The sequence below is a fragment of the Paenibacillus guangzhouensis genome (assembly GCF_009363075.1).
In the GTDB taxonomy this organism is placed as follows: Bacteria; Bacillota; Bacilli; order Paenibacillales; family Paenibacillaceae; genus Paenibacillus_K; species Paenibacillus_K guangzhouensis.
Map to the genome: position 1 here is coordinate 5,007,843 of NZ_CP045293.1, position 199,658 is coordinate 5,207,500.

Sequence of the window (199,658 nt, forward strand, 5' to 3'; positions counted from 1 at the left end):
CCTGACGAATCGCTTGCCATGCTGCAAGCCTCACTCGCGGCGCACCACCAAGCAGGGGAAGAGCAGCGCATCGACGAAAGTGCGTCGATCGGCTTACATAATGTGTTGATGCGATTACAGCTCTATTCGGAGGAACATGCTTCGCTCAAAATTGAGAACCTCACGCCGCATGGCGTTCGAGTCACCTTAGATTACATCTGGGAGCGTGAATAACCAATGACGATGAAAGTACTGATCGTGGACGATGAGAAGCACGTCCGCGATGCCATTAACCTGCTCGCCCAATGGGAAGAGCACGGAATTACCGAAGTGCTGCAAGCTGCGGATGGCGAAGCCGCCATCACGATGATCGAGGCGCATAAGCCGCAAATCGTACTGACGGACATGCGCATGCCGCACAAGGACGGCACCGAGCTGCTAACCTGGCTGCACACCTATGCCCCGCAGATCAAAGTCGTCGTCATCAGCGGATACGATGACTTCAATCTCGTGCGGCATACGCTGATCAGCGGCGGTATGGATTATATTCTGAAGCCTGTGCAGGCCGCGGCCCTGAATGCGGCCTTAGCGCAAGCGGCGGCATGCTGGAAGCAGGAAGAGCAAGCGCGCGAACGCGTCACAAGACAACGGATGGAAATGAATGAGATGAAGCCGCATTACGCGGACAAGCTCCTGACCGACCTGATATCAGGTGAAGGACGCCGTGACGCCCTCTTGGCTCAACTGCGCGAGGAGATTAAACTCCCGCTCCCGAAGACTACCTGTTCGATCGCGGTGCTGGATGTCTCCCATCTTGATCACAAGCTGCGCGCCAAATTCCAGAACCAGCTGCAACTGCTCTTATTCACGCTTATTAACATTTGCAACGAAATTCTGCAGTCGCGCGGGGTGGCCTTTCGCCAATTAAATCGGACGGGGGAGATTGTCATTCTATACAACGATGAACAGCGTACGCTCCCCTCACTTTTGCAAGCGATCAACGAAGGACTCTATAGTACGCTGCGCCGACGCTTTCATTTCGGCATGAGCGACATGCGCTCGTTCCCCGAGGAAGCGCCCCGCGCGTATCAAGAAGCGACTAGCGCATTATGGCGGCGCAACTTGCTGGAGCCGAAGCTGCTGCATGCCATGCAGCAGCCGGACAATGTCCTAGCTTCCCGCCCCCTTCGCCTGACAGCGATGCAGGAAGAGCTCCGACTCGCTGCCTTAAGCGGGTCGAGTGAGCAGATGGAGACGGTGACCGAAGCTTGGATGGATGACATCCAAGGCCTCAGCTCCATTACGCCGGAACAGCTATTCCAATGGGATAAGGAATGGGACTGGATGCAGATGCAATGGCTTGAGGGAGAAGGCGACGCCCCGCCCGCAGAAGAGAAATCGAAGCTCACCGAAGCCGAGCCCGCTCCACCCTTGCCGCTCAATGATGAAGGCTTCCTGTCACTTGCGCTGTTGAAGCAGCAGTTCAGAGACCGGCTTACAGCGGTGAGCAAGATCATGACCCAGCAGCATACCAAGGACAACTTCTTCATCCATGACATTGCGAAATATCTAGAGCGCCATTATCAGCAGGAAATCTCGCTGCAAGATATCGCAGCCAAGTTCTTCTTGAGCCGCGAATACATCGCTCGGAAGTTCAAGCAAGAATATGGCGTCACTTTGCTGGATTATCTCAGCCGGTTCCGGATTGACAAGGCGAAGCAGCTGCTGCATAATCCACATCTCCGCATTGTCCAAGTGGCCGAGATGGTTGGCTATCAGGACGAGAAATATTTCAGTAAGGTGTTCAAAAAGCTCGAAGGCATGACGCCCGGCGAGTTCCGTAAAGAACATACGTTAGGCTAATCCCAATTAGATCGAATCTTGCACACGACACAAAGAGACCTGAGGTAGCTCAGGTCTCTTATTACTTACTTCGACAGACTCACGCCCTGCACATCGGAAAATCAAAATCGAGCATCGCCCCGCCTGCGTCCCGATTCATCGCTGAAATCTTCCCTCCGCAGCGTTCAACGATCGCCCTTGCAATGGCTAGTCCTAAGCCCGACTCGCCGCCCTTTCCTTTCACAAATCGATGGAATAACGTAGGAAGCAGCTGCTCCGGAATTCCTTCTCCATCATCTTGCACGGAGATGAGCACATGATTGCCTTGTTGCCGCACATGAATATGAATCTCTTCCTTCGCATGGCGAATCGAATTCGTCACCACGTTGAGCAGCGCCTGCAATAACTTATCCTGATCCGCATGAATTTGCAGGGCCTCCGGGTCGTCCATGTGATACTGGATCTGCAACTGCAAGTTATTTTTCATCAGCATCGGGTTCACGCGTTCTTCCGTCTCGAGCAGCATATCCTTCACCGCTATGCGCTCGAATTGGAAGATATCCTCTTCGCTATCCAATTTAGCGAGCAACGTCATCTCGGTGACCAGCTTCTTTACCCGATTTCCTTCACTCATAATGATCTCCAGTCCGCGTCGCATGCTCTCGCCTTCGAACACGCCATCCCGAATCCCTTCTGCATACCCGAAAATCGACATCAAGGGGGACTTGAGCTCATGCGAAGCATTCTGGAAAAATTGCTTCTGAACCCGGTGATACTGGTCCAGCTCCTGCGCCAGATCATAGACCGTCTCTGCTACTGCGCCGATCTCGCCTGTCGCCTTCACCAGCTCGACCTCGGCGTACTTCCGGCCACGCACCTTCTTCAATTCCTCGCGCAATCGCATCAGAGGATGAATAATCCGTTTCGTCATGAACAAGCCCAAGAGGAACACCACAATGAACCCCGTACACAGCACGATGAGCAGCTGGCTGAATAGCTTCATCTCGATCTCTCGAACTTTACTGACAGGAGACACCAACGTTAGCTGGTCGCCTGCTCTCGTTACCGCTGTACCGGTAAGGAACCGCTTGTCCTTGCCCTCGACGATCTTGCGCATCTCCGCATCCATCGGCATAGCAGCCGCAGCCGATGAAACTCCCACCTCCACAGCTGAGGTCTGAGGCGACAGCGTTGATGAGACAACCCGACTCTGACCGTCCAGAATAATGGCCTCAATATCACTCTCTGCTGGCAGATACCTGACTTTAAAGCTAGCCGAAGGGATGGCACGCGTATCTTGCAGGACGATAGTTTGCGACAAGGTTGTACTGAGAGTCTGAAGCTCTTCCTGCTGCTTGCCCATGAAGTGATCCAGCAACACCGTATGAATAATAACGGCGATGACGCCGAACACAAGCACGAGCAGCGCACCGAACGCCAGGTTAATCTGAGTAATCAGCTTCATCCTAACACTCCCCCCCATTCAGCCGATAACCGAGGCCCCATACCGCTTCAACCGGCAGGTCTTCAACCTTCTTGCGCAGCCGCTTTACGAGATGGTCTACCGCGCGGTCGCTGCCAAAATAGTCGTCCCCCCATACCAGCTGCAGGATTTCGTCTCTGGCAAAAGCACGATTCGGGCGCTCCACGAACAGTTTGAGCAGATCGAACTCCTTGCTCGTAAGGTCGATCTCTATCCCGCGCCAGACGGCTCGCCGATCATGCAGCAAGAGACGGAGCTCACCAAGCGCCATGACAACTTCCTCGTCCAGCTGCAGCTCTTCTTCCTTCATTCGAAGCTTCTGCATGCGCTGCAGCTGACGCTTCACACGCGCGACGAGCTCTCTTGGGCTGAAGGGTTTCACCATATAATCGTCGCCCCCCAGCTCGATGCCTAGTATTTTATCGACCTCGTCATCCCGCGCCGAGACCATGATAATCGGCACCTCCGCGTTGGCTCGAATTTTGCGGCACAACTCGTATCCATCCATGCCAGGCAGCATAATGTCGAGTACCCACATATCGGGCGGATTGTTCTCCCAGAGGATCCATGCCTCCTCGGCCGTCCCAAGCCCGATGGTTTCCATATTTTCTTTTTGCAAATAGGACTCTACTAACTGTCTTATATTTAGATCATCATCTACGACGGCGATGCGATAATTGTTCATCCATCCGAACCTCCTCTTATCATGGTGCCATTATAGCAGTCCAAGCTTAAGGAGATATGAGTTGCCATTCTTTTTACATCATTTCGGACATGACCTGCCACATTTTCGTCCTACAATAGGTCTTGTAAACAACAAACCACAACCCAAAGGAGTGTACCAACCATGAAAAAAAATATCGTCGCAAGTTCCATTCTATCCGCATTTCTATTGACTGCCGCAGCGCTGCCTGTCTCCGCTAGCTCCTCCACAAAGCCCGTTGAACCAGGCAAAGTGGTGAACGTGCAAATGACAGCCACCGCAGCCAAGCCCATGTTCAACTTCCTTGAACTGGTGAAGCAATATGCCCCAGAGACGCTGCAAGATTGGCAGGATGTCCTCGACAAGCAGAAGAAGCATGTCGCGGAGTTCGAAGTTAACGAGCATTCCGTTACGGTTACGAGAGCAAATTCGGTTACTGCCAATGGGGTAGAATCCCACATGTTAAAAGATGTCCTCACAGCACCTCAAACTGGACAGGAGCAGGCGGAGTACGCGATCATCGCTACGCCAAGCGATGGCCAAGCAGCAATAACGGTGACATACAACACCAAGGAAAGTCAATTGTTCTCTGACCTGGACAAAGCCGTGGAAGCGAAAGATGCCGAAGCGATTAAGACAAACCTAGCGAAAATTCTGGAGCAATTCAAAGCCCAAGAAGAAGCATTCGAGAAAGGTACTGTGGAATAAGACATCATAAAGAGAGGCCCCTCCGATTCGGAGGGGCCTCTTCTAGCTTCAACCCAGCATCAAATTCACCGCACCTCTCGGATAATACACCGAGATATGATGAATATGCGGATTTGGCTGCTTCTTCGTTGGCGTTGGCATGACGAACTTCAATTCATAATCCTCGCCTGCTGGGTAGACATATATCGTATCTTTGCCGCTCTTACGTACTTCCTTTGGCTTTCCTAGCGCTTTCTCCACATCGGATAGCGTCAGCGACTGCACCTCCGGGCGTTCGGAACGAACATCGAATATTTGCATCCCTTTGTTGTAACCGAATACGATATGCTTCTTCGCATAGGTGGCGTAGATGCCCTTGCCTGCAGACTCATTCGTATCAGGCTTACCCCAGTCTTTCTCCACGTCATCAAATAATCCGGTCTGTGCACCGTACTCACTTCCCGCGACTTTACCTTGCTTCGCCTGCTTCATCATATTCTTCACGGCTTCCACGGATTTATCATGCTTGCTGGCTACCTTCTTATTGGCTGTAAAACGCACCGTATAGTCAACGGCTCCTGGCTGCCGTTCAGTCTGCTGGACGATGTGGGTTGTCTCTGGTATCTGATTGGATTGAACAGATCGCTCTGCATTATGATTGCCGCAACCGCTCAGCATCACGACCAGCGTGAGCCCCAATGAGGCTGCTAGCGTTAAATTTCGGGTCACGCTACCACTCCTATTCTCTCAAAACTTGATGTTATATATCGTTTGACGTTGTCATTCTTCTAAAGGTTGCCCCAATTGCATGATTCCAAGCACGCAAAATAACCCCCACAGCGCGGGGAACCCGAAGACTTGTACATATTCTAACAACAAAAAGAGCAGCTCACCCATAGGGTGAGCTGCTCTCGAGAACCTCCCGATTGCTCAGGACGTTATTGTAGACGAATTAGTCTTACAATTTTACAACGTTCTCAGCTTGTGGTCCGCGGTTGCCTTGAACAACGTTGAACTCAACTTTTTGGCCTTCTTCAAGAGTCTTGAAGCCGTCGCCTTGAATTGCGGAGAAATGTACGAATACATCGTTGCCGCCTTCAACTTCGATGAAGCCGAAACCTTTCTCAGCGTTGAACCATTTAACTGTACCTTGTTGCATGTGTGTAGCCTCCTCAAAATAATTAACATGCTACTCCTATATTTACGGGTGGTAAATAAAAATTCACATATTCTGAAAGGTATTTGATCATACCGCATAATACCCTTTAGAATATGTGAATCCAGATCTCAAATCTTCAGGAGCATTTCATTGTTAATTCGTATTTACTTGTTCATAGTACCATATTATTTTATGGAAAGTCAAACACTTATGTGCCATTAACTTTTCCAGACCATGACAAAGCGACATAAATTCCCCTAATCCAGCGAAAGCGCGTACATTGCGATGATATCAAGCAATCATACTGCAATGACAACTTATCACCGTTCAGAAATTTAGACCCTGTCTTCGCTTGCATCTCCATCATTACGATGAGGAGCAACCAGAATTGAATTCAGGCACAAATATCATCGTACCCCATTCCCCCAAATTATATACCTGAAAGTGCCAAACCTTGTGAGGATCAGGGATTCCGTTTATGATGAAAATGATCACGTCAAACATGACGCCGGACATCGGATTGAATATTCATGCAAGGGAGGGTACATTCCCATGATTACAGATTCGCTCCAAATTTTCGTCACGGTTATTGAACATCGGAACTTCTCGCGCGCTGCAGAGGCCCTTAATTTGTCTCAGCCGGGCGTTAGCCTTCATATACGCAACTTAGAGCGAGAGCTCGGGGCGAAGCTCCTGCACCGCTCCCCCAAATATGTGCGATTAACGGAGGCTGGGCAAGTGCTCTATCAACGGGCGAAGGTGATACTGTCCCTCTACGAAGAAGCCAAATCCCAAATTCAGCTGATGCATGGAACTGTCACCGGCACCCTCAAGATTGGAGCAAGCTTTACCATCGGAGAATACGTGCTCCCGAAGCTGCTCGCGGGTTTCGTACAGCATCACCCACAAGTCGATGTACAAGTTACGATTGCGAATACCGAAGGGATCTTGCAAGGGATTCGTGCCAATACGCTGGATCTAGGCCTCGTAGAAGGTGAACTGCATCAAGACGATCTCGAAATCAGCCACTGGATGGAAGATGAGATGCTCGTCATTGCCCCACCTGCTCACCCCTTGTCTCGCATGCCGCGAGTAACAACAGAGCTGCTGCAGGAACAAATATGGGTATTCCGCGAACTCGGTTCCGGGACAAGAGCCTACCATGATCGATTCATCGAGCGCCGCGGATTGCATGTGAAGCGCTCCTTCATCCTCAGCAGCAATCAAGGCGTCAAAGAAGCCGTGCTCTCCGGACTCGGCCTATCCGTATTATCCAATCTTGTCGTGGACAAGGAACTGAACAACCATGAACTCGTGGCCTTACCCGTCGATGGTGGTAGGCTCATACGGGCACTCTCCATTGTCCAGCGTCGTGGGCCGCAAGATATGCTGGCACCGCTGGTGTTCCGTCAACATATTAGTCATTCCATTTCATCATAATCTAGTGTTCTATCCATTAACTCGACAAAGGTGGTTCAAGCAACATGGAACAACATCACACATCTTCCATTCAACTCGCAACCTTCGCTGGCGGCTGCTTCTGGTGCATGGTCAAGCCTTTCGACCAATTGCCCGGCATTCTAAAGGTTGTCTCTGGTTATACCGGTGGTCATACCGTAAATCCAACCTATGCCGACGTCAAATCGCAGACCTCAGGACATTATGAGGTTGTACAGATTACATTCGACAGCACACAGTTCAGTTATGAACAACTGCTCGAGCTGTACTGGCCTCAAATCGATCCGACCGATGCCGAAGGACAATTCCAAGACCGTGGCCCTTCTTATCGCGCAGCAATCTTCTATCACTCGGAAGAGCAGCGTGAACAAGCTGAAGCCTCCAAGGCGGTCATCGCTGCAAGCGGACGATTCGAGAAGCCGATTGTCACGGAGATTCTGCCTGCGCAGACGTTCTATCCTGCCGAAGATTATCACCAAGATTATTACAAAAAAAGTCCCGACCATTACCGAGAAGATCGACTTCTCTCCGGTCGAGACCAATTTATCGAGCAGCATTGGCATCCGAAATCGAACACCTAATTTCCTACACAGACGAGCCTAGCGCTTCAATTCGCCCAAATGCCGGAGCAGTTCCGCTGTGAATTGCTCTAGGTACGCGCGATCCACTTCATGAAATCGACTCTCCTCCGGGCTGTCGATATCCAACACACCAATGAGTTGATTCTCCAGGATGAGCGGAATAACAATCTCCGATCTCGACGCCGCGTCACAGGCAATATGGCCCGGGAACTTGTGCACATCTTCGACGACAATCGTTCTTCGCTCTTCCGCAGCCGTCCCGCATACACCCCGTCCGAGCGGAATGCGTACACAAGCAGGCAGCCCTTGGAATGGTCCGAGTACCAATTGATTCGACTTCTCCTCATAGAGATAGAACCCCACCCAATTGATACGATCCATATATTCGTTCAGCAATGCCGAAGCATTGGATAAATTCGCAATCGCGCTCGTCTCCCCTTCTAGCAATGCAGCAAGCTGACGAATGGCTTCCGGGTAATCTTTATCTGGATTTCCACTGATATGACTTTTTTCGAACATTCCTTTCTCCTCCTTGCACGGATTCCTTGAATAACCTCCTCAGATTAACACATTCCCTGGGCATCTGCATATCTTATTACAACACGAATTGCCAAGGAGGTTATAAGAAGAACCTATGCGCAAGAAAAAATCCGCTGCGGTCACATCCTGCAATCAGAACCGTATCTATCAAGCAGATGAGGGCTTTGCAGGTCAACTTCAGAAAGTGCGTGAGAAGCTGCTTCCCCTCTGCCACCAATACAAGAATCGCTCCGTCCGCGTAGAGACCATCGACGGCAGGACATTTGAAGGCACGATTATCGATGTGGATGCCGGGCATCTCTATTTGCAGACCCAGCCAGGGCGCCGTACCTACTATCCATCTCCATATCCATATCCCTACCCTCAACCCTATCCCTACCAAAATCCGAGCTATTCGAACGTGATTCTGCCTCTAGTGCTATTCGAGCTGCTCGTCATCGCCCTGATTTAATACGTGCTTTAACTTATGCTTCCTCATAGGGTGACAAAAGACCTTCAGGAGCCGCTTCGTGACTGCGGCACCCTGAAGGTCTTTTGTTTATTTCTATTAGGACAGCAACCCCCAGGCCAATGTCGATTCTTTTCTTGCTATCCTCTAGCTTATCGCACTCTTCATAAATCGAGGGAATCGTAGTGTTGCAAGCGCCAATCCGATAACCGCTACGAGGAGCATGACACCGAGATTCGGCAGTATATCCTGAAGATGAGCGCCATGCACCATGACATTCTGCAGGGCCTTCTGTGCCCAATACTGCGGCATGATTCTGCCAATCGTCTGCAAGAATCCTGGCAGCATATCAGCTGGGAACCACAAACCTCCGAGCACCGCGCCACCCATTGTAATAAGCTGGGTGAACGCCATGCCTTGGTTCTCGCTTTTCACGATCAAGGAGATGGCTAGACCAAGCCCCGTACCGCAAATGGCAATCGCGAAGACAATCATTGCGATCGCAAATGCATCGCCGAGATGCAATCCATACACAAAATGCCCAAAGCCAAGCAAAATCGTACACTGCACAACGACAACCAGGATATACGGCACCCACATCCCGACCAAATAGCTCATATAGCGCATCGGTGTACTGCTAAGCCGGGAGATCATACCCGATTCCTTATCCTTCATAAATCGGCGCACCATCGAAGTAATGACGAAGAACGCGAACATGACAGTGTAACCTGGGACAACCTGTGTGATCATACTGATCGACCCATCGGTCACTTCTTGCTTCTCGTCGACTCGAATCGGCGGCGTCAGCACCTTTTTCAATTCGGCTTGGCTTTTCCCCGCTGCCGTTAGGGCGCTTGCGATTTTCTCTTCTTGGTATTTGCCAGCGACGTTCTGGAGGACCGCTTCAATCGGGCCAATGATATTGCTGCTCATGCCATCGTGATAGAGCATAATCTGCGCTTGTTGGTCACCGGATTTCAAGCTATCGCCGAAACCCTTCGGGAACACGATCAACGCCGATAGCTTCCCGTCCTTGATCTTGTTAATCTGCTGCTCGGTCGTCAGCTCCCCATCCAGCGTCAATTGGAATGCCTTCGTATCCCCGATCGTCTTCAGGAACTGCTGTGAAGCCGCACTCTGGTCTTGGTCTATATATTGCACCGTCAGCGTTGCTGAACTCGCGCTGCTGAATACGGTAGCGAACAGTACAATGAATAGAATGGGCATGCCGAGCAGCCAGAAGAATGTACCTTTTTCTTTTATGAGCAATTTGATTTCTTTCCGCGCGATGGTCCGTATCATACTAACCTCTCCCCTCGTATCCTAAGCGTCACGCAGCGAAGTTCCCGTGAGCTCCAGGAACACTGCTTCAAGCGACGGCCTCACCACTTCAAGCTGTGATGTCCGATATCCACGCCGTTGACAGAGCTCTGCGGCACGGCGGATCGTGTCTAGCACAGCGTCCGTCTCAATGCGGAATCCACGTCCCTGCTTCGTAACCTTCGCCGACAATGGAGTCAGGTCCGGCTGAACATCCCCTTCAAGCTCCAGATAGACCGATCTACCGCCGTATTGTGCGAGCAGCTCATTCAATGCACCTGCTGCAACCACTTGGCCGTGGTCAATGATCGCCACGTCTTCACATAATGCCTCGACTTCCTCCATATAGTGCGTGGAGTAGATGATCGTCATGCCCTCCGCTTTGAGCGATTGAATCAAATCGAAAATATGGTTCCGCGACTGCGGATCGATCCCGACTGTCGGTTCATCCAGAATCATGAATTTCGGCTTATGCAGCAGCGCAGCTGCGATATTAATTCGCCGCATCATCCCGCCAGAGAAGGTGCTCACGGCATCATTCGCCCGATCTGCAAGCCCTACTTGCTCCAGCACTTCTCGAATGCGGTGCTTCAATGCTTTCCCCGTAACCCCGTACATTTCTCCGAAAAATAGTAGATTATCATAAGCGCTCAGCTTCTCGTACAATGTAATATTTTGCGGGACGTAGCCAATGATCTTGCGCACCTCTTGCGACTGCGTTGCTGTATCGTATCCGAGTATATTCACCCTGCCGTGATCTACCTTTGTGATGCAGGAGAGAATCTTCATCGTCGTCGATTTCCCTGCCCCATTCGGGCCGAGCAGCCCAAAACACGTCCCTGTCCGCACTTGAAACTGAAGATCCTGAACAGCAAGCTTACCGCCATACCCCTTCTGCAATCCTTTCACTTCGATCGCTATACTCATATGAATTAGCCTCCTTTATGGTTCACTGCGTTAATCTATTATTGGATTAATTGCCGATTCATGAGCTTCACAGCAGCCCACAAAAATACTCCGCCAGCTAGAAAGGACAACGCTAGGAAAGCTACGAACATCAGCCCTTCCGCTTGCGTGATCGGCATCTGCATAAACGTAAAGAAAGAATGACCATCATCGTTCAATACTACCGCTGGAATCCATGACATGGCGTTCGCTGACAGCCCATAAATCACCCAGACGAGCGGTAGTAGCGGTTTCCACTGCGTCCCGCGAAGAATCGAACCGAACAGCCCAAAGCCAATCATGAATGGAACGAGCGTAAACATGGCTAGATAGGCTTTGAACTCCAGGGTGGTGAATTGGAAGATTGAATCTGCCGATAGGTTCCCCTGAACCATCTGGCTCAGAACGCTGATGGCCCACGTCGCAGCAAAGGCAAGAAGCCCGTACTGCACGATTCGTATTAGCGCTGCGACGTATTTGGAACGTAGAAGCACTCCTCGTGAATAAGGAAGCGTCAGCCACCACCCGTGCGTTCCATCTTTAAATTCCCTACTAACCATCATGTAGGCTTGCATAAACGCAAAATACGGGAACACATAAATGATGAACAACAATACTTCTGGCTTGAACGTGATCTGTACGTGCAGGAATGCGTAAGCGCCGATTAGAATGATCGCCACAATGGCAGCATATATTGAAATCCATTTCCGGCACATCCGCGTCGGCCTACGCCGCATTAACTCATGTTTGATTAAATAGCTAAGCGCATTGCGATTCATGTCTTATTCTCTCCCCTTACTGATATAGACTTCGGTATATGGACTCTATCGAACCCCGCTCTGCGCGCAGCGTCTCGACATCGCCATGCAGCAGCGTCTGCCCATCGTTCATGAACAGCGCATAATCGAATAGGCTTTCCGCTTCTTGGATCTCGTGCGTGCTAATCAGCACCGTCTGTTGGCTGTCGCTCATGTTATCGATCAGCGCGCCGATAATACGTTCACGAGAGATTAAATCGATCCCCGAAAAAGGTTCATCTAAGATCAACAAAGGTACATCGCGGCACAGGCATAATGTAAGCATCAGCCTTGCTTCCTGACCGCGGGACATTCCGTGTACATCCATGTCTTTCTTCAGCTTCATGAACTCGAGCATTGCCTCTGCTCGGTTGCGATCAAAGCCTGGCAGCAGCGATTCTGCCCAATCCAGCGCATGCTGTACGTTATGGTAGTTATACCAGCGTGCGCGATCCGGCAAATAAGCGATGAGACGATTCGTCTCCCAGCCCGGCTTCTCTCCGAACACCTCGACCTGCCCGTGATCAGGCTGCGTCATGGCCGTAATCATTCGGAAGAAGGTCGACTTCCCGGCACCGTTCGCCCCTAGCACGCCAATGACACGATTAGCAGGTAATTCAATCGAGAAATCATTCAGCGCCCATTGATTTCCATAACGCTTCGTTACATGCTTCGCCGTAACAGCCCATTCCGTCTTCATCTGTCATTCATCCCCTTCATCCAAAAATCGCTGTATATCGATCCGTGTAAATCCAATACTATGCATCTTCTCTAGGAATTCCTTCGTCGCTTGCGCCGCCAGATTGTTACGGATATGCTGCACAACCTCATTATTCGTCGTAATAAATGTCCCTTGCCCGCGCCGCGTCTCCGTTAGTCCATCGCGCTCCAGCTCCTGATACGCACGCATCACCGTATTTGGATTTATCTTGAGCGTCTGTGCGAGTTCCCGTACGGATGGTATTTTCTCTCCCAACGCAATTCCTCCCCTTGCGATTGAACCTCTTATCTGCTGCAGAACCTGCTCATATAAGGGTTTGCTTAAATCTAGATCAAACTGCATGCCGCCTGCTTCAATTCCATTCAAGTCGCTTCCTCCTTCACCTACACATTCATAAGACGAAAGCACGGCGTTTTTGCGTTCGTTTCTGTATCGTATGTAGTGTATTATATCACTTAATACACTCAGTGCAATAGGTGTTTATATTTTTTTCCATAAAAAAAGAAAAAATCCACCGCTTCAACGCGATGGATTCCTGATGAATGATTTATTATTTCAACACTTTCTCTGCCAAAATCCGCTGTACATCGTAGACATTGGAATCTTTCTTGAACTGCTTTGCGACCGTTGGTTCGACAGCACTAGAAATCCAAATTTTGAGCTCTGCATCCAGATCAAATGTTCCTGCTGTCTCAATGCTGAAACGCGCAATACTCTTGTATGGGAGGGACATATACTCTACCTTTTTTCCAGTAACCCCTTGCTTATCGATCAAGATCAACCGTTTGTCTGTGAACACGAACATGTCGCGAATGAGTTTATACGCCTTATCCACGGTCTCGCCGGGAAATAGAATCGGCTGCAATTCCTCTTGTACTTCCTTCTCGCTCACGGCTGAAGCATTACCCAATAATCCATCCAAAAATCCCATACCCACATCTCCCTTTGATTGGCTTCATTTTCATTTCGAATTTATGTTTGACAGTTTATGTGATGATTCTTCCCTTCTTATACGCAGCAATCTCTGGGATGATCCAAAAATTTGTAGATCGTTATTTAACGCTCGGTCATTCACGTTATTCTATGTTTCAATTCCATATATAGTATAATCACTATTAGGATGATTAACAGCGAAAAGAGGGATCGGATGCCTACTATACTCGTTGCAGATGATGATGCGAACATTCGCGAACTCGTCTGTTTATTTCTACGCAACGACGGATTCGCAACAGCCGAAGCCGCAGATGGCAAGGAAGCACTGACCGTCTATGCCTCGACGCATATTGATCTTGTCGTACTCGATATTATGATGCCGGTGATGGATGGTTGGACGTTATGCAAAGAGCTCCGAAGAGCCAATCCGGATCTTCCCTTACTGATGCTGACTGCGAGAGGCGAGACGTGGGAGAAAGTGAAGGGGTTTGAACTCGGGACGGACGATTATTTGACCAAGCCGTTCGATCCATTAGAGTTAACGGTTCGTGTTAGGGCTCTGCTCAAACGATACAAGATTGGCTCCACGCAGACGATTAAATTTGGCGATGTCATCCTGGATCGGCAGACGTATAAAGTAACGAGTGGGGCGGAGTCGCTCACATTGCCGCTCAAGGAGTTCGAATTGCTATATAAGCTTGCTGGAACACCTGGACAAGTCTACACGCGGGAACAGTTAATTGATCAGATTTGGGGTATCGATTACGCCGGAGATGATCGAACGGTCGACGTACATATCAAACGGCTGCGTGAACGATTTGCGACAACACCCGATTTTAAGATCGAAACGGTGCGTGGACTGGGGTATCGGCTTGAGGTAACCGAATGATCAGGTCCTTATATATTCGCGTTGTCCTGACATTTCTCGTCTCCGTCATCGCGGGCACGGTTATCGCTTTCTATATGTCTACTTGGATATTCGAAGAAAAATTGAACGAGAACGCGCAAATCAATTTACGTAACTTTGGTCAAGACGTCGTCCATATTTATAAGACGCTTCCGTTACGCGAAGCGGACGCATTCGTGAGTGAAATGAAGCAGCTCGATTCGTATTATATTCGCATTTATGAAGCAACAGGTCAGTTCCAGTCCTACGGTAAACTGAACGGGCATACACCAGCTCCTGTGACGAGCGAGCAGTTGAAGAAAGTACTCGAAGGAGGCGTTGTCCAAGCCACACCGAATGGTATTGCGTCAGTCCTCTTAGGATTGCCGTTGAAGACGGAAATCGGCCCGAAAGCGATGTTCTTGGAAACGCTCGCCCCTCCTTCAGCCTCATTTGTCGTCAAATGGGGATTGATCTTTGCAAGCAGTTCCTTAATTACAGGAAGCTTATTAATTCTCGTCGCCTCTATATTCTTGGTCAGACCGATCAAAAAGCTGACAATAGCGACGAAACGCATCGCATCAGGGGATTTCAACGTCAAGCTGAATATTAAGCAATCGGGTGAGTTGGGGACTTTGGCGCGAAGCTTTGAAGAAATGATGCACGATCTGCAGCAGCTTGAGCAGATGCGCAGGGAATTCGTAACGAATGTGTCGCACGAGGTACAATCTCCGCTCACGTCAATATCCGGTTATGCGCAAGCACTTAAGCAAGTGAACCTCACAGATCACGAACGAAGCCGCTATCTTGATATTATTATCACGGAAGCGAAAAGGATGTCCAAAATGAGCGATAGCCTGCTTAAGCTGAGTTTGCTCGAATCGCAGTCACAGCAACTCAGGCACGTCACGCTCAGTCTGGATGAACAAATCCGACGGGTCATCGTGGCGCTCCAGCCACAATGGTCTGCACGCAACATCCATTTTGAGCTTGACCTACATCCCGTTAAAGTAACGGCCGATCAAGATCTACTCAACCAGGTTTGGACGAATATCATCGGCAATAGCATCAAATTCTCGAAGGATGGCGGCATGATTGACGTCAGCATCAAGCAAGATATCAAAAACGTGACCGTCCGAATATCCGACCAAGGCATTGGTATTTCCCTAGAGGATCAGAAGCGGATCTTCGAGCGTTTTTTTAAAGCCGATCGTTCCCACAGCCGTAAATATGGCGGCAGCGGTATGGGACTTGCCATCGTTAAACAGATCGTATCGCTTCATCAAGGTTACATCCGAGTAGACAGTGAACCTGGTCAAGGGACGACCTTCATAATCACCTTACCAATCATTACGCCAACAGAATCCGTGGTCTAGATCGCGCGTTCACTATGCTACGGCATCATGTGCAAGCTTCCTTGCATGGGATCTCGTAGCATTTTTTTGCCTGTTCATATTCAGTTCATATTGTCGTCATGGGGAGTACATCTTTATTGGTTAAACTTCCATTAGTCGCACCGATAAGGTAGCTGAATAAACAGATTAGGACAGGAGTAGTTGAATATGACACAAATAGAGGAAGTAAAAACGAAGAATATAACGAAAACAAAGAAAGTGCGAAACATTTTACTTAAAATCATCGCAGCCATCGTACTCGTCCTTGTTCTTTTTCTAGGCATTGTATATACCGTTCATGTAATCAGCAACAATTCGGAACAGAAAAAAATAGAGCCCTACGGTCAGCACGTATCCGTAGACGGGAGAAATATGAATGTACTCATTCAAGGCGAAGGCGAGGAAACGATCGTACTCCTGCCTGGCTTTGGAACGGCTACACCCGCGCTTGATTTTAAGCTGCTCATTGATCAATTATCGCCATTTTACAAAGTTGTCGCGATTGAGCCTTTCGGCTATGGCTTAAGTGATGAAACGGAAAAAGAACGAACGACAGAGAATATCGTAAGTGAAATTCATGAAGCGCTGCAGCAACTTAATATTAACCGATATATATTCATGGGCCACTCCATTACAGGTATTTACGGCATTGATTATGTGAACAAATATCCAAACGAGGTGACTGCATTTGTCGGAATCGATAGCAGTGTTCCAACCCAACCTGGTATGGATGTTAAATTCCCAATAAAAAAATTAGAATTCCTCAAAAAATCAGGCCTCTTAAGATTGATGATGAAACTAGGTGCTGACCCGTATACAGGACTCGCATTTGATGCAAAAACCGTAGAACAAATGAAACTAATTTCGAATAAAAACATGAATAATGATACAACCTTGAATGAAATGGATCATATCTCCTCTAATTTCAAAGGGGCTCAAGGCTTAGCATTCCCTAAAGACCTCCCACTCTTACTCTTTGTACAAGCGGATAATCAAGATGTAGCAGGATGGATACCTCTCCATGAAGGGCAGATCAAAGACTCGGTACATGGCAAAGTCATCATCATGGATGGATCGCATTATTTGCACCATACCAAATTCAAAGAAATCGCTGAAGACGTTAGAGTATTTATGAAAGAAACGAAGTAAATGTGATATGGAAAACCGTCCTATGGGGCGGTTTTTCGCTGTGCATATGACGATGTGGCATTTTTTTGCTTGTTCATCCTCGGTTCATATTGACGTCACGGGGAGTACATCTCAATTCGTTACACTTTCATTCGCGGGCTATTTAAGCTTTGTTGAAAAAACAGATCTGGACAGGAGTAGATACGAATGGTACAAAAAGTGGAATTGAAAACGAGGAATCGAACGAGAACCAAAAAAGTACGAAACATGTTTCTAAAAATCATCGGAGCAATACTGACAGCCATCGTGCTGTTTCTAGCCATTGTTTATATCGTTAATATTATATGCAATCAATCGGAGTCCAAAAGATTAGAGCCTTACGGCCAGCACGTAGCTGTAGATGGGAAAAATATAAATGTACTGATTCAAGGAACAGGTGAAGAAACCGTCGTCCTCCTGCCTGGCCTTGCAACAGCGGCACCCGCACTGGACTTTAAGCCGCTAATCGAAGAGCTGTCCCCCTTCTACAAAGTCGTCGTCGTTGAGCCTTTTGGATATGGATTAAGTGATATAACCGAAAAGGAGCGGACCACTGAGAATATTGTTCGTGAAATTCACGAAGCCTTACAAGGTCTTAACATTGATCGTTATATACTCATGGGCCACTCCATTTCAGGCGTTTACGGACTCAATTATGTGAATAAATACGAGAACGAAGTCATTGCATTTGTCGGGCTCGATAGCAGTGTTCCGACGCTAACGGAGAAGATTGAATCTTCCCAACTTGGAATGGTGAAATGGCTCAAAAAATTAGGTCTCTCCAGATTGGTCATGAAATTGGGTACGGACCCAATAGCCGCACTGCCCTATGATGATGGAACGAAAGAACAAATGAGGATTCTTATGCACAAAAACTTATTTAACCCTAACATAATCAATGAAGTTGAACATATGTATTCTAATTTTAAAGCAGCTGAAAGCGTGTCATTCCCTAAAAATCTTCCTATTATTTTCTTTATTCAAGCGAATCATCCCGTAACGGATCGATGGGTACCTGAACATGAAGCGCAAGTTAAAAATTCTGTACATGGAATAGTGATGCTGTTCGAGGCAGATCATTACATTCATCGTACCAAAGCCAAAGAAATCGTAGAGAACTTGAGAGAATTTATGGGCGAAATAAAGTAAGTGTACTAGAGAAGGTATCTCTACGATTTTAATCATATGGAATAAGTGATATAAAACCGTCCTAATGGGCGGTTTTTTCACTGTTTGAATATTTGACCTCCATATTAGGGGATCATGTGCAAGCTTCCTTGTATGGGATCTCGTACTATTTTTTTGCCTGTTCATATTCAGTTCATATTGTTGACATGAGGAGTACATCTTCATCGTATAAGCTTCTTCTAACAGCTTTTTATTCAAATCACCCCAATATAGAGATGAGGGACAGGAGAAGATGAACATGAAACCACAAGAAGAAGTAACGAAAAAATGGATGCGTAAGCCGCTGCGTATTTTACTCAAAGCCTTAGGAGCAATAGCCATTGCGATCGTGCTTTTTCTAGCCATTGTATTTATCGTGAATATATTCGCAACAAAATCAGATCAAGCAAACATCGTGCGGTACGGCCAGCACGTGTCTGTCGACGGAAAAAAAATGAATGTGTTGATTCAAGGCGATGGCAAGGAGACGATCGTGCTTCTACCTGGTTATGGGACAGCTGCACCGGCGCTTGATTTTAAGCTACTCATCGATGAACTATCTCCCTATTACAAAGTTGTTGCAGTTGAGCCTTTCGGTTATGGATTAAGTGATGGAACGGAAAAAGATCGAACCACAGAGAATATCGTAAGTGAAGTTCATGAAGCGCTACAGCAGCTTAACATTAACCGCTACATGCTCATGGGCCACTCCATTACGGGCATTTACGGTATTAATTATGTGAACAAGTATCCTAACGAGGTGACTGCATTTGTCGGAATCGATAGCAGTGTTCCAACCCAACCGGGTATGGATGTTAAATTCCCATTAAAAATGTTTGCATTTCTTAAAAATTCAGGTCTCCAACGATTGATGGTCAAATTTGGTAGTGACCCATATGCTGGACTCGCATTTGATGATAGCACCGTGAAGCAGATGAAGATGCTGTCGAATATAAACTCGAATGCTTCTACGATGTTGAATGAGATGGACCATATTTCTTCCAATTTCAAAGGGGCTCAAGGTTTAACCTTCCCGAAAGATCTTCCACTTCTACTCTTTGTGCAAGCGAATAATCAAGGGGTATCCGGCTGGATCCCTCTGCATGAAGGCCAGATCAAGGACTCGGTTCATGGCAAAGTCATCATCATGGAAGGCTCCCATTATTTGCACCACACCAAATTCAAAGAAATCGCTGAGGACGTTAGAGTATTTATGAAAGAAGCAAAATAAATAGAACGAATGGAAAACCGTCCCAAAGGAGGACGGTTTTCCACAGTTTGTCCCATTCGGCCCGTGTCGGGGTCTATTGTGACGGGGATAACAGGAGACATAAATGGTAAAAGAGGATCGGGCCGAACGACATGTATCCAGAGGTGAAATTTATAGAGCCGGGAGACCTCTAACCGATCAGGTCCAGCATTTTTTAGCCTGTTCATACTCCATTCATATTGTCGTCATTGGGAGTACATCTTCGTCGTATAAGCTATCTGTATTGGCTAGATTAATCTAGCCCGATAAACAGATAAGGACAGGAGAAGATGCGAATGGTAGCACAAGAAGATTTGAAAATGAGAGTGGGCAAGAAATTGGCTAAAAAAAGAACTTCAATCGCCGCGTTAACCCTGGTATTAACCATGTTAGCTCCAATGTCTGCAATGGCCGCAACAGCTACGAACAGCAGTGATCTTACTTTCGATGTAACGAAGAAAATCGCTGCTGAGAAAGCCAAGTTACTATCTGAAAAGTACGGCACGACAAGTCTACAATATGCGCTCATTGATGATGGTGAGATTGTGATATCCGGACAGGCTGGAAAAAACGATCTAATGGATAAAGTCCCTCTTACTTCAAATACGATCTATGGGATAGGTTCAACCAGCAAAATGATACTCACAACGGCTGTTATGAAGCTTGTAGATGATGGCAAGGTAGATTTGGATTTGCCCGTTGTGAAGTATATACCTGATTTTAAGATGAAAGACGACCGATACAAACAGATTACACCACGTATGCTGCTGAATCATTCCTCCGGTCTTCTCGGTACCTCGGGGAGAAATGCAACATTGTACGGGGATCATGATACTTTTTCACATGACACTTTTTTAGAGCAATTAGCGACGCAAAGTCTAAAGGCAGATCCAGGAGCGTTCTCGGTATATTGTAATGATGGGTTTACGTTAGCTGAGATTCTGGTCGAGCGCGTGAGTGGCATGGGATTCACTGCATTCATACACAAATATATTACTGAGCCACTGGACATGACGCACACCAAAACCCCGCAGGATCTACTGGATCCAGCGAAAATGGCCGGGATCTATTCGCCTCTGTATGATGGACAACTTCCAAAAGAAAACTATAACATCATTGCTTCAGGAGGCATTTACTCCACAGCGGAAGATCTCGCCAAATTATCACAAATCTTCACGGGACAGGTCGATGGCATTCTTTCTAGTAAGTCGGTAGAAGCGATGGCACAAGAAGAATATAAAAGAGGCATGTGGTCAGCGGATAGCGATACGTCTATCTCTTACGGATTAGGGTGGGATAGTGTGAACTTGTTCCCATTCAACGAATACGGCATCAAGGCCGTTACAAAAGGTGGAGATACCACATCGTATCATTCATCATTAGTTGTGCTCCCGGAATACAACATGGCTGCAGCCGTTACCTCATCAGGGGGTTCAAGCGCAACCGATCAATTCATTGCGAGTGAACTGTTGCTCAGCGCTCTTGAGGAAAAGGATATCATTCAAGAACGGAAGCCAGAAAAATCGTTTGGTGTCCCTGTAAAAGCAGATATACCGCAGGAAATAACCCAGTATGCAGGTGTTTATGGCGGTAATAATTCGGTAATGAAGGTAGAAATGAACACGACTGGACAAATGTTTGTATCCACGCTCACAGCTCCAAATAGCCCTGCTAAACCATACACCTATACGGCTGATGGGACTTTTGTAAACGATAAAGGTACTGAAAAGTTGAAATTCGTTGAGGAGAAGAATGGGCGCACCTATTTGTGGTCTCGCTCATACATATCCGTGCCAGGGCTCGGACAGTTGGCTCTCTCGGAATATAGTGCAGAGAAGCTTGAAATGAGTAAATTACCTCAGGATATTACCGCCGCATGGGAAAAGCGCGAAGGTAAAAAATATTACCTCTTGAGTGAGAAGTATACATCAACGATCTATCTCAATGCTTCAGCTATCATTCCTTTTCATAGCTTGAAAGAGGTTCCAGGGTATGTCTTGAATAATAAGATGATTGCAGCAGACAAAGCAATCAATGGGCTGCAAATCCCTGGTATGGATGGTCGTGACACGATGGAAATCAATTTCTTTACGAAGAACGGGATCGAATATTTAACAGCCGTAGGTAATGTATACGCGAGTGAGGAGCTTGTCAAACCGCTCTATTCCGGTAAAGATTCTTCGACTACGATCGACGCTGATGGCTATGCCAAATGGTATTCCGTGCCTGCGAGTGCCAAAGGAAAGGTCATGACGGTTAAAATGCCTTCAAATAGCGCCTTTGCTGTCTATAATCAAGCGGGTATTTGCATCAACCACACCGTAGTTAGCGGTAAGAATCAGGTCGTATTACCGGAGAACGGTAGCATTGTATTCGCAGGTGAAGCTGGCTCCAAATTTGAGATTTCATTGAATAAATAAAGACTGGTCACACGAAAATGGCGCGGAATCCGAAAACCTCGGAAACCGCGCCATTGCTGCGTCGTCTCATACTAAGGGATTATGATGTACATCCCATCGGCAAATCATCCGCAACTGCTCCCCTTCCAGCTCCGCGGTCAATGTTCCCCCCATCTTGTTCATCAGACTTTTGGCGATGGAGAGACCAAGGCCCGACGTTTGGGTGGAACGGGCGAGATCCGCCGTATAGAACCGGTCAAACAGGAGGCTGACGTCGCTCCCGGCCAGTCCCTTCGCCTCGTTGATAATCATCAACTCGACCGACCCCAGTTGCCGTTCAAAGCAGATTTCCACCTTCCCTTTGGCATATTTGACTGTATTGCTCAGCAAATTTTCTACCACTCTCCGCACAGCCGATTCATCAGCGTAGATGCTTACTTTCTCCTCCGCTAGCCGTATGGTCGGGGTTATGCCTCGTTCGTTGAACAAATCGTAAAAATCTACCAAAATTCCGGAAATCAGGTCGGTCATGTCAATCTTTTCGATCTTAAGGTAATCATCCGGCGATTCAATGACGGCTAACTCGAAAAAATCATTCAGCAACGCCTGCAGACGCTTCGCCCGATTTTTGACGATACCCACGTATTCGTGCTTTTCCTCCGTGGATAGGGTGTCCTCCTCCAGCAATTGAATATAGCCCAAAATAGAGGTCAGAGGCGTACGGATATCATGGGACATGTTCACGGCAGCTTGCCGAAACTCTTGCTGTATTCGTTTCTTCTGTGCTTCCGCTTCGGCGATTAACCGGGACTGGCGATTGATTTGTCCGGCAAGCTCTTCGAGCTTCTGATCAAATAAAGCCACATCGATTTTCTTTCCCGTATCTCCTTCGTTATAACTGTGCAATTGCTCCGTCATCCGTCCCAATTCCTGCCTCAGCATCACCAGACGGATCAGCAGGAGAGCTGCTGCCGCCGCTAAAATAATTGCAAGGACAAGCAACAAGCTCCCCCTCCCGTCCCCTATTTAATATCTTTCCTTCGGAATATCAAAATGCCCAGAATCGCCGATACGCCAATCGTCAATATCGGCACAATCAGAAGAGCCGGCCAATCTCCGTTTTCGATGGTAAGCCGGCCAATATCGCCGATTAATTTGAAAATGGAATATTTATAAAGCGTATTAACAAAATCCACCTTATAACCTACGTTCGCCAGTATCACATCGATCATCAAGAAAAAAATCATCGAAAAGCCGATCGTTTTGCCGCTATCCGTAAAAATTGCAGTTATAAGCGCCCCGATGGCCGCGTAGGCCGCCGTATACAATAGCGTCAGACCGAGCACCCGCAGCAGGAATATCGCTCCGCTCCCCTCCGGCAATTGACCAAAGCCCGACAGCAGCGTGACCTCCACCGTGCTGACGATGGGGAAAACAAGCGAAATTGCCATTGCTCCGATCGCGAATACGGTCAGCTTGGCTGCATACAACCGTCCTCTTGTATTGCCCGATGACGCAATCGTCTTCATAACGCCGGTTGCATACTCGTTGGAGATAAAGAAGCCGGCCAACACCGCAACGCCGAATTTAATCACGTAGGCATTGCTCGAGAGAAAAGAGAGCAGGAATTCGGCCCCCGTATACTGCGGCTCACCGCTTGAGCGGTGATCAAAATAATATAGCAAAGGATACGCAAGCGATAGGACGGAAAGTGCGATCAGCAGCGTCCAGAACGACCGGTTTTTGCGAAGCTTGAAAAATTCCACTCGGATCAGGTTATACATGAGCAGAACCCCCGATCCGCTTCGTAAAATAGCTTTCCAGGTCTTCGCCCATCGGCATAAACTTCTCGATCGCAAGACCTGCTGAGAATAACGCCGACGACAATTGGCTCGGCTTCTCCATCCGGCTGTACAGCTTGATGACTCCATCCTGCATCACTTCAAAATCGACCGTTCCTAGCTCGTTTTGTATAACCGCGGCCGCCTTAATTGGATCATTCACTTCTATATAGATGTACTGCTGGCATTTTTCGTTTAGTTCATCGGCAGTCAGTTGCTCCAGCAATTTTCCGCGATGGATGATACCGTAATGGCTGGCCATCAAATGCAGTTCGCTAAGAATGTGGCTGGAGATCATGATCGTAATGCCCAGTTCCCGGTTTAACGTCTTTAACAACTCGCGCATTTCGATGACGCCCATCGGGTCCAAGCCATTGGTCGGCTCATCCAGAATTAGAAATTCGGGATCGCCCAGCAGCGCAATCGCAAGCCCCAATCGCTGCTTCATGCCGAGTGAGAAGTTTTTTGCTTTTTTGTTGCCTGTTCCCTGCAGTCCAACCTGCTTCAGCATCCTAGGGACGCAATCCTTGCCGGGGATGCCGCGCAAAATCCGATTTGCCTCTAAATTCTCGCTGGCAGTCATATGGGGGAACAGCGCGGGGCTTTCGATGATCGAACCGATCCGCTTGCGAGCCTGGATCAATGCCTGTTCCCCGCTTGCGCCGAACAGCTCCATTGAACCCCCGGACGGAAATGCGAGCCCGGTTACAAGACGGATCAATGTCGATTTTCCAGCGCCGTTTTGCCCGATAAATCCGTAAATCGCGCCTTTGCGAATGGACAAATTGACTTTGTCGAGCGCTCGATGACCTTTGAATGTTTTGGACAGCTGATTTGTTTTTAACACGTATTCTTGCATCTTCGTCTTGGCCTCCTTTTTGTGATAGACCAAGTATAGAAATCAAACCATAAGAAGAGCTAAAGCCAAAACTTAAGAATGTATTAAGGCTTGAGGCGATAGCCCATGCCCCATACCGTCTCGATAAATTCGCTCCCCGGCGCCGCCTTGGCCAGCTTGCCCCGCAAATTACTCATATGCACGTTGATGATGTTATCGTCGCCATAGAAAGGCTCCCCCCATACCCGTTCATACAAGTTGGACTTCGTGAACACTTTCTTTGGGGCTGACATGAGCAGCAATAAGATTTCAAACTCCCGCGCCGTGAGATTTAGCTCTGCCCCGTCCACCGTCACTGTCTTGGCGTCCTGATCAAGCACAAGACCATTATGTTTCAGTACGTTAGGCAAAGCCGACTGTGCAATGCGGGCATATAAACGCAATTGAGAATCAATTCGTGCTGAAACCTCTTCGATATCAAAAGGTTTCGTAATGAAGTCGCTCGCTCCCCCGCGCAGGACAGACACCTTGGTCTTAGGCTCGCCCTTGGCCGAAATGATAATAATCGGCATATCATCACGCCCCTCGAGCTGCTGTAGCAGTTCCTCCCCCGTCATTCCCGGCAGCATCAGATCAAGAAGCAGCATGCTCCATTGACGCTGTTGCAGATAGAGAAGCGCCTCCGTTCCTGAGAAGGCGGGCTGTGGGATGTACCCGCTTTTTTTAATAATGCTGCACAGCAGCCGGCTGATATCACTGTCGTCTTCGGCGACGAGAATATGGATCGGGTTGTTCATAGATTCTCCTTTTGTTGTTTACGCAGATTCACACCCTGATTCTACCATATTTGGGACGACGTATCGACCGCGATAGATTCCCACTAGTCCATCAATCAGTCACATCTGTGCAATCAATTTCAGCCGCTTAGAGCAGTCCGCCTGCAGATACAAAAAACGCGCCCTCCGATAACCTCGGAAGCCGCGCAGTATCCTTTTTCCCCTCACCGTTAAAAACAACTGGCTGGCTGATCAACGATAACCGTTCATGTAAGCCCCTATAGCTTTGCGTCTTCGGCCTCCGCCCGGACCAATCCCTATGATGGAGCAGGATCATCGCGAAGTTTAATTCGCGCTTTTCCGATGATAGGTCAACAGATGATGCTTCCCGTCAAACGGGCTGTAATGCGTGAAATAGATCAGATCCCCATCCGTTGATTCGCTGTGATATCGCAAATCATCTCCACGATATGGTACATCATTATTGTGCGCGTAATCCAGCTCTTGGCCGGTGAGCAGCTTGTCGCACAGCACGACAACGGAATGATCATTCAGATCAATCAACGTCAGCAGTCCTGTCTTGTTCGGCCGAACAAGCAAGTAATCATCGCCGATCCCTTCTATCGTGTATATATCATCTTGTCCAGCAAGCTTCGGCAGATCATATTCTTGGACAAGCTGACCTTGATCATTATATACGCTCAAAATCTTGCCATCGGTCATCAACAAATGTTCAATCCACTTTTCCGCTTTCGAGTCAAGTGTTTGATAATTTCTTACGTTACCATCATAACGCTGGAAATAGCTCGCTTTCTTCTGCGTTACAATTTTTTTGTTAACTAGAAGTACGCTGTACACATCATAGTTCACATGCGGCTCGCCGAAATTATCCACGACGGTAATGATCCGGGCCCCCGAATTGACGCTCATCGTGTCAATGGATACGTTCCCTTGAAGAGGATGATCTAGTTCGATCTTACCGATAGGAACCGGTGGTTGTTCATAAGGATACGCGTAATAGAGATCCCCCGTCTTGTGATTCAACCAACATGTACTGCCTGTTTCATATTTCACAAAATCATTGGATTTCGTAATGTTTACCGTACTCTTTGATGGGCTCCATTCCACGCCAGCTCCAATAGCTTCCGAGAAGAAACGAAGCGGAACGTACATCCTTCCATCTACCAACCGCAGCTGAGCCGTCAATTGTACCGCCTTCCCGTTGACCGTCGCCTGCGTCGAGCCGTAATTCAACTTCACGAACTGATTTGGATACGTCATGGTTATGACTTTAGTCGTTGAGTTCCAGAACACGATTGTACCGAGCAATTCCCCTGTATCCCGTAACGGCATATAGAGCACTCCATTCTCGAGGAAAGGAGCCGATTTCGGTTGAAATTGGACATCGTTCAATACAACCTTAATACCGCTTGGGACTTGCTTATTCGCTTGCGTCGCCCCCGCCGCCGAAGCCGCTACCGGTACCGATAAGGCCATAGCTGCGATTAGAGCCGCCGTTAGAATTCGAGAAGATATTTTTCTTTTATGTTCCATTAGATAAGACCTCCAATTGATCAGGGATATACATTTACCCCTTGAAAACACGCCTTAATATATGAAAAATGATCTAAGCGCTAGGGTCTCGCATTCGTGCGCTTCTCGCCTTCAATCGGAACAACTCTTCCGTCGACCTCTTCAGATAAAAGCCTGCCAAGCTCTTTATTGTTCCCTTGAGCATCGGTCTTGCCGTAGTAATACACACCACCCATAAAATAATTCGAGAAATAGACCGAGCTTCCAAACGTCGGCTTCACGCCCCATTCACGCTTAGCTACCTCATCATACTGCCATTTCTTGATCGCTAGTCCTTCTTCATTGACCTCGTAGTACCCATAGTCGTAACCTGCATTATCGAAAATATATCGCTGGGCCTCTCCTTCGGGGAACGTGAAACCATAATGATGATACCCTTCACCCGATTCTAACATCGGCGCATCCCCCGAGATCTTTGGCAGTTTTAAGGCAATCTCGCGTGCTTCCGTCAGATCACCGTGCATCAGCGTCTCGTATTCTTGCTGAGCCGTAGGCGTTCGTACGATGACACGATTGTCTTGCGCGTTATACTTCACATAAGCGCCAAGCGTCTCGCTGATGAACCGAAGCGGCACATAAGTCAATCCGCCCTTGTTCACAACTGCTGCATCAATCGGAACGGATTTGTCGTTCACGGTTGCCTTCTTTTCGCCTTCCCGCAATTTGACCGTAATCTTGTTATCTTTCGTATGAAACATCACAACACGCGTCTTCGGATCATAAGCAAAAACAATCCACGCCGGATCCGTCAGCGCCCGCAATTTGATCATGGCATTTCCCTTGACCATCATCGCGTCGTATTGAAGCTCCCCGTTCACGAAGACAGAAGGCGCTGCGGCGTAAGCAGGTGAGCCCGAGAAGAGGACACTGCCTAGCAGAGCAGAACCAACCGTGAGTTTGAGCCATTTATTCCATCGCATTCGATTCCATCTCCTAACTAAATTTGGAAACCATCACTTATGCTGACGCGGTGGATAGCAGAAAAGTTGCGTGCTTATACTGGATCATAGGAGATGGCCTTTTCAAGCAAATGGCGCGGAGTCCGAAAACCTCGGAAACCGCGCCATTGCTGCGTTTATAGATATGCTGATGAGAGGACTCGAACCACCGACCTACACATTACGAGTGCGTTGCTCTACCACCTGAGCTACATCAGCATGGATGCTGCATGAAGCAGCAACGATAAGGTTATTTTATCAAAAAAAGCACGAAACGTAAACGCCCTCCAATAGATCCGGAATAAACTCGTATATATAAGTGTTGACATACTCGTATATACGAGTTATATTATTAGCTGTAAGCGCTAACACATCATGATTACAACATTGGATTGAAGGAGGCAGCCCCATGAGCAAGAATTATCGGGATACTGCATTACAAATACTTGAACAGATCGGCGGCAAAGACAATATCGACCAAGCTGCCCATTGCGTCACACGACTGCGAATCGCATTGAAAGACGACAACAAGGTGAATACGGACAAGCTTCTCACAGTTCCACTCGTCAAAGGCGCGTTCCATAACGCCGGCGTCTTCCAGATCATCATTGGACCTGTAGACGTTGAACGCGTCTATGCCGAGCTCATCGACCTAACGAAGATGGAGAAGGCTACCGTGGCCGATGTCAAAACCTCTGGCGGCAAGAAGCTAAATCCGCTTCAGAAGCTTGTTAAGATTTTCTCCGACGTCTTCATGCCGATTCTTCCTGCCATCATTACGGCCGGTCTATTGATGGGTCTGAACAATCTCATCGGCGCGAAAGACTTATTCTACGAAGGCAAGAACTTACTTGAAGTCTACCCGAACCTCGAAGGTCTATGGGGACTTATCAATATGATGGCGAACACATCCTTCGTCTTCCTGCCAGCCCTCGTCGGCTGGTCCGCTACGAAGCGATTCGGCGGCAGCGAAATTCTCGGTATGGTGCTTGGGCTAATGCTTGTCCATCCCGATTTGCTCAATGCCTGGAATTATGGACAAGCTGCTTCCGGACTGAACGGTCAGACGCTTCCTTATTTCGATATTCTAGGTCTATTCTCCATTGAAAAGGTCGGTTATCAAGGTCAAATCTTGCCGATTCTCGTCGCAGCTTATGTCTTAAGTAAAGTCGAATTATGGCTTCGCAAAAGAGTGCACAGCTCCATTCAATTGCTCGTCGTTCCGATTACATCGATCGTTGTGACCGGCGTTCTCGCACTGGGTATTATCGGTCCTGTCACACGTCACGTTGGGAACTTCATCACGGACGGCATCGTTATGATCTTCGACGTTGCACCTGCGCTTGGCGCAATCATCTTCGGCGCATTGTACGCTCCGCTCGTCATTACAGGCATGCACCATATGTTCATCGCCATTGACTTGCAACTCATCGCTCAGACGGGCGGCACTTTTATCTGGCCAATGATCGCACTGTCCAACATTGCACAAGGCAGCGCCGCACTCGCAATGTTCTGGATCGCGAAGAACAAGACAGAGAAGAGCATGGCATCCACTTCGGCGTTATCAGCTTACTTCGGGATTACAGAGCCGGCGATGTTCGGTGTGAACTTACGCAACAAATTCCCGTTCTATGCCGCAATTATCGGCTCGGGTATCGCAGCCATCTTTATCACACTAAGCGGCGTTCTCGCAGCAGGCGTTGGTGTCGGCGGTCTGCCAGGCTTCATCTCTATCATTCCGAAATATATCCCAACATTCATGATTGGGATGGTGATTGCGATCGTCGTTCCACTTGGCTTAACGTACCTCTTCTCCAAATCATCGAAGCTGAACAACCGCGATGGCGAATCAGGTACTGAATAAGAGAGGTGAGACATCATGAATAACAGCACAGCGAACTGGAGAAAATCAGTTATCTATCAGATCTATCCCAAAAGCTTCCGTAGCGCGCAGCAGCGCGCTACGGGAGATATTCAAGGCGTAACCGAGAAGCTCGACTATCTGGCGTTTCTCGGCGTCGACTATATCTGGCTAACCCCGGTGTATACGTCGCCTCAGCGCGATAATGGCTATGACGTAGCCAATTATTACACGATTGACGAGAGCTACGGCACGATGGCGGATTTCGATCAACTCATCGCAGAAGCGCGCTCTCGCGGCATTGGAATTATGATGGACATCGTCGTCAATCATTCCTCCACCGATCATGCGTGGTTCCAAGAAGCGAAGCAGGACCGGAACAGCCGCTACCGGGACTATTATATTTGGCGCGATCAACCGAACAACTGGGCGTCGAAGTTTGGCGGATCCGCCTGGGCTTATGACGAAACAACAGAGCAATATTACTTGCATTTATTCGACACCACCCAAGCCGACTTGAATTGGGAGAATGAACAAATGCGTAGAGACGTCTATGACATAATGCGTTTTTGGGCAGATAAGGGCGTATCCGGCTTCCGGCTCGACGTCATTAATCTGATCTCGAAAAATCAAGATTTCCCTGATGACCCGACCGGCGACGGCCGCAAGCATTACACGGATGGGCCTCGCGTGCATGAATATTTGCAGGAAATGAACAGCGAAGTTTTCGCTGGACGTGATGTGATTACAGTTGGCGAAATGTCCTCTACCTCAATCGACAATTGTGTCTTATATTCGAATCCGGAGCGACATGAGCTGTCGATGACGTTTAGCTTCCACCATTTGAAGGTGGACTATCCGAACGGCGATAAATGGACGAAGGCTCCCTTCGACTTCGCGATGCTGAAGCAGATCATGTCGGATTGGCAGACCGGGATGCATGATGGCAACGGATGGAATGCGCTGTTCTGGTGCAACCATGATCAACCGCGTATCGTCTCACGGTTCGGTGATGAAGGCATCTATCGTGAGAAATCAGCCAAAATGCTCGCCACCGCACTCCACATGCTGCAAGGTACTCCTTATATTTATCAAGGGGAAGAAATCGGAATGACGAACCCGAACTTCACGTCGATTGATTGTTACCGTGACGTTGAGACATTGAACATCTATGGCATCAAACGTCGAGCAGGACAGTCTGACGAGGATATTATGGACGCCATTCGTCAAAAGTCGCGTGATAATTCCCGGACGCCGATGCAGTGGGACAACAGTACCAACGCAGGTTTCTCAGAGGTTGAGCCGTGGATCGATGTCGCTTCTAATTATCCTGAAATTAATGTGGAACGCGCACGTCAGGATCCGAATTCCGTGCTGTATCACTACAAGGAACTCATCCAATTACGAAAAACCGTCGATGCCGTAACTGAGGGAGCCTATCGCATCGTGTGTGGCGATCATCCGCAGGTATGGGCCTATACCCGGACAACAGAAGATGAGACGCTGCTTGTCGTGAACAATTTCTACGGAGAACCGACTTCGATTGATTGGCAGAGTGAGCCTGTTTTATTGGAGCAGCTGCGTTCAGGATCAGCAGAAATCCTGCTAACGAATGATAAAGATGTGACGAGTCTAGACGGAACGACGCTCCGGCTCCGTCCTTACGAATCGATCGTCTATCGTATGCGAACCGAATAACGAACAAGAACCACCTCATGTGAACACATCCTGTTCGTGATGGCGGTTCTTTCGACATCCTACGTTTCGACACGTATTTTATGGTACGATAAGGGGATAGATGGAGAAGTAAACGGGGGCACGAATCATGACGAAATATGAGATGATCATGGAAGCGATCGTACAGAAGATCGAGTCGGGCAAATGGAAAGAAGGCTATAAAATCCCCTCCGAGACGGAATTGATGGAGGAGTACGACGCAAGCCGCGGCACCGTGCGCAAGGCGGTCGATTTATTGCAGGAACGGGGTTTCGTACAGAAGATCCATGGCAAGGGCGTATTCGTCCTGCGGAAGAAAAATATTGAGTTTCGCTTTGGCGGCATTGTGAGCTTCCAAGAGGAGAACACAAGGCTCAATCGCAAGTTCCAGACAAATGTGGTCGAGATGGATACTTTCGCGGCAGATAAGGACGCTGCGAAGCTGCTCAGCGTGAAGACCAAGACGAAAATCACGCGGATCAAGCGGGTCCGTCAGCTGGAGGGAGAGAATGTTATCCTCGACGTGAACCATTTCGTTACCGAGCTGATCCCGGGCCTGACGACCGAAATCGCGGAATCGTCGATCTATGCGTATATCGAGAAGACGCTTGACCTGCATATTAGCTATGCCCAGCGGGTGATCGAAGTCCAGCCCTGCTCCGGGGATGACCGGAAGTACCTTGATTTGAACGGAACCGACTATGTTGTTGTGGTCAAGAACTTCACGCACCTCTATGACGGCAGACAATTCGAGTATACCGAATCAAGGCACCGTCTGGACAAATTCTATTTCTCCGATGTGGCTCGGAGATAATGGAAGCTCACGCAGAATAAATGAATCCCACCTACGCTTAGGTCCCTAAGCTGGTGGGATTTTTTGTACATTTCTTATGATACCTGTCAATGAACACAACATGAGAATATTCTCATCGACTTCTCATACTTCTTCGCAAATGCAGGTGTGCCATTAGTTTCTGTAACTTAAGGTAAATCGTGGTATTTTTTGATGTGTTATGGTGATAGCAGGTGATCAAGACAACTCACCATCAGTTCACATCAAGGGGGAAATTGACCATGATTCGTACACCAAAATTCGGAAAAATGATTCTAGGCACAAGTCTTAGTCTCTCCTTATTATTCACGGGAGGCATGCTTATTCCGCCTCATACAGCACACGCAGCAACTGCATCTGTATCCGTATCCACATCGATCGCAGACAATATCATTGCAACCGGCAAACAATTCATGGGGGTGCCATATAAATTCGGTTCGAAGTCCGGTGTAACCAGTACATTCGACTGCTCATCGTTCACACAGTACGTCTTTAAGCAGAACGGCATTTCCCTTCCGCGTGATTCGAGACAACAATCTCGTGTAGGAACTTATGTGTCGCGGGATCAGCTGAAGCCGGGAGATCTTGTCTTCTTCTATTCGCCGATCCATCATGTCGCAATCTATATCGGGAATGGGCAGCTCATGCACACCTATGGCAAGCCTGGCGTGACGATCACTAGCCTGAGCTCATGGGAGTCTCGGATCAACACCATCCGCCGCGTTCTGCCTGACAATGGACAAGCCGTGACACCAGCAATCGATCAAGGGAACAATACGCAGCCGACAAGCGACCAACCTTCAACCCCATCCCGGCCGCATCATACGAAGCATCGCTACACCAAACATCGGGGATAGCGGTGCCATCAGCCGCTATACGAGAGGAAGTCGGCAACGGCTTCCTCTTCCCCTGTGCCCTTAGGCCTGTTCTTCCCCCTGAACGACATAGACAGGCAATGTGACCTGAAACGTACTTCCTACCCCGAGCGTGCTGCTCACAGTGATCTCGCCCCCATGATTCTGCACCAGCTCTTTAGCAATGGACAACCCAAGCCCTGTGCCGCCTGTTTCTCTAGACCGCGCTTTATCCACCCGATAGAATCGATCGAATATTTTATCCAGATCATCCTTCGGAATGCCGATTCCTGAATCCGCTACGGTGAATAACACCTCTCCATTCCTTTCCCCAACCCGAATAGTAATAGATCCTCCGTCAGGTGTATAGCGTATTGCATTCTCAAAAAGAATGATCGCTATCTGCCGAAGCTGTTCCTCATCTCCTAGGACATATACATAGGGATCTACATGCTCTTCCAGAGATTTATGCGTTACTCCGCGCCATAAAGGCTGAATAGCATCTGTAACAGTGTTGCCTAAATTCACTTTGTCCTGTTTCATGATCATATTGCCTGTTCGCGCTAATGTTAACAATTGATTGGTCAGACGCTGCATGCGTCTGCTCTCTTGATCGAGCGCTTGAATCGATTGCTCTAATACACTTGGATCCTGCTTGCCCCATCGCTGAATCAGTTGTACATGACCTTGAAAAGCCGTCAGCGGTGTCCGCAGCTCATGCGAAGCATTCGAGACAAAGCTTTTCTCCCGTTCAATCTGGTCCTCGAGTCGATCTAATAGATAGTTGATTGTCTGCGCCAGATCAGACAGCTCCTTTGGGGTACACGGCACGGGAATACGCAGCTTCATATCCGTACTATCGCTCATGCCTCGCATCGCATCCATAATGGCGAATAAAGGGCGCATATTCCTTCGTGTAAGATGATAAATGAGCAAAGATCCGATGATCATGCTGAAGATCCCCGTGATGCTTAGAACCTTAATCATAACCCCGATCATATGCGCAATATTGTTCAGCTGCACCTGAATACGAATGGTCATCTTATGCCCATTACTATGATGGAAGTACTCATCGTACAAAAATAAGCCCTGTGTCGCATTCCACTGGAAGGGTCCCAGCCACGTTAATTCCACCTTGTCTGGATCATTCGCATTGGGAGACACCCCCCAACCCCTAGAATGCGCTACCGCTATCCCTTTGGAATTTCGGATCTCCACGTTATAATTCGCATGGTCAGGATAGAGGATCTCATCCAACATCTCCTGCCAGTCTTCGATCGTCTCCTCAAGGCCATCCGTAATTTTCTGCTCCACCGCTTTCAGTTCATGCTTCGTATCCTGTATTAGAAAATAACTGACAGCCCCAATAATACAAACCCCAATAAACAGGATGATTGCTAAAAGACTAAGCACATACCATGCAGTAAATCGGAACATCAATGTGTTGATTGCTTCTCTCATTTGCTTCATTGTCTGTTCAACCCTTAGCTAGGACGTATGACATATCCGACACCACGAATGGTATGTATTAATTTGGGCTTGTGCTTACGATCGACTTTATTGCGAAGGTAGCGAATATAGACATCCACAACATTGGTCTCGCCTGCGAAATCATACCCCCATACCGCTGATAACAATCGATCCCGGCTGATGACCTCGCCCTGGTGCTGCATCAAGTAATGAAGCAGATCGAACTCTCGCTGGGTGAGCTCGATTCGTTCCGCAGCCCGCATCACCTGCCGTTTTCGAATATCGACTACTAAATCCTCCACTTGCAGGACATCCATAGGCGTAAAGTGCCTCTCTCGATTATTACGCCGTAATATCGTTCGGATCCTCGCGAGCAGCTCCTCGATTTCAAACGGCTTGGTGATGTAGTCATCGGCTCCCGTATCTAAACCAGCAATTTTATCACCAATATAATCCCGTGCAGTTAATAGGATGATGGGAACTTCGCTTGTCCTGCGAATTCGGCGGCAGACCTCCAGCCCATCCAGCTTCGGAAGCATCCAATCCAGAAGGATCAGACTCCAATCCGATTGATGAAATAGAGATAGCGCCTGCTCTCCGTCTACAGCTACTGTCACCTCATACCCCTCATGCCGAAGCTCCAACTGGATAAACTGTGCGACATTCGGTTCGTCTTCTACGAGTAATATCTTCGCTGGCGACATCGTCTCACCTCGCTTGACTAGTTACCTGTAGTCTATCCTGAGCTTCTATATTCATGCAGGAGGCGATAGCATACGACGCCGGAGGTTTCCGGCGATAACGAATGAGCGAATAGTAGATTATCACACCAACGCAACAAGCCTAGTACACAGAGGTACTAGGCTTGTTTTGAGCGTATACATATGTGAAGAGCCCCCCTGCAGGGGAGCTCTCACGGATACGACTATATTAGCTCTTCGGTTCGGATTTGCTCGCGTAACGCTTATCCCACTCGGCAAGAACACCATCACGATCTACAGCCGCTTTGATCAGGTCGTTCTTGATCAATTGCTTCAATGGGTCTTGTGCATACCCTTCAGGGATAGATGCTCCCTCTTGTTTGACACTTAGAATCGCATAATTCTTGTTGTACTCTTTCATTGGCGCATCGCTGATCGCCCAGTCCAAGAAGGCTTGTGCTTCTGGCTTGATGTTGTCCTTCTTCACAAGTGCATTGGCTTCAACGTCCCAACCAGAACCTTCGGAAGGGAATACCACTTCAACTGGAGCACCTTTTTGCTTCTCTTGAATACCGCGGTATCCAAAGGACAATCCGATAACAGCTTCACCTGTACCTGCCATTTTAGCTGGTTTCGAACCGGAGTGTACGTACATCAACATATTGTCATTCAATTTGTCCATGTATTTCCAAGCTTCATCGGCACCCATCAATTGCAAGAACGCATTAACCGTCAAATACCCTGTACCGGAGGAAGATGGATTTGGCATCACGATAAGACCTTTATATTCTGGCTTGATCAAGTCTGCATACGACTTTGGAACAGGCAGTTTACGCTTCTCTAGCTCCGCTGTATTCGCAATGATTGCCGTCTCCCATGCATCGATCCCTACCCATTTCGTCGGGTTTGCTGTATCTTTGAACTCTGGCGATACGCGCTCCACACCTTTTGGCGAATAGCCTTCGAGCATTCCCTTCTGATCCAATACGAGTAAGCTCGTTGCAGCTAGACCCCAGATCACGTCAGCTTGCGGGTTATCTTTCTCAGCGACCAATTTCGACGTAATAACTCCCGTTGAGTCGCGTACGATGTTCAATTTCACATTCGGATACTGCTCCTTGTACGATGCCAGGTAAGCTTGAATTTGATCGTCTTCCATTGCTGTGTACACAGTCAATTCGCCGGATTCTGTCGCTTTGGATTCTGCTGGTTTGTCACTCTCTGCAGCCACTTCAGTCGTCGAACCGCCACCTTGTGCACATCCTGCCAATAATCCGATACAGAGCATGAGCGTCATTGCCCATTTGAATGAGTTTTTCATCGCTTCGATATCCCCTTTTCTATTTTTCCAACTGGAATGTCATTGTTCATTACTTGCTTACAAGATCAATATAAAGGGTGAGGATCAAGACAAGATCAACTTAATTTTAAGGTTTTATAAATATTCGCCGGCATAGGCCGCAAGACGTTTCACACTCGCCATGCCTGGGCTCTTGCTGCCGAGGGTGTACAGATCGGTCTCCCCGTAGAAGCCGTGAAAATCACTGCCCCCCGTCGGAATCAATCCATAGCGCTCCGCAATCTCCATCGCCTTCTTCTCCTCGGCCTCACGATGCGTCGGGTGTCGAACTTCAATACCAACAAGCCCTGCATCGATGAGCGTGGGAAGCATGTCCCAGCTGTCATATTGATGCGGATGCGCTAACACCGGCACGCCGCCAGCCTCACGAATCGCGTGCACCGCATCGCGAGCGTCGAGATAAGTCAGCGGAATATACGCAGCACCTGGTGCCGTTCCATTCCCACCGCGTGCGAACAAGGTACGGTACAGCTCGCCATAAATCGTTGTTGTATAGCCTTGATCTATAAGTGCATGCATAATATGTTGTTTGTAGACCCCTGTACCGCCTTCGGCATATCGCTCAACCTGCTCCCACGAAATCCCGTAGCCCGCTTCGTTCAACTGCTCCACCATCTGACGGGATGCAGCCTGCCGTCTTGCAATCAACGGATCGCACAATGCGGATATTGCTGCATGTCCCGGCTTCACATGGAAGCCGAGAATGTGCACACGACGGCTGCGTTCGAAGTCATACCCAGAAATTTCGATCCCCGGTATAATCTGCACCCCAAGTTCCTGCCCAATGTGCTGTGCGCGCTCAAGACCAAGCGTCGTATCATGATCATTGATAGACAACACCTCTACCCCGTTCTTCTGTGCAAGCCCGATCACTTCCTCGATCGTCATCGAGTTATCCGAGATTTTCGTATGACAATGCAAATCGATCATCTGCTGCAGCCTCCCATGCATAATTCGCTTCATGAACCAAGGTGCCGCCCACCCAAGTCTTGCGGACAACCGGATATCCGCCGGCCTCCTCAACGAGCAACAAATCTGCCGTATGGCCGACTGCAATCGAACCATAGGAAGCTTCGATGCCAAGCGACTGCGCTGGGTGGTAGGTCACCATCTTCACAGCCTCGGCCAAATTGCCGATCGTCTCAGCAATCTTGAATACCGATGGAAGCAGCGCTGCCGGGAAATAATCGGAGCACAGAATATGCGCTACGCCCGCTTCGACCGCATCCATCGCCCGCATATTGTTGTTATGCGACCCGCCGCGCACGATATTCGGCGCCCCGATGCTGACGTACATCCCTTGTTCGGCCGCATATTTCGCAGCATCCAGCTTCACTGGGAACTCACTGATCACAGCGCCAAGACGATGCATGTAATCCACCTTTGCAGTCGTATCATCATCATGCGAGGCCATCTGCACCCCTTGCGATATCGCATAATCCGCGAGACGCTGAAGCACGTCCCAATCGACGTTCTGCTTGAACTCAACCAATTGGTTGAGGAGAGCTTCCGCCTCTTCTTCCGTGATCTGCTCATACGCAGCAAGATATTGGCGATAAGATTCCCAGTTCCCGTATTGGCCTTGCCCTGGGGTATGATCCATCAATGACAAGAAATCGATCTGATTCTCGCTAATAAGATCATGAACCTGCTGAATGCCCGCCACATTCGTAATCTCGTACCGATAATGAATCCGATGCCGGATCATCGAGGAGGCCTGGCGTTTGCGCCCGACATAACGAATTATTCGTGCGACCATCTCATCATTGCGCACCGTTGTGCCGTCGGAGGAACAGATCGAATGAAACAGGGTCGTGATCCCGTAACCCGCCATCTTCTTCTCAAGGCTCGCCATCGCCAGCTCTAGCGGAAAAATACTGCTAGGACGCGGTGAAATCTCCTTCTCAATCGAATCGCAATGCAGCTCGATCATGCCTGGCATCACATACATGCCCCCAGCATCCACGACCACGCAAGACTCCCCCGATACAGTAGCTGAAAGCCCTGACGCTTCCTGCACTTCTGCTCGAATCACTTCCTTAATCAAGCCGTCTTGGATAACAAGGTGTCCCTTCACGATTTCATCTGGCAGAATCATCTGCGCATTCGTTATGATTGTTGTCAACATTACACTCCTACACCCCCGACGAGCAGAACAGTCCGCCCACCATATTGAATTCCTTATCCACGACCGATTCCATGAAATCGAGGTCATGAAAAATACCAATCATGCTCGTGCCAAGGCTCTTCAGCTCCATAATCTTATCGCGCACAAAAGCCTTCGAGGCCTGATCGAGCGATGCCGTTGGTTCATCAAGCAAAAGGAACCGAGGGCGTTTCACCATCGCCCGAGCGAGATTCAGACGCAGCTTCTCTCCACCGCTGAACGTGTTCGGATAAGCATGCCAGAGCGGCTCTCTGAGCTGGAAATGGCGCAGCATCTCTGCTGCTTCGTCTACCGCTTCCTGCTGCGACTTCCCGTTCATCACGAGCACCTCGATCACTGCTTCAAAGGCCGTAACCCGCGGCAGCAGCTTCAAAAACTGCGAGACATATCCGATTTCCTGATGTCTAATGTCGAGCACCTCACGCTCTGTCGCCTTCGCCAGATCCACCCGCCCGTACGACAATGAGTTATACCAAATTTCCCCCGCCGTCGGAATGTAAGTGCGATAGATGCATTTCAGGATCGTCGATTTCCCCGCTCCGCTCTTCCCTGTAATGCCAATAAACTCACCGGAATGGAGCGTCATGTTGATATCGCTGCAGCCGGCGATTTGCTTCTGATCGAACTCGTGCAGTGTAAAAGATTTATATAAATTGCGAATTTCGAGCAAGTTATCCATCGAGAACGCCTCCTAGATCATGGAGTTAATTAATGTCTGGGTATATGGGTGCTGCGGATCTTCCATGATCTGATCCGTCAGTCCCTTCTCAACAATACGTCCGTTCTTCATCACGACAGTACGCTGTGTCAGCATCCGAATGACTGCAAAATCATGCGAGACGACGATCATACTGATGCCAAGTTCCCGCTGTATCTGCCGGATCAAATCGAGCACCCGCGCCTGCACGGACACATCCAGCCCTGTCGTCACTTCATCGAGCAGCAAAAGAGGTGGATTGTTCGCCAGCGCCTTGGAGATCTGAACTCGCTGCTGCATTCCGCCACTGAAATATTTAGGCTGATCATCCATCCGTTCAATCGGGATTTGCGTCTGACCGAGCAAGTCCTTCGCCCGTTCTCGGATCTCACTAACATTGCGCCATTCGGCCATCAGCAGCTTTTCTGCAATATTGCCGCCGCTCGAATGGGATAATCGTAGACCTAAATGCGGATTCTGATACACCATCCCCATCAGGTGATTGCGCACCCAGCGCTTCTGCTGACGACTCAACTCGAACAGATTGTCTTCTCCATTCTCGTAGACTTGCAATTGAAAATCGCCTGTCGTCGGCTCCTCGTCGAAATATAAAGTTTTGACCAGCGTACTCTTGCCAGAGCCGCTCTCTCCGATAATCCCCAGTACTTCGCCAGGATACAGCTCCAGATGAATATCTGCGCAAGCAATGACGGTCCCGCAGTTCGGACAGACGTTCCGCCCATGCTCCGGACCTGTAAGCGACATGCAGGAAGAACATCCCGCACCGTATTGTTTACTTAAATTATTAATTCGCAGGATTGGTCCCATCCCAGATCCCCCCGATCTCCACAGATTCGCCTGCTGCTCGCCGCTGCCGTTTCTCACAATAACTCGTATCGGAGCATGCATATTGCTTCGCCCCTGTCTCCGCATCGTATGACTCTTCCAAGTACGTATGCGTACTGCCGCATTTGACACATGGCTGATCGAACTGCTCCACCTCAAACGGAATATCCTCGAATTGCAGCGGTGTCACATCGGTATACGGTGGAATGGCGTAAATCCGTTTTTCCCGCCCTGCACCAAATAGAAATAAGTTATCCGCTTGATGCAGCTTCGGTACATCGAACCGCGGAATCGGCGACGGATCGCACAGATAATGGCCGTTCACCATCACCGGATAATCATACGAAATACGAATCTCGCCGTATTTCACGATATCCTCGTACAAATGAAGCCACATCCGGCTATAATCCCGTTCCGCATGCATACGACGCGTCTCCTGCTCACTCGGCTCGACCGTCCGCAGCACCTCGGGGAGCGGAACTTGGAAGATCAAAATCTGGTCCTCACGTAGCTTCTCTTCCGGGATCCGGTGCCGAGTCTGAATAAGGCTGGCTTCCAGCGAATCCGTCGTCGGCGCAACGTCGCACATCTGGCAGATCAATTCCCGCAAATTACATGCATTGACACTATCGTCGCTGCCTTGGTCGATGACTTTGATCGTATCTTCAGGTCCAATAACGGATAACGTTACCTGCAAGCCGCCGGTCCCCCAGCCGCGCGCAATCGGCATCTCACGAGAACCGAATGGCACTTGATATCCTGGAATCGCAACGGCCTTCAAGGTCTTCCGTCTCAGCTCCCGCTTCGTCTGTTCATCCAGAAAAGCGTAATTATAAGCTTCCATGCGTCGTCGCCTCCTTCTCCTGTTCGCCGTCCTCTTCTGCTCTGCGATCGCCGCTATCATTAATGGAACGAACGCGTTGAAGCTCAGCTTGGAAATCAACATAGTGCGGTAGTTTGAAATGGGAGATAAAGCCCGACGATTCAATGCCGTCGATATGATACAGTACGAACTCCTCATCCTGCGCCGGGGAATCTGCGTTCTGCTGCTGCATCGTCTGATCCAGAATGGACATGGAAATCGCCTTATCTTCGTTATGTCCGAAACAAAGGCCATATCCCACGGCAAATTGCGCACGGCCTGCCGCTTCTCGGTGATTCTCTGCATGGACGCGCACGACCATCTCCGATTCCGTGACTAGTACGCGACCAATGGTCATCTTCTCGCCCGGATAGAACGGATGCTCAATCTCCACCGGTACATACCCAACGCGTAATTCGCCAATCGTCGGATGAACATCGCCATAGCCGCGAACGCTGGAGTAAGCGAAGGCCATTAGCGCCCCGCTCTCACCGCGCGCCATCGTCTGTAATCGCGCAGAACGCGATGCCGGGAAGCTGATCGCATGACGTGTTATGTCATCGACGATATCATCCTCTCCTTGCAGTTCCCCCGTTGCCAACAGCTCTTCCGCTCGCAGCAGTTCAATGACACGCGGGAATACCGGTATTTCGCCTTCGCTAGCTCTCGTCCCCGTTAGCTCTTGCTGCAATGCCTCCGACAAATTCTCGGACAAATACTCTGTCACATACTTCATGATCTCCGATGGATCTTCTTCCATTCGGCTCAAATCCAGTAGCCTTTTGGTATAATCACGGGTTGGTCCAAGATACTGACCTCCCGGCACTTCCTTGAATGTCGCCGAAATTCTGCGAATCACTTCCATATTCTCGGTCTGAATCGGCAGCGTATAGAAATTACGCACCAACGTCGAGCGGAAGGCGCGCAGGAGGAACGATGCTTCCAGTACATCCCCTTCTGCCTGTTTGAGCGCAAGTGCCGCGAGGTCGGGATCGTACAAGGAACCTTCAGACATCACCCGATCAACCGCGAGCCGCATTCCTGTGCGGATCTGCTGCACCTCGAGCGGCGCTCCGCCTTCCTTCCATGGAATATACTTCAGCAGTTTCTCTGCTTCGTGAATCGCATGGCTTCCACCTTTGACTGCGACATAAGCCATCTACGCCACCTCCCAGCTGAATTTGGTGCTACGCGGCACGCAAGCCACGCATCCCGACTCATCAACGAAGATCCAATCGACGCCGAGTGGGAACTCCTCATTACTGGCCCGCCATCCGGATAGCAAGTTTCCTGTGAGCCCATCGATCAAGAGTTCCTGTTCCTTCGCAATGCCAGGGCCGCGCATCGTAAGCTTCACGCTTCCTTTGCGGCCTTCTGAACCTGCGCCTAGCTGACGTACACAGCAGATGATGGTTGCACTCTCATCTGGAAAAGTGAACGTCCCTCGCTTGCAGGAAGCAATGTCTACTCCAGCCTGCGCCCCAGCATCCGTTGTGGCGAGAAATACATAATCACACGTCTCTATAGGCTGTCTGCGCGACAACGTGTAGAGCTGCAGCTGCTCAGCCAGCGACATATCGCCGATGACCTCATACGACACGGATTGGTCGAGCAGCATCATGCCGAGCATAAGCACATAAGCATCTGCCGCATCGCGACGTATGAAGGATGGCGCATCCAGCTGCACAATTTTGCCTGGTCTCGACATCGCATCCAGCACCTGACGATAGACTTGCTGCACCGCATGCACTCGCTCTGCGTTCTTCACACCCGCACTCATGCTTCGTCCTCCTCTTCCGTATCCATCAATTGAAAATCAACCTTCGTTCGCTGGGTCAAGGCGAAATCCGCTTGACGGCGCTCCCGTTGTTCCTTCTCCTGCTTCGCAATCCAAATGCGGAATTGCTCTCGGAAATCATTCCATTTCAACTCCATATTGTGATGCACTGCATCGAGCAGCGCGACAATCCGCGCTTTCTCTAGCGCGTTCCCCATGACGATGCCATAACCGACAACCCCATCAACCGTTAACGTCGCTTCGGAGACGAAGATCTCTCCTGCATTGAACACGTGACGCTGAACCGATTCTTGGGCACGCATCATCACCATGCCAAGCGACGGTTCATTCACATCCTCCACACGCCCCAGTTGAGCAATATGCCCACCCCATGGCCGCAGCGCTTCGACATCCAGCTCAGCAATGACCGCGGTATAACCGCCCATTCGCGTATGCTTATCCAACATTCTGATCGCTCCCCTCATCCTTCTCGTGTCATTTATCGATCATGCTACCTATTTCGCCTGAATCCAGCTCGTATCGTATGACTCAAGCGTCTTCGCCCACGCCTCCGGTAATTCGATATCACAGATGATCATATCCACCTCGCGAATATCGGCGATTTTGTACATTTTCACTTCTCCGATTTTGGATCGATCCGTTACGATAACGGTCTGTTCCGACCGCTCAATGAACTTCCGTGTCAAGGAGCCGCGCTCCGCTTCATACCCGGTAATCCCCATCTTCAGCTGAATACCGTCAATCGAGATGAATGCTTTGTCAGCATGGAAAAAATCCAGCATTCGCTCCGCTAGCACACCCGTCACGCGATCCTGTTCGGAGTTCACGACTCCACCGAGGAAGATGATCTCGGCGTCCAACATCCCGCGATTCTTATACTGCTGAAGCAGCTGCACGGCAGGCAGCGAATTCGTAATCACCTTAAGCTGCTTCACATTGGTCAAATAATGGATCATTTGCAGCGTCGTCGTACCATCATCGATAAATATCACGTCATAATCTTGCACAAGTCCGGCACAGGCACGGCCGATCTTATCTTTCTCAGGGGCGAATAAATGCTCCCGCTGGGCAACACCCGGCTCCATCCGACCTAAGGTCAGCTTCACCGCCCCGCCATAAACCCGCTTAAGTTTATTCTCCTTCTCGAGCTCTTCCAGGGTCCGGCGGATCGTCTCAAAGGAGACCTGTAGCGTATCCACCAGCTCATCGCTGCGAATCTTGCCTTCAAGATGAATTTTGTTCACGATATATTCCTTGCGTTCTAATGCACTTAATGACACAACCATCCCTCCAATTCACAACCATAATGTAAGGGATTCATGTCAAATGGACATCAAATGCACATGAAGATTATGTAAAGATGTGTTTTTCATGTGGGTTGGTGTGTGATTGAGAGTTCGCATATTGTGAGAGGACAAGACGTAGAATGGAATGAGGAAACTTCTATTGATGCATTTCTAGCAATGAGCGGCTGGGGATATTAGTAAGACAAGCAGAATTAACGCCTAATAAGGGAGGACATGTGATGGGCAATACATTCGTATTCGCTGTGGGAAATGCTATCGCGTTCGTGCTTGTACTCGTCATGAATGGTCTGGCAGAATGGCTGCCGATAGGGGGACATACCACAGGTGAAATCTCGGCGATGAACCCCTCCCGCCTAACTCCTGCTTCCTATGCATTTCTCATCTGGGGAATGATCTATGCTGCACTGCTCGTATTCATTATCTATCAACTGCTGCCTGCTGGACGGGCCCGACCGGAAATTCAGCAGATCGGCGGATGGTTCATCGTTAGCTGTGCGATGAATATTGTCTGGCTGCTGCTGTGGCATTATCAATATATCGAATCCACCCTGTTCATCATGCTCGCACTGCTCATCGCCTTGATCGCCATCTATTCGCGTACCCGCATACCAGGACCGCCCGTTCGGGACGCGGCCTATTGGCTGCTCGGCGTGCCGTTTAGCCTCTACCTCGGCTGGGTGGTGGTTGCAACGCTCACAAATCTCTCTGTCTTCCTCACGCACGCATACGGTCAGGGAGAAATTGCAGGCTTGTCTCAAGTTACGTTGTCCGTATGGCTGCTGATCCTTACGGGATTCATTGCGCTATGGGCCGCAACGCGCCAACATGATCCGTTCTTCCTGCTCCCGATCGTCTGGGGACTGATTGCGATCGGTGTCGGGCAGACGGAGACAGCAGCCATTGTCTACACCAGCTGGATTGCCGCCATCTGGCTTGGCATCGCTGCGCTGCGTATGGCATGGCGATCTTTCCGCTGGCAATGCGTCACGTGATGGGATCACGCTACAGCGGGCCATTTAACTGCTTTTTATCAGTTATTTCGAGCCAAAACGCTCCACAGTGCGCAATTAACTGCTTTTTGTCAGTTATTTCAGCCAGAAACGCGTTACAGTGCACCAATTAACTGCCTTTTGTCAGTTATTTCGAGCCAAAACGCCTCATAACGTGCCATTTAACTGCCTTTTGTCAGTTATTTCAGCCAAAAACGCGCCACAGCGCGCAATTAACTGCTTTTTGTCAGTTATTTCAGCCAAAACGCTCCACAGCGCGCAATTAACTGCCTTTTGTCAGTTATTTCAGCCAAAAACGCGCCACAGTGCAACAATTAACTGCTTTTTATCAGTTATTTCAGCCAAAAACGCGCCACAGTGCAACAATTAACTGCTTTTTATCAGTTATTTCAGCCAAAACGCTCCACAGCGCGCAATTAACTGCCTTTTGTCAGTTATTTCAGCCAAAAATGCGCCACAGTGCACCATTTAACTGCTTTTTATCAGTTATTTCAGCCAGAAACGCGCCACAGTGCACCATTTAACTGCTTTTTATCAGTTATTTCGAGCCAAAACGCCTCATAGCGTGCCATTTAACTGCCTTTTGTCAGTTATTTCAGCCAAAAACGCGCCACAGCGCGCAATTAACTGTCTTTTATCAGTTATTTCAACCAGAAACGCGCCACAGCAAGCATATAACTGCCTTTTATCAGCTACTCCACGCAATCCGATCATTAACGCGCCCCCTACTCAGACAGAGAATCTCGCACCTACCATATAACACACAAAAATCCCTAGGCGCACTAAGCTCCTAGGGATTCATATTTACCGGACCGCCAAGCGTCCGTTATTCGTTGCAGTTCAATCTTAGAATTGGTTCCACACAATCGTCTCGTCTGCTGTAAAGCGAGGGCTCGGACGGCCTTCTTGCGCTGCTTTACCAACCGAGATCAGCATCAATGGGATGTAGCGGCTAGGCACATTGAATTGCTCCGCGAATTGCACGGCATTGTAGCCGCCCATTGGGCAAGTGTCGTAGCCTTTTGCTTTGGCAGCAAGCATCAATTGCATCGCAGCAAGCGAACCGTTCAAAATCGCGGAATCGCGCGCAACTTGTGGGCTCTTATAAGCGCCTTCGATTTGACCAACAAGCGCATCCTTCACTTCTTGCGGCAATTGACCCGCTTTGACTGCACCACCGAAGATCGGCTCTGCATTTTTGTTCGCTTCAAGATCGCCTAATACCGCGATAACAGCCGAAGCTTGAACCACTTGCTGTTGACCGTAAGCGATTGGAAGCAATTTCTCCTTTTGTGCTTGCTCGTCGATAACGACGAATTTCCAGTGCTGCAAGTTCCAAGCGGATGGTGCTTTCGTAGCTGTCTCAATCAGCTCCACAAGTTCTTCCTTGGAAATTTTGAATGATGGATCATATTGCTTAACCGAACGGCGATCCGTTACCACTTGCATGAAATCTACAGATGTTGTTGTTGACATGATTTATTCCTCCAGTCGAATGTAAAAATGCAATATAAGTTACATGAAATCCGTTTTTTATTATACATAATTCAACTTAAGTTGCAAACAAAAATATAGCGACTTGTTTTTGGATACGTAATTATTCTTCGTGAGCTACTTTCGACTTAGGCTTCGTTGTTAAAATAAACTTTATAGAAGTACATTTTGCGTTCCTCATCGTACCCTTTTTCCAGATAGTCGAAGCTCTCATTGTTGACCTTGATCTCGATATTGGTGTCGAGCTTAATGTCATTTTTGAACTGACGTTTTACCTTGCGAAGCGCGGTCTGCGAGATGTTAAAATCCGTCAAAGGCGGCAGTTCCTTCATCTCCTCGTATGTCTCCTTATAAGTCTTGAACATATCGATGTACTCCGGATCGCGAATAACCTCATCATAGAATACATCCTGCGTGAACTGCTCATTGCTCGCAAAATGCTGGATCGTCTCGTTCAGGAAGACCAGCTTCTCTTTCTTCTCGAACTGATCATGGGTCGTCGCGACGACATCGTCGTAGAAATCCGAGCACATCCGAATGTATTGATCGGTCATATAGTGCTCGTCCACCACATCCCTCACCTGGAGGAAATCATCCCTCCAATAGACTGCCTCGTTCTGACTTCCCTTATTCGATAAGTCGACCAGGCTGACATGGAACCCAGAAGACGCTTGGTAATTGAAAATAATGCATCCTTTATCCAATTTCTTGATGTTCACGCCTTGCTCGTATTGAAGCTCGAACGCTGACGAATCGCGCTCATCAATTTTGAGGAATTCATCCTTATGCTCGGATTTGAAGATACCCACGGCGTCGACTTTGAAATTATCGTATAGAATATTGTTGAAATGTACGACGTACAACTCACCCGACTTAATCTGGGGATGCGAAGATTGTTCATAGAGATGCCGTAATACATGCACCGATTGGTCGTAAAATGTCGTACTGTCTTGGAAAATCGCATTCGCAAACGTATATACTTCATTGAGCGCCAAGTCGGCCTCGTGATGGAACCGGTACGTCGCATCGAACTTGAACGAAGCGAGAAAATACTTGAGCAGCGCAGCACGAAGCTCGTCATTATCAATGACGGTCAGCTCCTTCGCGATGATGACTCCTTCGTCCTTCGATTTATTGCCTACTTTATGAATAACAAGATCTTGAATTTCGATATTGGTTAGATTGATCATTCGCTCTGGTCTCCCTCTCTCCTACACATCACCTTCGTGGTCTACATCAAGACACTTCCCCAGTATACTCGAAAATAAATCGCATAGGCAGACTTGACCTGGAATTCCCTTATGATTGTCTGGCCTGATATTCCGCAACGCGCCGCGACCGCTCCGCCTCCGACAGCCTTGGGCAGGTCAGGCAATAGGAACTCTCCTCCGTCTTATACGCGAGGCAGCACGCGCTCTTCAGCTTAATCTTCTTCCCAGCTTCGTACGGACTGTCCATATAACGGAACTTCACTAGGAACGGATTCCTCACCCGTCCAAATACCGCAGGAGGCAGCTGATGGCGCAGCACGTCCATGTCCTCCGCGAGGTGAATGCGCTGCACTTCATCGATCGGATCTTCCAGCCATTGCTCGTAATAATATTCGAAATAGGTCGGAATGATCCCCCACAACGCCCCGACACTAATCCCTGCGGCAGAAGCCAGGGACTGCAAAATCGGACGAACTTGTTCGCTGTAAAAAGAAGTCATGAGCGACTTAACGAGCAGCGATCGATTCGCCAGCGGTACCGTCGTCCCCTGAATCGCCTTCAGGTCGAACTTGAGCGTAACATATCCGTCCGGATGGCGGGCAATGCGAACGCGCAAGATGTTCATCGACAGATCCAGATGGACTCCGCAGCGCCAAATCGCGTAATGAAATGCCGCGAACATACGGGCAAATTGTGCGGTGAAATAGGTCGCCGCCACATCCAGCGAGTGTGCCTTCAGCTCCGGCGCATAGGCGTTCAGAAAGGCGAGTGCGCCTTCCCGGTCCGCGAGGCGAGACAGCTCGAAGGTGGCAATGACGGGCGATTGATCCTGATGGGTAATCATATATTTATCTAAGATCTCAGTTGGAATAAGCAATGGAAGATCCTCCTTCAATGGATGAAGCACGTGCGATATGATTCGGGTCATTTCACAGTCTGATAATGATAATTAATATCAATACCAAAATGATAATCTTCCATCTTCACCCTGTCAATTCTAATACGTGCGCACGACAAATCGCCCATCTTCCATATGGAGGAGACGGGCGATCGATACATACGAATCTATAAACCAATAGTACGATATCGATTTAACGTGTATGTTGGACGGTCTTGCATTAAAGGACCTGCAGACAAACCGGCTTAACCACTTCAATACGGTCCACCGTTGCCTCAGGCATCCCTTCCGCATTCAACCGGATCACGATGATCGAATCCGAATTCTGATTCGCGGCTAGGATATATGGCGCATCTGGCACCAGCGTAAAGTGGCGCGGGAAATTCCCTTCTGTTGATACATGGCCTACGTATCGCAGCTCGTTCGGTTCTTGAACGTGGAACATCGCAAGACTATCTTCCCCACGGTTCGAACCGAATACGATCTTACCCGAACCGGAGACGGAAATCTCAGCGCAGTAGCTCTCCCCTTGGAAGTCTGGTGCCAGCGTCGACAGCTTCTGTACCGCCGCTAATCCACCAGTCGAACGATCGATTTCGAACACTTCTACTTCGGAAGTCAATTCATAGATTACATAGACATAAGGTGCTTCGGGATGGAAATCCAAGTGGCGCGGTCCAGAGCCTGGGGCCAGATGGGCAATCGAACGTTCAATCAATTTCCCCTCTGAGGTGAGTTCGTAGGTCACGACTTGATCCAGACCAAGATCAGCGACGAGGAAATACGGCGTTCCCGGAATCTGCTTAATGGAGTGCGGGTGAGGCGCTTCCTGACGGTCTGCACGAACACCGTGTCCCGTATGCTGCACTTGATCCGACATCGCACCAATCTCACCCTCTGAGGTGAGCGGATAGACACAAATGCTGCCTGAGGAATAGTTCACAAGCAACAGATAGTCGCCCGATGCATCTACCACGACGTAGCAAGGATCTGCACCTTGGGTAGATTGTCGGTTCACTTCCTCCAGCGTGCCCTTCTCAAGATCATAACGCAAGGACACAACGGCCCCTTCCCCCGTCTCACTCACAGCATATACGCGGCCGCGAGGAGCATCGACGGTCAGAAACGATGGATTCGCTACACCAGCTGCGCCGCCTACCCGCTTCAGACGTCCCTCAGCTTGATCGAATTGAAATAAATGAATGCCCTCTTCTTCCTTTGGTGCATAAGACCCAACAAAAACTGCTCTGTTCTGCATCATTTCGATATCCTCCTTCGTCACCTAACACGAATCAACGATTTATGTATTACACACGCGGATCACGATACTCCCATTTTACCTTCTTTTTCCGTTCGTTTCACCACTTGATTTCATCCCCACAAGTGGTGCTTTGGCTATGGTCTCGATACGATTCAGGTACTTTGCAGGAGCCCCGATAACGATTAAAAAACCCGACCTTGGACAGGTCGGGCTGTATTCGCAATACATGTGCTAAATTTTAAATTTCCCGACTTGCGATTGCAACTGCTCTGCCATTGTCGAGAGTGAGCCCGCCGATATACTGATTTCTTCCATTGAAGCGAGCTGTTCTTGTGTCGCAGCAGATACCGTCTGCGATTCTGCAACTGCCAATTCAGCCGCTTGTGAGATCGAATTGATCGAACCAACCACTTGCTCGGTGTTTACCGACATTTGCTGCACACTAGCAGAGACGTTCTGAATCTCATCAGACACCTGACTGATCGAATGATGAATATGCTCGAACGCTTCGCCTGCTTGGTTCACCGTGCGAATTCCTTCAGCGACTTCTTTGCGTCCAACCTCAACGGATTCCTGTGTCGTCTTCGACTCTTTCTGGATCACCGTGACCAGTTCCGTAATCTGCTGCGCCGATTGTGCGGATTGTTCTGCTAAATTACGCACTTCGTTCGCGACCACGGCAAACCCTTTGCCGTGCTCCCCCGCTCTTGCCGATTCGATTGCTGCATTCAACGCGAGCAGATTCGTCTGTCTTGCAATCTCCGTGATGATCTGTACGATCTCTCCGATATCCTTGGAACGATTCGCTAGACCTGCTATCACGTGAGATAAATCTTCCATTGTATGATTAATCGATTGCATCTGCTGTACCGCGGACTGAATCGCTTCGTTTCCTTCAACAGATTTCTCTGCGGTTGCAATAACGACCTGCGATACGCTCTGCGCATTCGCATTGATCTGCTTCACGCCTTCCGACATCTCATGGACGGCTTGGACGCACTCGGATACGCTCTGCACCTGATGTTCTGTCCCCTCTGCAACACGCTGGATCGATGCTGAGATTTGGACGGTCGCTTGACTCGTCTGCACGGAGCCCGCATTTAGTTCTTCGGAAGAAGCAGCGACATGTTCTGCCCCCGCATGGATTTCCTTAAGCAGCTGATGCAGATTGCTCTTCATTCGATTGAAAGAGATCGCGAGATCACCAATTTCGTCACGGTTCTTAATGGCCAATTCCGGCTCTGTCAAATCACCGTCTGCAATGAGGGAGGCCGATTGAGAGATACGACGAAGCGGTTTGCTAATCAGGACAGATACCGCATAACCAATAACCATTGCTAGGATCGAAGTAACCACAATCATAATCAGATTCATTAGCTTCAGGCCGTTAGACATCGCTTGATTTTCCTTGCTGCCCTCATCGAGCAGTTGCTGCTGCGCCTTCACCATTTTCTCTACTTCATATTCCATCTCACGGCCAATCGGGATGATGCTGTTCACCGCTTGCTTCTCCGCAGCATCGAAATCCGTCTTGGATAGTGCAATGACCTTATCCGACTTCTCGACGAAGGATTTGCTTAATTCCACCAATTTGGCGATTGATTTCTTGTCGCTATCCTGCTCCGCCATTTTCCCGAGCGATTCCAGCTGCTTCAATTGCTGTTCATTGATTTGCTTGAATCGCGTTAACGACTCTTCCGTCTCGGAGAGCAAGTAATCGCGTAGTCCGCTGGTCTGAGCAACCGTGCTCTTGGATATATTCGAGACGCCTATCAGAATATCGACCCTCCGTTCCAGCAGGTCCTGGTACGAATGGTCCATCTTGGTCAAGCTGTTGAAAAGAACGATACCTGAGATGATTAAGATAGCCACAACCGCGAGGAACCCGCCGATTAATTTCTTCCGAATGCTGAATCTCATCTTTTCTCTCCTTCCAATCCAATGGTCTATTTTTCCAAGTAATTATAGCTTGATTTTCCCCAACATTCCAGCATAATCCAATAAAGTTTTACAAATCTCTACAATTAACGACAAAAAAAGACACGACGATTCGAGCTTTTCATGCCCGTTCGAATCGTCATGTCTGTCTCATATATTATATCGGTCAAATGTCCTAAATTGTGAACTTAGACGTCTGAGCCTGAAGCTGCTCCGCTCGCTTTGAGAGCGATTCGACAAAGGATGTGAACTCTTCCATTGACGCTAACTGCTCCTCTACAGCTCCTGTAACCGTCTGCGATTCTGAAGCTGAACGTTCAGTCATTTCAGAGATAGCATCCATCGACTTCACGACTTGAGCTGTATTCACATTCATCTGCTCGATACTGCTAGAAGCCAATTGAATCTCATCCGAAACACGAAGAATTGCAGACTGGATATGACCGAAGGCTTCTCCCGCTAGGTTTACAATCCGGATTCCTTCTTGGATCTCCTCCCGTCCCGCTTGGAAGGATTGGACTGTTGAATCAGAATCGCGCTGAATCTTCGAGATCAGCTCCGTAATCTGCATGGCTGATTGCGATGATTGCTCAGCGAGTAACCGAATTTCTTGCGCAACCACAGCGAACCCTTTGCCATGCTCTCCAGCACGCGCAGACTCTATGGCTGCATTAAGAGCTAGCAGGTTCGTCTGCTTGGCGATACTCGTAATGAGTTCTACCATCTTATTAATATGCTTCGAACGATCACCAAGATCGACAATGATCTGGAACAACCCGTCAATTGTCTGCTCTATCGACTTCATTTGCTTAATTGCAGCTTGGATGGACTCGTTCCCTTCCTCTGATTTCTCACGCGTGACGACAACTGCTTCAGCAACTTGCTGCGCGTTGTCCGAAATCTGCTGCGCACCTGCGGATAATTCCTGCATGGCTTGTACACAGACGGTCACATTCTGAACTTGATGATCCGTCCCTTCCGCCACACGGGTAATCGATACCGCAATCTGTTCCGTCGAGCGATTCGTCTGATCCGCGCCTGCCGCAAGCTCTTGGGAAGAAGCTGCTACATGCTCCGCACCCTCCGATATCTCGGCAAGGAGATGGCGAAGATTGCTGCTCATCTGATTGAAGGATTGCGCGAGGTCGCCTATCTCATCCCGGTTGCGAATCTGGATATCCGGGTCCGTTAAGTCCCCATTTGCGATATGCTGCGCCGACCGAGAGATCTTTACAAGCGGTCTGCTTATTAAGCGGGACAGCAGGTAACCGATGACGATCGCTAGCAGAAGCGCTAGCCCGATCGAACTATAGCTTAGCACTTTCAAGTCTGAGACCATCGATGAATTCTCAGCCGTACTCTGCTTCAACACTTCTTCTTGATTCTTCGCGATCTTGTTCGTGATGCTCTCCATCTGCTGACCGACAGGGATCAGATTTGCCGTTGCATCTTTCACCGCGCCTTCCCGATCCGTCGCTGCCTGATTAATGATATTCTCTGCCTTCAGGTTGAAATCACGACTCAAAGCGACCAGTTGATTCATCAGTTGCTTATCCTCTTCCTTCTCCATTAACTGAAGTGTACCGTAAATAAGCTGAATTTCACCCTGACTAGCTTGCTGCATCGCTTGAACATTCTTCTCATCATTGGTAAGCAAGAACTGTTGAAGGCTGCTCGTATGTTGGGCCGTATATGTAGATATGCGTTCAACGTGTGACAAAATCTGGGTGTCCCGCTGCAATAATGTCGTATACGATTTATCCATGCGGTTCAAGTTGATCAGAAGAAAACCACCTGAACTCACTAACAAAATCGCTACGATGAGAAAACTGATGATTATTTTTCTAGTTATGCTAAACCTCATTCTCACGTGCCCCCCATGGTATATAATGCAATCTATATTGCCCCATTTTATACCATTGGTCACAAAATATCACCAACCATTTTCATATGAAAACAACGGAATCTCCAAGAATGAACCTCTGATTCAAGAAGATAGATAAAATTCATATTATTTGACCACCGGTTCTACAATTGTGCAGACGAACAAAAAAAAGCACGCCAGGATATCCTGACGCGCATTTATTATTAAATCCTTTTCACCGAATCCCGATACACCATTTTGCCTTTGATCTGCACACGACCGATTTGCTTCATCGGATCCTGCAGCTTACCGATGATCCCTTGCACCGCGACACGCGACATTTCCAACACATCCACCTCTACGGTTGTCAATTGTGGATCGGAGATCGTCGAGTAAATATCATTATCGAAGCCGACCACGGTAATATCCTCAGGTACAGCGTAGCCCCGCTTACGCAGCTGTGCGATCACACGGAACGCAGCCTTGTCGCAATTACAGACAAACGCTGTCGGCAGCTGCTCAGGCAGCTCGACATCGACCATCAGCCCGCGTGAATCACGATCCGATAATACATACGCCGGATTAAGCTGCAGATGGTTCTCCAGCAGACTTTTATAGTAACCTAGGTAGCGGTCTTGAATACTGCTCGTAGAATAAATGTTACCGACATACCCGATCTCGCGATGCCCCATCTCGACCAGATAATTCGTCAACTCATAGGAAGCGAAGAAATTATCCATCACGACGGCATCCATATCCGTATGCTGGTCATAGAAATCCAAGAAAATGATAGGTACATCGGTTTGCATCATATGCTCCACATAATTGGCATGGATCTGCCCTAAGAGGATAAACCCATCAACCTTCTTCTCATGATAGATCCGAGGCAGTACATCCTGCGCCTCATCCTCTTCACTGAGGATATGAAGAATACCCGAGTAATGGTAAGGATCAAGCATCGTCGTGATCTGCTGATAGAACCGGAAGTAGAAGGATTGCACCTCGACGGCGAACCTTTCCGGGATGATGACGCCAATGTTATACGAGCGCCCTTCTTTCATCGACTTGGCCAGATTGTTCATCCGATAACCCATTTCATCGGCCAGCTGTTTAATTTTTTGTTTCAGTTCATCGCTGACGCCTTCTTTGTCATTCAGCGCCTTAGATACTGTCACCGTGCTAACGCCGAGTTTCTCCGCCAAGTCACGCATGGTAATCTCACGATTCTTCAAGATAACCGTCCTCCGATACAACATATCTACTTATAGATTACATTCATCTCGTTCTATCATGCACGACTAGCCCTGACTTAGCAACTCTAGATTATTCGCAATCAACGCGGAGCGCTGCCTTACGCAATCTAATGAACGGTATGGATCCTCTGGCGTGTTGAATGTGTAATCGACCAATTGATCAATCGTCGTCGTCGCAACATGCAGCCGCGTATCACTGGAGGCATAGTAGATGAACACTTCATTCTTCTCATTCACAACCGCACCGTTGCTGAAAATAACGTTCGACACATCCCCCACACGTTCCTCATCGTACGGTGCGATTAGATGACCGCCCGGCTTCGCGATCACTTGGGTCGGATCTTCCAGGCTCGTCGCGAATACATACAAGACATACCGCAGCCCCGCTGCCGTGTTCCGCACCCCATGCGCGATATGAATCCAGCCCTTGTCCGTCTTAATCGGCGCAGGTCCCTGGCCATTCTTCACCTCGTAGACGGTGTGGTAGCGCTTCTCATCCAATACCGTCTCGAGCTGAATTACCGGATTCAGAATATCTGGGCATAAGCCAAAAGCAATACCGCCGCCAGAGCCTGTCGAGATGAAGCCGTCCTGCGGACGTGTGTAGAACGCATACTGCCCGTCCACGAACTCCGGATGGAGAACCACGTTACGCTGCTGCGGCGAAGGCGTCTGAATGTTCGGCAGCTTCTCCCAATACTTCAAATCTCTCGTGCGCACGAGGCCCGCTTGCGCGACGGCGCTCGACGTATCGAAAGGCGATGCCTCTGGATCTTTCCGCTCCGAGCAATAGATGCCGTAGATCCAGCCATCTTCATGCTGTACGAGGCGCATATCATAAATATTCGTCTCGTCCTCATCGTCATTCTCCCACGATACCGGGTAATCCCAGAACCGGAATTGATCCACCCCGGTGTCGCTCTCGGCAATGGCGAAGAACGATTTGCGATCTAATCCCTCCACGCGAGCTACAACGTAATATTTGCCGTTCAAGTAGATAGCGCCAGCGTTGAACACCGCATTGATGCCTAGGCGCTCCATGAAATACGGATTCGTCTTAGGGTTCAGATCGAACCGCCAATAGAGCGGTGCGTGATGACGCGTCAATACCGGATAGGTATAGCGATCGTACAACCCGTTATAGAAGCTCTCTTTTTTCGTATTGCGCCGGCCTAGCAGCTCCTCCTGCGCACGCAGTAATTCCGCATATTTCTCGTGGATCATCCTTCGCCACCCTCTCCATGGATTAGGGCATGAAATCTTGGTTACGTCATGCCTTTTAAGTTGTTAGCTAATCGTTAACTTAACTAAACTTATCGTATGCGAAGGAATAGAGCCTGTCAATGAGCTAAATCGGCTTTTCTCTCAGAAAATACATTGTTCTAGATTGAAAAAACTTGCATACAGCATCTTTCGATATTAAGCTAAAAGTATAAGTTCAAAAAGTCGGCATTTCAGCACCGAGAAGGTTGCGAGAACCTGAAAAAGGAGGAACGGAGTTTAGGCGAAACCTAAATGAGTACCGGATTTCGAAGGTGAACGTAAGATTCGATGTCGACTAGGCTTCTTAAATGACTTCGTGATCAAATGATGAATTTTTGAACTACCTCTAAAAGTATATGAAAATTGCGAGTTGAATGGAGTCAATGCCTATGGAAAACCTATTCAGCATCATTGAACGTGAAATTGCTATTTTCGGTCGTCGCGCAGAGGCGATCCGCATTGCTTATTTGAATCACAAAGAGATTGATCGCTCTACGTATCTATTGCTGCGTCTATTACTAGATGAGGGTCCTCTAGCAATCAAATCGCTTGCGGATGCGCTTCATCTAGACATTTCCACCGCAAGCAGGCAGACCGCTGCCCTCGAAGGGAAAGGGTTCGTCGAACGCCTTTCCGATCCGAGCGATGCGCGGGTCAAGCTGCTGCAAATTACCGAGCTTGGACAGAACCAGTTGCATGCCTTTGTAGTGTCGCGACAAGAGTTCTATGCGAAGCTGCTTGAGGACTGGAATGAGGAAGAATGCCGTCAATTCGGCGAGAGCTTGGCACGCTTCAACCGCACGATTGAAGAACGACGCCTAGAGCGCGAGAAATCCGAATAACACGATAGATCATGGCACGTATTGCACTTCAAGCAAGTTTGATTAGCAAGAAATGAAAACCCTTGCAACCTCAGTCTGTTCTCCTTACCATTTATCCGCATGCCAAAAGGCGATTTCAGAAGACATTATTTGTTCTTCCGAAACGCCTTTTTTTATTGAAAATCGACATCATTTAACATCATTTCTCAATCTTAAAATTTGGATGTAAATGGATATTTGTTATCAATTTTGACATCATTTTATGAATGAATGACCATGCGCTTGTCATTTTTATTCCTAGAGTACCAAGGGTTTTCCCACCTTGTAATAAATTACCTGACCTCATTCACGAACAAGACTGTTACAATTTGAAATAAGTCTGCCAATTAAATACCAACTTTTGGAGGTGCTTGCATATGATCATGAAGCCTGGGCAATTGCAACGCAAGCTGGAAGAACTCGAAGAGAAATTGAAGCATACTTCGGAGCCTTCGTATGTATTCAGACCCGGAGACCCTGTCCGCGTCGGAATCCTGCAAGATGCTGTTGTAGCAGAGGTACTCCATGAAGGCAAAATCTATCTCATCGACTATACCTATATCGATAAGAACTACGGAAATCCGATCCGACATGAGCATACACGCAACTATTTTGGCTGGCTGGAGGTTCGAAAGCCGATCCCTGAGACATCGGATACGATCATTCGCAATACCGATATGAATGTTCGATTTACGTTCCGTATGTTATCCGAACTACTCCAACGTGTATACAACTTCGGTATGAATCTGGATCCAGATTACCAGCGTGATTACGTCTGGGAGCAAGAGGACAAGGTTCGTCTGATCGAATCCGTGTTCAGCAATGTCGATATCGGTAAATTCGCCGTGATTCAACGGGATCCGAAGACTTGGGTTCGATCCGGACTTGGCTATGAAATTGTAGACGGCAAACAACGCTTGATGACACTGATGGCTTATTATGAAGACCGATTTGCATGGAACGGCAAGAAGTATAGCGATCTGACCGCCAGAGAGCAGAATCATTTCATGAACTATCCGATTGTGTTCGCAGAAGTGAAGGATATGACGCGAGAGCAGACCTTGCGGTATTTCTTAATGCTGAACACGGTTGGCAAGACCATGGACGCAGAGCATCTAGAACGTGTACGTGCTGAACTCAAAACGGTGGAATAAGAGAGCTCATCCATTTCATACGATTTTACGATGAGGTTACAGGAGATTGCCTTAATCACTTCGTATGAAGGAGCGGATCGAATTTGGGTTACTTTGTCGAGGTAGAGCCCCGTGTGAAAATATATGTGGAAGATGTGGGATCCGGCGAACCCGTCGTTTTCATTCATGGATGGCCGGTGAATCACCAAATGTTCGAATATCAGACCACGATCCTGCCCAGGTATGGCTATCGATGCATTTGTATTGATATTCGTGGGTTTGGCCAATCGGATAGCCCTTGGCACGGTTACTCGTATGACCGGTTATCCGACGATGTGCGTACCGTTATTGACGCCCTCAAGCTGGAGCGCGTTCGACTCATCGGGTTCTCGGTGGGCGGCGCGATCGCCATTCGCTACATGGCCCGTCATTCTGGACGCAAGATCGCACAGCTTATTCTGCTGGGATCAGCATCGCCAAGCTTCACGAAACGCCCCGACTTCCCTTATGGCAATACGGTTGCAGATGTCGATGCGTTGATCGAACAGACTTCGGTTAATCGTCCGCAGATGATCGAAGATTTCGGCCGCAAATTCTTCTTCAGTCCGATTACGGAGAGTTTCCGCGACTGGTTCCAACTGCTCGGGCTTCAAGCGTCGAGTCACGGCACCATCGCGCTCGCAGAATCACTCCGTGATGAAGACTTAAGGCAGGATCTTGACAAGATCCTCGTTCCGACAACGCTTCTGCATGGCGTCAAAGACAAAATTTGTCCCTACACACTCGCACTAGCGACGCACAAAGGGATTCCCGGTTCCGTTCTTATTCCTTTTGAGAAGAGCGGCCACGGCCTGTTCTATGATGAACGCGAGAAATGTAATGAATTGATTCTTAAAGCACTGAGAGAAATTCAGACGACCAAATAACCATGACACATACACCTAACCAATACACCAAACCAAAAGAGCACCCGGATCCAAGTGATCGGGTGCTTTTCGATTTACACGGTATAGCTTAGCGAAGCCATACCGTCTTCTCTGCGGCAGGAATTCGCTTGCTCTGCGGCGCATCCATATCGGGATAACCTACATAGATTAAACCTACAAGCCGTTCTCGGCCACTCAATCCGAAGGCTTCCTGCATGATCGGATGATACATCGGGTCACCCGTCCGCCAGACTGCGCCAAGTCCTAGCGCATGTGCTGCAAGCAGCATGTTCTGCACGGCTGCATGTACCGCAGCATACTCCTCGATCTCCGTTACATTCGCATCATCTGCTGGCGTTACAGCTACCGCAATGACGATTGGCGAACGAAATGCCTTCTTCTCATGATTGCTGCGCTGCTCAGCTTCTTCGTCCGTAGAGAGTCCGCTCCCTTGAGAAAGGGCAATATCCGCATAGGCCCGTCCAAGTACGCGACGCCCTTCACCTTCCATGACGAAGAACTTCCACGGCTCTGTACGCCGATGGTTCGGCGCCCAAGTTGCCGCTTCTAATAATTGCTCGATCTGTTCCTGCGGCACCGCGTCCTGCTTCACTTTCCCGATGCTGCGTCTATGCTGAATGGTTTCGAATACGTCTGTCATCTCGTCATATCTCCTGTCAATTATAATTTTAACGTTTATCCCATCATTTTAACATAAATATCCTATTCCCAAGCAAAGAACGAGTTATTTACGCGCTGTGGAACGAACCACCCCAAATATTTTACAATAGGAGTATCTAATACGTACGAAGGAGATCGTATGGAACCGACACTTGAAACGTTATATACCACTTACCGGGGCTTGCTTCAATCCATTGCGTACCGAATGCTGGGATCGATCACCGAAGCCGAGGATATTGTACAGGATCTATTCATTGCCTATGCCCAGTCTCCCACCCATGCGATTCAGAACGAAAAAGCTTATCTGATCAAAATGGTGACCAATCGCTGCATCAACAACCTGAAGAGCGCCCGCAAGCAGCGCGAAGTCTATGTCGGTCCCTGGCTGCCAGAACCGCAGGTGTCGAGTCTTGAGGAACGCCCAGATGACAGTTTCATGCAGCGCGAGCATATTTCTTATGCCCTACTTGTTCTGATGGAGCAGCTATCACCTGTTGAGCGTGCAGTTTTCATCCTGCGTGAAACGCTCGATTACAGCTATCAAGAGATTGGCGAGTTGCTGAACAAGACGTCGACCAATTGCCGACAAATCTTTAGCCGGGCGCAGAAGAAGCTGCAACCTGAGCTGACCGATGCCACAGCCAAAGCCGATCTTGCCGAACGTCTATCGATAAGCTTCATCGAAGCATCCCGCACCGGGAACTTCCAGCATTTCGTTACGATGATTACCGAAGATGCCATCCTGCTCAGCGATGGTGGCGGACGTGTCAAGGCAGCCATCAATCCGATCTATGGAAGAGAACGGATCTATGCCTTTCTACATGGCATCCATGTCAAAAGAGACGCATCCTATCAGGTGCGCTTGATCCATACGAACGGCAGCCCAGGAATCCTCATTCATGCCGGCGAGGAAGTTTACGCGATGATTGCTTTTCAACCGGATGCGACGGGCGAGAAAGCACAATCAATCTATTTCATTCGAAATCCGGATAAACTCTCGCATATTCATCTCCAGTAATGTCACAAATGGAATCTCTATCTTGTCTATAGCTATGAGAAGCAAAAATCATGCTTAACAATAGACATATTGGAGGGATTTCCACATGGAACAAAGAATGCAAATGAACGTTGTCAATCCAGAGGGTTATCGTGCGATGCTAGGATTAGAGCAGTACCTGCATGACTCCACGATCGACAAGAACATCCTCGAGCTCATCAAAATTCGCGCCTCCCAGATCAACGGCTGCGCCTTCTGTCTCGATATGCATACCAAAGACGCGCGCAAGCTCGGCGAGACGGAACAGCGCATTTATCTGCTGAATGCATGGCGGGAAGCGCCTTACTACACGCCGCAAGAGCGCAGCGTCCTCGCGCTCACCGAAGCGGTTACCCTCATTTCGAAGAACCAGGTTCCCGATGAGATCTATCAAGAAGCAGCGACGCATTACAGCCAGAAGGAGCTGGCTGATATCATTATGGCGATCATTACGATCAATGCTTGGAATCGCATCGCGATCTCTACGCTCATGATGCCTGTGTAAGCTTGACTCCCTCGCCAAATTAGGGTATATTTGGAAAAATATCATCAACCCGCTCTTACGAAGGAAGCACCTCGTGAGGATTGCTGCATGGCAGCTGTTCTCGCGCAGGTGCTTTTTTGTGTTGTCAGCAGCTTGGGTTGCCACGAAGGAGGATATTCATTTCTATGAGACAGAAAATCATCGCCTTATGCACAACGTTAACCTTGTTAACAGCCGTCATGGCCCCGGTTGCAGCGGATGCCGCTTCCTATGCCATCTCCGTATCCACGCAATCCGCCTTGAACAAGACGAGTGCTGCCGCAGACAAGACGCAATCGGCACGCATCGCAAGCCTGCAGGGGGAGTTAACCACGCTCCTTCAATCAGAGGATCAATGGAATGAGCGTATTCTATCACTCCACACGAAGAACGAGGAGGCGCTGCCGAGCTTACGCAAACAAATTCAACAGATCGGCCTGACCGAGCGAAGTCGATTGGAGCAGCTGGTCACGCAGACCAAGGCGAAATATCAGCCTCTCTTCCGATCCTACACCACTCTGAACGATCGAATTCAAACCGCCAAGGCACTGAAGAACAAAGAGTTGAATGCGCTTCTTCGCATTCAAGCGGACAGCATGAAAACCGCGGTTCAGCTCGCTCGCGCAGAAATCCGGACGAAGGAGGAGGCCTTACGCGCTTGGAAGAGCAAGACAGCGGAGAACGTGAAGAAAGTCCGCAATACTCTTAAGGACGTGGACCCCATCAAGGTACAGATCCGAGCGGAGAAGAGTATCCTGAGCGCGCTTAAGAAGCAAATCACTACCCCTTCACGGAACCTTACGGATGCCGTCAAAGCTACCGATGCCAAGCGAACCATTGATGCCCTAAGCGCATTGTCCACGACCATCCGCGACATCACGGCTCATCAGCAGAAAATTTACGCCTATGAGCAGAAAATTAGCGACGTTATCTCCCGAGCAAAATCCCAGCTTTCCGCCAAATAAGTTAAACAGCAGCCTGCATCAGCTTCAAGTCTTTAGCAGGCTGCTGTACGAATAAAAAGGACTTGCCCTGGGGCAGCCGATGGCTCGGAATGCCTTCCAGTTCAAGTCCTCGTATCGTTCAACACTTCATTGACTTCTTATTGTTGTTCCTGGCTCACACGGCGCTGAATAACTTTGTGAATGATAATGGATCTAAATTCAAACACAAGACCGAGCACTAGCATAACGCCCATCACGCCAAGCATCGAGAGCTGTGCTGTCGTGCCGCTCGCTGCTGTTAATACTGTTCCAATATAGCCTTCTAATAGGGCAAAGGTAAAAAACGAGATCGCGATGATCATCGAGTGTTTGCGTTTCGCCTTCAACGTGTCCATGGATTTCTCGGATAAGGATTTCGTAGTCATGTAAATAACCTCCTCGTGATTGTCACAACCGTCTCCCGCCAATCGCCGAGAGGTTGTGCCCGAAGATTGGAAGCGTTTTATATTGTTATGATTATATTTAATCACAATTTTGTCACAATGGCAATAAAATCCTTCAATTTTTGGACACAAATTAGACTCAGAACGTTAACAAATTGCATTTGAAAAGAATCCTTCGGTATGTGTAGCTAATCAAGTCGTTCAGAAATGCATGATTCCATTCTTGTTGGATGATGATAACAGGAGGAGGTGATGAGCATGACAGGCAGAAACAGCAAACCTAAGAACGACGGCCCCGCAGCATCTCCATCCCGAATGGATCAATTCGGCGACAAACTGGCAGATAGCCGGGATGATAAGCAGGCAAGAGGAAATCGCAAACAAAATCAATAAGCGACAACCAAATAGCCGCGCAGCGACATGCTGCAGCGGCTGTTAGACAATGGAATGGCACAGTCCTCATCGAACTTTTAACTCATTTTCATCTGGCCTTAAGGTTACTGTCCTATAATACAATCATCAAATACGAAACTTATCTGCATCCCAAACGTAACAAACCTTGAATGTAACGAACACCACTACGATGGTTGATATGAGAAAGGAATTCACAAATGGACCCTAAAAAGATAATTATGATAAGCTTCATGGCTTTCTTCATCGCATGCAGCACCAGCATCTGGAGTAACGAAGCAAATGCAAGCGCAAGCACATACAAGCAAGCAACCGACAATACATCGAATAACAATCCAGACGACCTGCTCCATGTACTTGGCGTTGACTCCGAAGAGCAAATCTACGATGCGCTCTACAATGGTCAATCCCTCGCCGACATCGCAAGCGAGAATGACATGGAAGTCGATCAAGTCGTTGATCTTCAGGTAGCGCAGCTGAGGTCACAGTTAGACCAGCGATTCTTAAGCGGAAGCATTTCGTTAGAAGCTTATCAGGCCCAGATCGAAGAAATTCGCGACATGATTCAAGAGAGTGTACATCTCAAGATGATTCAATAACATCCGGATGGATGCAAAAAGAACCTTCAACCCGCGCTTCATGCGTGGTGTGGATGGTTCTTTTTGCGTTCCCCATGCAGATTAGGAAGGATCGTAGCAAGATCCATCGATATCGCATTGTAAGCCTGGAATGATCGTAAGTCCGCCTTGATCCTTCGCTAGCTCTTCATTCAGCACTTGCTCGAAGGACTCACGGTTCGTGACCCCTTGAATACGCTGACCGCCGATGATGAATGTCGGCACCGCGGACACCTTAGCTTCCTCATAGGCATGGCGGCGGGCCTCATCCTGCATGGACGTATACTTCCCGCTCGTTAGCGCCGCGCGGAAATCCTCTGCGTCTAGCCCAATGCCGCTCGCCAGTTCTACCAATACGTCCAGCTCGCCGATGTTCAGCTCCTCCTGATAAAAGGCAGCGAACACGCAGTTCATATAGTCATTACCTTTGCCTTGCTCCTTCGCGTAATGATACCCTTCGAATGCAAGACCCGTATAAGGATGTGGCGAAATACGTGGCAGCTTCATATCGACGCCCCATTTCTCCGCCATCGGCGAAATGTAGGAGTTCCAGCCCTGCAGCTTGCTTGGCTCATTCCAAGGATCGATCGGCTGCGATCCGCTAGGGCGAAGCTCGAACGGCATCCATTCCACTTCGACATCCTTGCCTTGAATCGCCTCTTCAAATGGTGTCTTCCCTAAATAACAGAACGGACATACAAAGTCCGAATATACTTGAATTTTCACAGTCATTGTAACCAACCTCCTGTACTTCTAACTTATCTCTCGCACCTGTAACCATTATAGTTACTAGTTAGTAGAGTGTCAATCTCTCGCACAGGTTGGCACAATAATCGCCCGCCGTCTTCGCTAAACGCTTGCGGTACTACCATGCTCCGGCTTGCTCGCCATCCAATCCTCCAGCGTCGCCACACGATCCGGAAATTCGCGGCTTCGCACCAAAAATCCCGCTCCATGCTGCGGCATGGGGTCTTGATCCGTCGGCTGGTACCGAAGATCCACGCTCCATCGTACATGGTCGGAGAGGTTCGGTGTCGACATATGCAGCAGGCGATCATTGAACAGAATGGCCGTTCCCGCGCGCACCGGCAGGGCTACCGTCTTCTGACGGCCTAGCTGATGATCGTGCAGAGCGGTATACCCTGTTCCCGTATGCTTCTCATGGTGCCAATCCAATACCTTCGAATGCTGCGTCTTCGGCTTGAGATGCAGACAGCCGTTCTCAAGCGTCGCATCGATGAATGACAGCCACACCGTAATGACAGGATTAGCATTCGCATCCGGCCAATACGATTTATCTTGGTGCCACGGCACCGCTCCTGCAGCAACACCCGGAACCTTCGGACGCACGTTATACACCGGATTAGAGAATATTTCCCCGCCAATGAGCGACTCCACCGCATCGACGATTTTGGGATTGCTCATCAAATGGTAGTAGCCTGGCAGTCGGTCCCTCCAGCTCCGTCCGAACTGCAAGAAATCTTCTGAAGTCAGTCCCTGGAACAACTCCGCCAGTCGATATGGGAAAGGGCGGTGCTCCAGTTTATCCGTAATCAATCCTGCCGACGCCAAAGCATCAGCAATCCATTGCACCTTCGTCTGCATCGCTTCCTTCGGCGCCATCATGTCTTCTTCATTTAGTAAATCTTCCAGTATCAGATATCCCTCGTTATGATAGAATTCCCGTTGTTTCTCCGTTAAGCTGCCGCCAAATGATCGTATCGCCATATCCTTATCCGCCTCCAAGCTCAATTGAATTTGCTTGATTTAGCCTGATTCTACCATGATGCATACGTAGCGTATTTCGATATTTTGCCGATCATTTATCATTTTTTCCGATAAACCATCTCTCCTATCCCGTTCCATGCTATGCTGTGGTAAAAACCATTTCGCTAGCGCTAGGAGTTGTATCTACGTGACGATTGATCATCTGCTTCCTTCCGTCCGTTTGGCCCATCACTATCAGTTCCACGGCGCATTTCATGACTTCAATCGTTATGGTTATTGCTATGCCTTCCACCTCTTCGACCGAGGTGTAGGAACCGTCATGATTGGCTCCAGACAGTACCCTGTCCGCAAAGGCACCTTATTCTTCGTCCCGCCAAAAATGATTCATGGCTTCCATACCGACCCGGACGCCGCACTCGCATCTTACAACATCTACTGTGATCTGTGGATGGCATCGCCTCCTGTCACAACGCACCATCTCGCATGGGAGCCAGAACAATATGATTCTCCTGATGTGACGACCGTGAAGCCCTGCCCTGAAATCGACGGGCTGCCAGCCGTTATTCAGCTGCAACAGTATCCATTGCTCATCGAACTGTTCACGCACATCGTTCGCACCTGCAATCACCAAGGGCCTCACGCGGCATCGATTACAACGCATCTGCTTCACGCTTTTCTGTTGGAGCTGTCACGAATATCACAGTCCCATCAGGATTATGATCCTCGCATCCAGCGCATTATCGAACGAATGGAACAATCTATCGAGCAGCCGGATCATTATGAGACATGGTTAGCCCAATGCGGACTTCAGAAGAGCCAGTTCCATGAGCTATTCCGCAAAATGACCGGCTTACCTCCCAAAGCCTATGTCACACGAATCAAGATGCAGCGGGCAGCCGCAGCGTTACGCGAGAGCAATCAATCCGTCACCCATATTGCGGAATGGCTAGGGTATAGCACGATCCATCATTTCACGAGGCAATTTACGGCGTATTACGGTATCTCTCCGACACGTTTTCGAGGCACGCACTAGTTACAATAAGTTAACTTCTTAATTTTATTAGGTGTTCCGCAGCAGAGTACGTTATAATATAGGGCGTGAGGTGAAAAGGAATGAATCAACCGACATTGTGCCCTCGATTCGAGAAGGCTGTCGAAATATTAAGCAAACGATGGGTTTCCTTCATTGTCTTCCAACTGTTGTCGGGTCCGAAGCGATTCAGCGAAATTGAGGCATCCCTGCCGAATATTAGCGGAAGACTGCTATCCGAACGACTCAAGGAGTTAGAGGTCGATGGCATCGTGAACCGTGCTGTCTATCCAGAGACACCCGTTCGTATCGAATATTCATTAACGACGATGGGGCATGCCCTCGCGCCGATATTCAACGAAATCGTCAACTGGTCCTCCACATGGATCGACGCATCGAAGCTGAATTCAGATGAACAAGAATCTAATTAAGTCCGAGGCATATCCTATGAATGATAAAGTGTTCGAAGTGGATCCCCATCCATGCCCGCTATGCGGACAAGATAACCGCTGCGGCTACCGTGCAGGAACTGATGATTGCTGGTGCTTCCACACGTCGGTGCCCATGGCGTTAAGAGAGCGAATCGCACCCGAACTGCAGGGCAAGTCGTGCATCTGCCGTGAATGCGTCGAGGTATACCATAAGGAACAAACTTCATAAGCTATAATCCAATACATGTATGATTGCGACTGTTTTCTGGTATTTTACCGGGGAGCGGTCGTTTTTTATTTTCAGAGAGCGAACGTCGATTGAAGATTTTTTAGGGTGACTTTAAAATATTCCTTTACAGGAATATTCCTTATGGGGTATATTTAGTTTACAAACAAACGATAGCGGAGGAATTCATGATGAATAGGCATACGGAGCCGTTGAGGGTGGGATATCCACGCTTGGGCGTCTTGCAGACCATTTAGCGGCTCACTAAGTAAGCCGTATCGGAAATCCACATATCATAAGAGGAGCGTGTATTGAAATGAGAAAAACGAATGGTTTCTATTGGATCTTTACAGGTTTGTTGTCAGCACTCATGGCGTTCGGGGCGATTCCCGATATGCTATATGCCCCCGATGCTGTTGTCTTGTTCCATCATTTGGGCTATCCTTCCTATTTGCTTCCCTTTCTAGGGATCGCCAAATTACTGGGTGTCATCGCCATTGTCGTACCTGGCTTCCCACGGCTTAAGGAATGGGCCTATGCCGGCTTTGTATTTGATCTATCCGGTGCGATGTACTCCAGCATCTCCGTAGGCGACCCCGCAAGCAATTGGGTGATGTTCTTCATCGGATTTGCGCTCATCGCCGGCTCTTATCTGCTCCATCATCGCCGAGCAGCACTGCGCAATCGCTCCATGGGACGGTTAGAAGGGACGGACTTGAAGGCCTAACATACGCTTATATATGAAAAAAGGTTGGGCAGGAGATATTCCTGTCCAACCTTCTCTTAAATTGCCTTCACCATACCGCCGTCGACAAGCAGCGATTGACCGGTCACATAGCTATTCGCAAAAGATCCGTAAAAGGCTACAATCCTCGCAAATTCCTCAGGCGTACCGAGTCGGCCGAGCGGAATATCCTTCAAGTTCGCATGCTGGACCTCTTCTACCGTACAACTCAGCTTCGCAGCCTGAAGTGCATCGAGCTCCGCGATTCGATCGGTCGCAATACGCCCCGGCGCCACGGTATTGATCAAAATATTGTCGCCCGCGAACTCGGCAGCCAGCGTCTTCGTCAAGGCTTGTACACCTGCACGGAACACATTCGATAGAATGAGTCCTGCGATCGGCTGCTTCACCGATGTCGAAGCGAGATTCACAATCCGCCCTCCGCCAGCGGCTTGCAGATGAGGAAGCGCTTCGCGAATCATGCGAATGGTACTCAGCAGATTTAATTCGAAGCCGTGCACCCATTTCGTATCATCCATATCTGTGAAACGCCCTCCCGGCGGACCTCCCGCATTGGTAACGAGCACATCCAATCCGCCATGAGCTTCTACCGCCGCCTGCATCGCACGGCTTACATCTTCCGGACTCAGCACATCCATCTGCATCATCAATACTTGCTTGCCGGTCTGCGCGAGGATTTCATCCTGTGCCTGCTGGAGCTGTGCAAGGTCACGACTTGCGATCGTTACCTTCGCCCCTTCTCTTGCAAATTCCAGAGCGCTCGCCCGGCCGAGTCCTTTACTGGCCGCGGCTACGAACACGGACCTGCCGGTTAACCCTAAATCCATCATCATCACCCTCTCCATCGATTTGGCACTTTCCCCCATTATCATGCGTTGAAGAGGCTGACGTCAACTTTGCCCGATTACCCTCTCGCCTTCCGGTATCCAGCAGCTAGAATATGCATCCCATCCCGATATTTCGCCACGGTACGGCGCGAAATTTGAATTCCCTCATTCATGAGCAATTCGGCAATCCGTTGGTCAGATAGCGGACGTTCCTTATCTTCCTCAGCGATCATCGTTTTCAATCGAGCCTTAACGGCCTGTGTAGAAGTATCCACTCCTTCACGTGTTGGCAGCCCCGTTGAGAAGAAATATTTCAACGGGAAAACCCCGTGCGGTGTCTGGAGATACTTCCCGTTCACCGTACGACTCACCGTAGACTCGTGAATGCCTAATCGGCTCGCAATCACGGCCAGGGTCATTGGCCTGATGCCCTTGACCCCTGCCGACAAGAATTGGATCTGCTCTTCCAAGATCGCGTGCATCACGTTCATCAGCGTCTGGCGCCTCAGGGTCACGCACCGGACGAGCCATGCAGCCGATTTGATCTTGGCCTGCAGGAAAGCAGACGCATCAGATGACTCGAATGCCGCAGTTCCTTGATGCTGAGCTAACCCCTGATAGACCTCGCTAATGGTTAACCGCGGCGAACTGAACGGATGCATATGCAGCCTATATCCTTCTGGTTTTAGCTCCACCATGGCATCAGGGATCGCGTATGGAACGACGGACGCCCCCATCGATTGACCAGGCCGCGGCTGAAGATGCTGAATGTATTGCACAGCAGCCTTCACCTGTGCCCTCGATATGCGCAAGCCGGACGCGATCGCCCCCCATTGCCCATGTGCTAGATCCTCCAGATAGTATGACACGATCTCCCTTGCACCGCGGACCGGGGCTGGGTCGCGTTCAATTTGAAGCAGGAGGCACTCCCTGACATCCCGCCCGCCGATGCCCGCTGGCTCCAATGCCTGCACCTGGCGCAGCGCCTCTTCCACCTGGACGGTCGAGAGATCCAACGCCGTGCACACCTCGGCTAGTTCAACATCCAAGTAGCCGTCTTCATTTAAATTCCCCGCTAAATAGACCGCCGCACGGCGGACTTGAGGCGCCAGCTTGAGCAGCCGCAATTGGCCGAGCACGGCTTGCTCCAAGGATTCTGAGGCAGCTTGAACTCGCCATAACGGGTCGAATGCCATGCTTCGCGCCGGCACACGTCCTCTCCGCTGTTCCTCTAGCTCCAAGACCGGGTTCTGAAGCATCTCTTCCTGAACGTACTGCATCAGTTCGTGCCCCGATAGGGTGAGAATATGCATGGACTGCTGGAGCTCTGGAGTCATTGCTAATTTGAGACGCTGATCTTGAACCAACTGATAGCCTAACATGGTAACTCCCCCTATCGGATTTCGCTACGTACGGATGCTGCAATTAGAATCTCTCGGATACCATCTTCGCTTGCGTGAACAAGAGCAAGTAATCCCGTCCACCCGCCTTCGAATCGGTTCCAGACATATTGAAACCGCCGAATGGATGCGTTCCGACGAGCGCTCCCGTACATTTACGGTTGAAGTATAAATTACCTACGAAAAACTCACGACGCGCTTGCTCGAGATGTGCCCGATTATTCGAAATGACAGCTCCTGTTAGACCATAATCGGTATTGTTCGCAAATTGCAGCGCTTCATCGAAAGAGGATGCCTTCGTGAACGCGACCACTGGTCCGAAAATCTCTTCCTGTGAGATGCGCGCGCGTGCGTCAACGTCGGCGAAAATTGTTGGCGCGATAAAATATCCATTCGATTCGCCCGTATGGCCCCCGAGGACAAGCCGGCCTTCTTGCATACCAATTTCTATATATTCTTGAATTTTACGATAAGCCTTATCATCGACAACCGGCCCGACATTCGTTACCTTATCAGCTGGATTCCCCATCACGAGCTGCTTCGTCCGTTCTACGACTTTGTCCAGCACCGCATCGTATACAGCTTCATGAATGATTGCGCGGGAGCAAGCCGAGCATTTCTGACCCGAGAAGCCAAAGGCAGACGCCGTGATCGCATCCGCAGCCAAGTCTAGATCCGCATCGCTATCGACGACGATGGAATCCTTGCCGCCCATCTCGGCAATGACGCGCTTGATCCACTTTTGACCTGGCGCTGTCTTCGCTGCACGCTCGTTAATCCGTAATCCAACGTCACGCGACCCCGTGAAGCTGATGAAGCGCGTGAGCGGATGATCTACGAGGTAATCGCCCACTTCACCGCCTGGACCAGGAAGGTAGTTCACCACGCCTGGAGGCAAGCCCACCTCTTCGAGCAGCTCTACGAATTTCGCAGCAATGACCGGTGTCGTGCTCGCCGGCTTCAAGACGACGGTATTCCCCGATACGAGCGCAGCTGTGGTCATGCCCGCCATAATCGCGAGCGGGAAATTCCACGGCGGAATGACGATGCCGACGCCAAGCGGAATGTAGTAGAGCTCATTCTCTTCTTCTTCAATGATCGTGAGCGGCTGAGGCTGGCTAAGGCGCTGCATTTCGCGCGCATAGAATTCCATGAAGTCAATCGCTTCCGCCGTATCCGCATCGGCTTCCGCGCGCGTCTTGCCTGACTCGAATGTCAGCCATGCTGAGAACTCATGCTTACGGCGGCGCATGAGCGCAGCAGCCTTATAGAGATACCGTGCACGTTCATGCGGATCGGTCTTCTTCCACGATTCGAACACCCGTGCCGCCGTCTGAATCGCTTCTTCCGCGAGCGCCGTATCGGCTTGCGATACAATCCCGATCACTTGCTCTGTCGATGCCGGATTGATCGAGGTCACTTTACGGTCTGTCGCTATTCTTCGGCCTTCAATCACAAGGTCATACGAGCGCCCAAGCTCTCCCTCCACCTGCTGTAATGCCTTATCATAAGCTAGATTGTTCTGTTCATCTTTAAAATTCGTGAATACCTCATTTTTAAATTCTACGCGCATACCCTTCTCATCCTCCCTGAGTAAAATAGCAATAAAAATTGAATGACGTCCTGTATTCCCATGTATAAGCAAATACCGTGCCAACTTGCGTAGGAAAAGAATTTTTTATAAGAAATATGGTTCTGGCATCGTTCTTGCTTCATTCATTGATTGCTAGACCTTCACTATGACATGACGATTCGGAGAGGGGATTCTACCCATGGACATCGGTACAGAACTATACCGCAAAACACTGCTAACGATCGCCGGCAATCGGCTCGTTGAACATTGGTCGCTCAAGTACGGTAAGAAATTGGCGAGTAAATTCATCGCTGGCGATACGCTGGCTGAAGCATTGACACAAATTGAAGCGCTGAATCAGAAAGGCATTATGGCAACGCTGGACCACCTCGGGGAAGGCATTCGCCACTTGGACGAGGCCGCGGGATATCGGGAGGAATATGTGCGGCTCGTGCAAGGCATTTCGGACCGCGGGGTGAACTCCAACGTCTCGCTGAAGCCGACGCAGATGGGGCTCGCGCTCGATCCCGAGACATGTTATGACAATATTCGCGCCGTCGTGACCGAAGCGGCAAAGCATGACAATTTCGTTCGCATCGATATGGAAGATACACCGTTCACACAAGCGACGATCGATATCGTGCGACGGCTGCATGCCGAGGGGCTTACGAATGTCGGGACTGTCATTCAAGCCTATCTCTATCGCTCGCTGGATGATGTGGAAGCGATGATTCAAGAAGGCATCCGCCTTCGCCTTGTCAAAGGAGCCTACAAAGAACCGAGTACCGTAGCGTACCAGAACGCAACCGATGTCATTACGAATTTCAAGAAGATGATTCAAATGCACCTCGATCAACACATCTATACGGCTGTAGCCTCCCATGATGATACGATGATCCATTGGGTCAAAGACTACGTGCAGCAACAAGGTATTTCCAAAGACGCCTTCGAGTTCCAGATGCTCTATGGCCTGCGCATGAGTGAGCAAATGAAGCTTGCCCAAGAGGGTTATCGCGTTCGTTGTTATGTCCCGTACGGTGTGATGTGGTATCCGTATTATACGCGCCGACTAGCCGAGAAGCCCGCCAATCTAATGATGGTGCTCAAAAATATGTTCAACTAAATAGAGGAAGATCAGGTATAATCCATATATTAGGATATTCGTTCTTCTATATGGGAGGTCACCCGATTGAAGCATCATCTGCCGTGTCTCGAATCATTGATCCATACCTCATTCATATGCATATCAGCTGATCATAGCGAGTCCCAGCCGATACAGCCTATCGCTCAGCAAGATGGCGGACCTGTGTTCATGCAAGCGGGCTCGCAATACTACTATGTGGCAGCATCCCACGAGCTGCGGGATGGTGCCTTGGAGCCATCTTTCGTCAAATTGCCTGTGGAAGCGCTTCCGGTAAATATGCCTCTGGAGGAGGCTATCACCCGATTCAACTGTTCCGCTTATCTTCTTGTGGAATCAGAAGATCAGGTCATCGGCTACGTATCGGCTGCGGAGGTGCTGCAATCGGTAATGCGATCCTACCGCATCCTGGACGCGTACTATCAGACAACCTTGGCGACGATCGACCCGGATATGGCGATTACGCTCATTAACGAAGCCCAAGAGGTCGCTGTGTGGACGGCTGGCGCAGAACAGATCTTCTCGATCCAGAGCCAAGAAATTATCGGCAAGCCCGCGACGTCATTTTTCCCGGTCGATCGTCTGCAGTCCTTGAAGACCCTCCAGACCGGCGAATCGGTCTATAAAATGCAGCATCAGCCGCGCCAAGACCTGTTCGTGCTCATCAATGCGAATCCTGTGAAGCTGGACGGGGAGATTATCGGCGCCGTCGCCGCAGAATCGGACATTACAGCGCAAATTCGGCTTCATCAAGAGATGCTTCATATGTCGAGCAAGATGCATCATCTGCAACGGGAGATGGAGATGCTTAGCCCATCGCCCGATCCATTCTCGCCGATCAAGGGTACGAGCCGCACGATCAAGAGCTGCATCGACACGATGCGGAAGGTCAGCCAGACGAAGGCTACCGTACTCATTCAAGGAGAGAGCGGCACAGGAAAAGAGCTATTCGCCAAGGCCATCCATGATTCCCGCGAAGACCAAGATGCTCCTTTCATCGCGATCAACTGCGGCGCGATCCCCCCTGCGCTGTTCGAGAGCGAGCTGTTCGGATACGAGAAAGGCGCCTTCTCCGGCGCCGATCCCCGCGGGAAGAAAGGACAAATTGCCCTTGCGAACGGCGGAACGCTCTTCTTGGACGAAATTGGCGAAATGCCGCTTGAGATGCAGGTGAAGTTGCTGCGCGTGCTGCAGGAGAAGAAGTATTTCCCGATCGGCGGCACGCAGATGCGCAGTGCCGATTGTCGCATCATCGCCGCGACGAATCGCGATCTGAAGAAGATGATTGCGGACGGGAAATTCCGCGAGGATCTCTATTATCGCTTGAATGTCCTCTCGATGGAGATCCCTCCGCTGCGGCAGCGCAAGGAAGACATCTATGATCTTACGCAGTCGTTCCTCCATGAATTCTCGCTCGTGTATGGGCGGCATATTCAAGATATTCCACCGGAGGTTATTCGATATCTGGTGCAATACGATTGGCCCGGCAACATCCGCGAGCTGCGGAACACGATTGAGCGGCTTGTTATATTCGCAACCGACGGTATGATCAAGACGGATTATTTGCCAAGTGCTCTATATCAAGAAACCGCACGCCCTGCCGAAGCATCGTCATCCGCACCTATGGACAGGCATCTTGGCGTACATGCCTATCAAGAGACGATGGATGCCTTCGAACGAAATCTCCTGCAGCAAGCCTTAGAGGAGGTTCAAGGCAATAAACTCGAAATGGCGAAGCTGCTCGGCGTCTCGCGTGCGACATTGTACAATAAGCTGAAACGTTTTGGACTATAACTGATTAAGTGTCTAAAATTTTAAACAGTATTTCGCTAAATGTGTCTAATATCATAGACAAACACAAAAAGACCTCCACTCGCGCCGTCATTGATGCGAATGGAGGTCTATTACGTTATGATTGCATGTGTTGGAGATACGGTGCCAGATCCACTTTAAGCCCTTCGGCCAGTCGCTTCCCAAGCTCCGCATCAGCACGATAGAAGTTACAGATCGCAAGCAGCTTCGTCTGATCCGCAACCGAGGAGAGGTCAGCCGTTAAGTTCTTCACGAGGGCATCCTGTTCCGCAGCCGAATAACGATTCCATACTTGGCCAGCCTGACCGAAATTATTCGTCTTCTCAATCGTCTTCCGCAGCGCCTCGCCATGAACCGGGTATGGCACATCATTGTATGCTGGATCTTCTTTTGGCGTATGTTGATAGCGGTTCGGTTCATAATTAATATGATCCTTCTGCTGACCATGCGCCATCGCGCCATCCCGCTGGTTATTATTCACCTGCGCGAACGGGCAGTTGATCGGCAATTGCAAATAATTCGTACCGATCCGGTAACGCTGCGTATCGGAATAAGAGAATAACCGACCTTGCAGCAGCTTATCTTCCGAAGGCTCAATACCAGGAACGACAACGCCAGGATTGAATCCGACTTGCTCCGTCTCCGCGAACACATTCTCCGGGTTCTTATTGAGTGTCATTGTGCCCACAAGCTGGTACGGTATATCTTCCTCGAACCAATCCTTCGTCGGATCAAGCGGATTAAAATCAAAGTTATCCAGGTCCGCAGGATCTAGCACTTGCACGTATAAATCCCATTCCGGGAATTCCTGCCGCTCAATCGCTTCGTAGAGGTCGCGGCTCGCATGATTGAAGTCCTTGCTCTGAATTTCAGCCGCTTCTTCCGCCGACAAGTTCTTAACGCCTTGCTTCGGCACCCAGCGCAGCTTCGTATAGACCATATTGCCGTATGCATTGATCCACTTGAACGCATGGACGCTTGAACCGCGCATATGACGGTAACTCGCTGGAATACCTTCATCCGTAAAGAGATGCACGAGCATATTCGTCGATTCTGGACTCAGCGACATGAAGTCCCAATACCGGTCCGGCGTCTGCAGATTGTTCCGTGGGTCTGGCTTCAAGGAATGCACCATATCTGGGAATTTCATCGCATCGCGAATGAAGAAGATTGGCAAGTTGTTGCCGACGAAGTCGTAGTTCCCTTCTTCGGTATAGAATTTGATCGCGAACCCGCGCGGGTCGCGGAGTGTCTCTGGGGAGTGCTGTCCATGAATGACCGTAGAGAAACGAACGAATACAGGTGTTTCTTGACCTTCCTGTTGCAGAAATGCCGCTTTGGTGTAACGCCTCATACTGTTCGTCACTGTGAATACGCCATGCGCCCCGGCACCACGTGCATGCACGACCCGCTCAGGTACCCGTTCACGGTCGAAATGCGCCAACTTCTCGAGCAGCTGATAATCTTCGAGCAACGTCGGCCCATGCTGCCCCGCTGTCCTAGAGCTCTGATTATTACCGATCGGAACACCTTGATTCGTTGTTAATTTGGTCATAAAAACGCCTCCCTTTATGTAATATGATAGTAGTCAGAACCAATCAAGAATCATAACCCCATTGTATGATAGTTGATAATTAAAATCAATACTAAATTATAATAATTATAAATAATAACGATAAGGAAAGGGACAAACCTGCGCTGATCTGACGATCGTACACATGGCATTGTCCCTTTCGCATACAAAAAAGCCGACCCATCGGTCGGCTCTATTTCATTACGTTATCGTCTTATTGTTTGGATTGCAGCGGGCTTGTATTCACCAATACGGCTAGCTTTCTCTCGCCCTTCTCCATAACGGATTGACATTGGGGGCATGTCGGCTCTGTTGAAAAAGCAAAATTATCTCTCATCCAACCATTGCATTTCTCATTGGTGCACGACCAAATAGCTGTTACTTCCTCAGGAATCTCATCCATTGGCTTTTTCCGTGAATTGTACATGTCCATCCCTCTTTCTATCCAGGATTATCAAGCTTATAATTGCCCTGAACCATCGGTCACAGGAGTTAGTTCTCGAGCCACTCCCTTAATATGGCCTGACCTCCGATTTTTAATAAATAAAAATTCACATATTACACAAGGTTATCCACGCCTTCCATCATAACCCTCTGCAATATGTGAATTCAGGTCAAATATCAATACAGTTCCATCTTACCACTTCTGGCACATAATAGCAACGAATACTTTCCAGATCTTAGCGTCATTGAATATCGCTTCGAAAAATAGTCTTAATCCAAAGGAGCTGAATGAACGAGATGATGCAGAAGCGGCCTAATTTCTTAGTTTTTATCGTTGATGAGCAGCGTTACCCTCCCGTGTATGAGAGCGCGGCCCTGCGAAACTGGAGCAAGAACAATCTCGTGACGCAGACATATCTGCGCGAGAATGGCGTCGAACTGCTCCGCCATTATATCGGGAGTGCGGCATGTTGCCCCAGCCGAGCGACCATGTTCACCGGCCACTATCCTTCGATGCATGGCGTCTCCCAGACGAACGGGATTGCCAAGAGCGCCTTCGACTCGGATATGTTCTGGCTGAACACCAATACAGTCCCGACAATGGGCAATTACATGCGTGAAGCCGGCTATCAGACGTATTACAAAGGGAAATGGCATATTTCGTATGAGGATATCGTCGTCCCGGGGACGCACCAGGATGTTCCCAGCTATGACCCTAACAACGGCGTCCCTGTTCCACAGATGGAGTCCCTTTATGCGCAAGCAGGACGCCTCGAGAGCTACGGTTTCTCCGATTGGATCGGACCTGAGCCGCATGGGCGCAACCCGCGGAATTCTGGATCTTCAGCTGCAGGCGGGGTCAGCGGACGAGATGTCGTCTATGGATCCGAAGCCGCCAGGCTCATTGAAGCGTTGGATCAACAATCTTATCCTGCGGAGGATCGTCCACCTTGGCTCATCGTCGCCTCCTTCGTCAATCCGCACGACATCGTGCTGTATGGCTCCCTCACGGAACATATTCCTGCATTCAACTTCGAAGTGGATGACGGCGTACCGATGGTGGAACCCCCACCGACCGTGCTCGAGTCCTTGCATACGAAACCCCGCTGCCAGGCCAGCTATCGCACCATCTATCCTCAAGCATTGCAGCCTATTCTTAACCCACCCTTCTATTACAGGCTCTATTATCAATTGCAGAAAAATGCCGATGAGCAGATGCAGAACGTGTATGAAGCATTAGCACGCTCTTCGTTCTACGACAATACGATTGTGATATTCACATCAGATCATGGCGACCTGCTCGGCTCGCACGGCTATCTACACCAGAAGTGGTACGCAGCTTATGAAGAGATACTTCACGTCCCCTTCGTCATTTATAACAAGAAGCTCTTCCCAAACTCGAAGCAGCTTGACGCATTAACCAGCCATCTCGACCTGCTCCCTACCATGCTAGGATTAGCGCAAGCGAATGTCCCTGAGATCCAAGCGCGCCTGAAGCGAACATTTACGGAAGTTCATCCCTTCGTCGGCCGTGATCTGAGCTCCTATCTATTAGGGCATTCTGTGCCGCCGAACCATCCCGTCTTCTTCATGACGGATGACGATGTCATGCTTGGACAGCATCAGGTCAGCGCCTTGGGCAGACCCTATCCTTCCGTTGTTCAGCCCAATCATATCGAGACCGTCATCACTTGGCTGGATACGAAGAGTGCAGATGGGAATACGACGAAAATGCTATGGAAATACGCTCGATATTTCGACCCGAACTCAGCGAGCAGCAGCACTCCCGTCCCCGAGGAGTTCGAATTATATAACTTAAGCGTAGACCCTTTAGAAATCCGCAACTTAGCTCACACTGCCTTCGCAACTTCAGATAGTCGGCACATTCAAACCCAAATGATGCTTCTATTAGATCAAGAAAGACAGACGAAACGTTTAACCCCAGCAACCGTTTAAGTTCTCCGATTCATAATTTCTTTTGCGTAAAGCCTTGGATCCTTGAGGGTGCTTTTGGTAATATTCATGTATAGAGAATGCAGAATGTGATGAAATGGAGCATAGTACATGAACAGATTAGCAGCCTTACGCGAGCCCTCTACGCGTAAATTATTATTCAGCGCAGGCCTGAGCTGGTTATTCGATGCCATGGATGTTGGCATGGTGTCCTTCATCATTGCTGCGATTGCCGTTGACTGGCACCTTGGCGCGCAGCAGATCGGCCTTGTCGCGGCCATCAACTCGATCGGGATGGCTGCCGGCGCAGCGGTAGCTGGAACTTTGGCAGATCGATACGGCCGCAGGTCGATCCTCATCTGGACGCTATTGATTTTCTCCGCGGCCAGCGGATTATCAGCACTCGTATCCAGCTTCGTCGCACTATGTATTTTGCGATTCATCGCAGGATTCGGCCTTGGCGGGGAACTCCCCGTTGCTTCGACACTTGTATCCGAATCTGTACCACCGAAGGAACGAGGCCGGGCCGTTGTGCTCCTCGAGAGCTTCTGGGCCTTTGGCTGGATCTTATCGGCATTGATCGCTTACTTCGTCATTCCGGATTACGGCTGGCGCATTGCCTTCGTGATCAGTGCATTGCCTGCCTTCTATGCCCTTTACCTTCGCCGGGCGATTCAAGATTCGCCCCGTTACACGGCGGCAGTACAGCAGAAGCCACTGCCGTTCCGTCAGCGTGTCGCGTCCGTCTGGTCGGCGAAGTATCGCCGTTCTACGATTACCCTGTGGATTCTATGGTTTACCGTCGTCTTCTCCTACTACGGCATGTTCCTCTGGCTCCCGACGGTCATGGTGATGAAAGGTTATGATCTCGTTAAGAGCTTCCAATACGTGCTGATCATTACGCTTGCACAATTGCCAGGGTATTTCACGGCTGCGTATTTCATCGAGAAAATCGGCCGAAAATTCGTACTCGTAACGTATCTGGTCCTAACGGCTGTAAGTGCGATTTGGTTCGGGATGGCCTCTTCCGAAGGCATGCTGATTGCAGCAGGAATTTGCCTATCCTTCTTCAATCTCGGCGCATGGGGCGGGATGTATGCTTATACGCCTGAGCTCTATCCGACAGAGGTACGCTCCACGGGCGTTGGACTTGCTGCTTCCTTTGGGCGCATCGGCGGCGTGATCGGCCCTTATCTGGTCGGCATGCTCGTCGCTCGAGAGACAGCGATGACGACGATCTTCACCATCTTCTTCGTTGCAATTCTCCTCGGGGCGCTCGTCGTCTTGTTCTGGGGACGCGAGACCAAGGGAATCGATCCCGATAGCCCATCAGCGTAATCTAATGCAATAAAAAGGCTTCCTCCGATACTGAATCGGAGGAAGCCTTTCATCTTTACGTCCAAGCCCAGAAGAAACCATCGCGATCCCACGCGACCCTGCCCTTATGCAGCTTGCGAAACGCCTTCTTTACTTCTTTCTCCAGTGAAGCATTTCCGTTCTCATTCACAAAAACAAATTGCTCGCCAAAATGCGTCCGTACGTATGCAATAGCATCGGTTTGATGCAATGTCCCCTTGAACTCAATTTCATCGACCATCCATTTGGCAACAGTCTGCGGTGTCACATCCATGTTGTTCATCGCTCCTTATTTCGCTGCGCGAGCAAATCCTTCTTCGATCAGATATTCCACAGCTTCCTCGTACGATTCGAATACCGTATCGAGATCTTTGCCTGCGAAAATATACCACATCTGATCCTCGTCTTCAAATTTCAATTCCAGCACCTGGCTCTTCGCGTTCGTCCAACGCTCTTCATTCGCTTTCTCATTGGTAGTCGGAGCTGGCGCATCCGATGCCTCGGTATTCCCAGCTGCACGGCGCACCCCTTTCCACGTCAAGGAACGAATCGATGCCTCAATGAGCGTGCGAATTTCTTCCGCAGACATATCGCGAATGTTCACCAGCCCGCGATCATCCACGTCATAACCGGTTAGATACCCGGCATAGACGAACCCATTGCCGTTCGGGTGCAAGTGATAAACGACGGTCTTTTTATCAAACATACTTTCCTCGAAATGATAATTTACACGTTTCATGGATACATTTTTGCGTTCCAATTCAGGGAATGAATCGGCAATCGCAAGCTTTTCTTCAAAACTAAGCATATATCGTCGGCCTCCGCATGGCTATTGTAGTAAGCCTCATTATACCACAAGCACCGGATAATCCTAACCCCGCATGATATCTATCCATAACGTCTCCCGGAACAAGGTAGGTGACACACCGGTTCCGGTTCAAAAAAACACCCCCATCACCCGAAATGCAGGCATGGAGGTCTGGCCAATCATATATTTGCGTGTGATTAATAATAATACATCGTCTGCGATCCGATCTGGGCGACGAACGGGTTCCACGCTTGCTGTGAGAACGCCTGGGCTGCATAACCATTCGAGGATAAATTGCGTATGGACTCAAAGTCCGGATGCACGACTAAATCTGCCTGGAAGGCCTCTCTTGTGCTGAACGGCTTCCGCTTCTCATTCAAGGCCGCCAGAATTTCTTCCGACGACTTGAGCCCAATTCCATGACCAAAATATAGATTCGGACCCATGGCGATCGCATTCTCACCTCGCCACTCCGGTCCTTTCGGATCAAAATCCGGGTTCTCGAAATATACCCCATCCCCGAGATACGCTTCGTTCTTATCCTCCGTGACGACGAGCGGTAGATAGTTGCTGGCATGCCAGTCTCGGAGATATAGATTTTGGAAATACTTATTAAACTCGTCGTCTCCGATCATTTCCAGTACTGCTTTATAGAATAGAATCATGATCGCTGTTGAGCATTCAAACCCATAGTATTCACCATGCTCGAATATATCTCGAATCCCATCTGCGGGCTGAACATTTCCTTTTAACCGGAATCCACCATTCGGTGTTCGTGTCCAATATCGTGGGTTAGCGAACGATTCCCGAAAAGGCGAAAACCTAGCGTAGCTTGCGTTCAAGGCATTGGCTGCCTCCACGATTTTACTCCTCATTTGCATTTCATAGACTAACGCTTCCCTCGAAGGGTAATTATAAGTTACCGGGCTGTTCTCCTTCGCCTTTACAATACTTCGCTCCATCCGCGTCAGCGGCAAACTACTGGCTTCTTGTAAAGGTTTCCCCGAAATAAGTATCACGGCTTCTCCTCCAGACTCGTTTATGATGACACCGTCCTAGGTTATTGTACGTATTCTGGGCCGAAATCGTGCATGGTTCTTTCCTTCGTTCTAGTTCTATTAGACTAGTAAAATTCTCGCATGTTCCCACTGGTGATAGCGCTTTTTTGCGAAATCCGACTTTTTCTTCCTAACACCTTCCATTTCGCCTGTCGAAACCCTTATTTTCACCAAATTTTGAGAATTTTCTTATTGACTATTTGATAGAACAAGACTACTATAGTGATAGATTCATAGAACTTATTTCCTATTAAAATGATAAAGGCAAAGCCGTCGAAAGATGGTGACGCAAAGCTATAGGGGCTAACGCGAGGAACACTCGCCATGCCAGCCAGTTACCGACATAGAAGTACAACGTTATTCGCGTTGTGAACCCTTCTTATTTCGGTAAGAAGGGTTTTTTACGTACAACAATTTCATATGTCAACTCCGTATTGACAAAGGCAAACCCATCGAGAGATGGCGACGCAAAGCTATAGGGGCTAACGCGAGGAACACTCGCCATGCCAGCCAGTTACCGACATAGAAGTACAACGTTATTCGCGTTGTGAACCCTTCTTATTTCGGTAAGAAGGGTTTTTTACGTACAACAATTTCATATGTCAACTCCGTATTGACAAAGGCAAACCCATCGAGAGATGGCGACGCAAAGCTATAGGGGCTAACGCGAGGAACACTCGCCATGCCAGCCAGTTACCAATTCTAAGCTAACGCACTCGGACGAGGACGTTCTGCTTGCCAAGGAGTGTTCGTGATGAAACAAACTAAACTCGTGCTTATGACGTTAATGGTGCTAATGGTTATTGTACTACTCCCTACTCATACAATTCACGCACAAGGCACACTGCCTGATCAATTGGTCGTGCTGCCAACAGGCGATTATAATGCAAAAGAAGCAAATGCGATGATGGAGCGCCTAGAGAAAATTCCTGCTCCGATCTTAAAAACCCTCGCGGATAAAGGCGTTAAAGTAAAATTAACCAACGATATCATTACCAAGGAGCCTGAACTCAATTACCTCAAAGGCGTAACGCCAAGAGGCTGGGAAGGCACAGGACTTACATGGGATGACGTACCCGGCGTCAGCGAGAAAGTCGTCGTGGTCCGCATTGGCTACAGTAAAAAAGGCCATGGTCACAACTCGTACAACCTTGAAATCCATGAGACGTTGCACGCGGTAGACCGATTCGTATTTAACAACGTAAGCGACTCGCAAGACTTCAAGGACGTCTTCAATAAAGAAGCAGCGAACAACTACCATGACGGTTATGTATCGGCTTACCCTGCCGAGTATTTCGCAGAAAGCGCAAGCTTGTACCTCTACAATGATACAACACGTGAAGAGCTGAAGAAGGACGCTCCGCTTACATACGATTTTATGGACAAGCTATTTAATCAATAAGATAGAAAAGCTCCCCTCTGATCATCAGAGAGGAGCTTTTGTGTTATAACTCGAACTTCTTATTCAGGATACACGTGCTTCGGCTTGATTTCGTTCCAAGTCTCGGTGTCATCCTCATTCCTTGTGTAACCATGGTAGTTCGTCGCTTCGATGACATCGGTGTAATACCATTTGTTCACCGAATTATCTGGCCACATTTTCGCATCTTCATGGATGCCTTTGACCTTCACTTTACGGTTCAAGACGCTGTTGATAAATGCCATTGCTTCTGCGCGTGTGATGTATTGGTTCGGTTTGAACGTGTTGTCATCATAGCCTTTGATCCAGCCTTTGTTCGCTGCAGAGACAATGTATTTCTCAGCCCAATGTCCTTTGATATCCGTGAACATTTCGTTTTTCTTCTCATCCAATTTGTCGAAACGGGATGCAATCGCTGCGAATTCTGCTCTCGTAATCTGTTGACTTGGCTTGAACGAACCGTCTTGGTAACCTGTAATGATGCCAGCATTCTCCATCGTTGCGATATGCTTGCTCGACCAACGCTTCTGCTCAACATCTTTGTAAGAGCTGATCTGCTTCATGTACTCATTGCGTGACTCATCATCCATCAGACGATAGAAGATCGCCGCAACCTCTTCACGGCTGATCAGGTTCTCAGGCTTAATCATGCCATCTGGATAGCCGTTGATGTAGTTGAAATGCTTATCCTTTTCCAATTGCGGTGGAACTGGAGGCAATGGTGGTACCGGTGGCAATGGAACAGGCGGCAACGGTGTTGTCGTCGATGGCGTCGATGGGCCTGTTGGATCTACAGGAGGTGTCGTCGTGTTCTTCGTGTAGAAGAATGTGAGCGTTTGACCTTCTTGATCCGTAAACGTGTAATCCTGCTGTGCCTTTTCCGCCGTGTAGCCTACTACTGGTGCAGCGTTAAGCTTAACGGTAACGCCCGCTTTCCCAGTTACACTGCTTGCTGTTGCCAATTCTTTGTTCGTGCCCTTTTCTAGATACTTCACAGTAACGTTGTGGTCTTTCTCGACCGGTGTATTAACTTTAACGTAGCGAATTTCCAACGTCTGGTCTGGTTTGTCTGTGAAGGTGTAAGTGTATTCTGGTTGTTCTGGTTTATACGTAATACCATCTTTTGTGATCGGTTCTGGCTTAATCGTGATGGTTGTACCTGTCTTACCTTCTTTAACCTCTACGTTCAATTCAACTTTCTTATCTCCATCCACGTACACATGGTGAACCGTTACTTTTTGGAGATCTTCCACGTTTCCTTTGTTGTAGTAGAATGTGTATTGTTGTAATTCTTCTGCTGTTACTGGGTATTCAAACTCGAAATTCTCTGGCAAATAGACGGCATCCGATACCGAGATTGTCTTAGCAACCAAGTGAAGGTTCTTGCCTACTTCTCCTTCATGGGTTGTTGGATCTTGCAGAGGAAGATCTGTCTCACGGTCAACATAGTTCACGGTAACCGTACGTTTCTCAGCAGGTACATCATTCTTGGTGTAGAAGAATGTGTGTGTCTGCTGATTGCCGTTCGCGATCTCGTACTTCCACTCTTCAATAACAGCCGTGAATCCTTCTACAAACACTGATTTAATCATTTCGCCATCAGCAATATCTTCTAATAGCTTTTCTGAAGCCAGAACATTTTCTGTTCCTTGCTCAAGATATTTCACGAGAAGAGTGCGCTTTGGAACAACAGCATCTTTCGTGTAGTAGAAGATCGCTTCTTGCGCTGCATCCGCAGTGAATGTGTACTCGATCGTTCCTTGCTCTACTGTGTAACCAGGGATTGCTAACGCTGTTATCGTTGTCGTCTTACCTGTTACACCGTCTACATTTGTTGCTTCTTGAAGTGGTTTATCCGTACCTTTTTCAAGGTACTTTACTTTTACGGTTTGTTTATTAGCTGTGTAGTAGAACACTGCTTCTTGCGTTTCATTCGTATTGAATGTGTATTCAATCGTTCCTTGCTCTGCCGTGTAACCAGGGATTTCCAACGCTGTTATCGTTGCTGTTTGGCCTGCCACACCATCTGCACTTGTTGCTTCTTGAAGCTGTTTATTTGTACCTTTTTCTAGGTACTTCACGATTACGGTTTGTTTATTAGCTGTGTAGTAGAACACTGCTTCTTGCGTTTCATTCGTATTGAATGTGTATTCAATCGTTCCTTGCTCTGCCGTGTAACCAGGGACTTCCAAAGCCGTCAACGTTACTGTTTGCCCTGCCACACCATTTGCACTTGTTGATTCTTGAAGCGATTTATTCGTGCCTTTCTCGAGGTACTTCACTGTTACGCTTTGCTTATCTGCTGTATAGTAGAAAACTACTTCTTGGTCGGCACTCGCAGTAAACGTGTATTCAATTGTTCCTTGCTCTGCTGTGTAACCAGGGATTGCTAACGCCGTTATCGTCGTCGTCTTACCTGTTACGCCATCTACTTTTGTTGCCTCTTGAAGCGGTTTATCCGTACCCTTTTCAAGGTATTTCACTTTTACGGTTTGTTTAGCTGCTGTGTAATAGAAAGTCACTTCTTGCTTGGCATTCGCAGTAAACGTGTATTCAATCGTTCCTTGTTCTGCCGTGTAACCAGGGATTGCCAACGCTGTTATCGTTGTCGTCTTACCTGTTACGCCATCTACTTTTGTTGCCTCTTGAAGCGGTTTATCCGTACCTTTTTCAAGGTATTTCACTTTTACAGTTTGTTTAGCTGCTGTGTAATAGAAAGTTACTTCTTGCTTGGCATTCGCAGTAAACGTGTATTCAATCGTTCCTTGTTCTGCCGTGTAACCAGGGATTTCTAACGCTTTTATCGTTGTCGTCTTACCTGTTACGCCATCTACTTTTGTTGCCTCTTGAAGCGGTTTATCCGTACCTTTTTCAAGGTACTTCACCATTACAGTCTGTTCATCCGCTGTATAGTAGAAGATTTGCTCCTGTCCTGGTTCCGCTGTATAAGTATAGCTGATCTCTTTTTCCTCTGGTGTATATCCAGGGACGGTTTCAGCTGTTAGCTTGATTTTCTCGCCTGTCACGCCTTTTTTATCAACTGGTGCATGAAGCACTTTGTTAGTGCCTCTCTCCACATACTTCACTTTCACGGTTTGCTCATTGGCTGTGTAATAGAAGACATGGCCTTGATCTGCATTCGCTGTAAAAGTAAAGTCAAACTTCGCCTCTTCAGGTGTATATCCCTCGATTGAAGCTGGCTTCAACTCAACAGTCTTGCCTGTTACGCCAGCGATTTTAATAGACTCTACTAACTCTTTATTCGTACCTTTTTCAAGATATTTCACAATCGCCGTTTGGTTCCCCGCAGAGTAGTAGAAAATCACTTCTTGCTTAACATCTGCATTAAATTTATAATCGATGATTTCTTGTTCAGCGGTATAACCTGCGATTTGCTTGGCTTGCAATGCAATCGATTGCCCTGTTTTTCCGTCTTTTACAACGGAATTAACCAGATCTTTTTTCGTTTCCTTATCCACGTATCTAACCGTTACCGATTGCTTTTTAGCTGTATAGTAGATAACTGTTTCTTGTTTCGCTTCTGCACTAAATGTATAATCAACCGTTGCCTTATCAGCAGTATACCCTGCAATTGGGTCTGCCTGAAGCGTAATTGTCTTGCCTGTAGCTCCTTCTTTTACGACAGCATCCTTTAACTCTTCTTTTGTGTCCTTATCTACATATTTCACTGTTACAGACTGCTTATCAGCTGTGTAATAGAAGGTATATTTTTGGTCTTTCGCAGCTGTAAAGGTATAAGTGTCACTTGATTTCTCAGCCGTGTACCCTGGGATTGGTTTCGCATTCAGCGTAACTTTTTGTCCTGTAATACCCTCTTCCACGGATGTACCAAGTTCCTTGTTCGTTCCTTGTTCAACATAGAATACCGTTACACTCTGCTCAGCAGCCTCGTAGTTAAATGTTACAGTAACGTCTTTCTTCGGCATTGAGCCTGTCACTTGATCGCCCGTTACCGTCAATCCGCTATCCGCGCTGAGCGTCACGTTCTTCAGCTTATAGCCATCAAACGCTTTGCCTTTTACATCTATAGACTCATCTTGTAGTTTTTTCTCTTCTAAGGCTTTGTCGAGCTCAACATCTCCGGCTTTGTATTCTACTTTGAAGTTATATGGAGCCTTCGCATATCCGAACCAAACGATTGGGTTAGGCTCGCTATAAGTTAGTGTTACATCCTGCGGGCTATTGCCCTTTTTCAGAACATAATCTCCCATATCCTTAGCTGGAACAGAATACTTCTTATTAATATCCAGCGCGTCACTGCCGTTTTGTTTAAACGGTTCGCTATATAATTGCGCTGCAAGATCTGGCCTTTCAACCGCAACGCCATCTTCGTTAATCGGAGCGCCATCCGCGTTGACGAGATAACCTTTGACCAAGATCGAACCTTTACCAAAGCTTACTTTCGGTACTTCGAAATCTTTGGATGTTGGTTTGCCATTAACATCATCATAACTCATCGTTGTCTTGCCATTGGTTGGATACAATGTATTCGGATCCGGATTCTTGCTTGCATCCAACTTCACTGTGTATGTCATGGTTGCTGGCGTGCCTTCGACAATGTTGCCGATTTCCCAAGTAATTGTCTCGCTAGTTGCGTCCCACTTCGTTGTCCCTTGCGAAACATCAGGTCCTTTGGTCTTATCGAACATCGCGCCCATTGGGTCAGTTACAATCGCTTTTTGTGCTGCATAAGAAATTTTACTGGATAATTCCGTGAATACTTTTTCTAATTCAGAGCTGCTAGATGCGTAGTAACCGCGATTCTGACTGTATCTCAGTACGTTTGTCGCATTGCTATTGTTCCCTACTTCTAGTCCGATAGAATAAATGTCAAATTTTTGATCATGTGCTAATTTAGCCTCTGATACTGTGCCAATACCATTATTATCAACCCAATATTTATTTTTTCCTGAACCTATCGAATATTCATAATCATTCAGGTAATAATCATTTCCATATCCAATGATTTTCCCATAATTAAACTCTTGAAGTGCTTTAGTAAAAGAATTACCCACAGGCGATGCATAGTCTACTACTTTAGAAGCCTTATAGCTGTATGTTGGTTCTCCATCGCTCAAAAGAACAATGACTTTATTTTCTGCGGTACTTTTCTTCAGAAGTTCACTTGCACTATGAATCCCTGCTTGAATATTTGTACCACCATCAGCCTTAATATTCCCGATTGCAGTCTTTAGTGCTTCCTTTTCGCCAACACCCTTAAAATCCGATACATTGGTTACGTCTCCCGAAAAAGATACAGCAGCAATTCTTGTCGCCGAATCTTTGACAAGCAATCGATCGACGAAACTCTTCGCTGATTCAATCGCTTTGGTCATCCGCGTACCTTTCATACTACCGGACCGGTCAATGACCAACACCACGTCCGAACTGCTCTTGATGTTCTTCCCTTCTACCGTCAGGGTCACTTTCCATTCCCCTGGGGTTCCTGTCGGCTCCGCTTTCTTGGTCAGATTAACCGCACCAGGATTCGGCCATACGAGATCGTTCGAACCCGCTGCAGAACTCGCCGGTATCGTGCCGGGAATGAATCCTGTCAATACGGACACGATGAATAACCACGTGACTACAAGTCTAAATCCTCGTCTCATGTCTACCTCCTATGAATTTATAATCTCAGCTCCTTGGAAACGCAAAAAGTCCGACTGCAATAACGTCTGTTAACTGCAGCCGGACGATCATAAGTCAAAGACCCGTAGACTCCGAAGCTTTGCGACCTAACCTTTCGATTAGTGTGCCGAAATATAAAATTCTTGTAGTTGCAGATGGACATATGTAGGTCTTAAGTAGGATAAAGGAACTATTTACATTGACTAATATATGTCACGATCAGGCGCAAAGTCAATTGATTTTGAAATTATTGAATCTAAAGTTATTTTAAACTAACGGTGTTCTTGTTGGTTGACTCATCCAAATGAAATTGCATATACTATAGAAGTAACAACTAAAATGAATTGCATGAGGTGGAAAGGATATGGAAATTTTGTCGACTGTTCTTAGAAGAGATTTACCTTAACACGGGAGAAGTCTGCCCATTTTTACCGTTAAGCGAATCGAAGAACAGTAGATAAAAAGCCAATCCCTTTCTTACGAAACGAAACCGATATAATCGTAGGCAAGGTGTATTCACCTTGTCTTTTTTGTATATATCATCAAGAAAAAACAACGATAATTTCGTTCATACCACAACAGAAGAGGGCCTACTCTGCTGTTCTCTCGATTCAGCCGCATCAGCTCAATTGAAGAGGAGAGAACAACCATGAGTTTATTAAGTATTGAAGAAGTTACCCATATGTACGGAGATAAATTGAATTTTCGGGAGATCAGCTTCCGCCTGCTGCGCGGAGAGCATGTCGGTCTCGTCGGTGGTAATGGCGCCGGGAAGTCCACCCTGCTCCGTCTGCTCGCAGGCGAGATCTTGCCGGATGCTGGCCGCATCGATTGGATGCCGCAGGTCAAGGTCGGCTATCTGCAGCAGCACATCCACCTGCAGCCCGGTATGACAATCGCAGCCTATCTGCAGAGCGCATTCGCGCATTTGTATGCGATCGAGCGGCGTATGATCGAACTCGCCGAGTCCATGGCCGAAGCAGGCGATCAGCTCGATGCCCTACTAAGGCAATATGGCGAGATGCAGCATCAGCTTGAATCGTCGGATTTCTACCAGCTTCAAGGCCGCGTGGAAGAGGTCGCTGCTGGCCTTGGCATCCTAGACCTCGGCCTGGAACGCGACGTCAGCAAGCTTAGCGGCGGCCAACGGACGAAGCTCCTGCTCGGCAAGCTGCTGCTCGAAGAGCCGGATGTACTGCTCCTCGACGAGCCGACGAACTATCTGGACGACGCGCATATCGCATGGCTGACAGGATATTTGAAGAGCTATGAGCATGCTTTTATCGTCGTGTCCCACGATGAACATTTCCTGAATGAGATCACGACGATCATCTATCATCTCGAACATCAGACCTTGCGACGCTATCCGGGCAATTACAACCATTTTCTGAAAAGCCATGAACTAAGCCGACTGCAATTGCAGCAGACCTATGATCGGCAGCAGCAAGAGATCACAAGACTGGAAGGGTTCATCAATAAAAATCGCATCCGTAAAGCCAAGCAGGCAAAAAGCCGGGAGAAGGCGCTCGCGCGAATCGACCGTATCGACAAACCAACAAACGGGCCTCAGCCGCGATTCAGCTTCGAGGTACGCCAGAATCCCGTCACCCACGTCATTACAGCCAAAGGGATACAAATCGGCTACTCGACACCGCTCATCGCGCCCGTCAATCTGGAAGTGAAACGCGGGGACAAAATCGCGATCATCGGGCACAACGGCATCGGAAAATCGACAATGCTGCGCACCTTGCTCGGATTGATGCCGCTAATGAATGGCACGCTGCAGATCGGGGATAACGTAAAAGCCGCCTATTTCGCACAGGAGAACATCGCTTCCGACCAGACGCCGCTAGAACGGCTATTAGCCTTCCGGACGGACCTGACGCAGCAGCAGATTCGCAAGATGCTCGCGATGCCGGGCCTAACGGAGAAGCATATCCGGCAACCGCTGCGCCATTTGAGCGGCGGCGAGCAAGCTAAGGTACGCCTCTGCGAGCTGATGCTCACAGAGAGCAATGTGCTTGTGCTCGATGAGCCGACGAACCATCTGGATGTACGGTCGAAGGATGCTTTTCGCGAGGCGTTAAAGGCTTATCCGGGCACAATCCTGCTCGTATCCCATGAACCGGAGTTCTACAAAGATTGGGTGACGCACGTATGGCGTGTCGAAGATTGGTGCCGAGGTGCAATCAAGACGTAATTGTCTCAGAAAAATAAAACAAGAAGAACCTGCAGGAATCCTTCGATATCGAAGGGTTCCTCACAGGTTCTTTTTTCATGATCGCCGAAGGCTAGCTTGTCCAATTATCACTGATTACCAGCCGAAATCCATCGTCTCGCCTGTCTCGCAGAGCGTCTTCAAATTGCTCAATATCATCCACCATGAATTCTGCGTGCTATCGTAGGACGGATGTCCCTCTGTCCACTCGTCGTTGATCAACGTGAACTTCGTACATTGACCGACCGTCTCCAAGTTGAACGTCATTCTCGACTCTAACTCCGCATGATTGTCACGGTAGGATGGACCTGCATGTTCTGTGCAGCTGAACGTCTTATAAGGCTCATAAGTAAGGACTTCACCGTATACGTGAACCGTCTCATCCCCTTCCGCCCCTGGCCCAATATAGGCATAACGGCTGCCAATTTCGAACGTAGACTCGAGCACACATCCGAAAAATAATTTACGCGTATTCTCCGGGACAAATAGGGCATTCCATACCTGCTCCGGGGTTGCTTTGATATAAAATTCGTACTTCAAAGGGATTTCTCTCATACTCAAGGCTCCTCCTTCAGTCTCAGCAATACCTTCCAAACGCACAACTGTGCTAATATGATTATAAATCCCAACGATGCCCAAGTATTGTAAAAACGCGACATTATGATGCATCGCATATGGATGCGCAGAAAAGGAGCGGTATGTTATGAAACCTGAAATGATCAAGCCCAGTATGGGCGTATTGAATTTATCCCGCGGCGCACATAAATTTCAACTGTCTAGGCATGAACCCTCCAGTGAAATTGCCGCATTCATCAAGCATTTCTGGATCGTCACCTGGGATCTAACCGAACAAGCTCCCTACCTGCAGGAAGTCGTGCCGAACCCCTGTGTCAATCTCGTCATCGAACCCAATCGAAGTGCGATCTTCGGTGCTGCGAAGCAGAAATACGCGCACTACTTAGAGGGGAAAGGCTGCGTATTCGGGGCTAAGTTCAAGCCGGGAGGGTTCTACCCTTTCATCAAGCAGCCCATCTCCACGCTTGCGAATCAACCGATGCGCGTTCAAGACGTATTCGATGTGGATATTCATCAATTAGAGCACGAGCTACTTGCGCAAGCCCAGGAGTCCGACATGGTCCAACTCGCAGAGCAGTTCATTCGGCCAAAGCTCCCGCGGTGGGACGACCAAATTACATTAATTAATGCAATCATCGACCGCGTACAGGAAGATCGCGAGATCACAAAGGTGGACGAAATTTGCGAACGGTTCCATCTAAATAAAAGAACGCTGCAGCGTCTCTTCGACCAATATGTCGGCGTCAGCCCCAAATGGGTGATCCAGCTCTACCGTCTGCAAAATGCCGCCGAGACGATCGAACATCAGCCTCGTGTGGACTGGTCCGAGTTGTCTGTGGAGCTGGGGTATTATGACCAATCCCATTTCATTAAGGATTTTCGCGCCATTATCGGCAAGACGCCCGACGAGTACATCAAGGTACAGTGCGAAGAAAAATAAAAAAACCTTACTTCAAGAAGTAAGGTTAGGTGCCGCGGGTTCCTTGCGTTCCAGACTAATCCAGACCAGTCCTGTGGCCATGCATACAGCGCCGGCCAACTGCCAACCTGAGAACGATTCGCCGAAGAAGAGATATCCAGCCGTGACGGCTGACGCCGGTACTACATAACGGAAGAAATTCGCGCGAGCCGCACCGACCTTGAACATACTCGCATTCCATACGACGAAGGCGATGACCGTGCAGATCAGCACGTTATACCCAATCGCGGTATAGTGTGTCGCTGACAAGGCGCTCCAGTCCACCTTGCCCCAAGAACCGAACGTGAACGGGAGCATGCCGATCGCGCCGAACAGAATCATCCATGTGCTCACCCGGAGTGCGGAATACTGCTTCATGATCGGCATGCAGGCTAGATTATAGAGTGCACCGAAGATACTCACCCCAAGCGCCAGGCCGTTGCCAATCATGTGGCTGGAAGACAGATCTAACCCTTCGCCCCCTCCCAGAATGATGAAACACACACCAAAAATCGCCGCGATGCCGCCGGTCACGAGACGCGAAGAAATTCGCTCCTTCATAAATAGCGGTCCGAACAACGCGGCGCAGATCGGCCAAGGCGCCACATTCAAGAGGGAAGCGTTCGCCAGCGTCGTATATTTGATCGAATACATGACCGCAATCTCAAGTCCCGTTACCCCGAGAAGACCAATAACCGCAAGCTGCATGGCCACTTTCACGGGAATGCCGATACTTCCTTCCGTCACCTTCAGCAGCAGGAAGAAGAATGGCACAGCCAGCCCGAACCGAAGAAACGTGAACAGAATCGGATCGAACGTCTCCATCGCCTGCCTGGATACGCCGAAATTTGCTCCCCAAATGGCCGCTACGAGCGCCAGCCCAACGTAATGCACCCATTTCCTATCCATACCTGATAGCTCTCCCCCATCATCCATTCATTGACTGATCACATTCATCTACTATGCAGTGTGAGGGACAATGGGAGAAATTTCAATCATTTTCTCATTTCAATGTACGGACCACTGTCTTCTTGTTCACATGGATCGCCTTCGCTGCATCACTCAGTACAAACGCCCCTGCAGCCAAAGAGATCAGGAAACAGCCTCCCGCCAAAATAGGGAACAGCGACCATTCAAGAATGGAATGTCCGAGGAATGTCTGCCAGCCAAGCGCAATCAACCCGAGAATGTAGGCCATGCCTGTCATATGAATTAACCCGCTTCGTGCAGAAGCCTTCCACTGCGTCTGCTCTGCAAGCCATGCTACGAGCGGTAACGCTTGAAGCGCATGGAATCCTAGCCCATGAAGCCAGATAATATTCCCGCTACCACCGACAAATCGACCGTTATTCATAGAAATCCAGATGCCTGCAGCGAATGAAATGAGTACCGCAATCATGGCATAACGAATACTCAGCACAAGCACAGGCCGCTGCTTCAATACGCTGGACCGGAAATAAAATACGGCAAAAAACAAGTAGAATAATACGAGCAACAGCGCTACAATCGCAAACCCGAACCCCACTATCCGGTCAAAAGCCGAGCCGTCCAGCTCGAATCTGGGATTTACGCCGCGGAAGTTCTGAATCGTCTCTGCACCATAAGAATAAAGCGCCAGCAGAATGTAAGCCCAGCGGAAGGTGGCCCTTCCTCCGCGCGGCATCCCTGAGAATGGAATCAACGCCGCAGTTGAGATTAAGAATATGCCGATCGCAGCGTTGAAGGAGAAGGCTTTGGAGACATCCCCATGTGGTGCCACCTCGCCTCCGAATAACAGCGTCCATCCCCCACAGATGATCGCGAGCAGAAAACCCAGCAATCCCGTGTATACCAACCCTTTTTCGCCTTCAAAAAACTTTGTTTTTTGCATCCTACACTACACTCCTCACACCGTTTTACTTGATGGGATTAGTGTATCGCATGGTTATTTTTCCAAAAATATCCTACAGTCTAGAATTCATCCCCGACCGGAGAACGATCTTCTTCCTGTCTGTAGACGTAGAAAAGGGCGCCCACTTGGCACCCTTCCCGCAATTAAGCAACGATCGATTTCGATCTCACGTTATGGAATTTAATGAAGCAGACCACTCTCCAGCAGACAATATAGCTGAAGGTCATGAAGTTGAGCAGGAAGCTTAACGCACCTGGATCTATCCCCTTCACGGTAGCGATCGCGATGAACCGGAGTGCGAATATCGTAATGAGCAGGACGAACATTACTCTGTTGCATTTGATAAAAGTATTCCCTGCTTCACGCACTTCGAAGTTCGTCGTCAGAATCAGCGGAATTGATAAAACCATCCCAGCCAGTGCTGCCAGCAGCAGTTGTTCACTCTGAATATGCAAGTTCGGGTCGAGCAGCTGCAGCATCGATGTACTGATATAGAGAATTGGCAGAACTAACGGAAGCCCCGACTTAGCGATTGGCGATTTCATCCCCCGCTGCAGGCCGCGGAAAATAAAGAAAAATATGATCATCGATATAAACATGGAATTGATTGGACTCATTAAAACCCACTCCTTCACGAATTCAAGATTTGATAGTCTTAGTATCTCGAATTTGAAGGATCAGAGCCAGTGAGATATGTAATCAGATCAGGGTTACAAAAGTCACCTCATCCCACGACACGATGTATCTCAAGTAATCGGGAACAACAAGATGAACTCCGTCCCTTTGCCCATTTTACTGCGAATATCAATTTTTCCATTCATCTTCTTAATCATGCTAAAGGCAACGGTCATCTCTAGCCCTGTTCCCTTCTCCTTCGTACAATAGTACGGCGTTCCGAGTCTTCGAATCTGCTCTGCGGTCATCCCCTGTCCTGTATCCCGCATACTGATCTTCGCATAATCATTCCACAGTCCCACATGCAGCGTCAGTACGCCGCCTTCTTGCATCGCCTCGATTGCATGTTTGCCAATGTTAAGCAATGCCTGTCGGAACTTATGCCGGTCCCCAGTAATATAAAAAGGTCTCTCTTGCGCAAATATGACATGAATTTTGATCTGATTATAGTTCCCATACGTCGTTAGTACATTCGATAAATACATAAGCTCGTCTTGAACATGCAGTTCTTCTGTAATCTCAGGATCAGGCTGCGCCAAAGCAAGGTAATCTGTAATAATATGCTCTGTGCGGTCCAATTCCTCAAAACAAATCTGCTGGTACATCGCCTTTTTCTCGCGATCCACGTTTTCTGAGCCGAATAAATGAATGAATCCCCTCACCGCCGTCAGCGGATTCCGAATTTCATGCGCTACGGAAGCCGCCATATCACTAATGATCTTCATCTTCTCGCTCTTAATAACCTCTTCCTGCATATAGAAATACCTGTTCAGGAACTCGATCAGGTACACATAGAATCCCACCAGAACAGCTTGTACAATATAGGTCTGCGTAATCGTCCATGGCTTGATGAACAGAAGCTCGAACTGTCCAGTCCCTATGAAATACACGGTTAACGTAAGGAATTTGATCAGGACACTTAAGCAGACAGCGATTAAGATTTTGTAAAGCGTTTTCATATTATCAAAGATGCGAAGTGACAGAACGACTAACACGAAAGTAAGCATCAACGACAAGATATAAATCCAATGATGTGGACTTTCGTTCAAAAATCGATAGGCCACAATCGTCAGATACAATAGACCTGAGACCGACAATCCGCCATATAGCGAGCCTACGGCAAGCGGAATCGATCGAAAATCATAAATAATCTCATTCAGCACCACAGGAAATGACATCGTCGCGACAATGGCGATCGCAAAGAGGATATAGATCAGGAAACTGTACAGTAGGTTTCTTTCTTTCATTTTGTAAATATAGGGATACATGACGAGCGGGGTAAATATGATGAAGATGTTCAGAATAAAATCCTTGAAGTAGTCAAGCATAGAACGCCTCCAACTCATATTTAGTATGGTATTAGTAGAAGAATATCATGAATGATCTATCGTGAGAAGAAGAAAATGTCGAATAATGTATTTAAATGGATACAAGAAAAAACGACTTCGTCGTCCTTTTTCGGACGATAAGCGTATCTTCGAGAAATATAAGAACAGTTTATCCGCGAAGCTTATAAACACTTATATTTTGCAAAAAAGACACCTGCTCGGTGTCCTTCTTCTTAACCTTTTAACTTAGGATTCCTTCAATTTCTGATCCAGCCACTGCAACGCTCCCGTCAACCGTTCCTTCGGCAATAAGGCGTATCGGTCACCAACACTCACCTCATAAGCGCATGACGATTCCCCTGCTTCTACGAGATAACTCGTAAGCCCGATACCTGTCTCTGCGTAACATTGAATCAATAACGGCTCGAGCTGCTCCTTCGGCACATCAATATGAACATGAAACATGTTCGACACCGGCTCTACCGGTCTTGTCGTTATCCGATGGCAGTCGTTATAGAGCCCCGCTAATGATTTGGCATCTTCATGGTACTGCTGCATCTTATCCACGCGCTGCTGGAAATAATAATCGGCCGTGAGAATGTACGGATACAGGCTGATCAAGTCTCCGCCATGTCTTCGTTTCCATATTTTCGAGGTCTCCACGAAATCTGCGTCACCCGCTAGAATCGCACCCGCAATCCCGCCAATTCCTTTGTAGAAAGAGACATACACGCTATCGAAGAGCGAACTAATCTCCGCGGCAGATCGGCCATAATATGGCGTAATCTCGAATAGACGCGCGCCATCCATATGCAGCTTAATGCCCCGCTCCCGGCAATATTGCGAAATCGCTTCAAGCTCTTCGTATGACGGCAATTGACCGCCAATCTCCCGTTGCGGCAGTTCAAGCAGTAGACAGGAGACGTCTTCAGGCATATTCTCGACATCTTTCAGACGGATCAAGCTGTCTTTGTCTGCGAGCAGCACGGGTTCGATATGATGAAGCTCCCGGAGAGCATCCTGTTCATGGATCTCCAAATGAGCTAGCGGGTGATAAGCGACCTTGGCCACGCCACGCTGATCGCACCAAATCCGCAGGGCAATCTGCTGCGCCATCGTACCGCTCGGGAGGAAGACGGCCTTCTCTTTGCCCAAGTAGGCGGCCATCTTATCTTGAAAATCTTCAATGATCTTCCCGGAGCCGTAGCGATCGCTCTCCAGATCGCCATCGATCTGTTCCAATACGGAACGTAAATTCTGTACGACGAGATCCCCATGACCCGGAACCTTGTAGACCGTCTGCCGAAATGCATCTGCTAACGCGGACTGCTTGCTCATCTTCCATCGACTCCTCTTCACTCTTGAAATCTAGCATCTAGCAATATACATCTAGTATATCGCAGAATGGGCAGCCTGATTACAATTGATTTTCATGGTGCTGAATGTCCAAGTCTCCCGCTCAATGCCAGAAAAAAAAGTCACATCAGACGGATGTCTCATGTGACTCGGCATGCAACGACGTTTAGACCTGCATCTCGCCATGATGAACTCGTGAGGTCTCGATCTGGATCGTCGTGTGTTGAATTTTGAATTTCTCTTCAATGAGATGAATCGCGTCTTGCAGGATACGCTGACTGTCCTGATCGTCCTCAATGAGCATGTGGCAGGTCAAGGAATCGAGATTCGATGTAATGGTCCAGATATGGAGATCATGAACATTAATCACACCGACAATGCGCTCCAGTTCTTCCTTCACCTTATCTTGATCCACGGTAATTGGCGCGCCTTCCATAAGAATATGCACCGTATGCTTAATGACACCCCATGCACTGCGCAAGATCAGAATAGCGACAACGACAGAAATGATCGGATCGGCGATGTACCAACCGAAGACCCACATCACGATCCCTGCAAGGATGGCGCCGACCGAACCGAGGGCATCCCCGATGACGTGGAGATAAGCACTGCGCAGGTTCACGTTATTCTTCACATCGCCCTTCCGCATTAACGCCCAGGCGCTAATAAGGTTAGCGAGCAGACCGACAGCGGCAATGAGCATCATCGAGCCGCTGGCCACCTCAGGCGGGTTATTGAACCGCTGAATGGCTTCCCATGTAATAAAACCCGCTATCGCAAATAACGTCACCCCGTTAAATAGCGCGGCTAGAATCTCAAATCGATAATAGCCATAGGTCTTGTTCGGTGAAGCTGGGCGTGTCGCGAACCAGATCGCGACCAGGCTCAGGATTAACGAACTCGTATCGCTTAACATGTGCCCAGAATCAGATAGGAGCGCCAAACTGTTCGTCATCAAACCGCCGAAGAACTCGAGCAGCATGATCCCCGCCGTAATCGAGAGCGCAATGATCAGACCTTTCTTATTGCCTTCCCGTCCATAATCATGACTATGGCCGTGACCGTGATGATGATCGTGACTATGACTGTGTCCATGTGAATGTGAATGATTATGCATACGTTATGATCCCCCTTCAACCCAACAAAATATGAATACGATTTGAATAAATTGTTTATTGTATATATGAGCATATGTTCATATATCATTATGTAGGAAGGATCTACCTTTGTCAAGCACTAGTAAATGAATTTAGGCAAAATAAAAAACCCGACCACAACCCGGCCGAGTTCAAGCACTTTCTTATTAGATCAGTCCCAAATATCCGGCCGCTCCAGCTGAAGCATCCGCATATATTGCAGCAATTGCCCGGTATGCACCGCATCGTGATACGATTTACGTTCCAACGTGTCTCCAAGATATCGCGCAATCGGGCGGTGCGGCCACTGAATTAGCTTGCTCTCAAAATCTCCTACATTCAAGGATTCAACATATGCAATAAACTGATCGTGATATACCATTGATCGATCAACCTCGTCTTGTACCGAGGTGAATGGAAGCTCCCACAACGGAGCCCTTTCCTCCTCGGAAGGCAATCGCTGTTCCGTCAAAATCATATACCACGAATAATCATGTAACAGCACATGGCGAATCATCTGTCCAATGCTTAATGCGTCGACATCTGGCTGCCAAGTCAAATAAGCATTCGGTATCCCGTATGCTGCCATTAAAAATCGACGGCGTGTTTCTTTCAAATCAAGAAGTATTAGTTCTTTTGCATTCATTTGCTGTGCCCTCCTAGCATTGCTCTCGAGAGCTATTGTAAACCCTGCACATTTAAACTATCATCGAAATATGAATGCATATCCGAAAATAACCATGATCACGTCCCTCATTGGTGACCCTACCCGCGCAGCAATGCTAGATGCACTTATGGGAGGGCATGCGCTGCCCGCAGGCGAGCTCGCTTATATCGCTAGAGTCACACCACAAACGGCAAGTTCCCATCTCTCCAAACTTATGAAAGGAAATCTAATCGCTGTCGAACAACACGGCAGACATCGTTATTACCGGCTAGCAAGCCAAGAAGTGGCTGAGTTGATGGAGATGATCTCGGCCATGTCCCCGCCCGTACAAATACGTTCCTTGCGCCAGTCGCAGGAGATGGAGAAGGTTCGCCATGCACGGACCTGTTACGACCATCTGGCCGGCAAGCTAGGGGTCGCATTAACACAAGCACTCATCGCCAAAGGCTATGTTGCCATTCGTTCGGAGACGGAATTCGATATCACGGAGCAAGGGGATGAGCATTTCCAGTCGATCGGACTTGATCTCACGACCATGAAAGTAAATCGACGCAGCTTTGCCAAACGCTGCCTTGATTGGAGCGAAAGAGTACATCATATTGGCGGATTCCTAGGCGCTGTCATTACAAAGCATTTGTTCGAATTGAAGTGGATCGTCCGAATGGATAGCGGTTCAAGGGCCGTTCGATTAACAGAGGAAGGCCGTGCGAAGCTTCATGCATTATATGGCATCACGATCGAAGATTTAGGGTAAGTAAGAGACACAAAACCCCCCCTCTTAGCGAGGGGGCATGATTACAAAACCTAGCGTATCGTACCGATCAAAATATAACAGATCCCTAATAACAGACATAGTGGAGAAAACAGCACGCTGTCCCATTTCGCGAATGCTGTGCCCTTCTTGCGTTTGAACATCCCCACCCATTTGAAATCCCCGATGCCGCGGATGACGAACACGGCCGCAACGACCCAACCTCCGACCGTGAGGAGCGTTTCAGAGAACAATCGAGGCGTAACCGCGTCGCCCCACTCCAGTGCAATCCATGCCGCTAGAGCGAGCAGAAGAGCAACCACAATCGTGCCCATCGGCGAGGGCTGAAAGAGCTTTTCCGCACCATTTGTAGGGATCACGGCGCGACTGCCCGCTTTGCCTCCAAACGCCCAAAAGAAGTGCAGCACACTTATTATCAATAAAATACTGCTGACCACCCAAGCAATGATCTCAACCATATGTACCTCCTAATCTCTTTTGTGCGACTTACTTCGCTTGCACCTGCGACTGAAGCTGCGCATATAAGCTCTTCGTCTGTAACGCGTCTTTCTCGTTGTAGAACACGTAAAGATCCTTGAGCTTGATCTGAATGTACGGCGGATTATTTTTGACAACATAAAGCTTCGAGCGTCCGATATCCTTCAACCGGAAGTTCCCTCTTGCATATTGATTCGTCGCTTCCCCATTCGTCTTCGTCCCCTTCGGTATCACATCCACAAGTTGTAATTCTTCGATATCACCGATCTTGAAGTCATAGGAGTACATCGGGTAATCAATATGTACGTTATGCTCTGAGGTGACCGATAAGACCGGCGATGTCAGCTCCGAACGAATCAACAGGAATGATACGCCCACGATAACGGCAGCGAACACGATCATAGAGCCTGAGACGAGCAGCTTGCCGACCGGTGTCGCTGAATTGACCGTAAACCCGATCCCGACCCGCTTCGTGACAAAAACACTGCGATCATTCGGATTATGGTACGTGAAGCCATTGCCCCAATATTCGTCATCATCAGAATAAATGATTTTCCCGTCATGCGCTAATACTTCTTGCTCTAGCATGCGTACGCGATAATGCACGGCTAACATGATTCCTAGCGGAATCGCCGTGAACAGAAGCGATATCACAAACCATTCGCTCTTCCACACCGTGCTCTCCTGCATCAGAAGACAATCGATCAGCAGAAAGTGAATGTTCTCAAGGATCGCCATGAATAACCAACCATAAGACCACATGCGGCGTTTCGCTTGATTCAAGCTCAGATTCACTTCGCTGTTCGCACTGTATACTTTCCCCTTCACCTTGCGCATACCGAACGAGACCAAGAAAAAGAGCGTAGTAATAGCCAGACTAGTCACTGGTAGGACTAAACTCCGCGCCGAATCACTCGCTGTCCACCCGATATAGCCAATCGACATGGCAAAAGGGAGAATGAACAACCACAATGGCGCCGAACGCTTATTCTTCAGCTGCGCGACTCTGAGGTCGCTATGGATGACCCGCTTCGCCCCAACGAACCACTCGCGTTCCCGTTTAAGCGCAAGCGTCGCTTGGAAGGCCCGTCGGAAAGGGATTACGATCACAATCACAAAGACAGTCAACCATACCAGAAAATAGATCGTCTGATATGCCATCTGCGCATAGAGCAAGCCAAGAGGAAGGAGCGCAATCAGAGATCCGAACGTCACTTGTCTGAACTGCGTTTTGAATCGCGCTTGCACCTCGCGGACCGAGGGATCATCCATCGCATACGGAGGCAGCATAACCGCGAAGAGCATTCCATGATGATAAGCCGCCTGCGGCCTATAGGTTGCCAGCATGGCTAGATACATAATAAGAATCGTAACGAGATAAATCACCAATAACATCGCCATCAACTCTTTTCCTTAAATTCTAGTTCTTCTAGTGCTGATAGGTCATTCGAGCAAAAATCTGTGAACAGAGTGCCTGGAATCGCGGTTGATCAACCCCTTTGATCGTTGCCTCGGCAATAATCAATTGTAGCTGCTCCTCCAGATGTGATGCATGCTTCGAATCTTCCTCCGCACGGGTGTTCACCTTCGCGCCGTGTCTGCGGTCAATGACGATGTAGCCTTCTTGCTTCAATAACGCGTAGGCTTTGTTCACGGTCATCGTATTAATGCCAAGGTCTTCAGCCAATTGACGGACGGTCGGAAGCTTCTCGTCGGCTTCAAGCTGTCCGGTAGCAATACCGATGACAATCTGATTGCGCAGCTGTTCATAGAGCGGCGTCTCGCTATCAAGTTCCAGTGCAATTACCATGGATGTCACCTCACAAAGTCCATTAAGTATTACACATTATAATACAAATAATACTTAAAATCTACGACTCGCTGGACGAATACAAACAAACACCGGCCCACAGCGACCAGTGCTTGTATAGGAACACCGTTTATCCCAATCTCTCGTTCACTTGATTCGCACTAAATTCCGTTGGAAGACCGTATCACCTTCCTGCGGAGTAAAGGTCTTCCGCGTTACAGCCTTTTGACCAATCGAACACCTGCACCGTCACGCGCCGGGAGCTTGTATTCAGATTGACCACTCCTTGATCTTATAGTAGATGCCGCAAGAGGATGGAAATCTTGTACAGGTATCGAGCGTTCATTGAAAAAGCAAAAAAGCTGCCCCGACTCGCGCGGAACAGCTCAATATGAACCATATTTCTAAGAGATAGGAGCAACTACTTCTTTCTGCATGCTGCCACCACAGCTGTGTCGGATGATCAGCGCCGTCGGCACCGTCACCTCAAACGGCAGTACTCGACCAAGGAGGCGATCAATCAGCAGCTTGACCGCTGTTACCCCCATCTCCTCGGTGTAGACTTTCACCGTCGTGAGCGGCGGAGTAACGTACTGTGCCAGATCAATATCATCAATGCTGACGATGCCGACCTGCTCCGGCACCTTGATCCCAGACTCGTCCAATGCCCGCAACGCGCCGATCGCCATGGGATCACTGGCAATAAAAAAGGCTTCTGGAAGGTTCCCCTGCTGGATTGCTTGCTTCATTAATCGATAACCTTCCTCAGCCCCCCAGCTGCCGACGAACACGCTGTCTTCATGAAACCATCCGCGTTCCCGCATCATCAACGTATATGCTGTCTGCCGCTCGTCTTCAATATAGTGAATCCCATCCTGCTTCCGAACATAACTCGTTCCTCCGATGTAGCCAATACGCCGATAACCTAACTGCAGCAAGTGCGCCAAGGCTTGCTTGGCTGCGCTAGCGATATTGAATTGGACGGAGTCGTATGAATCGGATCCTTGATGATCGATATAGACAATAGGGACTTCGGAATAGGACGGCTGCGGCAGCATATCCGAGTCCACTTTTCCAATCACAATAACGCCGTTCAATCCCGTAAAATCCAGCGCAGGACTCTCATCTTCAATCCATCGAAAGATCCGGTGAATCGAAATGCCACGCTTTGCACACTCCCGCTCAATCCCTTGCCGAATGGTCATATAGAAGGGATCGGAAAATTCGAACTGCTCAGAACACCAGATGACAAGACCGATCCGTGAGTCCATGCTCTGCTCTGCCCCGACAAGCTTCCGATTCTGCTTTGTCCGATAATTCAAGGTCCTTGCCACTTCGATAATCTTCCGCCGGGTCTCTTCTTGGATGCTGAATGACACATCCTTCCGAAGTACACGGGACACCGTCGAACTGGACACTTCCGCGATACGTGCAATTTCTTTGATGGTCGTCATCACGATCACAACACTTTCTAATAGACTACGCGATAGCCTGCGCGATATACTTCTCGCCAGGCACAACATCCGTGCGAACCCAGCTTACTGGCCCGATCCCCTTTACATGATTAATGTTCGCTTCAACCGTGGTGCCGTTGATGGATATCATGCTCCATACACCTGCGAATTGCGGCTCCCACACGAATGCTGATCCGGATCCGTGCTCCAGGACCGTCTCTTGATTCCCATGATGGGAGACGTGAACTTCGTTCGACCACACGGGAATATGTCTTGCCGATGCCCATGTCACTGGACTAAGTCTTGGCTGTGTGGCCAACACACGCTCCGCTGCATTCGGAGAAATCCCCATCATTCCCGTGATCAGCGCTGTAATGACGCTATAGGACACCTCCGGGTATTCCCGCCTCGGCATCTTCGGATGGGACAGCTCGAGCAATAGCGAATAAGCGAAATCATGCAACCCGTGTTGATAATAGATCTCCGGCAAATACGATCGTTCCTCGACATTATTCCCGCCATGTTTCACCACATCGATTAATGCCTTGTCTAGCTTCTCTGCATCATCGATCAGTCTGAAATAGATCGGGAGGTACTGCGCAGAGGCATAATAAGGCGAATAATACGAACGGTCCTGCAGCATTGCGCCGTAGAAGCGCCCCGCTTGCTCGTTCCACCATTGCTCCCCATACATGGCCTGCAGCGCATCGGCCTTATCCGAATAGGCCTTATGATATCCCGCATATCCTCGGAGTCTCTGAATCTCCGCATAGGCACGGTACCCCGCATAGAGCGCCGCGACGAGATCTCCCGCAACAAGCGGATGCATACCGTCCTCCATATAGGAAGCAATGCCTCGACGGCCATAGAATGTGTAGTGCTCAGGCAGCCCATCGCGGTCCTTATCCCAGCGGTCCACATAATCCGATACAGTGTGATGATAGAAATTCATCAGCTCGGGTGCTTCGATATAGTCCTTGTCTCCAGACCATTGATACTGTCGTAAGCAACAGTCGATGACATCGAAATTCGCGGGCAGGTTATACCAGAAATCACGGTCATCCGTATAATCCACTGATGCAGGAAGACCCTGCTTCGTGATCTCCCAATACGAGCACCAATCTCTTGAACCCGAGATATGCTCGGCGAATTGGCGCAGCATATTCTTGTTGTGCTTCTGCAAGCCGAGGAGATGCGCACCCGTACTCTGGTGAGCCACGTCTCGCATACAGAAAGCATCCCGTCCAGGCAGAGCCGCTTCGTACCACGGCCCAACCGGATCATTTAGATGCGCATACGATAACGCTTGCGCTTTGGCCCAGGCAAAGGTCTCATTTAACGTCGTGCTCGATGATTCGAACAGCAGGCCTCCTGCTCTCATATTAGCTCACTCGTCCTTTCCGCTGGATCGTTACGATCCCCGATGCCGGAAGCTCAAGACGCTGAAGCCCAGCCTGCAAATGGACATCGCGACGATCGATGACCTGACCGAGACAATTACTCGTCGTAAGTTCAACTGGTCCAAGATCTTGCATCAGCTCCAGCACGAGACGCGTATGCAGCGTTCCATTGACGACGATTAGCGTATCCGGCACTGCATCACCGACGTTCACCACGACATCTTCATAGACGCATAGAATACGCTTCTCCGCAGATTCCGCGCTGATGATCGGATATAAGAAATCCGGTCGTCCGGGCGATAACTTGCCTTCGATGAGCGTGTCCCGATGTTCGCGCCAGAAGGATAACCAGAAGGAGGTCATCTGCATATGCTCTTCCGGAATTAGATCCAGCTTCACGGAGATTTGCGGAACCGAGAATAGAATATTGATGAACTGCAATGCCGCACTCTCCACGGGTTCGTTCGGGTTCCACATGATCATGTCGGAATGTACGGCGGTCTGGCCGCTGAGCAGCCGCACATCGATTGTGCGAATCCGATTTTCCGTCGCATCGTTCGGGCAATCCGTCGCCCGAAGCATGTTCCCGTACTTTTTCATTAATGGACCAACATAGTTCTGACGGAACTCGATCATGACCTCCGGCTTGATCGCCTGGAGCCTCACCATGACGTCGCTCAGCAATCGATCAACAGCTTCGGGCACGGACGCAAAATCCATCTCCGGATCTTGCTTATCCTTCGTCTCTTCTGTCGCATAGAAGCTATCTACGAAATCAAGCTTCAACCCATCCAAATCCCATTCCACAAGCGCCTTCTCATATATACCAATAATATATTCCCGTACTTCTGGATATCTTGGGTCGAGTACACCACAGCCAAGATTGTCAAATACCGTCAGTATTTTATGTTCAAATCGATGCCAAGCATCGCTTTTTTTCCCTACAAAAGGAACCGAATACCACAGCATATATTTCAAGCCGAGCGCATGGACGCGGTCCACATGGGCCCGCATATCCGGTATTTTCTCCTCGCTGACGAGCCAATCTCCGCAATACGCATATCCCCGTGCATTATCGGATGTCTGCCAACCGTCATCTACGATGACCATCTCGCACCCTAGTTCCTTCGCCATTCGGCATTGATCTTCGACCGCGTCGGGATCAAGCTGCTGATGGAAGCTGTACCAAGTCGAGTAGACCGGCAGCTTTGCCGCTTCAGGCACCGAAGCTGGCGCATAGCCCGGAAGTGATGCCCACCACTGCTGTACATCATCTAGACTCTCGGCATATGGTACATCTCTCGCATCCAAGCGGATCACCGCTTCATAGGTCTGTATCGGTGCCATCGGCTCCGTAAACAACTTCACGGCACATCGGAACATCGAAGTCTCTTCGTGAATGCCTGCCGACATCAAGGCTGTATTCATGGCGTCGGAATATGCAAAAGTTAACCGGTTACGTCCCAGCGTATTGAATAGACACCCGACTGGCGCCGAATAGGTCGCCTTGGAGGCAAGCCCTCGCTCCCAATCCACATGAAGGCGTCGGTTCCGATAGGCTGCCGGGTGCCAATACCCGTGAATGTCGATCGCAGGAATATGCCATACAATTTCTACTTCCGATGGCTGTATCGGCGCATCGGCTTCGAGCGTAATATGCAGCAGTTCCACACCTTCGCTAACCGCTTGTGACTTGAGCGTAGCCCGAAACCGATTATCGTCTCCGATAACTGTAACATGATATTTCCCCGTATTTATTTGATTCATCTCTATCTCCATTGTCTTCACCAGCAGTTCCTCCCTGTCCTTATCTAACCTCTGTGATTTAAATTACCCTACCCCTTTACCGCGCCCAATGTAATGCCGCTGACAAAATACTTCTGCATGAACGGATACACACAGACGATCGGAAGCGTAACGACCATCGTCACAGCAGCCCGCAGCGTTGAGCTCGATATATTGCGGTATTTCGAATAAGCAACCTGTGCATCCTGAATTTGCTGCAGTGCCTCAACCTCGAGCAACAGCTTACGCAGATACGTCTGCAGCGTATCCCATTTCCCGCTTGAATTGTACAAAATAACGTCGAACCAAGAGTTCCAATGCCCCACCGAGCTAAATACCGCAATTGCGGCAAACACGGGGAGGGAGATTGGAATGACAACCTTAGCATAAATCTTGAGTTCAGACGCCCCGTCAATACGGGCCGATTCGAACAGCGATTCCGGCAAGCCCTGCATATACGAAGCCATGAGCAGCATGTAATAAGCATTCAGAAGCCCCGGGATCCAATAAACGTTGAACGTATTGATTAAACCGAGCTGCACCATCAACAAGTAAGTCGGAATCAAGCCACCTCCGAAATACATCGTGATCAAGAACAAAACCCGCATGAAACGTGCACCGGAGAAACTGCGGATCGTTACAACGTACGCAAGTAATCCCGTCATGAATACGCATGTTGTCGTCCCCACGACGACGCGCAGGATCGAAATCCACAGACCCGAGAACAGCTTCTCATTCTGGAGCAGGAAGATATAAGAGTCCAGCGAGAATTCGCGCGGGAAGAAGTAGATTCCTCCTCTTGCAGCATCCACGCCGTCATTGAGCGAAATTGCCAGCAAATTCACGAACGGGTACAACATTAGGAACGTGAACACCAACATAAACACGATATTGCATACATCGAAAATTCTGCTGCCTAAGCTTGGTCGAATAGCCGTCGATCTCATCGCACGTCCTCCTTCTAAAGTATTGATGTATCCAGCGCCTTCTTACTGATCCGGTTGGCGCCAAGGACGAGAGCAAGCGCGATGATGCTCTTCAAGAAATTAATCGCGGCACCGTAGGAATAGTTACCGAGCTGAATCCCGTATTTATACGCGTACGTATCGATGACCTCGTGGTATTCCCTCGTCTGCGAGTTCCCGATCAGCAACTGCTGTTCGAATCCCGCATTCAGAATGCCTCCGAGACCAAGAATAAACAATAAGACGATCGTAGGTCGAATGCTCGGCAGGATAATATGCCATACGGTTCCGAACCGGCCAAGCCCATCTACTTTGCCTGCATCGTACATTTCCGTATCCACGCCTGCAATTGCTGACAAATAGATGATCGTTGCCCAACCGACATCCTTCCATATATTCGTCGTCGTTAAGATCCCCCAGAAATATTTCCCTTCGCCTAAGAACGAGATCGGCTTATCGATGATGCCTAGCCGCAGCAGCATATCGTTCAAGAAGCCTTCGTTGCCGAGAATGGCGAATAAAATACTCGCGACAACCACCCAGGAAATAAAATGCGGTAAATATGAAATGGTCTGAACGAAGCGTTTAAATACTTTGTGGCGCAGTTCATTCAGCAGCAGCGCTAGAATGATCGGCGAGATAAAGCCGAATACAATGCCTAGTCCACTGATGGCGAGTGTATTGCGCAGCACATTCCAGAAATCGGGCGAATGAAAAAAAGTTTTGAAATGGAGCAGCCCGACCCACTCACTGCTGAACATCGGTTTCCCCGGAATGTATTTCATAAAGGCAATAACGAGTCCATACATCGGAAGATAACTAAAAATAACAACCCATATGATCATGGGAATACAGATTAACCATAGCTGGCGTTCTTTATAGACCTGCCGCTTAAGAAGTTGGAATTTGGATTTCGACTGTGTCGAGGCTTGCTGTACCACTTCCGCGTTCATCCGAGCCACCTGCTTTCTCGATTCATGAATTTCAAAGCGAGAGGAAGGAAAAGTCCTTCCCCTCTTTCACTTCAATTACTTCCACGTCGTCATACGCGTCTTGTACACATCGGATCTGAATTTCTCAATATCATGCAATCCCGATTTATTTAGCGCTTCTTTCATGGCTTCATAGTTCTGGGTCATCTCTTCCTCGGACTTGCTCATGACCGTCTTCGCCCACAAGGTCTCAAGCTGATCCGTAATCTGTTGATTGGTCATGAGAAGCGGATCATTCGCCGGAATCGTAATCGAACCCATCGAGTTGTCATAGATCGTATCCTTCAAATTGTCATTCATGATCTTTTTCCATTTGGCTTCGTTGTTGAAGTTCTGATCGAACCAGAGTGTACTTTTGCCGTCATCCTTCATCGTCCCCTGACCTTCAACAAGCATCAGGTAGCCTTGGCCGAGCATGTCGGATTTCTCATAATTCCATGTCGCGTCGATGATCGCTTTCTTCGCTTCTTCTACCCAGCTCCACGTACCATTTTCGTACTTCCAGACCGAATCCGGCTGATTCGGAGCTCCCCATCCAATGAGTCTTGTACCGATATCGGTAATGGAGAAGTTCATCCATTTGATAATTGCCTCAGGATCCTTTGCTTTGTCTGTAATGATCGTAAAGGAGCCGCCGCGTGCATTTTTAGGCGACAGATAAGCTTTCTCCGCACCCGCTGCCTTTAACCCAACCTGCACATAGCGCTGTTCTTCCTTCCAATCCTTATTTGTCTTCTGCCACACCTCATGGCCAGCATTCCAAGACTGCCACCATGGACCGATATGACCCATAACGCGCTCGGACGAGAATTTTGCCTTCCATTCGTCGAACTTGTTCACGAACGTATCCGGGTCGAGCAATCCGTCACGGTAGATCTGATTCACCCACTTCGTGAGCTCAAGTCCTTCCTGCGTATTAACCCAATGCGTCATGTCGCCTTCTGGGCTTACTTTATAGCCGTTCTGCAATCCATACATGCCAGCCAGTGTTGGCACCATATTGGTTGTCACAGGCGCGACACTTGAAAGCGCATACGTTTTTTCGCCTTTTGCATTCTTTGGATGTGCCGCCTGCATCTGCTTCAGGATGTCGTAATATTGCTCCGGGGTCTCGAATTTCGGCGATCCCATCGCGGTATACCAATCATTGCGAATATGAGCAGAGTTGTCCGGGATCGGCAATAAGCCCCAATACTTCGGCAGCATGTAGAGTTTACCGTCCGCATTGTAATACGATTTGATCCATGGCTCCAATTGGCTCTTAATATTCGGTCCAAGCTGATCCAGATACTGTCCGATCTCAACCGCCTTGCCCTGGTCGACCCATTGCTGCGCCTCGGACTCACTCAGATTCGTAATGACCTCAGGGTAGTCGCCGCTGACGAGCATCAGGTTCAATTTTTCTTTTTTGTCTACGTCATAGACGATGTTGTTCAGCTTCACATTAAATTTCTCTAGAATGTATTTCTGCAGTGCGGCTTGATATTTGTTCACATTATCTGGGTTATCCTGCCCGGAGTAGAAATTGATCTCCGTCGTCTTCGCAGGTACTTCCCAATTGAATTCATTGACTTTCTTCTCCGCATTCTGAGCCGTCTGAGTCTCTGTCTGTTCGTCGGTTCCTTGCTTGGCAGCCTCATCTTTTCCCGCACAACCAGCAAGTGATGTTAATACTAGAACAATCGCAATGAATAATGACCAATTTCGTTTCATGCATGGACCCCCCCAAATGTATTCGCTTACATTTTCAACCTCTCCATACAACCCACATTTCTCGCTGCACATCACCCTATAACTCAGAATATAAATTTACTAAATTAATTGCGAATATTACCTATATATTTAGTAAATTATTGATGTTATTCTATCATCCAACTTTAAAATAATCAAGAGACTTGATGCACATAAAAAAGGAAAATCCCTCTCCCCTGTCATAACAAAAAAAAGAGCAGCTCCTTCGCTGCTCCTGGGTCCATTGACCTGCACTTTGTACTATGTTGAAGAGACATATTTCCCTTCTTTTGAAGCATGGCTGCCCGAGTTCGGAACCATCATGATTAAGTGCCGCCCGGCCTGCCGATAATGCCATATCGTAACCAAACATATCATGGCTGCGATGGTGAAAACAGAGTGTCCTGGCAATCCTTCATAGACAAGGCCTCCAAGCCAGGGACCTAACATTCTTCCAACCGTAGAGGATGCGGCGCAAGCTCCAAGCACCTTCCCTCTCGCGTACTCATCCGTCGATTCGACCATCCATGCCGGCACGGCCGGGAAGACCAGCACTTCCCCGCAAGTCATGATGACCATCGCAAGCACGAACTGCGGGTACGAGTCTGCGAAGCCAACAAGTAAAAGACCTGCGGTGAAGAAAAATGTCCCCCACCGAATTTGTGTCTGCAGCGTGATCTGGAACCGCCGTATAAGCCATGTTTTGAGCGGATGTGACAGCAGAATAAGCCCGCCATTGACCGTCCATAGTAGACTGTATAGTGCGAATGAAATGCCTTGCGCCTTGGCATGAAGCGGCACGACCGCAGACCACTGCGAATAACAAAGCCATGAGATGGCAAAGCCGATACACGCCGTAATGACTGCTCGTCCCGAGCCGCTGCTCCATAGACCACCACCGCGTTGACGGCGCACGGATGGGCGTATCGAAGCACGATGCCTCTGGTGCGGCTGACGGATCAGACTGGCGAACAATACGAAGAACACCATGTACAACAGCGCATTACCGAGGAATACAAATTGGAACGATAAGTTCGCCACAAAGCCGCCGAGCGCTGCACCTAGCGCCATCCCGACATTTTGTGACACGAACAAAATATTAACCGCACGCTGCTCTTCCCCCGGGCAGCCCGTCACCGCCATTGCATTCAGGATCGGATAGACAAGTCCACTGAAGAGGCCCAGCAAAGTTAACAGAACCGCATAGCTGTATAGATCATGCGCAAATCCCATTGCAGCTACCGTACAAGCGGAGCCTGCAATCGCACAGAGAACAGGAAGCCTGCCACCCATGCGATCGAACAGAATCCCACCGACTAGATTGCCGACAAAAGCTGCCCCGCTATTCAGCAGCAGCACGAGCCCCGCCGTACTTATCGTCCCGCCAAACTGCTCATGCATATAGATCGTGTTGATAGGCCATACGAGCGTTAGACCCGTCGATAATACAATCGCACAGAGCGATAGCCTCCGGAGCAACGGTGTGCTAGATAACGTATCCACGTGATGTGCATTCCCTTCTATTTTAGAATATTTACTAAAATAGTGTATTTAATTTTACTAAAACATTCAACGATGATTTTCCTATTTTTTTATTCTAGCACTGGCACCGCAGCTTTTTCGAATGATCAGCTTCGTCGGAACGGTCACATGCAGCGATACTTCACGGCCCCTCAGACGATCCACCAGCAGCTTCACCGCCGTCATGCCCATTTCCTCAGCATACACTTTCACCGTCGTAAGTGGAGGTGTCACGAAAGAAGCCATATGAATGTCATCAATGCTGACGATGGCCATATCCTCGGGGATACTGAGCCCCGCTTCATTCGCGGCCTTGATGGCTGCAATCGCCATCGGGTCGCTGCCGATTAATAACGCTGAAGGGCGCTCCTTCCGTTCAAGCACCTGCAGCATCAATCGGTAGCCCTCCTCGGTCCGCCAATCCCCGACGAATACGAGACTTGGATCGAGTAGACCACGATCGCTCATCATCGCTTCGAACTCTAGCTGGCGTTGGTCCACATTATGTACTCTGCCTTCTGTTCTACGAATATAGCTGACACCGCCGATATACCCGATTTGGCGATGCCCTAGCTCGAACAAATGCTCCATCGCCTGTCTAGCCGCCTTACGTAGATCGAACATGACCGAGTCGCAATTGTCATTCAAGATATAATCAATGAACACGATCGGCTTCGGCTTTGTATTCAGCGGCCTCTGAACAACGTCCAAATCCACCTTCCCGATCACAATAAGCCCGTCCAATTGCTCCGTATCGACCTCTTGGGCATCGTCCATTAACCGAAAGACCTTCGTTACATGCATACCTTGCTTCGCACATTCCCGTTCAATTCCCTGACGAATCGACAAATAATACGGGTCCGAGAATTCCAGCTCTTCCGTACACCAAATAACAAGCCCTATATTCAGTATATTCATGGCAGCAGCGTCCGCGTTCTTCTTCCGCGCACGATTGCCGCCTTTCTTGTATTCAAGCGCCTTCGCTGCATCCATGATGCGCTGTCTTGTCTCTTCCGATACTTGAAGACTGTAATCCTGATTCAATACTCGAGACACGGTTGCGCTCGAGACGCCTGCTCGATCTGCGATATCTTTAATCGTCGCCATCCGTCGCCCTCCTTCACACGTCACCTTTTACTAAATACCTTACCAATTGTTATGAGGGCATGCAACACGTTTGCGCAAACATTGCATCATAGGCAAAAACGACCTCAAGATGAGGCCGTCTCAACCCCGATGTTCAGCAATGCGACCATCCGCAACGCGATATTCACGGTACAATGTCACCTCTGTCTTGCGCTCCGTTGGTGCATGACCATAGAATACACCTTGATGTGTCCCTCGCATCGTCATTCGGACAAGAACCCGGTCGCCTTCACCAATGATATCTTCGATGGTATAGGCTTTATCCGGGAAGGCCGCCAAAATGTTGCGGGCGAATTGCTTCAGCCCTTCTCTGGACTGATAGTTATGCTCTATATAATCAGAAGATAACGCTCGTCACCGTCGTACACGATGAGTTCGAGCAGGCTATGAGTACGGCCGGCGTTCTTCAGAACGGTGTGCCGATTGTTCTGTCGGGTTTGAAGACATGGCTTGAGACAGGTGGTTCCCTAGCTTAAACAGCTCTATATATGCAAAAAAAGGACACCCCATGAGGTGTCCTTTTTGCTCTGCGAAGTCGTTATGCTATTACGAATCACAGTATCATTATTTCGATAATACGTTCAACAATCTGTTCAAGAATACAGCCGTCTCCGCACGCGTCGTATTGCCCGTTGGATTAAGCGAGCCGTTATTGCCTTGAATCAGCCCTTGCTCGATCATACCTGCAATGCCGCTTGCTGCATAACCAGCCACTTGGCCAGCGTCCTTAAATGCTTTCAGCGCTGTAAGATCGCCTTGTAGCTCCTTCGCTTGTGCTACTGCCAGCGCACGTGCTGCCATGACCATCATATCCTGACGGGAGATCTTCGCCTTAGGTGCGAATTGATCACCATTGGTCCCTGTCACAATGCCTAACTGCTTTGCGATCGCTACCGCATCGTGATAGTATGCTTGCGCATCCACATCCGCGAAGGCAGCACTTGCGTCTGCTTTCAGATTCAATGCTCTCACCAGCATCAGCACGAAGTCTGCGCGGCTTACTTGATCAGCCGGACTGAACGTTGTTGCGGAGGTACCTTGCACGATGCCGAGCGATGCCAGCTGAGCAATCGCCTCTTGTGCCCATGCATGTTGGCCTAGATCTGCGAACGATGCCGCAGGTTGCGCGTAAATCGCATAGACGCCTGCTTGGTTCGCCGGGAAGCGAAGCTGCTTGTCAGCAGCGGAATACGTTGCTCCCTTCACCACGGTAGCGGCGCCTTGATCATTGATCAAGAGAATACCGATACTAGAAGCCGTCTCCTTGCCTGTTAACGTGTAAGGAACCTTCACGAGTACGGAAGCTTTATCGCTCTTCCAAGCGACCGACTTGCCATCCATCTGTACGGACAATTGGACGATCGGACGATTGCCCACTTGTGCTTGTGCCGCTGCGTTCAAGGATTTGCGATCCCCTGCGCTCACGATCACCCGTACTTGCTTGCCGAGCTCTGACTTCGCGAACATTTGGCCGTTCAACACAGCCGTTGCGTTCGGCGTACTGACTTCAATCACCAAATTCGGATTTTCAGCCAAGAATGAAGCCGGAAGATCCAGTGCATAACCTGCTGCATTGCCATTTTTGTTCAACTCGACGATCACCGTCTGCTGACCGGATGCATCGGCTTTCGCGCCTGCGATCGCCTTCTTCAGATCCTGCTCGCTAATCGTACCTACGGCCGTTGTGCCATCCAGCTTTGAGCTGACCGTTGCTTTGACGGAGCCATCTGCTTGCGGTTGAATGTTGACCGGTGCAGGTGTTGTTGGTGGTGTCGGCGTTGATGGAGCTGGGCTATCAGGAGTTGTTGTTGGTGGTGTAGGCTTTTTATATTCAAAGCTCACTTTGATCGGTTCCATATCCTTAACCGACAGAGTTGCTTCATATTTGCCTTCCACATCGCCATTCAACTGGAACGCGAACGTAATCTTGCCATCCGCTGCGTTAGCCTGCCCTTCATAGTTCACTTTGCCTTGCGGATCAACGACCTTCAACGTGGCATCGATCTTACCGGTATCCATTGCCAATCCGGTGACCGTTACCTTTTTCGTTGTATTGTCAATTGTCGCTTGCACGCCTTCAATTGCCTTCACGTCAACAGTGCCCGAGAGGTTATAGACACCGAACTCATAGAAGGAATAGCCGTATTCGGTATTTCTTTCTACGCCTTGGAATCGAACATATTGGGCTAGAACCGGAGTGAATTGAACGGTTTCTTTGCCGTCATGTGCCGTAATAGCCCCGTCACCCTTCACACTCTTCCAAGTCTTTTTATCATTCGATACGAGCAGCTTATAAGTCTTCGCACGAGCAACCTCCCAATCGATGCGGACCGTATCCATAAGAACCGGTTTGCCTAGGTCCACAGTGAAGTTCGTGTCGTTAACATACTCACTCGCCCATCGGGAAGCTGGGAATCCATCTACCGCTTTACCCGGCGCATAGTTTGGATTGTTACCTTCTGTTGATGATGCTTCTGCTGATTTACCCTGCGCCAAATTGCCTGTGAGGTAATAGACGCTTTCTTTCAGCGTATTATACGCCTCATCTTTGATCTGACCTGCTTGCTTGAATTCATCCAGCTTCGCGTTGAAGCCTTTGAGATACTTCGCAGCCTGCGCAACATCCGTATTCTCATTGCGTTTCATCATTTCGAGGTAGTTGCTCAGCGTTGGCGCAACAACCCCATCCGTGAACTGCTCAGCTTTCTGGAAACGATCCACTAATACCTTAATACCCGCTGCATTCGTCGTGGTTTCGATCACATACGATTTTGTCACCATTTTGCCCGCCGTCACGGTAATGACGAGCTCATGCTTGCCAAGCTTGCCTTCGAGCGAAATGTCCGTACCCGTATAAGGCTTGCCGTCGAATGTCGCTGTTACTTTCGTCAGACCGTCATCCGTTTCAAGATTCCAAGTAAAAGCTACGTTCTCGGTATCCAGGAGCTTCATACCGCTCTGGAACGGCTTGCCATTCATTTGCACGTTTACCTTGGATGGCTGATCTTCGTTAACCTTATACGTTCCTTTAACGAATTGGTACAACCAATCGTAGAGAACGCGTGTCGCTGGATCTTTACTGACCGCGGTGTTATAGACCGCATTGTTGCCCTGGTAATACGATTTGAAGCCCTCTGTCATCAAACCTGTACTCGCGCCGTTGTTCAAATAGTCGATATACCGCTCGCGGAACACGCCGTCCGTCAGCATCCGATCGTCGAATTCAAGCTCATTGGACATGCCATACTGCTTCGCAAGATTTGCGGAATCCTCCAAACGCTCTTTGTCCATCGGCTCGAAGAAATAGTTCGGTTGGATCGTCACCGCATCGAAACCGACATCCTTCCACATAAACGCTTTATAAGCGAAGAAATGCGGAATCCAGAAGAACTTCAGGTCTTTGCCGCTAATTTGCATGTCATGCAGGGTGCTGCTCACCGAACGGATCAGATCCGGTCCGGATTGGCTTGTGCTGATTTGCTCTTCGAACCAGTACATACCTACAAGCTCAAGGTTAGCGTAACCTTTTGCTTCCCATCTTGATTTAACTTGCTGCAGCCACCATTGTACTGCTTTTTCACGGTTCGCAAATGCTTTTTCTTTGCCAACGGAATCATTGAAGTTCAGCGATTCTCCGCCTTGTTCAATCGCTCCGAAATTGGTGATCGATTCGCCTGGATCCGGAATCATGAGGACAACCTTTTCCTTCATGCCAGGCTGATTGAGTGCCTTGGAAACCTCGCTAGCCGCTGCGTCTAACGCATCCATATCGCCATTTTTCGCAAATGTTTTATCCAAATACCATTTCCAGTCTTCGAGGTAAGCCTTACCGCCGAAATCACGACCTGGATTTATCGAGTTAATGCCAAGGTACAGGACACCATCGAAGAGTCGATCCTTAATCTTGCCGTCTTTATCGACATAACTAATGTTCGGAATGATCCGTTCTTTCGTCCATGTGCCTAAGTCATTCGCATATTGCCCATTGTAGAGCAGCCCAAGATGCTGAATACCTGCCGTCGCTTCGCCTGCCTCCAAGAATTTCGGCGTATACGTCGGAACGGTTACTGCACCTTCCACTTTCCCGTCTTGCCCTAGAATTTCAATCTCGTCCACGAAGGTCATGGCACGCGTATGCATCGTAAATGTTACTTTCACATAACGAGCATAAGCGATTTGCGCACTAGGACCTGCCGCCTTAATGCCGTCCTTACTGCCATCCCATCTATAAGTCTCATCGTACGTTCCATCTCGCCAGAGTTCCTGTGTCGCGCTGTCCTTAAGCAATCCCCAATTCACCTTATCATCGGAGACATACATCGAGACGGTCAGCGGCACGAGCACGTTATTGGTTGGCCAACTCTCTAAGAAGTGCGCGTTAATCTTCGTAATCGACTTCTGTTCGCCTAGATCGAATACAACTTCACGCGTTTTCTTCCGTAGATGTCCAACCCATGCCGGATCATTGAAATCCGGTTTGCCGTTGACCATCTTGGCATATTTGCCATCAGTTAGCTTCTTCTGATCATCCGGACGGGATGCCTCAGGCGCCTGAGACCAAGTATACGGCAGTCCTAATGCAAGATTACGTTCCAGTTTCACTTGTTGGTCAGACAACGAGTATACGCCGAACTCATAGAAGGAATATCCGTAGCCCGTAGCACGCTTGACGCCTTCAAATTTGATGTATCTTGCCGTCACCGAATTGAATTGAACCGTTTCTTTGCCGTCTTGCGCTTTAATAATGCCGTCATTCGGCATTACGTTCTTCCACGTCTTCTTATCGTCCGATACGAGCAGCTTATACGTGTCAGCACGAGCGCCCTCCCAGCTAATGCGGACCGTGTCCATCGCCGTTGGCTGACCGAGGTCGACGAGGAACCAGTTCGCATCATCATAGTGACTCGCCCAGCGCGTCGATTGGAATCCGTCCACCGCATTGGATGGAATATAATTCGGATTATTGTTCTCAATCGACGATACTTCTACAGGTTTACCTTCAGCCAGACTGCCTGCGAGGTAATAGACGCTTTCCTTCAGCATCGTATAGGCATCGATCTTAATGTTCTTCTTCAGTTGATCCAGCTTCGCATTGAAGTTCTTCAGAGACTTCGTGAATTCGGCTGGATTGACGCCGCCCTCTGCCTGCTTCATCGCATCGAGGTAGACTTTCAGCGCTGTCGCATCGCTGCTGCTCATTTTTTTGTCAATGACATAACTGTCCACGAGCGCTGTCATCGTCGCGGCATCCGTCTTCACTTCGAACGTGAACGATGTTTTCTTCGATTTTCCCGAAGTGACGGTCACATCCAGTACATGCTTGCCGAACATATTCTTTAAGTTGATTTCCGTCCCTTCCGTGTACGCCTTTCCATCATACATCGCAGAAACTTTAATCAAGCTTGGATCAACATCACCTTTAAGTTTCCAGGTGAACTTCACTTTCTCGGAATCTGCAAGAACTTGCCCTGCTTTAAATGGCTCACCGTTCTTCTGCACTTCCACTTCCGGCGGTGCCGCGTTGTTGACTTTGTATTCACCTTTAACATAGTCTCTCAGCCAGTCATACAGGATCCGATTGGCCGGATCTGTGCTCACCGCACTATCATACACGGCATTATTGCCTTGGTAGTAAACGTTGAAGCCATTTTTCATTAAGCCGGTTTCCACACCGCTGTTCAAATAATCGATGTACCGTTCGCGGAACACACCGTCTGTCAGCATCCGATCATCGAATTCGAACTCGTTCGTCATCCCATAACGCTTCGCGATGTTCGAAGCATCTTCAAAACGATCATAACCTGTCGGCTCAAAGAAATAGTTCGGTTGGAACGCTACCGCATCGAAGCCGACATCCTTCCACATATAAGCCTTATATGCCAAGAAATGCGGAATCCAGAAAAATTTCATATTGTCCGCATGTACTTGCCCGCTTACAGCCTTTATCAAGTCCGGACCGGCTGCATCGATGCCGATCTGTTCTTCCAGCCAGTACATACCAACGAGTTCAAGGTTGGAATAGTTCCCAGCAGCCCAACGCGCCTTCACTTCGTTAATATACCACTGCGTCGCCTTCGCACGATTTGAAAGCGCTTGCGGTTCATGGCCAGTAAAGTTAAGATTCCCGTCTCCAAGATCTCCGAAATTGGATACTCCCTCATCTGGATACGGAATCATGAGCACAACCTTGGTCTTATGATTCGGTTCGCCGAGCTTCCCACTGACTTCCACCGTCGCATCATTCAGGTGCTTCATATCGCCTTCAGGCGCAAATGTTTTATCCAAATACCATTTCCAGTCTGCAAGAATGGACGGATCGCCCGACCCCGCCCCGAAACTACGTCCTTCCGGAGAGTTCGTCCCGAGATAAAGAACGCCGTCGAAGAGCCATTCTGTCGGCTGCTTCGTAACTTTATCCACGTAACTGATATTCGGAATAATGCGATCCTTCGACCAATCGCCTTTACCGCCAGCATAATGTCCGTTATAGAGCAGTCCTAAATCATGGATTCCCGCCGTCGCTTCACCAGGCGCTAACAATGCTGCCGAAGGCTGAGGAGGCACGGTTACCGCTCCATCTGCTTGCCCGTCTTGACCGATAATTTCGATCTCATCCACGAGTGTCATCGCCGAAGGATGCATGGAGAACATCACTTTCACGTACCGTGCATATGCGATTTTTGCATCAGGGTTCTCAGTGCTTAAGCGCTTAATGCCGTCCTTGCTGCCGTCCCACACATAAGTCTCTGTGTATTTGCCGTCATTCCACAGCTTTTGTGTTGCATTGTCTTTGAGCAAGCCCCAACTCACTTTGTCATCGGAGACGTACATCGAGACCGTCAGTGGCAAGAGTACGTTATTCTGCGGCCAGTCTTCAAGGAAGTTGGCTTTGATTGACGTAATGGACTTCTTCTCCCCCAAATCGAACACGACTTCGCGCGTCTTCTTCAAATGATGTCCAACCCATGCTGTGTCGGATCTATCATTCGCTCCATATTTGCCATCCGTCAATTTGTTGCCGACGTCCGGATAAGATGCTTCCGGCTCTTCTGACCACTCATACGACAGTCCTGCAGCCAAGTTGCGATAGACGTCGTTATATACGGATGCCGTAACACCCTCCGCGTTCACTAGCGGTTGGACCGATGGATCAACAATCGGATTGACTCCGCCTGGCGACTCCGCTGGTGTCTGTCCTTCTGTCTGTGTGGGGGGCGGCGCCTCTTCCGCTTGCGCGATCGGCATCATCGTTACAATCATAATCGCAGCCATGATTAGCGCAACCCACTTTCTACTCCTTTTCATATCGTGCTAACTCCCTTCTGATTCTTGAGTCAAGAAACATCAAACTCCCAAATGGTATGCGCTTCCATTTCAGCTTACCTCGATGCTCTTTCCTCCCTTCCGAGATTCCGACACGTCATAGAAGCTTGTAGCATATGCAATGTCCTTACAGTAAACATTATGAAAAGTGGCCTTTCTTTCAAATAGATAATTAATGACATTGGGTATACACTTTTTTACATGACGTTCATTTTATCGTATTTTTATAGGTAAAAAGATAGCGCTTACCTCCTTAAGTCCTACCTTGTTTCTCTCAATGTACAATAAAAAAACTCCCGGCGTAATAGACCGAGAGTTTCAAATTTGAATTTATGGAAGTGTGCTGAGGAATTGCTTCACGGTATTCGCAAGGCTGAAATTGTTCACCTTATCCCAGTTGATCGACCACGTCATTGCGCCGCGGAAGTCTGGATATTTGGCCACCGGCTTATAGGTGCCGCAACCATTTCCTGTCGCAAGACAATTAACCGCGTTGTTCACAACTGTAGGGGATACATAACCGCCACCCGCTGCCGCAGGCGTCGCTGGAACGCCGATGCCAAGCTGCGAAGGAGCAACCCATTGCAAGGTCAGATCCGACAGAGCCGTCAAGAAGTCAATCGTTCCCTGCGAGTAGCATTTGCCGTCCCGTCCCAGCATACAACCTGAGTTGTAATATTGGACGTTAATGACCGTCGTCATGTCTTTCAGATTATTGTAGAGCTGCATATACGTCGTATTCGGGCTCTGCATATCAATCGTCTGTGGAGCCATCGTTAGAATGAAGCTGGATCCGACCTTCTGATGCAATTGGCGCACCGCATTCGTCAGATTCGGCACATTCATGCCATTCTCTAAGTCGATATCGATCCCATCCAGCCCGAACTGCGTAATCAACCCGTACATACTATCTACAAAGTTCGTCACGTTCGGCGATGCGCTGCCCAAGTTGATATTGCCTTTCTCGCCACCGATCGAGAGGATCACCTTTTTCCCTTGTGCGCGTTTGGCTTGGATATCCTGAATCAGATCGGTATTTGTATAGCCTCCTAACGCCGTTGCAAGCGGTCCATCGACATTGAACGTGACGCCGCCCGGCTTGGCAGGATCCATCTCCGCAAAGGACAGCGCGATGATGTCATATTGACTCGGCACGTCGCGCAGCTTCAAATTGGATGATCCGTTAATGAAGTTATGCCAGTAACCAGTTAACGTGTGCTTCGGCAGCTGACCGCCGCCACCTGTACCTGGCGTCGTTGTCGTTACGCCTGCGCTTGGCGCGGAGGCATTGCCTGCCGCGTCTTTCGCCACGACGGTGAAGGTATAGGATGTACTCGCCGCTAGGCCAGTAACGGTAGCCGTCGTGCCGGTAACCGATACCACGAGCGTGGAGCCGCGATAAACATCATAACCCGTAACGCCGACATTATCGCTCGAAGCATTCCATGCTAGCGATACACTGGATGACGTACTTCCTGTCACCACCACATTCGTCGGTACCGTTGGCGGCACGGTATCTGGCTGCGGGTTCGTCGTACTCGTCGTTGCGCTTAGCTGGTTGCTATCCGCCGATATGTTTCCTGCGGCGTCTTTGGCTTTCACGGTATAGGTATAAGTCGTGTTGCTATTCAGTCCTGCATGCGTATACGTGAGCGTGCTGCCTGATAGATTCGCAACGACCGCTCCGCCCTGATAGAGCGTATATCCGGTAACGCCGACATTATCTGTCGATGCATCCCAGGCAAGAGCGATGCTTGAGGCTGTCGTACCTGTCGATCGAAGATTGCTCGGCGCGGTTGGGGCTTGCGTATCCCCGCCTCCTCCCTGCATAATCTGCCAGAGCGCTGGTACATTCGGCGGCTCCCACCCTACGAGCGACGTATGCGGTTGTATGGCTTTATAGCTGTTCCCACTATACGTCACCGTATCATTGACCGCATAAGATACATTTGGCGCCCATGCACCGCGATCGGCAGCGGCAGCGATGGTTGGCAACAATCCTAAGAATAAGGCAATAATGACCAGATGAGGTAAAGCTTTGCGGAACATCGACAACCGTCTTGAGACATTACTTCTTCTCATAGAAATTCCTCCTCTAAATTAGATCATATGGACAACCGAAACTCGCCCTTTTCACCTCCTATTTCTATGTGAATACCCCGCTTATACGCATCAAGAACTGGTGCATCGGATCCGCTAAGCAGAATATTGTTGCAACGAAATGCGAGAACTAGATTCATAGACAGATAGACAGCATGAAGCGATCGATAGAATCAATTAATTAACTCGTTCGAAGCGATGAATAAACTCGAAATCATATAGGCCGTTATTTTCTAGTGAGACGAAGTGGAGAGAATCATCTTGTAACACGGTGAATGATAGAAGTAGAAGAGGATGAAGTGATACCGCTTTCAAATCGATGAAGTAGGTTTGGATTAATTGCTTTTATTGTAATAAATTACTATTTATCTGTCTATAGAACTTGTTAGTTCGAGTTCTTCGATTTCGTATCAATCCCGCTTGACTCTCCATTTACAGGAGACTTTATACTAAACTTAGAAGGAGGCGACAAGCACATCATGGACAACTATTATTCAATCGGAGAAGTGGCTAAGCTGACCAGCGCAACGATCAAAACCATCCGTTATTATGATGATATTCACCTACTTCCTGCCTCTCATATCAGTCCGGCAGGCTATCGATACTACACCCAAGAGGATATATGGCAGCTGGAATTGATCTTACTGCTGCGATACCTCGGGTTTAAAGTGCAGGATATCAAGCGGATGCTGCAAAATGAGATCCCTGTGTCAACATCGATCAACTGGCAGCTTGGGATAATCGAGAGTCAGATGAGCCACCTCGGGCAGATTCGGGATATCCTTGCGCAAGCGAGCCGTCAAGATGACGCTAACGCGCAGTTGAACTATTTGCACGATATTGCAGAGATCATCCATAAGAGCACGAAGCAGCGGCAGGACCTCATCGCATCCACCCTACACGCTTCGTTTATCGAACCGAATGTACCGCAAGATTGGAAGGAGCATGTGCTCACCACCTACATTGGATTCGTGCCCGAGGAGCACCGTCTATCTGAGAAACAGCTCTCCGCTTGGTCACAAATGAATGCCCTGCTGCAGGACGCCTCGTTTGTAGAGGAGATCCAGAGGAGCTTAGGCACATTCTGGCAAGGAGTGAACGAACAAGACATCGAGGCCTCACCATGGCAGAAAAAATATACCCGCATCACGAAGACCGTGATCGACCTGATGCAAGCAAGTAAAACTGAGATCGATCCCGCGATGCAAACCGCAGCACTCGATTATGTCTCCTTGTTCCAACCTGCCGATACCGCACTAGATACTGAAAGGTTGCAGCAATTTATCCAGCATTCGGATGACATGTCTTCTGAACGACTGAACCAGTGGTGGCAGTTGCTGCTCGTCATGAATCCATCTCTTGCACCCTATGCAGACGCACAGCACATGATTAAACGCACCGTCTTGTGGCTCATCGCCCATCCGGAGCGAGTGCACCCTGGAGGTGAAGGCCAATGAATCCAACCATACATACCGTACCTGTACCTGACGGCAGCCTGCATGTCCCTGTCTATGGATCGGAGCATTCTGTTCCGATCATCCTCTTACATGGCACCGCTGCCTATCACTATTGCTGGCGATATGTCGCAGCGCAGCTAGCGACATCCTATCGCGCCTACTGCCCTGATTTACTCGGATCCGGGTTCAGCGATAAGCCGAAGGATGCCCTGTACTCCAAGCGGGCGCAAGCTGATCGAATTCTAGCACTGCTAGCTTCTCTGGACATCGGTCCCGTTCATCTCATCGGCCATTCGCTAGGCGGAGAGGTCGCGACCCATATCGCGTTAGCAGCGCCCGACCAGGTCCGAAGCTTGACGCTGGTAGCGCCAGACGGGCTGCGAAGAGGCGTTATTCCGCCCGTGCGATGGTTAGCTCGCAGAGGGTGGCTAGACGGTTTGTTCCGTCAAGCCATGCACAAGCCGATGAAACCTGCCGCGTTAGCCAGAATCCTCGGCCTCCCGTTGGAACAGCTGACGCCTTCATTTATTGCCGAATGGACAAAGCCTTATGCCGATCCCAACTTGCCTTACGTCATCGCCAAAACACTCGCAGACGATGATACGGGGATGCTAACGGACCGAATCCATCAGCTTGCGATGCCGACATTGCTTATTCACGGGACGAAAGATCGCATGATCCCGTCGCGTGTATTCGAGCGGTATCAGCAGCTCGTCCCAAGCCTTCGCACGGAAGTGTATGAAGGATACGGCCATGTGTTGATGGAGCAGTGCCCGGAGCGCCTCGCAGCATCGGTAGCTCATTTCATCGGGGAAATTGCAGGATGATGGCGTCATCATCCTGTTGTAGAGATATCAACGAACACGCACGATACTATCGAATGGATCGAGAGATTTCATTCATAATCTGCTCGATGCCCTCGTCGATTCGGTGCAAATCAATGGTCGATACATCGAGTTTAAGTATATTTTCTTGCTCAAAATGTTGGATATAGTTCTGAGCAATGGACTCTACGATAATATGCTTTCGCTCGAGCGCCTTGGTGATTTGCCCCATATGGCAGCGTGGCGGCAATAGAATCGCTGCTTTGGTCGACGGGGACTGGTCAGAGTAATAGATTTGGATGTTAGAGTCTGCAAGGTGATGCTTTTTTAAGGCTTTATTTAGTTCTTGCGCCAAATCGCCATACGATTGTGCCAATATTTTTTTGTTGCGACTGAACATGCCGTTCTTAATATACACGTCCAGAGCTGCTTGCGAGACCATGGAGCTATTGATATCGATATGTCTTTTATAGTCGTGGAAGCTCTGAGCGATCGCATCAGGAATCACCGTGGCTGCCAGCCGAAGGCTTGGGAAGATCACTTTCGAGAAGCTCTTTAAATAGATGACCTGCTGGTGCGTATCATAGGCGAATATGGGATCGGCCTTCGAATTTTGATCGAGGTCCGCGAGATAATCGTCCTCCACGATATACACGTTGTATTTGTACGCTAATCTTAATAATTCCAGCTTCTCCTTCCTCGTATAGGAGGTTCCCAGCGGATTATGGAACCGCGGGATGACGTAGAAAAATTTAATCTGTTCCTCTTGAAAGATACGCTCCAGCTCATCAAAATCGATGCCAGCCGCCGAACGTCTAATGCCCCGCACAGTAGAGATCCGTGTATTTAAAAAACTAGTGAACACATGATATGTCGGCTGCTCAACCAATATATTCGTCCGGTTATTCGGGAATGGAATTTGCGTTAAGATGTACAGTGCTTGCTGTGCGCCTGACGTGATGTAGATATCCTTAGATTTTGCGAATACTTGATAGGATTCCAGTAAGGCCTTCACGTTTGAAATTAACGGATTGAATCCTTGCGAGTCACCGTATGTGAATAGGTCTTGTTGATAAAATTCGATCGATCTATTCATGCAATGCTGGAAATCAAGGTACGGGAACAGACTCCACTTCGGTATGCTGGAAGAGAAATTCAACACCTCTGAAGGATCGGATGCAGTAATACTGCGATGAACCACATAATAGCCGCTCTTGGGAACAGAATAGATGTAATGGTCCCGTTCAAGAGCCTGAAGCGCGGCAATAATCGTGCCTTTGTTGCAGTTGAATGCTTCACATAGCTGACGGATCGAAGGAATTTTCGTGCCCTCTATGTAAATTTTATTTTTAATTTTCCGTTCGATCTCCTGATAGATTTGCTCATATTTGTACATCATACGCCCCCCGAATCTGTCCTGGTACAGATGAGTATTATTATTATTGTACCGGATATTTGCATGTAATACAGTAGATGTAGGCCATGGCGCACCAAGACTACAAGTATAGAAAGAAATGTCAGCTTAAGATGTGGAGGGAGTAGAATGAGAATATTAGTAACTGGAGCGAGCGGTGTCATTGGGAGAAACCTAATCCCCCTGCTGGTTAAGGATGGTCATGTCGTCGGAGGCATGGTAAAAAGTGCCGCGAGTGAGCGCATCGTCGCAGAAATGCAGGCAGAACCGTTTGTTGTCGACGCTTTTCTTCAGGAAGATGTTGATCATATGTTTCAAGTATTTCAGCCTGACGTGGTGATTCATCAGATTACGGCGCTGAGACAATGGAATACTTTCGATAATGCCCACGTACGAATCGAGGGCACCAAGAACATTGTGGATGCCGCGAAGCGTGTCCATGTGAAGAGGATCGTGGCGCAGAGCATATCGTGGGCGTACGAGGCAGGGGATGCTCCCGCGACGGAAGATACGGCACTAGATCTGTCCGCGGCAGAGCCAAGGAAGACGACCATCGACGGCATCGTCTCCTTAGAGCAGAAGGTCACCGAAATTCCTGAGTATGTCATCCTGCGCAACGGGGCGCTGTACGGGCCAGGAACGTGGTATGCTGCTGACGGCAGTATCGCCGATAAGGTGAGGAAGCGTGAAATGACTGCCACCGATGGCGTAACCTCCTTCGTCCACGTGCAGGACGCGGTAAATGCGATCATGCTCGCGCTCGATTGGGAATCCGGCATCTTCAATATTGTCGATGATATGCCCGTTCCCGGCAACGTCTGGATCCCCGCTTACGCGAAGCTGATCGGTGCCGACGAACCAGCTATACTTCAAGGACGTAGTGGGATCGAGCGCGGGGCATCCAACGCCAAGGCTAGGCGACTAGGATGGAGCCCGGTGTTTCCAACATGGGAAGATGGATTCAAGGATATGCTCCTGAAGTGAATTAGGGTGTTCATCATGGACAAAAAACAATTGATGATGAGCAAAGTGATCAACTCCCTTATCGTATCCATGTGTATTTCCTTTACGATGACCTCAATAAATATAGGTTTTGATGGCAAATTTATTGCACAATGGCTGAAAGGCTGGGGGATTGCGTTTTCTGTAGCCGTTCCATTGTCCTTATTCGTTCCACATTTGGCCAATCGAATCGTATCGATTCTATTTCAGAGAATAAAGTAAACCCTGCCATGAGATGACACATTCCGCAACACCATGGATTTTCAGTGAGGTTTTCCTTTCATATCTGTCTACAAATTTGGTATTATGATACTAGACAAATGAAAGAAACCTAGTCGTGTAGAGGAATTGAACATCGTGGAGGGAATGTATTGAACAATCAAAAATTCGGAGTTCCATTAGAAGGCTTTGCTGATTTTAGCAGAAAAGTAGCCGCAGAAGGTGCTGTTTTGCTAAAGAATGAAGGGCATTTTCTTCCCATTCAGAGAAACGTTTCGATTTTCGGTAGAACCCAAGTGAACTATTATCGCAGCGGCACAGGTTCGGGCGGCAGTGTCCATGTCACCCATACAACCAATCTGTTAGACGGTCTTCGGGGTAAAAAGAATATCACCGTCAATGAAGACCTAGCAGCGGTATATGAGGCATGGATTGAACAGAATCCATTCGATAATGGCGGAGGCGGCTGGGCGGCTGAGCCTTGGCACCAGAAGGAAATGCCTTTAAGCGATGAGCTGGTGAAAGAAGCTAGAAACAAATCCGACAAGGCGATCATTGTGATCGGACGTACAGCAGGAGAAGATCAGGATAATGCCGATGCGCCGGGAAGCTATCAGTTAACAGCAGAAGAAAAAGCAATGCTGGAGCGAGTAACCACATATTTCGAGCAAACTGCCGTTGTACTCAACGTATCGAACATCATTGATATGAGCTGGATGAATGATAACAGCTACGTCCACCCGATTTCATGCGTGATCTACGCATGGCATGGCGGCATGGAAGGCGGCAATGCCATTGCAGACGTGCTGGCCGGAGACGTGACACCGAGCGGTAAATTAACGGATACGATTGCCTATTCGATCGACGATTATCCTTCAACTCGCAATTACGGCAATGAGTTAAGAAGCGTGTATGAAGAAGATATCTACGTTGGTTATCGTTATTTTGAAACCTTTCGACCGGATAAAGTCCAGTTTGAGTTCGGTTACGGTTTATCTTACACCGTATTTAGCATACAGCCTGAACAAGCTATACTGACAGTCAAAGAAGGCAAACAATACGTTGAAATCGGCGTAACGGTACAAAATACGGGAACCGACTTTGCTGGTAAAGAGGTCGTTCAAGTGTATTACAAAGCGCCACAAGGGAAGCTGGGCCAACCTGCAAAAGTCCTTGCAGCATTCGTAAAGACGAAAGAACTAAACCCGGGCGAATCGCAGCATCTTACCGTGAGTTTCCCTGTTCAGACCATGGCCTCTTATGATGATGTCGGTGTGACGGGGCACCCTTCCGCCTATGTAATGGAAGCCGGAACGTATCATCTATACGTAGGGAATAGTGTCAAGAATGTCGTGGAAATCGACGTTGATGGACAAAAAGGATACATCTTGGACACTCTTCAAGTCGTGGAACAGCTGCAAGAAGCGATGGCCCCAACGGAAAGCTTTACACGTATGAAACCGGGCACTCGAAATGAAGACGGCACTTACGAGCTTACCTATGCAGAGGTGTCGACACGCAAGGTTTCGCTTGCGGAACGGATCGAGAAAAATCTGCCTAAGACGTTGGAACAGACGGGTAATCAAGGGTATGTGTTAAGAGATGTTTATGATCAGAAGGTGAGCATGGACGCTTTTATCGCCCAACTCAGCGATGAGGATCTCGCGGCGATTGTCAGAGGAGAAGGCATGAGCAGTCCGCTAGTTACACCGGGTACAGCTTCAGCCTTTGGAGGCGTAAGTGATCCCTTGCTCAGTTACGGCATCCCAGTTGCCTGTACGGCGGACGGTCCGTCCGGCATTCGGATGGATAGCGGTCAGAAGGCGACGCAAGTAGCCATTGGGACCTTGCTTGCCGCAACGTGGAACACCGAATTGGTTGAAGAACTCTACATCATGGAAGGCCAAGAATTATTAAGCTACAACATTGACGCCTTACTAGGACCCGGATTAAATATTCGACGCAGTCCGCTGAATGGGCGCAATTTTGAATATTTCTCAGAAGACCCGCTAATTTCCGGAATGTTCGCTGCTGCATGCACTCGCGGCATTATGAAAGGCGGCTCGAACGGTACGTTGAAACATTTCGCCTGCAATAACCAGGAGAAGCACCGCAGCAAGGTCAATGCCGTCGTGTCTGAGCGTGCCCTTCGGGAAATCTATCTAAGAGGATTCGAAATCGCAGTCAAACAAGGGGGCGCAAATTCGATCATGACCTCCTATAATCCGATTAACGGGCATTGGGCGGCGTCGAATTATGATCTGAACACCACGATTCTACGTGGGGAATGGGGCTTCAAGGGTATCGTGATGACGGATTGGTGGGCGATCATGAATGATGTTGTTCATGGAGGGCCTGCGGATCGGAAATATACGAATATGATGGTCCGAGCGCAAAACGATCTGTATATGGTTGTGAGTAACTACGGCGCGGAAACCAATATTTGGGGAGACAATACGATTGAATCCTTGGCTAAGGGTTCCTTAACCCGCGGTGAGCTGCAACGCTGTGCGACGAATATTTGTGAGTTCCTGATGCAAGCACCGGTGTTCTCCAGAGAGCAAATCATTGAAGAAACAATCCCAGCCTTCACAGCGAATCCAACGCTCTCGTCGGAACAAGTGCAACCATTATCCCAAAATACACAGGTTACTGTCTCCACGACTGGATCCACCATTATGAAGGTTGAGCAGGCCGGGATATACCGGATCTTTGCCCATGCCATGTCACCAGACAATGAGTTGGCTCAAAGCGCATGTAACGTAACGTTGAACGATCAAACCGTGACGACGATTCAAACCAACGGTACAGAAGGCAGATGGTTCCCGTTGAAGCTTACGAAAGTCGAACTGGAAGCAGGCCTTTACGAATTGAAGTTTGATTTTGTCAAGCCAGGTATGCAGATTGATTGGATCGAGTTCAAGCAAGTATAATTGAAAAACACCAAAAACCCGACCTCTTGAGGCCGGGTTTTGTTACTTCTGTGGTACCCATTAAATCAGCTCTTTACGCCGTTTGAGGAAGCGATACAGAACAAAGCTGAAGCCCGCGCAGACCGCCGCGCATAGACCAATGAAGCCATAACCCGCTTGAAGCCCATAGCGTAGTCCTGTTTCCGTACCTGATCCATAGAGGTTTTTGACGACCTCTGTAATGATGCCGATCAGATAGTTGCCAATGACGCTGCCGAGTCCCATCATCGTAACGGTAAAGGTGATCGCCGTGTCGCTGCCGTTCGGATACCTCTTGGCAATAAAGGCCATGACTGTCGGGTAGATCATGGCGATGCCGATGCCCGATGCAGCAAATAAGAACGCCAAGCCTTCCCCACCTAGAATAGCTGCAAACGTGCACACGGCCGAGAAACCCGAGAATAGAATAAGTGATAACGTAAAGCCCATACGATCGGTAGCTGGTCCAAGCAGGAGTCTAGCGAGTGCGAAGCACAGAAAAAAGGCAGACAGCATACTCGAAGCACTGACCGTATCCCATGCATAAGCTTTCTCAAGGAAATTGACGAGCCATCCGCCTACCGCCAGCTCCGATACGACGCCAAAGGTCAGAATCAGCACCATGAACCATAGCACTGGATCGCGCATGAGCGTCTTAAGCGGCGTTCGCTCCTCCTGGGGTAGATCATCTCCTGGGAATTTCGCACTTAACGCAAAAATAATCGGCACAATAGACATCGAGAGCACCACGAAGTACATCCCGCGCCAATCGAGCATATGCCCGAAGACGCTGACCGACATCAGGCCCGTCGCTATCAAGGGGGCCACTGTCGAGCTAAGGCCGTAGAAACCATGCGATAAATTCATCATTGTCCCGGTATTGCGTACGAAAATCCGTGCTCCAAGAATGGCCAGCGCAATCTCCAGCATGCCGTTGCCAATATACATTAGAAAATAAGAGGACGAAAACATCGGATAGCTATGGGATACGTAAATCAAGCCGCCAGACAGAATCATGAGGGCAAAGGCGGCGACGGTTACGACTTTAATCCCCCACAAACGTGTAAGAAAGCCAGTAAATGAACAAGCCAGCAAATAACCGAGTGCATTCAGCGATAATAACGTGCCGAGCTGGGATTCATTCAGCATGAAATCAAATTGAATGCGTGGGATCGCGGGACCTTTAATATTTTCGGAGAAGCCAAAAATGATAAATCCTACAAAAATCGTAGCCAACTGTAAGGCATAGATTTTATTAACCTTGTGAAGCCGTTGCTGCATAGAGAGCGTTCCTCCTGTGTCGAAGCGTGCATGAATTGGACGCCCTGTCAAAGTTCTACTTCATTGTAGGCATTCGAAGGGCGACATTCAATAAAAAATGACGACATCATTCACGAAATGACGTTCGCTACGACGACTTTACGAATGTCTTCCGGTGTCATGTGGTGAATCAGCGGGAAGCCCGCAATATTTTTCAGGAATTGCTCGGTTTGTTCTTTCATACACATAGGATCAACCTCTTTTCGCTTAAATGGTTCAATTTGTTAATTCAACTTTACTGCGTGCTTCAATGTGCCTCGACGCAAAAAAAACCTGACCTCTTGGTCAGGTCAGGTTGTCGTTAAACTATCGCGTCTTCTTCATCATTCCGGCGGAAGGCTCTCGATTGCGGAAAAGAATACGTCTAGAAGATCTTTATCGAAATTTTGATTCACATAATCGGCGATTTGATCCAGCTCTTCTTGGTTTTTATACTCTAGACACGGGCGCCCTTCGCACCACAATACGGTACATTGAAATGACTGTCTCACTTGATTGATCACGTAATCTTGATCGAATGGTACACGGCTCGTCGCCAATGTTCTCACGCCTCCTCTGCATGCAGCTTACTTCGTAAACATCGTTCCCCCTATTATTTAAAATTTTGACTATATTTCCGATGATATTTATCACATTGGTCTAGGAATAAATTTCCATGTAAACTTAATCATCCTTTAACAAATGAACGTTATACTAACGCTAGAGCAGCATCCAATTCAATCAACAACGAAAGGAAACCACCATATGGGGATTCATGCGTATTTTCAATCACTAACCGATTTAGAACGAATCATTCGCTGCCCGGGGAAGTTCAAATTTCAGGCTCACAGCGTCGCTGAGCATTCTTGGAAGGTCGTTCAATATGCCAAGACGCTGGCGGATATTGAAGAGAGCAACGGCGTTGCTGTGGACTGGAAGAAGCTATACGAGATCACCAGCAGCCATGACTACGGCGAGATTTTCATCGGCGATATCAAGACACCCGTGAAGCATCATTCCATGGAGCTTCGCGCGATGCTGCAGCAAGTCGAAGAAGGCATGGTCGCACATTTCATCGACGAACATATCCCAGACGAATTCAAACCGATCTTCTGCAGACAGCTGCGTGAAGGTAAAGACGAATCCGTGGAAGGGTTGATCCTAGAAGTCGCGGATAAAATGGATCAAGTCTACGAAGCTTTTGCTGAATTGCAATGCGGCAATACTGAGAAAGAGTTCATCGTCATGTACCGCTCCGCGCTCATTAAGATTAAACAAATTAATCTGCACTGCGTGGACTATTTCCTGAAGCATATTCTACCTGACTTGGTCCGCGAAGGCACCCGCTCCCCGATTGACATTGAAGGCATTACGAATGAGGCGTTATCGTCGTAGTTCGGCGATATTACCCACCCCTGTCATTCCTCGGATTATACCAACCAACGGAATCAGACTCAACGGCACAAAGCCAGCCTCGGAAGGCTGGCTTTTGCAATGTTTTACGCCGAAATCGACGCAACGGCTTCTTTGATTTGCCGCTTCAATCCAACCATCCCGCTTCCTGCAGCATCCGATGCAACAACACGGCCGCCTCAGCCCGGGTCAATGGCTCCTGTGGACGAAGATCCTGTCCACTGCCCTTCACCCATTCCTTCTGGATAGCTATTCGAATGGCATCTAACGCCCAGCTGCCGATCCGATCGCTGTCAGCATACGCGGATAAATCGACTTGCGGGATACCCGCATCGTTCATCGGACTCGAGCCTTCAGTCAGGCGTAGCGCTCGTACCATCGTTACGATCGCTTCTTGCCGGGAGACTTGCCGATCCGGTGCGAATACCCCATTTTCTGGGCCGTTCATAATCCCGTTAGCTTGTACCGCAGCAACTGCCTCGTTGTACCAGCTCGCCTTGCTCACGTCACGGAAAGCTGCTTCCTGGTTTGCAGTTAGGCCTAAGGCTCTCGTCAATAGACTAGCTAGCTCCGCTCGAGTGACTGCCGCATTCGGCGCAAAACGCCCGTCATCGATGCCCTCAACGATCATTCGGCGGTTCATGTCGGCAATTTCAGGTGCCGCCCAATGACCTTGGATGTCGCTTAAATGAGGCGTACGCGATATCGGGATGAATATGCCGCCCGCTGCACCTCGGATGACTGCGGCAGCATGCCCGTCAACGTCGATAAATCGCGTCGGAACCGGACGCCCGTTAGACTTCAGCGGGTCCCATGCCACTATGGCCGACACGGAACCTACGCTTCCATCTGCGAGATATATGATGCTCTGTACACCGTTAATCGATCGTTCATTTCGCTTGCCATGGTTCAGCAGTTCGATTGTGAACTGTACCGGGTCCGCCATGAAGCGGAACCCACCTTGCTTCGCCGCAGCCTGTAAGCCAGCTTCGGCTTTACGCTTCTGTATCGTCATCAGGAGCTGCTCATCGCCTGTCCCCGCAGCCTCTTGCGCTGCGAACCCCGCGAGCGGCAGACGATATTGTCCCAGCTGCGTCTTTAGCGTGAGGAGCACCTGTTTGTCTGCCAGCGCGCGTATCACTTCCATTGGAAGGCGAAGAACCACTCGCTCGGCTTCCTCCTCAATCGAGACGGCCATTTCAGATTTGACACTGGCAGATTGTGCTGCGAGCACCTTTTTGACGGCATTCATATCCAGGATCGCGTCGATGGCGTTCACACCGTCCGTTTGCTGTTGACGTACTGCGATGCCAGACATAGCGATGCCATTAATGCGCACCTTAACCGATGGATCCGGCGTCTGGCTATTCGAAGGGGTGGTGTTGCCGCTCGAAGGCCTCGAAGGTTCTGGATTCGAGCTTTCAGCCAAACGAATGACGGTAAGAACATAGCGTTTATCGCTGCCATCTTGCGCTTGGATGCGGACCTCAAATGCGTTGACCCCCGTTGTAAGCGGCCACTCCTTCGTCAACACGTTGCCCGGCACTTGTACGCCGTTCAGGTAGATCACGGCATCGGCGTTCGATTGGATCAGCAGCATGCTCACACTTTGCACCACATGGCTAACTTCCAGCTTGTAATTCGTAGCGGCTGGGTCGAATCGGAACGGAATGTCTCTGCCTCTGTCCTTCAACTGCCAGACAGCTAGATTGGCATCGCTGCTTAACGGCACAATATTCTGTACGTCGATCAGCGCCACATTCGCATTCCCTGCCGAATCTACCACATAGACGGAATAGATGCCGTTCGCCTGTACCACGAAATGATCGGCGATTACTTCCCCTTGCGTATCAAAATAGGACAATGGCTGGCTTCCTGCCGCCCATTTTATCGTAGCTAGACGATTGTCCTCGCCATATACCGAAGCCGTTACCGATACCGTAACGCTGCCGAACGTCGGCGTTACAGGATCGGCCTTCAGCTCAATGCGAGGAGGCTGATCGTACGTGAACGTGATCGTCACGGTCTGATCTAATGACCTTCCGTTTGCTTCAGCCGTCGCCGTATATGTGACGCGCTCCGCAGCCGTATTCCGGACCGCGAAGGCCGTAAGTCCATCTTCATCCGTCGCCCCATATACATCTTGGATAACGGACCTGCCTCCGTCCGCTTGCAACAGCACGCGCTGGCCGGAGAGCGGATGATCGTATGCATCCTTCAACCGCACATAGATCCAGGCAGTCGCATCGCCGTCCGCGCGTACAACGAGATCGCTCGCGATAACCGTCGAACGCGATGGGCTTACTTCGCCCACCACGAACTCCACGGTTACCTTCGACGCGATCGCCTGGCCTCCCACCGCCGCGTTGATTGTAGCCGTGCCCAGCGTCGTCGGCGCTGTCAACTGCGCCGTGTATGTGCCGTCTCCGTTATCTTTCACGGCTCCCAGCGTACCCAGTGTTGTCGTCACGACCACCGCAGCTCCGCCGCTCGTCAGCGTATGGCCCTGCGCATCGATCAGCTTCACCGTGATCGGCGTCTGGCTTGTTCCATCCGCCGTCAGCATCACGCTACCCGCCTCAACGGTGCTAAGCGCAGTTGACGGCGAACCCACCACAAATTGCACGGCTGCCTTCGACGCGATCGCCTGGCCTCCCACCGTCGCGCTAATCGTCGCCACGCCCAGCGTCGTCGGCGCTGTCAACTGCGCCGTATACGTGCCATCGCCGTTATCTTTCACGGCGCCCAGCGTGCCCTGTGTCGTAGTCACGACCACTGTCGCTCCGCCACTTGTCAGCGCATGACCCTGCATGTCGATCAGCTTCACCGTGATCGGCGTCTGGCTTGTCCCATCCGCCGTCAGCATCGCGCTGCCCGCCTCGACAGTGCTAAGCGCAGTTGACGGCGCGCCTACCACGAACTCCACGGTTGCCTTCGATGCGATTGCCTGGCCTCCTACTGTCGCATTGATCGTCGCCGCGCCCAGCGTCGTCGGCGCTGTCAGTTGCGCCGTGTACGTGCCATCGCCGTTGTCCTTCACGGCTCCCAGCGTGCCTAACGTCGTCGCTATCGACACCGTCGCTCCACCACTTGTCAGTGCATGACCCTGCGCGTCGATCAGCTTCACTATGATCGGCGTCTGGCTCGTCCCGTCCGCCGTCAACGTCCCGCTGCCCGCTTCAACGGTGCTAAGCGCAGTTGACGGCGCACCCACCACGAATTGCACGGCTGCCTTCGACGCGATCGCCTGGCCTCCCATCGTCGCGCTAATCGTCGCCGAGCCCAGCGTCGTCGGCGCTGTCAGTTGCGCCGTGTACGTGCCATCGCCGTTGTCCTTCACGGCTCCCAGCGTGCCTAACGTCGTCGCTATCGACACCGTCGCTCCGCCGCTTGTCAGCGCATGGCCCTGCACATCGATCAGCTTCACCGTGATCGGCGTCTGGCTTGTCCCGTCCGCCGTCAGCGTCCCGCTACCCGCTTCAACGGTGCTAAGCGCAGTTGACGGCGCGCCCACCACAAATTGCACGGTTGCCTTCGATGCGATCGACTGGCCTCCCACCGTCGCGCTAATCGTCGCCATGCCCAACGTCGTCGGCGCTGTCAGCTGCGCCGTATACGTGCCGTCGCCGTTGTCCTTCACGGCTCCGAGCGTGCCTAACGTCGTCGCTATCGACACCGTCGCTCCACCGCTTGTCAGTGCATGACCCTGCGCGTCGATCAGCTTCACTGTAATCAGTGTCTTGCTTGCCCCGTCCGCCGTCAGCGACCCGCTGTTCGCTTCAACAGTACTAAGCACTACAGACGGCGAACCCACCACGAACTCCACGCTCGCCTTCGACGCGATCGCCTGGCCTCCCACCGTCGCGCTGATCGTCGCCGTACCCAGCGTCGTCGGCGCTGTCAGCTGCGCCGTGTAAGTGCCGTTTCCGTTATCCTTCACGTCGCCCAGCGTGCCTAACGTCGTCGCTATCGACACCGTCGCTCCACCACTTGTCAGCGCATGACCCTGCGCATCTTTCAGCTTCACCGTGATCGGCGTCTGGCTTGTCCCGTCCGCCGTCAGCGTCCCACTGCCCACATCGACAGTGCTAAGCGCGGCAGACGGCGCGCCTGCCACGAGCTGCACACTTGCCTTCGACGCGGCCGCCTGGCCTCCTACTGTTGCGCTGATCGTCGCCGTGCCTAGCGTCGTCGGCGCTGTCAGCTGCGCCGTGTATGTACCGTCGCCGTTATCCCTCACGGCGCCCAGCGTGCCTAACGTCGTCGTCAGCGTCACAATCTCTCCGCCGCTCGGCCATGCTTGACCCTGCGCGTCTTTCAGTTTCACGGTAATATCCGTCTGGCTCGTCCCATTCGCGACGAGACTGGTATCGGCGCTAGCGACCTCGCTCATTGCCGGAGATAGCGAATAATCCGGTATCATATACGTCCTGAACGTGAAGTCTCGGCCAAAAGCTGCGGAGTACCCCCTTGAGTACACATCACTACTACTTAGATACCATCCAAATCCGTTACTTCCACCGAATTCCGTGGAAAGAACCATTCGATACATCTTTTCCTTCTTGAGATAAGGAGATGTCCCCGAAAAATCTACCGATATCCAGCCACCCCCACCATAATATGCCTGCTGAGCTGTAGCGATCGGTGTCGACAGGTTTCCCTCTTCATACAAGCTGACCCCAACTGAACCCGGCACACCGAAACTGTCAAAAATACTAACCTCAACCCTGCTAAGGTTGCCTGCGATTGCGGGCGTAAACGTCTGATAACGGGGAGAGTCGCGGTTCACCCACACATTCCCGACGCCGTTTGCCTGCTCTTGATCTAACACCTCTGCTCCTGCTGCAACAACCCCTCTGACCGGAGGCGTACTTGCCGTTCCGGCGACGAACAAGATAAGCATGATAGCAATCCAACGCTTCTTGCGCACCCAATCTTTCATTTGTTCCTTCCCCGCTCTCCGCATTCAACTCATATACAACGTGACGACCGCCGCGATCAAAGCCGCTACGAGGATAATGATCCCATACCATTTCAAAAATCTCCAGCTCGTTCCAATCCCATCCCACCATATTTTGAACAATAGAAGGATACCCAGTACGATTACCGTAATCAGCGCGATAAACGAATTCATCATGCCAAGCCACCTATGCCTTTCCTTGTTAATGAGTCCTATCCTTCCAATAAAGTTAAATAAATTCCGCTATTTTCTCTATACCTCTAAAGGAGTATCTTGTTCGGCAATGATTAGCTTGCATTCGCATAAAATCTACCTCCTCCGTGGTATAGCGACCTTCGGGGCGCGCGGATTATGATTGGAACAGGGTCCAAGAAGAAAGGAGAAGCACGATGCTGGATACTTCAATCGCAACAAGCACGTACGGCAGGAGAGTTTCATTCATCGTCAATATCGTCATCCACAGCCTCTATATCGTATCGCTGCCCGTATGGTATTTCGTTTCCATGTTTTCCCCGATGCTGTTCGATGCCCCCGGTTCGGAGCGATACTTGCCGGTCGTCGCATTTTATTACGCCCTGCAATGCTATCCCTACATGGTCTTTGTCGCGATCGTGCTTGCTTGGCTGTTCTATCGCAAAGAAAATTACCGCATGACCTATCCGGTGAATGCATTCCCGGCAGTCATCGTCAGCATCTGTACCGGTCTGATGCTCCTGTTCGGCGAATAACCAATCCGTTGCGTATATTTAATACAGACGAGGGCAATTTGCCTTCGTTTTTTTTGTGTAATTAGGCAATGGTTTCCATTACAATAAGAAAATAAGATGAGTTCGCAGATAATAGAGGTGTACCGATAATGAAAAGTAATAATAAGGCCGATTACCTACCCGGACATTCCGAGTCCAATCCCCACGCTTCCGACTTCATCACGGCGCAAGGCGACTCCAGCTTCGTCTTACGAGACATCATGGAAGAACAGGCCGGCATGGAGCCGAGCGTATTTCTCCCTTATGCCAGAGCCATTGCGTCTGCCATTCGCAGCCTGCACCAACAGCAGATGATCCACCTTGATTTGCGGCCGGAACGGGTCACCTTGCTCCCGGACCATGCTTGCGTCATCGATTCGGGCTATGCGGTCAATCGTTTAGAAGGCGGCTATACTCGTCCGGACGGCTTCGTCATGTCCGAAGCTTCCCTGCCTTACTGCTCGCCCGAGAACACGGGCAGAATGCTGCGGCCGGTGGATGAGCGCAGCGATTTGTATTCCGTCGGCGTGATGTTCTACGAAATGTTGACGGGGCATCTGCCTTTCGCAGCCAACAATCCGCTCGAGTGGGTCTATCTGCACTTGGCTCAGAGCCCTCCGCCGCCAACGCATCCCAAAGTGCAAATCCCCGACGGCCTTATCGCAATCATCATGAAGCTATTGGAGAAAAACCCGGACTATCGCTATCAGAATGCGAACTACCTGATCGTTGATTTGGATAAAATCGACCACCCTCATGATACATTCCGCATGGAACCCGGATTTTACGGCAGAACGCATGAAATCTCCGTCCTCACGCAAGCTTACCTCGCCGCCAGCTACGGATCGACGGAACTCGTCTATGTCGCCGGCGAAGCCGGCATCGGGAAAACAAGCCTACTGGATCAAGTGTTCCGCAAGCAATACCGGGGCGATTTCTTCTACATCACCGGAAAATTCGAGCAGCTATCGAACGAGAGCCCTTACCATCCGATCATGCAAGCCTTTCGCGGGCTTATGCGGCATCTGCTTGGTGAAGGCCAGCAGCGCGTGGAGCAGTGGAGACACAAGCTGAACAACGCGCTTAGCGGAAGCGCTGAACTCATTACATCGATGATTCCGGAAGCCGAACTGATCATTGGCCACGTCGCCCCTGCGGAAGAACTTCCCGCGAACGAAGCAAGAAAACGATTCCTGTACGTATTTCGCAAATTCGTGCAGACGCTGGCTACGAAGGAACATCCGCTCGTTTTTTTCATTGATGATCTGCAATGGGCTGATAGTTCCTCGCTTCAGTTAATCCATGCCCTGCTGTCAGATCCGGAATGCCAATATGTCCTGATGATTTGCGCCTATCGCGATAAGGAAATCGATCCCGCCAGACTGCCAGGCTACGAGACGGACGGCAGTCCCATCGAACACGCCGTCATTCGTCATCTTCAACTAGATCCGTTACATCTGCAGGATATGAACCAGATCGTCATGGAAATGCTTCATCATGAGACGGACATGACCCTCTCCTTAACGGAACTGTTGTACCATCGCACGAACGGCAATCCGTTTCATCTGCGACAAATTCTGCTTCGGTTATTGGACGACGGCATCCTGAGCTACAACCAGGAAAAGCGCAGTTGGGAATGGGATCTAGGACGGATGATCGAGCAGGACCCGAGCTATGCGATCCATCAGCTGATTGATCATCGTCTGCGCCGGCTGCCGAAGCTCGCGCAAGAACTGCTCAGCATCGCAGCCTCGATCGGAAGCACGTTTCACCCCGAACTCATTGCTGTGGTAGGGGATTGCAAGGCTAGCGAAATGGACGCAGCGTGGACGGCAATCGAACTGGAGGGCCTGGTTGCGCCATTCGGAAGCGATCAATGCCGTTTTGTGCATGACAGCATCCAGCAATTCATCTATGGTCGGCTCGATGATGAATCGAGGCAGCGCCTGCACATTCGAATCGGAAGAGCATTGAGCGGAATTGACGCTCAGGTTGGCGCGTATATCTTCGAAATCGTTAATCATCTGAACCGGGGGTCCGATCAAATCCGAGATCCCAAGCAGCTACTTCAACTGATCGAGCTGAACCTAGATGCCGGCAATCGGGCTAAGGCATCCTCTGCCTATGACGTGGCACTGGGTTATTTCCGAAAAGGAGCCGGGTTGCTCGTCGCGGAGAATTGGGACCGAGCCTTTGATCTTTGCTTCGAATTGCACGCCCAGCAGGCAGAGTGCGAGTATCTTTGCGGCTTCCATGAGAACTCCGATCGGGAGATGCATTTCTTGCTCGAACGAGCGCGCAGCCCGATGGAACGAAGCCGAGTCCAGATGATCCGAATCATGCAGCACATCAATCAAGGCAAATATCTGGAGGGGACGGCGCTTGGCCTAGAATGTCTAGCGGAGCACCGTATCATCATTTCTGCCAACCCTAGCAAATTCATGCTCCTAATGGAAGGCATGCGTCTGGAAGCTCTACTCCGCCCGGGCTATAACAAGCTCATACAGCTGGAGGAAATGTCGGATCCGGAGCGGATTACTGCGATGAATTTGATCTTGGCGATCATCCCATCCACATTTTTCACGAATAAGAACGTCTTCTTTCTGCTCGTGTGCAGAGCGATTCAGCTCTCCTTGCGATATGGGAACTCGCCGGTTTCCGCCGCTGTATATGCCGCGTACGGCATGATTCTAGGTACGGCGGCCGGCAAATTCGACCAAGGCTATGCCCTTGCCAAAATCGGCGTCGAGCTCTCCGAACGGTACAATGCGCAATCCATCATGAGCAAAACGTATACGATGTTCGGCGGCGTCCTCTGCCAATTTGCCGGTCATGCGAGCGAAGGAGATGCCTACTTGGCGAAGGCGCTCCGCTATGGCATGGGCTCGGGCGATTATGTGTTTGCCAGCTATGCCATGGGCGCACATATCAATTCTTTGTATACGAGAGCTCCCTTAAACGAGTTGGCAAGATCGATTGCGGATTATATGGGCACGCTGGATACGACCAACGATGAATTCGTGAAGCAGAACTTCTATCTATACCAGCAGTTCATCCTCGCCTTACAGGGCGGTACGGATGCGCCAGACTCATTCAGCGGGGGTGGATTCGAAGAGGCAGAGTTTCTAAGCCGCATCCGCGAGGAAGAGACGGCTGCGACGACGTTATATCAATTCAGCACCTATAAGGCGCAGCTCTGTTATTTGTTGGGCCGATATGAGGAAGCGATTCGCTGGGCTCGGGATGCGAAGCCTTATGAATCCTTCGCTACCCATCTGCCTCATCTGGGAGAATGCCTATTCTACGCTTCGCTGGCGGAATTGGCTGTCTGGACGCCGACGAGAAGATCGCCGCACGGCACCAAAGCGCTGAACCGTCAACTTCGCCTATTCCGCAAATGGGCGGCTTGGAGCCCGGCGAATTTCCAAGCGCGGCTGTACCTTCTTCAAGCCGAATATGCACGTGCCTCCGGCGATCACGCCGCAGCGGAAAGCGGATACGATCAGGCGATCCGGGCAGCAAGGGAGTATGGCAATATACATATTGCCGGTCTCACGGCGGAACGGGCAGCCCACTACTATATGGATCGCGGTCACCCAAAAACAGCACGCTTCTATCTGGATCTAGCTTTAGAAGGCTACAATCAATGGGAATTGCCGATCAAAATCGAGCAAATGGAGCGACAGATACATGAATGGCTTGAGCAGGAGGCGGATAGCGAACATTCGGCTAAACATAAAGACATTGCGATAGAACAGCCCGCCGCTTCGCAAGCAGCGTCGGAATGGCCAACAAAACTTCATGCGATGGATAATAACGTAGATCTCGCGGTCATCCTGCAGACGACCCGGGCGATCACGAATCAAGCAGATCAGGACACGGTACTCGAGGAAATTCTACATACCATGATGAAATATGCAGGTGCAAGCAAAGGTGCGCTGCTCACGAATAACCAGGAAGCCATATCCATTCAGGCCTACGTCCATACAGCAGGGCAGACCGTCCCGCTCCCCTGCGGGATGACCGACAGCTCGCTTGTACCGGAGGGGATTGCTCGCTACGTCTTCCGAACCCAAGAAGAAGTCCATTTTGACGCCGGAGTAGAGAGCTGGCTTATTCATAACCCTTATATCGCCATACATCAGCCGCAATCGGTCTTATGCCTCCCTGTCGCGATACACGGCACATTGCTCGGCGTGCTGTACCTTGAGAACAAGCTGATGGGCGGCATATTTACGCCAGACCGCAAGGCGGTTCTTCTCGCGATGGCCGCACACGGTCTGTTCCTATATAAGCTGCATGGCTCAGCTGATCCGACGGATTCAGGCGCAACGGATGGCGTGCAACCACCATCGGCCGTGATGGAGGAACCACTTACGGATCGAGAGCTGGAAGTGCTCGCGCTCTTAGCAGCAGGATTGTCCAATAAGGAGATTGCCGATCGCCTAATCATCGCCCTCGGCACCGTGAAGGTTCATGTCAAAAATATTTTCGCCAAATTAAAGGTCAACCGGCGTACAAAAGCGATAGCGCAGGCCAAGGAACTTAAACTTCTCGATGAGAACAATCGATTTCTAAGAGTCTGACAACACAAAACAAGATCATTACCATTTCAACCAAATAAACCTGTCAAAAGAAGAAGACACTGACCGTTACGGTCGGTGTCTTTCTTTTAATCGAGAACTCACACATGAGCAAAATGGATATTGAAATTTTACTGTATATGTAATACACTGTTTATAATATATACAGTTAAAAATTGTAATTTAAATTTTTATATTTATTTAATAACTGATCGGAGTGAACAAACAAATGACAAAATTAAAACGAGTTCTTATTTCTGGAGCGAGCATTACCGGACCAACCCTCACCTATTGGCTTCACCGTTACGGCTTTGACGTAACAATTGTAGAGAAATCATCTGCCTTGCGGCGGGGCGGGTACGGTGTTGATGTTCGCGGTGCGGCAATATCAGTGCTCGAGCAGATGGGCATTCTCGATCAAGTCCGTGCAGCCGACACGCAAATGACTGGTGTCTATTTTGTAGATAGCCATGGCAAGATGAAGGGACGCATCAGTGAAGCCAGCATTGGCAACCAACACGGCGCGGACATCGAAGTGATGCGTGATGATCTCACGAATATTTTATACAAGTTAACGAAGGATACGACCCGCTATATCTGGGGGGATTCGATTACCGCTATACGTGAGACAGAGGAAGGAACTTTAGTTCAGTTTGCTCACGGCCAGCCTCAAGTATTCGATCTCGTGATCGGGGCAGATGGACTTCATTCCAATGTTCGCAGCTTGGTTTTTGGCGATGAAGCACAGTTTAAACGCTCGCTCGGATGTTACATCTCGATTTTTTCCACTCACAACTACCTCAAGCTTAACCACTGCCAACATTTATTTACGACACCAGGCAAGACGGTCGGCATGTATAGCGCACGCGACAATGCAGAAGCCAAGGGCTTGTTTATTTTCCAATCTAGGCCGCTGCACTATGACCGGCACAATCCAGACGCGCAGAAACAATTAATATCCGACGCCTTTAGCGGTCATCATGGATGGGAGACTGAGCGGCTCCTTCATGCGATGCAAGATGCACAAGATTTTTATTTCGATGAGATCTGCCAGATTCATATGCCTAGCTGGTCCAAAGGCCGCGTTACACTCGTTGGCGATGCGGCATATGGGCCGTCCCCCCTCTCCGGGCAAGGTACCAGCCTCGCACTTGTCGGAGCTTATGTGTTAGCAGGAGAGCTCCATGCTGCCCAGGGCGATTACAATCAAGCATTCACGAAATACGAACAGGAGATGCGTTCATTTGTCGAGAAGAACCAGAAGATCGGTCTGGTTGCAGCAGAGAGCATGATCGAAAGCTCAAACTTCAAAATCCTGCTCCGCAATGGGATGCTTCGTATTCCGTTCCTGATGAAATATATGTTCAATATGGTTACAAAGATGATTACAAAAGCGGCGAATGGGATTACGTTAAAGGGTTATTAAGGGAGAGACCATCTGATAAAACGGAATAATTTTCTCTATTTATCACGATAATATAGAAGGAGATTCAAAACGATAGATAGAAGTCATACCAATAATTCAATGAAGGCAAAAATGAGGAGGAGAACATGGGCAGAATCGTTCATTTCGAAATTCATGTCGATAACATGGAGCGTGCGAAGACTTTTTATGGTGAGGTATTTGGATGGACATTTGAAGACTGGAGTGAGTATGCCGGAATGCCTTATTTCGGAGCTGTGACGGGCGATGCCAATGAGCTTGGCATTAACGGAGCTTTAATGCAACGTCAAGGCCCTCCACCGCAACCAGGCCAGGCAATGAACGGCTATGCATGCACAATAGGAATTGGAGATTACGATTCAACGGAAGCGAAGATTCTTCAGCTTGGAGGCAAAGTCGCAGTGCCGAAGCATGCCCTACCTGGTATGGCGTGGCAAGGTTATTATGTGGATTCCGAAGGCAATATTTTTGGAATTCATCAGCCGGATAAGGATGCGAAATAATTTCTTCAACAAAAAAGAACACCCAGACCTCATGCGGTCTGGGTGTTTAGTTTTTTGCTGGAGGCGAGGGGAATGTTCATATCTTTGTTACATTCAAAAACACTACTAAACTTGCCATAATATTTTTCTATTGTCCACGACACATAGGCTTCTACGCGTAACAATCACAATTTTGATCGCTCATATTGATGCATTCGTTGTTAATGTCCACACAACTTGTACATGATTACACTATTATATCTATATGATGCACTACACAACCAAGCACAAATTTTAAAACATTGGGTTGGTGATATGCCTATGATCTATACAGCTCTTGGGGATTCCATTACCTTTGGGAAAGATGCCTCCTCCATGGTAAATGCTTATCCCCAATTGATCGTATCTGCATTAAACACACGCTCCCGTAAGGTTACTGCGCATGTTCTGGCTCGGTCTGGTTGGAGCAGCAAAAATTTATTAGATTCGGTGTTATGGCGAGGCGCCTCCATGATTCATCAATCGGATGTGGTTTCTATATGGATCGGAGGAGTAGATCTAGCGAACGCCGCGATTTCTTCCCTTAGAAGTCAATCCCCCTTGCCTGCCAAACAACTTGCAACCAACTATAGTCGAAATTTATGCTCACTTCTCTCTCTGATCAAAAAAAGAAGCCGTGCCCGTATCATTTGCTGTACGCAGTACAATCCATTTCCGAACAGCCCTCTAGCAGTCGAGTCGATCAGCCAATTTAATCGTATCATACAAGACTCAGCCCGTCGTTATGATGCCTCAGTAGCCCCTACTCATATGTGGTTTGAAGGAAAACAAGCCAATCTTATCTATGGATATCGTAACGGAAAAATTGAAGATGCGTTAAGTGGATCTCTGCCCATTCACCCAAATGATCGGGGGCATCGCCTGATTGCAACGGGATTGAGCCCGTATCTGATCCCCGGAAGGTAATGAGCCCCTGTCTCATCTCTACGCAAAAAGAACTCCCAGACCTCATGTGGTCTGGGTGTAGTAGCTATAGGATGTTCATATTGATATTAGAGGTTGGATATAAATGCCAAATAAATCACGCATCAAGTAAGAGATTATAAAAAAAGAGAGCTTTTAAAGCTCTCTATAGGCTGGTTGCATCTTCCCTTGAGTAGACTCATCCTCTTGGTACTCATAATATTGCGGCTGGACCGTCGAATAATTTTGTGTTTCCACGGGTACTGACGGCTGCTGATATGCCTCATCCACATACATGATTCTACGCTGAACCTGCATGAGCCCATTCACGACGCGAAGCGCGACCCAAAAAAGTACAAGGCCAACTCCTACGTACAACAGATATTGCTGATTATAGGTCCAATCTATATGAAAATAACTAAACAAGCTATTTTCTAAAATATCAAGCTGCATTTCATTCATCAAAATGATATGCACGACTGGAAGAGCAATCAATCCTAGTCCTAGCGAAATCACCGTTACCATAATAGTAAAGAATACAATGCCTGTTACAAATCTTAGTAATACGAGTAGCAGGTTTCGAATGAATAGCGCCCCGTCAAAACCTCTCATCATTCGCACCAACCAGTTCTGCCCAGCTTCAGACTGTCGATTGTAGGTAAACGAAACAGGAGGAGTAGGTAAACCTAAAATTTGTCTAATCATGCTTTGTTCAAAATTCACAATCCCATTCAACAGCTTAGCTACTCCAAAAAACAGCGGTATTCCGATAAATATTGGAGTTAAACCGATGGATAGTGCAAGTCCCGTTATCGCTACTGTAAAATAGATAATCCCTAATGGGAGGGATAACAATAAATAGAGGATCGTTGTATAGGTCTTTGGATTAAAAAGCACCCAACGCACCTTACCTGACTGCGCCATTGCTGTCCCATCTATTCCCTTCATATTCAAACACTCCTTTTGCTTCATAAGTCACGCTCTGAGTTTATAAATCCATTATATCCGCCTTATTTGCCTGACATAACCGTCTTAGGGGGTGACTGGACCTAGACTTTAGACTAGGACTGGTCCTGTTCATCTCGTCTCCACACAAAAAGAACACCCAGACCTCATGCGGTCTGGGTGTAGAGGCTATAGGGAATATCTCCATCTTACTTGCTTACGAAGCCATCCTCTGCCGACGATATTAGAGGTTGGATATAAACGCCGTGCTCTCTTCTCAGCCCCACAAAGTGAAGCCTAATCTTGCAGCAATTTCCGATTACTTTGCGGGGACCCCCCCATATTTTCGTTCCCTCCACGCGGACTGAACCCCTGACAGGGGCGATCCCTGTCTCGTCTCCACACAAAAAGAACACCCAGACCTCATGCGGTCTGGGTGTAGAGGCTATAGGGAATGTTCATATCTCCATCTTACTTGCTTACGAAGCCATCCTCCGCCGACGATATTAGAGGTTCGATATAAACGCCGTGCTCACTCACTTTGTTCCCTCCGCGCGGACTGAACCCCTGACAGGGGCGATCCCTATCTCGTCTCCACACAAAAGAACACCCAGACCTCATGCGGTCTGGGTGTTCAGGTTTTTGGTGGAGGCGAGGGGAATCGAACCCCTGTCCGAAGATAACGCAACATAAGCTTCTACGGGTGTAGTTACAGTTTTGATGTCACCCGAGTATCGCCCCGTAACCGGCTATACTTTGGGTCAGCCTGATTGTCTTCTTCAGCACACCCCAGGCGGAGATGTGACAGCGTATCCCACTAAAGTTGGGCCCCGTTCTCGGCACATGGGCGATGCAGAGGCGAAGCTCGCTAACAGGTTATTAAGCTGCTAATGCGAAGTTGTTTTGTTGTTTGCCGTTTAATAGGCTTTAGCGTTGATGAAGTGGTCGCGTCCCCACTACCCGCTACTCATGCCCGAACTATCCCCGTCGAATCCAAGAACGCCCCCATGAAAGGGAATGCGCCGATCGAACCAACTTATATTCGATCTGGACCAAGTGATAATTCCTTGAAGTCCACCGACTTCAAATCGAGCATGGTAGAAATGTTATCGTGAATATCCATGTCGGTCACTCACGATTACAATCTCATTATACGGCCTTGAACCCCCAAAAGTAAAGGAACACCAAAATGTTCATCATCTCCCTAGGTTTATCCAAGGCAAGTTTATCTAGCAACTTTCTGCTTTTCGCGTAGAATACGCTGAATATCGCGCTGCGCATCCCGCTTCGCCGCAGCTTCACGCTTGTCGTATTGTTTCTTCCCTCGACCGAGTCCGATTAACAGCTTCGCATAGCCGTTACGAACATAAATCTTAAGCGGAACAATCGTATAGCCTTCAGTCTTCGTCTGTCCGAGCAGCTTGTGGATCTGCACCTTGTGCAGCAGCAGCTTCCGCGCACGTGTCGGATCGCTTGGGTTAAATCGATTGCCTTGCTCGAACGGACTGATGTGCATATTGTGAATGAAGATTTCTCCATTCCGAATCGTCGCAAAGGCATCACCAATGTTCGCTCTGCCCATCCGCAATGATTTGATTTCCGTTCCGGTCAGCACCAGACCCGCTTCATACGTATCTTCAATAAAATAATCATGGGATGCCTTTTTATTCTGAGCAAGCACTTTGCCGTCTGCTTTTTTACCCATGATAACCACTCCTTCCGAGCGTCTAATCGCCCGATGCTATAGAGTTCTATTGTAACAAACCCCGCCGAACCAAATCAAGGAGAAAACAACTTCCCTCTTTTCGCTTCGAACTCCACCGCAAACGCTTCCTTTTTACCATCTGACGTAATATACTAGAAATAAATGGAAATGTCTACGAAGGAGGACTCCCGCCATGCAAGAGGAACATGAACCCTTGATGACAATACCGACTCCTGCTCCAAGCGACTTACTTTACGATAAACCCCGATCGCAATATCCGTACACTGAAGCTGACTTCGAGACGACGCATCAACTTGCCAATTACCGTGTAGATCTTCGCAACCCGAACAATATCCATCTTGACCGATTTATCGACGCCAAGGCCGTCTACGACTGGTCTCAGCTTCGCTGGAAGGACGTCGGGCGCCCTTTCCAAGTCAAGAATATGTCGGAAACCCGCCGCGATTGGGAACAGCAGCATGAACAAACCATGCCGGTCCGGACCTCCTGGCAGCTCTTTAACCAGTCCTTCCACACCTTGTTCGAGAAAAACGTCCCGCTAGAGCTGCAAGCTGCACGAGCATCCCTATGGAGATCACTCCGTCGGTTCCATCCAAGCGAAATTCGGGCCGCGCTCAGCGATCTCGTCCAGCTCAGCGTCTGGAACATCGCGCACCGCGTCACCGATGGTGTGTGGGACCCTCGAGGCAAACGCGCCCTCTTCCACGGCCTCGACGTTACGCGGCCGCGCATCCTCTTCCTAGGAGCAGCCGAAGGCTATGAAGCCATGCAGCTATACGCCATGTACCCTGAAGGAGAGGTCGTTCTCGTCGACTACGATGAATTCTGCCGTACGGACCGATTCGGAAATTTCCCGGCATCGTACCCCTTCTTGGGTGCACACCCCTCTACAGGCCATCCCAAGGTCTGGTACAAAGAACAGATGAATCTTCATTATCTTGTCGAAGACATCCGCAACTTATCCTTCGGCGCCGAGTTCGATATTGTGATCAGCGTAGGACTGCTGGAGCACTTCCCAGACGAGCACAAGCCCGAGGTGATGGACTGGCACCGCAAATTCTTGAAACCCGGCGGATACGCCATCCTCACGACACCGAAAAAGCACATCAAGACGCGCCTATTCTACACGGTCATGGAAGACATTATGAACCACACCTACCGCGAACTGATGGATATCCGCCAAATGGGGCTTTACGTCTATGAAAATGGCTTCGATATTCTACGGCACGGCACGATCAAAGTGCATAATGGCATCGTCGCCAAGGCCCGCTAATCAATCCAACGTCCAGACTTTGTCCAGAATACAACGAAGGAGCTGTGCATCCATCGCACAGCCCCTTTTTGTTGTTTATTTGCGTTTCTTCCGGACGAACGAAGCCGTACCATTCTTCGACTTCCCACGACGTTGCGATCCCCCTTGACCTTCGCCAACGAAAATACCACTCTCTGATGTATTCTTACGGGGTTTGCGACGTTCGTTAAATCCTGCCCCTGTATTGCTCGGTTCAGTCGTATATTCTGATGGTGTCGGCGATCCATAACCGCCCTTACCTGATCCGAAACTGAATTTCCCTTGCTCTGACGGTGGGTTCTTCGACTCACCAAGGTCGCCACGTGTACGATCCCGCGACTCGAACTTGCCGAACTTTCCACTCTTTTTCCCAGGACCATCTGGTTTGAACGGGCTAGATTTCCCGCCTCTGCTGGTTCCTGTCGCACCGCCACGAGATGAATTCGAACCCGATTTTCCGGCGCCCGAGCGCTCTGATTTGCCACCGCGATCTCCTTTGCCGCGTGAACCAAAGCCACCTTGCCCGAACCCTTTGCTCTTGTTCTTACCACCGCGGCCACCGCGTTCACCAAAGCCTCCGCCAATCAGATTCAACTGACCGCCGCGCGACTTCGTATCCAGCATCTCAAAATCGATCGTATGATCATCCATATTCACACGCGCAACACGGATCTTCACTTCATCGCCAATCCGGTACACCTTCGATGTCCGTTCACCGATTAACGCCATGTGCTGCTCATGGAAATGGTAATAATCATCCGTCATATCACTCAGACGAATTAAGCCCTCCACCGTATTGTCGAGCTCCACGAAAATACCAAAGCTCGTCACGCTGCTGACCATACCTTCGAATTCTTCTCCTACTTTATCGAGCATGAATTCGGCTTTCTTCAGCTGTTCGGTATCTCGTTCCGCATCTACCGCCACACGTTCACGCTCAGAGGATTGCTGCGCGATCTCCTTCATTCGAGAGGCAAGGTACTCATGACGCTGCTCTGTGAGCGATCCGCCATTCTCAGCCACCTCACGGATAATCCGATGGATCACTAAATCCGGATAACGGCGAATCGGCGAAGTGAAGTGCGAGTAGAATTCGGCCGCCAAGCCGAAGTGGCCCAAGCTCTCCGAATCGTATTTCGCCTGCTTCATCGAACGCAGCATCATCGTGCTAATGACCGTCTGCTCTTTGGTACCTTGAATCTGCTCTAGCAAGGTCTGAAGCGCACGAGGATGCACAGAATTGCCTTTCCCACGCACTGCATAACCAAAGTTCGCTGCGAACTGCATGAATGTCAGTAACTTCTCGGAATCCGGATCTTCGTGAATCCGATATAGGAATGGCACACGCAGCCAGTGGAAATGTTCTGCCACCGTCTCATTTGCCGCGAGCATGAACTCTTCGATAATCATCTCCGCAATGGAACGTTCCCGCTTAATAATATCGACGGGTTTGCCGTTCTCATCGACAATGACCTTCGACTCTTGGAAATCAAAATCGATCGCACCGCGGCGCATCCGATGTTTCCGCAGCCGTTCAGCTAACTCCCGCATCAGCTGGAAGTCCGGTACCAAATCCTGATAGCGCTCCATAAGCTCTGGATGGTCTTCGGGTTCTGTTAGAATTTTGCGGACATTCGTATACGTCATCCGCTCTTTCGTCTTAATGACGCTTGTGAAAATATCGTGGTTCACTACTTTCATATGCTCATCGAATTCCATCTCACAGGAAAGCGTTAAGCGGTCCACCTGCGGATTTAAGCTGCAAATTCCGTTCGATAGACGATGTGGCAGCATCGGAATCACCCGATCCACCAAATACACACTGCAACCACGTGCATACGCCTCTTGATCCAGCTTGGATCGTTCTGGTACATAGTAACCCACGTCCGCAATATGGACACCGAGTTTGTAATTCCCATTAGGCAGCCGTTCCACATTCACCGCATCGTCCAAATCCTTCGCGTCTTCTCCGTCAATCGTTACGATACGCTTATCCCGGAGATCTCGTCGACCTTGCTGAACAATCTCTTCTTCTGTGATCGAATCCGGCGCTGCAGCAGCCTCATCCATGACATCCTCTGGGAATGCCTCCGGCAATTGATGCTTACGAATAATCGAGAGAATATCGACGCCAGGGTCGTCTTTATGACCCAGGATCTCCACGACTTCCCCTTCTGCGGCCGCTCGGCCCTCAGGGTAATTCACGATCTTCGCAACGACCTTCTGGCCCGTCACCGCACCTTGGAATGCTTCCTGTGGTATGAAAATATCACGATTAATCCGCTTATCATCAGGGATGACAAATCCATACGTCTCATGATTCTGGAACGTTCCCACGACTTGCGTCACTGCACGACTAACGATACGCGCGACTTCACCTTCTAATTTCCCACCGGCCGCTCCTTTGGTCGTCACACGTACAAGGACAATATCCCCGTTCATTGCACTCTTCAGATCGTTCGCATGAATGTATACATCCGGGTGGTCCTTATCTTCGGGAATCAAAAATGCAAATCCCTTGGCATGAGCCTGCAATCGGCCACGCAGCAGATTCATTCGCTCTGGAATCCCATATCGTTCCGAACGTGTGCGAATGATCTTGCCTTCCTGCTCCATCTGGATCAGCAGCTTCAGAAATGCCTTGAATTCCTGTGCATCCTCGATCGCAAAATGCTGCTCCATCTCTTGATACGTCATCGGCTTATATGCCGTTTCTCGCATAAAATCTAATACCTCTTGTTCTGTTAACAAGAAATCACCTCAAATCAATCCCATCGATTCGTGTTGCTATGTATATATACTCAGTATACACGAAATGTCGCTTGGACATCCGTAATCCTAAAAAAGAACCTTTTACCCTTATAAAATAAAAAAAAAGCAGGAGAAGTCATCTCCCGCTTGTTATCCATCTTCAATTAAGCTTTAACCAAATAAGCAACGACCATTGCAAGTACGAAGAATCCTACTGCAAGTCCGATCGTCAAGCGCTGCAAGAACAAGTCCAAACCGCGTGCTTTTTGTTTACCAAAAAGATGTTCCGCTCCACCGGAGATGGCACCCGATAGCCCCGCGCTCTTCCCTTTCTGTAGAAGCACGACAGCAATCAAGCCTAACGAAAAAATGACGAGTAAAATAGTGAACAAAGTTTCCATAGTTCCACCTCCTGTAAGAATAGCTTCACATCAAAATGATAAGTTATGTGTAAAACTGTAGTTACATCAATAAAAAACAGTATTCTTATTGTATCATTAACACATTTGAATTACAAGGTCAATCCCAGTCATTCCCTTCACTTCATCCAGCCGCGATGAAATAAAAAGGACCAACCCGTTGAACGGGTCAGCCCTTAATGGAAAATTAATTATTTTTTCAAGTTGTAGAATGCTTTCAAACCGCCGTATTGAGCCAAATCAGCCAATTCGTCTTCAATGCGAAGCAATTGGTTGTATTTTGCAACACGGTCTGTACGGGAAGGAGCACCTGTTTTGATCTGACCAGCATTTGTCGCAACAGCGATGTCTGCGATTGTGCTATCTTCGGATTCACCTGAACGGTGGGAGATAACTGCTGTGTAACCAGCGCGTTTCGCCATTTCGATTGCATCGAAAGTTTCAGTCAATGTACCGATTTGGTTCACTTTTACCAAGATGGAGTTACCGATTCCTTTTTCGATACCTGTTGCAAGACGCTCTGTATTCGTAACGAACAAGTCGTCACCAACCAATTGAACTTTCTTGCCAAGTTTCTCCGTAAGCAATTTCCAACCTTCCCAGTCGTCTTCGGACATACCGTCTTCGATTGTGATGATTGGGTACTTCTCAACCCAAGAAGCAAGAAGGTCAACATACTCAGCAGATGTGTAGGATTTGCCTTCACCAGCAAGTGTGTATTTACCGTCTTTGTAGAACTCCGTGGAAGCAACGTCCATACCAAGGAATACGTCTACGCCTGGTTTGTAACCCGCTTTTTCGATTGCTTCGATGATTGTAGTGATTGCTTCTTCGTTCGAAGACAAGTTCGGTGCGAAACCACCCTCGTCACCTACAGCTGTGTTAAGGCCTTTTGCTTGCAATACACCTTTCAAGCTGTGGAAGATTTCAGCACCTGTGCGAAGCGCTTCTTTGAAGCTAGGAGCGCCTACAGGAAGAACCATGAACTCTTGCACGTCGATGTTGTTGTCGGCATGCTCACCACCGTTGATGATATTCATCATTGGTACTGGAAGCGTCTTAGCGTTGAATCCGCCAAGGTATACATAAAGAGGAATGTCCAGAGCTTCTGCAGCTGCGCGAGCTACAGCCATGGATACCGCTAGAATTGCGTTTGCACCCAATTTACCTTTGTTTTTTGTTCCGTCCAATTGGATCATCGCTTTGTCGATACCCACTTGGTCAAGTGCGTCCATACCGATGATTTCTGGAGCGATTGTTTCGTTTACGTTCTCAACAGCTTTCAGAACACCTTTACCAAGGTAACGGGATTTGTCGCCATCGCGAAGCTCAACAGCTTCGTGCGCACCTGTGGATGCACCAGATGGTACGATTGCGCGGCCTTTTGCGCCGGATTCAAGGTAAACTTCTACTTCTACAGTTGGGTTACCACGGGAGTCCAAGACTTCGCGTGCGTATACATCAGAAATAATTGTCATGTTAAGTAACACTCCTTTTAGATGTTGTCAGTAATAATTACTTGTTAATCACTGTTGTACCGGTCATTTCTTCCGGCTTGTTCAATTGCATCAGGTCGAGAATCGTCGGAGCCACGTCCGCCAAAATTCCGCCCTCTCTTAGGGTAACATCTTTCTTAGTCACGATACAAGGAACCGGGTTCGTCGTGTGCGCTGTGTGTGGACGGCCGTTCTCGTCGATCTCCACTTCCGCATTACCATGGTCAGCGATGATGATCGCTACGCCGCCTTTGGCGATAACGGCATCAACAACTTTACCAAGGCACTCGTCCGTTGCTTCAACCGCTCTGATCGTCGGCTCAAGCATACCGGAGTGACCTACCATATCCGGGTTCGCGAAGTTCAAGATAATGCAATCTTGACGCTCAGCTTCGATCTCTGCCACCGCTGCTGCCGCAACTTCTGCTGCGCTCATCTCAGGCTGCAAATCATACGTTGCAACTTTCGGTGAAGGGATCAGGATACGTGTCTCGCCTTCTAATTCCTTGTCACGTCCGCCACTGAAGAAGAACGTCACATGCGGATATTTCTCGGTCTCCGCAATACGAAGCTGTTTCTTGTTGTTCTGCACGAGCACTTCACCAAGCGTATTGTCCAGGTTCTTCGGCGAGTAAGCTACGAATCCGTCCACGCTCTCGCTGAACAATGTAAGACATACATAGTGAAGGTTCTTCGGTGCTTTGTCGCCGCGGTCGAATCCGCGGAAATCTTCGTTCGTGAAGACTTGCGACAATTGGATCGCACGGTCCGGACGGAAGTTCAAGAAGATAACCGAATCTTCAGACTCCATCAAACCTACAGGCTGTTCGTTCTCATCCACGATCACTGTCGGCATAACGAACTCATCGAATACCGATTTCTCATAGGATTCCACGATCGCCTTGAGCGGATCTTGGTATTTAGGGCCTTCGCCGTATACCATCGCACGGTAGGATTTCTCCGTACGCTCCCAACGCTTGTCACGGTCCATCGCATAGTAACGGCCTTGTACCGTTGCGATTGTACCTACGCCAAGCTCCCCAATTTTCGCGATCAATTGCTCCATATACCCTTTTGCGCTATCTGGCGATACGTCGCGTCCATCGAGGAATGCATGGATGAATACGTTGTTGAACTCTTCTTTTTTGCATAGCTCGAGCATTGCGAACAAGTGGCTGATGTGACTGTGTACGCCGCCATCGGACAACAAGCCGTAGAGGTGCAATTTTTTATCGTTATTTTTCGCATGACGAACGGCGCCAACTAGCGTCTCGTTGTCGAAAAATTCTCCATCGCGAATGGACTTCGAAATACGAGTCAAGTCTTGATATACGATACGGCCTGCACCGATATTCAAGTGACCTACTTCCGAGTTCCCCATTTGACCTTCAGGAAGCCCTACCGCTTCACCACAAGCCGTTAGCGTTGTGTGCGGGTAAGTCGACCAGTAACGGTCAAAGTTCGGTTTGTTCGCTTGCGCAACGGCGTTGCCTACCAAGTTGTCGCTCAAGCCGAAACCGTCGAGGATGATGAGTGCTACCGGTTTAGGTGCTGTCATTTACTTCGCCCCCTCAACCAATGCAATGTAGGAAGCTGGTTGCAAGCTTGCGCCACCGACCAAAGCGCCATCGATATCGCTTTGTCCCATGTACTCTTGTACATTTTCCGGTTTCACGCTGCCGCCGTATTGAATGCGAACTGCATTCGCTACTTGCTCTCCATACAAACCTTTCACAAGTTCACGAATGTAGCTGATGACTTCATTCGCATCTGCTGCTGTCGAAGATTTGCCTGTTCCAATCGCCCAGATTGGCTCATAAGCAATAACAACCTTCGCTGCTTGCTCTGCATTCAAACCTTGGAAAGCCGCTTCAGTTTGCACTTTACAAACGTCTTTCGTCTGACCAGCTTCACGCTCTTCAAGCTTCTCGCCCACGCACACGATTGGTGTTAAGCCGTGTTTGAATGCTGCGTGCATTTTTTTGTTCACGATCTCGTCTGTCTCTGCGAAGTAAGCGCGACGCTCGGAGTGACCTAGAATCACGTACTCTACGCCAAGATCTTTCAGCATGATGCCGCTGATTTCGCCTGTAAATGCGCCGTTATCTTCAAAGTGCATGTTTTGTGCACCAATTTTGATGGAAGTGCCTTTTACTGCCTCAACAAGTGCCGGCAAGTTCGTGAATGGTGCGCAGATGACGCTCTCTACACCAGCAACTTCTGCTTTCCCTTTCACATCTTGAACGAAAGCTGTGGACTCACTTACAGTTTTGAACATTTTCCAGTTCCCTGCAATGATTGGAGTTCTACTCATGTTTTCACGTCCTTCTATTTTCCCCTAGCTTAGGAGTACTGATCTTATTTATCGTTAAGAGCTTCAACGCCTGGAAGTTTCTTACCTTCCATGAACTCAAGAGATGCGCCGCCGCCTGTCGAGATGTGGTCCATTTTGTCTGCTAAATGGAATTTCTCAGCTGCAGCTGCAGAGTCCCCACCGCCAATGACAGTGTAACCCGCTGTTTCTGCACAAGCTTGTGCTACAGCACGTGTACCGTGGGAGAATGGTTCGATTTCGAATACGCCCATTGGTCCGTTCCATACGACAAGTTTGGAGTTCTTGATCACGTCTGCATACATTTCACGTGTCTTCGGTCCGATGTCAATGCCTTCCCAGTCAGCCGGGATGCCGTCGATATCAACGATTTTCGTATTTGCGTTTGCACTGAAATCATCACTAACCACGATATCAACTGGAAGCAAGAAGTTCTTGCCAAGCTCTTTCGCTTTTGCGATGAACCCAAGTGCTGTTTCCAATTTCTCGTTATCGCACAGCGATTGTCCGATTTCATGGCCTTGTGCTTTGAAGAATGTGTAAGCTAGTCCGCCACCGATCAATACGTTGTCTGCAATTTCGAGCATTTTGTTGATAACATCGATTTTGTCTTTTACTTTGGATCCACCGATGATTGCTGTGAAAGGACGCTCCGGGTTCAGCAATGCTTTACCAAGCACGTTCAATTCTTTCTCCATCAGAAGTCCGGAAACCGCTGGCAGGTATTCTGCAATGCCTGCTGTCGATGCATGTGCACGGTGAGCAGCGCCGAAAGCGTCGTTCACGAACAAGTCAGCAAGGGATGCGAATTCTTTTGCGAGTTCTGGATCGTTCTTCTCTTCACCAGCGTAGAAACGAACGTTCTCAAGAAGCAATACATCGCCATCTTTCAATTCAGCGATTTGTGCTTTGACAGCATCCCCGATCGCTTCGTCTGCTTTTACTACCGGTTTGCCTAGCAATTCGCTAAGACGAACTGCAGCTGGCGTTAGACGCATCGAATCCACGAACTGACCTTTTGGACGGCCCATGTGGCTTGCTAGAATAACTTTTGCACCGTTCTCGATCAAATACTTAATCGTTGGAAGGGTTTCGCGAATACGAGTATCATCAGTAATCTTTCCATCTTCCAAAGGCACGTTGAAATCAACACGGACAAATACGCGTTTACCAGTTACTTCTACATCACGTACACTCTTTTTGTTCATCGTTGGTTCCTCCAAACACATAGTTAGTTAAAGAGCGGAAACAATTATAAACTGTTTCCGCTCTACAATCATGCTACAACCGCTATTACTTCGTAGCTAGTTTAGCGAAATATTCCAACGTACGGATCAATTGTGCAGTGTAGGACATTTCATTGTCGTACCAAGCTACTGTTTTAACCAATTGCTTGTCGCCAACTGTCAATACTTTTGTTTGTGTTGCGTCGAACAAGGAACCGAAAGTCATACCTTTGATATCGGAAGATACGATTTCGTCTTCAGTGTAGCCATAAGTTTGTGGGTCTGCAGCAGCTTTCATTGCAGCGTTGATCTCGTCAGCTGTTACTTTTTTGTCAAGTACAGTTACAAGCTCAGTCAAGGAACCAGTTGCAACTGGAACACGTTGTGCTGCACCGTCAAGTTTGCCTTGAAGTTCAGGGATTACAAGACCGATTGCTTTTGCTGCGCCTGTTGTGTTAGGGATGATGTTCTCAGCAGCTGCACGAGCACGACGGAAGTCGCCTTTTGCATGCGGAGCATCAAGTGTATTTTGGTCGCCTGTGTAAGCGTGGATTGTTGTCATAAGACCTTCAACGATACCGAATTTGTCTTGCAATACTTTTGCCATTGGAGCTAGGCAGTTTGTTGTGCAAGATGCGCCAGAGATAACTGTCTCAGTACCATCAAGGATTTCATGGTTAACGTTGAATACGACAGTTTTCATGTCGCCAGTCGCTGGAGCGGAGATAACAACTTTTTTCGCGCCTGCTTTGATGTGTTTCTCAGCAGCTTCTTTTGTTGTGAAGAATCCAGTACATTCAAGAACGATGTCTACGCCAAGCTCGCCCCATGGCAATTCTTCTGGGTTACGGTTTGCAAGAACTTTAACGTCTTTGCCGTTTACTTTGAAGAATCCGTCATGTACTTCAACGTCTCCTTGGAATTGACCTTGAGTTGTATCATATTTCAGCAAATGAGCTAACATTTTAGCGTCTGTTAAGTCATTGATTGCTACTACCTCGATACCTTCTACTGCTTGAATACGGCGGAAAGCAAGGCGTCCAATACGTCCAAAACCATTAATACCAACTTTAACCATTGATGATTCCTCCTAAATTTTAATTTATATATACTCAAGACAAACCTGAGGGCTCGTCAAGACAACAACATCATTAACCTGCTTCTTGTTCTTCTTCATCCATTAATCGAATGATTTCAAGTGCTGCACCTTCGTCGATAATAAGCACATTCTCTTGCCCGAACTTCAGGACGGAATGAATGGCTTCACCCTTGCTGGCACCGCCGGCAATCGCAATCACGACTTCCATTTCTTGAATCTCTTCGAGTCGAAGACCCAAGGACACCATCTTGTGAACCACGTTTCCTTGCCGATCAAAATAGTACCCGTACGCTTCCGCTAGAGCACCCTCCTGCCTCAACGCATCCACCGTCTGTTGATCAACGCGTCTTCGTTTGGCCATCACAAAGGCATCTCCAATCCCATGTACGACAATGCGAGATTTGCGAATGAATTCCACAATCTCTAGAATATTCGGCTCTTGCATCAAGGACTGGTAAGCTTCTTCGCTGAGTAGATCTGGGACATGCAGTAGACGGTATTGCGCGCCTACGCGTTGTGCCATTTTCGATGCGATGGTGTTCGCTTGATAATCAAGACTCTCACCTAACCCGCCACGAGCCGGCACGAACCAATTGGATTTCATCGGCGTCGTTGACGTCATCTGTTCTGCCATCTGAGCCAGTGTGGAACCGCCAGTGAGAGCAACAACATCATCTTTGCCCATCACTTTACGAAGCACTTTACATGCTGCAAGACCAAGATCTCGCTTCGTAAGCGGCGAACGATCCGAATCGCCCGGGACAATCAGCACTTGCTGAAGTCCGAAAGACTTGCGAATTCGCTCCTCCATATTCGTTAGACCGAACAGTTCTTTCACAATGGATTCTAAGTCCTCTAGCAGCTTCTCTCCGGCTGAACTTAGGCGCATCCCTGCGCTCTCAATTTCAATGAGTCCTTGTGTCTTTAGTAAGTCTGTCTCTGCACGCAGTACCCGCTCGGTCATCTCCAAGGAAGTCGCCAGCGTTCTGCGCCCGACTAACTCAGACAGCTTGATTTGATGAAGGATTTCATATCTCTTTTTTAGTATTTCCATGAGATCAGGCAGAAGTTGCTTTTCTATCTCTAATATTTTCCGCATTTCTTTCCACTCCTGCAACTTAGTTGGCCCGAAAATGTCCCACGGAAACCTTTTTAGTCCCACCCCTAGTTTAACCCTTTCGAGAGCAGTTTGCAAGTGTACCGCATGTATAATTCTCATGTTTACAGAAACTTATACATTAATGGGCGGCCTTTTTTAGAAAATATAAGAGTTTATTAGGCTACCGATCAGCGGTTCTTATGTTTCTTCTAACGATAATCAGTTAGGGACTTGCAATTCTATGATTAATAGCATATAATTCTCTTTGCTATCCTTTTTGCGCCCGTGGTCCAATGGATATGACGTAGGCCTCCGGAGCCTGAGATCTAGGTTCGATTCCTAGCGGGCGCGCCAACCATACAACAGACAGAATCAGCTTCGGCTGATTTTTTTGTATCATTAGTTTGACTATCTTTGACTTTTGATTGAATTTGGAGTATGATTTGATGGAAAGCTAGTCGATGTGAGTAGAGGAGGATTTTCTGTGAGTTACATTCCTATGGTCGTGGAACAGACGAACCGCGGCGAACGTTCATATGACATTTATTCAAGGCTGTTGAAGGATCGTATCATTTTCTTGGGCACACCCGTCAATGACGTGGTAGCGAATTCGATCATCGCACAAATGCTATTCCTTGCAGCAGAAGATCCAGATAAGGACATCTCGCTGTATATCAATAGCCCGGGCGGATCGATTACGGCAGGTATGGCGATTTACGATACAATGCAATTCATTAAACCCGATGTATCGACGATTTGCGTCGGTATGGCGGCTTCGATGGGCGCTTTCTTGCTGACAGCTGGAGCGAAGGGCAAGCGCTTTGCGCTTCCGAACAGTGAAGTGATGATTCACCAACCGTTAGGCGGAGCTGAAGGGCAAGCGAGTGATATTGAGATTCGCGCGAAACGTATTATCAAAATGCGCGACAATCTGAACAAGATTCTCTCGGATCGCAGCGGTCAGCCGCTCGAGCGTATCGAGAAGGACACAGACCGCGACTACTTCATGAGTGCATTTGAAGCAGCGGAGTACGGATTGGTCGATAAAGTGCTCGAGAAGCTATAAGCAATTAGAACAAAGAACCCCCATGCAGCGATCTGCATGGGGGTTTGTCATATATCCAACTATCGTGCGCGGGTAGGCTCTAGAAAGGCAGCTTACCATCCAGAGTCGACGATATCGAACGGAATGGAATGTAGAATTCTGGGAATCCCGCAGCGTAAGGCGTATATTCATACACCCCGAAATAAATGACAACGCCCTCGTCTTTCACATAGAATGCCGTATCCTCGTTAATGCTCTGGAATTTCGCATCGTACATCAGCATCGGTGCAATGTCTTTTTTGATCTTCTCATTAATGACTTGCTTATAATCCGGTACAAGCTTGAACAGATCGTCCAGTGTGTAGACTGTGCCTGTATCGATATTGATGGTATAAGACCACTGCTCTGGCATACCATGTGCTCCGCCTGTGTATTCATTACTCGAGAACAAGAGGCTGATCACTTGATTCGAATTATACTTGATGTCGTAATTCGACGTATATTCATATTTGAATCCAAGCTCCTCATAGGCGCCTTTTGAGTTCTCTTTGGCTGTATCAACATATTTCTTGGCTTCCGCAGCAAATAATGTGTTGATCTTTTCCTGCACTTCGGCATTTTTGAGTCCGCTGACTTGCGGATATTGCACATTGATGATGGCGTCCTTCGTGTTCTCATCAATTTTCTTCGAGGACCAGATCATGTCGTTCTCTTGAATTTTCACCAAATGAACAGATTTCGTCTTCGAATCCCACACGGATTGGTAGCCGAAATTATCTGTCAGAAGACTTAGCGCCACATAGTTGTTGCCATTCACAAGAACTCGACCATACGCATCCCATAGTTCGTGGCCGTTTACGACCGAATTAACGGCGTATTGTCCCACTTGAATAACGACGTCTTTACCCTTCGCTTTGACATGCATGACTTTCTTCTTCGCATCATAAGCCCCATCCAGTTTCAGATCCTTCGTAAGGATGTTGAGCGGAATATATGTACTTCCATCATGTACAATTCCTTTGCTAAGCAGCGGTGCTCCATCCAACGTTATCTGAATGTTTGGCGTTACCACGGATTGCACCGACGCAGCAGCCGATGCATGGGATGTTTGATTTAGAAATACGAGGCACAGAGCAACAAGCGTAATCGTTCGCAATACGTTTTTCATGGGTGAACGCCTCCTCATTGATAGCTAAATCTTATTGATTCATGGATTCGTATGAATCTTATTCGCGTCCGCTCTTGATTTCAGTCCAATAGCGGTCATACGTTTGTAATGTTTTGCTTACATCCATTAACCATTCCGTACGTGCAAATTCTTCGTCACTTAGGTTGATCATCTTGTTCGCTTGGTATTCTGGGCTATGGAACGGTTTCGCTTTTTCATTCGGATCACTGTATCCAATGGATTCATAGTTCTTCGCACTCACTTCAGGATCGAGCATGAAGTTAATGAATTTCTCTGCTAAATCCTTGTGCTGCGCACCTTTTGGAATCGCATAGTTGTCAGAGAAGATCGTGCTGCCTTCCTTCGGAATCACATAAGCGATATCCGGGTTCTGAGCAGCAATATACGCTGCATCGCCGGACCATACCGTGCCGATCCAACCTTCTTCCGCGATTAGCTTCTGCTTAATATTGTCCGTATCAAACGCCAAGACGCTTGGAAGCAGTTGTTTAATATCATCTACAGACTTCTTGATCTCATTCTCATTAGTCGAACTGTTCGAGAATCCGTTCTTCTTGAGACCCATGCCAATCACTTCGCGCATATCATCGAGCAGTAATACTTTATCTTTAAATTCTGGCTTCCAAAGGTCGGACCAGCTTGTAATCTCGCCCTTCACATACTTTTTGTTGTATGCGATCCCTGTAACACCTGATGTATAGACGATGGAATATTTATTATCTTTGTCGTACGGAAGATTCTTGAAATGGCTCGAAATATTGTTCCAATTCGGAATATTGTCTTTATTGAGCGGCTCGAGCAAATCCTGCTGAATCATCGTCGCAACCATATAATCCGAAGGCTGAATCACATCATACTTCGATCCGCCGGCCTTCAATTTCGCGAGCAAATCCTCATTATTCGCGAAGACGGCATAATTGACGGTTACGTCGTATTTCTGCTCGAATTCCTTAATGACATCCGGATCGAAATTATCAGCCCAGCTATATAAGTTGAGTGTCTCCTTCTGAGAACACCCCGCTGTCACGACAAGCGTCGCAATCATTGCGCCAGCGAGAACCGTGCTCGCGAACCATTTCATTTTTTTCAATCGTATTACCCCTTTCTGCCTTGAAGAATCATAGGAATTATTATGAGAAAACCTCTATTACTTGCTGATGTGGTTAAAAAGGAAGCGTCGAAGCCTTTTTGCCACGATTCCCTTTATTTTGCAACCATTGCGCAATTAGAATTAATCCAACGCTAACAATAATCATAATGGTACATAATGCGTTAATTTCCGGGGAAATTCCGCGTTTGACGAGCCCATAAATATAGATCGGCAATGTCGTCGAGTTCGGGCCTGCTACGAAGAAGCTGATCATAAAATCATCAATCGACAACGTAAACGCCATAATCGCACCCGCAAGTACGCCTGGCCAGATCGCAGGCAATGTAATGTAACGAAATGTCTGCCATGGTGAAGCGCCCAAATCTTGCGCAGCCTCTTCTAATTGTTTGCCCATTCCTGAAATTCTCGATGCAACAATCACATACACATACGAAATGCTGAATGTCACATGCGCAATAATAATCGTCCATTTCCCAAGCGGGAAGTTGAATTGGCTGAAGAGCAAGAGCAGCGATAGACCCATAATAATATCCGGTACAACAATCGGTAAATAGAGCATCCCGAGTACCGTCTTGCTCTTACGTACCGCATTGCGAAGCGCAAGAGCCGCTACCGTACCAAGTACCGTCGCAATCACCGTCGATGTGAAAGCAATCGTCAAGCTGTTCATTAACGCATCCATAACGTTTCGATTTTGAAATAACGAACCATACCATTTGAACGTAAAGCCTTCCCATGTACTGTTAATTCGCGAGTTGTTGAAGGAGAAGATCAGAATCATGAGCACGGGCAAATAGATGAACGCCATCACCAGATAAGCGTGGATCGATAGGAATGGATTTGTCTTCTGCTTCATGCTCGTCCCTCCTTCGATCGTTCATGGCGTGAGCGGAGTGCCATATTGAATAAATAGATCAGCACCAAGGATGTGATCGCGAAAATAACCGATAATGCTGCACCGAACGGCCAATCCCTCGCCCCGAGGAACTGGGTCTGAATAATATTGCTTAACATCGTCGATTTGGAACCGCCGAGGATATCTGTAACCACATACATCCCCGCAGTAGACACGAATACAAGCACCGAACCGGTCATCATGCCGGATTTGGTCTGTGGTAATGTAATATGCAAGAAGGCTCGCCACCTCGAAGCACCAAGATCACTAGCCGCCTCCAGCAGCTTGCGATCCATTTGCTCAAGCGATACATAGATCGGCAGCACCATGTACGGAATGAACGTATAGACCATCCCGAGCAGCACGGCGCCTTTTGTATAGAGCATCTTCAAAGGTTCATCAATAACACCGATATCCATTAAGAAAGAATTGACAACACCCTGAGAACGCAGCAATAGGACCCATGCATAGGTCCGAATCAGAAAATTTATCCAGAATGGCACTGTAATGAACAACAGCCATATTTTTTGCCTTGTCGGTCCTGCATTTGCAATGTAGTATGCAAGCGGATAGCTAATCAAGACGCAAATCAATGTCGTAAGAACTGATAACGAGATGGTATCCCAGTAGATACCCATATACAGGGAGTCGAAAAACCTTGCATAATTATCCAAGCTGAATTGAATCACTAAATTCCCAAATTCATCGCGTCCGAGAAAAGAAATGACGACCACAATCGCCATCGGCAAAATCAAAAACAAACTTAGCCAAAGGACTATCGGGGAGATCAACCATTTCGTATTTTTCATAACCCGATATTCACCTCATCCGCATCAAGCCAATCCACGCCGATATGCTGGCCAATTTGCCATTCATCTTCGTCCGTGAAATCAAGACAGATCGATACGGTCGTCTGTTCATCATCCAGATGAACGATCAATTTGTGTACATTGCCTAAGTATACAATATCTTGAATAATGCCTTTACGTTTGGATGTCTGCTCCAAATCCTGAACTGCCTTTAACTTCTCAGGACGAATCGCGAACATCCGATCTGCTTCATGGAAGACATTGTTCTCTCCAATAAAGGTCGCAGCGAATAACGTCTTCGGGCGGTTATAGATTTCCTTCGGTGAGCCGATCTGCTCAATCTTACCGTTATTCATAATGACGATGCGGTCACTCATCATCATCGCTTCTTCTTGATCATGCGTTACATAGACGAACGTAATCCCAAGGCTGCGCTGCAATTGCTTCAGCTCAGCTTGTAAGTTCTTACGTAATTGTAAGTCCAGTGCGCCAAGCGGCTCGTCCAGCAAAAGAACACGAGGTTTGTTCGCAATCGCGCGCGCAATCGCAACCCGCTGTTGTTGACCACCGGACAATTGATGCGGATAACGCTTCGCAAGGGGAGTCAACTGTGTTAATCGAATCGCTTCAGCAATCCGTTCCTTCTGTTCGGCAGCATCAATCTTCTTCATTTTGAGACCAAATTGAATGTTCTGCTCAACCGTCATATGCGGGAACAAGGCATAGTGCTGAAACACGAGGTTCAAATCCCGCTTATTGGGCGGCAGCTCTGTTACATCCTTGCCATCGAGAAAAATTTCACCTACTGTGGGTTGCTCGAACCCTGCGATCATCCGTAAAATCGTCGTCTTTCCGCATCCGCTCGGCCCGAGCAGTGTCAAAAATTCGCCCTCGCCAATGGTGAGGGATAGAGGGTGTACGACGGTCTGTCCGGCGAAGTGTTTTTCTATATTCGTGAGTTGTATCATCGGCATCAACCCCTTACTCTTATATTTCAAAATAACCCCACAAAGTGATGTGTGGCCTTGTTAGCGATTCAGGTACTTTGCGGGGACCCCGAGACACTGTATTTCAAGAAAAAGAAAGCCATATCCATTGGTATGGCTTTCATCGACAAGTCCTTGTTTACAAAGCATCTTCACTATACCTTGTTTTGTCCGATGATACAACTATTTTCTCGTTAATTCGCTAATAAATACATGAAACTTTCTTATTTTATTTCATAGACGACAGTAACATTGGATTTAATGGAAATTTGACCCGATTGGATCGATGTATCCGCTGCGGCGGACTCCATTTTTGCTGTGGCATAGACTTGATTCGTGAAGATTGGATAGACATCTGCACTAGACTCCGACACCGTGATCACCGAGACAATCTGCTGCTTCGCTGCGGATGCAATGGCTTTCGCTTTGACTTCGGCATTCTTCATCGCTTTCTCTAACACTTGTGTCTCATACATTTCCGGATGCTCCGTATCAAAGCGTACACCTTGAACCTGATTCACGCCTGCTTCCGATGCTGCATCCATCAGATCGCCGAGCCCATCCAGATCACGATAAGTAACTTGCACTGTATGCGTCGTGGAGTAGCCCGTTAACTTCGGCCCTGTCTTCTCATTATAGCTATACTCTGGATTCACATAGAATCCAACCGTCTGTACATCTTCTGTTTTGACCTTGGAATTGGTAAGTGCTTGTTTCAATTTGGCGAACTTCGCTGCGTTAGCTTTTTGAGATTCCTTCGCTGTTGCCGCCTTGGTCTCGATTCCGAACGTTACATACGCCACATCCGGCGTTACAGTAATTTCACCCTTACCCGTAACATTGATTGTGTGGACGACACTTTGGCTCTGAGCTGCCGGCGCTTCAGCCGCATACGTGTTCGATACCGGAGCCGCCCATGCGAATGCGACGAGCAGCGCAGTTGCTGCGATTAACCCTAATTTTTTGGCTCTATTGATCGTTTTAACATCCTGTTTCATGTAAAAAGCCTCCCTATTATTATTCTTCACTTGGTTCTACCTACATAGACGGTGCAATTTACCAAATGTTACAGCGAAAATAATAAATTCCCGGGCAAGCTTCATATATATTTTGTGGCAGTTCCCTGATACAACAAAAAGCCCCTGTTTCCAGGGGCCTTTGTATGTACATCATTCATTATTGATTTTCAAGTTCTTCCTTACTAACCAATTGAACCAATGCAGAAATAGCTTGCTCAGCGTCCGAACCTTCCGCACTTATATATATTTCAGTTCCCGAGCTGATCGCCAAGCTCATTATTCCCATGATACTTTTCGCATTAACTTTCTTCTCGTCTTTCTCCACGAAAATCTCTGACGAATATTTATTCGCTTCTTGAACGAACAACGCTGCCGGTCTAGCATGGAGACCCGTTTTTAACCGCACAACTACCGGGTGCTTTGTCATGGAAAAATTACCCCCTATTACTTATTCGATCTGGCGATTATCCTAATAAATTATTAGTCTTTTACAACATTATACCATTATAACATGAACAGCACTAGGAAAAAAAGTTTTACCCATTCCTAATTTTTTCCGCCAATTCGTCGATCTTACGCAGTCTGTGGTTCACCCCAGACTTGCTCACCGACCCCTTCAGCAGTTCGCCGACTTCTTTCAAGTTAATATCCGGATGAGCCAGACGCACCTCCGCCACTTCCCGAAGTTTGTCCGGAAGACTCTCAAGACCCACTTCTTTTTGGAGCAGCTTAATGTTGTCGATCTGACGCACCGCGGCACCGATGGTTTTGTTCAGATTCGCTGTCTCACAGTTCACGATCCGATTCACCGAGTTACGCATATCGCGCATAATGCGCACATCCTCGAACTTGAAGAGTGCTTGATGCGCGCCAATCATGCTGAGCAAATCAATAATCTTCTCGCCTTCTTTGATGTAGAAAATAAAGCCCTTCTTCCGCTCGATGCAACGAGCATTCAGACCGAACTCATTCGCAAGATCAACGAGCGCTTGACAATGCTCTTCATACATCGAAGCAATTTCAAGATGATAAGACGAACCTTCTGGGTTATTCACCGAGCCCCCCGCCATGAAGGCACCGCGCAAATAAGCCCGCTTACAACAGTTATTTGCAATAATCTGCTTATCAATACCGTCCGTAAAAATGAATCCTTCAGAAACAATATGCAAGTCTTTCAATATTTCCTGAACCTGCGTTGGAATTCGTACGATATAGACGTTATTTTTCTTTAATCGCATTTTTTTCCGGACGAGCAGCTCCGTGTGCACGTCATAGTATTTCTTAATTAAAGAATAAATACGTCTTGCGATCGCCGCATTCTCCGTAGATATATCTAGAATGACCTTACGATTCGATAATTGCACGGAACCGTTCATTCGCAGAAGTGCTGACAACTCCGCTCGCTCGCAGCACGTATCCGCTTCAACCTGGGTTAATTCTTTTTTGGTCTGTGCCGCAAAAGACAAGCGACTCACCTCTTTCGTAACATCCAATTTTTGACGAGCTGATAAATATGATGACTTAGTTTATCCGCATCATGGCGCAAATACGTCCGGAATAGTACAAGTCGATCAGCGATGACCTTGTAGCCCCGGTTCGTCACAGCTTCCAAATCCAAATGAACCGCTGTGGCGCCTTTCTCCGCGTATTTATCTTGAACCTGTGCCGGAATCTCACCGTCGTTCACAATGACATAATCGAAGATATGATGCCCAATATGGTCATACACCGCATCCAAGTGATCGCTTACGGTATAGTTATCCGTCTCTCCTGGCTGCGTCATGACGTTGCAGACGAAAATTTTGACTGCACAGGAATCGACAACCGCTTGGGCTAGTTCAGGCACGAGTAAATTCGGTATGATGCTCGTATAGAGACTGCCTGGTCCGATCAGAATCGCATCCGCTTGTCGCAGCGCCTCGACGGCTTCTGCAAGTGGCTGCACATTCGACGGTTCCAAGAAGACGCGTTTGATCCTTTTCCCAGCTGTCGGAATGGTCGATTCCCCCGTCACAACGGTACCGTCTTCCATCTCCGCATGTAGAATAACCGCCTGGTTCGCAGCAGGAAGCACGCGCCCCCGCACAGCCAACACCCGGCTTAGCTCACGAATTCCGGTAACGAAATCCCCAGAAATATCTGTCATAGCTGCTAATATCAAATTACCCAAACTATGCCCGGCTAAACCTGATCCCGAACTAAATCGGTATTGCAGCATATCGGACAAGAGCGGTTCGACGTCCGCAAGCGCGCCAAGCACGTTGCGAATATCGCCTGGAGGCGGCATATGCAGCTCATTCCGCAAGATCCCTGAACTGCCGCCGTCATCCGCAACCGTCACGATCGCTGTAATATCTAAAGGCTTCTCCTTCAGCCCACGCAGCATGACAGACAATCCGGTTCCTCCGCCCATAACGACAATTCGCGGACGCTGCACTGCTTCAAACTCTAGGCTCATCTCATCACCTCGTACATATTGTCTGCCTTTAGTTAATGACGGTCTTTCTCTGCATCTCGGTGGGCGACACGAACCATTTCGGTCTCACTTGCCCCAATAATTCGGCCCAAATACTCTGCAATGGCCACCGAACGATGTTTCCCCCCGGTGCACCCGATCCCGATCACAACCTGGCTTTTTCCTTCTTTGCGATATTGAGGAATGAGGAATTGCAGCATATCGACCAGCTTCGTCAAGAATACTTGCGTCTCTGGCCATTTCATCACGTAATCATAGACTTCCGGATCCTGCCCGGTATGCGGACGCAATGTATCCACATAATGCGGGTTCGGAAGGAAGCGAACATCATAGATTAAATCGGCATCAATCGGGATGCCATATTTGAATCCGAATGACGTAATATGCACAGATAGGGTATTACCCTCTAGATTATTAAAACGAGATACAATCCGTTCCTTGAGCGTCGCCGGCTTCATATTGCTTGTATCGATAACTTGGGATGCCCATCCCTTCAAGTCTTCGAGCAGCTTCCGCTCTAGTTGAATTCCTTCCAGCGGCATGCCTGTCGGCGCCAATGGATGGCGTCTACGACTCTCTTTGTAACGCTGAACGAGTACGCCGTCAGTAGCGTCTAAGAAGACGATCTCGCAGTTAAGTGTATAGTGATCTTTAATATAATTTAATGACTCGGATAATGCCGTGAAGAATTCGCGGCCACGAAGGTCAATGACAAGTGCGACTTTGCCGATCTTGCCGTTCGACTGTTCAATTAGTTCTGCGAACTTCGGAATAAGAACCGGAGGCAGATTATCCACGCAGAAAAATCCGAGGTCCTCCAGACTCTGAACAGCGATCGTCTTCCCGGCTCCAGACATGCCTGTAATAATGACCAGTTTTGCTTTTGCCATCGATGAAGTGTCCATCACGGCCCTTCCCCCTTGTAGTTAGAACTTCCTCTTACGAACGACTAAATAAGCCTGCTGCCCCGATCATTCCCGCATCGTTGCCAAGTGTCGCCGGCACAATCTCAATACCCTTTTGCAGAGAATCCGGTGTCAGCTTGTAGAATACTTCACGAATTTCATCGAATAGAATATCGCCCGCTTTGGACACGCCGCCGCCAATAATGAATCGCTCTGGATTCAGAATAACAGCCACAGCCGCCATTGCTTTGCCCAAATAGAATGCAGCACGGTTAACGATACGCGTTGCAACTTCATCTCCTGCCTTGGCCGCATCGAACACATCTTTAGCCATCATATGCGGAAGCGTGGATAGCGATGTGCGATCACCGCGTTCCACAGCATCTTTGGCCATACGAATAATGCCTGTTGCCGAAGATACCGTCTCAAGACAGCCCATTTTGCCGCATCCACATTGGATGGCTTCAAGGTCAGGAATGACTGCGATATGTCCGAGCTCCCCAGCTACGCCAGCAAATCCTTGATAGATACTGCCGTTGATAATGATACCGCCGCCTACACCTGTTCCCAGCGTGTAGCATACACAATTGTCGATCCCCGCACCCGCACCGCTCCAAGCTTCACCAAGCGCCGCTACATTCGCATCATTATCCACGCGAACCGGTTTGCCTAATCGATCGGATAGTATTTGACGAATCGGTACATCACGGAAAGGTAGGTTCGGAGAATGCAGGATAATTCCCTCTTTCAAATTCATGAAGCCTGCGAGACCTGCGCCTACGCCGCCCACTTGATCCCATGAATAAGGAGACTGCTCCACAACAAGATGAACATATTTCACAATGTTATCGATGATTGTTTCTGCTCCCTTTTCCGTCTCTGTAGGGCCCTCATACGTATGCAGCAGTTGTCCCTGTTCATTGCAGACTCCAACTTTAATTGCTGTTCCGCCCAGGTCCACACCAACATAGATTGTTTCAGACATGCTAAATCCACCTTTATCTAAGTTAATTGTGTTTCAGTACCCACTATAAGCCATGCCTGTATTATCGGTCAAGATAATAGGGCACTCCCCCGCGAGGGAGCGACATCGATCGCATACAAATGAAAAAGCCGCTTCTCGTGAGTGTTCTCAACGAAAACCAGCTTTTCGCGGTTAACCATCTGATCGTTATTCTACAGTAATTTTACCAACCATTTGACCATGGCCGCCGCCGCACATAATTGAGCAGCTAAAATCGAACGTACCTACTTTATCGGCTACGAATTCTTTGGTGCCGGACTCATCCATATTAATGTCGAAATCCTTGATCATCAGACCATGGATGCCTTCTTCCGAGTTAAATGTAAGCTTGATTGTGTCGCCTTTCTTCACCTTGATCTCTGCTGGCGAGAACTCGAAATTCTTCGCTGTGATCGTTACTTCCTCTGTTACGCCTGTGGGCGCTACAGCTGGTTCGCTGGATTTGCTGTCTCCTCCGCAAGCCGATAGAACGAACATGAGACACAGTGCCAGACCTAGTACGAATAATGACTTCTTCATCATTATACCTCCGCTTTACCATAATCATGATGGATGAATGAACATCTCATCCGATCAACGTGGTTGAGACATTCGTCACATCGATCGCTTCGAGACCCATTGTATCACCCTGATCTGGAATATTCATCCTCCGAACAGGCCTAGATGATTGTAAATCGAACGTTTTTCGTTGAAGTTACCAGAATGTTCATAAATGGAAAAAAGATTGTTGACTCTTTGCCCGCAACATCAAAAAAGCTGACGGGACTACCCCGCCAGCTCTTATCGTCTAAAAATTGATTAATGAATCTCGTTCGCTTCCAAGAACTTCTCAGCATCCAGCGCAGCCATACAGCCTGTTCCTGCCGCTGAGATCGCTTGGCGGTACTTCGTGTCTTGCACGTCGCCACAGGCGAATACGCCTGGAATGTTCGTCTCCATGGAGCCTGGTTTCACAATAATATATCCTTGATCGTCCGTATCCACTTGACCGCCGAGGAACTTCGTGTTCGGCGTATGACCGATTGCTACGAACAAACCGTCCGTCTCAATCACTTCTTCTTCACCTGTCTCATTGTTCGTCACTTTGAGACCCGTTACACCGTTATCGCCTGCCACCACTTCAACTGGCGTACGGTTAAGCGACCATTTGATCTTGTTGTTCTCACGCGCGCGGTCTTGCATGATCTTCGAAGCACGCAGCTCATCACGACGGTGAACGAGCGTCACATCGCCGAAGCGCGTTAAGAAGTTCGCCTCTTCCATCGCGGAGTCGCCGCCGCCAACGACAATAATCTTCTTGTTGCGGAAGAAGAATCCGTCGCAAGTCGCACATGCGCTCACGCCGCGCCCTAAGTTGTCCTTCTCTCCTGGGATGCCAAGGTATCTTGCAGAAGCTCCTGTCGAGATAATGACGGTGGCTGCCTGCAATTCGCCAATGCCCTCCACTTGGAGCGTGAATGGACGTTTGGAGAAGTCTACGCTGTTCACCCAGCCCGTCTTGAACTCTGCGCCAAAACGTTCTGCTTGCTTACGCATATTATCCATAAGCTCCGGACCCATGATCCCTTCCGGGAATCCAGGGAAGTTCTCGACATCCGTCGTTGTTGTTAATTGACCGCCTGGTTCAGGTCCTTCAATGACCAGAGGGCTCAGATTCGCACGTGCTAAGTAAATGGCAGCTGTTAATCCAGCAGGTCCTGTTCCGATTACGATTGATTTATACATCGATCATATCCTCCTTATGTATGAAGGAACGCGCATAATGGCGCATTCCTCTAGAATTCTTGGGTGTAGGATGGAAATATCGCATCCATTTTCTTCTTAATGCCGCATACTTCGTCCATCCACTTCACGTATTTGCTAACCGTGGTGATAGATGTACTGTATCGCTGCGCCACTTCATGATAAGAGATCGCTCGGCGATGCATCTTCGCTGTGAGATACTCCAGCGCCGCAGCCCAGCCCTCTGCCTTATGGATCTTCGGCATATCGGGATAGACGCGCGTCAAGAACTCGACCCATAGCGTCTGGAGATCATATTGCTGCAGCATATCATACCGCTTATTCATCGTACGAAGCGCGAGCGTAAGTACCGTCTGCCACTGATCGTCCCAAGCCGGGAGTCTCGCAGACAGATCGTTGCCCTCAATGATCGTACGCTTCCCATCGATGATTGCTTCGACCTTCGCATCATAGCCCATCGAACGCAGCACGAAGATAGCAACCTGCTTCAAATAATCATCTTCATTCGGTTCAAGCAAGAACCCGAGCAGCGCCTCTTGCACTTCGTAGTCCGCAATCATGCCTAATGCTTGGATGACTTGAAGCTTGGTCTGTTGATCGCCGTGACGAAGCGCCCAGAAGAACGAGGACCGCACCAGCGGATCCCGCTTCAGATGGTCAGGCAACCCGCCGGAGGTCTTCTCCCAGAGCCGGAACTGCTCTTCAAACGGCAGGTGGTAGTGATAACTCCACATCGGCTTCTCCATGTCTTCGCCGCTCTCTTCGACCTGACGATATTCCTTGAGCTGCGCCAGATAGAACTTCGGAATTTCCGATCCCGGATCAAGCTTCTGAGCATGATTCCAGAGCCGGTACGCTTCCTCTAGGCGTCCAATATGACAAGCCGCCACCGCTGTATAATGATAGAGACAAGGGTCAAAATTGACCTCTTCGTCTTTCAGCAGTCGCCGGAAGTGGCGATATGCCGTCTCATGCTGTCCCATGATACCCATCGTCGTAGCAAGCTTAAAGACATGCTCCTGGTGAAAAGGCACCGTCTTCTTGAGCGTCACAATGAGCTGTGCCAGGTCCTTCACATTACCTTCATGCTGATAGAAAATCGCCAGGTTACACAGGGCATGCAAATTGCCTGGGTCCCGCTCCAGCACATCATTTATGGTATCCATTGCCTTCTCAAACAATCCCATATAGTAATAGGCTAGGCCTAAGTTATTCCGCGCCGCTAAAAAGTCAGGCTGACCTTCTACAATCTGTTCGAGCACCTTAACTGCCTCGCCGAACCGACCCTCTTCGAGCATCGAACGAGCCTCATCATGCTCCACCATACCCTCACGGGATTTGATGGTCGTCAGACGCGTCGGGCGGTTCAATTCATATTGCAGCAAATCCATCATTTCCTCGGCTTCGCCCAAATATTGTCCGCTCGCATCTTCCTCAAGGTAACGAATCAATGCTTCCTCAGCCTCTTCGAACTGATCCATATTCGCGTAATTGTTAGCCATATAGAAATAACACTCTGAGAGACTCGGTTCAATGGAATCGAGCACCATCTGCAGAATCTCATTTGAATCCTCATACTTGCCCATCTCCGACAGAATCCCGGCCATATTACAATGGTTCACGGGGTTTTCCGGCTCATATTCTACCGCTTTGCGGAAATACTTCAATGCCTTGTCATAATGATAGCGATCCAAGGAACGAACGGCCCGCTCAAAGAAAAAAGTAGCATCCATTTGGATCGGTATGATTTTCTTTCGATGGTTTTCAGGTAGCATCTTTTTTTCTTTCATCTACAAGGCACCTCCTATGGTTCCAAACCATGCTTTATTCGCAACTAAGTATACCATAGATCGAAGAGATTACCTAAATGGTTTTCCAAAAATTGCTCAAAACTGGAAAAAGATCAAATCCCTGCGTCTCTGAACAATGTGCTGATGGACCCGCCATTCGTAATAATCCGCATCGCTTCGGCCAACATCGGCGCAACCGAGATGACTTTGAATCGTGCCGGGTGATTGTCCGGAATCATTATGGAATCCGTCACAACCACTTCACGGATATTCGGATGGTCTAGGCGCTGCAAGGCAGGTCCCGAGAAAACAGGGTGTGTCGCACAGACATACACATCATGCGCACCGCGTTCCTTGAGTCCTTCCACAACGTTCACGATCGTCGTTCCGGTATCAATCAAGTCTTCAATAATAATCGGCGTTCGGCCTTTCACATCACCAATAACATGCGTAATAACGGATTCATTATGGCTTGGGCGTTTCTTAATCATAATGGCAAAAGGGGAGTCCAGTTGGTTAGCAAGCTTCTCAGCTGTCGATGCGCGACCGGCATCTGGGGATACGATAATCGGGTTCACAATATTCTCTTTGCGGAGATATTCACTGATCAAATCTAATGCCGTCAAGTGATCGACTGGAATATTGAAGAATCCTTGAATCGCTGGCGCATGTAGATCGATTGTAATGACACGATTCGCTCCAACTGTTGTTAGTACGTCTGCAACCATTTTCGCAGAGATCGGTTCACGCGGAGCTGCCTTGCGTTCTTGTCTTGCATAACCGTAATAAGGCATCACAATGTTGACTGTCCGTGCGGAAGCACGCTTCGCAGCATCGATCATGACGAGTAACTCTACGAAATGATCGTTGATCGGATGAGAGAGCGATTGAACGATAAAGACATCGCAATTTCGAATCGTCTCTTCATAGTGAACATAGATTTCTCCGCTCTTAAATCGAGATAGCTTGACATTTCCGAGCTCTACGCCTAGATCTGCACAGATCTTCGCTGCCAATTGGGGATTAGAAGATCCGGAAAACACACGTAACTTATTGCTTGACATGGTACCCTCCTGAAATATGAATAAAAAACGCAGCAATCCTAGCTCGACACCATCATAAAAACATTGTCGAACAACGTAACTTATTGCTAGTTCTATTATTATACATGGATTGATTTACGTTTGAAAAGGGACAAGGATGCGTGTGCGTTCCTTAAAAGTCGCAAGTTCTCTATAGCCGATATCCCATAGCATGGCGCGAGCCTCATCCAAATATTGGCCGAGCCGTTCCGGTTGATGGCAATCGGAGCCGATCGTAAGCGGGATGCCCTTGTTATAGCAAATTTCAAGCATATGTCGGCTTGGGAACATCTCTTCACATGGCATGCGCATTCCGGAAGCATTCAGTTCAATGGCCAGGTTATGGGCTTGCACCGTATTTAACGCGGACATCTCCAGCACTCTTACTTCAGCCGTTTGCTCCGCAGGAGGGGCGAAGCCGAACCGCTTAATAACATCGATATGTCCAATGTAATCATAGAATCCCGTACGAACCGCCTTCTCGATCGCATCATAATACTGCGCGTACACAGCTAGGGGATCGCGGCCTTCCCAGCCATGCGTCTGACGGAAATCGCTAATATCCCATTCTCCCAGGAAATGAACGGAGCCGATGACATAATCCCACGGATACGCCTGAATGATCTTCTCGATCTGTTCCTCATAACCTTCAATATAATCAGCTTCCATCCCGATCCGAACATCGATCTGGGATTTATATTTCTCTCTTAATCGAAAACACTCCTCAACATAACGAGGCAGCTCTTCCATCGGCATGGCCATTTCGGGATAATACGTGGCAGGGTCCACGTGAAGCAGCGGCATATGATCGGAAAGGCCGATCTGCTGCATCCCGATTTCTATTCCGCGAAGAATGTAATCTTCGAGTTCGCCAACAGCATGCCCGCAACGGGCATGGTGGGTATGGTAATCGATCCGCATAAGTTATCGGCCTCTCTTTATTTGGTTTTATTTTTGATGTCGGAAGAATAATGGCGTTGCTCCAATACGTGCAGCACCTCATCGATCGGCATGTTCTGCGCGCGAAGCAGGACCATCAAATGATAGATGAGATCGCCCGCTTCAGCACTGAGCTCTTCCCGATCATTGTTCTTCGCGGCAATAAGCACCTCGGCGGACTCTTCACCGATCTTCTTCAGGATCTTATCCAATCCCTTGTCGAACAGATAGGTTGTATATGCGCCTTCCGGACGTTCCGCGTATCGCTCCGCAATGGTCTGATCCAGCTTCGACAAGACCGCGAACCGGTCTGCTCCGCTTGCTTCCGTCGTCAGACGTCCTTCTGCTGGTGTCGCCGTAGGAATTTCATTGTAGAAGCAGCTGTACTTGCCCGTATGGCAAGCTGGCCCTTGCTGTTCAACACGTACGAGGATCGTGTCCCCGTCGCAATCATAGTGCATCGACTTGATCCGCTGTGTATGGCCGGAGGTCGCGCCTTTATGCCATAACTCCTCGCGGGAGCGGCTCCAGAACCACGTCTCGCCGGACTCAACCGACAGCTTCAACGATTCGCGGTTCATGTAGGCCAGCATCAATACTTCCTTGCTGCTGTAATCCTGCACGATAGCAGGGATGAGACCTGATTCATCCCACTTGAGCTTGGCGGATTGTTCGTCTAGATTCAATAGATTGGCGGCTTGCGCCTCGGATTGTGTCATCGAATCTCCACCCCTTTGCCTTTCAAGTCGTCCTTCACTTCTTGAATCGTCATTTCTTTATAGTGAAAAATGGTAGCAGCAAGGCCTGCGTCTGCCTTCCCTTCCGTAAATACATCATAGAAATGCTCCTTGCGTCCTGCGCCGCCGGATGCGATGACCGGGATGCCGATCGATTCCGACACTGCACGGGTTAAGCGAATATCGAACCCATCCTTCGTGCCGTCGGCATCCATGCTCGTAAGTAGGATTTCACCAGCGCCAAGGCGCTCCGCTTCCCGCACCCAATCGAGTGCCTTCAGACCGCTCGGCGTCCGTCCGCCATGCGTATACACTTCCCATTCGCCCCAGGCATCATTGTATTTCGCATCGACCGCGACAACGATACATTGAGAACCGAATTTGCGGGCTCCATCCATAATTAACTGCGGATTACGCACAGCTGCCGTGTTAATACCGATCTTATCCGCGCCCGCGCGTAGAATCCGTTTCATATCGTCGACTTCAGAAATCCCACCACCTACGGTGAACGGAATCGCGATTTCGCCAGCCGTCTGGCGAACAACCTCGATCATCGTCGCACGTCCTTCGACGGAGGCCGAAATATCGAGGAATACGAGCTCGTCGGCGCCTTCGTGGTCGTACAATGCAGCAAGTTCAACCGGGTCGCCTGCATCGCGCAGATTGACGAAGTTCACGCCTTTGACGACGCGTCCATCCTTCACATCCAAGCAAGGAATAATTCGTTTGGCTAACATCGATTTTCTCCTCCTTAGTTCGGTGCGCTTACATTGCGAATCTCTTCAATCGCTTGCGACAGGTCGATATTGCCGATATAGAGCGCTTTACCCACAATCGCACCGCCGACGCCTTCGTTCACATGCTCGGCGAGACGGGTCAAATCGCTCATTTGGCTGACGCCGCCAGACGCGATGACTGTCTGACCGGAGATGCGCGCGAGGTTCGCGATCGCTTCCGTATTCGGTCCGCCCATCATGCCGTCCCGGGATATATCAGTGAAGATGAACGTCTTTGCGCCTTTCGCTGCCAGCTCCACCGCAAGATCTTCAGCGCGAACCGCCGACGTCTCTAGCCATCCACGGGTGGCAACCAGACCGTCACGCGCATCGATGCCGATCGCGACCTTATCGCCATACTTCGCCAGGACGTCTTCGACGAACGCACGATCTTCAATCGCCGCGGTACCCAAAATGACACGGGACACGCCCAGCTCCATATAACGTTCAACGTCTGCGAGGGTACGAATCCCGCCGCCAATCTGAACAGGCACGTTCACGCTGCGAGCGATTTGGCCAATGAGCTCGTCATTGACCGGGTGACCTGCCTTCGCTCCGTCGAGATCGACGAGATGAATCCAGCTGGCGCCGCTGGCTTCCCACTCGCGTGCCACTTCCACCGGGTTCTCATTGTAGACCGTCTCTTGATTGTAATCGCCTTGCACAAGGCGTACACACTTGCCGCCGCGGATATCGATCGCGGGATATATGATGAACGATGACATAGATTCGTGCTCCTTCTGAGTGAGATTATACTTGTACCGTACCTGCCGCTAGCTTCAAGAAATTGCTTAGCAGCTGCATGCCGAACTCGCCGCTCTTCTCGGGATGGAACTGCATGCCGTACACATTGCCGCGGCCGACGATCGCTGTTACCGGACCACCGCCATACGAGGTGGTCGCGAGCAGGTCGGATGCTTGCTCCGGCTGCACATGGTACGAGTGCACGAAGTACACATGGCCTTCTTCGAGGCCAGTGAACAGCGGGCTCGCCGGCTGCTGCACCTGCAGCCGGTTCCAACCCATATGCGGCACCTTGTATGTGCCTCCTTGGAACCGCACCACGCGGCCGGGCAGCAGCCCGAGGCCCTCGTGGTCGCCGTACTCTTCGCTGCGCGTGAAGAGCAGCTGCATGCCCAGGCAAATGCCGAGCAGTGGCTTGGCATTTGCCGCCGCTTGCGCGACCACCGCGCCGAGGCCGGTGTCGCGCAGGCAAGCCATAGCGTCGCCGAACGCGCCGACGCCGGGCAGGATCACCGCGTCCGCCGCGAGGATGGCGGCCGCGTCGCTGGTGACGAGCGCCTCACTGCCGAGGCGCTCCACGGCTTTGGCAACGCTATGCAGGTTGCCCATGCCGTAATCAACAATCGCGATGGTTGCCATGCTTATAGCACTCCTTTCGTCGAAGGAACCCCCTGCACGCGCGGATCAATGCTAGTCGCTTCATCGAGGGCACGTCCCAACGCTTTGAAGATCGCTTCAATCATATGATGCGTGTTCTGTCCATAGTGAACGATGACGTGCAGCGTCATCCGCGCTTCAAGCGCAAGCTTCCACAGGAACTCATGGACAAGCTCCGTCGAGAAACTTCCGACCTGCTGCGACGGATACTGCGCGCGATATTCGAAATGTGGACGGTTGCTCAGGTCAATCACCACTTGCGCAAGCGCTTCGTCCATCGGTACGAAGACCGATGCGTAACGTTTGATTCCTTTTTTGTCGCCAAGCGCTTCTTGGATCGTCTGCCCGAGGCAAATGCCGATATCCTCAACCGTATGGTGATCATCAATGTCGACGTCGCCACGCGCAACAACATTCAGATTGAATTGTCCATGCTTCGTGAACAGATCAAGCATATGGTTCAAGAACGGCACATCGGTCTCGATTTCAGAAATGCCCGTACCGTCGATATCAAAGGCTAATTGAATATCCGTCTCGTTCGTCTTGCGCGCCACACTCGCTGCGCGTCCTGCACGTTGTTCGTTCACTGCGTCTGTCATTGTGAATTCCCTTCCTTTTCTAGCCGAATTTGTATCGCTCTCGCATGCCCTTCCAGGCCCTCATGCCGTGCCAGCTCCATAATGGTTGCGCCATTGGCGAGCAAGGCTTCCTTGCTATAATGAATAAGACTCGATTTCTTAATGAAGTCATCGACATCCACCGGTGATGAGTATCTAGCCGTCCCATTCGTCGGAATGATATGATTCGGTCCGGCCAGATAATCGCCGACAGGTTCCGAACTGTACGGTCCAAGGAATATGGCCCCGGCGTTCTCAATCAATCCGAGATATCGCATTGGTTCTTCGACCATCACTTCCAGATGCTCCGGTGCCATTCGATTGATCACTTGGATTCCCTCTTCAATGGAATCCACGACGATTATCGCTCCATATTGATCGATCGAGGCTTGAGCAATAGAGCGTCGCGGGAGCTCAGCCACTTGCCGCGAGACCTCGCTCGCTACGGCTTCCGCGTTCGCCATCGAGGTTGTTACCAAGATCGCGGAGGCCATCTCATCATGCTCCGCTTGAGAGAGTAAGTCCGCTGCGACATAAGACGCATTCGCTGAATCGTCAGCGAGGACGGCGATTTCGCTTGGACCTGCCATGCTGTCAATATCGACTGCGCCATACACCTCGCGCTTCGCGAGCGCAACATAAATATTGCCTGGCCCGCAGATTTTATCGACTGGCGCAATCGTCTCCGTCCCATAGGCCAATGCAGCAATCGCTTGTGCGCCTCCAACACGATAGAGCTCCTTCACGCCCGCTTCTGCAGCTGCGACCAGTATGTACGGGTCGATCCCTTCCTTGCCGCCTGTAGCCGGTGGAGTCACCATCACGATCTCAGGTACACCTGCGACTTGCGCAGGAATGACGTTCATGAGTACAGACGAAGGATAAGCCGCTTTCCCGCCAGGCACGTACACTCCAACGCGGCGGAGCGGTCGAATAATCTGGCCGAGCATGGTTCCATCCGGCTGCAGATCGAACCAGGATGTCCGTTTTTGTTTTTCGTGATAGACACGAATATTATCGGCTGCTTTACGAATCGCTGTCACGAACGAATCTTCAACCTGACTATAGGCGGCTTGAATCTCTTCCTCGGTTACACGGAGCTGAGAGGACTGCAGCTGAACACGGTCATGTTCCGCCGTATAACGCAGCAGTGCAGCATCTCCTTCTTGCTTCACGTGCTCTACAATCTTTTTGACGCTCTGATTCTGCTCTGGCGTTCCATATTCCACTTCTCGCTGCAGAGAGAATTCACTTGCAGGTACTATACGCATGAACATCCACCTTCCCCACATTTCTATCCTAATCCGTCTATCTAATCATTTATCCGATTTATTTCGATACATTCGGGATGACTCTCTGCAGTTGATCACAGAGTCCCTGGATCGCATCATTCTTCATCCGGTAGCTGACCCGGTTCGCAATCAATCGACTTGTAATACTAAAGATTTGTTCCATCTCCACCAATCCATTATCGCGAAGCGTCTGCCCCGTCTCTACCATATCAACAATCCGATCGGCGAGTCCGATTAATGGCGCAAGCTCGATGGATCCGTTCAATTTAATGACATCCACTTGCTGCCCAAGTTCACGGAAATATTGTGAGGCAACATTCGGATATTTGGTCGCTACGCGCGGATGAATGACCGGCTTCCAATCCGGTAACCCAATGACAGACATCCGGCATGGCGCAATCCCAAGATCGAGCAGCTCGTAGACGTCTTTATTCTCCTCCATAAGGACGTCTTTACCCACGATACCAATATCCGCAACCCCATATTCAACATAGGTCGGCACATCGACCGGCTTTGCCATGATGAACTCCATATTCGCTTCCGGCAGCTCGATGATTAGTTTGCGCGTATCATCGAAATCCGTTGAGATCGGCAGTCCCGCTTCACGAAATAGAGCAGACGCCTGCTTATAGATTCGCCCTTTGGGCATCGCCACTTTTAACGTATCTCGCATCAGACATCCCCCTCTACATATCTCGTAACAACACAATTTCCGGCCTCACGTAAAGTTCGTGCCTCCCGGAACACTTGTGCACGCGTTTGTGCTGTATATGATAACGTAATGATTGCCTGCTGATCTTGCTCTTCATCTCCTACGACATCCAGTATTCGCGTCGTCTTCAATGCGAACCCTGTAGCCGGTGCCGGACGGCCGAATTGCTGCAGCAGATTGTCATAGCGGCCACCGCTGCAGACAGGAGAACCAAGCTCTAAGGCATAACCTTCGAAAGTCATCCCCGTATAATAAGAGAAATCCCCGATCATCGTCAGATCCAATAGAACATGTTGACTGACCCCGTAGGCCTCCAATGCTTCCCATACCATATGCAAATGTTCAATCGAAGCTCTGGTCTGTTGTTCGCTGCTTAGCTGCAATGCTTGCTCGCATATCTCTTTGCCGCCACGTAACCGTAGAATCCCTTCTAATATCTGCTGTTCCGACGCATCAAGTCCCCACTCACGAATCCGCTCCCGGTATCCAACATAATCACGGCTTAGCAAACAGAGCTTCAGCGCTTCTTGATCCTCCTTGCGATCATGCAGGACCTCTTCGAATAGGCCGTTTAAGAAACCGACATGTCCCATAGCGAACTTAAACTGAGAGACACCCGCTGCCTGAAGTGAGGCAATTGCCAGCGCCACAACTTCTGCATCCGCTTCAGCCGTAGCGTCCCCGACAAGCTCAACACCCGTCTGGAAAAATTCCGCTTCACGTCCCGCTTCCTCCTCAATCGTCCGGAACACATTGGAGTGGTACGAGAGCCGAATGGGAAAAGCTTCATCCTTTAATAGAGATGAGACAACACGCGCAATGGGGGCTGTCATATCCGAACGCAATACGAGCGCAGTACCTCGATTATTCAACAGCTTGAACAGCTTATGATCCGATGTAGCACTCGCCACACCGACAGTATCGTAATATTCAATCGTTGGCGTCAAAATTTGCCGATAGCCCCAGCGGCCCATGCAATCCAGCACATTTCGCTCGATCGTGCGCAGTTTGGATACCGCATGCGGTAGATAATCTTTGACACCTACTGGTTTTTCGAAAACTTTAGGTTTTGACATTCCATCCACCTCGAATAATGCTTTAGTAAAGTAATGTGCTACCATGGTAGTATGCTACCAAATTAAAGATTATTGATCATGTTAACACGTTCCATACCCAACGTCAATCACCAACAACCCATTCTTCCTTCTATTTATTTTACCAGAATTAACCGTATTCGTCCCATCATGTCACAATTTCAACTATTTACGTATGGATAAAAATGGTTATAATAAATGTAACAAATTGACACCTTGTCCACGCTCCTTGCACCCTATCCCTTCTGGAGGATTCTATGAACACTTGGCACAAATGGTGCTCAGTCCTTATCGCCCTGATGTTACTCATCTCCATACCGACTTGCATCGAGCGCGTACGATATGAACATTCGTACAAACCATTGGAGATTGCGATTCCCTATCACCCTCTATCAGCACAGGACAGTATTTATACCGAGCATAACCAGGAGCAATGGATGAAGAAATTCATTCAGGCCGGCGTAACGACGTTTATCGTTCAAGATACGACGCTGGAACAGCTGCAATCCAGGCAAAAACTTACATTCTCGGCTGGGGATGATCTCGCAAACAGCTTGAATCAAGAGCAAATGTATCTCAAATATCTCACAAAGAGCAGTTCAGTCATCCAGTTGAATCAACCTTCGCTTAGCGAAGCGAATTATTACGAGCAAATGCTCGAAGACGCTTTTAAAGATAAGCTTCGCAAAATCGAGTTGGATAACGGTGATCCCATCTACATCGTCCGTGGGAGCTCCAAACAAATTGCATCACAACCACTCGGGATCGATTGGACCCAAATTCAATATATTCAGAAACGCTTTCCTGTCGAAATCGCCGTACAATATACGAACACCGCTATTTACCACGATGAGACCTTCATGCAGCGACAGTTCGAGATCTTAAATACAATGGATATTCATCACCTCGTCTTTAAAGGTGATCAAGCGATCGGTTATCCGCTGCAGACGAAATGGATGGCCGACACAATGAAAGCTTACGGTATGTATTTCAACTTCGATAGAACTCAGCAAGGAGCCAAGCAATTAGCCAAACAATCGGGGTTCCAGTTGATTCGTGACATGACGGTGGATCCACAGCACTTGCAATACTTGCCTGTCAAACAAGCAGCCTCACAGCTCGCAGACGAGGTGACGAATTGCGCCCTCCAGATGATCACGCTTCCGATTACGAGGACAGATATCGTCACTGATGCCTTTGGGATGCTTCACCTCACCCGCATTATTGAGAATACCTTAGAGGCTGTAGCGCCCCACTATACAGCTGGGTTAGCCGTTCCGCTAGCAAGTCTGGATGTGAATGATGGATTTGCAATACATCGCATGGTAGCTATATTCGGCATCACACTGCTAACCATGCTAACCGCATACAAATTGACCCGAGCATCCTCATCTTATTGGTTCGTCCTTCTTCTCTCATTAACATGCTTCAGTGCATGGCTCTTGGATAGCTCATATACGGTATGGCTCGAGAACAGCTATGCCCTTCTTGGTATCGTTGCAGCCCCTACGTTAGGCATGATTCTAGCTATTGAACGGCTTGAACGTTGGTCGGCTAGAAATCCATATACGAGATCCAGTCTCATATCCTATCCGCTTCAACAGCTCATCCAAGTGATTTTCGCCTTTCTCTTGTGCGGACTTATCACTTTAATCGGCGCCATATTCATGATCAGCTTCTGGCATGATATGAATTATTTGACCGAGGTCGTACGTTTCCAAGGAGTTCGATTGCAGCTCATTGTAACTATCTTGCTCGTGGGCATCTATCTTTTGCTTCAACGTCACCAACACCCAACCACTCCAAGCCATGATTCCATGGAACAATCGCCCAAGTGGTGGTTCAAATTCAGTCTGATCATCACCGCCTTTGGTGTTACGATCTTCGTTCTCTTACCGATATCACCAATATTGGGGAACGAACTAGGGCCAATTGGGAGAGAATCTGGAATCCTTACCTTTCTTCATCCCAATGAATGGCTCGTGGGACACCCCTTATTTATACTTGCTTCCTATGGGATACTTAGGAAAAGATCACACTATATACTATTCATTCCTGCTATGATCGGACAAATAGCGATGATGAACGCCATAATGCACATCTACACCCCCTTGCTGACATCGATCAGTCGCAGCATCATCGCAATGGTTACTGGCTGCATCATCGGACTAATCCTCCACGGCATCCAGATTCTAATCCAGAACACAACCATACGAATATCCCAGTTCAAGCAGCAGCGTGAATCACACACCTCTCTCTAGGAGATACAACAAGGCCCATCAGCTTCATGTTCAACCATGATAGCCGATGGGCTTAAGTGATAGGATACATATTCTTGAGTTGAAGACTATACGGTGACCATCATCGAATAAGGTGTTAACGGTCGAATATCCTTCCGTCTTCCCTGATGTTTCATCAATTGAATCAATTTCGTTGGATTCATCTTCTGGTTCCCTGCATTCACGCGATATCCAATGCGATCCGCGCGTGTATTAATTCCTGCATTGACCGTGAACATAAGCGGGATATCCGTCTGCTTCGCCACTTGAATCACCTCAGGCCGATAAGCGCCATACGGAAAAGCCAACACCCCGTACGTATTGCCAAGCTTCTCACGAAGCATCCGCTCGGATGAAGCCAAATCCTTCGTAACACGCAGCGTAAATTCCTCTTTGGTCTCAATACGCTTGAGGTCTTTCAAGTACAGACGTTTGGACATCACCGGCTTCATATCCCCCTTCGCATTATAAGGGCCATACTGATGAGAATCGAACGTATGGTTGAAGAAGCTCATCCCGCCTGCTTTCATCTCTTTCATTTGCTCCCACGACAATTTCGGACGCCCGACATGCTTCGGATTATCGATAGATGAGACAATAATGAAGTTGGTCGCCGTTAACCGCATCTTTTTCAGAATAGGGTAGACTTCTGTATAGAAGCTCTCATATCCATCGTCGAACGTTAGCAATACTGCATTATTCGGTACTGATTTATGTTCTAACATAAATGCCACATAATCATCCATGGAGATCACATTAAATCCATGATTGACGATAGCTTCGAGTTGATCCTTGAATAATTGCGGTGAGATAATCGATTTAATTTTCGGATTAGCCGATATTTCATGATACATCAGAACCAAGACTTTGTCCTTGTAATACACGCCATTCGATACTGCATTTGGCCTCGCCACCGCTCGTTGTCCTCCACTACTGAGCAGCTCGATCATCAACAACATGACTGCTCCCAACAGCCCCATTTTCCACTTCATTACTTAATGCCTCCCCAGACATCTATACATGCATATTCCAATACTTATTTTTCCTGCTTCATTAAATTACCATGTTTTCTGCAATACGTCATTCATTTACATGAAAAAAATACCTACAGTTTATCCGTAGGTATTTTGACTTCAATATTGGGTTTATTTGGGGGAAATGACCTGCATCGGATTCCCGCCGACGAATTGGCCCGCCGCGACATCTTTGTGAACAACTGAACCTGCCGCCACGACTGCATTGTCGCCTATTGTTACACCGGGTAATATCGTGGAGTTCGCTCCGATCATGACGTTGGATCCAATCAATACATCACCAAGACGATACTCCTTGATCAGATACTCATGGGCCAAAATCGTCGTATTATACCCGATAATCGAGTTATCACCGATGGAGATCCGTTCAGGAAAGAACACATCCACCATGACCATCAAGCCGAATGCCGTATCTTTGCCAATTTTCATCCCGAGCATTCGCCGGTAAATCCAGTTCTTCAAAGGTAAATGAGGGCAATATCTTGCCATTTGAATGCTAATAAAATTTTTGACGCCCTTCCATGGACTGACTGTGCGGTAAATTTGCCAGAGCGCATTCGATCCTTCGACGGGATATCGCTCAACATTCCTCACACGCGATCCTGCTCCAATCCGACTAAGGCATATAAATCCCGCATGTCATGAATAACATGCTTCGGCTCATAAGGCGCAAGCGCCGCTTCACCTTTCAAGGACCAACTGACAGCTACAGAAACAGCTCCTGCCGCATTCGCAGCCTGGATGTCTGCAGGGCTATCCCCCACCATCAATGTCGTTGCTGGGTTTGCGCCTAGCTGCTCTATGGCCAGTAACACCGGCTCAGGGTGCGGCTTCGGATTCTGTACATCGAGAACGGTAACAACAGTACCCAAATAAGGGAGGAGGTCGAACATCTTCAGAGCCCGTTCCGTCGTCTCCCGAACCTTCGTCGTAACGACACCCAGCTTCACTCCATGACGATGGAGATTCTCAATCACTTCGAGCACGTAGGGGAACTCGCGAACCAATTCATCGTGGCGTTCACGATTGTACTTCCGATAAGCATCCACGAATGGCGTAACGTCCTCTTGCCCTGTGAACTGACGCATCTGGCTCTCTAACGTCTGTCCCATGTAGGGAATAATCTGCTCACGATTAAACGTTGGCGGTGTATGCTCTTTGAGTACATAGAGAAAAGTCTCAATAATTAAATCGTTCGTATCTATAATCGTTCCATCTAAATCAAATAATACCGTTTCAATCACAACGTAGGCTCCTTCTTGTCTGACGACTCATCAGCTGAGCCATCCTCTTGTTGTTGGGTGCGATTCACAGGTTCTGCAGGTCCTGTTGATGGGATTGTCGCTGCAATTTCTTGCACAGCAGCGCTTTTCGTATTCACAATTGGATCTATATAACGTGCATTCGCATAGCCTTTGACACGACGCACAACGATGAGAATGATCGCTGCGACAATAATGATAATCGCGAGCAATTGCGAGATTCGCACGTTACCGTAGGACGGATCGAGGTGTCCTGGTTCGAATAAGAGCTCCATTGGCGCCCAGAAGAATCCGACGAAGGAAGCAAGCCAATCCGGTCCGAGGAATGCAAGACTATCTGTACGCAAACCTTCCACGAAGAAACGACCGACCGAGTACCAGATGAAATAAGACATGAATAATTCCCCAGCGCGCAAGAACGATTGACGGCGCAGCACGAACAAGAGCAGAATCCCGATTAGGTTCCACACCGATTCATACAAGAAGGTCGGATGGTGGTAGACCATGCCTGAAGCCTCTTGCACATACATCTGATTGACGATAAAATCAGGCAAATGCAGCGTGTTCCGAAGGAAAGACTCCGATACAGGACCGCCGTACGCCTCCTGGTTCACGAAGTTCCCCCAGCGGCCAATCATCTGCCCAGCAAGCAGGGAAGGTGCGCAAATATCAGCAATTCGCCAGAAAGAATATCCCTTCTTACGGACGAGGATGACTGCACAGATAATCGCACCGATGAGTGCACCATAAATCGCAATCCCACCGTTCCAAATCTTGAATATATCTAGAAGATTATCCTTATATTCATCCCATTTAAATGCCACATAATAGATCCGCGCGCCAATTATGGCTGATGGTACACCGAGCAATAGAAGGTCCATGAAGAAATCTTGCGGAATGCCGAATCGCTTACCTTCGCGAATCGCAAGCAATAGACCCACTAATGCCGCCGTTCCAAGGATGATGCCATACCAATGCACAGCAATCGGTCCGATGGAAAAAGCGATCGGGTTCAATAACAAATACTGCATAACTCACACTCCTACTTCAGTCCATATCGTAAATCTTAATCCAAATCGTCCGTATCTTCCGAGATCGTCTCCGTCAGCTTATTCGTAAATTGCAACGCAGCGTTATAACCCATCCGCTTCAGGCGATAGTTCATTGCAGCCACTTCAATAATAACAGCTAAGTTCCGACCTGGGCGAACAGGGATTGTCACGAGTGGGATATCGGTATCGATAATTCGTGTCTTCTCCTCATCGAGCCCCAGACGGTCATATTGCTTGTCCTGCTGCCAAGCTTCTAGCTTGATGACCACACTAATTCGCTTGTTATTACGCACCGCACCGGCTCCGAACAATGTCATCACATTGATGATCCCTATCCCGCGAATTTCAAGTAAGTGGCGAATCAATTCCGGTGCTGTCGCGTGCAATTGGAAATCGGAGGTCTGACGAATTTCTACCGCATCATCGGCAACAAGGCGATGACCGCGCTTCACGAGTTCTAGCGCTGTCTCACTCTTACCAATACCGCTGCTACCGGTAATGAGCATTCCTACGCCGTATACATCTACGAGTACCCCATGAATCGTTGTCGTTGGCGCGAGGCGCTTCTCTAGAAAACCTGTAATCCGGCTTGAGAGCGTCGTCGTCGCAACCGGACTGCGCAACAATGCTATATTCTTCTGATTTGCCATATCAATAAACTCTTGCGGCACTTCCAAATTTCTCGTTACAACAATACACGGCGTCTCTTCCGAACCAAACTGTTCAATGCGATTCTTCCGCTCCTCAGGGGATAGCATTTGGAAGAAAGCCAGTTCCGTCTTCCCTAGAATTTGCACGCGATCGACGGGATGATATTCGAAGTAACCCGCCATTTCAAGACCTGGGCGATATAGATCATCGACCTTAATAATGTGTTTTAATCCTGCTTCACCTGCAAGAACCTCTAAGTTGAATTGTTCGACCAATTCTGAAACTTTTACCTTCTTGGACATATCTTCCTCTCCTTATCTCCGATGTCATTATCGTATCTGATCTTGGCATTGAAATCAAATTCTATTGCGCCATATATGGGGCCTAGATAACCTATTATGAAAAAAACCGCCCTGCAAGAGGACGGTTTTTGATTATAAGCTTATACGCGCTTATGCTTCGTATTGGAATACGTTTAGCTCGCTGTCTTTGTCGAATACATGAACTTTGTTCATGTCAATCGCAAGCTTCACGTTTTGGCCTTCTTTCGTGTTCGAGCGTCCGTCTACACGAGCGATAACGCTGTCTTTACCTACGCCGTTCAAGTAAAGCAACATTTCGTGACCCAAGTTCTCGGATACTTCAACGTGTGCGTTGAAGATGCTGTTAGGCGATGCTTCCAAGAATACTGGCTCTTCATGAATGTCCTCAGGACGAACACCAAGAATAACTTTTTTACCGATAAAGCCTTTATCTTTAAGTGCTTGTGCTTTACCAGCAGGCACTTCAACATCAAGTCCAGTTGCTCTGAAACGAACTGCTCCACCTTGCTCAGTCAAATCGCCTTCGATGAAGTTCATTGTTGGAGCGCCAATAAATCCAGCTACGAAGATGTTCGTAGGGTGGTTATACAATACGTCTGGGGAAGCTGCTTGTTGGATGATTCCGTCTTTCATAACGACGATACGATCACCCATTGTCATAGCCTCGATTTGGTCATGCGTTACGTAGATAACAGTTGTCTCTAGACGCTTAGCCAATTTGGAGATTTCCGCACGCATTTGTCCACGAAGTTTCGCGTCCAAGTTGGAGAGCGGCTCATCCATCAAGAATACTTGCGGCTCACGAACGATCGCACGGCCCAAGGCAACACGCTGACGTTGACCACCAGAGAGTGCTTTTGGTTTACGATCTAGCAAGTGCTCGATATCAAGGATTTTCGCTGCTTCGCGAACACGCTTGTCGATGTCGTCTTTTTTGAACTTACGAAGCTTCAAACCAAACGCCATGTTCTGATACACGTTCATATGTGGATACAATGCATAGGATTGGAATACCATCGCGATATCGCGATCTTTAGGCGCTACATCATTAACGACACGATCTCCAATATACAATTTACCTTCAGAGATTTCCTCCAAACCTGCGATCATACGAAGTGTTGTTGATTTACCACAACCGGACGGACCAACAAGTACTAAGAATTCTTTATCTTGAATGTCTAAGTTAACATCGATTACTGTCGCTTTATCGGAACCTGCATATTTTTTGTAGATGTGCTCTAATTTTACGCCTGCCATTGGTTATTCCCCCTACACAGAGATTTATTTTATACATTTATCTTATCTCATGTCCCAGCGGATGACTATACACATACTTCACAAAAATACTACTTCCTTTTCGTCACTTTATACAATAAGAGAATCAACTTCACAAGAACCGCATCGCCGAACGTTCGAACGTCAAGCCCCGTCTCTTGTTTGATCTTATCAAGCCGATATAACAGCGTATTCCGATGAATGTATAATTTCTTGGCCGTATCGCTTACATTGCAGTCCAGTGAGAAGAATGCTTCTAATGTTGTCAGCGTCTCTGGATCTAAGAACACGTCGCTGCGGGAGAGTACCCGATCGATAAATTGCCTGCGCACCCCATCCGGGATGCTATTGATTAATCGCTCCATATGCAGCATCCATGGCAGATGGATATTCGACGTGACGTGGAAGGCTCGTCCGAGATACATCGTCTCTCGTAACAGCCCTACGGTCGAGAGTAGAGTATGCGCAGGCACCATCGGATAGGATACAGCCAGATGGCATTCCCCAAGCCATTCATTCGACAATAGCTCATATAGCCCTTCGCAGAACAGAGCCAGCGCTTCTTCAGGCTTCTCGGCACTGTCTCCTTCTCGATCCTCCGCTGAAGCCAGGAGCTCTTCCGCACACAGGATAAGCCATTCTTTCTCTTCTAATGGAATTAAGTACACTTCCCCGCCAAAATACGACTTCAGCAGCTTATAAAGCTCCGAATAAGTTGTATGCGTATGCTGTGGGTGATCCGATACGAGCAAGAATGGAATCATGGAAGGCAGCAATCGACTTTTTAACCCGATACTGTCTGGCAGTTCCTCGTCTTGTGCAGCTGTATATTGTCCACCTAGTTTTTCATGGATCCACTGACTGAGCTGATTCGCTCGCTGTTCTTCGCTATTCCCCGCTTTATGCATGCCTTCTTTTTGCGTGAGCCCGGAAGATTGTAGAACCCACTCGATAAGCGCGCGTTCCGCTCCTGTCAGTTGATTGGATTCGACAGTTAACAATTCGACATCCGAACCGCTCTTCTGATGCCAACGAAAATATACTTTCCCATCCAGTTCAATACTTAGCGCCTGCCCATTCATGACATCGGCTGATTCTTGCATCGTTCGCCACTCGGTTTCGGAGCATGATACTACTGAACATGTTACGCCCAACAACTTCTCTAATCTGGTCTTTGTTGCCATATCCGTCATTCGCCCAACCGCCTCTACCCGAATCATTCATTGCTTATTCGTTACTATTGTAACATAACCAATCGAATCATTTCACGACGCGGCGAGCCATGACGAAGCGCTGCTTCCAGATCGGGTGATGGATTGCCGTGTAGCGAACGCCGCCTCTGCCATAGGTATGAATCATCATCCCATTGCCCGCGTACATCGCGACGTGTGCGATTTGTCGTCTAGACTGTCTACCGGTGAAGAACATCAGATCCCCGACACGTAACTCTTGCAAAGAGACGCGCTCCCCCACCTTGGCCTGTTGTCTAGACACACGCGGCAAAGAAAAGCCTTCCTGCGCATAGATTGTCTTGATAAAAGATGAGCAGTCAAACGTGTCTGTCTGCCCATATCGCGCTCCTAACACATACGGCACACCAATATAGCTGCCTGCGCGTAGAATCAAGGAAAAGCGCGTTCGATCCGCAGGCGACAAGATACGTCTAACACGAAGGAGATCATATTGTCGGTTCACTTCTTTCATTGAACGATAGATAACCGATTACTCTGGCCCTGCGTAAGCGATATGATTCGAATCTACGACAATGCCAACCCACATCTGCTGACGTCTATTTCGATCGAAGTCTCCATAATACATCAAGTCACCGGGCAGCCACGCTGTTGCAACTCTTGCGATCGGTGTCCCTAACTCGAATAGTCCTTCAAACTCCCTCGGCATTTGAACATCTAACTTGTGAAAAATATCCGTCATCATCGCAGCTGTGGCAAGGCTCGAAGGCCTGATTGGCGTGTGGTGAGATGCTTTAGCTCTTTGCGCCCATGCAATCTGAGAGAATGTGTTCGTATCTCGTTCCCTTCCGTTCACCTTACCTTCGTCCGCATGAACGGTAGAACTCCCCAATACCAAGGTGACCATGACCAAGATGAGCCATGGCAACCGAAATATGCGATACATATTAAATAGTTCCTCCTTCAATTTACCTGCTGCATCATGGCATCGATAACATCACGACAATCGACAGCAGGCCGAACAGTACCGTGACCAGGTATATAAAGGATACGACCTGCGGCTGTGTTAACCCCCAACGCATCAATGCGTGGTGTGTATGTAATTTATCAGCACGGTGGAGTCCCTTACCTTCTTTGAGACGTCTGGAGAATACAATGATCGTATCGAGGATCGGAAAGCCTAAAGCTAACATCGGAATAAGAATCGTAACGAATGCTGTGCTCTTGAATGATCCATTCACTGCAATGACGGCTAGCGTGTAGCCGAGAAACGTCGCACCCGCATCACCCATAAAGATTTTGGCGGGGTAGAAATTATAAATCAGAAAGCCTAAACATACGCCGCATAGTGCTATCGTTGCTATCGCTGTCTCTGCATCACCTTTGATAAGTGCAACGACACATAGTGTTAAAGAGGAAATCGAGGCTACGCCTGCAGCCAACCCATCGACACCATCGATGAAATTCATCATATTCGTCATGGAGAAGACCCACAGCACAGTCGATATATAGACGAACCAGCTCGGGAACATCCACATCCCTTCTTGGAAGTCACGAATGCCGGTAATTTGAATATGGAACCATAGCGGGATGGTCGCCGTCAGCAAATAGACGATTAATCTCGGCCATACAGGGAATTCCCGTCCATGTGCTTTGAAGCCATCATCAACTAGCCCGATGATTACCAACAACGTCCCGCCGATCGTGATCGACAGTGATAAAGCATCGAACCCCCGCATAAGGAGTAGTGTTATCATATATCCAATATAGATCGCAATCCCACCCATCAGCGGAATCGGATTATCATGAATCTTACGCTTCGTTGGGCGATCGACAAATTTCATACGGATCGCGATCTGACGCACAATGGGCACAACAGCTGCAACAATACCAAAACTAATGACAAGAGCAAGAATATATCGGATCGCTGATCCCCCCAGAATTAGACAAGGCTACGTGCTGGTAGTCTCCCCTGATTCCTATAAAAGCATGCAAAAAACGCTTCAAGTCAAATGACCTGAAGCGTTGAATGTACGTGATGTAGTTAAAAAACTGGTGAGCCATGAAGGACTCGAACCTTCGACACCCTGATTAAAAGTCAGGTGCTCTACCAACTGAGCTAATGGCTCTTATTAAGAAATAAGAAATGGTGGAGGCTGATGGATTCGAACCACCGAACTCGGAGAGAGCAGATTTACAGTCTGCCGTGTTTAGCCACTTCACTAAGCCTCCATGCTATTCAATTATGATTCCCATGAGTACGCAGCTTATGTCAGGAATCAAATGGTGGCTCGGGACGGAATCGAACCGCCGACACGAGGATTTTCAGTCCTCTGCTCTACCAACTGAGCTACCGAGCCATAATGCGATTTTGAGCAAAAAAATAAAGTGTAGGAGATGTTAGTCTCTCCACTTTAGGTAATATAATGGCGGAGCTGACGGGATTCGAACCCGCGGTCTCCTGCGTGACAGGCAGGCATGTTAGGCCTCTACACCACAGCTCCATATGCGATTATATTGATGGTGCCGTCGAGAGGACTTGAACCCCCAACCTACTGATTACAAGTCAGTTGCTCTACCAGTTGAGCTACAACGGCATATATAAGATGATAATGATGGTGGAGGCTAACGGGATCGAACCGCTGACCCTCTGCTTGTAAGGCAGATGCTCTCCCAGCTGAGCTAAGCCTCCGTATAAAATTGGTAGCGGCGAAGGGAATCGAACCCCCGACCTCACGGGTATGAACCGTACGCTCTAGCCAGCTGAGCTACACCGCCACATTAATACTTATTATATCTCATTTAGGAAGCTTGTACAATGGCGGAGAGAGAGGGATTCGAACCCTCGCACCACTTACGCAGTCTAACCCCTTAGCAGAGGGTCCCCTTATAGCCACTTGGGTATCTCTCCAACTGAGATATCGTAAGGATATCAGGAATATCAAGCACTTAAGCTTTTTGCTCCCTGAAAACTAGATACGAGATAATTTGCGTTTTATGTTTAGGATAAGCCCTCGACCGATTAGTATTGGTCAGCTCCACACATTGCTGCGCTTCCACCTCCAACCTATCAACCTCGTCGTCTTCAAGGGGTCTTACTAATTGGGAAATCTCATCTTGAGGGGGGCTTCACGCTTAGATGCTTTCAGCGCTTATCCCGTCCGTACTTGGCTACCCAGCGGTGCTCCTGGCGGAACAACTGGTACACCAGCGGTACGTCCATCCCGGTCCTCTCGTACTAAGGACAGCTCCTCTCAAATTTCCTACGCCCACGACAGATAGGGACCGAACTGTCTCACGACGTTCTGAACCCAGCTCGCGTACCGCTTTAATGGGCGAACAGCCCAACCCTTGGGACCTACTTCAGCCCCAGGATGCGATGAGCCGACATCGAGGTGCCAAACCTCCCCGTCGATGTGGACTCTTGGGGGAGATAAGCCTGTTATCCCCAGGGTAGCTTTTATCCGTTGAGCGATGGCCCTTCCATGCGGTACCACCGGATCACTAAGCCCGACTTTCGTCCCTGCTCGACCTGTATGTCTCGCAGTCAAGCTCCCTTATGCCTTTGCACTCTTCGAATGATTTCCAACCATTCTGAGGGAACCTTGGGGCGCCTCCGTTACTCTTTAGGAGGCGACCGCCCCAGTCAAACTGCCCACCTGACACTGTCCCCGAACCGGATCACGGTCCTAGGTTAGAACTCCGATACGATCAGGGTGGTATCCCAACGGCGCCTCCACCTAAGCTGGCGCTCAGGCTTCTTAGGCTCCCACCTATCCTGTACAGATCGTACCAAAGTCCAATATCAAGCTGCAGTAAAGCTCCATGGGGTCTTTCCGTCTTGTCGCGGGTAACCTGCATCTTCACAGGTATTAAAATTTCACCGGATCTCTCGTTGAGACAGCGCCCAAGTCGTTACGCCATTCGTGCGGGTCAGAATTTACCTGACAAGGAATTTCGCTACCTTAGGACCGTTATAGTTACGGCCGCCGTTTACTGGGGCTTCGGTTCACAGCTTCGGGATTGCTCCCTAACCACTCCCCTTAACCTTCCAGCACCGGGCAGGCGTCAGCCCGTATACTTCGCCTTACGGCTTCGCACAGACCTGTGTTTTTGCTAAACAGTCGCTTGGGCCTTTTCACTGCGGCCCCCTCGTGCTATTCACACTACCGGGGCACCCCTTCTCCCGAAGTTACGGGGTCATTTTGCCGAGTTCCTTAACGAGAGTTCTTCCGCGCGCCTTAGAATTCTCTTCTCGCCTACCTGTGTCGGTTTGCGGTACGGGCACCATCACCTGGCTAGAGGCTTTTCTTGGCAGTGTGAGATCATGACCTTCGGTACTATAATTTTCCCTCCCCATCACAGCCCAGCCTTATCGATGTGCGGATTTGCCTACACATCAGCCTCACTGCTTGGACGAGCATCCATCAGCTCGCGTCACTACCCTACTGCGTCACCCCATCGCTCATAACGGCTTACGGTGGTACAGGAATTTCAACCTGTTGTCCTTCGACTACGCCTTTCGGCCTCGCCTTAGGTCCCGACTTACCCTGAGCGGACGAACCTTCCTCAGGAACCCTTAGGCTTTCGGCGGACAAGATTCTCACTTGTCTTTTCGTTACTCATACCGGCATTCTCACTTGTATGCTGTCCAGCGCTCCTTACGGTACACCTTCAACCTACATACAACGCTCCCCTACCCCTGCAACATAGTTGCAAGCCATAGCTTCGGTGGTGTGTTTAGCCCCGTTACATTTTCGGCGCAGAGTCACTCGACCAGTGAGCTATTACGCACTCTTTAAATGATGGCTGCTTCTAAGCCAACATCCTGGTTGTCTGTGCAACTCCACATCCTTTCCCACTTAACACACACTTGGGGACCTTAGCTGATGGTCTGGGCTGTTTCCCTTTTGACAATGGATCTTAGCACTCACTGTCTGACTCCCGGTTATAAGTCTATGGCATTCGGAGTTTGACTGAGCTTGGTAACCCTTGGCGGGCCCCGCACCCAATCAGTGCTCTACCTCCACGACTCTTGACACCGAGGCTAGCCCTAAAGCTATTTCGGGGAGAACCAGCTATCTCCGAGTTCGATTGGAATTTCTCCGCTACCCCCACCTCATCCCCGCATTTTTCAACATGCGTGGGTTCGGGCCTCCAGTGCGTGTTACCGCACCTTCACCCTGGACAGGGGTAGATCACACGGTTTCGGGTCTACGTCCACGTACTATGTCGCCCTATTCAGACTCGCTTTCGCTGCGGCTACGGCTCTT

Annotated in this window: 172 protein-coding genes, 10 tRNA genes, 1 rRNA gene, 1 other RNA gene, 1 pseudogene and 4 riboswitches (2 of these 189 cut by a window edge); of the genes and pseudogenes, 52 read left to right on the forward strand and 133 right to left on the reverse strand. The window is 49.0% G+C overall.

The genetic code is table 11. The annotated features are described in order from the left end of the window. Together GCU39_RS22495 and GCU39_RS22500 are read left to right on the forward strand one after the other, a co-directional pair. Positions 1 to 213: the end of a cache domain-containing sensor histidine kinase gene (locus GCU39_RS22495; RefSeq protein ID WP_227793300.1), read on the forward strand. 1,599 nt of this gene lie to the left of the window's left edge; only the last 213 of its 1,812 coding nucleotides appear in the window; the start codon falls outside the window, past its left edge; it ends in the stop codon at positions 211 to 213. A 9-nt stretch (positions 214 to 222) separates the two neighbouring features. After that, entirely contained in the window at positions 223 to 1,842 is a 1,620-nt protein-coding gene (locus GCU39_RS22500) for a response regulator (protein WP_152397383.1), read from the forward strand. A gap of 79 nt (positions 1,843 to 1,921) precedes the next feature. Here the strand turns inward: GCU39_RS22500 and GCU39_RS22505 are convergent, their stop codons facing one another. Together GCU39_RS22505 and GCU39_RS22510 are read right to left on the reverse strand one after the other, a co-directional pair. Then, positions 1,922 to 3,286: a sensor histidine kinase gene (locus GCU39_RS22505; RefSeq protein ID WP_152395525.1), complete on the reverse strand. Its 1,365-nt coding sequence runs from the start codon at positions 3,284 to 3,286 to the stop codon at positions 1,922 to 1,924. A gap of 1 nt (position 3,287) precedes the next feature. Further along, on the reverse strand, positions 3,288 to 3,989 hold the full coding sequence (locus GCU39_RS22510; RefSeq protein ID WP_152395526.1) for a response regulator transcription factor: 702 nt from the start codon (positions 3,987 to 3,989) through the stop codon (positions 3,288 to 3,290). A gap of 162 nt (positions 3,990 to 4,151) precedes the next feature. Between GCU39_RS22510 and GCU39_RS22515 the strand changes: the two genes are divergently transcribed. Further along, entirely contained in the window at positions 4,152 to 4,715 is a 564-nt protein-coding gene (locus GCU39_RS22515; protein WP_152395527.1) for a hypothetical protein, read from the forward strand. Positions 4,716 to 4,763: 48 nt separating this feature from the next. Here GCU39_RS22515 and GCU39_RS22520 read toward each other — a convergent pair whose 3' ends face one another. Further along, positions 4,764 to 5,423, reverse strand: a complete 660-nt coding sequence (locus tag GCU39_RS22520) for a YjgB family protein (protein WP_152395528.1) — start codon at positions 5,421 to 5,423, stop codon at positions 4,764 to 4,766. A 229-nt stretch (positions 5,424 to 5,652) separates the two neighbouring features. Beyond that, the gene (locus tag GCU39_RS22525) at positions 5,653 to 5,853 is read right to left on the reverse strand and encodes a cold-shock protein (RefSeq protein ID WP_152395529.1); all 201 of its coding nucleotides are present in this window, start codon (positions 5,851 to 5,853) and stop codon (positions 5,653 to 5,655) included. A 552-nt stretch (positions 5,854 to 6,405) separates the two neighbouring features. On the opposite strand from GCU39_RS22525, the gene GCU39_RS22530 reads away from it, so the two are divergent. Continuing rightward, entirely contained in the window at positions 6,406 to 7,293 is an 888-nt protein-coding gene (locus tag GCU39_RS22530; RefSeq protein ID WP_152395530.1) for a LysR family transcriptional regulator, read from the forward strand. A 44-nt stretch (positions 7,294 to 7,337) separates the two neighbouring features. Then, entirely contained in the window at positions 7,338 to 7,892 is a 555-nt protein-coding gene (msrA, locus tag GCU39_RS22535; protein ID WP_152395531.1) for a peptide-methionine (S)-S-oxide reductase MsrA, read from the forward strand. Between the two features lie 18 nt (positions 7,893 to 7,910). Here msrA and GCU39_RS22540 read toward each other — a convergent pair whose 3' ends face one another. Further along, on the reverse strand, positions 7,911 to 8,411 hold the full coding sequence (locus GCU39_RS22540; protein ID WP_152395532.1) for a GAF domain-containing protein: 501 nt from the start codon (positions 8,409 to 8,411) through the stop codon (positions 7,911 to 7,913). Between the two features lie 115 nt (positions 8,412 to 8,526). Between GCU39_RS22540 and GCU39_RS22545 the strand changes: the two genes are divergently transcribed. Continuing rightward, positions 8,527 to 8,883, forward strand: a complete 357-nt coding sequence (locus tag GCU39_RS22545; RefSeq protein WP_152395533.1) for a hypothetical protein — start codon at positions 8,527 to 8,529, stop codon at positions 8,881 to 8,883. Positions 8,884 to 9,027: 144 nt separating this feature from the next. Here the strand turns inward: GCU39_RS22545 and GCU39_RS22550 are convergent, their stop codons facing one another. The 6 genes from GCU39_RS22550 to GCU39_RS22575 all read right to left on the reverse strand — a co-directional run bounded on the left by GCU39_RS22550 (position 9,028) and on the right by GCU39_RS22575 (position 13,594). Next, positions 9,028 to 10,182 (reverse strand): ABC transporter permease, encoded by a 1,155-nt coding sequence (locus GCU39_RS22550; RefSeq protein WP_152395534.1) that lies wholly within the window; start codon positions 10,180 to 10,182, stop codon positions 9,028 to 9,030. Positions 10,183 to 10,203: 21 nt separating this feature from the next. Then, positions 10,204 to 11,127, reverse strand: a complete 924-nt coding sequence (locus GCU39_RS22555) for an ABC transporter ATP-binding protein (protein ID WP_152395535.1) — start codon at positions 11,125 to 11,127, stop codon at positions 10,204 to 10,206. Positions 11,128 to 11,165: 38 nt separating this feature from the next. Beyond that, positions 11,166 to 11,924 carry an ABC-2 transporter permease gene (locus GCU39_RS22560; RefSeq protein WP_152395536.1) on the reverse strand — a complete coding sequence of 253 codons (759 nt, stop codon included), beginning with the start codon at positions 11,922 to 11,924 and terminating at the stop codon, positions 11,166 to 11,168. 16 nt (positions 11,925 to 11,940) lie between these two features. After that, positions 11,941 to 12,642, reverse strand: a complete 702-nt coding sequence (locus GCU39_RS22565; protein WP_152395537.1) for an ABC transporter ATP-binding protein — start codon at positions 12,640 to 12,642, stop codon at positions 11,941 to 11,943. A 3-nt stretch (positions 12,643 to 12,645) separates the two neighbouring features. Further along, on the reverse strand, positions 12,646 to 13,029 hold the full coding sequence (locus GCU39_RS22570) for a GntR family transcriptional regulator (protein WP_152395538.1): 384 nt from the start codon (positions 13,027 to 13,029) through the stop codon (positions 12,646 to 12,648). A gap of 184 nt (positions 13,030 to 13,213) precedes the next feature. Further along, the gene (locus tag GCU39_RS22575; protein WP_152395539.1) at positions 13,214 to 13,594 is read right to left on the reverse strand and encodes a PH domain-containing protein; all 381 of its coding nucleotides are present in this window, start codon (positions 13,592 to 13,594) and stop codon (positions 13,214 to 13,216) included. A gap of 216 nt (positions 13,595 to 13,810) precedes the next feature. Between GCU39_RS22575 and GCU39_RS22580 the strand changes: the two genes are divergently transcribed. The 6 genes from GCU39_RS22580 to GCU39_RS22605 all read left to right on the forward strand — a co-directional run bounded on the left by GCU39_RS22580 (position 13,811) and on the right by GCU39_RS22605 (position 21,879). Continuing rightward, complete coding sequence (locus GCU39_RS22580; RefSeq protein ID WP_152395540.1) at positions 13,811 to 14,485, forward strand: response regulator transcription factor; 675 nt, start codon at positions 13,811 to 13,813, stop codon at positions 14,483 to 14,485. Next, positions 14,482 to 15,858: a sensor histidine kinase gene (locus GCU39_RS22585; protein WP_152395541.1), complete on the forward strand. Its 1,377-nt coding sequence runs from the start codon at positions 14,482 to 14,484 to the stop codon at positions 15,856 to 15,858. Before GCU39_RS22580 ends, GCU39_RS22585 begins: the two co-directional genes overlap by 4 nt. Positions 15,859 to 16,044: 186 nt before the next feature. Further along, positions 16,045 to 17,025, forward strand: coding sequence for an alpha/beta hydrolase (locus GCU39_RS22590; RefSeq protein ID WP_152395542.1), 981 nt, complete (start codon positions 16,045 to 16,047; stop codon positions 17,023 to 17,025). 186 nt (positions 17,026 to 17,211) lie between these two features. Beyond that, a complete protein-coding gene (locus tag GCU39_RS22595) occupies positions 17,212 to 18,192 on the forward strand; it encodes an alpha/beta hydrolase (protein ID WP_152395543.1) in 981 nt (326 codons plus the stop codon). 277 nt (positions 18,193 to 18,469) lie between these two features. Next, positions 18,470 to 19,441 carry an alpha/beta hydrolase gene (locus GCU39_RS22600; protein WP_152395544.1) on the forward strand — a complete coding sequence of 324 codons (972 nt, stop codon included), beginning with the start codon at positions 18,470 to 18,472 and terminating at the stop codon, positions 19,439 to 19,441. A 314-nt stretch (positions 19,442 to 19,755) separates the two neighbouring features. After that, positions 19,756 to 21,879: a serine hydrolase domain-containing protein gene (locus GCU39_RS22605; protein WP_193726585.1), complete on the forward strand. Its 2,124-nt coding sequence runs from the start codon at positions 19,756 to 19,758 to the stop codon at positions 21,877 to 21,879. Between the two features lie 66 nt (positions 21,880 to 21,945). On the opposite strand, the gene GCU39_RS22610 is transcribed toward GCU39_RS22605, so the two are convergent. The 7 genes from GCU39_RS22610 to GCU39_RS22640 form a co-directional block, all read right to left on the reverse strand. Further along, positions 21,946 to 22,860, reverse strand: coding sequence for a sensor histidine kinase (locus GCU39_RS22610; RefSeq protein ID WP_152395545.1), 915 nt, complete (start codon positions 22,858 to 22,860; stop codon positions 21,946 to 21,948). 20 nt (positions 22,861 to 22,880) lie between these two features. Next, a complete protein-coding gene (locus GCU39_RS22615) occupies positions 22,881 to 23,642 on the reverse strand; it encodes an ABC transporter permease (RefSeq protein WP_152395546.1) in 762 nt (253 codons plus the stop codon). Beyond that, positions 23,635 to 24,558: an ATP-binding cassette domain-containing protein gene (locus tag GCU39_RS22620; protein ID WP_152395547.1), complete on the reverse strand. Its 924-nt coding sequence runs from the start codon at positions 24,556 to 24,558 to the stop codon at positions 23,635 to 23,637. Before GCU39_RS22620 ends, GCU39_RS22615 begins: the two co-directional genes overlap by 8 nt. A gap of 83 nt (positions 24,559 to 24,641) precedes the next feature. Then, a complete protein-coding gene (locus tag GCU39_RS22625) occupies positions 24,642 to 25,334 on the reverse strand; it encodes a response regulator transcription factor (RefSeq protein WP_152395548.1) in 693 nt (230 codons plus the stop codon). 324 nt (positions 25,335 to 25,658) lie between these two features. Further along, entirely contained in the window at positions 25,659 to 26,867 is a 1,209-nt protein-coding gene (locus tag GCU39_RS22630) for a copper amine oxidase N-terminal domain-containing protein (RefSeq protein WP_152395549.1), read from the reverse strand. An 80-nt stretch (positions 26,868 to 26,947) separates the two neighbouring features. Next, on the reverse strand, positions 26,948 to 27,826 hold the full coding sequence (locus GCU39_RS22635; protein WP_152395550.1) for a copper amine oxidase N-terminal domain-containing protein: 879 nt from the start codon (positions 27,824 to 27,826) through the stop codon (positions 26,948 to 26,950). Between the two features lie 164 nt (positions 27,827 to 27,990). Continuing rightward, positions 27,991 to 28,063 (reverse strand) — tRNA-Thr (locus GCU39_RS22640). A 190-nt stretch (positions 28,064 to 28,253) separates the two neighbouring features. Here GCU39_RS22640 and treP point away from each other — a divergent pair. The 4 genes and pseudogenes from treP to GCU39_RS22660 form a co-directional block, all read left to right on the forward strand. After that, positions 28,254 to 29,708: a PTS system trehalose-specific EIIBC component gene (gene treP, locus GCU39_RS22645; protein ID WP_152395551.1), complete on the forward strand. Its 1,455-nt coding sequence runs from the start codon at positions 28,254 to 28,256 to the stop codon at positions 29,706 to 29,708. Between the two features lie 15 nt (positions 29,709 to 29,723). Then, complete coding sequence (gene treC, locus GCU39_RS22650) at positions 29,724 to 31,403, forward strand: alpha,alpha-phosphotrehalase (RefSeq protein WP_152395552.1); 1,680 nt, start codon at positions 29,724 to 29,726, stop codon at positions 31,401 to 31,403. Between the two features lie 124 nt (positions 31,404 to 31,527). Beyond that, positions 31,528 to 32,235, forward strand: a complete 708-nt coding sequence (gene treR / locus GCU39_RS22655; RefSeq protein ID WP_152395553.1) for a trehalose operon repressor — start codon at positions 31,528 to 31,530, stop codon at positions 32,233 to 32,235. A gap of 260 nt (positions 32,236 to 32,495) precedes the next feature. Beyond that, positions 32,496 to 32,981 (forward strand): annotated as a pseudogene (locus tag GCU39_RS22660) (C40 family peptidase); the annotation flags it as partial. Positions 32,982 to 33,170: 189 nt separating this feature from the next. On the opposite strand, the gene GCU39_RS22665 reads toward GCU39_RS22660, so the two are convergent. From GCU39_RS22665 to GCU39_RS22720, 12 genes are all read right to left on the reverse strand, one after another. Further along, a complete protein-coding gene (locus GCU39_RS22665; protein ID WP_152395555.1) occupies positions 33,171 to 34,577 on the reverse strand; it encodes a HAMP domain-containing sensor histidine kinase in 1,407 nt (468 codons plus the stop codon). A 14-nt stretch (positions 34,578 to 34,591) separates the two neighbouring features. Further along, positions 34,592 to 35,281 (reverse strand): response regulator transcription factor, encoded by a 690-nt coding sequence (locus tag GCU39_RS22670; protein WP_152395556.1) that lies wholly within the window; start codon positions 35,279 to 35,281, stop codon positions 34,592 to 34,594. 226 nt (positions 35,282 to 35,507) lie between these two features. Continuing rightward, positions 35,508 to 36,599, reverse strand: coding sequence for a putative 2-aminoethylphosphonate ABC transporter substrate-binding protein (locus GCU39_RS22675; protein ID WP_152395557.1), 1,092 nt, complete (start codon positions 36,597 to 36,599; stop codon positions 35,508 to 35,510). Between the two features lie 114 nt (positions 36,600 to 36,713). Beyond that, complete coding sequence (locus tag GCU39_RS22680) at positions 36,714 to 37,568, reverse strand: PHP domain-containing protein (RefSeq protein WP_152397385.1); 855 nt, start codon at positions 37,566 to 37,568, stop codon at positions 36,714 to 36,716. Then, a complete protein-coding gene (phnM, locus tag GCU39_RS22685; RefSeq protein ID WP_193726586.1) occupies positions 37,531 to 38,766 on the reverse strand; it encodes a phosphonate metabolism protein PhnM in 1,236 nt (411 codons plus the stop codon). Before phnM ends, GCU39_RS22680 begins: the two co-directional genes overlap by 38 nt. A 7-nt stretch (positions 38,767 to 38,773) precedes the next feature. Further along, the gene (locus GCU39_RS22690) at positions 38,774 to 39,484 is read right to left on the reverse strand and encodes a phosphonate C-P lyase system protein PhnL (protein WP_152395559.1); all 711 of its coding nucleotides are present in this window, start codon (positions 39,482 to 39,484) and stop codon (positions 38,774 to 38,776) included. A gap of 12 nt (positions 39,485 to 39,496) precedes the next feature. After that, positions 39,497 to 40,330 (reverse strand): ATP-binding cassette domain-containing protein, encoded by an 834-nt coding sequence (locus GCU39_RS22695; RefSeq protein ID WP_152395560.1) that lies wholly within the window; start codon positions 40,328 to 40,330, stop codon positions 39,497 to 39,499. Continuing rightward, positions 40,308 to 41,192, reverse strand: coding sequence for an alpha-D-ribose 1-methylphosphonate 5-phosphate C-P-lyase PhnJ (locus GCU39_RS22700; RefSeq protein WP_152395561.1), 885 nt, complete (start codon positions 41,190 to 41,192; stop codon positions 40,308 to 40,310). The genes GCU39_RS22695 and GCU39_RS22700 overlap by 23 nt, the downstream gene beginning before the upstream one ends. Beyond that, entirely contained in the window at positions 41,179 to 42,369 is a 1,191-nt protein-coding gene (locus GCU39_RS22705; RefSeq protein WP_152395562.1) for a carbon-phosphorus lyase complex subunit PhnI, read from the reverse strand. The genes GCU39_RS22700 and GCU39_RS22705 overlap by 14 nt, the downstream gene beginning before the upstream one ends. After that, positions 42,370 to 42,990 carry a phosphonate C-P lyase system protein PhnH gene (gene phnH / locus GCU39_RS22710; protein ID WP_152395563.1) on the reverse strand — a complete coding sequence of 207 codons (621 nt, stop codon included), beginning with the start codon at positions 42,988 to 42,990 and terminating at the stop codon, positions 42,370 to 42,372. Further along, the gene (phnG, locus tag GCU39_RS22715) at positions 42,987 to 43,454 is read right to left on the reverse strand and encodes a phosphonate C-P lyase system protein PhnG (protein ID WP_193726587.1); all 468 of its coding nucleotides are present in this window, start codon (positions 43,452 to 43,454) and stop codon (positions 42,987 to 42,989) included. Before phnG ends, phnH begins: the two co-directional genes overlap by 4 nt. Positions 43,455 to 43,502: 48 nt before the next feature. After that, positions 43,503 to 44,294 (reverse strand): DeoR/GlpR family DNA-binding transcription regulator, encoded by a 792-nt coding sequence (locus tag GCU39_RS22720; RefSeq protein ID WP_321575600.1) that lies wholly within the window; start codon positions 44,292 to 44,294, stop codon positions 43,503 to 43,505. A 239-nt stretch (positions 44,295 to 44,533) separates the two neighbouring features. Here GCU39_RS22720 and GCU39_RS22725 point away from each other — a divergent pair, with 239 nt between their 5' ends. Then, positions 44,534 to 45,307, forward strand: a complete 774-nt coding sequence (locus GCU39_RS22725) for a tryptophan-rich sensory protein (RefSeq protein ID WP_152395566.1) — start codon at positions 44,534 to 44,536, stop codon at positions 45,305 to 45,307. Between the two features lie 576 nt (positions 45,308 to 45,883). On the opposite strand, the gene GCU39_RS31625 is transcribed toward GCU39_RS22725, so the two are convergent. From GCU39_RS31625 to GCU39_RS22765, 9 genes are all read right to left on the reverse strand, one after another. Then, on the reverse strand, positions 45,884 to 46,039 hold the full coding sequence (locus tag GCU39_RS31625) for a hypothetical protein (RefSeq protein ID WP_193726588.1): 156 nt from the start codon (positions 46,037 to 46,039) through the stop codon (positions 45,884 to 45,886). A 132-nt stretch (positions 46,040 to 46,171) separates the two neighbouring features. Then, positions 46,172 to 46,801, reverse strand: a complete 630-nt coding sequence (locus GCU39_RS22730; protein ID WP_152395567.1) for a nitroreductase family protein — start codon at positions 46,799 to 46,801, stop codon at positions 46,172 to 46,174. Positions 46,802 to 46,947: 146 nt separating this feature from the next. Next, the gene (locus GCU39_RS22735; protein ID WP_152395568.1) at positions 46,948 to 48,009 is read right to left on the reverse strand and encodes a nucleoid-associated protein; all 1,062 of its coding nucleotides are present in this window, start codon (positions 48,007 to 48,009) and stop codon (positions 46,948 to 46,950) included. A 109-nt stretch (positions 48,010 to 48,118) separates the two neighbouring features. Continuing rightward, positions 48,119 to 48,907 (reverse strand): (2Fe-2S)-binding protein, encoded by a 789-nt coding sequence (locus GCU39_RS22740; protein WP_193726589.1) that lies wholly within the window; start codon positions 48,905 to 48,907, stop codon positions 48,119 to 48,121. Between the two features lie 241 nt (positions 48,908 to 49,148). Next, on the reverse strand, positions 49,149 to 50,189 hold the full coding sequence (locus tag GCU39_RS22745) for a lactonase family protein (RefSeq protein ID WP_152395570.1): 1,041 nt from the start codon (positions 50,187 to 50,189) through the stop codon (positions 49,149 to 49,151). Between the two features lie 231 nt (positions 50,190 to 50,420). Then, positions 50,421 to 52,109, reverse strand: coding sequence for a methyl-accepting chemotaxis protein (locus tag GCU39_RS22750; RefSeq protein ID WP_152395571.1), 1,689 nt, complete (start codon positions 52,107 to 52,109; stop codon positions 50,421 to 50,423). Positions 52,110 to 52,302: 193 nt separating this feature from the next. Continuing rightward, positions 52,303 to 53,931 (reverse strand): methyl-accepting chemotaxis protein, encoded by a 1,629-nt coding sequence (locus GCU39_RS22755; protein WP_265333552.1) that lies wholly within the window; start codon positions 53,929 to 53,931, stop codon positions 52,303 to 52,305. Between the two features lie 284 nt (positions 53,932 to 54,215). Further along, on the reverse strand, positions 54,216 to 55,247 hold the full coding sequence (locus tag GCU39_RS22760; protein WP_152395573.1) for a substrate-binding domain-containing protein: 1,032 nt from the start codon (positions 55,245 to 55,247) through the stop codon (positions 54,216 to 54,218). Positions 55,248 to 55,289: 42 nt separating this feature from the next. Beyond that, entirely contained in the window at positions 55,290 to 56,468 is a 1,179-nt protein-coding gene (locus GCU39_RS22765) for a glycoside hydrolase family 130 protein (RefSeq protein WP_152395574.1), read from the reverse strand. A 428-nt stretch (positions 56,469 to 56,896) separates the two neighbouring features. Between GCU39_RS22765 and GCU39_RS22770 the strand changes: the two genes are divergently transcribed. The 3 genes from GCU39_RS22770 to GCU39_RS22780 all read left to right on the forward strand — a co-directional run bounded on the left by GCU39_RS22770 (position 56,897) and on the right by GCU39_RS22780 (position 59,426). After that, positions 56,897 to 57,349, forward strand: a complete 453-nt coding sequence (locus GCU39_RS22770; RefSeq protein WP_152395575.1) for a MarR family winged helix-turn-helix transcriptional regulator — start codon at positions 56,897 to 56,899, stop codon at positions 57,347 to 57,349. Between the two features lie 395 nt (positions 57,350 to 57,744). Next, positions 57,745 to 58,521: a DUF262 domain-containing protein gene (locus tag GCU39_RS22775; RefSeq protein WP_152395576.1), complete on the forward strand. Its 777-nt coding sequence runs from the start codon at positions 57,745 to 57,747 to the stop codon at positions 58,519 to 58,521. A gap of 83 nt (positions 58,522 to 58,604) precedes the next feature. Beyond that, the gene (locus GCU39_RS22780) at positions 58,605 to 59,426 is read left to right on the forward strand and encodes an alpha/beta fold hydrolase (RefSeq protein ID WP_152395577.1); all 822 of its coding nucleotides are present in this window, start codon (positions 58,605 to 58,607) and stop codon (positions 59,424 to 59,426) included. Positions 59,427 to 59,514: 88 nt separating this feature from the next. On the opposite strand, the gene GCU39_RS22785 is transcribed toward GCU39_RS22780, so the two are convergent. Continuing rightward, positions 59,515 to 60,087, reverse strand: coding sequence for a nitroreductase family protein (locus tag GCU39_RS22785; protein ID WP_152395578.1), 573 nt, complete (start codon positions 60,085 to 60,087; stop codon positions 59,515 to 59,517). Between the two features lie 159 nt (positions 60,088 to 60,246). Here GCU39_RS22785 and GCU39_RS22790 point away from each other — a divergent pair, with 159 nt between their 5' ends. From GCU39_RS22790 to GCU39_RS22800, 3 genes are all read left to right on the forward strand, one after another. Further along, positions 60,247 to 61,125, forward strand: a complete 879-nt coding sequence (locus GCU39_RS22790; protein ID WP_152395579.1) for an RNA polymerase sigma-70 factor — start codon at positions 60,247 to 60,249, stop codon at positions 61,123 to 61,125. Positions 61,126 to 61,210: 85 nt separating this feature from the next. Continuing rightward, complete coding sequence (locus GCU39_RS22795) at positions 61,211 to 61,648, forward strand: carboxymuconolactone decarboxylase family protein (protein ID WP_152395580.1); 438 nt, start codon at positions 61,211 to 61,213, stop codon at positions 61,646 to 61,648. A 164-nt stretch (positions 61,649 to 61,812) separates the two neighbouring features. Next, complete coding sequence (locus tag GCU39_RS22800; RefSeq protein WP_152395581.1) at positions 61,813 to 62,631, forward strand: hypothetical protein; 819 nt, start codon at positions 61,813 to 61,815, stop codon at positions 62,629 to 62,631. A 137-nt stretch (positions 62,632 to 62,768) separates the two neighbouring features. Here the strand turns inward: GCU39_RS22800 and GCU39_RS22805 are convergent, their stop codons facing one another. Beyond that, positions 62,769 to 63,035, reverse strand: a complete 267-nt coding sequence (locus GCU39_RS22805) for a hypothetical protein (protein ID WP_152395582.1) — start codon at positions 63,033 to 63,035, stop codon at positions 62,769 to 62,771. A 276-nt stretch (positions 63,036 to 63,311) separates the two neighbouring features. Between GCU39_RS22805 and GCU39_RS32340 the strand changes: the two genes are divergently transcribed. Together GCU39_RS32340 and GCU39_RS22810 are read left to right on the forward strand one after the other, a co-directional pair. Next, positions 63,312 to 63,446: a hypothetical protein gene (locus tag GCU39_RS32340; protein WP_265333414.1), complete on the forward strand. Its 135-nt coding sequence runs from the start codon at positions 63,312 to 63,314 to the stop codon at positions 63,444 to 63,446. 239 nt (positions 63,447 to 63,685) lie between these two features. Beyond that, a complete protein-coding gene (locus tag GCU39_RS22810; RefSeq protein ID WP_193726590.1) occupies positions 63,686 to 64,063 on the forward strand; it encodes a hypothetical protein in 378 nt (125 codons plus the stop codon). 81 nt (positions 64,064 to 64,144) lie between these two features. On the opposite strand, the gene GCU39_RS22815 is transcribed toward GCU39_RS22810, so the two are convergent. Together GCU39_RS22815 and GCU39_RS22820 are read right to left on the reverse strand one after the other, a co-directional pair. Further along, complete coding sequence (locus GCU39_RS22815; protein WP_152395584.1) at positions 64,145 to 64,813, reverse strand: DsbA family oxidoreductase; 669 nt, start codon at positions 64,811 to 64,813, stop codon at positions 64,145 to 64,147. Between the two features lie 117 nt (positions 64,814 to 64,930). Continuing rightward, complete coding sequence (locus GCU39_RS22820; RefSeq protein ID WP_152395585.1) at positions 64,931 to 65,809, reverse strand: phytanoyl-CoA dioxygenase family protein; 879 nt, start codon at positions 65,807 to 65,809, stop codon at positions 64,931 to 64,933. A 187-nt stretch (positions 65,810 to 65,996) separates the two neighbouring features. Between GCU39_RS22820 and GCU39_RS22825 the strand changes: the two genes are divergently transcribed. From GCU39_RS22825 to GCU39_RS22840, 4 genes are all read left to right on the forward strand, one after another. Further along, positions 65,997 to 66,842 carry an AraC family transcriptional regulator gene (locus tag GCU39_RS22825; RefSeq protein ID WP_193726591.1) on the forward strand — a complete coding sequence of 282 codons (846 nt, stop codon included), beginning with the start codon at positions 65,997 to 65,999 and terminating at the stop codon, positions 66,840 to 66,842. 80 nt (positions 66,843 to 66,922) lie between these two features. After that, positions 66,923 to 67,270 carry a catDE operon transcriptional regulator CatR gene (locus GCU39_RS22830; RefSeq protein ID WP_152395587.1) on the forward strand — a complete coding sequence of 116 codons (348 nt, stop codon included), beginning with the start codon at positions 66,923 to 66,925 and terminating at the stop codon, positions 67,268 to 67,270. Continuing rightward, a complete protein-coding gene (locus tag GCU39_RS22835; RefSeq protein ID WP_227793301.1) occupies positions 67,251 to 67,499 on the forward strand; it encodes a cysteine-rich CWC family protein in 249 nt (82 codons plus the stop codon). The genes GCU39_RS22830 and GCU39_RS22835 overlap by 20 nt, the downstream gene beginning before the upstream one ends. Positions 67,500 to 67,812: 313 nt before the next feature. Continuing rightward, positions 67,813 to 68,223 carry a DoxX family protein gene (locus tag GCU39_RS22840; RefSeq protein ID WP_152395588.1) on the forward strand — a complete coding sequence of 137 codons (411 nt, stop codon included), beginning with the start codon at positions 67,813 to 67,815 and terminating at the stop codon, positions 68,221 to 68,223. Between the two features lie 56 nt (positions 68,224 to 68,279). Here the strand turns inward: GCU39_RS22840 and GCU39_RS22845 are convergent, their stop codons facing one another. The 3 genes from GCU39_RS22845 to pruA form a co-directional block, all read right to left on the reverse strand. Next, positions 68,280 to 69,068, reverse strand: a complete 789-nt coding sequence (locus GCU39_RS22845) for an SDR family oxidoreductase (protein ID WP_152397387.1) — start codon at positions 69,066 to 69,068, stop codon at positions 68,280 to 68,282. A gap of 77 nt (positions 69,069 to 69,145) precedes the next feature. Then, positions 69,146 to 70,450 (reverse strand): RNA polymerase factor sigma-54, encoded by a 1,305-nt coding sequence (rpoN, locus tag GCU39_RS22850; protein WP_152395589.1) that lies wholly within the window; start codon positions 70,448 to 70,450, stop codon positions 69,146 to 69,148. 43 nt (positions 70,451 to 70,493) lie between these two features. Continuing rightward, complete coding sequence (gene pruA, locus GCU39_RS22855; RefSeq protein WP_152395590.1) at positions 70,494 to 72,041, reverse strand: L-glutamate gamma-semialdehyde dehydrogenase; 1,548 nt, start codon at positions 72,039 to 72,041, stop codon at positions 70,494 to 70,496. Positions 72,042 to 72,240: 199 nt separating this feature from the next. On the opposite strand from pruA, the gene GCU39_RS22860 reads away from it, so the two are divergent. Next, positions 72,241 to 73,164, forward strand: a complete 924-nt coding sequence (locus tag GCU39_RS22860) for a proline dehydrogenase family protein (protein ID WP_152395591.1) — start codon at positions 72,241 to 72,243, stop codon at positions 73,162 to 73,164. A 66-nt stretch (positions 73,165 to 73,230) separates the two neighbouring features. Next, the gene (locus tag GCU39_RS22865) at positions 73,231 to 74,976 is read left to right on the forward strand and encodes a sigma-54 interaction domain-containing protein (protein ID WP_152395592.1); all 1,746 of its coding nucleotides are present in this window, start codon (positions 73,231 to 73,233) and stop codon (positions 74,974 to 74,976) included. A gap of 115 nt (positions 74,977 to 75,091) precedes the next feature. Here GCU39_RS22865 and GCU39_RS22870 read toward each other — a convergent pair whose 3' ends face one another. Continuing rightward, positions 75,092 to 76,549 carry a catalase gene (locus GCU39_RS22870; protein ID WP_152395593.1) on the reverse strand — a complete coding sequence of 486 codons (1,458 nt, stop codon included), beginning with the start codon at positions 76,547 to 76,549 and terminating at the stop codon, positions 75,092 to 75,094. A 232-nt stretch (positions 76,550 to 76,781) separates the two neighbouring features. Beyond that, entirely contained in the window at positions 76,782 to 76,994 is a 213-nt protein-coding gene (locus tag GCU39_RS22875) for a cold-shock protein (protein ID WP_152395594.1), read from the reverse strand. Positions 76,995 to 77,299: 305 nt separating this feature from the next. Here GCU39_RS22875 and GCU39_RS22880 point away from each other — a divergent pair, with 305 nt between their 5' ends. Both GCU39_RS22880 and GCU39_RS22885 read left to right on the forward strand, forming a co-directional pair. Beyond that, positions 77,300 to 78,967: a sulfatase-like hydrolase/transferase gene (locus GCU39_RS22880; protein ID WP_227793302.1), complete on the forward strand. Its 1,668-nt coding sequence runs from the start codon at positions 77,300 to 77,302 to the stop codon at positions 78,965 to 78,967. 108 nt (positions 78,968 to 79,075) lie between these two features. Beyond that, the gene (locus tag GCU39_RS22885) at positions 79,076 to 80,302 is read left to right on the forward strand and encodes an MFS transporter (RefSeq protein WP_152395595.1); all 1,227 of its coding nucleotides are present in this window, start codon (positions 79,076 to 79,078) and stop codon (positions 80,300 to 80,302) included. 55 nt (positions 80,303 to 80,357) lie between these two features. Here the strand turns inward: GCU39_RS22885 and GCU39_RS22890 are convergent, their stop codons facing one another. The 3 genes from GCU39_RS22890 to GCU39_RS22900 all read right to left on the reverse strand — a co-directional run bounded on the left by GCU39_RS22890 (position 80,358) and on the right by GCU39_RS22900 (position 82,147). Continuing rightward, the gene (locus GCU39_RS22890; RefSeq protein WP_152395596.1) at positions 80,358 to 80,594 is read right to left on the reverse strand and encodes a DUF6953 family protein; all 237 of its coding nucleotides are present in this window, start codon (positions 80,592 to 80,594) and stop codon (positions 80,358 to 80,360) included. Positions 80,595 to 80,609: 15 nt separating this feature from the next. Next, entirely contained in the window at positions 80,610 to 81,128 is a 519-nt protein-coding gene (locus tag GCU39_RS22895; protein ID WP_152395597.1) for a hypothetical protein, read from the reverse strand. 197 nt (positions 81,129 to 81,325) lie between these two features. After that, on the reverse strand, positions 81,326 to 82,147 hold the full coding sequence (locus tag GCU39_RS22900; RefSeq protein ID WP_152395598.1) for a protein-glutamine gamma-glutamyltransferase: 822 nt from the start codon (positions 82,145 to 82,147) through the stop codon (positions 81,326 to 81,328). Between the two features lie 292 nt (positions 82,148 to 82,439). Next, positions 82,440 to 82,529, forward strand: a riboswitch (cyclic di-GMP riboswitch). Between the two features lie 89 nt (positions 82,530 to 82,618). Beyond that, positions 82,619 to 82,708: riboswitch (cyclic di-GMP riboswitch) on the forward strand. A gap of 89 nt (positions 82,709 to 82,797) precedes the next feature. Further along, a riboswitch (cyclic di-GMP riboswitch) is annotated at positions 82,798 to 82,887 on the forward strand. Positions 82,888 to 82,940: 53 nt separating this feature from the next. Between GCU39_RS22900 and GCU39_RS22905 the strand changes: the two genes are divergently transcribed. Next, positions 82,941 to 83,588, forward strand: coding sequence for an anthrax toxin lethal factor-related metalloendopeptidase (locus tag GCU39_RS22905; RefSeq protein WP_152395599.1), 648 nt, complete (start codon positions 82,941 to 82,943; stop codon positions 83,586 to 83,588). 59 nt (positions 83,589 to 83,647) lie between these two features. Here the strand turns inward: GCU39_RS22905 and GCU39_RS22910 are convergent, their stop codons facing one another. Next, positions 83,648 to 89,236, reverse strand: coding sequence for a MucBP domain-containing protein (locus GCU39_RS22910; RefSeq protein WP_152395600.1), 5,589 nt, complete (start codon positions 89,234 to 89,236; stop codon positions 83,648 to 83,650). 71 nt (positions 89,237 to 89,307) lie between these two features. Then, a riboswitch (cyclic di-GMP riboswitch) is annotated at positions 89,308 to 89,394 on the reverse strand. Between the two features lie 510 nt (positions 89,395 to 89,904). Between GCU39_RS22910 and GCU39_RS22915 the strand changes: the two genes are divergently transcribed. Then, entirely contained in the window at positions 89,905 to 91,455 is a 1,551-nt protein-coding gene (locus GCU39_RS22915) for an ABC-F family ATP-binding cassette domain-containing protein (protein ID WP_152395601.1), read from the forward strand. Positions 91,456 to 91,569: 114 nt separating this feature from the next. Here the strand turns inward: GCU39_RS22915 and GCU39_RS22920 are convergent, their stop codons facing one another. Next, positions 91,570 to 92,028: an SRPBCC family protein gene (locus tag GCU39_RS22920; RefSeq protein ID WP_152395602.1), complete on the reverse strand. Its 459-nt coding sequence runs from the start codon at positions 92,026 to 92,028 to the stop codon at positions 91,570 to 91,572. 148 nt (positions 92,029 to 92,176) lie between these two features. Between GCU39_RS22920 and GCU39_RS22925 the strand changes: the two genes are divergently transcribed. Further along, the gene (locus GCU39_RS22925) at positions 92,177 to 92,989 is read left to right on the forward strand and encodes a helix-turn-helix domain-containing protein (RefSeq protein ID WP_152395603.1); all 813 of its coding nucleotides are present in this window, start codon (positions 92,177 to 92,179) and stop codon (positions 92,987 to 92,989) included. Between the two features lie 12 nt (positions 92,990 to 93,001). Here the strand turns inward: GCU39_RS22925 and GCU39_RS22930 are convergent, their stop codons facing one another. The 7 genes from GCU39_RS22930 to GCU39_RS22960 form a co-directional block, all read right to left on the reverse strand. Next, positions 93,002 to 93,916 (reverse strand): DMT family transporter, encoded by a 915-nt coding sequence (locus tag GCU39_RS22930; protein ID WP_227793303.1) that lies wholly within the window; start codon positions 93,914 to 93,916, stop codon positions 93,002 to 93,004. 94 nt (positions 93,917 to 94,010) lie between these two features. Further along, a complete protein-coding gene (locus tag GCU39_RS22935) occupies positions 94,011 to 94,877 on the reverse strand; it encodes a hypothetical protein (RefSeq protein ID WP_152395605.1) in 867 nt (288 codons plus the stop codon). 164 nt (positions 94,878 to 95,041) lie between these two features. Continuing rightward, complete coding sequence (locus tag GCU39_RS22940) at positions 95,042 to 95,515, reverse strand: CcdC protein domain-containing protein (protein WP_152395606.1); 474 nt, start codon at positions 95,513 to 95,515, stop codon at positions 95,042 to 95,044. A 129-nt stretch (positions 95,516 to 95,644) separates the two neighbouring features. Next, on the reverse strand, positions 95,645 to 96,901 hold the full coding sequence (locus GCU39_RS22945) for an ATP-binding protein (RefSeq protein ID WP_193726592.1): 1,257 nt from the start codon (positions 96,899 to 96,901) through the stop codon (positions 95,645 to 95,647). 246 nt (positions 96,902 to 97,147) lie between these two features. Then, entirely contained in the window at positions 97,148 to 98,239 is a 1,092-nt protein-coding gene (locus GCU39_RS22950; RefSeq protein ID WP_152395608.1) for a threonine aldolase family protein, read from the reverse strand. 184 nt (positions 98,240 to 98,423) lie between these two features. After that, positions 98,424 to 99,374 (reverse strand): cation diffusion facilitator family transporter, encoded by a 951-nt coding sequence (locus GCU39_RS22955; protein ID WP_152395609.1) that lies wholly within the window; start codon positions 99,372 to 99,374, stop codon positions 98,424 to 98,426. 191 nt (positions 99,375 to 99,565) lie between these two features. Then, the gene (locus tag GCU39_RS22960) at positions 99,566 to 100,039 is read right to left on the reverse strand and encodes a DinB family protein (RefSeq protein WP_152395610.1); all 474 of its coding nucleotides are present in this window, start codon (positions 100,037 to 100,039) and stop codon (positions 99,566 to 99,568) included. Positions 100,040 to 100,109: 70 nt separating this feature from the next. Between GCU39_RS22960 and GCU39_RS22965 the strand changes: the two genes are divergently transcribed. Continuing rightward, positions 100,110 to 100,814 (forward strand): ArsR/SmtB family transcription factor, encoded by a 705-nt coding sequence (locus GCU39_RS22965; protein ID WP_152395611.1) that lies wholly within the window; start codon positions 100,110 to 100,112, stop codon positions 100,812 to 100,814. Positions 100,815 to 100,864: 50 nt separating this feature from the next. On the opposite strand, the gene GCU39_RS22970 is transcribed toward GCU39_RS22965, so the two are convergent. From GCU39_RS22970 to GCU39_RS23060, 14 genes are all read right to left on the reverse strand, one after another. Next, a complete protein-coding gene (locus tag GCU39_RS22970) occupies positions 100,865 to 101,290 on the reverse strand; it encodes a DUF3995 domain-containing protein (protein WP_152395612.1) in 426 nt (141 codons plus the stop codon). A 28-nt stretch (positions 101,291 to 101,318) separates the two neighbouring features. Continuing rightward, on the reverse strand, positions 101,319 to 102,710 hold the full coding sequence (locus GCU39_RS22975; protein ID WP_227793304.1) for a DUF5808 domain-containing protein: 1,392 nt from the start codon (positions 102,708 to 102,710) through the stop codon (positions 101,319 to 101,321). A gap of 28 nt (positions 102,711 to 102,738) precedes the next feature. Further along, positions 102,739 to 103,119 carry a GntR family transcriptional regulator gene (locus GCU39_RS22980; RefSeq protein WP_152395613.1) on the reverse strand — a complete coding sequence of 127 codons (381 nt, stop codon included), beginning with the start codon at positions 103,117 to 103,119 and terminating at the stop codon, positions 102,739 to 102,741. Between the two features lie 404 nt (positions 103,120 to 103,523). Beyond that, complete coding sequence (locus GCU39_RS22985) at positions 103,524 to 104,573, reverse strand: LacI family DNA-binding transcriptional regulator (protein WP_152397390.1); 1,050 nt, start codon at positions 104,571 to 104,573, stop codon at positions 103,524 to 103,526. A gap of 25 nt (positions 104,574 to 104,598) precedes the next feature. Continuing rightward, positions 104,599 to 105,954 carry a hypothetical protein gene (locus GCU39_RS22990; RefSeq protein WP_152395614.1) on the reverse strand — a complete coding sequence of 452 codons (1,356 nt, stop codon included), beginning with the start codon at positions 105,952 to 105,954 and terminating at the stop codon, positions 104,599 to 104,601. A 1-nt stretch (position 105,955) separates the two neighbouring features. Continuing rightward, positions 105,956 to 107,752 carry a glycoside hydrolase family 36 protein gene (locus GCU39_RS22995; protein WP_227793660.1) on the reverse strand — a complete coding sequence of 599 codons (1,797 nt, stop codon included), beginning with the start codon at positions 107,750 to 107,752 and terminating at the stop codon, positions 105,956 to 105,958. A 56-nt stretch (positions 107,753 to 107,808) separates the two neighbouring features. Beyond that, positions 107,809 to 108,705, reverse strand: coding sequence for a carbohydrate ABC transporter permease (locus GCU39_RS23000; protein WP_152395616.1), 897 nt, complete (start codon positions 108,703 to 108,705; stop codon positions 107,809 to 107,811). Positions 108,706 to 108,719: 14 nt separating this feature from the next. Further along, positions 108,720 to 109,676 carry an ABC transporter permease gene (locus GCU39_RS23005; RefSeq protein ID WP_152395617.1) on the reverse strand — a complete coding sequence of 319 codons (957 nt, stop codon included), beginning with the start codon at positions 109,674 to 109,676 and terminating at the stop codon, positions 108,720 to 108,722. Between the two features lie 75 nt (positions 109,677 to 109,751). Next, positions 109,752 to 111,428, reverse strand: a complete 1,677-nt coding sequence (locus GCU39_RS23010) for a type 2 periplasmic-binding domain-containing protein (protein WP_152395618.1) — start codon at positions 111,426 to 111,428, stop codon at positions 109,752 to 109,754. A 279-nt stretch (positions 111,429 to 111,707) separates the two neighbouring features. After that, positions 111,708 to 112,949, reverse strand: coding sequence for an MDR family MFS transporter (locus GCU39_RS23015; protein WP_152395619.1), 1,242 nt, complete (start codon positions 112,947 to 112,949; stop codon positions 111,708 to 111,710). Between the two features lie 81 nt (positions 112,950 to 113,030). Beyond that, positions 113,031 to 114,074 (reverse strand): LacI family DNA-binding transcriptional regulator, encoded by a 1,044-nt coding sequence (locus tag GCU39_RS23020; protein ID WP_152395620.1) that lies wholly within the window; start codon positions 114,072 to 114,074, stop codon positions 113,031 to 113,033. A gap of 120 nt (positions 114,075 to 114,194) precedes the next feature. Next, entirely contained in the window at positions 114,195 to 114,446 is a 252-nt protein-coding gene (locus GCU39_RS23025; protein WP_152395621.1) for an ester cyclase, read from the reverse strand. Positions 114,447 to 114,677: 231 nt separating this feature from the next. Continuing rightward, positions 114,678 to 121,418, reverse strand: coding sequence for a DUF4855 domain-containing protein (locus GCU39_RS32070; RefSeq protein WP_227793305.1), 6,741 nt, complete (start codon positions 121,416 to 121,418; stop codon positions 114,678 to 114,680). Positions 121,419 to 121,766: 348 nt separating this feature from the next. Further along, positions 121,767 to 123,518 (reverse strand): fibronectin type III domain-containing protein, encoded by a 1,752-nt coding sequence (locus GCU39_RS23060; RefSeq protein WP_152395622.1) that lies wholly within the window; start codon positions 123,516 to 123,518, stop codon positions 121,767 to 121,769. A gap of 497 nt (positions 123,519 to 124,015) precedes the next feature. Between GCU39_RS23060 and GCU39_RS23065 the strand changes: the two genes are divergently transcribed. After that, on the forward strand, positions 124,016 to 124,993 hold the full coding sequence (locus GCU39_RS23065) for a MerR family transcriptional regulator (protein ID WP_152395623.1): 978 nt from the start codon (positions 124,016 to 124,018) through the stop codon (positions 124,991 to 124,993). Next, on the forward strand, positions 124,990 to 125,820 hold the full coding sequence (locus GCU39_RS23070; protein ID WP_152395624.1) for an alpha/beta fold hydrolase: 831 nt from the start codon (positions 124,990 to 124,992) through the stop codon (positions 125,818 to 125,820). The genes GCU39_RS23065 and GCU39_RS23070 overlap by 4 nt, the downstream gene beginning before the upstream one ends. A gap of 46 nt (positions 125,821 to 125,866) precedes the next feature. On the opposite strand, the gene GCU39_RS23075 is transcribed toward GCU39_RS23070, so the two are convergent. Continuing rightward, entirely contained in the window at positions 125,867 to 127,216 is a 1,350-nt protein-coding gene (locus GCU39_RS23075) for an aminotransferase-like domain-containing protein (protein ID WP_227793306.1), read from the reverse strand. A 144-nt stretch (positions 127,217 to 127,360) separates the two neighbouring features. On the opposite strand from GCU39_RS23075, the gene GCU39_RS23080 reads away from it, so the two are divergent. The 3 genes from GCU39_RS23080 to GCU39_RS23090 all read left to right on the forward strand — a co-directional run bounded on the left by GCU39_RS23080 (position 127,361) and on the right by GCU39_RS23090 (position 131,385). Then, positions 127,361 to 128,215: an NAD-dependent epimerase/dehydratase family protein gene (locus GCU39_RS23080; protein ID WP_152395625.1), complete on the forward strand. Its 855-nt coding sequence runs from the start codon at positions 127,361 to 127,363 to the stop codon at positions 128,213 to 128,215. A gap of 15 nt (positions 128,216 to 128,230) precedes the next feature. Beyond that, positions 128,231 to 128,455, forward strand: a complete 225-nt coding sequence (locus GCU39_RS23085) for a DUF2798 domain-containing protein (protein ID WP_152395626.1) — start codon at positions 128,231 to 128,233, stop codon at positions 128,453 to 128,455. Positions 128,456 to 128,604: 149 nt separating this feature from the next. Further along, positions 128,605 to 131,385 (forward strand): glycoside hydrolase family 3 C-terminal domain-containing protein, encoded by a 2,781-nt coding sequence (locus GCU39_RS23090; RefSeq protein WP_152395627.1) that lies wholly within the window; start codon positions 128,605 to 128,607, stop codon positions 131,383 to 131,385. 60 nt (positions 131,386 to 131,445) lie between these two features. Here GCU39_RS23090 and GCU39_RS23095 read toward each other — a convergent pair whose 3' ends face one another. Both GCU39_RS23095 and GCU39_RS23100 read right to left on the reverse strand, forming a co-directional pair. Then, entirely contained in the window at positions 131,446 to 132,684 is a 1,239-nt protein-coding gene (locus tag GCU39_RS23095; RefSeq protein WP_152395628.1) for an MFS transporter, read from the reverse strand. Between the two features lie 362 nt (positions 132,685 to 133,046). Then, positions 133,047 to 133,271, reverse strand: coding sequence for a hypothetical protein (locus tag GCU39_RS23100; protein ID WP_321575601.1), 225 nt, complete (start codon positions 133,269 to 133,271; stop codon positions 133,047 to 133,049). A gap of 196 nt (positions 133,272 to 133,467) precedes the next feature. Here GCU39_RS23100 and GCU39_RS23105 point away from each other — a divergent pair, with 196 nt between their 5' ends. Continuing rightward, on the forward strand, positions 133,468 to 134,097 hold the full coding sequence (locus tag GCU39_RS23105; protein ID WP_152397394.1) for a YfbR-like 5'-deoxynucleotidase: 630 nt from the start codon (positions 133,468 to 133,470) through the stop codon (positions 134,095 to 134,097). Positions 134,098 to 134,242: 145 nt separating this feature from the next. Here GCU39_RS23105 and GCU39_RS23110 read toward each other — a convergent pair whose 3' ends face one another. Together GCU39_RS23110 and GCU39_RS31635 are read right to left on the reverse strand one after the other, a co-directional pair. After that, complete coding sequence (locus tag GCU39_RS23110; protein WP_193726593.1) at positions 134,243 to 139,057, reverse strand: invasin domain 3-containing protein; 4,815 nt, start codon at positions 139,055 to 139,057, stop codon at positions 134,243 to 134,245. A gap of 24 nt (positions 139,058 to 139,081) precedes the next feature. Next, positions 139,082 to 139,252, reverse strand: a complete 171-nt coding sequence (locus GCU39_RS31635; RefSeq protein ID WP_193726594.1) for a hypothetical protein — start codon at positions 139,250 to 139,252, stop codon at positions 139,082 to 139,084. A gap of 212 nt (positions 139,253 to 139,464) precedes the next feature. Between GCU39_RS31635 and GCU39_RS23115 the strand changes: the two genes are divergently transcribed. The 5 genes from GCU39_RS23115 (at position 139,465) to GCU39_RS23135 (ending at position 147,296) form a co-directional block, all read left to right on the forward strand. After that, positions 139,465 to 139,803, forward strand: coding sequence for a hypothetical protein (locus GCU39_RS23115; protein WP_152395630.1), 339 nt, complete (start codon positions 139,465 to 139,467; stop codon positions 139,801 to 139,803). Between the two features lie 128 nt (positions 139,804 to 139,931). Next, a complete protein-coding gene (locus tag GCU39_RS23120; RefSeq protein ID WP_227793307.1) occupies positions 139,932 to 144,407 on the forward strand; it encodes a helix-turn-helix transcriptional regulator in 4,476 nt (1,491 codons plus the stop codon). A gap of 226 nt (positions 144,408 to 144,633) precedes the next feature. Further along, the gene (locus tag GCU39_RS23125; protein WP_152395631.1) at positions 144,634 to 145,830 is read left to right on the forward strand and encodes an FAD-dependent monooxygenase; all 1,197 of its coding nucleotides are present in this window, start codon (positions 144,634 to 144,636) and stop codon (positions 145,828 to 145,830) included. A gap of 125 nt (positions 145,831 to 145,955) precedes the next feature. Next, positions 145,956 to 146,351, forward strand: coding sequence for a VOC family protein (locus GCU39_RS23130; protein WP_152395632.1), 396 nt, complete (start codon positions 145,956 to 145,958; stop codon positions 146,349 to 146,351). Between the two features lie 222 nt (positions 146,352 to 146,573). After that, a complete protein-coding gene (locus tag GCU39_RS23135) occupies positions 146,574 to 147,296 on the forward strand; it encodes an SGNH/GDSL hydrolase family protein (RefSeq protein ID WP_227793308.1) in 723 nt (240 codons plus the stop codon). A gap of 153 nt (positions 147,297 to 147,449) precedes the next feature. Here the strand turns inward: GCU39_RS23135 and GCU39_RS23140 are convergent, their stop codons facing one another. The 3 genes from GCU39_RS23140 to smpB form a co-directional block, all read right to left on the reverse strand. Next, on the reverse strand, positions 147,450 to 148,241 hold the full coding sequence (locus tag GCU39_RS23140; RefSeq protein ID WP_152395633.1) for a sensor domain-containing protein: 792 nt from the start codon (positions 148,239 to 148,241) through the stop codon (positions 147,450 to 147,452). A gap of 640 nt (positions 148,242 to 148,881) precedes the next feature. Next, positions 148,882 to 149,245, reverse strand: a transfer-messenger RNA (tmRNA) gene (gene ssrA, locus GCU39_RS23145). 218 nt (positions 149,246 to 149,463) lie between these two features. Further along, positions 149,464 to 149,943 (reverse strand): SsrA-binding protein SmpB, encoded by a 480-nt coding sequence (gene smpB, locus GCU39_RS23150; protein ID WP_152395634.1) that lies wholly within the window; start codon positions 149,941 to 149,943, stop codon positions 149,464 to 149,466. Between the two features lie 193 nt (positions 149,944 to 150,136). On the opposite strand from smpB, the gene GCU39_RS23155 reads away from it, so the two are divergent. Beyond that, on the forward strand, positions 150,137 to 151,237 hold the full coding sequence (locus GCU39_RS23155) for a class I SAM-dependent methyltransferase (RefSeq protein WP_152395635.1): 1,101 nt from the start codon (positions 150,137 to 150,139) through the stop codon (positions 151,235 to 151,237). A 75-nt stretch (positions 151,238 to 151,312) separates the two neighbouring features. On the opposite strand, the gene rnr is transcribed toward GCU39_RS23155, so the two are convergent. The 8 genes from rnr to GCU39_RS23195 form a co-directional block, all read right to left on the reverse strand. Next, the gene (gene rnr / locus GCU39_RS23160; RefSeq protein ID WP_152395636.1) at positions 151,313 to 154,006 is read right to left on the reverse strand and encodes a ribonuclease R; all 2,694 of its coding nucleotides are present in this window, start codon (positions 154,004 to 154,006) and stop codon (positions 151,313 to 151,315) included. A 164-nt stretch (positions 154,007 to 154,170) separates the two neighbouring features. Continuing rightward, entirely contained in the window at positions 154,171 to 154,407 is a 237-nt protein-coding gene (gene secG, locus GCU39_RS23165; RefSeq protein ID WP_152395637.1) for a preprotein translocase subunit SecG, read from the reverse strand. Between the two features lie 209 nt (positions 154,408 to 154,616). Further along, a complete protein-coding gene (eno, locus tag GCU39_RS23170; RefSeq protein ID WP_152395638.1) occupies positions 154,617 to 155,903 on the reverse strand; it encodes a phosphopyruvate hydratase in 1,287 nt (428 codons plus the stop codon). 37 nt (positions 155,904 to 155,940) lie between these two features. Continuing rightward, positions 155,941 to 157,479, reverse strand: coding sequence for a 2,3-bisphosphoglycerate-independent phosphoglycerate mutase (gpmI, locus tag GCU39_RS23175; protein ID WP_152395639.1), 1,539 nt, complete (start codon positions 157,477 to 157,479; stop codon positions 155,941 to 155,943). Further along, complete coding sequence (tpiA, locus tag GCU39_RS23180; RefSeq protein WP_152395640.1) at positions 157,480 to 158,235, reverse strand: triose-phosphate isomerase; 756 nt, start codon at positions 158,233 to 158,235, stop codon at positions 157,480 to 157,482. A 44-nt stretch (positions 158,236 to 158,279) separates the two neighbouring features. Continuing rightward, positions 158,280 to 159,461, reverse strand: a complete 1,182-nt coding sequence (locus GCU39_RS23185; RefSeq protein ID WP_152395641.1) for a phosphoglycerate kinase — start codon at positions 159,459 to 159,461, stop codon at positions 158,280 to 158,282. 85 nt (positions 159,462 to 159,546) lie between these two features. Then, positions 159,547 to 160,557: a type I glyceraldehyde-3-phosphate dehydrogenase gene (gap, locus tag GCU39_RS23190; RefSeq protein ID WP_152395642.1), complete on the reverse strand. Its 1,011-nt coding sequence runs from the start codon at positions 160,555 to 160,557 to the stop codon at positions 159,547 to 159,549. Positions 160,558 to 160,630: 73 nt separating this feature from the next. Further along, positions 160,631 to 161,677: a sugar-binding transcriptional regulator gene (locus tag GCU39_RS23195; protein WP_152395643.1), complete on the reverse strand. Its 1,047-nt coding sequence runs from the start codon at positions 161,675 to 161,677 to the stop codon at positions 160,631 to 160,633. A gap of 279 nt (positions 161,678 to 161,956) precedes the next feature. Between GCU39_RS23195 and GCU39_RS23200 the strand changes: the two genes are divergently transcribed. Next, positions 161,957 to 162,031 (forward strand) — tRNA-Arg (locus tag GCU39_RS23200). A gap of 130 nt (positions 162,032 to 162,161) precedes the next feature. Beyond that, positions 162,162 to 162,743 carry an ATP-dependent Clp endopeptidase proteolytic subunit ClpP gene (gene clpP / locus GCU39_RS23205; protein ID WP_321575602.1) on the forward strand — a complete coding sequence of 194 codons (582 nt, stop codon included), beginning with the start codon at positions 162,162 to 162,164 and terminating at the stop codon, positions 162,741 to 162,743. 79 nt (positions 162,744 to 162,822) lie between these two features. On the opposite strand, the gene GCU39_RS23210 is transcribed toward clpP, so the two are convergent. The 24 genes from GCU39_RS23210 to GCU39_RS23325 form a co-directional block, all read right to left on the reverse strand. Then, the gene (locus GCU39_RS23210; RefSeq protein ID WP_193726595.1) at positions 162,823 to 163,890 is read right to left on the reverse strand and encodes a PdaC/SigV domain-containing protein; all 1,068 of its coding nucleotides are present in this window, start codon (positions 163,888 to 163,890) and stop codon (positions 162,823 to 162,825) included. A 58-nt stretch (positions 163,891 to 163,948) separates the two neighbouring features. Next, on the reverse strand, positions 163,949 to 165,001 hold the full coding sequence (locus GCU39_RS23215) for an ABC transporter substrate-binding protein (RefSeq protein WP_152395645.1): 1,053 nt from the start codon (positions 164,999 to 165,001) through the stop codon (positions 163,949 to 163,951). Positions 165,002 to 165,074: 73 nt separating this feature from the next. Next, complete coding sequence (locus tag GCU39_RS23220; RefSeq protein WP_152395646.1) at positions 165,075 to 165,878, reverse strand: ABC transporter permease; 804 nt, start codon at positions 165,876 to 165,878, stop codon at positions 165,075 to 165,077. Further along, positions 165,875 to 166,726 carry an ABC transporter permease gene (locus tag GCU39_RS23225; RefSeq protein WP_152395647.1) on the reverse strand — a complete coding sequence of 284 codons (852 nt, stop codon included), beginning with the start codon at positions 166,724 to 166,726 and terminating at the stop codon, positions 165,875 to 165,877. The genes GCU39_RS23220 and GCU39_RS23225 overlap by 4 nt, the downstream gene beginning before the upstream one ends. Beyond that, positions 166,723 to 167,700 (reverse strand): ABC transporter ATP-binding protein, encoded by a 978-nt coding sequence (locus GCU39_RS23230; RefSeq protein WP_321575603.1) that lies wholly within the window; start codon positions 167,698 to 167,700, stop codon positions 166,723 to 166,725. The genes GCU39_RS23225 and GCU39_RS23230 overlap by 4 nt, the downstream gene beginning before the upstream one ends. A gap of 236 nt (positions 167,701 to 167,936) precedes the next feature. Then, a complete protein-coding gene (locus tag GCU39_RS23235) occupies positions 167,937 to 168,710 on the reverse strand; it encodes an SIMPL domain-containing protein (protein ID WP_152395649.1) in 774 nt (257 codons plus the stop codon). Positions 168,711 to 168,888: 178 nt separating this feature from the next. Beyond that, positions 168,889 to 169,158 (reverse strand): HPr family phosphocarrier protein, encoded by a 270-nt coding sequence (locus tag GCU39_RS23240; protein WP_018759086.1) that lies wholly within the window; start codon positions 169,156 to 169,158, stop codon positions 168,889 to 168,891. A 109-nt stretch (positions 169,159 to 169,267) separates the two neighbouring features. Then, on the reverse strand, positions 169,268 to 170,197 hold the full coding sequence (whiA, locus tag GCU39_RS23245; protein ID WP_152395650.1) for a DNA-binding protein WhiA: 930 nt from the start codon (positions 170,195 to 170,197) through the stop codon (positions 169,268 to 169,270). A 5-nt stretch (positions 170,198 to 170,202) separates the two neighbouring features. Then, entirely contained in the window at positions 170,203 to 171,189 is a 987-nt protein-coding gene (locus GCU39_RS23250; protein ID WP_152395651.1) for a gluconeogenesis factor YvcK family protein, read from the reverse strand. A 32-nt stretch (positions 171,190 to 171,221) separates the two neighbouring features. Continuing rightward, a complete protein-coding gene (gene rapZ / locus GCU39_RS23255) occupies positions 171,222 to 172,112 on the reverse strand; it encodes an RNase adapter RapZ (RefSeq protein ID WP_152395652.1) in 891 nt (296 codons plus the stop codon). 34 nt (positions 172,113 to 172,146) lie between these two features. Continuing rightward, positions 172,147 to 173,097, reverse strand: coding sequence for an ROK family glucokinase (locus GCU39_RS23260; RefSeq protein ID WP_152395653.1), 951 nt, complete (start codon positions 173,095 to 173,097; stop codon positions 172,147 to 172,149). Positions 173,098 to 173,283: 186 nt separating this feature from the next. Then, positions 173,284 to 173,658, reverse strand: a complete 375-nt coding sequence (locus GCU39_RS23265; RefSeq protein ID WP_227793309.1) for a cupredoxin domain-containing protein — start codon at positions 173,656 to 173,658, stop codon at positions 173,284 to 173,286. A gap of 276 nt (positions 173,659 to 173,934) precedes the next feature. After that, positions 173,935 to 174,861: a thioredoxin-disulfide reductase gene (gene trxB / locus GCU39_RS23270; protein ID WP_152395654.1), complete on the reverse strand. Its 927-nt coding sequence runs from the start codon at positions 174,859 to 174,861 to the stop codon at positions 173,935 to 173,937. Between the two features lie 50 nt (positions 174,862 to 174,911). Beyond that, positions 174,912 to 176,669, reverse strand: coding sequence for a tetratricopeptide repeat protein (locus GCU39_RS23275; protein WP_152395655.1), 1,758 nt, complete (start codon positions 176,667 to 176,669; stop codon positions 174,912 to 174,914). Between the two features lie 113 nt (positions 176,670 to 176,782). Continuing rightward, positions 176,783 to 177,733: a ribose-phosphate diphosphokinase gene (locus tag GCU39_RS23280; protein WP_152395656.1), complete on the reverse strand. Its 951-nt coding sequence runs from the start codon at positions 177,731 to 177,733 to the stop codon at positions 176,783 to 176,785. Positions 177,734 to 177,847: 114 nt separating this feature from the next. After that, on the reverse strand, positions 177,848 to 178,672 hold the full coding sequence (gene hisJ / locus GCU39_RS23285) for a histidinol-phosphatase HisJ (protein ID WP_152395657.1): 825 nt from the start codon (positions 178,670 to 178,672) through the stop codon (positions 177,848 to 177,850). Positions 178,673 to 178,689: 17 nt separating this feature from the next. Further along, complete coding sequence (gene hisIE, locus GCU39_RS23290; RefSeq protein WP_152395658.1) at positions 178,690 to 179,409, reverse strand: bifunctional phosphoribosyl-AMP cyclohydrolase/phosphoribosyl-ATP diphosphatase HisIE; 720 nt, start codon at positions 179,407 to 179,409, stop codon at positions 178,690 to 178,692. Further along, positions 179,406 to 180,164, reverse strand: coding sequence for an imidazole glycerol phosphate synthase subunit HisF (hisF, locus tag GCU39_RS23295; protein WP_152395659.1), 759 nt, complete (start codon positions 180,162 to 180,164; stop codon positions 179,406 to 179,408). The genes hisIE and hisF overlap by 4 nt, the downstream gene beginning before the upstream one ends. Positions 180,165 to 180,178: 14 nt before the next feature. After that, positions 180,179 to 180,928 (reverse strand): 1-(5-phosphoribosyl)-5-[(5-phosphoribosylamino)methylideneamino]imidazole-4-carboxamide isomerase, encoded by a 750-nt coding sequence (gene hisA, locus GCU39_RS23300; protein ID WP_152395660.1) that lies wholly within the window; start codon positions 180,926 to 180,928, stop codon positions 180,179 to 180,181. Between the two features lie 25 nt (positions 180,929 to 180,953). Beyond that, positions 180,954 to 181,586, reverse strand: a complete 633-nt coding sequence (hisH, locus tag GCU39_RS23305; protein ID WP_152395661.1) for an imidazole glycerol phosphate synthase subunit HisH — start codon at positions 181,584 to 181,586, stop codon at positions 180,954 to 180,956. A gap of 2 nt (positions 181,587 to 181,588) precedes the next feature. Further along, entirely contained in the window at positions 181,589 to 182,203 is a 615-nt protein-coding gene (hisB, locus tag GCU39_RS23310; protein ID WP_152395662.1) for an imidazoleglycerol-phosphate dehydratase HisB, read from the reverse strand. After that, positions 182,200 to 183,492, reverse strand: a complete 1,293-nt coding sequence (gene hisD / locus GCU39_RS23315; RefSeq protein ID WP_152395663.1) for a histidinol dehydrogenase — start codon at positions 183,490 to 183,492, stop codon at positions 182,200 to 182,202. The genes hisB and hisD overlap by 4 nt, the downstream gene beginning before the upstream one ends. A 58-nt stretch (positions 183,493 to 183,550) precedes the next feature. After that, positions 183,551 to 184,186 carry an ATP phosphoribosyltransferase gene (gene hisG / locus GCU39_RS23320; protein ID WP_152395664.1) on the reverse strand — a complete coding sequence of 212 codons (636 nt, stop codon included), beginning with the start codon at positions 184,184 to 184,186 and terminating at the stop codon, positions 183,551 to 183,553. Further along, entirely contained in the window at positions 184,186 to 185,301 is a 1,116-nt protein-coding gene (locus GCU39_RS23325) for an ATP phosphoribosyltransferase regulatory subunit (RefSeq protein WP_152395665.1), read from the reverse strand. Before GCU39_RS23325 ends, hisG begins: the two co-directional genes overlap by 1 nt. Positions 185,302 to 185,576: 275 nt before the next feature. On the opposite strand from GCU39_RS23325, the gene GCU39_RS23330 reads away from it, so the two are divergent. Beyond that, complete coding sequence (locus tag GCU39_RS23330) at positions 185,577 to 187,580, forward strand: DUF5693 family protein (protein WP_152395666.1); 2,004 nt, start codon at positions 185,577 to 185,579, stop codon at positions 187,578 to 187,580. Positions 187,581 to 187,666: 86 nt separating this feature from the next. Here the strand turns inward: GCU39_RS23330 and GCU39_RS23335 are convergent, their stop codons facing one another. The 19 genes from GCU39_RS23335 to GCU39_RS23425 form a co-directional block, all read right to left on the reverse strand. After that, positions 187,667 to 188,590 carry a polysaccharide deacetylase family protein gene (locus GCU39_RS23335; RefSeq protein WP_152395667.1) on the reverse strand — a complete coding sequence of 308 codons (924 nt, stop codon included), beginning with the start codon at positions 188,588 to 188,590 and terminating at the stop codon, positions 187,667 to 187,669. 153 nt (positions 188,591 to 188,743) lie between these two features. Then, on the reverse strand, positions 188,744 to 189,226 hold the full coding sequence (locus tag GCU39_RS23340) for an acyltransferase (RefSeq protein WP_152395668.1): 483 nt from the start codon (positions 189,224 to 189,226) through the stop codon (positions 188,744 to 188,746). Further along, complete coding sequence (gene ppaX / locus GCU39_RS23345) at positions 189,223 to 189,876, reverse strand: pyrophosphatase PpaX (RefSeq protein ID WP_152395669.1); 654 nt, start codon at positions 189,874 to 189,876, stop codon at positions 189,223 to 189,225. The genes GCU39_RS23340 and ppaX overlap by 4 nt, the downstream gene beginning before the upstream one ends. After that, entirely contained in the window at positions 189,873 to 190,925 is a 1,053-nt protein-coding gene (lgt, locus tag GCU39_RS23350) for a prolipoprotein diacylglyceryl transferase (RefSeq protein ID WP_152395670.1), read from the reverse strand. The genes ppaX and lgt overlap by 4 nt, the downstream gene beginning before the upstream one ends. A 35-nt stretch (positions 190,926 to 190,960) precedes the next feature. Continuing rightward, entirely contained in the window at positions 190,961 to 191,899 is a 939-nt protein-coding gene (gene hprK / locus GCU39_RS23355; protein ID WP_152395671.1) for an HPr(Ser) kinase/phosphatase, read from the reverse strand. A 150-nt stretch (positions 191,900 to 192,049) separates the two neighbouring features. Further along, on the reverse strand, positions 192,050 to 193,177 hold the full coding sequence (locus GCU39_RS23360) for an ABC transporter ATP-binding protein (protein ID WP_152395672.1): 1,128 nt from the start codon (positions 193,175 to 193,177) through the stop codon (positions 192,050 to 192,052). A gap of 89 nt (positions 193,178 to 193,266) precedes the next feature. Further along, entirely contained in the window at positions 193,267 to 194,415 is a 1,149-nt protein-coding gene (locus GCU39_RS23365; RefSeq protein WP_152395673.1) for a PucR family transcriptional regulator, read from the reverse strand. A 40-nt stretch (positions 194,416 to 194,455) separates the two neighbouring features. Next, complete coding sequence (locus GCU39_RS23370; protein ID WP_152395674.1) at positions 194,456 to 194,899, reverse strand: C40 family peptidase; 444 nt, start codon at positions 194,897 to 194,899, stop codon at positions 194,456 to 194,458. A gap of 18 nt (positions 194,900 to 194,917) precedes the next feature. Then, a complete protein-coding gene (locus GCU39_RS23375; RefSeq protein ID WP_152395675.1) occupies positions 194,918 to 195,331 on the reverse strand; it encodes a hypothetical protein in 414 nt (137 codons plus the stop codon). 34 nt (positions 195,332 to 195,365) lie between these two features. Then, positions 195,366 to 196,229: an MraY family glycosyltransferase gene (locus GCU39_RS23380; protein ID WP_321575604.1), complete on the reverse strand. Its 864-nt coding sequence runs from the start codon at positions 196,227 to 196,229 to the stop codon at positions 195,366 to 195,368. 209 nt (positions 196,230 to 196,438) lie between these two features. Next, positions 196,439 to 196,514, reverse strand: a tRNA-Lys gene (locus tag GCU39_RS23385). Between the two features lie 18 nt (positions 196,515 to 196,532). Continuing rightward, positions 196,533 to 196,617, reverse strand: a tRNA-Tyr gene (locus GCU39_RS23390). A gap of 52 nt (positions 196,618 to 196,669) precedes the next feature. Then, a tRNA-Phe gene (locus GCU39_RS23395) sits at positions 196,670 to 196,745 on the reverse strand. Between the two features lie 67 nt (positions 196,746 to 196,812). Next, positions 196,813 to 196,889 (reverse strand) — tRNA-Asp (locus tag GCU39_RS23400). Between the two features lie 17 nt (positions 196,890 to 196,906). Next, positions 196,907 to 196,982, reverse strand: a tRNA-Thr gene (locus GCU39_RS23405). Between the two features lie 19 nt (positions 196,983 to 197,001). Beyond that, positions 197,002 to 197,077 (reverse strand) — tRNA-Val (locus tag GCU39_RS23410). Between the two features lie 9 nt (positions 197,078 to 197,086). Continuing rightward, a tRNA-Met gene (locus tag GCU39_RS23415) sits at positions 197,087 to 197,163 on the reverse strand. A 41-nt stretch (positions 197,164 to 197,204) separates the two neighbouring features. After that, a tRNA-Ser gene (locus GCU39_RS23420) sits at positions 197,205 to 197,296 on the reverse strand. 91 nt (positions 197,297 to 197,387) lie between these two features. Then, a 23S ribosomal RNA gene (locus tag GCU39_RS23425) occupies positions 197,388 to 199,658 on the reverse strand; it runs 659 nt beyond the window's last position.

Bases quoted from the DNA above. Each gene is read 5' to 3' on its own strand.
- GCU39_RS22500 (WP_152397383.1), top strand. From the start codon at position 223: ATGAAAGTACTGATCGTGGACGATGAGAAGCACGTCCGCGATGCCATT.
- GCU39_RS22505 (WP_152395525.1), bottom strand. From the start codon at position 3,286: ATGAAGCTGATTACTCAGATTAACCTGGCGTTCGGTGCGCTGCTCGTG.
- GCU39_RS22510 (WP_152395526.1), bottom strand. From the start codon at position 3,989: ATGAACAATTATCGCATCGCCGTCGTAGATGATGATCTAAATATAAGA.
- GCU39_RS22515 (WP_152395527.1), top strand. From the start codon at position 4,152: ATGAAAAAAAATATCGTCGCAAGTTCCATTCTATCCGCATTTCTATTG.
- GCU39_RS22525 (WP_152395529.1), bottom strand. From the start codon at position 5,853: ATGCAACAAGGTACAGTTAAATGGTTCAACGCTGAGAAAGGTTTCGGC.
- GCU39_RS22530 (WP_152395530.1), top strand. From the start codon at position 6,406: ATGATTACAGATTCGCTCCAAATTTTCGTCACGGTTATTGAACATCGG.
- msrA (WP_152395531.1), top strand. From the start codon at position 7,338: ATGGAACAACATCACACATCTTCCATTCAACTCGCAACCTTCGCTGGC.
- GCU39_RS22540 (WP_152395532.1), bottom strand. From the start codon at position 8,411: ATGTTCGAAAAAAGTCATATCAGTGGAAATCCAGATAAAGATTACCCG.
- GCU39_RS22545 (WP_152395533.1), top strand. From the start codon at position 8,527: ATGCGCAAGAAAAAATCCGCTGCGGTCACATCCTGCAATCAGAACCGT.
- GCU39_RS22550 (WP_152395534.1), bottom strand. From the start codon at position 10,182: ATGATACGGACCATCGCGCGGAAAGAAATCAAATTGCTCATAAAAGAA.
- GCU39_RS22555 (WP_152395535.1), bottom strand. From the start codon at position 11,127: ATGAGTATAGCGATCGAAGTGAAAGGATTGCAGAAGGGGTATGGCGGT.
- GCU39_RS22560 (WP_152395536.1), bottom strand. From the start codon at position 11,924: ATGAATCGCAATGCGCTTAGCTATTTAATCAAACATGAGTTAATGCGG.
- GCU39_RS22565 (WP_152395537.1), bottom strand. From the start codon at position 12,642: ATGAAGACGGAATGGGCTGTTACGGCGAAGCATGTAACGAAGCGTTAT.
- GCU39_RS22575 (WP_152395539.1), bottom strand. From the start codon at position 13,594: ATGGGATTTTTGGATGGATTATTGGGTAATGCTTCAGCCGTGAGCGAG.
- GCU39_RS22580 (WP_152395540.1), top strand. From the start codon at position 13,811: ATGCCTACTATACTCGTTGCAGATGATGATGCGAACATTCGCGAACTC.
- GCU39_RS22585 (WP_152395541.1), top strand. From the start codon at position 14,482: ATGATCAGGTCCTTATATATTCGCGTTGTCCTGACATTTCTCGTCTCC.
- GCU39_RS22590 (WP_152395542.1), top strand. From the start codon at position 16,045: ATGACACAAATAGAGGAAGTAAAAACGAAGAATATAACGAAAACAAAG.
- GCU39_RS22595 (WP_152395543.1), top strand. From the start codon at position 17,212: ATGGTACAAAAAGTGGAATTGAAAACGAGGAATCGAACGAGAACCAAA.
- GCU39_RS22600 (WP_152395544.1), top strand. From the start codon at position 18,470: ATGAAACCACAAGAAGAAGTAACGAAAAAATGGATGCGTAAGCCGCTG.
- GCU39_RS22605 (WP_193726585.1), top strand. From the start codon at position 19,756: ATGGTAGCACAAGAAGATTTGAAAATGAGAGTGGGCAAGAAATTGGCT.
- GCU39_RS22615 (WP_152395546.1), bottom strand. From the start codon at position 23,642: ATGTATAACCTGATCCGAGTGGAATTTTTCAAGCTTCGCAAAAACCGG.
- GCU39_RS22620 (WP_152395547.1), bottom strand. From the start codon at position 24,558: ATGCAAGAATACGTGTTAAAAACAAATCAGCTGTCCAAAACATTCAAA.
- GCU39_RS22625 (WP_152395548.1), bottom strand. From the start codon at position 25,334: ATGAACAACCCGATCCATATTCTCGTCGCCGAAGACGACAGTGATATC.
- GCU39_RS22630 (WP_152395549.1), bottom strand. From the start codon at position 26,867: ATGGAACATAAAAGAAAAATATCTTCTCGAATTCTAACGGCGGCTCTA.
- GCU39_RS22635 (WP_152395550.1), bottom strand. From the start codon at position 27,826: ATGCGATGGAATAAATGGCTCAAACTCACGGTTGGTTCTGCTCTGCTA.
- treP (WP_152395551.1), top strand. From the start codon at position 28,254: ATGAGCAAGAATTATCGGGATACTGCATTACAAATACTTGAACAGATC.
- treC (WP_152395552.1), top strand. From the start codon at position 29,724: ATGAATAACAGCACAGCGAACTGGAGAAAATCAGTTATCTATCAGATC.
- GCU39_RS22665 (WP_152395555.1), bottom strand. From the start codon at position 34,577: ATGAAGCAAATGAGAGAAGCAATCAACACATTGATGTTCCGATTTACT.
- GCU39_RS22670 (WP_152395556.1), bottom strand. From the start codon at position 35,281: ATGTCGCCAGCGAAGATATTACTCGTAGAAGACGAACCGAATGTCGCA.
- GCU39_RS22675 (WP_152395557.1), bottom strand. From the start codon at position 36,599: ATGAAAAACTCATTCAAATGGGCAATGACGCTCATGCTCTGTATCGGA.
- GCU39_RS22680 (WP_152397385.1), bottom strand. From the start codon at position 37,568: ATGATCGATTTGCATTGTCATACGAAAATCTCGGATAACTCGATGACG.
- phnM (WP_193726586.1), bottom strand. From the start codon at position 38,766: ATGTTGACAACAATCATAACGAATGCGCAGATGATTCTGCCAGATGAA.
- GCU39_RS22690 (WP_152395559.1), bottom strand. From the start codon at position 39,484: ATGGATAACTTGCTCGAAATTCGCAATTTATATAAATCTTTTACACTG.
- GCU39_RS22695 (WP_152395560.1), bottom strand. From the start codon at position 40,330: ATGGGACCAATCCTGCGAATTAATAATTTAAGTAAACAATACGGTGCG.
- GCU39_RS22700 (WP_152395561.1), bottom strand. From the start codon at position 41,192: ATGGAAGCTTATAATTACGCTTTTCTGGATGAACAGACGAAGCGGGAG.
- GCU39_RS22705 (WP_152395562.1), bottom strand. From the start codon at position 42,369: ATGGCTTATGTCGCAGTCAAAGGTGGAAGCCATGCGATTCACGAAGCA.
- phnH (WP_152395563.1), bottom strand. From the start codon at position 42,990: ATGAGTGCGGGTGTGAAGAACGCAGAGCGAGTGCATGCGGTGCAGCAA.
- phnG (WP_193726587.1), bottom strand. From the start codon at position 43,454: ATGTTGGATAAGCATACGCGAATGGGCGGTTATACCGCGGTCATTGCT.
- GCU39_RS22720 (WP_321575600.1), bottom strand. From the start codon at position 44,294: ATGGTTGTGTCATTAAGTGCATTAGAACGCAAGGAATATATCGTGAAC.
- GCU39_RS22725 (WP_152395566.1), top strand. From the start codon at position 44,534: ATGGGCAATACATTCGTATTCGCTGTGGGAAATGCTATCGCGTTCGTG.
- GCU39_RS31625 (WP_193726588.1), bottom strand. From the start codon at position 46,039: ATGATCGGATTGCGTGGAGTAGCTGATAAAAGGCAGTTATATGCTTGC.
- GCU39_RS22730 (WP_152395567.1), bottom strand. From the start codon at position 46,801: ATGTCAACAACAACATCTGTAGATTTCATGCAAGTGGTAACGGATCGC.
- GCU39_RS22735 (WP_152395568.1), bottom strand. From the start codon at position 48,009: ATGATCAATCTAACCAATATCGAAATTCAAGATCTTGTTATTCATAAA.
- GCU39_RS22745 (WP_152395570.1), bottom strand. From the start codon at position 50,189: ATGATGCAGAACAGAGCAGTTTTTGTTGGGTCTTATGCACCAAAGGAA.
- GCU39_RS22750 (WP_152395571.1), bottom strand. From the start codon at position 52,109: ATGAGATTCAGCATTCGGAAGAAATTAATCGGCGGGTTCCTCGCGGTT.
- GCU39_RS22760 (WP_152395573.1), bottom strand. From the start codon at position 55,247: ATGTTGTATCGGAGGACGGTTATCTTGAAGAATCGTGAGATTACCATG.
- GCU39_RS22765 (WP_152395574.1), bottom strand. From the start codon at position 56,468: ATGATCCACGAGAAATATGCGGAATTACTGCGTGCGCAGGAGGAGCTG.
- GCU39_RS22770 (WP_152395575.1), top strand. From the start codon at position 56,897: ATGGAAAACCTATTCAGCATCATTGAACGTGAAATTGCTATTTTCGGT.
- GCU39_RS22775 (WP_152395576.1), top strand. From the start codon at position 57,745: ATGATCATGAAGCCTGGGCAATTGCAACGCAAGCTGGAAGAACTCGAA.
- GCU39_RS22785 (WP_152395578.1), bottom strand. From the start codon at position 60,087: ATGACAGACGTATTCGAAACCATTCAGCATAGACGCAGCATCGGGAAA.
- GCU39_RS22790 (WP_152395579.1), top strand. From the start codon at position 60,247: ATGGAACCGACACTTGAAACGTTATATACCACTTACCGGGGCTTGCTT.
- GCU39_RS22795 (WP_152395580.1), top strand. From the start codon at position 61,211: ATGGAACAAAGAATGCAAATGAACGTTGTCAATCCAGAGGGTTATCGT.
- GCU39_RS22800 (WP_152395581.1), top strand. From the start codon at position 61,813: ATGAGACAGAAAATCATCGCCTTATGCACAACGTTAACCTTGTTAACA.
- GCU39_RS22805 (WP_152395582.1), bottom strand. From the start codon at position 63,035: ATGACTACGAAATCCTTATCCGAGAAATCCATGGACACGTTGAAGGCG.
- GCU39_RS32340 (WP_265333414.1), top strand. From the start codon at position 63,312: ATGACAGGCAGAAACAGCAAACCTAAGAACGACGGCCCCGCAGCATCT.
- GCU39_RS22810 (WP_193726590.1), top strand. From the start codon at position 63,686: ATGATAAGCTTCATGGCTTTCTTCATCGCATGCAGCACCAGCATCTGG.
- GCU39_RS22815 (WP_152395584.1), bottom strand. From the start codon at position 64,813: ATGACTGTGAAAATTCAAGTATATTCGGACTTTGTATGTCCGTTCTGT.
- GCU39_RS22820 (WP_152395585.1), bottom strand. From the start codon at position 65,809: ATGGCGATACGATCATTTGGCGGCAGCTTAACGGAGAAACAACGGGAA.
- GCU39_RS22830 (WP_152395587.1), top strand. From the start codon at position 66,923: ATGAATCAACCGACATTGTGCCCTCGATTCGAGAAGGCTGTCGAAATA.
- GCU39_RS22835 (WP_227793301.1), top strand. From the start codon at position 67,251: ATGAACAAGAATCTAATTAAGTCCGAGGCATATCCTATGAATGATAAA.
- GCU39_RS22840 (WP_152395588.1), top strand. From the start codon at position 67,813: ATGAGAAAAACGAATGGTTTCTATTGGATCTTTACAGGTTTGTTGTCA.
- GCU39_RS22845 (WP_152397387.1), bottom strand. From the start codon at position 69,068: ATGGATTTAGGGTTAACCGGCAGGTCCGTGTTCGTAGCCGCGGCCAGT.
- rpoN (WP_152395589.1), bottom strand. From the start codon at position 70,450: ATGTTAGGCTATCAGTTGGTTCAAGATCAGCGTCTCAAATTAGCAATG.
- pruA (WP_152395590.1), bottom strand. From the start codon at position 72,041: ATGCGCGTAGAATTTAAAAATGAGGTATTCACGAATTTTAAAGATGAA.
- GCU39_RS22860 (WP_152395591.1), top strand. From the start codon at position 72,241: ATGGACATCGGTACAGAACTATACCGCAAAACACTGCTAACGATCGCC.
- GCU39_RS22870 (WP_152395593.1), bottom strand. From the start codon at position 76,549: ATGACCAAATTAACAACGAATCAAGGTGTTCCGATCGGTAATAATCAG.
- GCU39_RS22875 (WP_152395594.1), bottom strand. From the start codon at position 76,994: ATGTACAATTCACGGAAAAAGCCAATGGATGAGATTCCTGAGGAAGTA.
- GCU39_RS22880 (WP_227793302.1), top strand. From the start codon at position 77,300: ATGAACGAGATGATGCAGAAGCGGCCTAATTTCTTAGTTTTTATCGTT.
- GCU39_RS22885 (WP_152395595.1), top strand. From the start codon at position 79,076: ATGAACAGATTAGCAGCCTTACGCGAGCCCTCTACGCGTAAATTATTA.
- GCU39_RS22890 (WP_152395596.1), bottom strand. From the start codon at position 80,594: ATGGATGTGACACCGCAGACTGTTGCCAAATGGATGGTCGATGAAATT.
- GCU39_RS22895 (WP_152395597.1), bottom strand. From the start codon at position 81,128: ATGCTTAGTTTTGAAGAAAAGCTTGCGATTGCCGATTCATTCCCTGAA.
- GCU39_RS22905 (WP_152395599.1), top strand. From the start codon at position 82,941: ATGAAACAAACTAAACTCGTGCTTATGACGTTAATGGTGCTAATGGTT.
- GCU39_RS22910 (WP_152395600.1), bottom strand. From the start codon at position 89,236: ATGAGACGAGGATTTAGACTTGTAGTCACGTGGTTATTCATCGTGTCC.
- GCU39_RS22915 (WP_152395601.1), top strand. From the start codon at position 89,905: ATGAGTTTATTAAGTATTGAAGAAGTTACCCATATGTACGGAGATAAA.
- GCU39_RS22920 (WP_152395602.1), bottom strand. From the start codon at position 92,028: ATGAGAGAAATCCCTTTGAAGTACGAATTTTATATCAAAGCAACCCCG.
- GCU39_RS22925 (WP_152395603.1), top strand. From the start codon at position 92,177: ATGAAACCTGAAATGATCAAGCCCAGTATGGGCGTATTGAATTTATCC.
- GCU39_RS22930 (WP_227793303.1), bottom strand. From the start codon at position 93,916: ATGGATAGGAAATGGGTGCATTACGTTGGGCTGGCGCTCGTAGCGGCC.
- GCU39_RS22935 (WP_152395605.1), bottom strand. From the start codon at position 94,877: ATGCAAAAAACAAAGTTTTTTGAAGGCGAAAAAGGGTTGGTATACACG.
- GCU39_RS22940 (WP_152395606.1), bottom strand. From the start codon at position 95,515: ATGAGTCCAATCAATTCCATGTTTATATCGATGATCATATTTTTCTTT.
- GCU39_RS22945 (WP_193726592.1), bottom strand. From the start codon at position 96,901: ATGCTTGACTACTTCAAGGATTTTATTCTGAACATCTTCATCATATTT.
- GCU39_RS22950 (WP_152395608.1), bottom strand. From the start codon at position 98,239: ATGAGCAAGCAGTCCGCGTTAGCAGATGCATTTCGGCAGACGGTCTAC.
- GCU39_RS22955 (WP_152395609.1), bottom strand. From the start codon at position 99,374: ATGCATAATCATTCACATTCACATGGACACAGTCATAGTCACGATCAT.
- GCU39_RS22960 (WP_152395610.1), bottom strand. From the start codon at position 100,039: ATGAATGCAAAAGAACTAATACTTCTTGATTTGAAAGAAACACGCCGT.
- GCU39_RS22965 (WP_152395611.1), top strand. From the start codon at position 100,110: ATGAATGCATATCCGAAAATAACCATGATCACGTCCCTCATTGGTGAC.
- GCU39_RS22970 (WP_152395612.1), bottom strand. From the start codon at position 101,290: ATGGTTGAGATCATTGCTTGGGTGGTCAGCAGTATTTTATTGATAATA.
- GCU39_RS22975 (WP_227793304.1), bottom strand. From the start codon at position 102,710: ATGGCGATGTTATTGGTGATTTATCTCGTTACGATTCTTATTATGTAT.
- GCU39_RS22980 (WP_152395613.1), bottom strand. From the start codon at position 103,119: ATGGTAATTGCACTGGAACTTGATAGCGAGACGCCGCTCTATGAACAG.
- GCU39_RS22985 (WP_152397390.1), bottom strand. From the start codon at position 104,573: ATGACGACCATCAAAGAAATTGCACGTATCGCGGAAGTGTCCAGTTCG.
- GCU39_RS22990 (WP_152395614.1), bottom strand. From the start codon at position 105,954: ATGAGAGCAGGAGGCCTGCTGTTCGAATCATCGAGCACGACGTTAAAT.
- GCU39_RS22995 (WP_227793660.1), bottom strand. From the start codon at position 107,752: ATGGAGATAGAGATGAATCAAATAAATACGGGGAAATATCATGTTACA.
- GCU39_RS23000 (WP_152395616.1), bottom strand. From the start codon at position 108,705: ATGAGATCGACGGCTATTCGACCAAGCTTAGGCAGCAGAATTTTCGAT.
- GCU39_RS23005 (WP_152395617.1), bottom strand. From the start codon at position 109,676: ATGAACGCGGAAGTGGTACAGCAAGCCTCGACACAGTCGAAATCCAAA.
- GCU39_RS23010 (WP_152395618.1), bottom strand. From the start codon at position 111,428: ATGAAACGAAATTGGTCATTATTCATTGCGATTGTTCTAGTATTAACA.
- GCU39_RS23020 (WP_152395620.1), bottom strand. From the start codon at position 114,074: ATGGCGACGATTAAAGATATCGCAGATCGAGCAGGCGTCTCGAGCGCA.
- GCU39_RS32070 (WP_227793305.1), bottom strand. From the start codon at position 121,418: ATGAAAAGGAGTAGAAAGTGGGTTGCGCTAATCATGGCTGCGATTATG.
- GCU39_RS23060 (WP_152395622.1), bottom strand. From the start codon at position 123,518: ATGAGAAGAAGTAATGTCTCAAGACGGTTGTCGATGTTCCGCAAAGCT.
- GCU39_RS23065 (WP_152395623.1), top strand. From the start codon at position 124,016: ATGGACAACTATTATTCAATCGGAGAAGTGGCTAAGCTGACCAGCGCA.
- GCU39_RS23070 (WP_152395624.1), top strand. From the start codon at position 124,990: ATGAATCCAACCATACATACCGTACCTGTACCTGACGGCAGCCTGCAT.
- GCU39_RS23075 (WP_227793306.1), bottom strand. From the start codon at position 127,216: ATGATGTACAAATATGAGCAAATCTATCAGGAGATCGAACGGAAAATT.
- GCU39_RS23080 (WP_152395625.1), top strand. From the start codon at position 127,361: ATGAGAATATTAGTAACTGGAGCGAGCGGTGTCATTGGGAGAAACCTA.
- GCU39_RS23085 (WP_152395626.1), top strand. From the start codon at position 128,231: ATGGACAAAAAACAATTGATGATGAGCAAAGTGATCAACTCCCTTATC.
- GCU39_RS23095 (WP_152395628.1), bottom strand. From the start codon at position 132,684: ATGCAGCAACGGCTTCACAAGGTTAATAAAATCTATGCCTTACAGTTG.
- GCU39_RS23105 (WP_152397394.1), top strand. From the start codon at position 133,468: ATGGGGATTCATGCGTATTTTCAATCACTAACCGATTTAGAACGAATC.
- GCU39_RS23110 (WP_193726593.1), bottom strand. From the start codon at position 139,057: ATGAAAGATTGGGTGCGCAAGAAGCGTTGGATTGCTATCATGCTTATC.
- GCU39_RS31635 (WP_193726594.1), bottom strand. From the start codon at position 139,252: ATGATGAATTCGTTTATCGCGCTGATTACGGTAATCGTACTGGGTATC.
- GCU39_RS23115 (WP_152395630.1), top strand. From the start codon at position 139,465: ATGCTGGATACTTCAATCGCAACAAGCACGTACGGCAGGAGAGTTTCA.
- GCU39_RS23120 (WP_227793307.1), top strand. From the start codon at position 139,932: ATGAAAAGTAATAATAAGGCCGATTACCTACCCGGACATTCCGAGTCC.
- GCU39_RS23125 (WP_152395631.1), top strand. From the start codon at position 144,634: ATGACAAAATTAAAACGAGTTCTTATTTCTGGAGCGAGCATTACCGGA.
- GCU39_RS23130 (WP_152395632.1), top strand. From the start codon at position 145,956: ATGGGCAGAATCGTTCATTTCGAAATTCATGTCGATAACATGGAGCGT.
- GCU39_RS23135 (WP_227793308.1), top strand. From the start codon at position 146,574: ATGATTACACTATTATATCTATATGATGCACTACACAACCAAGCACAA.
- GCU39_RS23140 (WP_152395633.1), bottom strand. From the start codon at position 148,241: ATGAAGGGAATAGATGGGACAGCAATGGCGCAGTCAGGTAAGGTGCGT.
- smpB (WP_152395634.1), bottom strand. From the start codon at position 149,943: ATGGGTAAAAAAGCAGACGGCAAAGTGCTTGCTCAGAATAAAAAGGCA.
- GCU39_RS23155 (WP_152395635.1), top strand. From the start codon at position 150,137: ATGCAAGAGGAACATGAACCCTTGATGACAATACCGACTCCTGCTCCA.
- secG (WP_152395637.1), bottom strand. From the start codon at position 154,407: ATGGAAACTTTGTTCACTATTTTACTCGTCATTTTTTCGTTAGGCTTG.
- eno (WP_152395638.1), bottom strand. From the start codon at position 155,903: ATGACAATTATTTCTGATGTATACGCACGCGAAGTCTTGGACTCCCGT.
- gpmI (WP_152395639.1), bottom strand. From the start codon at position 157,479: ATGACAGCACCTAAACCGGTAGCACTCATCATCCTCGACGGTTTCGGC.
- tpiA (WP_152395640.1), bottom strand. From the start codon at position 158,235: ATGAGTAGAACTCCAATCATTGCAGGGAACTGGAAAATGTTCAAAACT.
- GCU39_RS23185 (WP_152395641.1), bottom strand. From the start codon at position 159,461: ATGAACAAAAAGAGTGTACGTGATGTAGAAGTAACTGGTAAACGCGTA.
- gap (WP_152395642.1), bottom strand. From the start codon at position 160,557: ATGGTTAAAGTTGGTATTAATGGTTTTGGACGTATTGGACGCCTTGCT.
- GCU39_RS23195 (WP_152395643.1), bottom strand. From the start codon at position 161,677: ATGCGGAAAATATTAGAGATAGAAAAGCAACTTCTGCCTGATCTCATG.
- GCU39_RS23210 (WP_193726595.1), bottom strand. From the start codon at position 163,890: ATGAAAAACGTATTGCGAACGATTACGCTTGTTGCTCTGTGCCTCGTA.
- GCU39_RS23220 (WP_152395646.1), bottom strand. From the start codon at position 165,878: ATGAAGCAGAAGACAAATCCATTCCTATCGATCCACGCTTATCTGGTG.
- GCU39_RS23225 (WP_152395647.1), bottom strand. From the start codon at position 166,726: ATGAAAAATACGAAATGGTTGATCTCCCCGATAGTCCTTTGGCTAAGT.
- GCU39_RS23230 (WP_321575603.1), bottom strand. From the start codon at position 167,700: ATGCCGATGATACAACTCACGAATATAGAAAAACACTTCGCCGGACAG.
- GCU39_RS23235 (WP_152395649.1), bottom strand. From the start codon at position 168,710: ATGAAACAGGATGTTAAAACGATCAATAGAGCCAAAAAATTAGGGTTA.
- GCU39_RS23240 (WP_018759086.1), bottom strand. From the start codon at position 169,158: ATGACAAAGCACCCGGTAGTTGTGCGGTTAAAAACGGGTCTCCATGCT.
- GCU39_RS23250 (WP_152395651.1), bottom strand. From the start codon at position 171,189: ATGAGCCTAGAGTTTGAAGCAGTGCAGCGTCCGCGAATTGTCGTTATG.
- rapZ (WP_152395652.1), bottom strand. From the start codon at position 172,112: ATGGACACTTCATCGATGGCAAAAGCAAAACTGGTCATTATTACAGGC.
- GCU39_RS23260 (WP_152395653.1), bottom strand. From the start codon at position 173,097: ATGTCTGAAACAATCTATGTTGGTGTGGACCTGGGCGGAACAGCAATT.
- GCU39_RS23265 (WP_227793309.1), bottom strand. From the start codon at position 173,658: ATGATGAAGAAGTCATTATTCGTACTAGGTCTGGCACTGTGTCTCATG.
- trxB (WP_152395654.1), bottom strand. From the start codon at position 174,861: ATGTATAAATCAATCGTAATCGGAACAGGACCTGCTGGATTAACAGCT.
- GCU39_RS23275 (WP_152395655.1), bottom strand. From the start codon at position 176,669: ATGAAAGAAAAAAAGATGCTACCTGAAAACCATCGAAAGAAAATCATA.
- GCU39_RS23280 (WP_152395656.1), bottom strand. From the start codon at position 177,733: ATGTCAAGCAATAAGTTACGTGTGTTTTCCGGATCTTCTAATCCCCAA.
- hisJ (WP_152395657.1), bottom strand. From the start codon at position 178,672: ATGCGGATCGATTACCATACCCACCATGCCCGTTGCGGGCATGCTGTT.
- hisIE (WP_152395658.1), bottom strand. From the start codon at position 179,409: ATGACACAATCCGAGGCGCAAGCCGCCAATCTATTGAATCTAGACGAA.
- hisF (WP_152395659.1), bottom strand. From the start codon at position 180,164: ATGTTAGCCAAACGAATTATTCCTTGCTTGGATGTGAAGGATGGACGC.
- hisA (WP_152395660.1), bottom strand. From the start codon at position 180,928: ATGTCATCGTTCATCATATATCCCGCGATCGATATCCGCGGCGGCAAG.
- hisH (WP_152395661.1), bottom strand. From the start codon at position 181,586: ATGGCAACCATCGCGATTGTTGATTACGGCATGGGCAACCTGCATAGC.
- hisB (WP_152395662.1), bottom strand. From the start codon at position 182,203: ATGACAGACGCAGTGAACGAACAACGTGCAGGACGCGCAGCGAGTGTG.
- hisD (WP_152395663.1), bottom strand. From the start codon at position 183,492: ATGCGTATAGTACCTGCAAGTGAATTCTCTCTGCAGCGAGAAGTGGAA.
- hisG (WP_152395664.1), bottom strand. From the start codon at position 184,186: ATGCGAGATACGTTAAAAGTGGCGATGCCCAAAGGGCGAATCTATAAG.
- GCU39_RS23325 (WP_152395665.1), bottom strand. From the start codon at position 185,301: ATGTCAAAACCTAAAGTTTTCGAAAAACCAGTAGGTGTCAAAGATTAT.
- GCU39_RS23330 (WP_152395666.1), top strand. From the start codon at position 185,577: ATGAACACTTGGCACAAATGGTGCTCAGTCCTTATCGCCCTGATGTTA.
- GCU39_RS23335 (WP_152395667.1), bottom strand. From the start codon at position 188,590: ATGAAGTGGAAAATGGGGCTGTTGGGAGCAGTCATGTTGTTGATGATC.
- lgt (WP_152395670.1), bottom strand. From the start codon at position 190,925: ATGCAGTATTTGTTATTGAACCCGATCGCTTTTTCCATCGGACCGATT.
- hprK (WP_152395671.1), bottom strand. From the start codon at position 191,899: ATGTCCAAGAAGGTAAAAGTTTCAGAATTGGTCGAACAATTCAACTTA.
- GCU39_RS23360 (WP_152395672.1), bottom strand. From the start codon at position 193,177: ATGGCAGGCGTAAAATTAGAGCACATCTACAAAAAATATGCAGGTTCC.
- GCU39_RS23365 (WP_152395673.1), bottom strand. From the start codon at position 194,415: ATGATTCGGGTAGAGGCGGTTGGGCGAATGACGGATATGGCAACAAAG.
- GCU39_RS23370 (WP_152395674.1), bottom strand. From the start codon at position 194,899: ATGAAAGAAGTGAACCGACAATATGATCTCCTTCGTGTTAGACGTATC.
- GCU39_RS23375 (WP_152395675.1), bottom strand. From the start codon at position 195,331: ATGTATCGCATATTTCGGTTGCCATGGCTCATCTTGGTCATGGTCACC.
- GCU39_RS23380 (WP_321575604.1), bottom strand. From the start codon at position 196,229: ATGAAATTTGTCGATCGCCCAACGAAGCGTAAGATTCATGATAATCCG.